The organism is Rhodococcus sp. NPDC056960 (genome assembly GCF_042674125.1).
In the GTDB taxonomy this organism is placed as follows: Bacteria; Actinomycetota; Actinomycetes; order Mycobacteriales; family Mycobacteriaceae; genus Rhodococcus_F.
Genome location: NZ_JBHURF010000001.1, coordinates 285,086 through 515,771, shown reverse-complemented (window position 1 = coordinate 515,771; position 230,686 = coordinate 285,086). Strand labels below are relative to the sequence as shown.

General features: G+C 69.4%; 195 protein-coding genes, 6 tRNA genes and 1 pseudogene (1 of these 202 only partly in view). 72 read left to right on the top strand and 130 right to left on the bottom strand.

The annotated features are described in order from the left end of the window. The 10 genes from ACFTWF_RS02455 to ACFTWF_RS02410 all read left to right on the top strand — a co-directional run. Nucleotides 1–409: the 3' portion of a M56 family metallopeptidase gene (locus ACFTWF_RS02455; protein ID WP_378459674.1), read on the top strand. 545 nt of this gene lie to the left of the window's left edge; 409 of the gene's 954 nt are visible here — the last part of the coding sequence; its start codon lies off the left edge, out of view; its stop codon occupies nt 407–409. 226 nt (nt 410–635) lie between these two features. Further along, nucleotides 636–2,519 (top strand): DEAD/DEAH box helicase, encoded by a 1,884-nt coding sequence (locus ACFTWF_RS02450; protein ID WP_378459673.1) that lies wholly within the window; start codon nt 636–638, stop codon nt 2,517–2,519. 131 nt (nt 2,520–2,650) lie between these two features. Then, the gene (gene gndA, locus ACFTWF_RS02445; protein WP_378459672.1) at nt 2,651–4,102 is read left to right on the top strand and encodes an NADP-dependent phosphogluconate dehydrogenase; all 1,452 of its coding nucleotides are present in this window, start codon (nt 2,651–2,653) and stop codon (nt 4,100–4,102) included. A gap of 97 nt (nt 4,103–4,199) precedes the next feature. Continuing rightward, entirely contained in the window at nt 4,200–5,597 is a 1,398-nt protein-coding gene (locus ACFTWF_RS02440; protein ID WP_378459671.1) for a DEAD/DEAH box helicase, read from the top strand. A 5-nt stretch (nt 5,598–5,602) separates the two neighbouring features. Beyond that, nucleotides 5,603–6,481: a DMT family transporter gene (locus ACFTWF_RS02435; RefSeq protein WP_378459670.1), complete on the top strand. Its 879-nt coding sequence runs from the start codon at nt 5,603–5,605 to the stop codon at nt 6,479–6,481. Nucleotides 6,482–6,484: 3 nt separating this feature from the next. Beyond that, nucleotides 6,485–7,921, top strand: coding sequence for a GuaB1 family IMP dehydrogenase-related protein (locus ACFTWF_RS02430; protein WP_378459669.1), 1,437 nt, complete (start codon nt 6,485–6,487; stop codon nt 7,919–7,921). A gap of 310 nt (nt 7,922–8,231) precedes the next feature. Further along, nucleotides 8,232–9,599, top strand: coding sequence for a hemolysin family protein (locus tag ACFTWF_RS02425; RefSeq protein WP_378459668.1), 1,368 nt, complete (start codon nt 8,232–8,234; stop codon nt 9,597–9,599). Next, complete coding sequence (locus ACFTWF_RS02420; RefSeq protein ID WP_378459667.1) at nt 9,592–10,680, top strand: hemolysin family protein; 1,089 nt, start codon at nt 9,592–9,594, stop codon at nt 10,678–10,680. The genes ACFTWF_RS02425 and ACFTWF_RS02420 overlap by 8 nt, the downstream gene beginning before the upstream one ends. Before the next feature lie 4 nt (nt 10,681–10,684). Further along, complete coding sequence (locus tag ACFTWF_RS02415) at nt 10,685–11,545, top strand: 3-methyladenine DNA glycosylase (RefSeq protein ID WP_378459666.1); 861 nt, start codon at nt 10,685–10,687, stop codon at nt 11,543–11,545. Then, entirely contained in the window at nt 11,542–12,849 is a 1,308-nt protein-coding gene (locus tag ACFTWF_RS02410) for a CoA transferase (RefSeq protein WP_378459665.1), read from the top strand. The genes ACFTWF_RS02415 and ACFTWF_RS02410 overlap by 4 nt, the downstream gene beginning before the upstream one ends. On the opposite strand, the gene ACFTWF_RS02405 is transcribed toward ACFTWF_RS02410, so the two are convergent. Next, on the bottom strand, nt 12,833–13,462 hold the full coding sequence (locus ACFTWF_RS02405) for a maleylpyruvate isomerase family mycothiol-dependent enzyme (RefSeq protein WP_378459664.1): 630 nt from the start codon (nt 13,460–13,462) through the stop codon (nt 12,833–12,835). The two genes, ACFTWF_RS02410 and ACFTWF_RS02405, sit on opposite strands and share 17 nt — an antisense overlap. Before the next feature lie 90 nt (nt 13,463–13,552). Between ACFTWF_RS02405 and ACFTWF_RS02400 the strand changes: the two genes are divergently transcribed. Next, a complete protein-coding gene (locus ACFTWF_RS02400; RefSeq protein ID WP_378459663.1) occupies nt 13,553–14,020 on the top strand; it encodes an OsmC family protein in 468 nt (155 codons plus the stop codon). Then, nucleotides 14,017–15,048 (top strand): nucleoside hydrolase, encoded by a 1,032-nt coding sequence (locus tag ACFTWF_RS02395; RefSeq protein WP_378459662.1) that lies wholly within the window; start codon nt 14,017–14,019, stop codon nt 15,046–15,048. The genes ACFTWF_RS02400 and ACFTWF_RS02395 overlap by 4 nt, the downstream gene beginning before the upstream one ends. Here ACFTWF_RS02395 and meaB read toward each other — a convergent pair. The 3 genes from meaB to mutA are packed head-to-tail and all read right to left on the bottom strand — an operon-like array spanning nt 15,037 to nt 20,220. Next, a complete protein-coding gene (gene meaB / locus ACFTWF_RS02390; protein WP_378459661.1) occupies nt 15,037–16,041 on the bottom strand; it encodes a methylmalonyl Co-A mutase-associated GTPase MeaB in 1,005 nt (334 codons plus the stop codon). The two genes, ACFTWF_RS02395 and meaB, sit on opposite strands and share 12 nt — an antisense overlap. Before the next feature lies 1 nt (nt 16,042). Further along, nucleotides 16,043–18,307, bottom strand: a complete 2,265-nt coding sequence (scpA, locus tag ACFTWF_RS02385; RefSeq protein WP_378459660.1) for a methylmalonyl-CoA mutase — start codon at nt 18,305–18,307, stop codon at nt 16,043–16,045. Continuing rightward, entirely contained in the window at nt 18,304–20,220 is a 1,917-nt protein-coding gene (mutA, locus tag ACFTWF_RS02380; RefSeq protein WP_378459659.1) for a methylmalonyl-CoA mutase small subunit, read from the bottom strand. The genes scpA and mutA overlap by 4 nt, the downstream gene beginning before the upstream one ends. 117 nt (nt 20,221–20,337) lie before the next feature. On the opposite strand from mutA, the gene ACFTWF_RS02375 reads away from it, so the two are divergent. The 4 genes from ACFTWF_RS02375 to ACFTWF_RS02360 are packed head-to-tail and all read left to right on the top strand — an operon-like array spanning nt 20,338 to nt 23,089. Then, nucleotides 20,338–21,159: a PaaI family thioesterase gene (locus ACFTWF_RS02375; RefSeq protein ID WP_378459658.1), complete on the top strand. Its 822-nt coding sequence runs from the start codon at nt 20,338–20,340 to the stop codon at nt 21,157–21,159. 51 nt (nt 21,160–21,210) lie between these two features. Next, nucleotides 21,211–21,921 carry a TVP38/TMEM64 family protein gene (locus ACFTWF_RS02370; protein ID WP_378459657.1) on the top strand — a complete coding sequence of 237 codons (711 nt, stop codon included), beginning with the start codon at nt 21,211–21,213 and terminating at the stop codon, nt 21,919–21,921. A gap of 59 nt (nt 21,922–21,980) precedes the next feature. After that, on the top strand, nt 21,981–22,565 hold the full coding sequence (locus tag ACFTWF_RS02365; protein ID WP_378459656.1) for a hypothetical protein: 585 nt from the start codon (nt 21,981–21,983) through the stop codon (nt 22,563–22,565). Beyond that, nucleotides 22,562–23,089, top strand: coding sequence for a hypothetical protein (locus ACFTWF_RS02360; protein ID WP_378459655.1), 528 nt, complete (start codon nt 22,562–22,564; stop codon nt 23,087–23,089). The genes ACFTWF_RS02365 and ACFTWF_RS02360 overlap by 4 nt, the downstream gene beginning before the upstream one ends. A gap of 16 nt (nt 23,090–23,105) precedes the next feature. Here ACFTWF_RS02360 and ACFTWF_RS02355 read toward each other — a convergent pair whose 3' ends face one another. The 4 genes from ACFTWF_RS02355 to ACFTWF_RS02340 all read right to left on the bottom strand — a co-directional run bounded on the left by ACFTWF_RS02355 (nt 23,106) and on the right by ACFTWF_RS02340 (nt 36,318). Beyond that, entirely contained in the window at nt 23,106–33,701 is a 10,596-nt protein-coding gene (locus ACFTWF_RS02355; protein WP_378459654.1) for an SDR family NAD(P)-dependent oxidoreductase, read from the bottom strand. A gap of 137 nt (nt 33,702–33,838) precedes the next feature. After that, the gene (locus ACFTWF_RS02350; RefSeq protein WP_378459653.1) at nt 33,839–35,038 is read right to left on the bottom strand and encodes an SPFH domain-containing protein; all 1,200 of its coding nucleotides are present in this window, start codon (nt 35,036–35,038) and stop codon (nt 33,839–33,841) included. After that, nucleotides 35,039–35,470, bottom strand: coding sequence for an NfeD family protein (locus ACFTWF_RS02345; protein ID WP_378459652.1), 432 nt, complete (start codon nt 35,468–35,470; stop codon nt 35,039–35,041). Nucleotides 35,471–35,478: 8 nt separating this feature from the next. Beyond that, a complete protein-coding gene (locus ACFTWF_RS02340) occupies nt 35,479–36,318 on the bottom strand; it encodes a DUF3097 domain-containing protein (protein ID WP_378459651.1) in 840 nt (279 codons plus the stop codon). A 67-nt stretch (nt 36,319–36,385) separates the two neighbouring features. Here ACFTWF_RS02340 and ACFTWF_RS02335 point away from each other — a divergent pair, with 67 nt between their 5' ends. Continuing rightward, nucleotides 36,386–37,195 carry a hypothetical protein gene (locus ACFTWF_RS02335; protein ID WP_185729509.1) on the top strand — a complete coding sequence of 270 codons (810 nt, stop codon included), beginning with the start codon at nt 36,386–36,388 and terminating at the stop codon, nt 37,193–37,195. Here the strand turns inward: ACFTWF_RS02335 and ACFTWF_RS02330 are convergent. The 8 genes from ACFTWF_RS02330 to ACFTWF_RS02295 form a co-directional block, all read right to left on the bottom strand. Then, complete coding sequence (locus ACFTWF_RS02330) at nt 37,161–38,270, bottom strand: ferrochelatase (protein WP_378459650.1); 1,110 nt, start codon at nt 38,268–38,270, stop codon at nt 37,161–37,163. The genes ACFTWF_RS02335 and ACFTWF_RS02330 overlap by 35 nt on opposite strands. Nucleotides 38,271–38,344: 74 nt before the next feature. Further along, nucleotides 38,345–39,142: an NADH-dependent enoyl-ACP reductase InhA gene (gene inhA, locus ACFTWF_RS02325; protein ID WP_005241845.1), complete on the bottom strand. Its 798-nt coding sequence runs from the start codon at nt 39,140–39,142 to the stop codon at nt 38,345–38,347. A 46-nt stretch (nt 39,143–39,188) separates the two neighbouring features. Beyond that, nucleotides 39,189–39,938, bottom strand: coding sequence for a 3-oxoacyl-ACP reductase FabG1 (fabG1, locus tag ACFTWF_RS02320; protein ID WP_185729507.1), 750 nt, complete (start codon nt 39,936–39,938; stop codon nt 39,189–39,191). Nucleotides 39,939–40,001: 63 nt separating this feature from the next. Next, nucleotides 40,002–40,982 carry a VWA domain-containing protein gene (locus ACFTWF_RS02315; RefSeq protein WP_378459649.1) on the bottom strand — a complete coding sequence of 327 codons (981 nt, stop codon included), beginning with the start codon at nt 40,980–40,982 and terminating at the stop codon, nt 40,002–40,004. Next, a complete protein-coding gene (locus ACFTWF_RS02310; protein ID WP_378459648.1) occupies nt 40,979–41,953 on the bottom strand; it encodes a DUF58 domain-containing protein in 975 nt (324 codons plus the stop codon). Before ACFTWF_RS02310 ends, ACFTWF_RS02315 begins: the two co-directional genes overlap by 4 nt. Further along, a complete protein-coding gene (locus tag ACFTWF_RS02305) occupies nt 41,950–43,233 on the bottom strand; it encodes an AAA family ATPase (RefSeq protein ID WP_378459647.1) in 1,284 nt (427 codons plus the stop codon). Before ACFTWF_RS02305 ends, ACFTWF_RS02310 begins: the two co-directional genes overlap by 4 nt. 129 nt (nt 43,234–43,362) lie before the next feature. Further along, nucleotides 43,363–44,841 (bottom strand): NlpC/P60 family protein, encoded by a 1,479-nt coding sequence (locus ACFTWF_RS02300; protein WP_378459646.1) that lies wholly within the window; start codon nt 44,839–44,841, stop codon nt 43,363–43,365. A gap of 383 nt (nt 44,842–45,224) precedes the next feature. Further along, on the bottom strand, nt 45,225–45,830 hold the full coding sequence (locus ACFTWF_RS02295; protein WP_378459645.1) for a DUF6676 family protein: 606 nt from the start codon (nt 45,828–45,830) through the stop codon (nt 45,225–45,227). Between the two features lie 307 nt (nt 45,831–46,137). Here ACFTWF_RS02295 and acnA point away from each other — a divergent pair, with 307 nt between their 5' ends. Together acnA and ACFTWF_RS02285 are read left to right on the top strand one after the other, a co-directional pair. Next, entirely contained in the window at nt 46,138–48,939 is a 2,802-nt protein-coding gene (acnA, locus tag ACFTWF_RS02290; protein ID WP_378459644.1) for an aconitate hydratase AcnA, read from the top strand. 181 nt (nt 48,940–49,120) lie between these two features. Then, entirely contained in the window at nt 49,121–49,687 is a 567-nt protein-coding gene (locus ACFTWF_RS02285; protein WP_378459643.1) for a TetR/AcrR family transcriptional regulator, read from the top strand. 25 nt (nt 49,688–49,712) lie between these two features. Here ACFTWF_RS02285 and ACFTWF_RS02280 read toward each other — a convergent pair whose 3' ends face one another. Both ACFTWF_RS02280 and ACFTWF_RS02275 read right to left on the bottom strand, forming a co-directional pair. Continuing rightward, nucleotides 49,713–49,928, bottom strand: coding sequence for a helix-turn-helix domain-containing protein (locus tag ACFTWF_RS02280; protein ID WP_378459642.1), 216 nt, complete (start codon nt 49,926–49,928; stop codon nt 49,713–49,715). 100 nt (nt 49,929–50,028) lie between these two features. Beyond that, nucleotides 50,029–51,660, bottom strand: a complete 1,632-nt coding sequence (locus ACFTWF_RS02275; RefSeq protein WP_185729500.1) for an ABC-F family ATP-binding cassette domain-containing protein — start codon at nt 51,658–51,660, stop codon at nt 50,029–50,031. Nucleotides 51,661–52,165: 505 nt separating this feature from the next. Here ACFTWF_RS02275 and ACFTWF_RS02270 point away from each other — a divergent pair. Both ACFTWF_RS02270 and ACFTWF_RS02265 read left to right on the top strand, forming a co-directional pair. Then, entirely contained in the window at nt 52,166–53,314 is a 1,149-nt protein-coding gene (locus ACFTWF_RS02270; protein WP_378459641.1) for a lycopene cyclase family protein, read from the top strand. A gap of 31 nt (nt 53,315–53,345) precedes the next feature. Then, nucleotides 53,346–54,242 carry a Ku protein gene (locus tag ACFTWF_RS02265; protein ID WP_378459640.1) on the top strand — a complete coding sequence of 299 codons (897 nt, stop codon included), beginning with the start codon at nt 53,346–53,348 and terminating at the stop codon, nt 54,240–54,242. 60 nt (nt 54,243–54,302) lie between these two features. On the opposite strand, the gene ACFTWF_RS02260 is transcribed toward ACFTWF_RS02265, so the two are convergent. Both ACFTWF_RS02260 and ACFTWF_RS02255 read right to left on the bottom strand, forming a co-directional pair. After that, complete coding sequence (locus ACFTWF_RS02260; protein ID WP_378459639.1) at nt 54,303–55,673, bottom strand: MFS transporter; 1,371 nt, start codon at nt 55,671–55,673, stop codon at nt 54,303–54,305. 66 nt (nt 55,674–55,739) lie between these two features. Then, nucleotides 55,740–57,038 (bottom strand): Glu/Leu/Phe/Val dehydrogenase dimerization domain-containing protein, encoded by a 1,299-nt coding sequence (locus tag ACFTWF_RS02255; protein ID WP_378459638.1) that lies wholly within the window; start codon nt 57,036–57,038, stop codon nt 55,740–55,742. A 187-nt stretch (nt 57,039–57,225) separates the two neighbouring features. Here ACFTWF_RS02255 and ACFTWF_RS02250 point away from each other — a divergent pair, with 187 nt between their 5' ends. After that, complete coding sequence (locus tag ACFTWF_RS02250; protein ID WP_378459637.1) at nt 57,226–58,149, top strand: LysR substrate-binding domain-containing protein; 924 nt, start codon at nt 57,226–57,228, stop codon at nt 58,147–58,149. A 7-nt stretch (nt 58,150–58,156) separates the two neighbouring features. On the opposite strand, the gene ACFTWF_RS02245 is transcribed toward ACFTWF_RS02250, so the two are convergent. The 8 genes from ACFTWF_RS02245 to ACFTWF_RS02210 form a co-directional block, all read right to left on the bottom strand. Beyond that, a complete protein-coding gene (locus ACFTWF_RS02245; RefSeq protein WP_378459636.1) occupies nt 58,157–58,666 on the bottom strand; it encodes a hypothetical protein in 510 nt (169 codons plus the stop codon). A gap of 156 nt (nt 58,667–58,822) precedes the next feature. After that, nucleotides 58,823–59,239, bottom strand: coding sequence for a metal-sulfur cluster assembly factor (locus ACFTWF_RS02240; protein WP_185729493.1), 417 nt, complete (start codon nt 59,237–59,239; stop codon nt 58,823–58,825). Continuing rightward, entirely contained in the window at nt 59,236–59,751 is a 516-nt protein-coding gene (gene sufU, locus ACFTWF_RS02235) for a Fe-S cluster assembly sulfur transfer protein SufU (RefSeq protein WP_072942076.1), read from the bottom strand. Before sufU ends, ACFTWF_RS02240 begins: the two co-directional genes overlap by 4 nt. Then, complete coding sequence (locus ACFTWF_RS02230; RefSeq protein WP_378459635.1) at nt 59,748–61,007, bottom strand: cysteine desulfurase; 1,260 nt, start codon at nt 61,005–61,007, stop codon at nt 59,748–59,750. The genes sufU and ACFTWF_RS02230 overlap by 4 nt, the downstream gene beginning before the upstream one ends. Nucleotides 61,008–61,013: 6 nt before the next feature. Next, on the bottom strand, nt 61,014–61,823 hold the full coding sequence (sufC, locus tag ACFTWF_RS02225; protein WP_378459634.1) for a Fe-S cluster assembly ATPase SufC: 810 nt from the start codon (nt 61,821–61,823) through the stop codon (nt 61,014–61,016). A gap of 45 nt (nt 61,824–61,868) precedes the next feature. Next, nucleotides 61,869–63,098: a Fe-S cluster assembly protein SufD gene (gene sufD, locus ACFTWF_RS02220; RefSeq protein ID WP_378459633.1), complete on the bottom strand. Its 1,230-nt coding sequence runs from the start codon at nt 63,096–63,098 to the stop codon at nt 61,869–61,871. Continuing rightward, nucleotides 63,098–64,558, bottom strand: a complete 1,461-nt coding sequence (gene sufB / locus ACFTWF_RS02215; protein WP_378459632.1) for a Fe-S cluster assembly protein SufB — start codon at nt 64,556–64,558, stop codon at nt 63,098–63,100. Before sufB ends, sufD begins: the two co-directional genes overlap by 1 nt. Nucleotides 64,559–64,651: 93 nt before the next feature. Beyond that, nucleotides 64,652–65,401 (bottom strand): helix-turn-helix transcriptional regulator, encoded by a 750-nt coding sequence (locus ACFTWF_RS02210; RefSeq protein ID WP_378459631.1) that lies wholly within the window; start codon nt 65,399–65,401, stop codon nt 64,652–64,654. A 132-nt stretch (nt 65,402–65,533) separates the two neighbouring features. On the opposite strand from ACFTWF_RS02210, the gene mptB reads away from it, so the two are divergent. From mptB to ACFTWF_RS02185, 5 genes are all read left to right on the top strand, one after another. Then, a complete protein-coding gene (gene mptB, locus ACFTWF_RS02205; RefSeq protein ID WP_378459630.1) occupies nt 65,534–67,318 on the top strand; it encodes a polyprenol phosphomannose-dependent alpha 1,6 mannosyltransferase MptB in 1,785 nt (594 codons plus the stop codon). A 6-nt stretch (nt 67,319–67,324) separates the two neighbouring features. Beyond that, complete coding sequence (locus ACFTWF_RS02200) at nt 67,325–68,269, top strand: ABC transporter ATP-binding protein (RefSeq protein WP_378459629.1); 945 nt, start codon at nt 67,325–67,327, stop codon at nt 68,267–68,269. Continuing rightward, the gene (locus tag ACFTWF_RS02195) at nt 68,266–69,066 is read left to right on the top strand and encodes an ABC transporter permease (protein ID WP_185729485.1); all 801 of its coding nucleotides are present in this window, start codon (nt 68,266–68,268) and stop codon (nt 69,064–69,066) included. Before ACFTWF_RS02200 ends, ACFTWF_RS02195 begins: the two co-directional genes overlap by 4 nt. Continuing rightward, nucleotides 69,063–70,499, top strand: a complete 1,437-nt coding sequence (locus ACFTWF_RS02190) for a hypothetical protein (protein WP_378459628.1) — start codon at nt 69,063–69,065, stop codon at nt 70,497–70,499. The genes ACFTWF_RS02195 and ACFTWF_RS02190 overlap by 4 nt, the downstream gene beginning before the upstream one ends. Before the next feature lie 69 nt (nt 70,500–70,568). Next, complete coding sequence (locus ACFTWF_RS02185) at nt 70,569–71,531, top strand: heme A synthase (protein ID WP_378459627.1); 963 nt, start codon at nt 70,569–70,571, stop codon at nt 71,529–71,531. Here the strand turns inward: ACFTWF_RS02185 and ACFTWF_RS02180 are convergent. Further along, complete coding sequence (locus tag ACFTWF_RS02180; RefSeq protein ID WP_378459626.1) at nt 71,528–71,893, bottom strand: hypothetical protein; 366 nt, start codon at nt 71,891–71,893, stop codon at nt 71,528–71,530. The genes ACFTWF_RS02185 and ACFTWF_RS02180 overlap by 4 nt on opposite strands. 80 nt (nt 71,894–71,973) lie before the next feature. Between ACFTWF_RS02180 and ACFTWF_RS02175 the strand changes: the two genes are divergently transcribed. Further along, on the top strand, nt 71,974–72,939 hold the full coding sequence (locus ACFTWF_RS02175; protein ID WP_378459625.1) for a quinone oxidoreductase family protein: 966 nt from the start codon (nt 71,974–71,976) through the stop codon (nt 72,937–72,939). Between the two features lie 10 nt (nt 72,940–72,949). On the opposite strand, the gene ACFTWF_RS02170 is transcribed toward ACFTWF_RS02175, so the two are convergent. Further along, on the bottom strand, nt 72,950–73,933 hold the full coding sequence (locus tag ACFTWF_RS02170; protein ID WP_378459624.1) for a heme o synthase: 984 nt from the start codon (nt 73,931–73,933) through the stop codon (nt 72,950–72,952). 216 nt (nt 73,934–74,149) lie between these two features. Between ACFTWF_RS02170 and tkt the strand changes: the two genes are divergently transcribed. Genes tkt through pgl form a run of 5 tightly spaced genes read left to right on the top strand, consistent with a single transcriptional unit; the run spans nt 74,150 to nt 80,585 of the window. Further along, nucleotides 74,150–76,258, top strand: coding sequence for a transketolase (gene tkt, locus ACFTWF_RS02165; protein ID WP_378459623.1), 2,109 nt, complete (start codon nt 74,150–74,152; stop codon nt 76,256–76,258). A 6-nt stretch (nt 76,259–76,264) separates the two neighbouring features. Beyond that, nucleotides 76,265–77,389 (top strand): transaldolase, encoded by a 1,125-nt coding sequence (gene tal / locus ACFTWF_RS02160; RefSeq protein ID WP_378459622.1) that lies wholly within the window; start codon nt 76,265–76,267, stop codon nt 77,387–77,389. A 3-nt stretch (nt 77,390–77,392) separates the two neighbouring features. Next, nucleotides 77,393–78,937 (top strand): glucose-6-phosphate dehydrogenase, encoded by a 1,545-nt coding sequence (gene zwf, locus ACFTWF_RS02155; protein WP_378459621.1) that lies wholly within the window; start codon nt 77,393–77,395, stop codon nt 78,935–78,937. Continuing rightward, on the top strand, nt 78,938–79,849 hold the full coding sequence (gene opcA / locus ACFTWF_RS02150) for a glucose-6-phosphate dehydrogenase assembly protein OpcA (protein ID WP_185729476.1): 912 nt from the start codon (nt 78,938–78,940) through the stop codon (nt 79,847–79,849). Then, complete coding sequence (pgl, locus tag ACFTWF_RS02145) at nt 79,842–80,585, top strand: 6-phosphogluconolactonase (RefSeq protein WP_378459620.1); 744 nt, start codon at nt 79,842–79,844, stop codon at nt 80,583–80,585. The genes opcA and pgl overlap by 8 nt, the downstream gene beginning before the upstream one ends. A gap of 302 nt (nt 80,586–80,887) precedes the next feature. Here pgl and ppc read toward each other — a convergent pair whose 3' ends face one another. The 15 genes from ppc to rpe form a co-directional block, all read right to left on the bottom strand. Further along, a complete protein-coding gene (gene ppc, locus ACFTWF_RS02140) occupies nt 80,888–83,644 on the bottom strand; it encodes a phosphoenolpyruvate carboxylase (RefSeq protein ID WP_378459619.1) in 2,757 nt (918 codons plus the stop codon). 46 nt (nt 83,645–83,690) lie between these two features. Next, nucleotides 83,691–83,924 carry a preprotein translocase subunit SecG gene (secG, locus tag ACFTWF_RS02135; RefSeq protein WP_185729473.1) on the bottom strand — a complete coding sequence of 78 codons (234 nt, stop codon included), beginning with the start codon at nt 83,922–83,924 and terminating at the stop codon, nt 83,691–83,693. 125 nt (nt 83,925–84,049) lie between these two features. Beyond that, the gene (gene tpiA, locus ACFTWF_RS02130; protein WP_378459618.1) at nt 84,050–84,835 is read right to left on the bottom strand and encodes a triose-phosphate isomerase; all 786 of its coding nucleotides are present in this window, start codon (nt 84,833–84,835) and stop codon (nt 84,050–84,052) included. Between the two features lie 3 nt (nt 84,836–84,838). After that, nucleotides 84,839–86,050 carry a phosphoglycerate kinase gene (locus tag ACFTWF_RS02125; protein WP_378459617.1) on the bottom strand — a complete coding sequence of 404 codons (1,212 nt, stop codon included), beginning with the start codon at nt 86,048–86,050 and terminating at the stop codon, nt 84,839–84,841. A 17-nt stretch (nt 86,051–86,067) separates the two neighbouring features. Beyond that, nucleotides 86,068–87,087 (bottom strand): type I glyceraldehyde-3-phosphate dehydrogenase, encoded by a 1,020-nt coding sequence (gene gap, locus ACFTWF_RS02120; protein WP_378459616.1) that lies wholly within the window; start codon nt 87,085–87,087, stop codon nt 86,068–86,070. Nucleotides 87,088–87,315: 228 nt separating this feature from the next. Beyond that, on the bottom strand, nt 87,316–88,299 hold the full coding sequence (whiA, locus tag ACFTWF_RS02115) for a DNA-binding protein WhiA (protein WP_005262275.1): 984 nt from the start codon (nt 88,297–88,299) through the stop codon (nt 87,316–87,318). Beyond that, on the bottom strand, nt 88,290–89,315 hold the full coding sequence (gene yvcK, locus ACFTWF_RS02110) for a uridine diphosphate-N-acetylglucosamine-binding protein YvcK (protein ID WP_378459615.1): 1,026 nt from the start codon (nt 89,313–89,315) through the stop codon (nt 88,290–88,292). Before yvcK ends, whiA begins: the two co-directional genes overlap by 10 nt. Beyond that, nucleotides 89,312–90,178: an RNase adapter RapZ gene (gene rapZ, locus ACFTWF_RS02105; RefSeq protein ID WP_073371137.1), complete on the bottom strand. Its 867-nt coding sequence runs from the start codon at nt 90,176–90,178 to the stop codon at nt 89,312–89,314. Before rapZ ends, yvcK begins: the two co-directional genes overlap by 4 nt. Nucleotides 90,179–90,222: 44 nt before the next feature. Beyond that, nucleotides 90,223–92,361 carry an excinuclease ABC subunit UvrC gene (uvrC, locus tag ACFTWF_RS02100; RefSeq protein WP_378459614.1) on the bottom strand — a complete coding sequence of 713 codons (2,139 nt, stop codon included), beginning with the start codon at nt 92,359–92,361 and terminating at the stop codon, nt 90,223–90,225. Between the two features lie 67 nt (nt 92,362–92,428). After that, nucleotides 92,429–92,881, bottom strand: a complete 453-nt coding sequence (locus ACFTWF_RS02095) for a PH domain-containing protein (protein WP_378459613.1) — start codon at nt 92,879–92,881, stop codon at nt 92,429–92,431. A 13-nt stretch (nt 92,882–92,894) separates the two neighbouring features. Next, a complete protein-coding gene (gene ribH, locus ACFTWF_RS02090) occupies nt 92,895–93,386 on the bottom strand; it encodes a 6,7-dimethyl-8-ribityllumazine synthase (RefSeq protein ID WP_378459612.1) in 492 nt (163 codons plus the stop codon). Beyond that, complete coding sequence (locus ACFTWF_RS02085) at nt 93,383–94,636, bottom strand: bifunctional 3,4-dihydroxy-2-butanone-4-phosphate synthase/GTP cyclohydrolase II (protein ID WP_378459611.1); 1,254 nt, start codon at nt 94,634–94,636, stop codon at nt 93,383–93,385. The genes ribH and ACFTWF_RS02085 overlap by 4 nt, the downstream gene beginning before the upstream one ends. Nucleotides 94,637–94,716: 80 nt before the next feature. Beyond that, nucleotides 94,717–95,325, bottom strand: a complete 609-nt coding sequence (locus ACFTWF_RS02080; RefSeq protein WP_378459610.1) for a riboflavin synthase — start codon at nt 95,323–95,325, stop codon at nt 94,717–94,719. 11 nt (nt 95,326–95,336) lie between these two features. After that, nucleotides 95,337–96,389, bottom strand: a complete 1,053-nt coding sequence (gene ribD, locus ACFTWF_RS02075; RefSeq protein WP_378459609.1) for a bifunctional diaminohydroxyphosphoribosylaminopyrimidine deaminase/5-amino-6-(5-phosphoribosylamino)uracil reductase RibD — start codon at nt 96,387–96,389, stop codon at nt 95,337–95,339. Between the two features lie 25 nt (nt 96,390–96,414). Further along, complete coding sequence (rpe, locus tag ACFTWF_RS02070) at nt 96,415–97,098, bottom strand: ribulose-phosphate 3-epimerase (protein ID WP_378459608.1); 684 nt, start codon at nt 97,096–97,098, stop codon at nt 96,415–96,417. A 58-nt stretch (nt 97,099–97,156) separates the two neighbouring features. Here rpe and ACFTWF_RS02065 point away from each other — a divergent pair, with 58 nt between their 5' ends. Further along, on the top strand, nt 97,157–97,495 hold the full coding sequence (locus tag ACFTWF_RS02065; RefSeq protein WP_378459607.1) for an MmcQ/YjbR family DNA-binding protein: 339 nt from the start codon (nt 97,157–97,159) through the stop codon (nt 97,493–97,495). A 60-nt stretch (nt 97,496–97,555) separates the two neighbouring features. On the opposite strand, the gene ACFTWF_RS02060 is transcribed toward ACFTWF_RS02065, so the two are convergent. The 3 genes from ACFTWF_RS02060 to fmt form a co-directional block, all read right to left on the bottom strand. Beyond that, the gene (locus ACFTWF_RS02060; RefSeq protein WP_378459606.1) at nt 97,556–98,413 is read right to left on the bottom strand and encodes a mycofactocin-coupled SDR family oxidoreductase; all 858 of its coding nucleotides are present in this window, start codon (nt 98,411–98,413) and stop codon (nt 97,556–97,558) included. Between the two features lie 110 nt (nt 98,414–98,523). After that, nucleotides 98,524–99,951 carry an RsmB/NOP family class I SAM-dependent RNA methyltransferase gene (locus tag ACFTWF_RS02055; RefSeq protein WP_378459605.1) on the bottom strand — a complete coding sequence of 476 codons (1,428 nt, stop codon included), beginning with the start codon at nt 99,949–99,951 and terminating at the stop codon, nt 98,524–98,526. Further along, nucleotides 99,948–100,871: a methionyl-tRNA formyltransferase gene (gene fmt, locus ACFTWF_RS02050; RefSeq protein WP_378459604.1), complete on the bottom strand. Its 924-nt coding sequence runs from the start codon at nt 100,869–100,871 to the stop codon at nt 99,948–99,950. The genes ACFTWF_RS02055 and fmt overlap by 4 nt, the downstream gene beginning before the upstream one ends. Nucleotides 100,872–101,120: 249 nt before the next feature. On the opposite strand from fmt, the gene ACFTWF_RS02045 reads away from it, so the two are divergent. Continuing rightward, nucleotides 101,121–101,327, top strand: a complete 207-nt coding sequence (locus ACFTWF_RS02045; protein WP_073370512.1) for a hypothetical protein — start codon at nt 101,121–101,123, stop codon at nt 101,325–101,327. A 61-nt stretch (nt 101,328–101,388) separates the two neighbouring features. Here ACFTWF_RS02045 and ACFTWF_RS02040 read toward each other — a convergent pair whose 3' ends face one another. The 18 genes from ACFTWF_RS02040 to ACFTWF_RS01955 all read right to left on the bottom strand — a co-directional run bounded on the left by ACFTWF_RS02040 (nt 101,389) and on the right by ACFTWF_RS01955 (nt 120,570). Further along, a complete protein-coding gene (locus tag ACFTWF_RS02040) occupies nt 101,389–102,366 on the bottom strand; it encodes an esterase/lipase family protein (protein WP_378459603.1) in 978 nt (325 codons plus the stop codon). 98 nt (nt 102,367–102,464) lie between these two features. Next, nucleotides 102,465–103,121, bottom strand: a complete 657-nt coding sequence (locus ACFTWF_RS02035) for a PadR family transcriptional regulator (RefSeq protein WP_378459787.1) — start codon at nt 103,119–103,121, stop codon at nt 102,465–102,467. Between the two features lie 87 nt (nt 103,122–103,208). Beyond that, the gene (locus ACFTWF_RS02030; RefSeq protein ID WP_378459602.1) at nt 103,209–105,227 is read right to left on the bottom strand and encodes a primosomal protein N'; all 2,019 of its coding nucleotides are present in this window, start codon (nt 105,225–105,227) and stop codon (nt 103,209–103,211) included. Nucleotides 105,228–105,273: 46 nt separating this feature from the next. Next, the gene (metK, locus tag ACFTWF_RS02025; RefSeq protein ID WP_378459601.1) at nt 105,274–106,488 is read right to left on the bottom strand and encodes a methionine adenosyltransferase; all 1,215 of its coding nucleotides are present in this window, start codon (nt 106,486–106,488) and stop codon (nt 105,274–105,276) included. A 134-nt stretch (nt 106,489–106,622) separates the two neighbouring features. Beyond that, a complete protein-coding gene (gene coaBC / locus ACFTWF_RS02020; protein ID WP_378459786.1) occupies nt 106,623–107,891 on the bottom strand; it encodes a bifunctional phosphopantothenoylcysteine decarboxylase/phosphopantothenate--cysteine ligase CoaBC in 1,269 nt (422 codons plus the stop codon). A gap of 50 nt (nt 107,892–107,941) precedes the next feature. Continuing rightward, a complete protein-coding gene (rpoZ, locus tag ACFTWF_RS02015) occupies nt 107,942–108,247 on the bottom strand; it encodes a DNA-directed RNA polymerase subunit omega (RefSeq protein ID WP_005241734.1) in 306 nt (101 codons plus the stop codon). 41 nt (nt 108,248–108,288) lie between these two features. Beyond that, complete coding sequence (gmk, locus tag ACFTWF_RS02010) at nt 108,289–108,855, bottom strand: guanylate kinase (RefSeq protein WP_378459785.1); 567 nt, start codon at nt 108,853–108,855, stop codon at nt 108,289–108,291. A 65-nt stretch (nt 108,856–108,920) separates the two neighbouring features. Further along, on the bottom strand, nt 108,921–109,241 hold the full coding sequence (gene mihF / locus ACFTWF_RS02005) for an integration host factor, actinobacterial type (protein ID WP_005262298.1): 321 nt from the start codon (nt 109,239–109,241) through the stop codon (nt 108,921–108,923). 126 nt (nt 109,242–109,367) lie between these two features. Beyond that, a complete protein-coding gene (gene pyrF, locus ACFTWF_RS02000) occupies nt 109,368–110,213 on the bottom strand; it encodes an orotidine-5'-phosphate decarboxylase (protein WP_378459600.1) in 846 nt (281 codons plus the stop codon). Beyond that, nucleotides 110,210–113,536 (bottom strand): carbamoyl-phosphate synthase large subunit, encoded by a 3,327-nt coding sequence (gene carB, locus ACFTWF_RS01995; protein WP_378459599.1) that lies wholly within the window; start codon nt 113,534–113,536, stop codon nt 110,210–110,212. Before carB ends, pyrF begins: the two co-directional genes overlap by 4 nt. Beyond that, the gene (carA, locus tag ACFTWF_RS01990) at nt 113,536–114,696 is read right to left on the bottom strand and encodes a glutamine-hydrolyzing carbamoyl-phosphate synthase small subunit (RefSeq protein ID WP_378459598.1); all 1,161 of its coding nucleotides are present in this window, start codon (nt 114,694–114,696) and stop codon (nt 113,536–113,538) included. The genes carB and carA overlap by 1 nt, the downstream gene beginning before the upstream one ends. Continuing rightward, nucleotides 114,693–115,259: a transporter gene (locus ACFTWF_RS01985; protein ID WP_378459597.1), complete on the bottom strand. Its 567-nt coding sequence runs from the start codon at nt 115,257–115,259 to the stop codon at nt 114,693–114,695. The genes carA and ACFTWF_RS01985 overlap by 4 nt, the downstream gene beginning before the upstream one ends. Then, nucleotides 115,256–116,599: a dihydroorotase gene (locus ACFTWF_RS01980; RefSeq protein WP_378459596.1), complete on the bottom strand. Its 1,344-nt coding sequence runs from the start codon at nt 116,597–116,599 to the stop codon at nt 115,256–115,258. The genes ACFTWF_RS01985 and ACFTWF_RS01980 overlap by 4 nt, the downstream gene beginning before the upstream one ends. Before the next feature lie 14 nt (nt 116,600–116,613). Further along, the gene (locus ACFTWF_RS01975; RefSeq protein ID WP_378459595.1) at nt 116,614–117,558 is read right to left on the bottom strand and encodes an aspartate carbamoyltransferase catalytic subunit; all 945 of its coding nucleotides are present in this window, start codon (nt 117,556–117,558) and stop codon (nt 116,614–116,616) included. After that, nucleotides 117,559–118,188: a bifunctional pyr operon transcriptional regulator/uracil phosphoribosyltransferase PyrR gene (pyrR, locus tag ACFTWF_RS01970; protein WP_378459594.1), complete on the bottom strand. Its 630-nt coding sequence runs from the start codon at nt 118,186–118,188 to the stop codon at nt 117,559–117,561. 167 nt (nt 118,189–118,355) lie between these two features. Continuing rightward, the gene (gene nusB, locus ACFTWF_RS01965) at nt 118,356–118,868 is read right to left on the bottom strand and encodes a transcription antitermination factor NusB (protein WP_185729447.1); all 513 of its coding nucleotides are present in this window, start codon (nt 118,866–118,868) and stop codon (nt 118,356–118,358) included. Beyond that, nucleotides 118,869–119,432, bottom strand: coding sequence for an elongation factor P (gene efp, locus ACFTWF_RS01960; protein WP_005241702.1), 564 nt, complete (start codon nt 119,430–119,432; stop codon nt 118,869–118,871). A 34-nt stretch (nt 119,433–119,466) separates the two neighbouring features. Beyond that, entirely contained in the window at nt 119,467–120,570 is a 1,104-nt protein-coding gene (locus ACFTWF_RS01955) for an aminopeptidase P family protein (protein ID WP_378459593.1), read from the bottom strand. Between the two features lie 135 nt (nt 120,571–120,705). Between ACFTWF_RS01955 and ACFTWF_RS01950 the strand changes: the two genes are divergently transcribed. After that, on the top strand, nt 120,706–121,440 hold the full coding sequence (locus ACFTWF_RS01950; protein WP_378459592.1) for a B-4DMT family transporter: 735 nt from the start codon (nt 120,706–120,708) through the stop codon (nt 121,438–121,440). An 83-nt stretch (nt 121,441–121,523) separates the two neighbouring features. Here ACFTWF_RS01950 and aroB read toward each other — a convergent pair whose 3' ends face one another. From aroB to aspS, 14 genes are all read right to left on the bottom strand, one after another. Beyond that, the gene (aroB, locus tag ACFTWF_RS01945; protein WP_378459591.1) at nt 121,524–122,633 is read right to left on the bottom strand and encodes a 3-dehydroquinate synthase; all 1,110 of its coding nucleotides are present in this window, start codon (nt 122,631–122,633) and stop codon (nt 121,524–121,526) included. Nucleotides 122,634–122,698: 65 nt separating this feature from the next. Next, nucleotides 122,699–123,205 carry a shikimate kinase gene (locus tag ACFTWF_RS01940; RefSeq protein WP_185729443.1) on the bottom strand — a complete coding sequence of 169 codons (507 nt, stop codon included), beginning with the start codon at nt 123,203–123,205 and terminating at the stop codon, nt 122,699–122,701. 38 nt (nt 123,206–123,243) lie between these two features. Further along, nucleotides 123,244–124,431 carry a chorismate synthase gene (aroC, locus tag ACFTWF_RS01935; RefSeq protein WP_185729442.1) on the bottom strand — a complete coding sequence of 396 codons (1,188 nt, stop codon included), beginning with the start codon at nt 124,429–124,431 and terminating at the stop codon, nt 123,244–123,246. Nucleotides 124,432–124,505: 74 nt separating this feature from the next. Further along, nucleotides 124,506–125,108 carry a prepilin peptidase gene (locus ACFTWF_RS01930; RefSeq protein ID WP_378459784.1) on the bottom strand — a complete coding sequence of 201 codons (603 nt, stop codon included), beginning with the start codon at nt 125,106–125,108 and terminating at the stop codon, nt 124,506–124,508. Nucleotides 125,109–125,199: 91 nt separating this feature from the next. Further along, nucleotides 125,200–126,027 carry a shikimate dehydrogenase gene (locus ACFTWF_RS01925; RefSeq protein ID WP_378459783.1) on the bottom strand — a complete coding sequence of 276 codons (828 nt, stop codon included), beginning with the start codon at nt 126,025–126,027 and terminating at the stop codon, nt 125,200–125,202. Next, complete coding sequence (locus ACFTWF_RS01920) at nt 126,017–127,741, bottom strand: endolytic transglycosylase MltG (protein WP_378459590.1); 1,725 nt, start codon at nt 127,739–127,741, stop codon at nt 126,017–126,019. The genes ACFTWF_RS01925 and ACFTWF_RS01920 overlap by 11 nt, the downstream gene beginning before the upstream one ends. After that, nucleotides 127,738–128,274, bottom strand: coding sequence for a Holliday junction resolvase RuvX (gene ruvX, locus ACFTWF_RS01915; RefSeq protein ID WP_378459589.1), 537 nt, complete (start codon nt 128,272–128,274; stop codon nt 127,738–127,740). Before ruvX ends, ACFTWF_RS01920 begins: the two co-directional genes overlap by 4 nt. Nucleotides 128,275–128,276: 2 nt before the next feature. Then, nucleotides 128,277–130,949 (bottom strand): alanine--tRNA ligase, encoded by a 2,673-nt coding sequence (gene alaS / locus ACFTWF_RS01910; protein ID WP_378459588.1) that lies wholly within the window; start codon nt 130,947–130,949, stop codon nt 128,277–128,279. 78 nt (nt 130,950–131,027) lie between these two features. Then, on the bottom strand, nt 131,028–132,461 hold the full coding sequence (locus ACFTWF_RS01905; protein WP_378459587.1) for a replication-associated recombination protein A: 1,434 nt from the start codon (nt 132,459–132,461) through the stop codon (nt 131,028–131,030). Between the two features lie 55 nt (nt 132,462–132,516). After that, the gene (locus ACFTWF_RS01900; protein WP_378459586.1) at nt 132,517–133,692 is read right to left on the bottom strand and encodes a phosphotransferase family protein; all 1,176 of its coding nucleotides are present in this window, start codon (nt 133,690–133,692) and stop codon (nt 132,517–132,519) included. Between the two features lie 65 nt (nt 133,693–133,757). After that, nucleotides 133,758–134,708, bottom strand: coding sequence for a transglutaminase N-terminal domain-containing protein (locus tag ACFTWF_RS01895; RefSeq protein WP_378459585.1), 951 nt, complete (start codon nt 134,706–134,708; stop codon nt 133,758–133,760). Further along, nucleotides 134,705–137,287, bottom strand: a complete 2,583-nt coding sequence (locus ACFTWF_RS01890) for a circularly permuted type 2 ATP-grasp protein (protein ID WP_378459584.1) — start codon at nt 137,285–137,287, stop codon at nt 134,705–134,707. Before ACFTWF_RS01890 ends, ACFTWF_RS01895 begins: the two co-directional genes overlap by 4 nt. Beyond that, a complete protein-coding gene (locus ACFTWF_RS01885; protein WP_378459583.1) occupies nt 137,284–138,255 on the bottom strand; it encodes a DUF389 domain-containing protein in 972 nt (323 codons plus the stop codon). Before ACFTWF_RS01885 ends, ACFTWF_RS01890 begins: the two co-directional genes overlap by 4 nt. Nucleotides 138,256–138,325: 70 nt before the next feature. After that, entirely contained in the window at nt 138,326–140,131 is a 1,806-nt protein-coding gene (aspS, locus tag ACFTWF_RS01880) for an aspartate--tRNA ligase (RefSeq protein ID WP_378459582.1), read from the bottom strand. Between the two features lie 143 nt (nt 140,132–140,274). Between aspS and ACFTWF_RS01875 the strand changes: the two genes are divergently transcribed. The 3 genes from ACFTWF_RS01875 (at nt 140,275) to ACFTWF_RS01865 (ending at nt 142,621) form a co-directional block, all read left to right on the top strand. Then, a complete protein-coding gene (locus tag ACFTWF_RS01875; protein ID WP_378459581.1) occupies nt 140,275–141,201 on the top strand; it encodes a neutral zinc metallopeptidase in 927 nt (308 codons plus the stop codon). A gap of 65 nt (nt 141,202–141,266) precedes the next feature. Further along, nucleotides 141,267–141,893 (top strand): ArsR/SmtB family transcription factor, encoded by a 627-nt coding sequence (locus ACFTWF_RS01870; protein ID WP_378459580.1) that lies wholly within the window; start codon nt 141,267–141,269, stop codon nt 141,891–141,893. Between the two features lie 2 nt (nt 141,894–141,895). Further along, nucleotides 141,896–142,621 carry an SRPBCC domain-containing protein gene (locus ACFTWF_RS01865; RefSeq protein ID WP_378459579.1) on the top strand — a complete coding sequence of 242 codons (726 nt, stop codon included), beginning with the start codon at nt 141,896–141,898 and terminating at the stop codon, nt 142,619–142,621. A 16-nt stretch (nt 142,622–142,637) separates the two neighbouring features. Here the strand turns inward: ACFTWF_RS01865 and ACFTWF_RS01860 are convergent, their stop codons facing one another. Both ACFTWF_RS01860 and ACFTWF_RS01855 read right to left on the bottom strand, forming a co-directional pair. Then, a complete protein-coding gene (locus ACFTWF_RS01860; protein ID WP_378459578.1) occupies nt 142,638–143,093 on the bottom strand; it encodes a hypothetical protein in 456 nt (151 codons plus the stop codon). Nucleotides 143,094–143,205: 112 nt separating this feature from the next. Further along, on the bottom strand, nt 143,206–144,240 hold the full coding sequence (locus ACFTWF_RS01855) for an Rv2578c family radical SAM protein (protein WP_378459577.1): 1,035 nt from the start codon (nt 144,238–144,240) through the stop codon (nt 143,206–143,208). Between the two features lie 108 nt (nt 144,241–144,348). Between ACFTWF_RS01855 and ACFTWF_RS01850 the strand changes: the two genes are divergently transcribed. Continuing rightward, nucleotides 144,349–144,747 (top strand): RidA family protein, encoded by a 399-nt coding sequence (locus ACFTWF_RS01850; RefSeq protein ID WP_378459576.1) that lies wholly within the window; start codon nt 144,349–144,351, stop codon nt 144,745–144,747. Between the two features lie 69 nt (nt 144,748–144,816). On the opposite strand, the gene ACFTWF_RS01845 is transcribed toward ACFTWF_RS01850, so the two are convergent. Further along, the gene (locus ACFTWF_RS01845; RefSeq protein WP_378459575.1) at nt 144,817–146,139 is read right to left on the bottom strand and encodes a class I SAM-dependent methyltransferase; all 1,323 of its coding nucleotides are present in this window, start codon (nt 146,137–146,139) and stop codon (nt 144,817–144,819) included. A 252-nt stretch (nt 146,140–146,391) separates the two neighbouring features. On the opposite strand from ACFTWF_RS01845, the gene ACFTWF_RS01840 reads away from it, so the two are divergent. The 3 genes from ACFTWF_RS01840 to ACFTWF_RS01830 all read left to right on the top strand — a co-directional run bounded on the left by ACFTWF_RS01840 (nt 146,392) and on the right by ACFTWF_RS01830 (nt 152,978). Then, nucleotides 146,392–146,652, top strand: coding sequence for an acyl-CoA-binding protein (locus ACFTWF_RS01840; RefSeq protein ID WP_378459574.1), 261 nt, complete (start codon nt 146,392–146,394; stop codon nt 146,650–146,652). Nucleotides 146,653–146,945: 293 nt separating this feature from the next. Next, a complete protein-coding gene (locus ACFTWF_RS01835) occupies nt 146,946–149,012 on the top strand; it encodes a transglycosylase domain-containing protein (protein WP_378459573.1) in 2,067 nt (688 codons plus the stop codon). Between the two features lie 993 nt (nt 149,013–150,005). Then, nucleotides 150,006–152,978: a UPF0182 family protein gene (locus ACFTWF_RS01830; RefSeq protein ID WP_378459572.1), complete on the top strand. Its 2,973-nt coding sequence runs from the start codon at nt 150,006–150,008 to the stop codon at nt 152,976–152,978. A gap of 144 nt (nt 152,979–153,122) precedes the next feature. On the opposite strand, the gene ACFTWF_RS01825 is transcribed toward ACFTWF_RS01830, so the two are convergent. Together ACFTWF_RS01825 and ACFTWF_RS01820 are read right to left on the bottom strand one after the other, a co-directional pair. After that, nucleotides 153,123–154,556 carry an FAD-dependent oxidoreductase gene (locus ACFTWF_RS01825; RefSeq protein ID WP_378459571.1) on the bottom strand — a complete coding sequence of 478 codons (1,434 nt, stop codon included), beginning with the start codon at nt 154,554–154,556 and terminating at the stop codon, nt 153,123–153,125. A gap of 16 nt (nt 154,557–154,572) precedes the next feature. Next, the gene (locus tag ACFTWF_RS01820; RefSeq protein WP_378459570.1) at nt 154,573–155,529 is read right to left on the bottom strand and encodes a diiron oxygenase; all 957 of its coding nucleotides are present in this window, start codon (nt 155,527–155,529) and stop codon (nt 154,573–154,575) included. Nucleotides 155,530–155,878: 349 nt separating this feature from the next. Between ACFTWF_RS01820 and ACFTWF_RS01815 the strand changes: the two genes are divergently transcribed. Continuing rightward, nucleotides 155,879–156,508: an antibiotic biosynthesis monooxygenase gene (locus tag ACFTWF_RS01815; RefSeq protein WP_378459569.1), complete on the top strand. Its 630-nt coding sequence runs from the start codon at nt 155,879–155,881 to the stop codon at nt 156,506–156,508. Nucleotides 156,509–156,568: 60 nt separating this feature from the next. On the opposite strand, the gene ACFTWF_RS01810 is transcribed toward ACFTWF_RS01815, so the two are convergent. Then, a complete protein-coding gene (locus tag ACFTWF_RS01810) occupies nt 156,569–157,693 on the bottom strand; it encodes a serine hydrolase domain-containing protein (protein ID WP_378459568.1) in 1,125 nt (374 codons plus the stop codon). Nucleotides 157,694–157,846: 153 nt separating this feature from the next. Between ACFTWF_RS01810 and ACFTWF_RS01805 the strand changes: the two genes are divergently transcribed. Next, nucleotides 157,847–159,574: an ATP-binding cassette domain-containing protein gene (locus tag ACFTWF_RS01805; protein WP_378459567.1), complete on the top strand. Its 1,728-nt coding sequence runs from the start codon at nt 157,847–157,849 to the stop codon at nt 159,572–159,574. 16 nt (nt 159,575–159,590) lie between these two features. Here the strand turns inward: ACFTWF_RS01805 and ACFTWF_RS01800 are convergent, their stop codons facing one another. Further along, the gene (locus ACFTWF_RS01800) at nt 159,591–161,183 is read right to left on the bottom strand and encodes an HD domain-containing phosphohydrolase (RefSeq protein ID WP_378459566.1); all 1,593 of its coding nucleotides are present in this window, start codon (nt 161,181–161,183) and stop codon (nt 159,591–159,593) included. A gap of 110 nt (nt 161,184–161,293) precedes the next feature. On the opposite strand from ACFTWF_RS01800, the pseudogene ACFTWF_RS01795 reads away from it, so the two are divergent. The 3 genes and pseudogenes from ACFTWF_RS01795 (at nt 161,294) to ACFTWF_RS01785 (ending at nt 163,259) form a co-directional block, all read left to right on the top strand. Then, nucleotides 161,294–162,380: pseudogene (locus ACFTWF_RS01795) on the top strand (dihydrodipicolinate reductase). Nucleotides 162,381–162,438: 58 nt separating this feature from the next. Then, the gene (locus ACFTWF_RS01790) at nt 162,439–162,786 is read left to right on the top strand and encodes an ArsR/SmtB family transcription factor (protein WP_378459565.1); all 348 of its coding nucleotides are present in this window, start codon (nt 162,439–162,441) and stop codon (nt 162,784–162,786) included. Then, nucleotides 162,783–163,259, top strand: coding sequence for an SRPBCC family protein (locus ACFTWF_RS01785; protein ID WP_378459564.1), 477 nt, complete (start codon nt 162,783–162,785; stop codon nt 163,257–163,259). The genes ACFTWF_RS01790 and ACFTWF_RS01785 overlap by 4 nt, the downstream gene beginning before the upstream one ends. Nucleotides 163,260–163,265: 6 nt before the next feature. Here the strand turns inward: ACFTWF_RS01785 and ACFTWF_RS01780 are convergent, their stop codons facing one another. Genes ACFTWF_RS01780 through ACFTWF_RS01765 form a run of 4 tightly spaced genes read right to left on the bottom strand, consistent with a single transcriptional unit; the run spans nt 163,266 to nt 168,313 of the window. Continuing rightward, on the bottom strand, nt 163,266–165,251 hold the full coding sequence (locus tag ACFTWF_RS01780; RefSeq protein ID WP_378459563.1) for a 5-oxoprolinase/urea amidolyase family protein: 1,986 nt from the start codon (nt 165,249–165,251) through the stop codon (nt 163,266–163,268). Further along, nucleotides 165,248–165,904 carry an urea amidolyase associated protein UAAP2 gene (locus ACFTWF_RS01775; protein ID WP_378459562.1) on the bottom strand — a complete coding sequence of 219 codons (657 nt, stop codon included), beginning with the start codon at nt 165,902–165,904 and terminating at the stop codon, nt 165,248–165,250. Before ACFTWF_RS01775 ends, ACFTWF_RS01780 begins: the two co-directional genes overlap by 4 nt. Continuing rightward, nucleotides 165,901–166,746 carry an urea amidolyase associated protein UAAP1 gene (locus ACFTWF_RS01770; RefSeq protein ID WP_378459561.1) on the bottom strand — a complete coding sequence of 282 codons (846 nt, stop codon included), beginning with the start codon at nt 166,744–166,746 and terminating at the stop codon, nt 165,901–165,903. The genes ACFTWF_RS01775 and ACFTWF_RS01770 overlap by 4 nt, the downstream gene beginning before the upstream one ends. A 1-nt stretch (nt 166,747) precedes the next feature. Beyond that, on the bottom strand, nt 166,748–168,313 hold the full coding sequence (locus ACFTWF_RS01765) for an amino acid permease (protein WP_378459560.1): 1,566 nt from the start codon (nt 168,311–168,313) through the stop codon (nt 166,748–166,750). Between the two features lie 194 nt (nt 168,314–168,507). Between ACFTWF_RS01765 and ACFTWF_RS01760 the strand changes: the two genes are divergently transcribed. From ACFTWF_RS01760 to ACFTWF_RS01750, 3 genes are all read left to right on the top strand, one after another. Further along, nucleotides 168,508–169,215, top strand: coding sequence for a TetR/AcrR family transcriptional regulator (locus ACFTWF_RS01760; RefSeq protein ID WP_378459559.1), 708 nt, complete (start codon nt 168,508–168,510; stop codon nt 169,213–169,215). A 72-nt stretch (nt 169,216–169,287) separates the two neighbouring features. Then, a complete protein-coding gene (locus ACFTWF_RS01755) occupies nt 169,288–169,617 on the top strand; it encodes a type VII secretion target (protein ID WP_378459558.1) in 330 nt (109 codons plus the stop codon). Continuing rightward, the gene (locus tag ACFTWF_RS01750; RefSeq protein ID WP_378459557.1) at nt 169,614–170,999 is read left to right on the top strand and encodes a hypothetical protein; all 1,386 of its coding nucleotides are present in this window, start codon (nt 169,614–169,616) and stop codon (nt 170,997–170,999) included. Before ACFTWF_RS01755 ends, ACFTWF_RS01750 begins: the two co-directional genes overlap by 4 nt. Nucleotides 171,000–171,003: 4 nt before the next feature. On the opposite strand, the gene ACFTWF_RS01745 is transcribed toward ACFTWF_RS01750, so the two are convergent. The 3 genes from ACFTWF_RS01745 to ACFTWF_RS01735 are packed head-to-tail and all read right to left on the bottom strand — an operon-like array spanning nt 171,004 to nt 173,593. Further along, complete coding sequence (locus ACFTWF_RS01745; protein ID WP_378459556.1) at nt 171,004–171,636, bottom strand: hypothetical protein; 633 nt, start codon at nt 171,634–171,636, stop codon at nt 171,004–171,006. Then, entirely contained in the window at nt 171,626–172,897 is a 1,272-nt protein-coding gene (gene hisS / locus ACFTWF_RS01740; protein ID WP_378459555.1) for a histidine--tRNA ligase, read from the bottom strand. Before hisS ends, ACFTWF_RS01745 begins: the two co-directional genes overlap by 11 nt. Nucleotides 172,898–172,912: 15 nt before the next feature. Continuing rightward, entirely contained in the window at nt 172,913–173,593 is a 681-nt protein-coding gene (locus ACFTWF_RS01735; protein WP_378459554.1) for an MBL fold metallo-hydrolase, read from the bottom strand. A 177-nt stretch (nt 173,594–173,770) separates the two neighbouring features. Here ACFTWF_RS01735 and ACFTWF_RS01730 point away from each other — a divergent pair, with 177 nt between their 5' ends. Continuing rightward, the gene (locus ACFTWF_RS01730) at nt 173,771–174,649 is read left to right on the top strand and encodes a peptidylprolyl isomerase (RefSeq protein ID WP_378459553.1); all 879 of its coding nucleotides are present in this window, start codon (nt 173,771–173,773) and stop codon (nt 174,647–174,649) included. 22 nt (nt 174,650–174,671) lie between these two features. Then, nucleotides 174,672–175,469: a peptidylprolyl isomerase gene (locus ACFTWF_RS01725; protein ID WP_378459552.1), complete on the top strand. Its 798-nt coding sequence runs from the start codon at nt 174,672–174,674 to the stop codon at nt 175,467–175,469. 70 nt (nt 175,470–175,539) lie between these two features. Here the strand turns inward: ACFTWF_RS01725 and ACFTWF_RS01720 are convergent, their stop codons facing one another. The 10 genes from ACFTWF_RS01720 to ACFTWF_RS01675 all read right to left on the bottom strand — a co-directional run bounded on the left by ACFTWF_RS01720 (nt 175,540) and on the right by ACFTWF_RS01675 (nt 186,990). Beyond that, entirely contained in the window at nt 175,540–177,915 is a 2,376-nt protein-coding gene (locus ACFTWF_RS01720) for a bifunctional (p)ppGpp synthetase/guanosine-3',5'-bis(diphosphate) 3'-pyrophosphohydrolase (RefSeq protein ID WP_005241006.1), read from the bottom strand. Between the two features lie 103 nt (nt 177,916–178,018). Then, nucleotides 178,019–178,552, bottom strand: coding sequence for an adenine phosphoribosyltransferase (locus ACFTWF_RS01715; protein ID WP_378459551.1), 534 nt, complete (start codon nt 178,550–178,552; stop codon nt 178,019–178,021). After that, the gene (locus ACFTWF_RS01710; RefSeq protein ID WP_378459550.1) at nt 178,549–180,288 is read right to left on the bottom strand and encodes an ABC transporter substrate-binding protein; all 1,740 of its coding nucleotides are present in this window, start codon (nt 180,286–180,288) and stop codon (nt 178,549–178,551) included. Before ACFTWF_RS01710 ends, ACFTWF_RS01715 begins: the two co-directional genes overlap by 4 nt. 1 nt (nt 180,289) lies before the next feature. Beyond that, a complete protein-coding gene (gene secF, locus ACFTWF_RS01705) occupies nt 180,290–181,522 on the bottom strand; it encodes a protein translocase subunit SecF (protein WP_378459549.1) in 1,233 nt (410 codons plus the stop codon). Further along, complete coding sequence (gene secD / locus ACFTWF_RS01700; RefSeq protein ID WP_378459548.1) at nt 181,519–183,192, bottom strand: protein translocase subunit SecD; 1,674 nt, start codon at nt 183,190–183,192, stop codon at nt 181,519–181,521. The genes secF and secD overlap by 4 nt, the downstream gene beginning before the upstream one ends. Before the next feature lie 144 nt (nt 183,193–183,336). Then, a complete protein-coding gene (yajC, locus tag ACFTWF_RS01695; RefSeq protein ID WP_378459547.1) occupies nt 183,337–183,714 on the bottom strand; it encodes a preprotein translocase subunit YajC in 378 nt (125 codons plus the stop codon). Between the two features lie 136 nt (nt 183,715–183,850). After that, on the bottom strand, nt 183,851–184,936 hold the full coding sequence (gene ruvB, locus ACFTWF_RS01690) for a Holliday junction branch migration DNA helicase RuvB (protein ID WP_378459546.1): 1,086 nt from the start codon (nt 184,934–184,936) through the stop codon (nt 183,851–183,853). After that, entirely contained in the window at nt 184,933–185,535 is a 603-nt protein-coding gene (ruvA, locus tag ACFTWF_RS01685; RefSeq protein WP_378459545.1) for a Holliday junction branch migration protein RuvA, read from the bottom strand. The genes ruvB and ruvA overlap by 4 nt, the downstream gene beginning before the upstream one ends. After that, the gene (gene ruvC / locus ACFTWF_RS01680) at nt 185,532–186,101 is read right to left on the bottom strand and encodes a crossover junction endodeoxyribonuclease RuvC (protein WP_378459544.1); all 570 of its coding nucleotides are present in this window, start codon (nt 186,099–186,101) and stop codon (nt 185,532–185,534) included. The genes ruvA and ruvC overlap by 4 nt, the downstream gene beginning before the upstream one ends. A 136-nt stretch (nt 186,102–186,237) precedes the next feature. Continuing rightward, entirely contained in the window at nt 186,238–186,990 is a 753-nt protein-coding gene (locus ACFTWF_RS01675; RefSeq protein WP_185729397.1) for a YebC/PmpR family DNA-binding transcriptional regulator, read from the bottom strand. 144 nt (nt 186,991–187,134) lie between these two features. On the opposite strand from ACFTWF_RS01675, the gene ACFTWF_RS01670 reads away from it, so the two are divergent. Next, the gene (locus ACFTWF_RS01670; protein ID WP_378459543.1) at nt 187,135–187,491 is read left to right on the top strand and encodes a GntR family transcriptional regulator; all 357 of its coding nucleotides are present in this window, start codon (nt 187,135–187,137) and stop codon (nt 187,489–187,491) included. After that, nucleotides 187,488–188,411 (top strand): hypothetical protein, encoded by a 924-nt coding sequence (locus tag ACFTWF_RS01665; RefSeq protein WP_378459542.1) that lies wholly within the window; start codon nt 187,488–187,490, stop codon nt 188,409–188,411. The genes ACFTWF_RS01670 and ACFTWF_RS01665 overlap by 4 nt, the downstream gene beginning before the upstream one ends. Here the strand turns inward: ACFTWF_RS01665 and pdxT are convergent. After that, entirely contained in the window at nt 188,408–189,016 is a 609-nt protein-coding gene (pdxT, locus tag ACFTWF_RS01660; RefSeq protein ID WP_378459541.1) for a pyridoxal 5'-phosphate synthase glutaminase subunit PdxT, read from the bottom strand. The two genes, ACFTWF_RS01665 and pdxT, sit on opposite strands and share 4 nt — an antisense overlap. Next, nucleotides 189,013–189,867 carry an acyl-CoA thioesterase gene (locus ACFTWF_RS01655; protein WP_378459540.1) on the bottom strand — a complete coding sequence of 285 codons (855 nt, stop codon included), beginning with the start codon at nt 189,865–189,867 and terminating at the stop codon, nt 189,013–189,015. Before ACFTWF_RS01655 ends, pdxT begins: the two co-directional genes overlap by 4 nt. 56 nt (nt 189,868–189,923) lie before the next feature. Here ACFTWF_RS01655 and ACFTWF_RS01650 point away from each other — a divergent pair, with 56 nt between their 5' ends. After that, a complete protein-coding gene (locus tag ACFTWF_RS01650) occupies nt 189,924–190,547 on the top strand; it encodes a hypothetical protein (RefSeq protein WP_378459539.1) in 624 nt (207 codons plus the stop codon). A gap of 5 nt (nt 190,548–190,552) precedes the next feature. Here ACFTWF_RS01650 and ACFTWF_RS01645 read toward each other — a convergent pair whose 3' ends face one another. The 11 genes from ACFTWF_RS01645 to ACFTWF_RS01595 form a co-directional block, all read right to left on the bottom strand. Then, nucleotides 190,553–191,374 (bottom strand): acyl-CoA thioesterase, encoded by an 822-nt coding sequence (locus ACFTWF_RS01645; protein ID WP_378459538.1) that lies wholly within the window; start codon nt 191,372–191,374, stop codon nt 190,553–190,555. A gap of 155 nt (nt 191,375–191,529) precedes the next feature. After that, nucleotides 191,530–192,432, bottom strand: coding sequence for a pyridoxal 5'-phosphate synthase lyase subunit PdxS (gene pdxS / locus ACFTWF_RS01640; RefSeq protein WP_015890540.1), 903 nt, complete (start codon nt 192,430–192,432; stop codon nt 191,530–191,532). Between the two features lie 181 nt (nt 192,433–192,613). Continuing rightward, nucleotides 192,614–193,636, bottom strand: coding sequence for an NUDIX domain-containing protein (locus tag ACFTWF_RS01635; protein ID WP_378459537.1), 1,023 nt, complete (start codon nt 193,634–193,636; stop codon nt 192,614–192,616). After that, nucleotides 193,633–194,760: a glycosyltransferase family 4 protein gene (locus ACFTWF_RS01630; RefSeq protein WP_378459536.1), complete on the bottom strand. Its 1,128-nt coding sequence runs from the start codon at nt 194,758–194,760 to the stop codon at nt 193,633–193,635. Before ACFTWF_RS01630 ends, ACFTWF_RS01635 begins: the two co-directional genes overlap by 4 nt. Beyond that, complete coding sequence (locus ACFTWF_RS01625) at nt 194,757–195,662, bottom strand: phosphatidylinositol mannoside acyltransferase (protein ID WP_378459535.1); 906 nt, start codon at nt 195,660–195,662, stop codon at nt 194,757–194,759. Before ACFTWF_RS01625 ends, ACFTWF_RS01630 begins: the two co-directional genes overlap by 4 nt. Beyond that, entirely contained in the window at nt 195,659–196,324 is a 666-nt protein-coding gene (gene pgsA / locus ACFTWF_RS01620) for a phosphatidylinositol phosphate synthase (RefSeq protein ID WP_378459534.1), read from the bottom strand. The genes ACFTWF_RS01625 and pgsA overlap by 4 nt, the downstream gene beginning before the upstream one ends. Before the next feature lie 79 nt (nt 196,325–196,403). Next, nucleotides 196,404–196,979, bottom strand: coding sequence for an HIT family protein (locus tag ACFTWF_RS01615; protein ID WP_378459533.1), 576 nt, complete (start codon nt 196,977–196,979; stop codon nt 196,404–196,406). Further along, nucleotides 196,966–199,041: a threonine--tRNA ligase gene (gene thrS, locus ACFTWF_RS01610; protein ID WP_378459532.1), complete on the bottom strand. Its 2,076-nt coding sequence runs from the start codon at nt 199,039–199,041 to the stop codon at nt 196,966–196,968. The genes ACFTWF_RS01615 and thrS overlap by 14 nt, the downstream gene beginning before the upstream one ends. Before the next feature lie 95 nt (nt 199,042–199,136). Then, nucleotides 199,137–199,568, bottom strand: a complete 432-nt coding sequence (locus ACFTWF_RS01605) for a TIGR02611 family protein (protein ID WP_378459782.1) — start codon at nt 199,566–199,568, stop codon at nt 199,137–199,139. A gap of 106 nt (nt 199,569–199,674) precedes the next feature. After that, nucleotides 199,675–200,880: an RtcB family protein gene (locus ACFTWF_RS01600; protein ID WP_378459531.1), complete on the bottom strand. Its 1,206-nt coding sequence runs from the start codon at nt 200,878–200,880 to the stop codon at nt 199,675–199,677. A 155-nt stretch (nt 200,881–201,035) separates the two neighbouring features. After that, nucleotides 201,036–201,107, bottom strand: a tRNA-Val gene (locus ACFTWF_RS01595). Between the two features lie 241 nt (nt 201,108–201,348). Here ACFTWF_RS01595 and ACFTWF_RS01590 point away from each other — a divergent pair. The 5 genes from ACFTWF_RS01590 (at nt 201,349) to ACFTWF_RS01570 (ending at nt 201,826) form a co-directional block, all read left to right on the top strand. Continuing rightward, nucleotides 201,349–201,421, top strand: a tRNA-Gly gene (locus tag ACFTWF_RS01590). A gap of 24 nt (nt 201,422–201,445) precedes the next feature. Continuing rightward, nucleotides 201,446–201,516 (top strand) — tRNA-Cys (locus ACFTWF_RS01585). A 1-nt stretch (nt 201,517) separates the two neighbouring features. Beyond that, nucleotides 201,518–201,589, top strand: a tRNA-Val gene (locus tag ACFTWF_RS01580). Nucleotides 201,590–201,662: 73 nt separating this feature from the next. After that, nucleotides 201,663–201,735: transfer RNA gene (locus ACFTWF_RS01575), tRNA-Gly, on the top strand. A 16-nt stretch (nt 201,736–201,751) separates the two neighbouring features. Beyond that, nucleotides 201,752–201,826 (top strand) — tRNA-Val (locus ACFTWF_RS01570). A gap of 71 nt (nt 201,827–201,897) precedes the next feature. On the opposite strand, the gene ACFTWF_RS01565 is transcribed toward ACFTWF_RS01570, so the two are convergent. After that, nucleotides 201,898–202,392, bottom strand: a complete 495-nt coding sequence (locus ACFTWF_RS01565) for a 2-isopropylmalate synthase (RefSeq protein WP_378459530.1) — start codon at nt 202,390–202,392, stop codon at nt 201,898–201,900. A gap of 441 nt (nt 202,393–202,833) precedes the next feature. On the opposite strand from ACFTWF_RS01565, the gene ACFTWF_RS01560 reads away from it, so the two are divergent. Together ACFTWF_RS01560 and ACFTWF_RS01555 are read left to right on the top strand one after the other, a co-directional pair. After that, entirely contained in the window at nt 202,834–204,054 is a 1,221-nt protein-coding gene (locus tag ACFTWF_RS01560) for an MFS transporter (protein ID WP_378459529.1), read from the top strand. A 102-nt stretch (nt 204,055–204,156) separates the two neighbouring features. Continuing rightward, nucleotides 204,157–204,687, top strand: a complete 531-nt coding sequence (locus ACFTWF_RS01555; RefSeq protein WP_378459528.1) for a GNAT family N-acetyltransferase — start codon at nt 204,157–204,159, stop codon at nt 204,685–204,687. 9 nt (nt 204,688–204,696) lie between these two features. Here ACFTWF_RS01555 and zapE read toward each other — a convergent pair whose 3' ends face one another. Further along, nucleotides 204,697–205,713: a cell division protein ZapE gene (gene zapE / locus ACFTWF_RS01550; protein WP_378459527.1), complete on the bottom strand. Its 1,017-nt coding sequence runs from the start codon at nt 205,711–205,713 to the stop codon at nt 204,697–204,699. 34 nt (nt 205,714–205,747) lie between these two features. Here zapE and ACFTWF_RS01545 point away from each other — a divergent pair, with 34 nt between their 5' ends. The 4 genes from ACFTWF_RS01545 to msrB are packed head-to-tail and all read left to right on the top strand — an operon-like array spanning nt 205,748 to nt 209,979. Further along, complete coding sequence (locus ACFTWF_RS01545; RefSeq protein WP_378459526.1) at nt 205,748–206,536, top strand: pyrimidine reductase family protein; 789 nt, start codon at nt 205,748–205,750, stop codon at nt 206,534–206,536. Nucleotides 206,537–206,559: 23 nt separating this feature from the next. Continuing rightward, nucleotides 206,560–208,116: an alpha/beta hydrolase gene (locus tag ACFTWF_RS01540; RefSeq protein WP_378459525.1), complete on the top strand. Its 1,557-nt coding sequence runs from the start codon at nt 206,560–206,562 to the stop codon at nt 208,114–208,116. Nucleotides 208,117–208,148: 32 nt separating this feature from the next. Next, nucleotides 208,149–209,483: a glycosyltransferase family 87 protein gene (locus ACFTWF_RS01535; RefSeq protein ID WP_378459524.1), complete on the top strand. Its 1,335-nt coding sequence runs from the start codon at nt 208,149–208,151 to the stop codon at nt 209,481–209,483. A gap of 58 nt (nt 209,484–209,541) precedes the next feature. Then, nucleotides 209,542–209,979: a peptide-methionine (R)-S-oxide reductase MsrB gene (msrB, locus tag ACFTWF_RS01530; protein ID WP_378459523.1), complete on the top strand. Its 438-nt coding sequence runs from the start codon at nt 209,542–209,544 to the stop codon at nt 209,977–209,979. On the opposite strand, the gene ACFTWF_RS01525 is transcribed toward msrB, so the two are convergent. The 4 genes from ACFTWF_RS01525 to hemE are packed head-to-tail and all read right to left on the bottom strand — an operon-like array spanning nt 209,939 to nt 215,428. Then, a complete protein-coding gene (locus ACFTWF_RS01525) occupies nt 209,939–212,287 on the bottom strand; it encodes a molybdopterin-dependent oxidoreductase (RefSeq protein WP_378459522.1) in 2,349 nt (782 codons plus the stop codon). The two genes, msrB and ACFTWF_RS01525, sit on opposite strands and share 41 nt — an antisense overlap. A 15-nt stretch (nt 212,288–212,302) precedes the next feature. After that, nucleotides 212,303–212,998, bottom strand: a complete 696-nt coding sequence (gene hemQ / locus ACFTWF_RS01520) for a hydrogen peroxide-dependent heme synthase (RefSeq protein ID WP_378459521.1) — start codon at nt 212,996–212,998, stop codon at nt 212,303–212,305. A 4-nt stretch (nt 212,999–213,002) separates the two neighbouring features. Beyond that, nucleotides 213,003–214,364 carry a protoporphyrinogen oxidase gene (locus ACFTWF_RS01515; protein ID WP_378459520.1) on the bottom strand — a complete coding sequence of 454 codons (1,362 nt, stop codon included), beginning with the start codon at nt 214,362–214,364 and terminating at the stop codon, nt 213,003–213,005. Beyond that, nucleotides 214,361–215,428, bottom strand: coding sequence for a uroporphyrinogen decarboxylase (gene hemE / locus ACFTWF_RS01510; RefSeq protein WP_378459781.1), 1,068 nt, complete (start codon nt 215,426–215,428; stop codon nt 214,361–214,363). Before hemE ends, ACFTWF_RS01515 begins: the two co-directional genes overlap by 4 nt. 161 nt (nt 215,429–215,589) lie before the next feature. On the opposite strand from hemE, the gene ACFTWF_RS01505 reads away from it, so the two are divergent. Further along, nucleotides 215,590–216,183 (top strand): DUF3000 domain-containing protein, encoded by a 594-nt coding sequence (locus tag ACFTWF_RS01505; RefSeq protein WP_378459519.1) that lies wholly within the window; start codon nt 215,590–215,592, stop codon nt 216,181–216,183. A gap of 1 nt (nt 216,184) precedes the next feature. On the opposite strand, the gene ACFTWF_RS01500 is transcribed toward ACFTWF_RS01505, so the two are convergent. Continuing rightward, nucleotides 216,185–217,435, bottom strand: coding sequence for an alpha/beta hydrolase fold domain-containing protein (locus ACFTWF_RS01500; RefSeq protein WP_378459780.1), 1,251 nt, complete (start codon nt 217,433–217,435; stop codon nt 216,185–216,187). Between the two features lie 151 nt (nt 217,436–217,586). Here ACFTWF_RS01500 and ACFTWF_RS01495 point away from each other — a divergent pair, with 151 nt between their 5' ends. The 4 genes from ACFTWF_RS01495 to ACFTWF_RS01480 all read left to right on the top strand — a co-directional run bounded on the left by ACFTWF_RS01495 (nt 217,587) and on the right by ACFTWF_RS01480 (nt 223,783). Further along, on the top strand, nt 217,587–218,981 hold the full coding sequence (locus tag ACFTWF_RS01495) for a wax ester/triacylglycerol synthase family O-acyltransferase (RefSeq protein WP_378459518.1): 1,395 nt from the start codon (nt 217,587–217,589) through the stop codon (nt 218,979–218,981). A gap of 49 nt (nt 218,982–219,030) precedes the next feature. Continuing rightward, nucleotides 219,031–220,317, top strand: a complete 1,287-nt coding sequence (locus tag ACFTWF_RS01490) for an HRDC domain-containing protein (protein WP_378459517.1) — start codon at nt 219,031–219,033, stop codon at nt 220,315–220,317. Nucleotides 220,318–220,465: 148 nt separating this feature from the next. Next, nucleotides 220,466–221,674 carry a thiolase family protein gene (locus tag ACFTWF_RS01485; protein ID WP_378459516.1) on the top strand — a complete coding sequence of 403 codons (1,209 nt, stop codon included), beginning with the start codon at nt 220,466–220,468 and terminating at the stop codon, nt 221,672–221,674. Further along, entirely contained in the window at nt 221,675–223,783 is a 2,109-nt protein-coding gene (locus tag ACFTWF_RS01480; protein WP_378459515.1) for a 3-hydroxyacyl-CoA dehydrogenase NAD-binding domain-containing protein, read from the top strand. Between the two features lie 51 nt (nt 223,784–223,834). On the opposite strand, the gene ACFTWF_RS01475 is transcribed toward ACFTWF_RS01480, so the two are convergent. The 6 genes from ACFTWF_RS01475 to ACFTWF_RS01450 are packed head-to-tail and all read right to left on the bottom strand — an operon-like array spanning nt 223,835 to nt 230,617. Further along, entirely contained in the window at nt 223,835–226,534 is a 2,700-nt protein-coding gene (locus tag ACFTWF_RS01475; protein ID WP_378459514.1) for a fumarate reductase/succinate dehydrogenase flavoprotein subunit, read from the bottom strand. Next, nucleotides 226,534–227,313 carry an ABC transporter ATP-binding protein gene (locus ACFTWF_RS01470; RefSeq protein WP_378459513.1) on the bottom strand — a complete coding sequence of 260 codons (780 nt, stop codon included), beginning with the start codon at nt 227,311–227,313 and terminating at the stop codon, nt 226,534–226,536. The genes ACFTWF_RS01475 and ACFTWF_RS01470 overlap by 1 nt, the downstream gene beginning before the upstream one ends. After that, nucleotides 227,310–228,170, bottom strand: coding sequence for an ABC transporter permease (locus ACFTWF_RS01465; protein ID WP_378459512.1), 861 nt, complete (start codon nt 228,168–228,170; stop codon nt 227,310–227,312). Before ACFTWF_RS01465 ends, ACFTWF_RS01470 begins: the two co-directional genes overlap by 4 nt. Then, nucleotides 228,167–229,597, bottom strand: a complete 1,431-nt coding sequence (locus ACFTWF_RS01460; protein WP_378459511.1) for an ABC transporter substrate-binding protein — start codon at nt 229,595–229,597, stop codon at nt 228,167–228,169. The genes ACFTWF_RS01465 and ACFTWF_RS01460 overlap by 4 nt, the downstream gene beginning before the upstream one ends. A gap of 16 nt (nt 229,598–229,613) precedes the next feature. Beyond that, nucleotides 229,614–229,841, bottom strand: a complete 228-nt coding sequence (locus ACFTWF_RS01455; protein WP_185729366.1) for a ferredoxin family protein — start codon at nt 229,839–229,841, stop codon at nt 229,614–229,616. Then, a complete protein-coding gene (locus ACFTWF_RS01450) occupies nt 229,838–230,617 on the bottom strand; it encodes a GntR family transcriptional regulator (RefSeq protein WP_378459510.1) in 780 nt (259 codons plus the stop codon). Before ACFTWF_RS01450 ends, ACFTWF_RS01455 begins: the two co-directional genes overlap by 4 nt. Nucleotides 230,618–230,686 lie beyond the last annotated feature (69 nt).

Sequence of the window (230,686 nt, the reverse complement as noted above, 5' to 3'; positions counted from 1 at the left end):
GATCCTCACGCACGAGCGGTCCCACCTGCGGGCCCGCCACGACCTGGTGCTCGAGGCGTTCACCGCCGTCAATGCCGCGTTCCCCACCGTGGTGCGCAGCAAGTCCGCGCTGGGATCGGTGCAGTTGCTGGTGGAGATGCTGGCCGACGATTCCGCCGTCCGCGCCACCGGTCCGACCGCGCTGGCCCGGGCCCTCGTCGCCTGTTCCGGGTCGATCGCCCCGAAGGGGGCGATGGCCGCCGGCGGTCCCAGCACCCTGCTGCGGGTGCAGCGGCTGGCCTCCTCGGAGGCGGGAGCCCCGGTCGCTCTCGCCGCCTACGCGGCGTCCGTTGCCATCCTCGTGGTCCCCACCATCGCCGTCGCCGTCCCCTGGCTCACCGAACTGAGTCGGCTGTTCGGCGCCATATAGTCGCCCACCTCACAGCCCGCCGGGTTCGATAACCGGGTGCCCCGTCGCGTACACTGGTCGGCGGTCGCCACTGCGGCCCATCAACACTGAAACGGCACACAGCCCAATTCCCCGCACTCCCGCGAATGGATTGACCAGGTGACATGTGCCCTGGCTCGTCCCTTTGTGCGTGCTGCATGACAGCCCCCGCTCCGCGACGCGCCCTAATGCCCGGAGAGGTATTTGCGTGACCAACGCTGTCCAGACGACGTCTGCCCCACTCGAGCAGGCCGAGACCGAAACCCCCGATCAGACCGCCACCGGAGCCGACGCGGCCACCGTGACGTTCGCCGAGATCGGCCTGCCCGCACCCCTGGTGCAGGCCCTCGCCCGTAACTCCATCACCACCCCGTCGCCCATCCAGGCGCTCGCCGTCCCGGACGCGCTGGCCGGCACCAACGTCCTCGGCCGCGCACAGACCGGGTCCGGCAAGACCCTCGCGTTCGGTCTGCCGATGCTCACCCGCCTCGCCCGCCACGAGGACCGGCCGGCGCCCAAGCGGCCCCGCGCGCTGGTGCTGGTGCCCACCCGGGAACTCGCGTTCCAGGTGGTCGACTCCCTCAACTCGTATGCGGGCGCCATGGGTGTGACCGTGCGCCCCGCCGTCGGCGGCACCCCCTTCACCAAGCAGGTCGACCAGCTGCGCCGCGGCGTCGACATCCTCGTCGCCACCCCCGGCCGCCTCGGCGACCACCTGCGTCAGGGCACCTGCATCCTCGACTCCATCGAGATCACCGCGCTCGACGAGGCCGATCAGATGGCCGACATGGGCTTCCTGCCCGAGGTTCGCTCCATCCTCGGTGAGACCCCCGCCGACGGCCAGCGCCTGCTGTTCTCGGCCACCCTGGACCGTGAGGTGCAGTCGCTGGTCCGCCAGTTCCTGCCCGACCACGTGCAGCACTCCACCGAGGATGGTCGCGCCAGCGTCGACACGATGGAGCACTACGTGCTGCTCGTCGACCGCGGCCAGAAGGACAACGTCCTCGCCGAGATCGGCGCCCGCGAGGGCGGCCGCACGATCATGTTCGCCCGCACCAAGCTCGGCTGCGAGGGAATCACCGACCGCCTCCGCGCGGTGGGGATCGCCGCCGAGGCACTGCACGGCGGCAAGGCGCAGAACCAGCGCACCCGCGTCCTCGAACGGTTCAAGAACGGCCGCACCCCGGTGCTCGTCGCCACCGACGTCGCCGCCCGCGGCATCCACGTCGACGGCATCGACCTGGTCGTGCACGTCGACCCGCCGGCCGACCACAAGGATTACCTGCACCGGGCGGGCCGGACGGCGCGCGCAGGCGAGAAGGGCACCGTCGTCGCGATCGTGCTCCCCAACCAGAAGCGCACCTTCCGCCGGCTGACCGGGATGGCGGGCGTCGACGCCACCGCCGTGCCCGTCACCCCCGGTTCGGAGAAGCTGGCCAGCATCACCGGCGCCAAGGCGCCCAGCGGAGAACCGGTGCGCGACACCTACTTCCGCAGCGAGCGCGGCGGCGACCGCAAGTTCGGTGACCGCGGACCGCGCCGCGAGGGCGGATACGCCGGTCGCGACGGCGGCGGCTACCGCGGCAACCGGAACGACCGCGGCGAGCGCAGCTACGGCGATCGTCCGTCCGGTGGGCGCGGCTTCGAGGGTCGCGGCCCGCGCCGCGACCAGACGGACACCCGGTCCGGCGGATACCGGGGCGAGCGTCCCCAGCGCGACGGCGACAACCGCGGCGGCGGATACCGCGGTGACCGCGACAACCGCTCGTTCGGTGACCGGGCTCCGCGCCGCGACTTCGGAGACAGCGGTCCCCGCCGCGAGTACGGAGGCGGCACCGGCGCCCCGCGCCGCGACTTCGGTGACCGCGGCGACAGCCACCGCGGATCCGGCGAGCGCAGCTTCGACCGCGGTGCCCCGCGCCGCGATTTCGGCGACAACCGCGGCGGCGCAGGCGGGTTCCGCCGCGACGACCGCCGCGACGACCGACGCGACGAGCGCCGTCCTGCATCGACCGGTGGCGGGTTCCGCAGCCGCACGGAACGTCGTTCGTACGACGGCTTCGACGGACCGCAGCGGGAGCGCCGCAGCTGATCCGCCGCTGACCTGACACGAAGGCCGGCCCTCGCATGTGCGAGGGCCGGCCTTCGTGTGTTTGGCTTAGTCGTCGAGGTGTTCGTAGCCGCCGATTTCACTACCGCCGAGCGAGAGGGAATGCTGTATCCATGACTATCGACAACACTGAGGGTGCCCGCGCCCAGATCGGCGTCACGGGACTGGCCGTCATGGGCTCGAACATCGCCCGCAACTTCGCCCGGCACGGTCACACCGTCGCGCTGCACAACCGCAGCATCGCGAAGACCGACGCCCTCATCGAAGAGCACGGCAGCGAGGGCGATTTCGTCCGCACGGAGACGATCGAGGAGTTCGTGGCAGCGCTCCAGAAGCCGCGCCGCGTGCTGATCATGGTCAAGGCCGGTGACCCCACCGACGCCGTCATCGAGGAACTCGCCGCGGCGATGGAGACCGGTGACATCATCATCGACGGCGGCAACGCCCTGTACACGGACACGATCCGACGCGAGGCGTCCCTCCGGGATCGCGGCCTGCACTTCGTCGGCGCCGGCATCTCCGGTGGCGAGGAGGGCGCGCTGAACGGCCCGTCGATCATGCCGGGCGGACCGAAGGAGTCCTACGCGGCCCTCGGGCCTCTGCTCGAGTCGATCGCCGCCCAGGTCGACGGGACCCCCTGCTGCACGCACATCGGCCCCGACGGCTCCGGGCACTTCGTGAAGATGGTCCACAACGGCATCGAGTACGCCGACATGCAGCTCATCGGCGAGGCATACAACCTGTTCCGCGACGCCCTCGGCTACGACGCCGACCAGGTCGCCGACGTGTTCACCGAATGGAACGCCGGCGACCTCGAGAGCTACCTCGTGGAGATCACCGCCGAGGTCCTGAAGCAGAAGGACGCGAAGACCGGCAAGGCCCTCGTCGACGTGATCGTCGACGCCGCCGAGCAGAAGGGCACCGGCCGCTGGACCGTCAAGTCCGCGCTCGACCTCGGGGTCCCGGTCACCGGCATCGCCGAGGCGGTGTTCGCCCGCGCCCTGTCCGGCTCGCGCGCACAGCGCAAGGCGGCCGTCGGTCTCGCCTCCGGCGTCCTCGCGGACAAGCCGACCGACGCCGCACAGTTCACCGAGGACATCCGGCAGGCGCTGTACGCGTCGAAGGTCGTGGCGTACGCGCAGGGATTCGACCAGATCGCGGCCGGCAGCGCCGAATACGACTGGGACCTGCACCCCGCCGACCTCGCGACCATCTGGCGCGGCGGCTGCATCATCCGTGCGCGGTTCCTCAACCGCATCAAGGACGCCTACGACGAGAACCCGGCGCTGCCGAGCCTGATCCTGGCCCCGTACTTCAGGGACGCCATCGAGACGGCCATCGACAGCTGGCGCCGCGTCGTGTCCACCGCCACGCTGCTGGGTATCCCGGTGCCGGCGTTCGCATCGTCGCTGTCCTACTACGACGCCCTGCGCGCCGAGCGGCTGCCGGCGGCCCTGACCCAGGGGCAGCGGGACTTCTTCGGCGCCCACACCTACGAGCGGGTCGACGCGGAGGGCAAGTTCCACACCCTCTGGAGCGGTGACCGCAGCGAAGTGCAGGCCTGAGCCGCCCCTCGAAACGCGGTCCCGGCCGTGACGCACCAGCGTGTGCGTCACGGCCGCGGCGTCGGAAGACCCTCGTCGCAGGCGGTAGCCTTCCGATATGCCCGACCACGAACTTCCCCCGCCCGCACCGGTGGGTGAGACGTTCCTCGCGCTCGGTCTCCCCGCGGTGATGACCCACGCCCTCGGCCGCGGCGGCATCGCGGCGCCGTTCCCGATCCAGGCGGCCACCATCCCCGACGTCCTCGCGGGCCGGGACGTGCTGGGCCGGGCGCCGACCGGATCCGGCAAGACCCTCGCGTTCGGGCTGCCGATGCTCGTGCGGCTCCGGGGCGCCGCCAGCAGGCGCGGGTATCCGCGCGGCATCGTCCTGGTCCCCACCCGCGAACTGGCCCTGCAGATCGAACGCGCCCTGGACGAACCGGCGCTGTCGGTGGGACTGCGGGTGGCGAACGTCGTCGGCGGTGTGCCCGTCAAACGTCAGGTCGAGATTCTGTCCCGGGGTGTCGACCTGCTGATCGCGACGCCGGGGCGCCTCGCAGACCATCTGGCGCAGGGGTCGGTGTCGCTGGACGACGTGACGGTGCTGACCCTCGACGAGGCCGACCACATGGCCGACCTCGGGTTCATGCCGCAGGTCACCACGATCCTGGACCGGACCCCGGCGGACGGTCAGCGGCTGCTGTTCTCCGCGACCCTCGACGGGGACGTCGACGCCCTCGTCCGGCGGTACCTGCGCGACCCGGTGACACACGCGACGGCGCCGGACACGGCGTCGGTGCCGACGATGCGGCACCACCTCCTGTACGTCGACCGGGACGACAAGTATTCGGTTGTGGCACATATCGGTTCACGTTCCGGGCGGACGTTGATGTTCGTGCGCACCAAGCACGGCGTGGACCGGGTGGCGAAGGAACTGCACGCCGCAGGCGTCGCGGCCGGCGCCCTGCACGGCGGGAAGGCGCAGAACAACCGCACCCGCACCCTCGAATCCTTCGCCGACGGCACCACCCCGGTCCTGGTGGCCACCGACGTGGCGGCCCGCGGCATCCACGTCGACGGCATCACCCTCGTCGTGCACGTGGATCCGCCCACCGAGGCCAAGGACTACCTGCACCGTGCGGGGCGGACCGCGCGCGCCGGCGAGTCCGGCGTGGTGGTCACCCTCGTCACCGAGGAGGAGCGCGCCGAGGTCGAGAAGCTGACCCGCAAGGCCGGGATCGCCGTGGACGGCACCCCGGTGCGGCCCGGCGACCGGGTGCTGGCCGAGATCACCGGCGCCCGCCGCCCCACCGGGAAGGCGGTTCCCGCACCCGACACGCGGGCCCCCGCGCAGGACACCCCGAGGAAGGGCCGGCAGGCGCACGACACCGGTGGGCGGCCGGGCCGCCGCGGGCGGCCCGGAGACGACGGGGCGTCCCGGGCGGGTGCCCGCCGCGGCCGCCGACCCGGACCTGCGTCAACTCCGCACGGACACCGCAACCGCGGGGCACACTGAGAGGCATGTCCCTGCCTTTCGCGTCGATGGTGTGCGCGCTGATCGCGGCGCTGCTGTTCGCGTGCGCGTCGGTGGCGCAGCAGAGCGCGGCGTCCGCGGTTCCGGAGGACGCCGGACTGATGACCACCCTGCTGCGCAGTCCGCGCTGGTGGGCCGGATTCCTCGGTGACGGCGGCGGATACGTGATGCAGGCGGTCGCGTTGGCGCTCGGCTCGGTCCTCCTCGTGCAACCACTGCTGGTGTCGTCGCTGCTGTTCGCGCTGCCGCTGTCGGCGAAATTCGCGGGCTACCGCCTGTCCCGCACCACCTGGGTGCTGGCGGTGGCCCTGGCCGTCGCGCTCGCGATCTTCCTCGTCGTCGGCGACCCCACCGAGGGGAACATCGACGCGCCGTTCCGGGAATGGGTGGTGCCGCTCGGGGCGCTGCTCGCGGTGGTGGTGGTGGCCGCCTCCGCCGGGATGTCGAAGATCGACCCCGGGTGGCGGGCGCTGCTGCTCGGCGGGGCGGGCGGCATCCTCTACGGGGTGGCCGTGGCGTTCACGAAATACGTCGTCGAACTCGTCCCGCGCGGGCTGGGGGCGGTCCTGAGCAGCTGGCAGGCGTGGGCCCTCGTCGCCGCCGGACTGGTCGGTGTGTACCTGCAGCAGCGCGCCTTCCAGGTGGGACCGCTGTCGACGTCCCTGCCCGCGCTGACCATCGCCGAACCCCTCGCCGCCGTGTTCCTCGGGATGACCGTCCTCGACGAGCGCCTGCGCGTGGAGGGACCCGGCCTCGTCGTGGTCGGCTGCGCGGTGGCGGTGATGCTGATCTCGACCATCGGACTGTCCCGGTCGCAGGCGCAGCGGACATCCGACACCGCCGCAACTTCCCCGGTATCGTCCTGACGTGTGCAGTTCCTCGACGGGCATCGCCCTCCCTATGACCTGACGTACGACGACGTGTTCCTGGTGCCGAACCGCACCGAGGTCACGTCGCGGTTCGACGTCGACCTGTCCACCGCGGACGGGACCGGCACCACCATTCCGATCGTCGTCGCCAACATGACGGCGGTGTCGGGACGCCGCATGGCGGAGACCGTCGCCCGCCGCGGCGGCCTGGTGGTTCTCCCGCAGGACCTGCCGGCGCCCGCCGTCGCGGAGACCGTGTCGTTCGTCAAGAGCCGGCACCTGGTGGCCGACACACCGGTCACGCTCGGCCCGGACGCCGCCGTGTCCGACGCCCTGGCGCTGCTGCCGAAGCGGGCGCACGGGGCCGTGGTCGTCGTCGAGAACGACCGACCCGTCGGCGTCGTCACCGAGGCCTCCTGCGCGGACGTCGACCGGTTCGCCCGGCTGCGGTCGGTGGCGCTGACCGACTTCGTCACCGCCCCCGTGTCCGCGTCGCCGCGGGACGTGTTCGAACTCCTCGAGGGCACACACGACTCGCTCGCCGTCATCGTCGAACCGGACGGCACCCTCGCCGGTGTCCTGACCCGCACGGGCGCCATCCGCGCCGGCATCTACCGACCCGCCGTCGACGGCGACGGCCGGTTGCGGATCGCCGCGGCCGTCGGCGTCAACGGCGACGTCGCCGCGAAGGCCCGCGCCCTGGTGGACGCGGGCGCCGACCTGCTGGTCGTCGACACCGCGCACGGCCACCAGCAGAAGATGATCGACGTCCTCGGCGCGCTGAAGAAGGCCGACCTCGGCGTCCCGCTGGTCGCCGGCAACGTCGTGTCCGCGGCCGGTACCCGGGATCTGATCGACGCGGGCGCCGACATCGTGAAGGTCGGTGTCGGGCCGGGCGCGATGTGCACCACCCGCATGATGACGGGTGTGGGCAGGCCGCAGTTCTCCGCCGTCGAGGAATGCGCCACGCAGGCGCGGGCGATGGGCGCGCACGTGTGGGCCGACGGGGGCGTCCGGCATCCCCGCGACGTGGCGCTCGCCCTCGCCGCGGGCGCGTCGAACGTGATGATCGGATCGTGGTTCGCGGGCACCTACGAGTCCCCCGGCGACCTGCGGGTGGACCAGGCGGGCAACGCGTACAAGGAGAGCTTCGGGATGGCCTCCAAGCGGGCCGTCGCGGCCCGGACCGCCACGGACACCGCCTTCGACCGCGCCCGGAAAGGCCTGTTCGAGGAGGGCATTTCGAGTTCCCGGATGCGGCTGGACCCGGAACGTCCCGGCGTGGAGGACCTGATCGACCACATCTGCTCGGGGGTGCGCAGCACGTGCACGTACGCGGGCGCGCGGACGGTGGAGGAACTGCACGAGCGGGCCGTGCTGGGTGTGCAGTCCGCCGCCGGGTTCGCCGAGGGCCGCCCGCTGCCGGCCGGTTGGTGACGTCCGCATCCTGATGCGCCGGTGGGTGTCCTGTTCCACGGAACCGGACATCCACCGGTATCATTGGTCGCTCAACCCCACCAGTTTCTCGGCGCCGGACCCGTCCGGGCCGTCGAGGCCGAACGAGAGGACTCCGGTGCCCGCGGCACCCACACACGCAGCAAGCGCCCCACCCGCCGATGTCTCCGGGAGTGTCGTCCCCTCCTGCTCCGTGGAATCGGACTCCGATTCCGCCGGTTCGGAGGGCTCCTCTAGCGAGCCGGGTGACAAACCCGGCGACCCCCGTTCTTCCGCTCGGCGGCGATGACCGATGGATATCGCGCTCAGCATTCTCGCCCTGCTCGGCTTTCTCGCCCTGACCGCGGGTACCGCACTGTTCGTGGCGGCCGAGTTCTCCCTCACCGCCCTCGAACGCAGCACCGTCGACGCCCACGCCCGGGACGGCGACCGCCGGGCCCGGCAGGTACAGCACGCCCACCGCACGCTGTCGTTCCAGCTGTCCGGGGCGCAGCTCGGCATCACCATCACCACCCTGATCACCGGTTACCTGTCCGAACCGGTGCTCGCCCGCTTCATCACCCCGATCCTCGACGCGATCGGATTCAGCGAATCCGCGGCCGCGGCAACGTCGTTGGTGATCGCGCTGGTTCTCGCGACGTCGTTCTCGATGGTGTTCGGTGAGCTCGTCCCGAAGAACCTCGCCATCGCCCACCCGCTGCCCACCGCACGCGCGACCGCCGGCATGCAGGCCGGGTTCTCGCTGATCTTCAAGTGGGCCATCAAGGGGCTCAACGGAACCGCGAACTGGCTGGTGCGGCGCCTCGGCATCGAACCGGCCGAGGAGCTGCGCTCGGCGCGGTCCCCGCAAGAGCTGGGTTCGCTGGTGCGGACGTCCGCGCAGCGCGGCGCCATCGACAAGGGAACGGCCCTGCTCGTCAACCGCTCCCTCCGCTTCGGTGAACGCACCGCCGAGGAACTGATGACCCCGCGGGTGAAGATCGAGACCCTGGACACCACCGACACGGTGGCCGACCTGATCGACACCGCCGCCCGCACCGGGTTCTCCCGCTTCCCGGTCGTCGACGGCGACCTCGACGACGCCGTCGGTGTCGTCCACATCAAGCACGCGTTCGCTGTGCCCGCCGGCCGGCGGCGGACCACCCGGCTGAGCTCCCTCGCCCAGAAGGTTCCGGTGGTGCCGTCCAGCCTCGACGGTGACGCCCTGATGGAGAGGATCCGATCCGACGGCATGCAGGTCGCGCTCGTCGTCGACGAATACGGCGGCACCGCCGGCGTGGTGACGATGGAGGATCTGATCGAGGAGATCGTCGGCGACGTCCGCGACGAACACGACGAACCGGAGATCGACGTCCAACGGATCGGCGACGGCTGGTCCTGCTCCGGGCTGCTCCGCGTCGACGAGGTGTCCGACACCACCGGCTATACCGCCCCCGAGGGCGAGTACGAGACGCTGGGCGGGCTCGTGCTCACCGAGCTGGGCCGGATACCCGACGAGGGCGACACCGTCGAGCTCCCGGTGCCCGAGGGGCACCGCTCCGGCGGCCGGTGGGTCGCGACCGTGACCCACATGGACGGCAGGCGCATCGACCGGGTGCTGCTCACCCCGGAACCCGAGGAAAGCGGCGACACCGACGACGAGGGGGACGACGATGAGTGACCTCTTCGGTGTGCTGCTCACCTTCGTGCTGCTCGCGGGCAACGCCTTCTTCGTCGGCGCCGAGTTCGCGCTGATCTCGGCGCGCCGCGACCGGCTCGAGGCATTGGAGGCGCAGGGCAAGAAACGCGCCCGCACGGTGATCACGGCGGGCGAGAACCTGTCCCTGATGCTGGCGGCCGCGCAGCTCGGCATCACGATCTGCTCGATCCTGCTCGGTAAGGTCGCCGAGCCGGCGATCGCGCATCTGCTCGAGGTGCCGCTCCACGCGGTCGGGCTGCCTGCCGGGCTGCTGCATCCGGTGGCGTTCACGATCTCGCTGGCGCTGGTGGTGGTGCTGCACATCCTGCTCGGGGAAATGGTGCCGAAGAACATCGCACTCGCGGGCCCGGAGCGGTCGGCGATGCTGCTGGTGCCGCTGCACCTCGTGTTCATCAAGCTGGCCCGCCCGCTGATCTCGTTCTACAACCTGTGCGCCAACCTGACGCTCCGGTTGCTGCGGGTCGAGCCGAAGGACGAACTCGACGTCACCGTGTCGGCGGTGGAACTGTCCGAGATGATCGGCGAATCCCGCTCCGAGGGACTGATCGACGCGGAGGAACACCGGCGACTCACCCAGGCGCTGGAGACCACCGACCGCCTGGTGAGCCAGGTGATGATCCCCCTCGCCGAGGCCCGGACCATCCCGCTGACGGGCGGGGGAACCCGGCTCGGGGCCATCGAGGAAGCCGTCGTCGAGACCGGGTACTCCCGCTACCCGGTGCGCGCCGAGGACGGCTCCCTGGTCGGGTACCTGCACCTCAAGGACGTGCTCGACGACATCCTCGACGAGGAGGCAGGCCCCGACACGGTGATCCCCCGCTCGGACATCCGCCCCCTCCCGAGCATGTCGACGACCACCCCGCTCGCGGAGGCGCTGGCCATCCTGCGGCGCGCCAGCTCCCACCTGGGGGCGGCGGCCGACCCGTCCGGGCGGATCGTGGGCATCGTCGCCCTCGAGGACCTCGTCGAGGAATACGTGGGCACCGTCCGCGACGGCACCCACCGGGTCAACGGCATGAACCCGGGACAGCGGACGAGCTGATCGGATGGACGTTCTGGACGCGTCGGAGTGGGGCGCGCGCCGCGACCGGCACCGGGCGCGGGTCTCGGCCCTGATCGGACCGCACCTGGAGCGCCGGGAACGCGGCGAGACCCACCCGGTGATCGACTTCCTCTTCACCTACTACAGCTACCGGCCGAACCAGTTGCTGCGCTGGCACGCCGGATGGGGAACCGTCCTCGCGGACGGGGAGGAGTACGCCGACCTCCGGGGCTATCACCGCACCGACAGCGGTGTCACCGTCGACCCGGCGTTCCTGCGGCGCCGCGCGGACACGGTCGCCTTCACCGCACGGCTGATGGCGGCGACCGCGGAGCGTCCCGCCCATCTGTCCTGCTTCGGGCTGCACGAGTGGGCGATGGTGTACCGGGCCGGGGAGGTCCGGCACGGCAGCGTCCCGCTGCGGCTCGGGCCGGGCGGCACCGACTCCGTCGTGGAGGCGGCGCAACTGCGCTGCACCCACTACGACGCGTATCGGTTCTTCACTCCCGCCGCCGAACCGCGGAACAGTATCCCGCTGACCCGGGACGACCAGGTCGGGCGGGAGCAGCCCGGGTGCCTGCATGCATCCATGGATCTGTACAAGTACTGCTACAAGCTGGCACCGATGATCGACTCGGACCTGACCGTCGACTGCTTCGAACTGGCGCTCGCCGCACGGGAACTCGACATGCGGGCCAGCCCGTACGACCTCACCGACTACGGGTACACCCCGATCCCGATCGAGACCCCGCACGGCCGCGCCGAGTACGTCCGGCAGCAGTCGGCGCTCGCGAACCGCGCCGCACCGCTGCGTGCCGCACTGCGCGACCGGTGCCACCGGTTGCTCGCCACCGTGAGGCCATGACACTCCCGGTGCCCGACCACGACGCCGGGGCCTACCTGGCGGCCCGGTTGCCCGTGTTCGCGTTGGCGGCCGGTTCGGTCGCGGCCCTCACCGGCGCCGTCGACCGGCTCGACACCGTGCGCGGGCGCACACCCCGCACGTGGCGGCTCGACCCGGAGCGGATCGCCGCGTCCTTCGCCTCCGACCGGCTGCTGCGGGTCTCGGGTGCCCCGGTGCCGGGTTTCGCGGAACTGTCCGGGTTCTTCGCGGCGGCGGACGGCTGGGTGCGCACCCACGCCAACTACCCGCACCACCGCGGGCGGCTGCTGGCGGCGCTCGGGCTGCCGGACGACGCCGGCCGGGACGCGGTGGCCACCCGGATCGGCAGCCTGACCGCCGCCGACGTCGAGGACCGCGCCGCCGCCGCGCAGGCCGTCGCGGTGCGCGTGCGGAACGCGGACGAGTGGGCGGCGAGCCCGCAGGGCGCCGCCGCCGCGTCCGGGGACCTCGTGTCCACCGCCGTCCACGCCGCCGGAACTCGCCCCGAAGCCAGGCGCCGCTCCCGCACGATTCCTGGCTCGGGGCCGTTGGCGGGGGTGCGGGTCCTGGACCTGACCCGGGTGATCGCCGGCCCCGTCGCCACCCGCACGCTGGCCCTGCTCGGCGCCGAGGTGCTGCGGATCGATCCGCCGGCCCTCCCGGAGATCGTCGTGCAGCACCTCGACACCGGGCAGGGCGAACGCTCCGCGGTGCTCGACGTGCGGTCCGCGGACGGCAGGCCGGTGTGGGACAGCCTGCTCGCCGAGGCCGACGTGGTGGTCACCGGGTACCGTCCGGGCGCGCTGGACGGGCTGTTCGACCACGCCCCACCGCATCTGGTGCGCGGACGGGTGTGCGCGTGGGGTGGTTCCGGCCCCTGGGCGGGCCGCCGCGGGTTCGACAGCATCGTGCAGGCGGCGTCGGGGATCGCCCTGATCGAGGGCGGCGGCGACGTCCCCGGCGCACTGCCCGCGCAGGCGCTCGATCATGCGACCGGGTACCTGCTCGCCGCCGGAATCGTCGACGCCCTCGCCGCCGGACACACCGACGGGTGCGGCCGCTCCGTCGACGTGTCCCTCGCCCGGACCGGTGCGTGGCTGCTCCGGGCGGACGGCCGCACCGAGAATCCGCCGCCGGCCGCGGTGCCCGGGCCCCGCTGCCTCGTCACGCACGGCGACCTGGCGTCCGCCCGCCCCGCCCTCGCCGAATTCGACGACTACCCGTTCCCGGCGCGGCCCTGGGGTGCCGACACCCCGGCGTGGACCGGGCTCACACCGGCGCCGTGAACCGCGGGCTCGGATCCCCGGTCAGATGTCCCGGCGGCAACCGGCGCCCGCACAGCACGAGCAGCAGGTCCTGCGCGGACCCGTGCAGCGGTGCGCCGTCACCGTAGGTCCAGGTGCGATCGTCCGCCGTCAACTGCACCCCGCCGAGGTCGGTGCCGAAGTACTTCACCTGCTTCGGGCGGATCCCGCCGAGGACCCGGTCGAGGCGGTCGTCCGGGACCCGGCGGTCCAGGCCCAGTGCGACCGACACGTCGAGACCGTGGATCACGTCGTGGGACAGCGCCCCCTCGAAGCCGCCGCCCGGAGGCTCCCACGGGTGCGCCACGTTCTCCTCGAGGGTGCGCAGCAGTTGCTCCGCGGTCAGGGTCCGCGCGTCCTCACGGGCCTGCACGTCCGACATCCGGTTGAAGTTGCCGCGCGCCTTCACCATTCCCAGCACGAACCGCGGCGGCGACAGGCGGTACGGCATGGTGATGTGGGCGATCACCTCCCGGGTGCGCCACCCCGCGCACAGCGACGGCGCATCCCATTGCTCCGACGTCAGTCCCGCCAGCATCGACGCCACATCGCGTCGCTGCGCCGCGACCCAGTCCGGTGCCGTGTCCCCAGCCATGTCCGTCTCCTCCGCTCGCCGTGTCGTGCTCTACGTAAACAGACCGCGCCCGCCCGCGAAACTCACCGCGCGGCCGTGAAGAATGGTGCCGTGACGACACACCACTACACGCTGACGGTCACCTGGACCGGCAACCGCGGCGCGGGGACGACGGGCGCGGACACCTACGACCGGGACCACGTGATCGCGGCGGCCGGGAAACCGGACCTGCCGGGCAGCGCGGACCCGTCGTTCCGCGGCGACCCCACGCGCTGGAATCCGGAGGAACTGCTCGTCGCGTCGCTGTCGCAGTGCCACATGCTGTGGTATCTCGGCCTGGCCGCCGCGGCCGGGGTGGTCGTCGTCGACTACCGGGACGAGCCGACCGGAACCATGACCGAACACCCGGACGGGGCGGGCGAATTCACCGAGGTGGTGCTGCGGCCCACCGTGACCGTCGCGGAGGCGGCGATGGCCGAGCGCGCCACGGCCCTGCACGCGCGGGCGCACGCGAAATGCTTCGTCGCCCGGTCGGTCAACTTTCCCGTCCACCACCGCCCGTCGGTGGTGACCGCATGAGCCGGCGGAAGCTGATCGTCGACGTCGACACCGGCATCGACGACTCCCTCGCGTTGCTGTACCTGCTGGCCAGCCCGGACGCCGAGATCGCGGGCATCGCCAGCACCGCCGGCAACGTGCCGGTCGAACAGGTCGCGGCCAACAACCTGAACTGGCTCGCGCTCTGCGGCGCACCCGACATCGAGGTGACGCTCGGCGCCCGCGTGCCGCTGGCCTGCCCGCTCCGCACCACCGAGGACACCCACGGACCGCAGGGCATCGGTTACGCCGTCCTCCCGCCGTCCGGGCGGTCGCTGTCGGAGCGGGACGCGACCGCCCTGTGGGTGGACCTGGTCCGGGCCCACCCGGGCGAGCTGACCGGTCTGGTGACCGGTCCGCTGACGAACCTCGCCCTCGCCATCCGCGAGGAACCCGCACTGCCGCGGCTGCTGCGGCACCTGGTCGTGATGGGCGGGGCGTTCAACCACCCCGGCAACACCACGCCCACCACCGAATGGAACGTGTCGGTGGACCCGGAGGCCGCCAAGGAGGTGTTCGACGCGTTCTCCGGGCTGCCGGCGGGGCGGCGCCCCATTCTGTGCGGTCTGGACGTCACCGAGACGATCGAAATGACACCGGATCACGTGCGGCGGCTGGCGGAGGCGGCCGGCAGCAGCCCCGACGAGATCATCTCCCCCGACGACGGGCCGGAGGTCCGCTCGACGGCGAGCAACCCGGTGATCCGGCATCTGTCCGACGCCGTCCGCTTCTACATGGACTTCCACCGCACCCACGGGCAGGGTTTCCTGGCGCACATGCACGACCCGTTCGCGGCGGCGGTGGCGTTGAACCCGGCGATCACAAGGACCCGCCCGGCCACCGTCGACGTAGAATTGCACGGCCGCCTCACCCGCGGCACCACGGTCGCCGACTGGGTGGGGCACTGGAACCGGGAACCGAACGTCGACATCGCGGTGAGCACCGACCCGGCCGCGTTCTTCGACGATCTCGTCGACCGGGTCGGGCGCTTCGCGAAGTCAGTCGGCTGACGCGTCCGTGCCGTCGAACGCGTCGAGGATCTCGGCGGCGGCCAGCGCCGCCGTCAGGGACCCGTCGCGCACCTGCTGCTCGACGTCGCCGCGGATCGCCTTGACCCGGGTGTTGGACGCGAGCCGGCGCAGCAGCTGGTCGTGGACCATCGTCCACGTCCAGTCCACCTGCTGACGGCGCCGGTTCTCCTCGAACTGCCCGGCCGCGGTCAGCACGTCCCGGTGCCGGCAGACGGTGTCCCAGAAGTCTTCCAGCCCGACGCCCTCGAGACCGCTCATCGTGATCACCGGCGGCGTCCAGACGGCGTCGTGCGGGTAGATCAGCCGCAGCGCACCCGCGAGTTCCCGGGCGGCGCCCTTCGCCTCCCGTTCGTGCTTGCCGTCCGCCTTGTTCACGGCCACCAGGTCGGCCAGTTCGAGGACGCCCTTCTTGATGCCCTGCAACTGGTCGCCGGTGCGGGCCAGGGTGAGGAAGCAGAAGCAGTCCACCATGTTCGCGACCGTCACCTCGGACTGCCCGACACCCACCGTCTCGACGAGGATGACGTCGAAACCGGCGGCCTCGAGCAGCACGATCGTCTCGCGGGTCGCCTTCGCGACACCGCCGAGGGTCCCCGACGTCGGGGACGGCCGGATATAGGCGTTCTTCTCGACGGTCAGCCGCGCCATCCGCGTCTTGTCGCCGAGGATCGACCCGCCGGTGCGCGTCGACGACGGGTCGACGGCCAGGACCGCCACCCGATGCCCCTGCCCGATCAGATGCATCCCGAGCGCGTCGATGAACGTCGACTTCCCGACGCCCGGCACCCCGGTGATCCCGACCCGGTGCGCCTTCCCCGACTCCGGCAGCAGTTCGAGCAGCAACCGCTGCGCCGCCTCCCGGTGGTCGGTGCGGGTGGACTCGACGAGGGTGATGGCCTTCGCCAGGCCGGCGCGCTGATTGGCGCGCACGGCCCGGGCGAGGGCATCGATGTCGACTGGAGGCCGCCCCATGTTATTCCGGGGTGCCCGTCAGATCGTGGCCGAGCTGCGCGGCCAGCTTCTCGAGCAGTCCGCTGGCGGCGTCCGCGATGACCGTCCCGGGCGGGAAGATCGCGGCGGCACCGGCCTCGTACAGTTCGGCGAAGTCGCCGGGCGGGATGACGCCACCGACCACGATCATGATGTCGGGGCGTCCCACCGCCGCGAGGGCTTCCCGGAGCGCGGGCACCAACGTGAGGTGGCCCGCGGCCAACGACGACACACCGACCACGTGGACGTCGTTGTCGGCCGCCTGGTTGGCGACCTCTTCCGGGGTCTGGAACAGCGGTCCGACGTCCACGTCGAATCCGATGTCCGCGAAGGCCGTGGCGATCACCTTCTGGCCGCGGTCGTGGCCGTCCTGCCCCATCTTCGCGATGAGGACACGGGGGCGGCGGCCCTCCTCTTCCGCGAACTTCTCGACGAGTTCCGTTGCCTTGTTGATGTTGTCGACCTTTCCGGCCTCGTCCCGGTACACCCCGCTGATGGTCCGGATCTCGGCCTGGTGACGCCCGTACACCTTCTCCAGGGCCTCGGAGATCTCGCCGACGGTGGCCTTCGCGCGGGCCGCATCGATTGCGAGCGCCAGCAGGTTGTTCTCCATGCCGCCCTCGGTGGCGGCCGCGGCGCGGCTCAGTTCGGCGAGCGCCGCCTCGACGGCGCCCGCGTCCCGGTCGGCGCGCAGCCGGTCCAGTTTCTCGAGCTGTTCCTTGCGGACCCGCGAGTTCTCGACCTTGAGGACCTCGATCTCGTCGGCCTCGTCCGGCACGTACTTGTTGACGCCGATCAGCGGCTGCCGGCCGGAGTCGATGCGGGCCTGGGTGCGGGCCGCGGCCTCCTCGATGCGCAGCTTCGGGATGCCCTCGCTGATCGCCTGCGCCATGCCGCCGGCCTCTTCGACCTCGGCGATGTGCGCGCGGGCCCGGTTCGCCAGCTGGTGGGTGAGCCACTCCACGTAGTGCGACCCGCCCCAGGGGTCGATGGGACGGACGGTCCCCGACTCCTGCTGCAGCAGCAGCTGGGTGTTGCGGGCGATGCGGGCGGAGAAGTCCGTCGGCAGCGCGAGGGCCTCGTCGAGCGCGTTGGTGTGCAGCGACTGGGTGTGCCCCTGGGTCGCCGCCATCGCCTCCACGCAGGTGCGGGCCACGTTGTTGTACACGTCCTGCGCGGTCAGCGACCAGCCCGACGTCTGCGAGTGGGTGCGCAGCGACAGCGATTTCGCGGACTTCGGGTCGAACTTCGCGACCAGCTCGCTCCACAGCAGGCGACCGGCCCGCAGCTTCGCGACCTCCATGAAGAAGTTCATGCCGATCGCCCAGAAGAACGACAACCGGGGCGCGAACTTGTCGATCTCCATGCCCGCGTCGAGGCCGGCGCGGATGTACTCCACCCCGTCCGCGAGGGTGTACGCCAGCTCCAGGTCGGCGGTGGCCCCGGCCTCCTGGATGTGGTAGCCGGAGATGGAGATCGAGTTGAACTTCGGCATCTTCGCGCTGGTGTACGCGAAGATGTCGGAGATGATCCGCATCGACGGCTTCGGCGGGTAGATGTAGGTGTTGCGGACCATGAACTCCTTCAGAATGTCGTTCTGAATGGTTCCGGCCAGCTGCTCCGGGGCGACGCCCTGCTCCTCGGCGGCCACGACGTACAGCGCGAGGATCGGCAGCACCGCACCGTTCATCGTCATCGAGACGCTGACGCTGTCGAGGGGGATGTGGTCGAAGAGCTGCCGCATGTCCAGGATCGAGTCGATCGCCACCCCGGCCATGCCGACGTCACCCTGCACCCGGGGATGGTCGGAGTCGTAGCCGCGGTGCGTCGCGAGGTCGAACGCCACCGACAGGCCCTTCTGCCCGGCCGCGAGGTTGCGGCGGTAGAAGGCGTTGGATTCGGCGGCGGTGGAGAAGCCCGCGTACTGACGGATCGTCCACGGCTGGTTCACGTACATGGTGGGGTACGGGCCGCGGACGAACGGTGCGGCGCCGGGGAAACTCCCGACCGGGTAGCCCTCGGCCTCGGCGGCGTCGCGGTCGGCCTTGGTGTAGACCGGTTTGACGTCGATGCCCTCGGGGGTGGACCACACCACCTGTTCCGGGCTGTAGTGGTTCGCCGCCGCGGCGGACGCGATCAGCTCGTCCGTCTGCTCCGGTGTCGGGGCGGCCGGCCGCGGAAACTGCGGATCCTCCAGTGGCACTTCGGCGAAGCTGCCGATCGCGTGCTTGACCTCGCGAGTAGTCACTTCTTGCTCCCTGTGTCGCCCGAGGAGTCACTCGAGCTCTCGATGGTGTCGAGCAGTCCGGACAGGACCGAGACTGCGTCGATACGGGCGGTGACGAATCCGTCGGGCCGGGCGGGGCCGTCCGCGTCGGCGACGACCTTCTCCGGGCCGGCGAGCAGCACGGTGCCGATCCCGGCGGCGCGCAGTTCCTGCACCGCGGCGGTGGCTTCGGCGGTGTACCGCTTGTCGGTACCGCAGAGCACCGCGATACCGGCGCCGGAGTCCTGCGCGGCGGCGGCGATGCTGCCGTCACCGACGGCCAGAGGACCGGGGTTGCGGGCCTCGATGCCGCCCGACGCCAGCAGGTTCGTGGCGAACGTGGTGCGCACGTTGTGTTCGGCGACGGGGCCGAGCGGGGCCAGGACCACGGCGGGTCGTGCACCGTGCGCCGCCAGGTAGGCGTCGGAGCGGTCCCGCAGCGCCTCGAACGCCGCGGCGTACCGGGCGACGCTGCCGGTCTCGGCGGAGCCCGCGGGCAGCGGCGCCTCGCCGAGGTTCGGGAACTCGTTGACCCCGGTGACGGTGGTCTTGCGGTGCGCGATGTCCGAATCGCGCTGGGCGCGGGTGGACGCGATCCGGTCCCCGATCACACCGGCGTCGAGTGCGGCGCGGTAGCCGCCGGCCGTCTCGATCTGCTGGAAGAACTCCCACGCCTTCGCCGCGACCTGCTGGGTGAGGTCCTCGACGTACCAGGAGCCGGACGCCGGGTCGAGCACCCGGCCCAGGTGCGACTCCTCGAGCAGCAGCAGCTGGGTGTTGCGGGCGATGCGCGCGGCGAAGGTCTTCGACACACCCAGCGCCCCGGCGGGCAGTGCGGAGTCGAACGGCAGCACCGTGACGGCGTCCGCGCCGCCGACGCCGGCACCGAATGCGGCGAGGGTCGTGCGGAGCATGTTCACCCACGGATCGCGTTGCGCCATCATCGCGGCCGACGTGACGGCGTGCTGGGGGGCGCCGCCGAAGTCTGAGGCGCCGCACACCTGGGCGATGCGCGCCCACACCAGCCGCGCGGCCCGGAACTTGGCGATGGTCTGGAACTGGTCGTCGGTGGCCGAGAACCGGAAGCCGAGCTGCCCGAGGGCCTGCCCGATGGTCAGGCCGCTCTCGGTGAGGGCCCGCAGGTACTCGAGGCCCGCCGCGATCGACGCGCCGAGTTCCTCGGCGTCGGAGGCGCCGGCGTTGTGAAACGTGGTGCCGTCGACGGTGATCGCCCGCACGCTCTCCGACCGGCCGGCGGATTCGGTGGCGAGGGACACCGCGTCGCCGAGTTCCACGTCGGGGGCACCGGAGAACGCGCTGGTGAGCGGGGCGGTCCCGAGGTCGACGCGGACCGCGGTGCGGTCGGTGACGCCGTCGCCCGCGGCGGCACGCGCGTCGAGCAGGGCGAACAGGGCCCGCGCCGCGAGCGGTGCGTCCGTTCCGGCGTCGAGGGTGAGCGGCGCCAGGTCGAGGAGCACACCGTCGAGGGCCGTCTCGAGCGACCGGACCGGAAGATGGGGGCCGCCGACGGCGAGCCACAGTGCGCTGACGCCGTTCTCCAGCGAGTCGAGGACGGAGCGGTTGACGTCCGCCGCCTCCGCGCCCTCACCGAAGCGGGCGCTGACCAGCCAGCCGGCGTTCACGTCCCGGGTGGCGTCCGCGCCGCGCACGTAGGGGAAGGTCCCGGGCAGTGGCTGCTCCGGACGCTCGTCGCGCGGGCTGTACAGCGGAGCGACGGTGACACCGTCGTAGGTGACGGTCTCGAGGAGCTTCTGGGGTTCCGGACCGAGTTCCGCGGCGTCGATCCGACGCGACTTCGCGAGGACTCCGGCCACGGAATGCTGCCAGTCGGCATACGCCCGCGCAGCTTCCTCGGCTTCTGAAGCGAGTGACACGGTGTCGGCTTCCTCTCCCTGATGAGCGATCGATCAATACGTTGTGTGACTGTGATGCTAGCCGCAGTTCGGCGCCCCCTATCGTGAGGATCACCACACGATGAATAACCTCAGGTCATGAGCATTACGCACGAACCTGCGGTCACCGATCGCACTGCCACGCAGCAGTTGTTCGGGCTCGGTGCGCCGACCCGGGACGTCGACGACCGCGGCGAACCCCTCAATCGTATGAGCATGGACATCGGCGCGCTCGCCGCGAATACCGGCGAAACCGCGTACGGCGGCGTCCTCGCCGTACTGCTCGACGATCTCCTCGGATTCACGGTGTGGGAGCGGCGCGGCACCCGCGACGGCCTGGTCACCGCCGAATTGTCGATGGACGTCGTCACACCCCGGCGGTGGCGGGGTCCGACGCTGTGGGCGGAGAGCCGGCTGCTGGCGGTCACCGCAGACGGCGGCACCTCCACCGCCCGGGTCCACGACTCGGCGGGCACCCTGATCGCCACCGGCACCCTGTGGGGCAACTTCGTGGACCTGCCGGCGCCGGTCGCGAACACGGCGGCCCTCCCCGACTTCCCGGAACCGGGGGTCGCGCCGCTCGACTGGATCGGGGGGCGGATCGAGGACGGACCCGGCGGGCCGGTGGTGGTGCCGCCGAACCCGCTGATCGCGAACAAGCTCGGGTTCGTGCACGGCGGCGTCCAGGGATGCGCAATCGACCTCGCTGCGAACGCCGCCCTGCACCGGGTCGGTGCCGACATGGACACCGCGTCGATGCGGATCAACTACTTCCGGCCGGTCCCCCTCGACCGCGCCACGACGTTCACCGCGGACGTGGTCCGGGCCGGCCGGGCGGTGTCGGTGGCCCGGGTGGCCGGGACCTCGGGCGGGCGGATCTGCGTCGAGGCGACGGTGACGGGACGCCGCCGCCTGTCCTGAGCGGCGCTCGCGGCGCGCCCGGGGCCGGCCGGCCGGGTAGCCTGGTGCCCTGTGAAGAGACGCCTCGGGGACCGCAGGGTGATCGGCGTCGCAGTACTGGCGGTCGCGCTGGTCGTCGTCGCGGTGCTCGCACCCCATCCGTCCGTGCTGCAGGTCCGGGAATGGGCGCAGTCGGTCGGGCCTGCCTTTCCGCTCGTCTTCTTCGCCGTGCACGCGCTCGTGACCGTGTTCCCGTTCCCCCGCACGGTGTTCACGCTGAGTGCCGGTCTGCTGTTCGGCGCGTGGCTGGGCATCGCGATCGCGGTGCTGGCGTCCACGGTGAGCGCCGTCCTCGCCCTCTATCTGGTCCGCGCCGTCGGCCGGGACGTGGTGTGGCAGCGGATCTCCAACCCGACCATCCGCCGGGTGGACGAGCGGATCGCCCGTCGCGGGTGGCTCGCCGTGGGCTCGCTGCGGCTGATCGCGTTCGTGCCGTTCTCCGTGGTGAACTACTGCGCCGGGGTCTCCTCGATCCGGCTGGTCCCGTACGTGCTGGCCACGGTGGTGGGCATCCTGCCGGGGACCGTCGGCATCGTCGTCCTCGGCGACGCCCTCACCGGGGAGACGAAGCCGGGACTGCTGGTGCTGTCGGCGGTGTGCATCGTCCTCGGCATCGTCGGGCTGGTGGTGGATTCCCGGCGGCCGCTGGACGGGTCCGGCAACGCGGTGCCGGAACCGGCCGTCGACCGCCCCGCCGAGGACGAGTCAATCCCGCAGCCTTGAAACCGTAGAGTCAAGCTTTGAGTATTGACATCACGGTATCCAGTTTCTAGCCTTGACTCATGTTCGTCTTGACCGTCGACCAACGTGGCAGCCGCCGCGATGTCGACCGGGTCGCCCCCCTGCTCGCCGAACTCGGCGACCGCGCCGCCCTCGTCCGCCCGTTCCAGCGCACGGCCGGCGACGAGATCCAGGCCGTCGCCGACGATCCCGCCGCCGTCGTCGACCTCGCACTCGACCTCGTCGCCCGCGAACACTGGAGCATCGGCATCGGCGTCGGACCCGTCGAGGACCCGCTCCCCGCCGAGACGCGGGCCGGCCGCGGACCCGCCTTCGAATCCGCACGCACTGCCGTCGACCGCGCCAAGAGCGCCCCCGGCCGGGTGGCCGTGGAGGGACCCGACCCCGACAGCGCCGCCGACGCCGACACCGCGCTCGCCCTCGTCGCGGTCCTCGTCGCCCGCCGCACCGACGAGGGACGCGCAGCGGTCGAGCAGATGCGCCACGGCTCCACCCAGACCGACGCCGCGCGGGCGCTGGGCATCAGCAAGCAGGCGGTCTCCCAACGACTCTCCACCGCGGGCTGGCACGTCGAGACCGCGGGACGGCGGCTGGCCGAACGACTCCTACGCAAGGCGGATTCATGACAGCACTCGCGCTGATCGCCCTGGGCGTCGCCGCGGTCGCGCCGCTGACCCTCGCCGCACCCCGCAGTCCGCGCTGGGCAGCGCAGTGGGCGGCGCCGATCGTGATCGTGCTCGCCCTGGCCGTCGCGGCCGTCGCCGCCTCGGCCACCACCCCGGTCACCGGATTCGCCCTCGCCGCCACCCTCGTCCTGTGCGTCGCGGCCGCCACCACCGGCGGGGCACCCCTCGTGCTGGCCGCGTTCCGGATCGCGCGCCGCCAACCCGACGCCGGTGCCGACCCCCGGCCCGACGCGGGACCGCTGCGCGGCGGTCGGATCATCGGACTCCTCGAGCGTGCCGCCGTGGCGGCAGCGATCCTGGCGGGCTGGCCGGAGGGCATCGCCGTCGTCCTCGCCGTCAAGGGACTGGCCCGCTATCCCGAACTCCGCGAACCCCATGCGTCGGAACAGTTCATCATCGGCACGTTCACCAGCGTGCTGTGGGCGATCGCGGTGTGCGGAGTCGGGCGCGCGCTCCTCACGTGACCGGCGCGCGGCCGGTTCACAGACCGCGGTCGATCAGGTCCAGGATCTCCTCGCTCGTGGCGGCGTGAATCTTGTCGACCGCGTCGCCGCGGGCGGCACCGTCGCCGGCGCCGACCTCGGCCAGCAGGGTCTCCAGCCGCTGCGCGATCGCCGACCGGGCCGCGCTGTCGTCGCCGAGCTCGGCGACGATCGCGCGCAGCCGGTCGACGTCGGCGAACGCCACCGACACCGGATCCGGGACGAGTTCGGCCCGCAGGAACTCGGCGACCGCCCGCGGGCTCGGGTGATCGAACACCATGGTCGGCGGCAACCGCAGCCCGGTGGCGGCGCCGAGCTGGTTGCGGAGCGCCACCGCCGCCAGCGAATCGAATCCGAGCTCCTTGAACGCCTGGTCGGCGTCGACCGCGTCGGACGCGTCGTGGCCGAGTACCGCGGCGGCGCCGGCCCGCACCAGGTCGAGCATCAGGTGCCGCTGTTCGGGAATCGACCGGTCGGCAAGGCGCTGCGCCCAGCCCGACGACCCGGTCCCGGTCGATCCGGTCGCGGCCGGGTCCGCTCCCGCGGCGCGGGGGCGCGTTTCCCGGATCAGACCGCGCAGCGGCGCGGGAACGTACGGTCCGGCGAGACCGGTGTGGTCGAACCGCGCCGCGACCACGGTGGGGACGCCGGTGGTCAGCGCGCGGTCGAAGAGCGCCAGGCCGTCGTCGGCGGACATCGGCACCATTCCGCTGCGCCGCGTCCGGGCCAGGTCGACGGCCCCGAGGTTGTCGGTCATGGCGCTCGGCGGTGCCCACATGCCCCACGCGATCGACAGTGCGGGGAGGCCGCGGGCGTGGCGGTGGTGCGCGAGGGCGTCGAGGAACCTGTTCGCGGCCGCGTAGTTCGCCTGCCCGGGCGCCCCGAGGAGGCCGGCGAGCGACGAGAACAGGACGAAGGCCCGCAGGTCGTCGCTGTGCGCGGTCAGCCGGTGCAGGTGCCATGCCGCGTCGACCTTGGGACGCAGCACGGCGTCGAACCGTTCGGGGGTGAGTGAGACCAGGGTGGCGTCGTCGATCACGCCGGCCGCGTGGATCACCGCCGTCAACGGGTGCTCCGGCGGTATCCCGGCCAGCAGCGCGGCCACGGCCGACTCGTCGGCGGTGTCGCAGGGGGCGATGGTCACCTCGGCGCCCAGATCGCTCAGTGCGCGGCGCAGATCGTCCGCTCCCTCGGCGTCCGGTCCACGCCGGCTGGTCAGCAGCAGGTGCCGGGCGCCGTGTTCGGTGACCAGGCGGCGAGCCACCAGCGACCCCACCGTGCCCGTGCCGCCGGTGACCAGGACGGTGCCGTGCGGATCCAACGCCACCGCCACCGCGTCGTCACGGTCGCGCATCCGCCGCAATCGGGGCGCCAGCAGGTCCCCGTTCCGGACCGCCACCTGCGGTTCCCCGCTCGCCACCGCCGCCGCGACGACGGCCTCGGTGTCGGACGCGTCGTCGAGATCGATCAGCACGATCCGGCCCGGGTTCTCGTTCTGCGCGGAACCGACCAGACCCCACACGGCGGCGGCCGCGAGGTCGGCGTGATCGCCGGGGCCGTCGTCGGCGGTCATCGCGTTCCGGGTCACGACCACCAGCGTGCTGTCGGCGACGGTGTCGTCGTCCAGCCACTCCTGCAGCAGTCGCAGGATCCGAGCGCACAGTGCGTGCGTCGCGTCCGGTCCCTGCTCCCCCGCGGCGGCGCAGTCGACCAGCACCGTCCACGGGTGCCGGTCGTCCTCGTCCTCGGAGTCCCGGGCCGCGCGCAGCGCCGCCAGGTCGGGGTGGTGCGGAAAGGCGGCGCCGAGACCGGTGTCCTCGGCGCCGAGGACGACCATCGGTCCGGGGATCGGCCCGGGCGGGGCCGCCTCGACCCGGATCCAGGCGGTCCGGTGCAGGGGCGGCGCCGCCCGCCGGTCGTCGCCGTCCCCGGCCGGCGGACTCGACTCGACCCGCACCGCGTCGACGGTCAGCACCGGTGCCCCGGCGGGGTCGACGGCCACGACGCGATAGCGGCCGTCGTCGCCGGCGGTGAACCGGACCACGGCCGCGTCCGCACCCACCGTGTGCAGGCGGATTCCCGACCACGCGGCCGGCCAGCCGTCCCACCCGAGGATCGGCTCGAGCGCCGCCTGCAGCAGCGCCGGATGGATGCCGAATCCGGCCGTGTCGGTGCCGTCGTCGAGACCCACCTCGGCGTCGGCGTCGACCGGCCCCGTCGCCGGTGCCCCGGCGACGACGTCGTCGACAGTCGCCGACGCGTTCCGCACCCAGGTGTCCGCGCCGTCCGTCTCCCCCGCGCTCGACGAGACGGTGACGGTGCGGCCGCCGCCCGGACCGGTCGGCGACACGAGCACCCGGATCAGCGCGTGCCCGGACGACGGGAGGGTCAGCGGCCGGTGCAGGGTGAGTGCGTCGACGTGGTCGAGACCGACGTGATGGGCCGCGTGCAGGACGAGTTCGACCAGCACCGCCGGCGACACCTGCTGCGGGGTGCCGGGCGACGGCGGTTCGTCGTCCGGGGACGCGGGTCGCAGCAGCCACGGATCCCGGTGCAGCGACAGCTGTCCGGTGAACATCACCGCGTCGTCGTCGAGGGTCATCGCGGCGCCGAGCAGCGGATGATCGGCCGGGCTCAGCCCCAGTTCGGCCGGATCGCCGGTGTGCCGTGTCGCCGTCGTCGGCCAGTAGGAGCGCCGCTGGAACGCGTAGGTGGGCAACGCGATGCGGCGCCGGCCGGGCAGCACCCGGTCCCAGTCGATCGGGACGCCCTGCACGTAGGCGGCGGCGACGGCCTCGGCGAGGTCGTGCACCTCGTCGCCGCGTCCGGGCAACGTGGCGATGGTGTTCGGCACGACCTCGGCGGCCAGCGCGGCCAGGGCCGCGCCGGGACCGATTTCGACGCAGCGGGTGACACCGAGTTCGTCGAGCGCGCGCACCCCGTCGTAAAAGCGCACCGGTTGCCGGAGGTGCCGGGTCCAGTAGTCCGCGGACACGAGTTCCTCGGCGGTGGCGACGCTCCCTGTGACGTTGGAGACGACCGGTATCCGCGGCGGCTGCGCGGTGAGTCTCGACACGACGGTGCCGAACTGGTCGAGGATGGGTTCCATCAGGGCGGAATGGAACGCCCGCTTGACCCGCAGGGTGGTGGTCGTGAGGCCGGCGGCGGACAGTTCGGAGGCGACGGCGAGCACATCGCGTTCGCTGCCCGCGAGGACCACCGACTCGGCGCCGTTGACCGCGGCGAGGTCGACCCGCCCGTCGATCCGGGCCAGGACGTCCGCGGCGCCCGCCCGCACGGCGATCATCCGTCCCGGTTTCGTCGACTGCATCAGCCGACCGCGGTCCCCGACCAGGGCGGCGGCGTCGGGCAGGCTGAACACCCCGGCGACGTGGGCGGCGGTGATCTCCCCGATCGAATGACCGATCAGGTAGTCGGGGGCGATGCCCCAGTCCCGCAGCAACCGGCAGAGCGCGACCTCGACGGCGAACAGCGCCGGCTGGGTATACTCGGTGCTGTCGAGTTTGTCGCCACCACCCTCGGTGTCGTCCCAGATCACTTGCCGCACCGGGGTTTCCACATGCTCGTCGAGTGCGGCACACACCTCGTCGAGGGCGTGGGCGAACACCGGGTAGGCCTCGGCGAGACGGCGGCCCATCCCGATCCGCTGCGACCCCTGACCGGTGAACATGAAGGCGGTCTTGCCGCGGATGCTGGTTCCGGTGACGACGTTGCCGCCCGCTGCGCCCTCGGTGATGCGGGCCAGGCCGTCGCGGAGGTCGGCCAGGGTGTCACCGACCACCGCCGCGCGGTGCGGGAAACCGGAGCGGGTGGTGGCCAGCGAGTACGCGAGGTCCGCCGGGTCCGGGGGGTCCGCGGCGTTCTCGTCGAGGAACCCGGCGAGGCGGGCGGCCTGCGCACGCAGCGCGTCCGCGGTCTTGCCGGCGAGCACCCAGACCAGTGGGGTCGCCGACGGCGGTGTGGCCGCCGGGGCCGCGACGTCGGGTGGCTGCTCGAGGATCATGTGCGCGTTCGTGCCGCTGATCCCGAACGACGACACCCCGGCGCGCCGCGGCCGTCCGGTCTCCGGCCACGCCACCGGTTCCGCGAGGAGGGAGACCTCGCCCGCGGTCCAGTCGACGTGCCGGGTCGGGGCGTCGCCGTGCAGGCTCGGCGGCAGCACCCCGTGCCGCATCGCCATCACCATCTTGATCACCCCGGCCACCCCCGCCGCCGCCTGCGAGTGGCCGATGTTCGACTTCACCGAACCCAGCCACAGCGGCCGCCCGTCCCGTTCCTGACCGTAGGCGGCGAGCAGCGCCTGCGCCTCGATCGGGTCGCCCAGTGTCGTGCCGGTGCCGTGCGCCTCCACCACGTCGATGTCGACGGGCCCGAGGCCCGCGTTGGCCAGGGCCTGGCGGATCACCCGCTCCTGGGACGGCCCGTTCGGGGCGGTGATGCCGTTGGATGCACCGTCCTGGTTGATCGCCGACCCGCGGATGATCGCCAGCACCCGGTGGCCGTTGCGGCGGGCGTCGCCGAGCCGTTCCAGCACCACCATTCCCGCACCCTCACTGAGTCCGGTGCCGTCGGCGCGGTCGGAGAACGGTTTGCAGCGGCCGTCCGCGGCGAGCCCGCGCTGGCGACTGAACTCGATCAGCACACCGGGGGTGGCCATCACCGTCGCCCCGCCGGCCAGCGCGAGCGTGCACTCCCCGTCGCGCAGCGCCCGCGCCGCGAGATGCATCGCCACCAGCGACGACGAGCAGGCCGTGTCGACGGTGACGGCGGGACCGGTGAAGCCCAGCGAGTACGCGATCCGGCCGGACGCCACGCTGTTGCTGGTCCCGGTCATCAGATAGCCCTCGGCGTCCACGTTCCGCTGACCCATCAGGTGGAATCCGTAGTCGCCGCCCATCAACCCCACGTACACGCCGGTGTCGGTGAGATTCGGGCCGTCCGGCCGGATCCCCGCCTGCTCCAACGCTTCCCACGCACTCTCCAGCAGCAGCCGATGCTGCGGGTCCATCGCGACCGCCTCGCGCGGGCTGATGCCGAAGAATCCGGCGTCGAATTCGTCGGCGTCGTAGAGGAATCCACCCTCGCTCATGTACGTCGTGCCGCTCCGGTCCGGGTCGGGGTCGTACACTTCGTCGAGGTTCCAGCCCCGGTTGTCCGGGTACGCGCCCACCGCGTTGCGGCCGTCGCGGACCAGCCGCCACAGGTCGTCCGGGCAGTACACCCGGCCCGGGTACCGGCAGGCCATCCCGACGATCGCGATCGGCTCGTCGTCTCGCCGGGCACCGGCCGCCTCGGGGGTCTGCGGCGCTGCGCCGGTCCCGAGCAGCCGGGCCACCAGCTCCCGGGTGAGCGCGTCCGCGGTGGGATAGTCGAAGATCACCGTCGCCGCCAGCCTGACGCCGGTGGCGGTGGCCAGCTGATTGCGCAGCTGGACGGCGGTCAGCGAATCGAACCCGAGTTGCTTGAACGCGCGTTCGGGGTCGATCGCGTCCTTGCCGTCGTGGCCGAGGACCGCGGCCACGTGCGTGGTGACGATGTCCAGCACCCGGCTGTGCCGCTCACCGGGATCCAGCGCCCGCAGCTCGTCGGCCAGGCCGGTCGGCGCCTCGGCGGCCGCGGCGCGGCGACGCCGGATCCCGAGGACGCGGCGCAGGATCGGCGACAGCGACTCGCCGTCCGACCGCGACGCGGGCATCGACAGGCGAACCGGCACGACCAGCGGACGGTCCGCGGTCAGTGCGGCGTCGAACAGGGCCAGTCCCGCGTCGGGGCTGATGGTGTCGATGCCGGTGCGGCGCAAGCGGTCCAGGTCGGCGGCGTCGAGGTGGGACGTCATCCCGCTGGGCCGGTCCCACAATCCCCAGGCCATCGAGATCGCCGGCAGCCCCCGCACGCGACGGTGCTGAGCGAGCGCGTCGAGGAACACGTTCGCCGCCGCGTAGTTCGCCTGGCCGGCGCCGCCCAGCACCCCGGCCGCGGACGAGAACAGCACGAACGCCGACAGGTCACGGTCGCGGGTCAGTTCGTGCAGATTCCAGGCGCCGTCCACCTTGGGACGCAGCACCGCGTGCAGCTGGTCCTCGCCGAGGGTGGCGGCGGTGGCATCGTCGAGTACTCCGGCGGCGTGGATCACCCCGGACAGGTCGGGAATGCCGGCGAGCAGAGCCGCCACGGCGTCGGCGTCGGCCACGTCGCAGGCGGTCACGCCGACCTCGGCCCCCGCGTCGGTGAGCTCGGTGCGCAGGTCGGCGAGACTGTCCGGTGCGCCCGGATGCCGGCCGATCAACACCAGCCGGCGCACGCCGTACCGCGACACCAGGTGGCGGGCGATCATTCGGCCGATGGTCCCGGTGCCGCCGGTGATCAGGACGGTGCCCTCCGGGCCGAACGGCTCCGGACCGGCGTCGGGTGCGGTGTCGGCGGCCGGGACCCGGGCGAGCATCGGCGCGAGCAGGGCGCCCTCCCGGATCGCCAGCTGAGGTTCGTTGCACGCCAACGCCGCGGCCAGCAACGCCGGACTGCCGAGGTCACCGGCCGCCCCGTCCAGATCGACCAGGGTGATGCGATCCGGGTGCTCGTTCTGCACCGCACCGATGAATCCCCACACCGGTGCCGCGGACAGTTCGTCGACCGGTTCGTCGTCGCGGATCGTCATGGCGAGCCGCGTCGTCACCAGCAGCCGGGTGTCGGCGAGACGGTCGTCCCGGAGCCAGGAGCGGACCGCCTGCAACGTCGCTTCCGCGGCGGCGTGCGCCCGGCTCGGCACGTCCGGTTCGTCGCCCGGTTCCCCCGACCACCACAGGACGCGTCCGGTGGGGTCGCCGCCGGCGAGCGCCTCCGCCAGCGGCATCAGGTCCGCGGTCGCCGTGGTGGAGGAACCGATGGGCATCCACTCCACCCGGTAGAGGTCGTCGCCGACCGCGCGGGTACCCGCGAGCGGCCCGGTGTCGCCGAGCGACCGCAACGCCAGCGACTCCGCCGTGAGCACCGGATTACCCGCCCCGTCGTACGCGGCGACCCGGTACCGCTCGGGCCCGGTCGTCGTGATGTGCACGCGCAGCGCGGTGGCGCCGACGGCGTGCAGTTGCACGTTCGACCAGGCGAACGGCAGCCGGATGTCGCGGGCGCCGGTCTCGGCGGTGCCGAGCGCGAACGTGTGCAGCGCCGCGTCGAGGACCGCCGGATGGATCCCGTATCCCGTGACCGCCGCCGCCGGGTCCTCCCCGCCCAGGCGCACCTCGCCGTACAGTTCGTCGCCGCGGCGCCACGCGGCCCGCAGACCCCGGAACGCGGGACCGTACCCGTAGCCGGCCTCGTCCAGCAGCCCGTACAGGCCCCGGACCTCGATCGGGGTGGCGTCGGCGGGCGGCCACTGCGGTCCGGGAGAGTCCCCGGTGTCCGCGGCCGCGGTGAGCGTGCCCGTCGCGTGCCGGGTCCACGGTGCTTCGCTCGGGGCCTCGGCCGGCCGCGAGTGCACCGCCACCGTGGACCGGCCGGCGTCACCGTCGGCGAGCACGCTCACCTGGACGGCGACGTCGCCCTCGGCGGGGATCACCAGCGGTGTCTCGATGGCCAGTTCCTCGACCCGGCCGCACCCGACGCGGTTCCCGGCGTGCAACGCGAGCTCCACGAATGCCGTGCCGGGCAGGATCACCGTGCCACCGACCGCGTGATCCCTCAGCCACGGAAGACGTTGCGGCGACAGCACACCCGTGAACACCGCACCCCGGCCGTCGCCGAGTTCGACCGCCGCGGCGAGCATCGGGTGCCCGCCGGTCTCCATGCCCGCCGACGCGACATCACCCTGCGGGGCGGGACCGTCCAGCCAGTAGCGGCGGTGCTGAAACGCGTACGTGGGCAGATCCACCCACTGCTGCCGATCGTCGCGTCGCGCCCCCCGCACCCGGTCCCAGTCGATGCGCACGCCGTGCACCTGCGCCTCGGCGAGCGCCGCCGTGAACTGCCGCAATCCCGCCCGGTCACGCCGCAGGGTGCCGATGGCGCGGCCGGCGACTCCCGCCGCGTCGAGGGTCTCCTGCAACGGCACGGTCAGCACCGGATGGCTACACGATTCGACGAACAACCGGTACCCGTCCGCGGCGAGTGCGCGCGTCGCCTGCTCGAATCGGACAGGGCGGCGCAGATTCCGGTACCAGTAGTCCGCGTCGAGTGCGGTGCCGTCCACCGCACCCCCGGTCACCGCCGAGTAGAACGGAATCCGCGACCGCCGCGGGCTAATCGAGGACAGGGCGTCGAGGATCGGCTCCCGCAGAACCGACACGTCCGCGCAGTGGGAGGCGTACTCCACGGCGATCCGCCGGGCCTGGACGCCGTCTTCCTGCCATCGCGCCACCAGCGTGTCGAGAGCGTCGACGGGGCCGGACACCACCGTCGCGGACGGCCCGTTCATCACCGCCACCTCGACGGCGCCCGCCCACGGCTGAATCCGGTCGCGCACCGTGTCCGCCGGCAGCGCCACCGACGCCATCCCGCCGCCGCGCCGGGCCGACGCCGCGATCACCTTGCTGCGCGCCGCGACGACGAGCGCCGCGTCGGGCAGACTCAGCGCGCCGGCGACGTACGCGGCGGCGATCTCACCCTGCGAATGTCCGACCACCGCCGCCGGTTCGACGCCGTGCGCGCGCCACAGGTGCGCGAGACCGACCATCACGGCGAACAGCGCCGGTTGCACCACGTCGACCCGGTCCAGCGAGGCCGGATCGCGGTCGCGGAGCACGTCGAGCAGCGAGAACTGCGTGTACGGGGCCAGCGCGTCGGCGCACTCGAGCACACTGTCGGTGAACACCGGCGACGATGCGAGAAGTTCGGTGGCCATGCCCACCCACTGCGCCCCCTGGCCGGGGAAGACGAACACCGGACGGTCCCCGGCTTCCAGGGCCACGCCGGTGACGACGTCGGGGCCGGGCAAACCCCGGCTCAGTGCGTCGAGGCCGGCCAGCAACCCCGGTAGGTCCGCGCCGACGACGGCACCGCGGTGGTCGAAGGCCGCACGGGTCCGCAGCAGCGCCCCGGCCACGTCGGACGGCGACAGGTCGGGGTGGCCGGCGACGTGGTCGCGGAGCCTCTCGGCCTGGGTGCGCAGTGCGCGCTCGGTGTGACCCGACACGCACCAGGCCACGACTTCGCCTGCGGGAGAATCCGATTCACCCGACACCGGCGGCGCGTCGGGTCCCTGTTCCAGCACGACGTGGGCGTTGGTGCCGCTGATACCGAACGACGAGACCGCCGCCCGGCGCGGCCGGTCCCCCACCGGCCAGTCCCGGTTCTCGGTGAGCAGGGACACCGACCCGGCCGACCAGTCGACGTGCGGGGTCGGGCGGTCGACGTGCAGTGTCTTCGGCAGGACGCCGGACCGCATCGCCATGATCATCTTGATCACCCCGGCGACGCCGGCGGCGGCCTGGGTGTGCCCCAGATTCGATTTCACCGAGCCGAGCCACAGCGGCCGGTCGGCGGGACGGTCACGACCGTACCCGGCGAGCAGGGCGGACGCCTCGATCGGATCACCCAGGGTGGTGCCGGTTCCGTGCGCCTCGACCGCGTCGACGTCGGCCGGACCGAGTCCGGCGGAGGCCAGCGCCTGCCGGATCACCCGCTCCTGGGCCTGCTTGTTCGGCGCGGTCAGCCCGTTGCTGGCGCCGTCCTGGTTGACCGCACTGCCGCGGATGACGGCGAGAATCCGGCGACCGTTGCGTTCGGCGTCGGACAGCCGTTCCAACGCGACCATCCCGGCGCCCTCGCCCCACGCCGTACCGTCCGCGGCGGCGGAGAACGCCTTGCACCGCCCGTCCCGGGCCAGTCCGCGCTGGCGGCTGAACTCGACGAACACCGCGGGGGTCGCCATGACCGTCGCCCCGCCTGCCAGCGCCAGCGCGCACTCGCCGCTGCGCAGTGCCTGCATCGCGAGGTGAATGGACACCAGCGACGACGAGCACGCGGTATCGACCGTGATCGCGGGACCGCAGAGCCCGAAGCTGTACGCCACCCGGCCGGAGGCGACGCTCATGGCGTTGCCGGTGATGAAGTACCCCTCGAGGTCCTCGGGCGGCGTCCCGCCGGCCCGCGCCGCGTAGTCGATGCCGGACAGCCCGGTGAACACCCCGACCTGGCTGCCGTGCACCGACCGCGGGTCGATGCCGGCGTGTTCGAACGTCTCCCAGCTCGTCTCGAGCAGCAACCGCTGCTGCGGGTCCATCGCCAGCGCCTCGCGCGGCGAGATGCCGAAGACCTCCGGGTCGAATCCCGCCGGGTCGTCGAGGAAGCTGCCCTGGACGGTGTACGTCTTCCCCGCCTGCTCGGCCTTGGGGTCGTAGAGTTCCGCCAGGCCCCAGCCCCGGTCGTCGGGGAACCCGGCGACCGTGTCGGACCCCGATTCGACCAGCCGCCACAGATCCTGCGGCGACCGCACCCCGCCGGGGTACCGGCAGCCCATCCCGATGACGGCGATCGGTTCGCGGCTCACCCCCTCGACCTCGCGAAGTTTCTCCCGCGCCTGATAGAGCTCGGCGGTGACCCGCTTCAGATAATCGAGGAGCTTCGCCTGATCGGCCATCCGAGATCAGCTCCAATCCGAGAGCCCCCCGTGCCGTCGCGGGAACCTCGATTGTATCCGCCCTCACCACCCGGATGTAGCGGTCTGCTGTTGACGTCCTCTCGGCCGTCAACGACCGAGATTCCCTCTACCTCGCGTCACCCCCGGGGTGGAACCGGCGGCGGAAGTTGCCCCGGCGCCCCGCCCGGATACAGCGGGGCGTGCTCGTCGGCGGCACCGGGCTTCGTCAGCGGGCCCGGACCGTCGACGGGTTGACGGGCCTCGACCTCCGCCGCCCGCACCGCCTGCGCGATGGCCGGGTCGGACTTGGTCTCGAACCAGTCGGCGACCTCTTCCGAGTCGTCCTCGGGTTTCGGCAGGTCCTCCTCCGTCGTCGACGGTTCGTACCGGAAGACACCGTCCTGACCCTGCGCGCCGAGGGTCTTCGCGAAGCCCTTGAGGGCGTCCCCGAAGTCGCTGGGCACCAGCCACACCTTGTTGGCGTCGCCCTGCGCCATCTGCGGCAACGTCTGCAGATACTGGTAGGCGAGGAGTTCGGGGGTCGGCTTGCCGGATTTGATTGCGGCGAACACCTTTTCGATGGCCTTCGCCTGGCCTTGCGCCTGCAGGTACTTGGCGGCCCGGTCGCCCTGCGCCCGCAGGATCCGGGACTGCCGCTCGCCTTCCGCGGTGAGGATCGACGCCTGCTTGGCGCCCTCGGCGGCGAGGATGCGGCTCTGCTTGTCGCCCTCCGCCGTCTTGATGGCCGACTCCCGGTGGCCCTCGGCGGTGAGGATGGTGGCCCGCTTCTCGCGGTCCGCCTTCATCTGCTTCTCCATCGACTCCTGGATCGACGGCGGCGGATCGATGCTCTTGAGTTCGACGCGGGCGACGCGCAGACCCCACCGGCCGGTGGCCTCGTCCAGCACGCCGCGCAGCTGCCCGTTGATCGAGTCGCGCGACGTGAGCGTCTCCTCCAGCGTCATGCCGCCGACGACGTTGCGCAGCGTGGTGGTGGTCAACTGCTCGACGCCGACGATGTAGTTGCTGATCTCGTACACGGCGGCCTGCGGGTTGGTGACCTGGAAGTACACGACGGTGTCGATGTTCAGGGTCAGGTTGTCCTGGGTGATCACCGGCTGCGGCGGGAACGACACCACCCGTTCCCGCAGATCCACCTTCGCGCGGATGCGGTCCGCGAACGGGATGAGGAACGTCAGCTGGCCCGACACGGTCCGCGAGTACCGGCCGAGCCGTTCGATCACCGCGGCCTCGGCCTGCGGCACCAGGGCCACGGATTTGGCCACCACCAGGGCAACGAACAACACGAGCACGATCAATACGATGAGTGCTGCCATCTACGGTCCCCTCCATACGACGGCGGTCGCGCCGTCAATTTGCATTACCGTCACGGTCGTTCCCGGTGGATATACCTCGGTGCTGTCGAGCGGGCGGGCCGTCCAGACGTCGCCGCCGAGCTTGATCTGCCCCGCATGCTCCGCGACCTCCTCGAGCACCAGGGCCTGCTTGCCGGTGAGCGCCGCGATGCCCGTCGGGGTCGGCGGCGGTGTCGCGAACTTACGCAACAACACCGGACGCACCCCCAGCACGAGGGCCAGGGACAGCACGCCGAAGAACACCGCGTCGACCCACACCGGGAAGTCGGTGACCGCGGTGACCCCGGCGGTGGCCAGTGCGCCGCCGGCGAGCATGAGGAGGAAGAAGTCCCCCGTCAGTGCCTCCGCGGCGGCGAGCAGCACCCCCGCCACCAGCCAAATCAATGCAGCCACAACACCATCTAACCAGAATCTCCGGAACCGACGGTGACGAAGTCGACCAGCTGTTCGACCGCTCCGATCAGCGGCGCCTCGAGATCGCGGAACGTGTTCACCGCCGAATAGACCCGACGCCACCCGTCCCGGGGTGTCCCCCACCCCAATTCGCGGCACACCCCGGTCTTCCAGTCCTCGCCGCGCGGAATCCTCGGCCACGCCGCGATCCCCACCGCCGACGGGCGGACCGCCTCCCACACGTCGATGAACGGGTGCCCGGTGACGAGCACGTTCGGGCCGAGGCCCTGCGTCAGCTGCGTTTCCTTGGACCCGGTGACGAGATGGTCGACGAGCACACCGACGCGCCGTCCGGGCCCGGGGCGGAACTCCGCGAGCCGCTCCCCGAGGTTGTCGAGACCCTCGAGGTGTTCGACGACGACGCCCTCGACCCGCAGGTCGTGCCCCCACACCCGTTCGACGAGGGCGGCGTCGTGCACGCCCTCCACCCAGATCCGGCTCGCCAGCGCGGTCCGGGCGCGCAGCCCCTCCACCTTCGTCGACCCCGACGCCGACCGGGTGGCCGCCGGACCGGCGGGCTTGACCGCGGGACGCACCAGGGTGACCGGTTTCCCGTCGATCAGGAACGCCGCCTCCCGCATCGCGAACAACCGGGTGCGCCGCGCGCCGTCCTCGAGCCGCACGAAGTCACCGTCGTAGGTGCGCTCGAACCCCACCACCGCGCCGCAGAAACCGGTGCCCGCGTCCTCGACCACGAGATCCCGCTCGGCCGGGACGGTGGGTGTCACCGGCTTGCGCGCCCGGGGGTGGCCGGAAAAGATGTCGCCGTATCTGTCGCCTCCGCTCACGGGCGCTGACGCTATGCCAGCGGCGCCGTTACGCACACGCCGCCACGCCGACATATGCTCGTTTATCGTGACTTCACCCAGCGCCACTCTCACCGTGTGGGCCAGTTCCTGGCTCGCCGGGCACAGTGCACCCGACGACGTCATCGACGCCCTCCACGCGTGGGCGCCGATGCATCTCGCGTGCGCGGAGGATCAGGTGACGGCCGGGCGCACCGGGCTGCCGTGGCCCGACCCGCAGGATGCCGGGGTGACGGCGCTGCTCCAGACCATCCGCCGGTCCGTGTCGCAACCGGAGACCGAGATCCGGCTGGTCCTCCCCGGGCCGGGGGACGTGCAGGGGCTGCCCGCCGGAACCGAGTTCGCGTCCGCCGCGATCGGCGCAGGCGAGGGGGTCCTCGTGGGGCCGCCCGGCCGGCCCGGGACGGGACTCGTTCCGCACGTCGAGGGTCCCGACGTCTTGCGGTGGACGGTGTCGTCGATCGAGCGGCTCCCCCTCGACGCCCACCACACCGGGCTGGGTGAGGCCGAGTTCACGATGCGGCAGGCGGTGCGGGACGCGGCGGCGGCGCTCGAGGCCCTCCACATGCTCGACTCCGGGTTCGGCGCCGACCCGCGGGCACTGATCGCGGATGCGTTGGCGCAGTCCGCCCTTCACCGGTATCCGGCAACGATCGCACCGCGCGCGCTGCGGATCCTGGACTCGGCCGATCAGGTGGCCGCCATCCTCACCGTCGCCGAGCAGATGGCTCCCGCCCGCACCGTGTCCGCGTCGGGCGCGGCGACGCTGGAGGACCTGCTGCGGCCGTTGCGTTCGGCGGTGCGCTCGGCACGCACCGCCGCCGTCAACGCGAGTGCGCGGGACGGCCTGACGGCCTGACCACGGCCCGGCAGCAGTCGATCGCACACGACTGTCCGTCCGCGGTCGACCCGAGCAGCGGCTCGGAACCCAGCCGTTCGGCGGGCCGCCCGTCCACGTGTTCGCCGACGAGTGCGAGAACGAGTGCGGCGAACCGTCGGTCGGTGCCGGGGGTGCCGGCGCGCACGAAGTCGATGCCCAGCTCGGCCGCCTTGTCCCGCGCCTCGGTGTCGAGATCCCACACCACCTCGAGGTGGTCGGACACGAACCCGATCGGGCACGCGACGACGGCGCCCACCCCGCTGCCGGCGAGGGCACCGAGATGATCGCAGATGTCCGGTTCGAGCCACGGCACCTGGGGTGGCCCGGACCGGGACTGCCACACCAGATCGAAGTCGTCGAACCCGGCGGCGCGGGCGGCGAGGCGGGCCGCCTCGGCCACCTGCCGACTGTAGAGACGGCCGCCGTCGGCGGGCGGTCCCGCGTTGACGTCGGCGGCGACCGGCACCGAATGCGCGGTGAACACCAGGCGCGCGTCGTCCCTGCCCGCGGCCGGGAGCTGGGCCACGGCCGCGCGAATGGCGTCGGCGAACGCCCCGATCAGCAGCGGGTGGTCGTAGTACTGCCGCACCTTCAGCAGGTGGGGTGCACCGTCCCCGACGGCGGCCCGGGCCCGGGCGATGTCCTCGTGGTACTGCCGGCACCCCGAGTACCCGCCCCACGCCGAGGTGGGGAAGACGAGGGCCGATCGGACGCCGTCCCCGGCCATCCGCGCGACCGTGTCCTCGACCATCGGATGCCAGTTCCGGTTACCGAAGTAGACGGGCAGATCTATTCCGGCGCTTGCCAATTCGGATTCGACCCGGCCGATGATGTCGCGGTTGAGAGCGTTGATCGGCGACACGCCACCGAAGTGCAGGTAGTGCTCGGCGACCGCGTCCAGCCGTTCCGGCGGCACCCCCCTGCCGCGGGTGACGTTCTCCAGGAACGGGCGCACGTCCTCGGGCTTCTCCGGACCCCCGAACGACAACACGAGAAGGGCGTCGAACCGGGAATCGGAACCGTCCGTCGAATTCACAGCGATCATGATTCCCATCTTCCGTGGTGCCGTTCGGGGCGCACTCCCCGGGTAGTGCCCTAGCCGAACAGGTCCCTTGAACCGGCAGTGCCCTAGCCGGCCATCGCGTGGGCGCCGCCGTCGACGTAGATGATCGACGCGGTGGTGCCGGGTAGCCAGTCGGACAGCACGGTGCACACGGTCTTCGCGACCGGCTCCGGGTCGTCGACGTTCCAGCCGATGGGTGCGCGCTCGTCCCACGCGGTGTTGAGTTCGTTCATCTGCTTGGCGTCGTCGGTGGCGGTCCCGGCGATGGCCTTGGCGGCGAGGGTCTTGATCGGACCGGCGGCGACCAGGTTGGAGCGGATCCCGCGCTCACCGACCTCCTTGGCCACGTACCGGTTCACCGATTCGAGGGTGGCCTTCGCGACGCCCATCCAGTTGTAGAACGGCACCGCGCGCGCGGGGTCGAAGTCCATGCCGACGATCGACGCATTGTCGTTGAGCACCGGCAGCAGCGCCTTCGACAGGGACGCGTACGAGTACGCGGACACCTCGAAGGCCACACCGACGTCGGACCACGGCGCGTCGAAGAACGGGCTGCCCAGGCAGGACCGCGGCGCGAACGCAATGGAGTGCACGACGCCGTCGACACCCTCGGGCGCGATCTCCCGGATGCGGTCGGCGAGGCTCGCGAGGTGCTCGGGGTTCTGCACGTCCAGTTCGAGCGCCGGCGGCACCGGCTGCGGAAGGCGCTGCGCGATGCGGTCGATCAGCCGGAGCCGGTCGAAGCCGGTGATGATCACCTTGGCGCCCTGTTCCTGTGCGACCTTGGCGACGTGGAACGCGATGGACGCGTCCGTGATGATGCCGGTGACGAGAATGGTCTTACCTTCGAGCAATCCGCCCATGAGGTGTCCTCCTGTGAAGAAAAAGTCCGGGAAGTGAGTGGGAGTTCTAGTGGCCCATGCCGAGGCCGCCGTCGACGGGGATCACCGCGCCGGAGACGTAGGCCGAATCGTCGGAGGCCAGGAAGCTCACCACGGCGGCGACCTCCTCGGGCTTGCCCTGCCGTTGCAGCGGCACCGCACCGGTGATCATGTCCTTGTACTTGTCGTCGAGGACGGCGGTCATGTCGGTGTCGATGAATCCGGGTGCCACCACGTTGGCGGTGATCGACCGGGAACCGAGTTCGCGGGTCAGCGAGCGCGCGATGCCGACGACACCGGCCTTCGACGCCGCGTAGTTCACCTGACCGGGACCGCCGGCGAGCCCGACGACGGAGCCGAGGAACACGAATCGGCCGAACCGCGACCGCAGCATCGACCGGGTGGCCCGCTTCGCGACACGGAACGCGCCGGTGAGGTTGGCGTCGACCACGGAGGTGAACTGTTCCTCCGTCATGCGCATGATCAGCGTGTCGTCGGTGATGCCGGCGTTGGCGACGAGGACCTCGACGGGACCCTGATGCGCCTCCACCTCCTTGAACGCGCGGTCGATCGACTCGGTGTCGGTGACGTCGCACTGGACGCCGAACAGGCCGTCGGGCGCACCCGAACCGCGGTGCGTGACCGCGACCTTGTGCCCGTCCGCCGCGAGGCGCTGCGCGACAGCGAGGCCGATCCCGCGGTTACCGCCGGTGACGAGCACCGAGCGAGGAGTGGACACCGTCCTCACCGACGCATCGGTGGTTTCTGGGTTAGACATGGGGACAAACCTATCTGTTCAGGTGTGCAGGAGTGGTAGTGCGGGGCCGCGGTGGAACGCAGATCACGGCAGCCGTTGACGCAGGACCAGCGCGAGGATCAGCCCGGCGGTGGCGGACAGGACACCCAGTACGAGCCAGGGGCGGCTGGCGTCGCCGCGGGTGGTCTCGAAGCCGATCTGTTCCTCGAGGGTGTCGTAGACGTCGCGGAGTTCCTCCAGGCTCGAGGCCGTGAAGAAGCTGCCCCCGGAGAGGTTCGCGATCTCCCGCAGCGAGGGGTCGTCGACGGGCACGGGGATGCGTTCGTCCTCGATCTCGACCTTGCCGTAGCTCGTCCCGAAGGAGATGGTCGAGATCGGCACGTCCTTGTCCTTCGCCTGGCGGGCCGCGGTGAACCCGCCACGCGGATCGTCCGGGTTCTCAGGCACGGTCTGCTTCCCGTCCGACAGCAGCACGATGCGGGCGGGCGGCGCCTGATCACTACCGCCGAGCACCGCCGCCAGCGTGTCGATCGACTGCAGCGACGTGAAGATCGCCTCGCCGGTAGCGGTCCGCTCACTCAGCTGCAGGTTGTCGATCGCGACCTTGGTGGCCTCCCGGTTGGTGGTCGGCGAGACCAGCACCGACGCCGTGCCGGCGAACGCGACGAGACCGAGGTTGATGCCGGGGGTGAGCCCGTCGGCGAACGACTTCGCCGCGTCCTGCGCGGCGGCGAGCCGGGTCGGCTCCACGTCCGTCGCCTTCATCGACAGCGACACGTCGATGACGAGGATCACGGTGGCCCGGTTGCGCGGCACCCGCTTGTCCTCCGTCGGACCCGCCAGCGCCACGCTGAAGAACACCAGCGCCAGCACCATCAGCAACGCCGGGATGTGCCGGGCACGCCCCGGCCGTGACGGCGCGACCGTCTCGAGCAGGGCGAAGTTGGTGAACCGGAGCGTGTGCTTGTGCCGCTGACGCTGCACCCACACGTATCCCGCGACCAAGGCCACGACGACCAGGAGGAAGAGCAACCACCACGGTGAGGTGAACTGCGAAAGACTCACCGGCGGGACCTCTGGTTCACCGCGGTCCCGTAACTGTGCTTGCGGGCGGACACGAACCGGACCACGTCCGAGATCCAGTCACGGTCGGTCCGCAGGCTGAGCAGCGGTGCGCCGCAACGCCGCAGCGACTGCTCCACCTGCAGCCGGTGCTCGTCCGCGGCTCGCGCGAAGTCGGCGCGCAACTGCGGTGTGGTCGTGAATTCGCGGGTCCGTCCGGACTCCGGATCGTGCAGCACAACATCCCCTATATCGGGTAGTTCCAGATCTCGCGGGTCGAGCACCTCGACGCCGAGCACGTCGTGCCGTCCGGAGATCGCCCGCAGCGACCGCTCCCAGTCGATCGGGCCGAGGAAGTCACTGATGACGACGGCCAGCCCGCGGCGACGCTGGGGTCGCCGCAGCGACTCCACCGCCTCCTGCAGGTCACCCCGCACCCCGTCCGGGGCGTGCGGGGTGGTCGCGATCCGACGCAGCATCGCCTGGGCGTGGATCCGGCCGCCGCCGGCGGGGATCCGGGTGGTCTGGGCGCCGGTCGACACGATCGCGCCGATCCGGTTCCCGCCGCCGCTGGTCAGATGCGTGACGGCGGCGGCCGCGGCCACCACCAGATCCCGCTTCTCGCAGCCGGCGGTGCCGAAGTCGAGACTCGACGACAGATCCACCACGAGCCACGTCTCGAGTTCCCGGTCGGCCACCGACTGCCGGACGTGCGGGTGCGTGGTCCGGGCCGTCACCGACCAGTCCATCTGACGCACGTCGTCGCCCGGCTGGTACTCGCGTGCATCCCCCGGCTCCGAGCCCGGACCCGGGATCAGGCCCAGATGGTCGCCGTGCAGCACGCCGTCGAGCCGACGGCGAACGGTCAGTTCCAGGGTCCGCAGCGCCGCGGACAGTTTCGGATCACGGAGCTCGCCGGAACGAAACGACGGCGGCGGGCCGGCACTCGGTGCGCCGGCGGTACGCGCACTCACCGTGGCTGGCTCATCGCCGTCGGTCCGGGCACCGACGCGGACGGCGCGGGCGGTCCGTTGTGCCCGGCGGGAGCCGCCGGCACCGTCGTCGGCTGGGCCGCGATCTGCGGCAGACCCACCGTCTGCAGCACACGGGAGATGACGTCGTCCGGGGTCACCTCGTCGGCCAGCGCGTCGTACGACAGCACGAGGCGGTGACGCAGCACGTCAGGAATGACCTCGAGGACATCCTGCGGCACGACGTAGTCACGCCCGCGCAGCAACGCCAGCGCCCGCGCCGAGGAGATGATGCCCAGGGTCGCGCGGGGCGACGCGCCGTACGCGATCCAGCCGTCGACGTCGGGCAGCCCGAACTCGGCGGGTGTGCGGGTGGCCGCGATGACCCGGACCACGTAGTCGACGAGGGCGTGGTGCACGAAGACACCGCTCGCGACCTTCTGCAGTCGGACGAGTTCCTCGGGATCGAGCACCTGGTGGGGTTCCGGCGCGGCGACACCCATCCGGTAGACGATCTCCCGCTCCTCCTCCACCGTCGGGTAGTCGACGAGGATCTTGAACAGGAAGCGGTCGCGCTGCGCCTCGGGCAGCGGGTACACGCCCTCGTTCTCGATCGGGTTCTGCGTCGCCATCACCAGGAACGGGTCGGGCATGTGGTACCGCTTGCCGCCGATGGAGACGTGCCGTTCGGCCATCACCTCGAGGAGGGCCGACTGCACCTTCGCCGGCGCCCGGTTGATCTCGTCGGCGAGCACGAAGTTCGCGACGACGGGACCGAGCTCGGTGTCGAACTCCTCCCGGCCCTGCCGGTAGATGCGGGTACCGATCAGGTCGGTCGGCACCAGGTCGGGGGTGAATTGGACACGGGAGAACGACCCGCCGACCACTTTCGCGAACGTCTCGACGGCCAGCGTCTTCGCGACGCCCGGCACGCCCTCGAGCAGCACGTGCCCCTTCGCGAGCAAACCGACCAGGATCCGCTCCACGAGCCGGTCCTGACCGACGATTACCCGCTTGACTTCGTAGATCGCGCGTTCCAGCGTCTGGACGTCGGCGGCGAGACTCGGCGCGACCGACTGCGGCGCCGCGCCGGCACCGGGCCCGACCGCCTGCGTCGTCGCGCTGTGCGGGCCTGCAGTCTGTGAGGGTGCCTTCGGCGCGGTGGCGTTCTGGGGACCCGATCCGTTGGCCGCACCCCCGTTCTTCACACCTTCGGGAGCGGCCTGCGCGGGCGACTCCTTCCGGGCTGCACCCTCCGATACCGCATCATCACGTGAGGTCACCAAGAATCCACCGCTTTCACCTAGATCGTTCCGCCCGTTCACGTACTTGCTCAACTATTCCAGGTGCGAGCAACCCCCGCCGCAACCAAGCACGATCCGCACTGCGGACTACTTCATCGACATCATGGATCACGACACCATACGCACAGCGTAGGGGGTCATGCCGTCCCACCGCACCGGGGAGATCTTCACGACGTCCCCCGACTCGGGGGCCTCGAGCATCTGGTCGTCGCCGAGGTACAGCGCGACGTGCTGGCTGGCGTTCGGGCCCCAGAAGATCATGTCGCCGCGCTGCATCTCCTCCGAGGGAACCTGCTCGCCGGCGGTGTACTGGTAACCGGTGTAGTGCGGCAGGGAGATACCGATCCCGGCGAACGCGTAGATCATCAGGCCGGAGCAGTCGAAGCCGATCTTGTTGAAGTCGCCGTAACTGTCGGCCACACCGCCGTCGCGGATGCCCTTCGTGGGCCCGTTCTCGTCGCCGCCACCCCACGCGTACTCGACGCCGATCTGAGACAGGCCCCGGTCGATGACGGTTTCGATCGCCTCGCTGCCGGTGAGGTCCTCGCCACTGGTCGACGGTTTCGACTTGGGCGTGGACTTCGGTGTCGTCGACTCACCGTCCGAGTCGGAGTCCTCGTCGATGGTGGTGTGCGCGCGCTGCCCCGCGGCGAGTTCGGCGGCACGCTGCCGCGCCGCCTCGTTGGCGGCGACCCGGGCCGCCGCCTGCGTCGCCGCCTCCCGGGCGGCGGCGGCGATGGCGGCCTTTTGCGCCTCCTCGGCGCGGCGCTGCTCGTCCCACGTCGCGTACGCCTCACGCTGCCCCTGTAGCCCCTCGACGTTCCCGCGGGCGGCGTCGAGCTGCGCCTGGGCAGCCGCGCGGTTGCTCTCGATCTGCGCCTTCTTCACGGCCTGGTCCTGCAATGCCGAGCGCGCGATCGCGATCGCCTGCTCGGCCAGCGACTTCTTCGACTCGGCCTGGTCGGCGGCGGCGTCCGCCTGCTGCTTGGCCTCCCGCGCCGCGGAATCCTTGTTCGCCTGCGCGGTCCGGGCCCGCTGCAGGCCCTCGAGCACCGCGTTCTGGCTCGTCGCGAGGAGTTTCAGAACCTGCGCGCGGTCCAGGACGTCGCCCGGTCCCCGCGCACCCAGATACGTCGAGATCGCGGAGACGTTGGTGCCCTGCGTGTAACTCGACCGGGCGTACTTGTCGAAGTCCTTCTGCGCGAGTTCGATCTGCGCACCGGCGTCGCGCAACGCCTGCTGCGAGACCCCGACGACGCCGGCGGCGAGGTCGGCGGCGCTGCGGGCGTTCTGCAGATCGACGAGGGCCCGGTTCACGTCTTCCCGCTTGATGGCGACCTCGTTGTCGAGTTGCGCGAGCTGCTGGTCCGCGGAGGCCACCTGGTTGATCAGCTCGCTGACCTGACCGAGACCCGCGCTGACCTGCGTCTGGGCCTGGGCGATGTCGGAGTCGGACGGATTCGGTGGCGGCGGTGGCACGGCCGCGGCCAAACCGGGTGTGCTGCCGACCAGGGCGCCGACGATGGCCAGTCCGATAAGGAGGCGCGCCGTGCGAGCGCGCCTGCGGGAGAAGCTACGGTGCCCCACTCCAGCTCGTGCTTGTCGCTTCACAACTCTCTCCCTCGGTTCTGCACCGATCGCGCAACCGCGCCGTGCCCGTCGTGGGGAGAAAATTCGGCAGCCACACCTTCCCGTGCGCTTCGGCGGCACCGTCGAATACGGCACCGCCGTCACTCTGGACGTCAATCACCAGCCTGCGACACTTCTTCCCCAAGAGCGCCAAATGCACCGTACGACACTTCCGGACTCTATGGAAACTTTAGTCACAAATAACACAGGAGTAATTTGACCAGCGGAAATGCCGAACCGAGAATTGTCGGCGCCATTTTCGCGCATCGACGCAGGCAGCGGCCACTCCCACCGGAAAAGGTGAAAATGGCCGCCGAGTTATTGCGGATATTCGGAGGGCGTCAGGGCTTCTGTCGCTCGTACGTCGTCCGCGACGACGCGGCATCGTTCCGTTTCTCCGGACCACCGTCGCGGGATCCCGCGCCCCGGCGCGACTTCGCGAAGAAAGTCGCGGCCGACGCGATGACGACGATCGCGACGATGACCGCCGTGAACAGCGCCCAGGGCGGACCCGGCTCGACGACCTCGTCGACGAAGTGATTCGCGGACAGCACGGCGTCGCCGGTGTAGGTGCGGTCCTGACCCGACTCGAGGAGTACCCGGCTGATCGAATCGCTGTAGGTCCCGACCCAGCTGGGGCTGAGCACCAGCACGGTGCCACCCTCTTCGGCCCCGACCTCGGTCGCGAGGTCGCGCAGCTGCGAGTCGCGCCCGGGATCCTCGTCCAGCACCACGATGCTCAACTTGACACCGTGCTCGGCCGCGCGGTCCACCACGGCGACGAGGTCACCGACCTCGCCGGACGGCGCGGACACGCCGTCGTCGGACACATCCGTGATCACCTCCGAGACGTCGATGTCCTCCGGGATGTCCGTCTGCACGGGAAGCGCCGCGGAAACGGGGAGCGTGGCACTGGCGGGAACTAGGGTGGCGATAGGGGCAGGCATCTCTCATCCGGGTTTGCTGTAGGAACGTAAGCCTCGCGTGAACACTACGTGAGGAGTCCCCGAAGTTCCGTGCCGTCCGCACACCTTCTCTGGCGCGGTCGCGCAGAATCGGCGCCGTATTCGCCTTCGATTCCACCCCGAATTCTCACAGGACAAGCGTACTGTTAGGCTATCGGAGGTACCGCGGCATGAGCCGATTCCGTCATCGCCAGCACGACAGCGCACACACGGATCAGCTGTGCCGCAGTACCTGCAGCCGTCGACACAGCCCCGTCGGTGGCGACCCTCATAGACGAGTGGAGCTGACGTGAGCACCAGTAATGATTCATTCGGAGCAAAGGGAACCCTCGAGGTCGGTGAGAAGTCCTACGAGATCTTCCGCCTCTCGGCCGTCCCCGGCACCGAGAAATTGCCGTACTCCCTGAAGGTTCTCGCCGAGAACCTTCTCCGCACCGAGGACGGTGCCAACATCACCGCGGATCACATCCGCGCAATTGCAGACTGGGATCCCTCGGCTCAGCCGAGCATCGAAATCCAGTTCACGCCGGCTCGCGTGATCATGCAGGACTTCACCGGCGTCCCCTGCGTCGTGGACCTCGCCACCATGCGTGAGGCTGTCACCACCCTCGGCGGCGACCCCAACAAGGTCAACCCGCTCTCCCCCGCCGACATGGTCATCGACCACTCGGTCATTCTCGACATCTTCGGCCAGGCCGATGCACTCGAACGCAACGTCGACCTCGAATACGAGCGCAACGGCGAGCGTTACCAGTTCCTCCGCTGGGGCCAGGGCGCATTCGACGACTTCAAGGTCGTCCCCCCGGGCATGGGCATCGTTCACCAGGTCAACATCGAATACCTGGCTCCGACCGTCATGGCACGTAACGGCCAGGCATACCCCGACACCTGCGTCGGCACCGACTCGCACACCACGATGGTCAACGGCCTCGGCGTGCTGGGCTGGGGCGTCGGCGGCATCGAAGCCGAGGCAGCCATGCTCGGCCAGCCGGTCTCCATGCTCATCCCCCGCGTCGTCGGCTTCAAGCTGACCGGTGAGATCAAGCCGGGCGTCACCGCGACCGACGTCGTGCTCACCGCCACCGAGATGCTCCGCAAGCACGGCGTCGTCGGCAAGTTCGTCGAGTTCTACGGCAAGGGTGTGGCCGAGGTTCCGCTCGCGAACCGCGCAACTCTGGGCAACATGAGCCCCGAATTCGGTTCCACCGCGGCGATCTTCCCGATCGACAGCGAGACGATCGACTACCTGCGCCTGACCGGCCGCAGCGACGAGCAGCTCGCTCTTGTCGAGGCCTACGCCAAGGAACAGGGCCTGTGGCACGATCCCGACAAGGAGCCCGTCTTCTCCGAGTACATCGAGCTCGATCTGGGAACCGTTGTTCCCTCGATCGCCGGCCCGAAGCGCCCGCAGGACCGAATCCTGCTGTCGGAGTCGAAGACCGCGTTCCGCAAGGACATCCACAACTACGTGGAAGAGAACTACCCGACCGAGCACACTCAGCTCGACGAGGCCGTCGAAGAGTCGTTCCCGGCGTCCGACCCCGCAGTTCTGTCGTTCGCCGACGACGGAGCAGTCGACGTCCTCTCCGCTGCCAACGGCGCAGAAGGCCGCCCGAGCAAGCCGGTTGTCGTCAAGTCCGACGCAGGCGAGTTCGTCCTCGATCACGGCGCCGTCGTCGTTGCCGGCATCACCTCCTGCACCAACACGTCCAACCCGTCGGTCATGCTCGGCGCAGCGTTGCTTGCACGCAATGCCGTCGAGAAGGGCCTGGCCACCAAGCCGTGGGTCAAGACCAACATGGCACCCGGTTCGCAGGTCGTCACCGACTACTACGAGAAGGCAGGCCTCTGGCCATACCTCGAGAAGCTCGGCTACTACCTCGGCGGCTACGGATGCACCACGTGCATCGGCAACACCGGCCCGCTGCCCGAGGCGGTCTCCAAGGCCATCAACGACAACGACCTGTCGGTCACCGCGGTGCTCTCGGGCAACCGCAACTTCGAGGGACGCATCTCCCCCGACGTCAAGATGAACTACCTGGCCTCCCCGCCGCTCGTCATCGCCTACGGCCTCGCGGGAACCATGGACTTCGACTTCGAAACCGACTCGCTCGGCGAAGACACCGACGGCAACCCCGTGTACCTGAAGGACATCTGGCCGTCCACGCAGGAGATCGAAGAGACCATCAAGACGGCGATCAGCCAGGACATGTTCCGCAAGTCCTACGCAACGATCTTCGCGGGCGACAGCCGCTGGCAGAACCTCTCGACCCCTGAGGGTGACACCTTCGAGTGGGACGACAACTCGACCTACGTCCGCAAGGCTCCGTACTTCGACGGCATGCCGAAGGATCCGGCTCCGGTCAAGGACATCAAGGGCGCTCGCGTCCTCGCCCTGCTCGGCGACTCGGTCACAACCGACCACATCAGCCCGGCAGGTCCGATCAAGGTCGGCACCCCCGCCGCGCAGTACCTCGATTCCCATGGCGTCGAGCGCAAGGACTACAACTCGCTCGGCTCGCGTCGTGGCAACCACGAGGTGATGATCCGCGGCACGTTCGCGAACATCCGTCTGCGCAACCAGCTCCTCGACGACGTCTCCGGTGGCTACACCCGCGACTTCACGCAGGACGGCGGCCCGCAGGCCTTCATCTACGACGCGTCGCAGAACTACCAGGCAGCCGGCATCCCGCTGGTCGTCCTGGGCGGCAAGGAGTACGGCTCCGGATCGTCGCGTGACTGGGCTGCCAAGGGCACCAGCCTCCTCGGCGTCAAGGCCGTCATCACCGAGTCGTTCGAGCGCATCCACCGCTCGAACCTCATCGGCATGGGCGTCGTTCCGCTGCAGTTCCCGGCCGGCGAATCGGCTGCGTCGCTGAAGCTCGACGGCACCGAGACCTTCGACATCGAAGGCGTCGAGAAGCTCAACGAGGGCGTCACCCCGAAGACCATGAAGGTCACGGCGACGCGCGAGAACGGCGAGAAGGTCGTGTTCGACGCAGTCGTACGCATCGATACCCCCGGTGAAGCGGATTACTACCGCAACGGCGGCATCCTGCAGTACGTGCTCCGCAACATGATCAAGGGCTAGGCGCCTAGGCGCTCCGCGCCTGTGAGCACTTTCGGTCCCTGACGGGGCACAAAGCGCTCACGACCACTTCGCCCGGAAGCGGCGGTCGGATTTTCGGTGGTCGTGAGCGCTTTGTGCACGAGGTGAGCAACCTCGCGCACGACCGGAAGCGCTCACAGGCACACGACGAAGGAGGGTGCCTGTGCCCAAGGTCAGTGAAGACCATCTCGCGGCACGGCGCAGTCAGATCCTGGCCGGCGCCCGCCGCTGCTTTGCCGCATACGGTTACGACGGTGCCACCGTCCGCCGGCTCGAAGAAGTGACCGGACTGTCGCGCGGTGCGATCTTCCACCACTTCAAGGACAAGGACGGCTTGTTCCTCGCCCTCGCCCACGAGGACGCGACGAGGATGGCCGACGTCGTCGCCCACGAGGGTCTTGTTCAGGTGATGCGGGACATGCTGGCCCAGCCCGAGCAGTTCGATTGGCTGGGCACCCGGCTCGAGATCGCCCGGCGGCTCCGGACCGATCCCGATTTCCGCAGAAGCTGGTCACAACGGTCGGCGGAACTCACCGAGGCGACCATGGCACGCCTCGCGCGCCAGAAGTCGGCGGGACGCCTCCGCGACGACGTACCGACCGACGTTCTCATCGGATACCTGGATCTCGTGCTCGACGGTCTGGTCGCGCGCATCGCCTCGGGGCACGCCGGCGAGAACCTCTCGGCTGTGCTCGATCTCGTCGAGGAATCCGTCCGCCGCCGCGACTGACGCCGCACTCCCCCGTGGGCGGTCGTCAGGACTTTCGACGGTGAGCTCCGCCTCGTCCGCGGAGCTCTACCTCGGACTCCGCGAGGATGTTGCGGACGAATCCGTACGATCTCCCCATTTCCCTGGCGAGGGAACGAATGCTCGCCCCTGCCAGGTATCGCTCCCTCAGCTCCGCCTGCAGATCGGCGCGCGACGGTCCCGTGATCCGAGCACTCTTGGCGAAGACCCCGATGTCTGCCATGAACTCCTCCAGTCGGCGAGCGACGGTGGTTTCCACGGTAGAGCGCAGCGACGGCGATATCTACGTAGACCGCAGCGACGGCGATATCTACGCGGCGGGCTCAGGCGAGCTGGATGAGTTCCAGGTAGTCCTGCGACCAGTGATCCTCCGTGCCGTCGGGCAGGAGGATGACCCGCTCCGGATCGAGCGCCTCGGCCGCACCCGGGTCGTGTGTCACCAGCACGACGGCGCCGGTGTAGCTGCGGAGGGCATCGAGCACCTGTTCGCGGGACACGGGGTCCAGGTTGTTCGTCGGCTCGTCGAGCAGCAGGACGTTGGCAGCGGACGACACGAGGCCCGCGAGCGCGAGGCGGGTCTTCTCACCGCCGGACAGGGTGCCTGCGGGCTGTTCGAGCTGTGGACCGGTGAACATGAACGCACCGAGCAGCGAACGCAGCTCCTGCTCCCCGGTGTCTGGTGCCGCATGACGAATGTTCTCCCACACCGACGCGTTGTCGTCGAGGGTGTCGTGCTCCTGCGCGAAGTACCCGATCTTCAGGCCGTGCCCGGGGACCAGTCCGCCGGCGTCCGGCGTCTCCACTCCACCGAGGATGCGGAGCAGCGTCGTCTTGCCGGCACCGTTGAGGCCGAGTACGACCACGCGTGACCCCCGGTCGATCGCCAGGTCCACTCCGGTGAAGATCTCGAGCGAGCCGTAGACCTTCGTCAGGTTCTCCGCCATCAGCGGGGTTTTGCCGCACGCGGCCGGCTCGGGGAACCGGATGCGGGCCACCTTGTCGGACACCCGTTCCGCGTCGAGGTCCGACATCAGCTTGTCGGCTCGCTTCGCCATGTTCTGGGCCGCCACCGCCTTGGTGGCCTTCGCGCCGAGTTTGGCAGCCTGAGCTCGCAGCGCCCCGGCCTTCTTCTCCGCATTGGCGCGCTCGCGGCGACGACGCTGTTCGTCCGTCGCCCGGGCGTCCAGGTACTTCTTCCAGGTCATGTTGTACACGTCGGCCTCGCCCCGTACGGCGTCGAGGAACCACACCCGGTTCACCACGTCGTTCAGCAGGTCGACGTCGTGGCTGATCACGATCAACCCACCCTCGTGGTTCTGCAGGAAACCCCGCAACCAGGTGATCGAGTCGGCGTCGAGGTGGTTGGTGGGCTCGTCGAGCAGGAGAGTCGTATCGGAGCGCCCCCCACTGCCGTCCGAGGCGGCGAACAGGATGCGCGCCAGCTCCACACGGCGACGCTGACCACCCGACAGCGTGTGCAACTGCTGGCCGAGAATGCGGTCGGCCAGACCGAGGCTGTTGCAGATGCGTGCCGCTTCGCTCTCCGCCTCGTACCCACCGAGCGCGGAAAAACGGTCCTCGAGATTCCCGTACTTTCGCACGGCCTTGTCGCGTTCGGCGTCGTCGACGACCTCCGACATCAGGATCTGCTGCTTCTCCATATCCCGCAGCAGCGAATCGAGGCCGCGTGCGGAGAGCACCCGGTCCTTCGCCAGGACGTCGAGGTCACCCTCCTTGGGGTCCTGCGGAAGGTAACCGAGATCGCCGGTGCGCATGACCTCGCCCGCGTACGGCTCACCCTCCCCCGCAAGGATGCGGAGCGTCGTCGTCTTGCCGGCACCGTTGCGGCCGACCAGACCGATGCGGTCGCCGGGCTGCACCCGCAAAGCCGGCCCGGGAGCAGACAGCAACGTCCGCACTCCAGCTCGAACTTCCAGGTCGGTAGCGGTGATCAACAAGACTCCTAGGAAAATAACGCTCGCACTGAATGAGGAAAATCGCGCGCAGAACGCACGAACCAGCGATTTTACCCGACCGCCGCCCTCCCGGAACACGCCTGTGCCGGTGATCCCGCTAACCTTCGCCGCCACAGCAGGCCCCGCGAAGCCCCCGCCGCCGTTGCCTGATGGAAGGTGAGCTGAACGCCCGGGCTGCGCCCGACGCAACGTCGCCCGACGCAAGGTCGTCGGTGGCCGCGGATTCCCCATCCCGATCGACCGTGTCTCGATCACCCCTCGCGCTCCCCCACTGCGGGCCGTTGCCCGTGTGCCGACACCCCCCTGGCCTGGGATCGGCGAGCCGCGGTCACGACGGTCCGCAACGTGCGATGACGGCGTCCCCACTATCCCGGCGCGCCCGACTGAACCGACATATTCGGGAATTCTCAGCATTCCGTCCGTGCCTGATTCTGAAACGGGATTTCTCCGGCCGAGCACTCGGCCGTCGTGACAGGCTGGCGGCGTGACAGCTTCCCCCCGCCCCGCGATCTGGGATGTCGCGATCGTCGGCCTCGGCCCCGCCGGCCGGGCCCTCGCGCACCGCGCGACTGCGGCCGGCATGGCGGTCGTATCGGTGGATCCGCTTCCCCACCGGGCCTGGTCTGCGACATACGCCGCGTGGAAAGACGAACTCCCCGACTGGCTCCCGCCCGCCGCCGTCGCCACGGCGACCCACCGTCCGACAGCCTGGACGACTCGCCGTCACACCCTCGAACGCACCTACTGTGTTTTAGATACATCGAAACTGCAATCAATACTCACCCGCGATGCCGGAACTGTTCTCGCAGGTCGAGCCGTCGACCTCTCCCCCACGTCCGTCCGGCTCGGCGACGGCTCGACTGTGAAGGCGCACGCCGTCGTCGATGCGCGGGGTACCGGCGACAGCCCCGACCTCGCCCAGCAGACGGCATACGGGGTCGTGGTCGACCCGGACACCGCGGCACACGCGCTGGGCGGCGACGCTGCCGTGTTCATGGACTGGCGCCGCGACAACGGCACATCCCCCTCTGACACGCCGTCATTCCTGTACGGGGTCCCGCTCACGCAGGATCGGTTCCTGCTCGAAGAGACGTGTCTCGTCGGTCGTCCACCGCTGCCGATGTCGGAACTCGCGGTCCGGCTCCACGACCGGCTCCGGCAACGGGGAGTCGCCGTCCCGTCCCACTCGGACGTCGAGAGAGTCAGATTCGCCGTCGAGCCGCCGCCCGAGGCCGGTCGTGCACACAACTCCGACCTGGTGCGGTTCGGCGCCCGTGCCGGGCTCATGCACCCCGGTACCGGCTACAGCGTCGCTGCGTCGCTCCTCTGCGCAGACCTGCTGGTCCGGGATCTTCTCGACGGTTCGAACGGCCGGCTGTGGTCGTGGCGGGCTCGCAGCGTGGCGTCCCTGCGATCGCTCGGTCTCCGTGTCCTCCTGAATCTGGATGCGGAACACCTTCCCGAATTTTTCGAGTATTTCTTCGATCTGCCACCGCAACTCCAAGCCGCGTATCTGTCCGACCGATCGAATCCGCGCGCAACTCTGGCTGCCATGCGCACGATGTTTCTCGCGTCGTCGGGCGATATCCGCGGCGTCATTCTCCGTTCGACCCTGCGACGGGAAGTTCGATGAACTGTCGCGCGAACACGAAAAGGAGACCATCATGGAACGCATGCGTTCGATATGGAAGGGCTCGATAGCGTTCGGACTCGTGAACGTGCCGGTCAAGGTGTATTCCGCCACCGAGGATCACGACATCAAGTTCCACCAGATCCACGCCAAGGACGGCGGGCGGATCAAATACAACCGCGTGTGCACCGAATGCGGCAACGTCGTTCAATACGCCGATATCGACAAAGCATACGAATCCGACGACGGCGTCCGGGTGGTGTTGACGGACGAGGACTTCGGGAAGCTGCCCGCCGCCGAGAAACACGAGATACCCGTTCTGCAGTTCGTGCCGACCGAACAGATCGACCCAATTCTGTTCGAGAAGAGTTACTTCCTCGAGCCGGATTCCAATTCGCCCAAGGCGTATGTCCTGCTCGCGACGGCCCTCGAGAACAGCGATCGCACGGCGCTCGTCCATTTCACGCTCCGTCAGCGCACCCGGCTCGCGGCCATGCGTTCGCGGGACGGCGTGCTGGTGATTCAGACACTGCTGTGGCCCGACGAGGTCCGCGCCGCCGAATTTCCCTCCCTCGACGACGTCGACAAGCCGAAGGCGAAGGAACTGGCAATGGCCGAGACGCTCGTCGACAGCATGGCCGACGACTTCGATCCCACCGAGTTCACCGACGACTACCAGGTGCAGTTGCGTGAACTGCTCGACGAGATGATCGAGTCGGGTGGCAAGAAGGTCATCCCCGTCGCCGAGGTCGAGAAGTCCGGCGAGGACGCCGAGGTGGTCGATCTCGTTGCCGCACTTCAGCGCAGCGTCGACGCCGCCGGAAAGAAGGCCCCACCCGCCAAGAAGAAGCCTGCGAAGAAGGCCCCTGCCAAGACCGCGGCGAAGAAGGCCACAGCGAAATCCTCCACCTCGGAACGCAAGCGCGCCTGACCGAGGTTGACCAACGCCGGCCCGGACAGATCCCGCCTCGCGTGCACTCCGCCTATCTGCTCAGCGGCGAGCCGGAGATACTGGCACGCCCCAGGCACTGCCCTGCTCGCGATCGAGCACCGTGACCGCCTTGTTCTTCAGCCCGAAAATGTAGACCAGCAAGCTGACCCCGATCACGACCGTCACATAGAAGATGAACCAGCCGACGTGACCGGCCGACTTGGACGCCTGGAACAGCACCGGCGCCGTCCCGCCGAAGACGGAGTTCGCGAGCGCATAGCCCAGTCCCACACCCAGCGCGCGAATCTCGGCGGGGAACAGCTCCGCCTTCACGATCGCGTTGATCGAGGTGTACCCGGTGAGGATGACGTAGCCGACCGCGACCAGTGCGAACGCCGATAGCGGCGAGGTGGTCCGCGGAAGGAAGGTGAGCAGGACGTAGGTGTAGAGGACGCCACCCACACCGAAGAAGACCAGCAGCGGCTTTCGCCCGACCCGGTCGCTGACGAGGCCGCCCACCGGCTGCAACAGCAACAACAAGATCAGTGACAGCAGGTTGATCCACGTTGCCGTCAGCGCCCGGTCGTCCCCGAAGGTGGACTTCACAATCGCCGGCGCGTTGACGCTGTACGTGTAGAACGCCACCGTGCCACCTGCGGTGATGAGGAACACCAGCAGCAGCGGCCGCCAGTGTTCGGTGAACAACGACGTCAACGACCCCGCGCTCCGGTCCTCACCCGCACGGATGGCCGTCAGATGCGACTCGCTGAGCGACTCGTCCATCGAACGGCGAATCCACAGCACGACCAGTGCGGCGATGCCGCCGATGAAGAAGCCGATCCGCCATCCCCAGTCGTGCAGCACCTCGACATCGAGAACGCTGAGCGCAATCAGGAGCGTGAATTGCGCGAGTACGTGACCGCCCACGAGGGTCACGTACTGGAACGACGACAAGAAGCCACGCCGATTCGCGGTCGCCGCTTCGGACATGTACGTCGCCGAGGTCCCGTACTCCCCACCGGTGGCGAATCCCTGCACGAGTCGAGCGAGAACCAAAATCACCGCCGCCCAGTACCCGATGACCTCACGTGTCGGCATGACCGCCACCACGAAGGAGCACGACGACATGATGGTGATGCTCAGCATCAGGGCGGTCTTGCGGCCACGACGGTCGGCGAACCGGCCGAAGAACCACGACCCGATCGGACGCATGACGAACGTGACCGCGAAGATCGCATAGATGTACAGCGTGGAGTTGGAGTCGTTCTCGTCGAAGAATTGCGCCTCGAAATACGTGGCGAAGACCGTGTAGATGTACACGTCGTACCACTCGACGAGGTTTCCTGCCGAGCCCTTCATAGTGTTGAGCACCGCCCGCCGCGTGCTCGTCGGAGCGTGGGTCGGACCGGACGGCGTCGCGTCATCGCTCATCCATCGACGATAACGGATCGACCTCCCGCACCTGGGCGAGTCAGCGCACCGGGGGGATCGGCGAGATCATGACCCGGACAACCGATCCCGTGGACCAGCCGACGAACAATCGCCAGAAGATGGCACGCTGCGGTTGGTCGCGACGAGGTCCCATGCAGTCTGCCGTGGCGCCACGCCGTCGAGGAGCCATCGCCCGATCAGGACCCCGACCTTGGCCAGCATGTCGGTACGCAACCGCAGGAACGAGTCCTCCGGGTCGGTGCCGACCTGACCGAGTAGTACCCACCAGGCCCAGGCGACTGCTCCGGCATTGGCAACGAAGTCTGGGATCACCGGAATACCCCGGCCGGTGAGCGCCGTCTCGGCCCCCGGGGTCGTCGCCGCATTCGCAGCTTCGATCACCACTTTCGCGCCGACCTGGTCGACGTTATCCGTCGTGATCGCATAGGAGATCGCGGCCGGGACGAGGATGTCTGCCTTCGTTGCGATCACAGCCGCGCTCGGCAACTGCTGAACATGCGAGGGGACGCGAGACCGGTCGATCTCGCCGTAGCCGTCCCGCAGTTCGAGCAGCGCGGGAACGTCGAGGCCATCGGGGCAGTACAGCGTGCCGAGGGCGTCGGCGACAGCAGTCACGCGCATACCGGCCTCGTACAGATACCAGGCCGCGCCGCCCCCCATGGTGCCGATGCCCTGGATGGCCACCGTCGTATCGGCCGGAGCCCAGCCACACGCCTTCACCGTGCCGATGCAGGCCTGCGCGACTCCGTAGCCGCCGATCACATCGCCCAGCAGAAAACCGCTGGGCACCGGGGCGTTCAACGCGGCACGTACCCGGCGCAGAGTGCTCTGCGGATTTTTCGAACGGCTGATCGCCGCATGGTAGGACTGCTGGAGGCCGAGCCGTGCGAAGACGTCGTCGAGCAGATGCTGGGGCACCCCCAGATCCTCCGCGGTCACCCAGTGCGCGGCCAGCCACGGGCGCATCGCCTGACAGAACCGCTCCAGAACACCGACGGCGCGGGGATCCTTCGGATCGAAGTCGATGCCACCCTTCGCGCCGCCGACAGGCAGGTCGAAAACCGCGGTCTTGGCAGCCATTCCTCTGGCCAGATCCTCGACCTCCGTCATCGTGCAGCCTGCCCGCATTCGGGTGCCCCCGGTTGCCAGGTCGGACACCAACGTGTGCACGACGAGGTAACCATGAGCTCCGGTGACCGGATCAGTCCACGTCACATGCAACAGGGGCTCACCGCTGCGCACGGTCGCCACATCGACCCGACGCTGCATCGCCACGTTCTCACGGTGGTCGTGCTCCCGGTGCTCGGGGGTGCGCCCGAATCCGCGTTCCGTCGTCGTAGTCACCTCGAGATACCCCAATCGTCCTCAGAAAATCATCGTCTCCAGAACCAATCAGCTGATGACGCTCAGAGTGCGCGCGCTGGTGACCAGGCGTCCAGTTAAGAATCTTGAATGATTGCGTTCACGCTTTCTACACAACGCAACGCGTGGTCCGGTTGGACGGTTCGGAGGGGATGCATAGGCTGGCGGCATGGAGCTGTCGCTGCGCCGGTTGCGGATGCTTCGGGAGTTACACCGCCGAGGCACCGTGACGGCGGCCGCGCTGTCCTTGCACTACACCACGTCCGCGGTATCCCAACAGCTCACCCAGCTCGAACGCGATGTCGGCGCAAAGCTGTTCGAGCGGCGCGGCCGGCGGGTACAGCTCACCGAGATCGGCCTTCTCCTGGCCGAGCATGCCGAGGAGATCATGCGATCGGTGGACCGCGCGACGTCCGCCCTCGAACAAACGCAGGACGGGGTCACGGCCCGATTGACGGTCGGCGTGTGGGCGTCCGTCGCGGCGAGCCTGCTGCCGAGTGCGCTGACGTTGCTGGCCGCCGAACATCCCGGCATCGAAGTGCGAACGAAGGAGTTCGCGCCGGAGGACACCGCCGTCGCCGTGCGGGACGGCTCGCTGGACTTCTCGTTCGTGATCGACTATTCCGACTACCCGATGCAGTGGGACCCGGAGTTGACCAGAGTGGTGATCGCGGTGGAGCGACTACACGCAGCACTGCCTCCGGGAACGGTTTCCGCCAGAACCATGACGCTGGCGGACCTCGCCGAGCACCCCTGGATCCTTGCGGGACCCAATTCGCATTTCGGCCGCGCGGTGCGCCTGGCCTGTCAGCGTTGCGGATTCGAACCCAGGATCAACCATGAGGTCGGCGAGCAGGCGACGGCACTCGCGATGGTTTCCGCGGGCCTGGGAGTTACCCTCGTCTCCGACCTCGGACTGACGCTGCGCCCGCCAGGAATGGATGTCGTTCCGCTGACCGAACCGCTGATGCGGACGATCTCCATCGCCCATCGGGGGACGGAAGCGCACCGACCGCCGCTGCGACTGGTGATCGACGCCGTGCGTGCCGCGGCGGCCGCACAGGGGCTCGCCGCGAGGTCGCCGTACCCGTAGCTACGGCTCAGCCAGGAGCTGTGGTCGTCGTGGTAGTGGGCGTCGGTGTGGGTCTCGTCGTCCGTGTCGGCAGCTCTGGTGGCGGCGGCAGCGGCCGGATTGTGGTCGGCACCGACGAGGGACGCACGGCGAGTACCTCGAACGTCGTCTGCACCACCATCGACGGGATCGGCAGGCAACGCAGCCCCACCACCTGGAAACCGCGACTGCCGCGATTCGGCACCGTCCCGCGGAATTCGGCGACGCTGCCGACCTGACGGGTTTCGCCCAGGACACGATCGCCGAACTCCACCGCCCACGGTCCACCACAGGTCGGGAGGTTCGTCGCGTAGTACCAGATGCGGTCGCCCGGCTGCCCGCTCGACGGAGTGAGGGTGAGGACCGGACCCGCAGGATCGAGCATCTGCGTCGCTTCCCGTTCGGGTTCGCTCGACGCACCGCCGCCGGTGTGGACTGCGAGAAGGACAACAACGGACCCGACGAATATCGTCGTCGTCAACCAGAATGTCTGCCGCAACGGTCTCACCTCGCACCGTCAATTATGCGGCACTGATACCCGTGCACCACAGAGTGAGCGGCCGACGCATGCGATCAGGGGCCGACATCGGAACCAAGGGAAAGGCCCGGCGAGATGATTCTCGCCGGGCCCCTGCTCGTCAGCCGTGGTGGATCGTCAGACCGTGAAACCGAGGGCGCGCAACTGCTCGCGGCCGTCCTCGGTGATCTTGTCCGGACCCCACGGCGGGAGCCACACCCAGTTGATCTTCAGTTCGCTGCACAGCCCGCTGCGCACGAGCGCGCCGCGGGACTGGTCCTCGATGACATCGGTCAGCGGGCACGCCGCGGACGTGAGGGTCATGTCGAGGGTGACGACGTCCTCTTCCTCGGTGATGCCGTACACGAGGCCGAGGTCGACGACGTTGATGCCCAGTTCCGGGTCGACGACGTCGCGCATCGCCTCTTCGAGTACCTCGAGGCGTTCCGGGTCGGGCACCGCGCCCGACGCGGCAGGGGCGGTCTCGCCCTGGTCGGCCGTCGCCTGCTCCGGTACGGCGGTGGCGTCCGCCTCCGGCGTCTGCGTCTCGCTCATGATGCCTGTCCTCCGATTCGAGCTGGTTCGCCGTCTGCTGTCGGAACGGCCGAATCCTGTTCGTCCACGACGCGGTCGTCCACTATCTGAACAACGGCGTCCTTGAATGCCATCCATCCCAGCAGCGCGCATTTCACGCGGGCCGGGTACTTCGAGACGCCGACGAAGGCGATGCCGTCGCCGAGGACGTCCTCGTCGCCTTCGACGGTGCCGCGGCTGCTCACCATCTCGTTGAACGCGGCAACGGTCTGCAGCGCCTGCTCGACGGGCATGCCCACCACCTGGTCGGTGAGCACCGAGGTGGACGCCTGGCTGATGGAACAACCCTGGCCGTCGTACGACACATCCACCACCGTGCCGTCGTCGGCGAGCTGCACCCGCAGCGTCACTTCGTCACCGCACGTGGGGTTGACGTGATGAACCTCGGCGCCGAACGGTTCGCGCAGTCCGCGGCCGTGGGGATGCTTGTAGTGATCCAGGATCACTTCCTGGTACATCTGTTCCATTCTCATGCAGGCACCTCCCCGAAGAACTCCTGTGCACGCCGAATCGCGGCCGCGAGAGCGTCGACCTCGTCGAGCGTGTTGTACAGCGCGAACGACGCCCTCGCCGTCGCTGCGACTCCGAATCGGCGGTGCAGCGGCCACGCGCAGTGATGACCCACGCGAATGGCGACACCCTCGTCGTCGAGGATCTGACCGAGATCGTGGGCGTGAATTCCGTCGACGACGAACGACACGGCCCCGCCGCGGTTCTCGGCGGTCGCCGGACCGATGATGCGCACGCCGTCGATGGCCCCGAGCGCGGCCAGTGCGGCCTCGACCAGGGTATGTTCGTGCGCCGCAACGGCATCCATCCCGATCTCGTCGAGATACCGCACGGCAGCGCCGAGACCGACCACCTGCGACGTCATGGGGACGCCGGCCTCGAACCGCTGCGGGGGCGGTGCGTACGTGGTGCGCTCCATCGTGACGGTCTCGATCATCGATCCGCCGGTGATGAACGGCGGCATGGCGTTCAGCAGCTCCCGGCGGCCGTACAGGACGCCCACGCCGGAGGGGCCGAGCATCTTGTGGCCCGAAAACGCGGCGTAGTCCACGCCGAGGCCGTGGAAGTCGACGGCCATGTGCGGGACGGACTGGCACGCGTCGAGCACGACGAGCGCCCCGACGGCACGGGCGCGCCGCACCAGTTCCTCGACGGGTGCCACCGCTCCTGTCACGTTGGACTGGTGCGTGAACGCGACGACCTTCACGGCGTCGGTCAGCTCGAGCGAATCCAGGTCGATGCGCCCGTCGTCGGTGACGCCGTACCAGCGCAACGTCGCACCGGTGCTGCGCGCAAGCTCCTGCCACGGAACGAGATTGGCGTGATGCTCGAGCTCGGTGATGACGATCTCGTCGCCGGGTCCGAGGTGCCGATCGAAGCGTTCGTCACCGAGAACGTGGGTGACGAGGTTCAGCGATTCCGTCGCGTTCTTCGTGAACACGAGTTCGTCGCTGTCGACGCCGACGAACGCGGCGATTGCCGCACGCGCGTTCTCGTACGCGTCCGTGGCCTCTTCGGCGAGCTGGTGAGCGCCTCGGTGCACGGCCGCATTACAGGTGGTGAGAAACTCCCTCTCGGCGTCGAGCACCTGATTCGGGCGCTGCGAAGTCGCACCCGAGTCGAGGTACACCAGCGGTTTTCCGTCGCGGACCGTACGCGCCAGGATCGGGAAGTCCTCCCGGATCCGGGTGACGTCGAATACGCGCACCGAGGTGGTCATCTGCGTTTATGCTCCTTGCGTTGCTGCAGCCTGGGTGAAGCGCTCGTAGCCGTTCGCCTCGAGTTCGTCGGCCAGTTCCGGCCCGCCCGACTCGACGACGCGACCGCCGACGAACACGTGGACGTACTCCGGCTTGATGTACCGGAGGATGCGCGTGTAGTGCGTGATCAGCAGGATTCCGCCGTGCTCGCGGTCCTTGTAGCGGTTCACGCCCTCGGAGACGACGCGCAGGGCGTCGACGTCGAGTCCGGAGTCGGTCTCGTCGAGGATCGCGATCTTCGGCTTGAGGAGGCCGAGCTGCAGGATCTCGTGGCGCTTCTTCTCACCGCCGGAGAAGCCCTCGTTGACGCTGCGTTCGCCGAACGAGGGGTCGATGTCGAGCTCGGTCAGCGCTTCCTTGACTTCCTTCACCCAGTGACGGAGCTTGGGGGCCTCGCCACGGACGGCGGTGGCCGCGGTGCGCAGGAAGTTGGACATGGAGACGCCGGGAACCTCGACGGGGTACTGCATCGCGAGGAACAGTCCCGCGCGGGCGCGCTCGTCGACGGTCATCGCGAGAACGTCCTCACCATTGAGGGTGATGGAGCCCGAGGTGATCTGGTACTTGGGGTGTCCGGCGATGGCGTAGGACAGCGTCGACTTGCCGGAACCGTTGGGTCCCATGATCGCGTGCGTCTCGCCGGAACGGACCGTCAGGTTCACACCCTTGAGGATGTTGATCGGCTCGGCGTTCTCGTCGGTGTTCGCGACGTCGACGTGCAGGTCCTTGATTTCCAGGACCGAGGTTTCGGGGGTGGAAGCGTCAGGGGTAGACATTGTGATCCTTCGAAGAAATGGGAAGTAGTGGTCCGGCGGCGCGCGTCAGACGCCGACTGCGGCGAGTTCGGCCTCGACGGCAGCCTCGAGGCGCTCGCGGATCTCGGCGACGGCGATCTTGTTGATGATCTCGTGGAAGAACCCGCGCACGACGAGTCGCCGCGCCGCGTCCTCGGGGATTCCGCGGGCGCGCAGGTAGAACAGCTGCTCGTCGTCGAATCGTCCCGTGGCGCTGGCGTGGCCGGCACCCACGATCTCACCGGTCTCGATCTCGAGGTTCGGAACCGAATCCGCGCGTGCGCCGTCCGTGAGGACGAGGTTGCGGTTCAGCTCGAACGTGTCGGTGCCCTCGGCGGCCGCGCGGATCAGCACGTCGCCGATCCAGACGGTGTGGGCGTCGGGTTTGCCGGACTCCGGATCACCCTGCAGGGCGCCCTTGTAGACCACGTTGGACTTGCAGTGCGGCTGCGAGTGATCCACCAGCAGACGCTGCTCGAAATGCTGACCCGCGTCGGCGAAGTAGAGGCCGAGCAGTTCCGCGTCGCCGCCGGGGCCGTCGTACTTGACGGTCGCCGACAGACGGACGAGGTCGCCGCCGAGGCTGACCGCGTTGTGCCGCAGGACCGCGTCGCGGCCCAGCCGCGCGTGGTGGGACGCGACGTGCACGGTGTCGTCGGCCCAGTCCTGGACGGCGACCACGGTGAGGTGAGCGCTGTCGCCGAGGACGAACTCGACGTTCTCCGCGAACGTGCCGCTGCCGCGCTGGTCGAGAACGACGGTTGCCTTCGCGAACTCCCCGAGGCGGATCTGCAGGTGCCCGAAGGCCACCTTGCCCTCGCCCGGTCCCGTGACGGTGATGTTGATCGTCTCGGCGACCTCGACCTCACGGCCGACGGTGACGACGGTGGCCGTCTCGAATCCCGAGTAGGCCTGGGCGGCGACGCGGTCGGCGGGAACGCCGGCCTTGCCGAGCCGGTCGTCGTCCCGTCCGACGGTCTCGACCTGGACGGTGTCCGGGCCCGCGACGTCCACGGTGACCGTGCCGTTCGCGACGGCGGTTCCGTCGTGCAGGCCGCGGAGACGGCGCAGCGGCGTGAACCGCCACACCTCGTCCCGGCCCCCGGGGATCTCGAAGGCCTTGACGTCGAACGACGTGAAGACCTCACCCTTGTTGGCGATCGGCGAACCGGTGGCGGTCCGCGCCATCCGCGGATTCTCGCCCGCGACGGCTCCCGTCACTCCGAGATTCTGGACACCAGTTTCTGGCGTGGTCACTAACCCACCGCCCCTTCCATCTGCAGTTCGATCAGGCGGTTCAATTCGAGGGCGTACTCCATCGGGAGTTCCTTGGCGATCGGCTCGACGAAGCCGCGCACGACCGTGGCCATGGCCTCGTCCTCGGTGAGCCCGCGGCTCATCAGGTAGAACAGCTGGTCGTCGCTCACCTTCGAGACTGTGGCCTCGTGACCCATGGTCACGTCGTCCTCGCGGATGTCGACGTACGGGTAGGTGTCGGAGCGGCTGATCTGATCGACCAGCAGGGCGTCACACTTGACGGTCGACTTGGAACCGTGGGCTCCCTTGTTGACCTGCACCAGTCCGCGGTAGGACGCGCGGCCGCCACCACGGGCCACCGACTTGCTGATGATCGTCGACGACGTGTGCGGCGCGAGGTGCAGCATCTTGGCGCCGGTGTCCTGGTGCTGGCCCTCGCCGGCGAACGCCACGGAGAGCACCTCGCCGCGGGCGTGCTCGCCCATCATCCAGACGGCCGGGTACTTCATGGTGACCTTGGAACCGATGTTGCCGTCGATCCACTCCATGGATCCGCCCGCCTCGACCTTGGTGCGCTTGGTGACCAGGTTGTAGACGTTGTTCGACCAGTTCTGGATGGTCGTGTAGCGGCAGTGGCCGCCCTTCTTCACGATGATCTCGACCACCGCGGAGTGCAGGGAGTCCGACTTGTAGATCGGCGCCGTGCAGCCCTCGACGTAGTGCACCGAGGCGCCCTCGTCGACGATGATCAGGGTCCGCTCGAACTGGCCCATGTTCTCCGTGTTGATCCGGAAGTAGGCCTGCAGCGGGATGTCGACGTGCACGCCCGGCGGGACGTAGATGAACGAACCACCCGACCACACCGCGGTGTTCAGTGCGGAGAACTTGTTGTCGCCGGCGGGGATGACGGTGCCGAAGTACTCCTGGAACAGCTCGGGGTGCTGCTTCAGCCCGGTGTCGGTGTCGAGGAAGATGACGCCCTGCGACTCGAGGTCCTCACGGATCGAGTGGTAGACCACCTCGGACTCGTACTGCGCGGCGACACCCGCGACGAGGCGCTGCTTCTCGGCCTCGGGGATGCCCAGCTTGTCGTACGTGTTCTTGATGTCCTCGGGCAGGTCTTCCCAGCTCTCGGCCTGCTTCTCGCTCGAGCGCACGAAGTACTTGATGTTGTCGAAGTCGATGCCTTCGAGGTTGGAACCCCAGTTCGGCATCGGCTTCTTGTCGAACGTCTTCAGCGCGCGCAGCCGGATGTCGAGCATCCAGTCCGGTTCGCTCTTCTTCGCCGAGATGTCGCGCACGACGTCTTCGGACAGACCGCGCTGTGCACTGGCACCGGCCTCGTCGGAATCGGACCAGCCGTACCCGTAATGCCCGAGTGACGCGATGGTCTCTTCCTGCGTGAGCGGCTCGGCGTTTGCCGACGCAGTGGATGTCACCTGGTCTGATGTGACGGTCATGCGAGCTCCTTCCGGAGTCTTGTTACGAGACCGGCGAGGGCTGGTCGCCGGTGGAAAACAGGTTGCTGACTAGGAGAACTATGGAAAGTGGTGCTACTGGGGACCGGACGGTGGAACGAGTGGAACGTGGGTCGTACAGGCGCAGTCACCGTTCGCGATGGTCGCGAGCCGTTGGACGTGAGTGCCGAGCAACTGGGCGAACGCTGCCTGCTCGGCTTCGCACAGTTCCGGGAACTCCTCGGCCACGTGCGAGACCGGGCAGTGATGCTGGCAGATCTGGACGCCGTTGCCGACCGGACGCGTCGACGCGGCGAAACCGGCGGTGGTGAACGCATCGGCGATGGCGTCCGCCGTGGTTTCGAGACCCTCGGCGCTCTGATCGGCGGCGGGCGTCACGTCTCCGACGATCGCCTGGACCCGCCGGCGGGCGAATTCGGTGATCGCGGAATCTCCCCCGACCTCCCGGAGTTGACGCATCGCGGCGCCCGCGAGGTCGTCGTAGGCGTGACCGAGCCGGCCGCGGCCCTTGGCGGTGATCTGGAAGTGCTTCGCGGGTCGCCCCCGTCCGCGGTGACGCACGGCGACGGAGGACGCCTCGCGCGCCTCACCGGACTCGAGCAGTGCGTCGAGGTGCCGCCGGACACCGGCGGCGCTCAGACCGAGCCGGGTGCCGATTTCCGATGCCGTGATGGGCCCCTCTTCGAGGAGGAGCTTCACGACGGCGGCGCGTGTGTGCCCTTCGTGTCCGACGGCAACGGGTGACGCGGTTGCGACGGGCGCCGCGGAGGAAGGCGCGTGAGCTGCGCTTTCCTTGCCTGCACGTGGTGTCGTATCCGTTTTCACAACACCAGTGTGACGGAATTCCGATCGAAGGTCTACTAAGGGTGCCCTGCCTTACACCTGTGATTATGTCCCGGCCGCGCCCGGGAATAACGGCGGAACCGGCCGTGGCCGCCGCACCGCTACGCTGCCTGTGTGCCGCAGACCCCCGAGAACCCGGAGCCGACCCGCGCGGAGCCGACCTTCACGGCTCGCGCCGCTCTCCGACATCCGGCCGAACTCGTTCGCCGGGCTCTGGGCATCGACGGACGGTCGCCGCGCCCCTCGGTGGCGGCGGCGCTGCACGGCGAGGAGGCGGAGACCGCCGGACTGAACCCGCAGGAGACGGCCCAACTGCGCGGGATCCGCCGATTCGGTGCGACCGGTGCCGTCCTCATGGCGGTGGGTGCGCTCGGTGCCGGCGCGCAGCCCGTGCTCCAGAACCCCGTGCAGGGGCTCCGCGTCATCGGCCTTCCCGCCCGGATCCCGAGCGTCGCCCTGACCCTGACCATGACCGGCACCGTGATGATCGTCCTCGCGTGGCTCCTCCTCGGGCGGTTCGCGATCGGAAGCCTGCACTCGGGGGCGGTGCGCCGCCTCAACCGGTCCCAGCTCGACCGCACGCTGCTGCTGTGGATCATCCCGCTGTCCGTCGCCCCGCCGATGTTCAGCAAGGACGTCTACTCGTACCTCGCCCAGAGTGAGATCGCGGCACGCGGTCTCGACCCCTACGCCATCGGCCCCGCGGGCGCCCTCGGAGTCGACCACGTCCTGACCCGGACCGTGCCGACCATCTGGCGGGACACCCCCGCACCGTACGGCCCGCTGTTCCTCTGGATGGGACGCGGAATCAGCTGGCTGACCGGCGAGAACATCGTCGCCGGGATCTTCCTGCACCGGTTGCTCGCCCTCGCCGGTGTGGCCATGATCGTGTGGGCGCTCCCCCGGCTGGCACGGCGCTGCGGCGTCGCCGAGGTCAGCGCGCTCTGGCTGGGCGCGGCCAACCCCCTGCTGCTCTTCCACCTGGTCGCCGGCATCCACAACGAGGCCCTCATGCTCGGCCTCATGCTCGCCGGCATGGAACTGGCCCTGCGGGCGATCGAACGCTCCGACCCGATCCGCGGACAATCCCTCCTCCTCCTGCTGTCGGGGGCGGCGCTCATCACGCTCTCGTCGACGATCAAGATCCCGTCACTACTCGCGCTGGGTTTCGTCGGGATGGCGCTGGCGCGGCGCTGGGGTGGGACAGCGAAAGCGGTCCTCACCGCCGCCGCACTGCTCGGCGGAGTGGCCCTGGCCGTCACCCTCGTCATCAGCACGTCCAGCGGGCTCGGCATCGGCTGGGTCCACACCCTGGGCACCGCGAACGCCGTCCGCAGCTGGATGTCGATCCCCACGCTCCTCGGCCTGGGCACCGGCCTCGCCGGTGTCCTGCTCGGTCTCGGCGACCACACGACGGCGGTGCTGAGCCTGACCCGGCCTATCGCGGCAGTCGCTGCGGCGTTCATCACACTGCGGATGCTCGTTGCGACTCTGGTCGGACGCATCCACGCGGTCGGCGCGCTCGGACTCTCCCTCGGCGCGGTCGTCCTGCTCTTTCCCGTCGTGCAGCCCTGGTATCTGCTGTGGGCCGTCCTCCCGCTCGCGGCGTGGGCGACCGCACCCGCCTTCCGCGTCCCCGCCATCGTCTTCTCGTCGATCGTGAGCGTCATCCTGATGCCGAACGGCGGCGAGTACCAGCCGTTCGTCATCGTGCAGGCCGCCATCGCCACCATCTTCACCGCCGGAACGCTCATCGTGATCACCCGGAACCGGCTCCCGTGGCGGGTCGGTTCGGGACACCCGGCGACCACACCGGAGCCCCGGGATGCGGCGCCGGGCGACGCCGGTACCGAAAGCCGGGGCACCGGCCGGGTCACACCCGGCCAGGGCTTACGCTGATTCCCCGTGACCTCGCGAACGCCCGGATCGGCGCAACCTGCTGTACGCCTGGAAGGTGTGGTGAAAACCTTCGACGGTGTTCGGGCCGTCGACGGACTCGATCTCACCGTCGAGCCGGCACAGGTCGTGGCGTTGCTCGGGCCCAACGGTGCAGGCAAGACCACCACCGTCGAAATGTGTGAGGGATTCGTCCGCCCGGACAGCGGCACCGTCCGCGTCCTCGGACTCGACCCCGTCGAGCATGCCGGGGCCGTCCGCGCCCGGATCGGCGTGATGCTGCAGGGCGGCGGCGCCTACCCCGGTTCGCGCGCCGGCGAGATGCTCGACCTCGTCGCCGCGTACTCCGCCGACCCCCTCGACCCCGACTGGTTGCTGCGCAGCCTCGGCCTCGAAGAGTCCCGTCGCACCCCGTACCGCCGGCTGTCCGGCGGCCAGCAGCAGCGCCTGTCCCTGGCGTGCGCGCTCGTCGGCCGCCCGGAACTGGTGTTCCTCGACGAACCCACCGCCGGGCTCGACGCCCAGGCCCGGTTGCTGGTGTGGGAACTGATCGACGCGCTGCGCCGCGACGGTGTCAGCGTCCTGCTGACGACGCACCTGATGGACGAGGCCGAGGAACTCGCGGACCGGCTCGTCATCATCGACCACGGCTCGATCGTCGCGTCGGGCACCCCCGCCGAGGTCACCAGCCGGGGCGCGGAAGGCCAGCTGCGGCTCACCGCGCCCGCCGGCCTCGACACCGAACCCCTCGCGAGAACACTTCCCGACGGCTTCCGGGTGGCCGAGTCCGGGCCCGGCACCTACCTCGTCGAGGGCCCGATCGACCCGAAGGTGGTGGCTTCGGTCGCGTCGTGGTGCGCCGATCTGGATGCCCTGATCAGCGACATCCGGGTCGACCAGCGCAGCCTCGAGGACGTCTTCCTCGAACTCACCGGCCGGGAACTGAGGGGATGACGATGAGCACCAGTGACCGTCTGACGGAGAATCGTTTCGCCCCGGGCACGTTCGCACCCGATCCCCGCCCGAGCGGTGCGTCGGTGATGTTGCGGGCGCAGACCGCGCTCGAACTGAAACTGCTCCTGCGCAACGGGGAACAGCTGCTGCTGACCATGTTCATCCCGATCACCCTGCTGGTCGGTCTGTGTCTGCTCCCGATCGGTGACCTCGGCACGTCGCGGGTGGACAAGGTGGTCCCCGCCGTGATGATGGTGGCGGTGATGTCCACGGCGTTCACCGGCCAGGCGATCGCCGTCGGTTTCGACCGCAGGTACGGCGCACTCAAGCGACTCGGTGCGACTCCCCTGCCGACGTGGGGAATCATCGCCGGGAAGAGCGCCGCCGTCGTCATCGTCGTCGCATTGCAATCGGTTCTCCTGGGTTCGATCGGACTGGCGCTCGGCTGGCGGCCGAGTGCGTGGGGACTCGTTCTCGGCGCCGTGATCATCGCGCTGGGCACCGTCACGTTCGCGGCGATGGGACTGCTGCTCGGTGGCACCCTCCGCGCCGAGATCGTCCTCGCCCTCGCCAACATCCTGTGGTTCGTCATGGTCGGTGTGGGCAGTGTGGTGTTCGCCACCGGTGACCTGCCGTGGCTCCTGCACACCGGTGCGCGGCTGATCCCGTCCGGAGCGCTCGCGCATGCGCTCGACGCGGCACTGTCGGGGTCGGTGGACCTGCTCAGCGTCGTCGTCCTCGTCGTGTGGGGTGCGGTGGCCGGGGTCCTGGCGGCGAAGATGTTCCGATTCACGTGATCCGCCGCGCCAGCGCCCGCGCCGCCGGGACCGTTCTCATCGTCCTGCTGGCCCTGCTCGGTGGCGGGACGCTGCCCGCGAACGCCGCCCCACAGTGGGGATCGCCGGCGTCCCCGAATCCCTACCTCGGACCGGCGGGCACGTCCACGATGCACGGCGACGCCGGGTCCACCGACGTGACCCCGTTGCCCGGCCCCGGCACCGGTCCGTCGACCCTGTCCGCGTATCCGCTGGTATCGGCGTGCCCCACGCTGCTACAGGGATCCGACCGGCTCGTCGTCGCACTGTGCACGTCCGTCGCGGGTCAGGTCCCCACCGTGCACCTGATCGATCCCACGGCGCCGGCGGCCCCGTTCGGGCACTCGCTCACCACGTTCGCACTCGCGAAGGGCAGCCTCCTGGGTGGCGTGTACGCGTTCCTCGACAACGACAACCGGCTGGTCGTGGTGGACGGTAACCGTCAGCTGCTGCGCCTCGGACACTCGCAGGACCCCGACGGGCGCTGGCGGATCACCGTCGACTCGCACGTCGACCTCTCCGGCAGCGTGCCGGCCGGCGACAACGTGACGGGTCTGACACCCGACTGGCAGGGCAACGTCTGGTTCGGCACCGGCGGCGGCGTCGTCGGAGCCGTGGACCGGGCAGGAGTCGCGCACGCACTGCCCCTCGCGGCCGGCGAGGAGATCCAGAACAGCATCTCCACCTCCCCGTCCGGCACCGCCGTCGCCACGACCCACGCCCTGTATCAGTTCACGCTCCGCGACGACGAGATCCACGTCGACTGGCGGCGCGACTACGACCGCGGCCCCGACCGCAAGCCGGGGCAACTCAGCCACGGCACCGGGTCCACACCCACGTACTTCGGGCCGTCGACGGGCAGCGACTTCGTCGCGATCGTCGACAACGCCGACCCGCAGGTGAATCTGCGGGTGTTCCGCGCCGACTCGGGTGCCGAGATCTGCACCCTCCCCGTGCTCGGCAACCCGGGCGGCAGCGAGAACTCGCCGATCGGTATCGGCAACTCGGTGTATGTGGCCGGGACGTACGGCTACCCGTACCCCGCCGTTCCGGACGGCGCGGGCCCGGCGGTTCCGGCGAACGCCCCGTTCACCGGCGGCATGACCCGCGTCGACATCGACCCGATCGGCTGCCACCAGGTGTGGAGCAACGACGTCCGCAGCGCGGCGGTACCGCACCTCTCGACCGGCGACGGTCTTCTCTACACCGTGATCCGTTCGGGGTTCGACGTCACGACACCCCTGGACGGCTTCTCGTTCGCGGTGATCGATCCGGCGGACGGCTCCGTCGAACACACCAGCCCACTCCCCGGCACCGCGGTCAACGACACCCTCCAGATGTCCGGGCTCGTCACCGACACCGGGGACTTCTGGCAGGGCACGGTGACTGGCATCCTGCGCATTCGCGGCGAGTAGCACGGGATCGCGCGCGGCGCCACCGGCCCAACGACACGCTGTAGTTGACGGCCCTCTACCATCGACGTCGTGCTGTATCGCGGGTTTCTGAGCCTGGTAGACCGTCTCCCCCTTCCGTCGCTGACCGTGCAGCGTGTCATCGCGTTCGCGGTGATCCTCACGCAGGGCGGCATCGCCGTCACCGGAGCCGTCGTCCGGGTGACGGCATCCGGCCTCGGCTGCCCCACCTGGCCGCAATGCTTCCCCGGCAGCTTCGTCCCGGTGGGGCACGGGGAAGTCGCCGTCGTCCACCAGGCGGTCGAATTCGGCAACCGCATGCTCACGTTCGTCGTCGTCGTGGCCGCGGCCCTCATCGTTCTCGCGGTCACCCGCGCGCGCCGGCGGAAGGAAGTTCTCGTCTATGCCTGGATGATGCCCCTCGGGACCGTCGTGCAGGCCGTCATCGGCGGCGTCACCGTGCTCACCGGACTGCTGTGGTGGACGGTCGCGGTGCATCTGCTCGCGTCCATGGCGATGGTGTGGTTGGCGACGGTCATGTACGCGAAGATCTGCGAACCCGACGACGCCCCCGCAGTCGACGTGATCCCCGCCCCGCTTCGCTGGCTCACCGCGCTGTCGGCGGTCGCGCTGGCCGGGGTACTGGCGGCCGGAACGCTGGTGACGGGCGCCGGGCCGCACGCGGGAGACAAGAGTCTCGACCGCGTTGTTCCCCGGCTCGAGGTCGAAATCGTCACGCTCGTGCACCTGCACGCGCAACTGTTGGTCGGCTATCTGGCCCTGTTGGTCGGCCTGTGCTTCGGCCTGTACGCCGTCGGCGCCGCCCGCGCCGTGAAGGTGCGCATCCAGGTCCTGCTGGTTCTGGTGGTGGCGCAGGCGCTGATCGGGCTGGTCCAGTTCTTCACGGACGTGCCCGCGGTCCTCGTGGCCTTCCATGTGGCGGGCGCGGGGTTGTGCACCGCGGCCACCGCGGCGGTGTGGGCTGCGGGACGCACTCGCGAGTACGTGACGCAGCCCGACACCGCGAGCGTCTAGCGCTCGTTGCGGGCCTTCGGGAAACGCGTCTGCCGCGCAACCCAGCCGGCCATCTTCTGGAAGTGACCCTGCCGGGGCGTGACGATGCTGGTGAGCGCGCGGTCCCACTCCGAGACGGTGACGTCGTCGAACGACGCGACGACGGCGTTCGCGGTGGCCAGATCGTCGACAACCTGGTCGCCGAGGATGCCGTCGGCCCCGACGAGCGTGATCCGGACGCCCGCGAGTCCGATCGGCTGGAGGACGGCACTGGCCGAACCGCCGTGGTCGGCCACGAACTTCTTGATCGCGTCGACGGTGTGCGACGGCAGCGAGGGCGCCGGGCTGGAGGGCGCCTGTTCCGCGTGGGTGTCGGTACTCATGGCCCCGAGAATACTGGGCGGTAGACACGTCGTGTCCGCCAGGCTCGGTAGCGCGACCCTCGCCGTGTAGAACTGAAACCATGCGCGCCATACAGGTTTCCCGTCTCGGTGGTCCCGACGTCCTCGAACCGGTGGAGATTCCCGAACCCGAGATCGGGGCGACGGACCTTCTCGTTCGCACCGACGCGATCGGCATCAACTTCATCGACACGTATTTCCGGACCGGGCTGTATCCCCGGCCACTGCCCTACGTTCCCGGAGACGAGGGGTCCGGGGTGGTGGAGGCCGTCGGCAGCGAGGTCACCGGGGTCGCCGCCGGCGACCGGGTGGCCTGGTGCTCGGCGCCGGGCAGCTACGCCGAGAAGGTGGCCGTTCCGGCATCGGCCGCGATCGCCGTCCCCGATTCGGTGCCCGCTCCGCAGGCCGCGTCCGCGCTGCTGCAGGGCATGACCGCCCACTACCTGGCCCGCTCGACGTACCCGATCCAGCCCGGCGACACCGTGCTGGTGCACGCCGGTGCGGGTGGAGTGGGGCTACTGCTCACGCAGATGGCGACCGCGCTCGGCGCGCAGGTGATCAGCACCGTGTCCTCCGACGCCAAGGAACAGCTGTCGCGCGACGCGGGCGCTGGGGAGGTGCTGCGGTACGACGACGACATCGCCGCCCGGGTCCGGGAACTGACGGACGGGGAGGGCGTCGCCGCCGCCTATGACGGCGTCGGTGCGTCGACGTTCGAGGCCAGTCTCGCGTCGGTGCGGATCCGCGGAACGGTGGCGCTGTTCGGTGCGGCGAGCGGCCCGGTTCCGCCGTTCGATCCGCAGCGGCTGAACCCGGCGGGCTCACTGTTCCTCACCCGACCCACCCTCGCTCACCACATCCGCAACCGCGAGGAACTGACGTGGCGTGCCGGAGACGTCTTCTCCGCGCTGGCGGACGGTTCACTGACGGTCCGGGTGGGAGCGGAGTACCCCTTGGGCCGTGCGGCGGACGCGCACCGCGACCTGGAGGCACGCGCGACGACCGGGTCGATCGTTCTGGTGCCCTGAGGCAGGAACGTCAGCTCAGGAGGCTGCCGACGGTCTGCAGGCCGAGGACGGAGTCGACGGCGAGACCGACGAACACGATGGCCAGGTAGTTGTTGGACTGCAGGAACAGGCGGAGTGGCTTCACAGCTGCTCCGCCGCGCACGCTGCGGTACAGCTGATGGGCCATGAGCAGGAACCAGGCGCCGGCGACGAGCGTCACCGCGGCGTACACCACTCCGGCGGCCGGAACGAGCGCGAGTGACGTGATCACCATCGCCCAGCTGTACAGCAGGATCTGCTTGGTGACGTGCTCCTCGGTGGCGATCACCGGCAGCATCGGAACACCCGCCGCCTTGTAGTCCTCCTTGTAGCGCATCGCGAGAGCCCACGTGTGCGGCGGCGTCCAGAAGAAGATGACCAGGAACAGCACGATGGGCTGCCAGCTCAGCGAACCGGTCACCGCGGACCAGCCGACCATCACGGGCATGCAGCCCGCGGCACCGCCCCAGACGACGTTCTGCCAGGTCCGGCGTTTGAGCACCATCGTGTAGATCAGAACGTAGAACGCGATGGTGAGGACGACCAGGAACCCGGCGAGCAGGTTGGCCCGCCACCACAGCCAGAGGAACGACGCGATGCCGAGCGTCATGCCGAACACGAACGCGTGGGAGGTGGGCACCGCGTCGCGGGCCAGCGGGCGGCGCGCCGTGCGTTTCATGACCTTGTCGATGTCGGCGTCGACGACACAGTTGAGGGAGTTCGCGCTCGCCGCGCCCATCCAGCCACCGAACAGCGTGCTGAGGATCAGCAGGATGTCGACGTTGCCGCGGTCCGCCAGCAGCATCGCGGGGATCGTCGCGACCAGGAGCAGCTCGATCACCCGCGGCTTGGTCAACGCGATGTAGGCCAGGACCTTGCCCGTGACGCGACCCAGCACCGTTTTGGTGTCGGTCGCGCGGGGGGCGGGGCTGGGGCTGCCGAAGCCGTGTCCGCTCGGCTGATGCCCTGTCCGCACGTTCTCTCCTCGCACCACGCGTAATTCCTGATCCGAATGCCGGTGCCTGCTTCGGAAGTCCTTCGTGACGACCGGCCGTCTACTACAAACGATGGTAGACCGCCGTAATGCGCGAACCGAATCGACCCGGATACGACCGCACACTAGGCTGGAGTCGCACAAGAGGCCCACGCATCCTCAGGCTCCACGTTCACCCATGTCAGGAGACTTCTGCCCGTGTCGATCACAGACGACATCCACGTCCTCACGCAACCGGTTCATCCCGCCGACTGGACCGAACTGGACACCAAGGCCGTCGACACCATCCGCGTGCTCGCCGCCGACGCGGTGCAGAAGGTGGGCAACGGCCACCCCGGCACGGCCATGAGCCTCGCCCCCCTTGCCTACACGCTCTTCCAGCGGGTCATGCGCCACGACCCCACCGACGCAGACTGGATCGGCCGCGACCGCTTCGTGCTGTCGTGCGGGCACTCCAGCCTCACCCTGTACATCCAGCTCTACCTCGCCGGCTACGGCCTCGAACTCGAGGACCTCGAGTCGCTGCGCACGTGGGGTTCGAAGACCCCCGGCCACCCCGAGCACGGCCACACCCGCGGCGTCGAGATCACGACCGGTCCCCTCGGACAGGGACTGGCCTCCGCCGTCGGCATGGCCATGGCCGCCCGCCGTGAGCGCGGCCTCTTCGACCCCGAGCCCGCGCTCGGCGACAGCCCGTTCGATCACCACATCTACGTCATCGCGTCCGACGGCGACATCGAGGAAGGCGTCACCTCCGAGGCCTCCTCGATCGCCGGCGTCCAGCAGCTCGGCAACCTGACGCTGATCTACGACGACAACAAGATCTCCATCGAGGACGACACCGCCATCGCGCTGTCCGAGGACACCGCCGCCCGCTACGAGGCGTACGGCTGGCACGTGCAGGTCGTCGAGGGTGGCGAGAACGTCGTCGCCATCGAGGAGGCCCTGAACAAGGCCCGCGAGGTCACCGACAAGCCGTCGATGATCCTGCTCCGCACGATCATCGGCTACCCGGCCCCGAACAAGATGAACACGGGCGCAGCGCACGGCGCCGCCCTGGGTGCCGACGAGGTCGCCGCGGTGAAGACGGCGCTCGGCTTCGATCCGGACAAGACGTTCGAGGTCGCCGACGACGTCATCGCACACACCCGCAAGGTCGTCGAGCGCGGTGCGCAGGCGCACAAGGAGTGGCAGGCCCAGTACGACGAGTGGACGCAGCGCGCCCCCGAGGGCAAGAAGCTCCTCGACCGCCTGATCGGACGCGACCTGCCCGCCGGCTGGGCCGATGTCCTGCCGACCTGGGAGCCCGACGCGAAGGGCCTCGCCACCAGGAAGGCGTCCGCCGCCGTCCTGAACGCCGTCGGACCGGTTCTCCCCGAGCTGTGGGGCGGCTCCGCCGACCTCGCCGAGAGCAACAACACCACCATCAAGGGCGCCGACTCGTTCGGTCCCGCGTCCATTTCCACCAGCATGTGGAACGCGGAGCCCTACGGACGCACCCTGCACTTCGGTGTCCGCGAACACGCGATGGGCTCCATCCTCAACGGCATCGCCCTGCACGGACCGACCCGCCCCTACGGCGGCACCTTCCTCGTCTTCAGCGACTACATGCGACCCGCCGTCCGGTTGGCCGCGATCATGAAGACGGCGGTCACCTACGTCTGGACGCACGACTCCATCGGCCTCGGTGAGGACGGTCCCACCCACCAGCCGATCGAACACCTCGCCGCGCTGCGCGCCATCCCCGGCCTGTACGTCGTGCGGCCCGGTGACGCCAACGAGACCGCGCACGCCTGGCGTGCCGTCCTCGAGAAGGGCTCCGACGAGGCCACCCGGGCCCCCGCCGGTCTCGCGCTGACCCGTCAGGACCTGCCGGTTCTCGAGGGCACCAGCTACGAGGGTGTGTCCCGCGGCGGTTACGTCCTCGCCGACGCGTCCACCGGGGCGCCGGAGGTGGTGCTCATCGGCACCGGATCCGAGCTGCAGCTCGCCGTCGCCGCCCGCGAGGCCCTCGAGGCGGACGGCATCCCCACGCGCGTCGTGTCCATGCCCTGCGTCGAGTGGTTCGACGCCCAGGACCAGGCGTACCGCGACGGCGTGCTTCCCCCGACGGTCAAGGCCCGGGTCGCCGTCGAGGCCGGCGTCTCCATGCCCTGGTACCGCTTCGTCGGCGACGCCGGCGAGATCATCTCCATCGAGCACTTCGGCGCGTCTGCCGACTACAAGACCCTGTTCCGCGAGTTCGGCTTCACCGCCGAGGCCGTCACCGCAGCCGCACAGCGCTCACTCGCACGCGTGAAGGGATAGAACGCCATGACTCAGAACCCCAACCTGCAGAAGCTCTCCGAGGCCGGCGTCTCGGTCTGGCTCGACGACCTCTCCCGGGACCGCATCGAGTCCGGCAACCTCGCCGACCTCGTGGCCACCAAGTCCGTCGTGGGTGTCACCACCAACCCGTCGATCTTCCAGGCGGCGCTCAGCAAGGGCCACGTCTACGACGCGCAGGTCCGTGAGCTCGCCGAGCGCGGCGCCGACGTCGAGGCCACCATCCGCACGGTGACCACCGACGACGTCCGGGCCGCCTGCGACGTGCTCGCACCGCAGTTCGAGGCGAGCCACGGCGTCGACGGCCGCGTCTCCATCGAGGTCGATCCGCGCCTCGCGCACGACGCCGACAAGACCGTCGCGCAGGCCGTCGAGCTGTGGAAGATCGTCGACCGGCCCAACCTGTTCATCAAGATCCCGGCCACCGAGGCCGGCATCCCGGCCATCGCGAAGGTGCTCGGTGAGGGCATCAGCGTCAACGTCACGCTGATCTTCTCCGTGCAGCGCTACGAACTGGTCATGGGTGCGTACCTGGGCGGCCTCGAGGCCGCCCAGGCCGCCGGTCACGACCTGTCCCGCATCCATTCGGTCGCGTCGTTCTTCGTCTCCCGCGTCGACACCGAAATCGACAAGCGGCTCGACAAGATCGGCACGCCGGACGCTCTCGCGCTGCGCGGCAAGGCGGGCCTCGCCAACGCCCGCCTCGCGTACGCCGCGTACCAGCAGATCTTCGAGGTGCAGCCGCGGTTCCAGGGTCTGCTGTCCGATGGAGCGCGCCCGCAGCGCGCACTGTGGGCGTCGACCGGAGTCAAGAACCCCGACTACCCCGACACCCTGTACGTCACCGAACTGGTCGCACCCAACACGGTGAACACGATGCCGGAGAAGACCCTCGACGCCGTCGCCGATCACGGCGACATCCACGGCGACGCGGTGTCCGGCACCGCCGTCGCGTCGCAGGAGGTGTTCGACCAGCTGACCGCCGTCGGCATCGACCTCCCCGACGTGTTCGCCGTCCTCGAGACCGAGGGCGTCGACAAGTTCGAGGTGTCCTGGAACGAGCTCCTGGAGGCCACCGCGGAGCAGCTCCGCGCAGCAGGGCAGAAGAGCTGATACGTGAGCGAGCCCGCAGCGTCGGACGATTGGGTCAATCCACTCCGCGACAGTAGGGACAAGCGCCTACCGCGCATCGCCGGGCCGTGTGCCCTGGTGATCTTCGGTGTCACCGGCGACCTGGCCCGGCGCAAGTTGATGCCCGCCATCTACGATCTCGCCAATCGTGGTCTTCTGCCGCCCGGGTTCGCTCTCGTCGGGTTCGCCCGCAGGGACTGGTCCGACGAGGACTTCGGCAAGATCGTCCACGATGCGGTGCGCGACCATTCCCGGACGCCGTTCCGGGAGGACGTCTGGGAACGGCTGTCGGAGGGACTGCGTTTCGTCCAGGGCAGCTTCGACGACCCCGCGGCGTTCCAGGAACTCGCCTCGACCCTCGGGACGCTCGAACGCGAACGCGGGACCGGCGGCAATCACGGGTTCTACCTCGCGATTCCGCCGGACGCGTTCCCGGTGGTCCTGAAGCAGCTGTCCGAGGCGGGCCTCGCGCAGTCGAACGATCACCAGTGGCGCCGGGTGGTCATCGAGAAGCCCTTCGGCCACGACCTCGCGAGTGCGCGTGAGCTCAACGCGGTCGTGAACGAGGTCTTCCCCGAGGACACCGTCTTCCGGATCGACCACTACCTCGGCAAGGAAACCGTCCAGAACATCCTGGCGTTGCGCTTCGCCAATCAGTTGTTCGACCCGATCTGGAACGCCCACTACGTGGATCACGTCCAGATCACCATGGCCGAGGACATCGGTCTCGGTGGCCGGGCCGGCTACTACGACGGCATCGGTGCGGCGCGCGACGTCATCCAGAACCACCTGCTGCAACTCCTCGCGTTCACCGCGATGGAGGAGCCGATCAGCTTCGAACCGTCCGAATTGCAGGCGGAGAAGATCAAGGTGCTCTCCGCCACCAAGCTCGCGCAGCCGCTCGACGAGACCACCGCACGCGGCCAGTACGCGGGCGGCTGGCAGGGCGGGACCCGCGTGGTCGGCCTGCTGGAGGAGGAGGGCTTCTCGAAGGACTCCACCACCGAGACGTTCGCGGCCATCACCCTCGAGGTCGACACCCGCCGCTGGGCGGGTGTGCCGTTCTACCTCCGCACCGGGAAACGACTCGGCCGCCGGGTCACCGAGATCGCCGTGATCTTCAAGCGCGCACCGCACCTGCCGTTCGATCAGACGATGACCGAGGAACTGGGCCAGAACGCCCTCGTCATCCGGGTACAGCCGGACGAGGGTGTGACCATGCGATTCGGGTCCAAGGTCCCGGGATCGAGCATGGAAGTCCGCGACGTCAACATGGACTTCAGCTACGGTCAGGCGTTCACGGAGTCGTCCCCCGAGGCGTACGAACGCCTCATCCTCGACATGCTTCTGGGTGAGCCCTCCCTGTTTCCCGTCAACGCCGAGGTCGAATTGTCGTGGGAGATCCTCGATCCGGCGCTCGACGCCTGGGCAGCGGACGGCAAGCCGGAACCGTACGAGGCCGGCACGTGGGGTCCGCCGTCCGCAGACGAAATGATGCAGCGCACCGGTCGCGAATGGAGAAGGCCGTAGATGATCATCGACATCCCCTCGACCACCACCGGCCAGGTCAACAAGAAGCTGGTCGAACTCCGGAAGACCGGCGGGGCGGTGACGCTCGGACGGGTACTCACCCTGGTGGTGTGCACCCGGGACAGCGAGAATTCCGAGGACATCATCGATGCCGCCAACGAGGCGAGCCGGGAGCATCCCTGCCGGGTCATCGTCGTCGCCCGCGGCTCCCGCGATGCGGAACCCCGGCTGGACGCCCAGATCCGGGTCGGCGGTGACGCCGGTGCGTCGGAGGTCGTGGTGCTCCGCCTCTTCGGCGAACTCGCCGACCACGAGAGCAGCGTCGTGGTGCCGTTCCTCCTCCCCGACACTCCCGTCGTCGTGTGGTGGCCGGAGACCGCACCCGCGGTCCCGGCGAAGGATCCCGTCGGCAAGCTCGCGATCCGGCGCATCACCGACGCCACGGACCGTGAGGATCCCGCCGCCGAGATCAAGAGCCGCCTCGCGTCCTACACGTCCGGTGACACGGATCTGGCGTGGAGCCGCATCACCTACTGGCGGGGGCTCATCACGTCCGCGGTCGATCAGCCGCCGCACTCGCGCATCGAATCGGCGGTCGTGTCCGGGCTCGTGGACGAACCCGCCGTCGACATGATCGCCGGATGGCTCGCCGGGCGCCTCGATGCGCCCGTCACCCGGCGGGCCGGCAAGTTGTTCGTGACATTGAACTTCGCCGACGGGGGCTCGCTGACCATCAGCCGCCCGCAGACCGGCACCACCGCGACACTGTCCCGGACCGGTAAACCGGAGGCGCTGGTGGCCCTGGGCAGGCGGGAGACCCGGGACTGCCTGGCCGAAGAACTACGCAGACTCGACCCCGACGAGGCCTACGAGGCCGCACTCGCCGGGCTGACGAAGGTGACGTATGAGTGACATCCACGTAGAAGTTCACCCCGACACCGACACGCTGGTGACGAAGGCCGCGGAACGGTTCGTCGACACCGTGGTCGCCGCGCAGAAGGAACGCGGTTCGGCGTCGGTGGTCCTCACCGGCGGCGGAACCGGCATCGGGCTGCTCGAGAAGGTCCGGGTGAACCCGGGCGACATCGACTGGCGCGCGATCGACATCTTCTGGGGGGACGAACGCTTCCTCCCGGCCGGCGATCCGGAACGCAACGACGTGCAAGCGCGGGCCGCACTGCTCGACCACGTCGACGTCGACCCCGCACGGGTGCACACCATGCCCGTCGCGGACGGGATCTACGAGAACGATCCGGAGGCGGCTGCCGTCGCGTACGCGCAGGTGCTCGGGGCGCACGCCGGCGACAAGCAGGTCCCGGTGTTCGACGTGCACCTGCTCGGTATGGGCGGCGAGGGACACGTCAACTCGCTGTTCCCCGACACCGACGCGGTCCGCGAGGAGCATCTGTTCGTCGTCGCGGTGACGGACTCCCCGAAGCCGCCGCCGGTGCGCGTCACGCTGACCTTGCCCGCGGTCCGGCACGCCGACGAGGTGTGGCTCGTCGTGTCCGGCGAGGCGAAGGCCGAGGCCGTGGCCGCGGCGGTCGCGGGCGCTCCCCCGGTCGAGATCCCGGCCTCCGGGGCCCGTGGTCTCTCGGCCACCCGGTGGCTGCTGGACACCTCGGCCGCGTCCCTCCTGCCGAACTGACGCACTCAACCGACGGGGTCCTCGTCGTCCGCCGGTAACCCGGCGGACGATCGGGGGTCCTGCTCGACCGGTGTCCGGGTGACCCGGCACTCGGTGACGAGCCGACCGGCCCGTCGGCGGCTCGACATGCTCGTCCCCCGTGTTCCCACTCCCCCACGCCAGTGAACAGGGTTGCCCGCGCAGCGCCTCATCGATCGCCCCCACTTCGTCTCGGAAACTTGTGCTCTTTCCCGTTTTGACGCAGCGAGGGACGGTTCGGTTCCCGCGCCCCGCAAGAAATCTCGCGGGGCGCGGGAACGCCGCTACCCGCTGTTGCGCAGCGCGGTGGCGAGCCCGTTCATCGTGAGCTGGATGCCGCGGCGCGTCTGGTCGCCGTCGTCGCCCGCCCGGTACCGGCGCAGCAGCTCCACCTGCAGGTGGTTGAGCGGCTCGAGGTAGGGGAACCGGTTGTGCACCGACCGCTCCAGACCGGGATTGTCGGCGAACAGCGTGTCGTTCCCGGTGACGGCCTTGTACATCCGGATCGTCCGCTCGTGCTCCTCGGTGATCTTGCCGAACACCCTCTGCCGCAGCTCCTCGTCGGGCACCAGCTCCGCGTAGCGCGCCGCGAGACCCATGTCGGACTTCGACATCACCATCGCCAGGTTCGACAACACGGTCCGGAAGAACGGCCACTTCTCGTACAGGCGCGACAGCGTGGCCACCTTGTCCGGGTCGCCTTGCGTCCACTCCTCGAATGCCGCACCCGTGCCGTACCACCCGGGCAGCATGACCCGGGACTGGCTCCAGGACAGCACCCACGGGATGGCCCGGAGATCGGAGATGGCGGTGGTCTGCTTACGGGAGGCGGGTCGGCTGCCGATGTTGAGGGCCCCGATCTCCGCGACCGGCGTCGACATTTCGAAGTACTGCACGAATCCCGGTGTCTCGTGCACCAATTCCCCGTAGGCGCGGCGGGCCAGCGCCGCAAGTTCGTCGAGGATGCGGTACGCCGGTTCGGCGTCGTCGCCGAGTCCCTCGACGTCGAGCAGGGTGGCCTCGAGTGTCGCGGCGAGCAGTGTTTCGAGATTGCGTTGCGCGAGACGCGGTTCCGCGTACTTGGCGGCGATCACCTCGCCCTGTTCGGTGATCCGCAGCGACCCGGCGACCGCGCCGGGCGGCTGCGCCAGGATGGCCTCGTAGCTGGGGCCACCGCCGCGACCGACGGTGCCGCCGCGACCGTGGAACAGCCGCAACCGGATTCCCGTCTTGCGTGCGGCGTCCACCAGATCCAGCTCCGCGCGGTAGAGCGCCCAGTTGGCCGCGAGGTATCCGCCGTCCTTGTTCGAATCGGAGTACCCGAGCATCACTTCCTGGGAGTCGCCCCGCGCCGCCACGAGCGCCCGGTAGATCGGGACCTCGAGCGTGGCTTCGAGGGTCGCGGCGCCCTGCTGCAGGTCCTCGATCGTCTCGAACAGCGGCACGATACCCACCGGGCAGGACGGCCCGCCTCCCGCGCCGGGGTCGAGCAGTCCGACCTCCTTGAGCAGGACGGCGGCCTCGAGCATGTCGCTGACGGAGGTGCACATGCTGATGATGTAGTTCGGCACGGCGCCCGCGCCGAGGGTCTGCACGGCGGTCGCGCCCGCGTGCAGAATGGCGAGTTCCTTCGTCGCCAGCTCACTGAACTCGGCGTTCGCGGTGGTCAGCGGGCGCCGGGTGGTCAACTCCGCCGAGAGCAGTTCCACCCGCTCGTCCTCGGACAGCGACGGGTAGTCGTCGTGCACCCCCGCCCATGCCAGCAACTCGGCGGCGACGGTCTCGTGCACGTCCGAGTTCTGCCGCATGTCGAGCCCGGAGAGGTGGAATCCGAACACCTCCACCGAGTCCCGCAGACTCGCGAGCCCGTCGTCGGCGATCGTGCCGTCGCCGCCGCGGCGAAGGGAATCGTCGACGACGTCGAGTTCGTCGAGCATCTGACGCGGGGTGTCGTACGGGGCGAGCCTTAGGTCGAGGCCGTGGTCCGGTGCGCCGCCCAGGATGCGCTGCGCGGTGGCCGTGAGACGTCCCCGGATGCCCCGCACCGCGCGCCGGTACGGTTCGTCGGCGCGGGACGGTGAATCGTCCTGGGACGCCGCGGCCAGAAGGTCCAGGGCGGGGGTGACGGCGACGAGGCGTGCCGACATGGACAGTTCGCGTTCGAGGGTCTCGAGTCCCTCGAGGTGATGTTCGAGGGCGGTGGCCGCGGCCCGGGTGGTGGCCGTCCGGACCACCTCGTCGGTGACGTAGGGGTTGCCGTCGCGGTCTCCGCCGATCCACGACCCGGGACGCAGGATCGGTTCCCGGCCCAGATCCGCGGCCGGCCATCGCGACCGCAGCGCGTTGCGCAGTTCGGCGTTGATCTTCGGGACGACCTCGAACAGTGCCGCGTCGTAGTACCGCAGGCCCACTTCGATCTCGTCCTGGATCCGCAACCGCGACAACCGGATCAGCGCGGTCTGCCAGAGGGTGAGGATCTGGCGCCGCAACCGGACGTCGACGTCGGCGGTCTCGGACTCGGTCAGCGCGGTGCGCTCGCGGTAGCGCATCAGTTCGGTGATCCGCGTCTGGGTCTCGAACACCGTGCGGCGGCGGGTCTCGGTGGGGTGGGCCGTGATGACGGGCGACACGAGCGCCCCGCGCAGCGCGTCCGCGACGACGGCGCTGTCCAGCTGCGCGGCGTCGAGTTTGGCGTACGTGGCGGTCAGGGTGCTGTCGGGCGCGGGTTCACCGGCGGCGACGTGGACGGCGCGCCGGCGTTCGCGGTGAATGTCCTCGGCGAGGTTGGCGAGGAGCGCGAAGTGGCTGAAGGCCCGGATGACGGGAATGGTGTCGCCGGTGGTGACCTCGGTGAACATGTCCGCCAGCTCGGCGCGGTCGATCTCGGACCGCCGGACCCGGAACGATTCGACCCGCGCCTTCTCGACGAGGTCGAAGACGTCGTCACCGGCCTGTTCCCGCACTATCTGACCGAGGATGCCGCCCAGGAGCCGAATGTCTTCGCGGAGTGGTTCAGTGGCCTCACGTGGGGTTTCGATCATTCATCCAGTATCGACCGGCGACGGCCGGTCTGCATGATGAAGCAGATCAGCCGAACTTGATCTCCAGGCCGATGCCGATGATCGCGATCAACCACACCAGACCGGTGAACACGGTGAGCCGGTCGAGGTTCTTCTCGACGACGGTGGAACCGGACAGGCTCGACTGGACGCCGCCGCCGAACAGGCTGGACAGACCGCCGCCCTTACCGCGGTGCAGCAGCACCAGCAGAATCAGCAGCAAGCTGGTGACCACCAGCAAGATATCCAGGAACAGTTCCATGTCGGTCTACGTCCACCCATCCAGTAGGAACAACTACGGCCTCGTACACCCTACAGGCGCTCCGCGCCCGTGCGCCTTTCCGGTAGTGGGAGCAACCGGAAAGGCGCACGGGCGCCGAAGGCGCCTTACGGCAGAGGTCCGCCTGCGGCGATCGCCGACAGCGTCGCGAACTCGTCGGCCTTCAGCGAGGCGCCGCCCACGAGGGCACCGTCCACGTCCGTCTGACCGACGATCTCGCCGACGTTCTTCGCGTTGACGCTGCCGCCGTAGAGCACGCGGACACCGGACGCGACCGCCGGGGAGGCGAGCTCACCGAGCGTGGCCCGGATCGCCGCGCAGACTTCCTGCGCGTCCGCGGCACTGGCCACCCGGCCGGTCCCGATGGCCCAGACCGGCTCGTACGCGATGACGACCTTCTCGATGTCCTCCGCGGACAGCCCGGCGAGCGAGCCCCGCAGCTGCTCGACGTTGTACGACACGTGCTCGCCGGCCTCACGGACGTCGAGGCCCTCACCGATGCAGACGATCGGGGTGAGCCCGTTCTTCAGCGCGGCCTTCGTCTTGGCCAGGACGGTGTCGTTGTCCTCGCCGTGCAGGGTCCGGCGCTCCGAGTGTCCGACGACGACGAACGTGCAGCCCAGCTTGGCCAGCATGGAGCCGCTGATCTCGCCGGTGAACGCGCCCGAATCCTGGGCCGACACGTCCTGCGCACCGTAGGTGAGCAGGAGCTTGTCGCCCTCGACGAGGGTCTGCACGCTGCGGATGTCGGTGAACGGCGGGATCACCGTCACGTCGACCTTGTCGAAGTACTTCGCCGGGAGCGAGAAGGCGATCTTCTGCACCAGCGCGATGGCCTCGAGGTGGTTCAGATTCATCTTCCAGTTGCCGGCGATCAGCGGCTTCCGTGCCATGCGTCAGCCCTCCAGAACTGCGATGCCGGGGAGTTCCTTGCCCTCGAGGTATTCGAGGGAGGCGCCGCCTCCGGTGGAGATGTGGGAGAACCCGTCCTCGGGCAGACCGAGCTGGCGGACCGCCGCGGCGGAGTCACCGCCACCGACGACGCTGTACGCGCCCTTCGAGGTGGCCTCGATGATCGCCTCGGCGACACCCTTGGTGCCCGCGGCGAACTTCTCGAACTCGAACACGCCCATCGGGCCGTTCCAGAACACCGTTCTCGCGCTGGTCAGGATCGCCGCGAACCGGCGAACCGACTGCGGTCCGATGTCGAGACCCATCCAGCCGTCCGGGATCTCGAGCACCGACACGAGCTTGGACTCGGCGTCGGCCGAGAACGAATCGGCGATGACCACGTCCTGCGGGATGTGGATGACGTCGGCGTACTGCTCGAGCAGCGCCTTGCACGTGTCGATCATCGACTCCTCGCACAGCGAGTTGCCGACCGAGACGCCCTGCGCCGCGAGGAACGTGTAGTACATGCCGCCACCGATGACGAGGGTGTCGACCTTCGGTGCCAGCGCCTCGATCACCGCGAGCTTGTCGGACACCTTGGAGCCGCCCAGCACGACCGCGTACGGCCGCTCGGACTCCTCGGTGAGCTTGCCGAGCACCGTCATCTCGGCCTCGACGAGCGTGCCCGCGTAGTGCGGAAGCAGCTTCGCCACCTCGTACACCGACGCCTGCGCGCGGTGCACGACACCGAATCCGTCGGACACGAATGCACCGTCGTCGCCGACGAGTTCGACGAGGGCCTTCGCGAGCTTCGTCCGCTCGGCCTCGTCCTTGCTGGTCTCCCGCGGGTCGAAGCGGATGTTCTCCAGCAGGAGAACGTCGCCGTCGGTGAGCCCCTCCGAACGTGCCAGCGCGTCCTGCCCGACGACGTCGCCGGCCAGCTGGACGTTGCGTCCCAGAACCTCGGCGAGCTTCACCGCCACCGGCGCGAGGGAATACTGCGGGTCGGGCTCGCCCTTGGGGCGACCCAGATGAGCGGTGACGATGACCTTGGCGCCCGCCTCCGCCAACGCCTTCAGCGTCGGGGCGGAAGCGATGATGCGCCCGGGATCGGTGATCCGGTCACCGTCGAGCGGAACGTTGAGGTCGGAGCGCACCAGCACGGCGCGCCCCTCCACCCCAGCGTTCAGCAGATCGTCGAGAGTCTGAACTGCCACTGTTACCGGACCTTCGCTCAGAGAGACTTGGCTACGAGACCGATGAGGTCGGCCAGACGGTTGGAGTAACCCCACTCGTTGTCGTACCAGGACACGATCTTGGCCTGATCGTCGATGACCTTGGTGAGGCCGGAGTCGAAGATCGAGCTGTGCGGGTCGGTGACGATGTCGGACGACACGATCGGAGCGTCGGTGTACTTAAGGATGCCCTTGAGCGGTCCCTCGGCGGCAGCCTTCATCGCGGCGTTGATGTCTTCGACGCTGGCGGACTTCTTCAGGTTCGCGGTGAGGTCGGTGACCGAGCCCGTGGGGATCGGGACGCGCAGCGCGTAGCCGTCCAGCTTGCCGAGCAGCTGCGGGAGGACCAGGCCGATGGCCTTGGCGGCGCCGGTGCCGGTGGGGACCACGTTCAGCGCGGCGGCGCGGGCGCGACGCAGGTCGCTGTGGGGGCCGTCCTGCAGGTTCTGGTCCTGCGTGTAGGCGTGGACCGTGGTCATCAGGCCCTTGACGATGCCGAACTCGTCGTCGAGCACCTTGGCGATGGGGCCGAGGCAGTTGGTGGTGCACGAGGCGTTGGAGATGATGTTCTGGCTGCCGTCGTACTTGTCGTCGTTGACGCCCATCACGATGGTGATGTCCTCGCCCTTGGCGGGCGCGGAGATGATGACCTTCTTGGCGCCGGCCTCGAGGTGACCCTTCGCCTTGGCCGCGTCGGTGAAGATGCCGGTGGACTCGACGACGACGTCGACGCCCAGGTCACCCCACGGAAGTGCCGCGGGGCCTTCCTTGATCGCGAGAGCCTTGATCTTCTGGCTTCCGACGACGATGGTGTCCTCGCCCTCGAGCGACACGTCGTGCGGGAGACGACCCAGGATGGAGTCGTACTTCAGGAGATGCGCCAGCGTAGCGTTGTCCGTGAGGTCGTTGACCGCCACAATCTCGATGTCGGTGGTTCCGAGCGCCTTCTGCGCGTCCACCGCCCTGAAGAAGTTACGTCCGATACGGCCGAAACCGTTTACGCCTACCCGGACAGTCACAATCTGCTCCTTTGCGCATGATTCTGGTTGTACAGCTCTGCTCTCGCGCCGGTTCGACACCACCGACGGGTGGTCGGCGCGAGGTTTCATCGGTCGATGCGACTCTTACCCTAGTGCGCGGGGCACGTGCGCGCGCAGTCACGTCCGAGCGCCCCGTCCCGGCCGCTGCGACGTCGAACGAACGGGACGCTCGTCCGATCCGACACGACGAGCGTCCCGTTCGCCCGGTCAGGCGTCGTCGAGAAGGTCTGCGGTGACCGCCGACTCGGTGTCGGGGATCCCGGTCTCCTTCGCCTTCCGGTCGGCCATCGACAGCAGCCGCCGGATGCGGCCGGCGACGGCGTCCTTCGTCATCGGCGGGTCGGCGAGCTGGCCGAGTTCCTCGAGCGACGCCTGCCGGTGCTCCACACGGAGATGCCCGGCCGCCGCCAGGTGGTCGGGAACCTCGTCACCCAGGATGTCGAGCGCCCGCTCGACTCGTGCGGCGGCCGCGACGGCCGCGCGGGCGGAGCGGCGCAGGTTGGCGTCGTCGAAGTTGGCGAGCCGGTTCGCGGTGGCCCGGACCTCCCGGCGCATCCGGCGTTCCTCCCACACGAGGCGGGTGTCCTGCGCGCCCATCCGGGTGAGGAGCGCGCCGATGGCCTCGCCGTCGCGGATCACCACCCGGTCGGTGCCCCGGACCTCGCGGGCTTTCGCGGAGATGCCGAGCCTGCGCGCGGCCCCGACCAGTGCGAGCGCCGCCTCCGGGCCCGGGCAGCTGACCTCGAGCGCCGATGACCGTCCCGGCTCGGTGAGCGAACCGTGGGCAAGGAAGGCGCCCCGCCATGCCGCTTCCGCGTCGGCGACGCTGCCGCCGACCACCTGGGCGGGGAGCCCGCGCACGGGTCGTCCCCGCAGGTCGAGCAGACCGGTCTGGCGGGCGAGGGCCTCGCCTTCCTTCGCGACCCGGACGATGTACCGGGACGACTTGCGCAGTCCGCCCGCGCTCAGGACGTGGACGTCGGCGCTGTAGGTGAACAGATCGAAGATCTCGCGCCGCAACCGCCGGGCCGTGGACCCCAGATCCACCTCCGCCTCGACCACTACGCGGCCACCGACGATATGCAATCCCCCGGCGAACCGCAGCAGCGACGAGACCTCGGCCTTCCGGCAACTCACGTGAGTGACGACGAGACGACTGAGTTCGTCTTTGACCTCTGCTGTCATTGCCACGAAGCGCTCTCCCTTTCCTCTGGTGTCGCGGCCACTTCGCTCCCCCGAAGCCCCGGATCGGGGTCGCTCCAGAGCTGTTCGAGAACGGACGCAAGCTTGCCTGCATGATGCGTGTGGGTGCCGTGCTCCGACACGTCGGCGTAGACGACGCGTGCCTGGAACTGTCCGGCGGCGCGGGCGAGGTGTTCACGCTCGCGGCCAGGCGGCACCGAACCCGAATCGACCACGACGAAGTCGACGGCCAGTTCGGGTGCGTGTTGGGACAGTACGTGCAGATGGCGTTCGGTGGAGAATCCCGCGGTCTCGCCCGGTTCCGGAGCCAGGTTGAGCACCAGCACCTTCCGCGCGTCGGTGGCGATCAGCGTGTCGAGGAGTTCCGGAACGAGGACGTGCGGGATGACGCTCGAGAACCACGATCCGGGTCCGAGGACGACCATGTCGGCGGCCTCGATCGCCCGGACCGCGTCCGGGCACGCAGGCGGATTGGCGGGCAGCAGCCGCACCCGGCGCACCTTGCCCGGGGTGGTCGCGACCGCGACCTGCCCGCGGATGCAGCGGCTCACGCGCGGATCCGCCTCGAGGCCCTGCACGTCTGCCTCGATGTCGAGGGCGATCGGCGACATCGGCAGCACCCGTCCGTCGATCCGCAGCAGCCGCGCAAGTTCGTCCAGGGCGGCGACCGGATCGCCGAGCACCTCGGTGAGGCCGGCCAGGATGAGGTTGCCCACCGAATGTCCGGCGAGGGCGCCGATGCCGCCGAAGCGGTGCTGGATGGTGTCGGTCCAGTCCTGCACCTCGGGGTCGTCGGCGGCGAGCGCGGCGAGCGCCATCCGCAGATCACCCGGCGGGATGACGCCGAGTTCTGCGCGCAGTCGTCCCGAGGATCCGCCGTCGTCCGCGACGGTGACGACGGCCGTGACGTCGCGGCTGAGCCGGCGTGCGGCGCTGAGGGTCGCGAACAGCCCGTGGCCTCCGCCGAGCGCGACGATCGCAGGAGGCACGTGCACCGCCCTCATTCGCGCCCCAGATCACGATGGACGACGCGCACGTTCAGCCCGGAATCCTTTCCGAGGCGGCGTGCCAACGCCTCCGACATCGCGACACTCCGATGCTTTCCGCCGGTGCAACCCACCGCGATGGTCATGTAGCGCTTCCCCTCCCGACGATATCCCGCGATCGTCAGATCCAGCAGGTGGTGATAGGTGGTGAGGTAGTCCTCGGCACCGTCCTGCGACAACACGTAGTCCCGCACGTCCGCGCTCTGCCCGGTGTGCGGACGCAATTCGGGGATCCAGTGCGGATTGGGCAGGAAGCGGACGTCGCAGACGAGATCGGCGTCCATCGGAAGACCGTACTTGAAACCGAACGACTGGACTGTTACCTGCATCGTGCGGTTCTCGGCGTCGCCGAACGCGTCCTCGATCTTCTGCCGCAACTGGTGTGCGGCGAGGGAGGACGTGTCGATCACCAGGTCGGCGGCGGCCTTCACCTTCGCGAGCTGATCACGCTCGGCAGCGATGCCCTCGGACAGGGTCCCCTCGGCCCCGCCCCCGGACAGCGGATGACTGCGGCGGACCTGTTCGAACCGCCGGACCAGGACCTCGTCGGAGGCGTCGAGATACAGCACCCGCGTGTGCACGGGTTTGCTCTCCAGTTCCGTGAGGACCCAGCCGAGGTCGCCGGTGAACAACCGACTCCGCACGTCGATGACGACGGCGAGCCGCTCGAGCCGGGAGTCGGATTCGAGGCTCAGATCGACCATCCGGGAGATCAGTTCCGGGGGCAGGTTGTCCGCGACGTACCACCCGAGGTCCTCGAGGACCTTCGCGGCCGTCTGCAGACCCGCCCCGGAGAGTCCGGTGACGAGAAGGAAGTCCATCGGCCGAACCGTGGGTGGACGGTCGCTCTGCGCGTGCTGCTCGGTCACTCGACACCTGTCCGTTGTGAAGCGCTCTGTGCTGCCGGGTCGTGCTCGGCCGGTCCGTTCCGATCGGGTTCATCATCCCCCACCGCCGCGACCCCCGCAGACGGTTCCTCCGCGCCGAGAGCGGTGAGTACCGCCTTGGCCGTGGCCGTTCCGATGCCCGGCACCGCGGTGATCTCCTCGACGGAAGCCTGTTTGAGTTTGGCGACGGACCCGAAATGCGTCACCAGGGCCTTGCGCCGGGTGTCTCCGAGTCCGCGCACCGAATCGAGTGCGGACGCCGTCATCCGGCGGGAGCGTTTGCTGCGGTGGAACGTGATCGCGAAGCGGTGGGCCTCGTCGCGCACCCGCTGCAGCAGGTACAGCGACTCGCTGGTGCGCGGGAGGATCACCGGGTCCTCCTCCCCCGGCACCCATACCTCCTCGAGCCGTTTGGCCAGTCCGATCACGGCGACATCGGTGATGCCCAGTTCGTCGAGGACCGCCGAGGCCGCCGCGACCTGCGGGGCGCCGCCGTCGACGACGAACAGGTTCGGCGGATACGCGAACCGTCGCGGCCGGCCGGTCTGCGGATCGATCGCCGCCTCCGGGGCGAGGTCGCCGCCGTCGCCGCCCGGCACCGGGTCGGCGTCCGCCCCGGCGGCCTCCACGCGCAGCACCCCGACGTCGCGGTTGTGCCGGAGGAACCGCCGCCGGGTGACCTCGGCGATGCTGGCGACGTCGTCGGACCGGCCGTCACCGGCCGCCTCCTTGATCGCGTAGTGCCGGTAGTCGGACTTGCGTGGCAGACCGTCCTCGAAGACGACGAGCGAGGCCACGACATCGGTGCCCTGCACGTGGCTGATGTCGACGCACTCGATCCGCAGCGGCGCCGAATCGAGGTCGAGGGCCTCCTGAATGCCCTGCAGGGCCGCCGACCGCGACGTGAAGTCACCGGCACGGCGCAGCTTGTGTTGTTGCAGCGCCTCCATCGCGTTGCGCTGCACGGTCTCGGCGAGGGCCTTCTTGTCGCCGCGCTGCGGCACCCGCAGGCGGACCGCGGATCCGCGGAGGCCGCTGAGCCACTCCTGCACCTGCTCGGGGTCCGGTGGCAGCACGGGCACCAGCACCTCTCGCGGCACGCCGCTGGTGCCGGCCTCCGAGTCCGTCGCACCCGACAGCGCCGCCTGCTCACCGTAGAACTGGGTGAGGAACTGCTCGACGAGCAGCGGAAGGTCCGATCCGGCCTCGGAATCGACGGTGGCCCAGTCGATGACGTCGCCGGCCTTCTCGACCACCCAGCCGCGCTGTCCGCGCACGCGGCCACCGCGGACGTGGAACACCTGGACCGCGGCCTCCAGTTCGTCGGTCGCGAACGCGACGAGGTCGGCGTCGGTGCCGTCGCCGAGGACGACGGCCTGCTTCTCCAGCGCCCGCCGCAGGGCTCCCACGTCGTCGCGCAGGCGCGCCGCCAGTTCGAAGTCCAGTTCCTCGGACGCCTTCTGCATGCGGGCCTCGAGTTCCCGGACGAGCCTGTCGGTGCGTCCGGACAGGAAGTCGCAGAAGTCCTCGACGATCTGGCGGTGCTCCGCCGCGGACACCCGTCCAACGCACGGCGCGGAACACTTGTCGATGTAACCGAGCAGGCAGGGACGGCCGATCTGGTTGTGCCGCTTGAACACCCCGGCCGAGCAGGTGCGGGCCGGGAACACCCGCAGCAGCAGGTCGAGGGTCTCGCGGATGGCCCACGCGTGCGAGTAGGGGCCGAAGTAGCGGACCCCCTTGCGCCGGGGCCCGCGGTAGACGAACAGCCGGGGATATTCCTCGTTGAGGGTGACGGCGAGAACCGGGTACGTCTTGTCGTCGCGGTAGCGGACGTTGAAGCGCGGATCGAATTCCTTGATCCAGTTGTACTCGAGCTGCAGCGCCTCGACCTCCGTGCTGACCACGGTCCACTCGACGCTGCCGGCCGTGGTCACCATCTGGCGGGTACGGGGGTGCAGCGTCGAGACGTCGGCGAAATAGGAATTCAGCCGTGAACGAAGGCTCTTCGCCTTCCCGACATAGATGACCCGGCCGTGCGGATCGCGGAACTTGTACACCCCCGGGTCGACCGGAATGGTTCCGGTCGCGGGGCGATATGTCGAAGGATCGGGCACCCCTCCACGTTAGTCGGCGCCACCGACCAACCCCGCATCCGTCACACCGGGCGGGGCCGTCCCCCGGTCAGGACCGCGCGTACTCCGACGCGAGTGCGCGGAACCGGTCGACCGCCTCGACGGCGTACTCGCGATCGTTCGACTGGATGGCCATCGCCGCCAGGTACTCGTCGTCGGGCAGCTCGATCCGCGCCCACGCGGCACCGTCCGGGAAGGACAGCCCCTCGTACAGGTCCCAGTCGACGATGCGCTCCCCGAGCACGTTGCGCACGGCGATGCCGCGAGGCCCGACGCGCAGTCGCGGCCGGGTCAGCAGCAGCACGGCCGCCGCGAGGAGGCACCCGATGCCGGCGAACGCCAGCTGGTCGGCGAGACGGAAGTACACGCCCGTCGAGTCACCGCGCAGCAGGATGGCGAACGTCACGTGCACGACGACGAGGAAAATGGCCACGCCGATCGCGTAGCGACGCGACTTGCGGGGTTTCGCGACGAGTGTCCACTCGGATTCGGGGGTGGTCATGGGTGGATCCAGATCATGCGAAGGACTCCTCGGCGCGGCGCAGTCGCGCCAGTGTGACAGCGGTGTCGAGCGCGGCCGCGCACGCCTGACCGCCCTTGTCCTCGGCGGAGCCGGGCAGGCCGCTGCGGTCGATCGCCTGCTGCTCGGTGTCGGTGGTGAGCACGCCGTTCCCGACCGGGGTGCTCTCGTCGAGCGACACCCGGGTCAGACCGGCCGTGACGGCGTCGCAGACGTATTCGAAGTGCGGCGTCCCGCCGCGGATCACGACACCGAGCGCGACGACGGCGTCGTGGGTGCGGGCCAGCGCCTGCGCCACCACCGGAAGCTCGATGGCACCGGCGACCCGGACCAGCGTGACGTTCTTCACGTCCGCCTCGTCCGCGACCCGCTGTGCGCCGGCGATCAGCGCCTCCGAGATCTCCGGGTGCCAACTGCCCGCGACGATGGCGAGCCGGAGGTCGCCGGCCTCACCGAGCTGCAGTTCGGGCAGTCCCTCACCGCTCACAGCATCTCTCCCGCTTCGAAGTCGTCGAGCCCGATCAGGTCGTGGCCCATGCGGTCCCGCTTCGTGCGCAGGTACGTCAGGTTCTCGGCGTTCGCGCGCAACGGCATCGACACCCGCTCGGTGATCTGCAGCCCGTAGCCGTCGAGACCGACCCGCTTGGCCGGGTTGTTGGTGAGCAGACGCATCGAGGAGATGCCCAGATCCACCAGGATCTGCGCGCCGATACCGTAGTCGCGGGCGTCGGCGGGCAGGCCGAGCTCGAGGTTGGCGTCGACGGTATCCGAACCCGCGTCCTGCAACTGGTAGGCCTGCAGCTTGTGCATCAGCCCGATGCCGCGGCCCTCGTGCCCGCGCATGTAGAGGACCACCCCGCGGCCCTCTTGCGCGACCATGTCCAGGGCCGCGTCGAGCTGCGGACCGCAGTCGCAGCGCAGCGAACCGAAGACGTCGCCGGTGAGGCATTCGGAGTGCACCCGCACCAGCACGTCGCTGCCGTCGCCGTCCGGTCCCGGCAGGTCGCCGCGCACCAGCGCCACGTGTTCCACGTCGTCGTAGATGCTCCGGTACCCGACCGCGGTGAACTCGCCGTGCCGGGTGGGGATGCGCGCGGATGCGACCCGCTCCACGTGCTTCTCGTGCTTGCGGCGCCACGCGATGAGGTCGGCGATCGAGATCAGCGCGAGATTGTGGTCGTCGGCGAAGACCCGCAGCTCGTCGGTCTGGGCCATGTGGCCCTCGTCCTTCTGGCTGACGATCTCGCAGATCACGCCGGCCGGCCGCAGATCGGCCATCCGGGCCAGGTCCACGGCGGCCTCGGTGTGGCCGGGGCGGCGCAGCACGCCGCCCTCCTTCGCCCGCAACGGCACCACGTGACCGGGGCGGGTGAAGTCCTGGGCGCCGGTGGACGGATCGGCCAGCAACCGCATGGTCGCGGCCCGGTCGGACGCGGAGATCCCGGTTCCGATGCCCTCACGAGCGTCGACGGTGACGGTGTACGCGGTGCCGTGCTTGTCCTGATTGGTGGCGTACATCGGGGGCAGGCCCAGGCGGTCGCAGTCGGTCCCGTCGAGCGGCACACAGAGATAGCCGGACGTGTATCGAACCATGAAGGCCACCAACTCCGGGGTGGCTTTCTCCGCGGCGAAGATGAGGTCGCCCTCGTTCTCGCGGTCTTCGTCGTCGACGACGACGACGGCCTTGCCTGCGGCGATATCCGCAACGGCGCGCTCGATACTGTCGAACCTGGTCACGTGCTCGGTCTCCAAAGTCTTGACTGACGCATCTTCGAATACAACGGATGCATCCGTGGGATGCTCCTCAACAGTACGACTCAGCGGCCGGCCGCTTGCAGCCGCTCCACATACTTCGCGATCACGTCGACCTCCAGATTGACCGGTGTGCCGACGGTCGCCGCCCCGAGCGTGGTCAGTTGCAGGGTGGTCGGGATGAGCGAGATCTCGAAGAATTCCTCGCCACGGTCCCCGCCGAGCGCCGACACGGTCAGCGACACACCGTCGACGGTGATGGATCCCTTCTCGACGACGTACCGGGAGATGGCGTCGGGCAGCGCGATGCGCACGACCTCCCAGTTCTCGGACGGGCTGCGGCTGATGATGTGCCCGGTGCCGTCGACGTGGCCCTGGACGAGGTGGCCGCCGAGGCGGCTGTTCAGGGCGGCGGCGCGCTCCAGGTTGACGCGGCTGCCCACGTCGACCTTCTGCAGGCTCGACCGGTTCAGCGTCTCCTGCATCACGTCGGCGGTGAAGGAGCCGTCGGCCAGCACCTCCACGACGGTCAGGCAGACACCGTTCACCGCGATCGAATCACCGTGCGACGCATCGGAAGTCACCACCGGACCGCGCACGGTGAACCGTGCGGCGTCGGCCAGTTCCTCCTTGGCGACGACCTCACCCAATTCTTCGACGATCCCGGTGAACACTGTGGCTTCTCCTACGTTCGGTGACTGTCAGGGTTTTCGGACACTGCTGGAACCAGACTCAACAACAGATCGGGGCCGATTGTTTCGACCGACTCGTGACGGAACCGCAGCGCGCCCTCGATCGAGTGCACTCCGGCGTCCGAGACCGCGGCGGCGCCCGCACCGAGCACCAGCGGGGCGAGGTACGCCTGAATGCGGTCGACCCGGCCCGCGGCGAGGAACGCGCCCGCCAGCCGGGGCCCGCCCTCGAGCAGCACGTCCGTGTACTCCGCGAGTGCGGCGAGGACCTCGTCCACGTCGTGGGTACGCAGCAGCACGGTGGGCGCCGAGTCGTCGAGCACCCGGGCGTCCGGCGGGATGTCGCCGAGCCCGACGACGACGCGGACCGGTTGATGCGCGGCGAGCGAACCGTCGGACATCCGGGCGGTGAGCCGGGGGTCGTCGGCCAGCACCGTCCCCGTGCCGACGACGATCGCGTCGAGTTTCGCCCGCTCGGCGTGGACGCGCTCGCGGGCCTCGGGACCGGTGATCCACTGGCTGGTGCCGTCCGCGGCCGCGCTGCGGCCGTCGAGCGTGGCCGCGTACTTCCAGGTCACGTGCGGGCGCCCGGTGCGCTGCCGGTGCAGCCACGCCCGCAGCGGGCCGCGTTCGACGTCCTGCGCGCGCAGACCCGACGTCACCTCGACGCCCGCCGAGACGAGGGTTTCCGCGCCGCCGGCGGCCTCCGGGTTGGGATCGCCCACCGCGTAGTGCACCGCGGCCACGCCCGCGTCGAGAAGCGCCTGCGAGCACGGCCCGGTCCGGCCGTGGTGGTTGCACGGTTCCAGCGTGACGACGGCGGTGCCGCCGCGGGCGGCGTCCCCCGCCTCCCGCAGCGCGACGATCTCGGCGTGGGGACCGCCGGGCGGCTGCGTCATCCCGACGCCGGCGATGCGTCCGGCGGCGTCGAGGACCACGGCGCCGACCGCCGGGTTCGGGCTGGTGAACCCGCGCGCCGATTCCGCGGCGCCGATGGCGATCTGCATCGCGGCGTCGAGGTCCGCGGCCGAATTCTCGTGTCGCACGTGGGAGTTCACGGTGGGGCCGGTGCTACCGCGACAGGGTCAGGTGCGGCGACGCCTTCGCGGCGCTGGCGCGCAGGGCGCGCACGGCCTCCGCGGGGTCGCCGGTGCCGTAGACGGCGGAACCGGCGACGAAGCAGTCGACTCCCGCCTCGGCGGCGGCCTCGACGGTGTCGGCATTGATGCCGCCGTCGATCTCCACCACCAGCGTCAGCTCACCGGAGTCGACGAGCCGGCGCACGGCCTTCGCCTTGGACAGGACCTCCGGGATGAACGACTGCCCACCGAATCCGGGCTCGACGCTCATCACCAGGAGGGTGTCGAAGTCCTTCAGGATCTCCAGGTACGGCTCGATCGGGGTGCCGGGCTTGACACTGAGACCGGCCTTGGCCCCGGCGGCGCGGATGTCCCGGGCCACGGCCCGGGGGTCGTCGGTGGCCTCCGCGTGGAACGTGACGTTGTGGGCGCCCGCCTCCGCGTACGGCGGCGCCCAGCGGCCGGGATCGTCGATCATGAGATGGCAGTCGAGCGGGATGTCCGTAGCCGCGAGCAGGCTCTTCACCACGGGAAGGCCGAGCGTCAGGTTGGGCACGAAATGTGCGTCCATCACGTCGACGTGCAGCCAGTCGGCGCCGGCGACGGCGTCCGCCTCCTCGGCGAGACGCGCGAAATCGGCAGACAGAATGGACGGTGCGATCATCGGGGTTGCCACGCGCCGCAGTTTAGTCGTATGCGGGTGCCGGCCCGCTCGCGCGGTCCATACTGGGCGCATGCCGACCTGGACGGATGTCGTGGCGATCGGAGCATCCCTGCCGGAGGTGCAGGAGAGCACGTCGTATCGCACTCCGGCGCTGAAGGTGGCGGGCAAGCTGCTGGCCCGGTTGCGGGCCGAGTCGGACGGGGGCCTGGTGGTAATGTGCGACCTCGACGAGAAAGTTGCCCTGCTGGCCCAGGGCGCACCGTTCTACACCACACCGCACTACGACGGTCACGGTTCGATTCTCGTCGACCTCGAGAACGTCGACGTCACGCAGCTGACCGAACTGCTGCAGGATGCGTGGCGGATCAAGGCACCGGCGAAGCTGCGCAAGCGGTTCGACCAGACCTGACGAGGAGGCGAGGGCCCGGGCGGCGCCCGCACACCGGCCCGGACCCTCCTCGGATCGGCGTCAGACGCCGAGCTTGAGGCCCGCTCCCGCATCGACCCGGAGTTGCTGACCGGTGACGAACCGGGACTCGTCGGACGACAGGAACACCACGGCGTGCGAGATATCCTCCGGCTCGACCCACGGGACGGGCATCGCCTGCATGAACGGGAACGTGACCTTCGCGTCCTCCGCGGTCGGGTTCTCCAGGTCGGGGCGAAACGTACGGAACATCGGCGGGCTCTGCAGCATGTCGGTGTTGCAGTTGGTGGGGTGGATGGCGTTGACGCGGATGGATTTCGGGCCGAGGGTGAGCGCGAGCGACGTGGTGTACGTCCACAGCATCTTCTTGGCCAGCCCGTACCCGTCGCCGCCGGGCCCCTGCAGCGCCTGCTGACCGTTCAGCCCGGTCTGCGGGACCAGGCCGGCCACCGACCCGGTCGCGATGATCGAGGCGCCGGCGTCCAGGTGCGGGAGGGCCGAGTGGATCGTGTTGACCACGCCGACGAAGTCGACGTCGAACGCGTCGACGAATCCCTCGACCGGCACGTCGTTGCCCAGGGGCGCGATCCCCGCGTTGGCGACCACGACGTCCAGGCGTCCCAGCGTCGCGACCGCGGTGTCGAGTGCGCGCGTCAGTCCGGCGCGGTCGCGGACGTCCACCTTAACGGTGACGACCCGGCGTCCCGCCTTCTCGACGAGCCGTCCGGTCTCCTCGAGGTCGGCCTCGGTCGCCAGCGGGTACTCGTTGGACGCGATGTCCTCGCACAGGTCGAAGGCGATGATGTCGGCGCCTTCGTCGGCGAGATGCACTGCGTGACTACGACCCTGACCCCGCGCCGCTCCCGTGACGAGAACGACCTTCCCCGCTACCCGATTCATCTGAAGTCTCCACTCGCTTCGTGACGTACGTCTCTTCACGTGGAGAATTAGAACACGTTTTACCGAAAAGTGAAACAGGTTCTACCGAGGCTCGGCGGGTCCCGCCGGCGCTACGGCTTGCGCAGCGCGGCCATGAACATCGCGTCGGTGCCGTGCCGGTGCGGCCAGAGCTGGACGCCCGGCCCCTCTCCCAGGTCCGGGACACCGGGGACGAGCTCACGGGTGTCGAGCGCGGTGAGGCCGTGGCGGCGCACCGCGTCCGCGACCACCGCCACCGTCTCCGAGAGGTGGGGTGAACACGTCGAGTACAGGATCACACCGCCGGGGCGCACCAGCTGGGCGGCCGACGCGAGGAGTTCCCGCTGCAGTTTCGCCAGGCCCGCCACGTCCGACGGCTGCCGGCGCCACCGCGCCTCCGGGCGTCGGCGCAGCGCACCGAGCCCGGTGCACGGGGCGTCGACGAGGATGCGGTCGTACCCGCCCGCCAGCCCGGTGTCGCGCCCGTCGACGACGTGCACGTCCACCGGAAGTTCCTTCGTCGTCTTGCGGATCAGGTCGGCGCGGTGCGCCACCGGCTCCACGGCGTCGAGGCGTCCGCCCTCGATGCCGGCAAGGGCGCCGAGCAGCGCGGCCTTGCCGCCCGGCCCCGCGCACAGGTCGAGCCAGCGGCCCGCGTCCGGTCCGTCCAGCGGAGCCAGCGACAGTGCGCGGGCGACGAGCTGACTGCCCTCGTCCTGCACCCCGGCGAGTCCTTCCCGAACGGCGTCGAGCAGACCGGGATCGCCGCCGTCCAGATAGACCGCGTACGGCGAGTACCGCCCGACCTCGCCGCCGGTGGCCAGCGCGAGTTCCTCCGAGGAGATCTCTCCGGGGCGGGCGACGAGATGGACCGCCGGACGGGCGTCGTCGGCGACGAGCACGTCCTCGAGCTCACCGGCATCGGCGCCGAGCGCGTCGGCGAACACCTGGGCGATCCACGTGGGATGGGCGTGCTCGAACGCCAGCCGCCCCACCGGATCGGCCGGGGCCAGCCGCTCCACCCATTCCGCCTCGGACCGCTCGGACACCCGCCGCAGCACGGCGTTGACGAAGCCGGCCTTACCGGGACCGGCCTCCGCGCGCACGAGATCGACGGACGTCGCGACGGCGGCGTGCGGGGCGACGCGGGTGCGCAGCAGCTGGTAGGCGCCCAGCTGGAGGACGTCGAGGAGTGGTCCGTCGATCTCCCCGATCGGCCTGCCCGCGCAGTCGGCGATCACGGCGTCGAGGAGTCCCCGCGCACGGGCGGCGCCGTACGCCAGTTCGGTGGCGAGTGCGGCATCGCGGCCGTCCAGGCGGCGCTCACGCAGCAGTCCGGGCAGCACGAGGTTGGCGTAGGCGTCCCGTTCCCGCACGGCGCGCAGCACGTCCCGCGCGGCGAGCCGCGGCTGGTCGAGCCCCGACTGGGACGCGTCGGGGCGGCGAGCCTGGCGGGGCCGGTTGTTCCGTCCCCCCGAGCCGGACTGGCCGCGACGGGCGGGCCTTCTGGATTCGCTCACTGTGCCCGTACCTCCGCGTCGAGTCGTGCGCCGCGCGCCCAGTCGAGGGCGGCCATCTGTTTCTTGCCCTGCGGCTGGATGCGGTCGAGCCGCACCGCCGTCGTGGACGTGCCGATCAGGAATCCGGACTTGGTCACCGAGATCTCGCCCGGCTCCAGCCGTTCCTCCGTCGGGGTGACGGGCCCGACCTTGACGCGCAGATCCCCGATGGTGGTCCAGGCGCCGGGCGCGGGGGTCACCGACCGGACGTGCCGGTCGACCACCGCGGCCGTTCTGTCCCACCGGATCCGGGCCGCCTCGACCGTCACCTTGGATGCGTGCGAGACCCCCTCGGCCGATTGCGGGACCGCGGCGATCGCGCCGTCCTCGATCCCGTCGAGAACCGACTCCAGGAGCACGGCACCGCTGTCGGCCAGCCGTCCGAGGAGGTCGCCGGCGGTGTCGGTGTCGCGGATGCGCTCGGTGACCACGCCGTAGACCGGCCCGGTGTCCATCCCCGCCTCGAGCCGGAACGCGCTCGCGCCGGTCATGTCGTCGCCCGCACCGATCGCGGCCTGAACGGGCGCGGCGCCGCGCCAGGCGGGCAGCAGCGAGAAGTGCAGGTTCACCCAGCCGTGCACCGGGATGTCGAGAACCTTCTGCGGCAGCAGCGCACCGTAGGCGACGACGGGCGCGCAATCGGGCGCCAGGTCGGAGAGCCGGGCCAGGAAGTCCGGTTCCGAGGGCCGCTGCGGGGTGAGCACCTCGATGCCGTGCGAGTCGGCGAGGGCACCGATCGGCGAGCGGACCACCTTGCGTCCGCGACCCGCGACCGCGTCGGGACGGGTGATCACGGCCACGACGTCGTGCCGCGGGGAGCGGATCAGGCGCTCGAGGGAGGGAACGGCAGGTTCGGGGGTTCCGGCGAAGACTATGCGCACGTCGGCGACCCACACGACGGACGGTGGACCGCTGCGCGGGCCGAAACGATACTCACGAAGAATGCTCCCCTTCGATGGACGATGTGCCGACCAGTCTAGGGAGTCGGACTGCGGCGATAACACTCGGCGAACAGTCGGTGTGACGATTCGGCAGAACCGCACACAGGGGCGCCGGACGGGTATTGACTGTTCTGAGGCCGGCGCGAACGGTCGGGCCGGTGTCCCGTTTTCGAACCTCTGGAGGTAACGATGGCAGGAATTGAGAGCAAGTTCGACAAGGCCTACGAGACGAAGCCCATCGAGGAACTGGCCAGTGCCCCCGTCGCCGCCCTGCAGGGCGTGAGCGATTCCGATGCCGAACATCTGGCAGCCGCGTTCAACATCAAGACGGTGAAGGACCTCGGCACCAACAAGTACTTCCTGTGGGCGCAGGCCGTCGCGAAGCTGGCCGAGTAGCAGCCACACACGAGGGGCGGGGAGTCGTGCAGTGCACACTCCCCGCCCCCGCTGTGCGGCCCTACCGGTTGCTGTCGGCGATCACCTGCGGGATGCCCGCACCGACCGGGACGAACTCGCACCGGGCGTAGGGGATCGCGGCAGGATCGAGCGCCGACCGGACCAGATCGAGCGCGAACGGATCGTACGGAGCCCGGAAATGTCCGGTGCCGTCCTGCGGGCAGCGATCCTGGATGAGGATGTTCTCCGCCCCGGCGCCGTGCAGCGCCATGTTCGTGTACGGCTGGATCATTTCGTCGTACCGCGAACCGATCGTCGTGTACGACACTCCGGGCACGGTGTCACCGCCCGCGTTGAGGGCGTTCATGAACGGCGAACCCTGCATCTGCTGACTGACGGCAACCGACGTGACCGTGCGGGCGAACTCCGGTCCACCGGGAATGGCCTGCACGATCGGGACGAGGCCGTACATCACTCCGCCGTAACTGGGCGATGCCAGCCCGACCCAGTGGTCGACGAACGGCGCGCCGCCGAGTTTGTTGACGTAGTACCTCGTGACGTTCGCGCCCTGCGAGTATCCGACGACGTCGACCTGGTCGGCGCCGGTCGCGTCGCGGACCCGGTCGACGAACCCGCCGAACTCCTCGGCGCTCGCGACGATGTCCCCGGTGCCGAACGAATCGGCACCCGGCGCCCCGCCGTAGTTGAGCGCGAAGACGCAGTAGCCGTCCGCGGCGAGCATCGGTGACAGGGCCGCCCAGTCCGCGTAGGCGCTGGCGTCCGTGCCGTGCGCGAGCACCACCGGGTCGGGATGGTCGGGCGAGGGCGTGCACGAGAAGTCGTTGGATCCCGCGGGTGCGCTGTCCGGGTGGTCGTGCGCGTACGCGGCGGCGGCACTACGACCGCTCTGGGGAAGCCCGGCCGCGGCGGGCACGACGGGTTCGGGCGGTGAGGCGTCGTCCGCGCGGGCGGTGGACACTGCGCCGGACATCAGCAGGACGACCCCCGCGACGACCGCACCGGCACCCCGAAACCTCATGACTTCTCCCGACTTCGCTGCGATGTTCCTGTGAACCCTCCCAGAAGGTGCACGCGCTGTCGCGTCGAGACGGCGGGTCGGCGGCGGGGTGGGGCGCCCTACGAGTCGGTCTCGTCCTTATCGGCATCGCTCGTATCATCTTCCGCGAGAAGGCGATACAGCGCGCGCCGCGCTTCGGTGAGAATCTCGCCGGCCCGCCGCACCTGGTCGTCGTCGCCGACCGCGGCGACCTGCCCCGCGGCACCCATCAGCAGCCCGATCAGCCCGCGCAGGTCCTCGGCGGGCCTGCCGACGCTCTCCCGCACGTCGTCCCACGGCGTTCCGAGTTCGGTCTTGTTCGCTTCGACGAAGGCCGTGCCCTCGTCCGTCAGGCGCGCGGTCTTGCGGCCCGCCACCTTTTCGATGAGCACCAGTCCCTCGTCCTCGAGCTGCGACAGCGCGGGATAGATCGATCCGGGACTGGGCTTCCACACCCCGTCGCTGCGTTCGACGATCTGCTGGATCAGCTCGTAGCCGTGCATCGGCTGCTCGGTGAGCAGCAGCAGGATCGCGGAGCGGACATCGCCGCGCCGTCCCCGCCCACCCCGTCCGCGTCCGCGGCCGAAGTGCATTCCGGGGCCGAAGCCGGGACCACCCTCGGGGCCGAAGCCGCCTCGGCGGTGTCCGTGACGGTGCGGGCCCTCGGGCCGTGCCATCCGTTCGCGTCCGAATCGTTCCCGTCGGGGACCTCTGTGTTCGAAATGGAAGTCTTCCATCATCAGCCTCCTTTTGTATCGCTGATGCATCAACGATATATCGTCAATTGGGATCGGGCAAGACCCAATTTCTGTGACGGTGGTCTACTACCCGATGCGAATCGGGTCGATCTGAACCCTCGCGGGCTGCGAGTCCTTACGGGCACTCCGCACCGACTGAGCCTCTCCCAGCGCCTTGGCCAGCGGCTTTCCCTCGCCGCGGGGCACCCGGATCAGCATGCGCTCCACCTCCGCCGGCTCCGGTGCGTCGCCGGAGAACGGCAGCCGCTCCCCCGCGGGCAACTCGACCGGCCCGAGCAATTCCGCATTCGCCGGTAATTCGGCGAGGTCCAGGAGGTCGGCGATCGCCTTCGCGCTGCCGTCGATCGCCGCGAGGTGAATGGCGGGCGGAAACCCGACCTCAGCCCGTTCCTCGTACTGTGCGCGCGCATGCCCGACCGGATCCCAGCGCACCAGCGCCTGCACCGTCGGAATGCCCGAATCCGCGACCACGACCACCTGGCCTCCGTCGGCGAACGGGCGCACCAGCGACGACGCCGTCATCCACCGCCGCAACGTCTCCTCCGCCGCGCGCAGGTCGGGGCGGCCGAGCAGCGCCCAGCCGTCGAGCAGCAATGCGGCGCCGTAGCCGCCCGGCATCACCGGTTCGGCCCCGACCGTCGACACGACCAGGGTGGGCCCAGGCTTCACTTCGTCGACGACATCCGTCCCGCCCGACATCCGGACCGCGACGCCGGGGAACGCGCGACCGAGTTCCTCGGCGGTGCGTCCGGCACCGACCACGACGGCCCGCAGCGCCCGCGCGCCGCACGCGTGGCAGCGGTGTGCGGCGTCGGCGACGCCACACCACCGGCACGCCGGTGTTCCCGCGCCGTCCGGGCCGGCCGCCGACGGCAGCGCGAGAGGTCCATTGCAGCGACGGCATCGCGCCGGCGCCCGGCACTTGCCGCACGCGAGGCTGGGGACGTACCCGCGCCGGGGAACCTGGACCAGCACGCCCCGGCCGGCGCCCAGCGCCTCCCGCGCCGCCGCGAAGGCGATGGCGGGCAACCGGGCGGCACGCGCGCCCGGGTCACGGGCCAGGGCGTGATCGCTGTCCGCGAGTGCGGTGATCTTCGGGGCGGCCGCCCGCACCGCATCCCGGGAGGCCACGAGGTCGTGGGCCCAGCCCGAGTCGACGAGGGCCTGGGCCTCGGCGGTGCGGGCGTGTCCGGCCAGCATCACCGCGCACCCACTGGCATACGCGCGGAGCAGCGCCACCTCGCGGGCGTGCGGGTAGGGAGCTCGGGGCTCGGAATGGTTGTCGTCGCCGTCGTCCCAGACCACGATCAGCCCGGTCCGAGGAGTCGGCGCGAACACCGAACTCCGGGTGCCCACCACCACCCTGGCCGTCCCCCGCAACGCGGCCAGCCACCGCCGGTAGCGCAGGGCGGGACCGAGTCCGGCGGCGAGACCGACGACGGCGTCCTTGCCCAGCACGGTCTCCACCGCCACGACGACGCGGTCGAGATCACGCTGATCGGGGACGACGACGACGGTGCTCGCCCCGGTCGCCGCGACGAGTCCCGACAGTTCCGCGAGACGCGCGGGCCAGTCTTCGCCGGGAAGCGCCTGCCAGACGGCGCGCGGGGCACGCCCCGCGGACAGTGCGGTGAGGAACGCCTCGCCGTGCACGTACCGGTCCCACGCACCGGTCGCGATCGCCGCGCCCGATACCTCGGGGAGTTCGGACGCGGCCTCGGACTCCGCCCGCGCGTGCCGCGGCGGGATCGCCAGCCGCAGCACGTCGGCGCGGGTTCCGGCATACCGGCCCGCTACGAGGTCGACGACCCGGGTCATCTCCTCGGTGAGCACCCGCTCGGGCGAGATCACCCGTTCGAGCCAGCCGAAGCGGCCCTGGTGGTCGCTCGTCGCGTTGCGGGAGACGACGAACCCGTCGACGAGGCGCCCCGCGAATCGGATGCGGACCCGGACCCCGGGTTGCGCCTGCTCGTCGAGTTCCTTCGGGACGAGGTAGTCGAATTCGCGGTCGAGGTGGGCGAGCGGAAGGAGCGGCAGGACCCGGGCGACCGGGCCTCTTTCTGCCGCAACCTTTTCCGCGCTCATGCGGCGCCGCCTGCCGGGGCGGCGCCCGCCGCGCCGTGACGACCGATCAGAGGCCTGCGGCTGCCCGCAGCTTCTCCGCCCGGTCGATGCTCTCCCAGGGGAGTTCGATGTCGGTGCGACCGAAGTGTCCGTAGGCCGCGGTCTGCGCGTAGATCGGGCGCAGCAGGTCGAGGTCGCGGATGATGGCGCCGGGCCGCAGGTCGAACGTTTCGGTGATGGCCTGCTGGATGCGGGCCGGATCCGTCTTCTCGGTACCGAACGTCTCGACGAACAGGCCGACGGGCGCCGCCTTGCCGATCGCGTACGCCACCTGGACCTCGATCCGGTCCGCGAGGCCGGCCGCGACCGCGTTCTTGGCCACCCAGCGCATGGCGTAGGCCGCCGACCGGTCGACCTTCGACGGGTCCTTGCCGGAGAACGCGCCGCCGCCGTGGCGGGCCATGCCGCCGTACGTGTCGACGATGATCTTGCGACCGGTCAGTCCGGCGTCACCCATCGGGCCGCCGAGGACGAACTTGCCGGTCGGGTTGACGAGCAGGCGGATGTCCGAGACGTCGAGTTCGGGCATGTCGATCTCGGCGAGCACCGAACCGAGCACCTTTTCCCGCAGGTCCGGGGTGAGCAGGTTGTCGAGGTCGATGTCGGCGGCGTGCTGCGTCGAGATGACCACGGTGTCGAGGCGGACCGCCTTGTCGCCGTCGTATTCGATGGTGACCTGGGTCTTGCCGTCCGGGCGCAGGTACGGCAGGACCCCCGACTTGCGGACCTCGGTGAGTCGACGCGACAGCCGGTGCGCCAGCGCGATCGGCAGGGGCATCAGTTCCGGGGTGTCGGTGGTGGCGAATCCGAACATCAGCCCCTGGTCGCCCGCGCCCTGACGGTCGATCTCGTCGTCGCTCAGTTCGCCGGTGCGGACCTCGTGCGAGTGGTCGACGCCCTGGGCGATCTCCGGGGACTGCGCCCCGATCGCCACGTTGACGCCGCAGGAGTTGCCGTCGAAGCCCTTGGCCGAGGAGTCGTACCCGATCTCGAGGACGGTGTCGCGCACGATCTTGGGGATGTCGGCGTAGGCGGTGGTCGTCACCTCACCGGCGACGTGAACCTGTCCGGTGGTCACCAGCGTTTCGACCGCGACACGGGCGCGCGGGTCGTCGGTGAGGAGCGCGTCGAGGATGGAGTCGCTGATCGCATCACAAATCTTGTCCGGGTGCCCCTCGGTCACAGACTCACTGGTGAATAGCCGACTACCGGACTGGCTCACAGAATTCCCTCTCGACAGTTGTCCCTGAACAGCACTTGAAAACAGCTTAGCTGCGTAATACAACGAACGACGCTAGCGCCACCCCGGCGGGAGTGACCACCCTTAGAATCACCGAAACCCTCTCGAACGTTTCGTCAGAGTGTCCGGAACAGCTGGTCGACGGCGTCGAGCACCCGGCTCGCCATCAACGCCTTCGATCCGTGCTCGAGCGCGGACTCGGAACCGTCGGCTCCGAGCAGCCAGCCGTCGTTGTGGTCGACCTCGAACGCCTTGCCCTCCCCGACCGCGTTGACGACGAGGAGGTCGCAGCCCTTACGCGCGAGCTTGGCCCGCGCATAGGTGAGGACGTCGCCGTCGGCGTCTCCGGTCTCGGCCGCGAACCCGACGATCACCGTCGACGACGGGATCTGCCCGTCTCGCCGCGACTGGACCAGGCCGGCGAGGATGTCCTCGTTCTTGGTCAGTGCGATCGAGTCGGGCTCACCCGCACCCTTCTTGATCTTGCTGGCCACCGTCGTCGACGGCCGGAAGTCGGCCACTGCCGCCGCCATGATCACGGCGTCGAATCCGGGCGCGTGCTTGGCGACCGCGACCCGCATGTCTTCCGCGGTGCGGACGTGCACCATGTCGACCGCGGCCGGATCGGCGAGATCGGCGGTGTACCCGGAGACGAGTGTGACCTCGGCGCCGCGCTGCACGGCGAGCCGGGCGATCGCGTATCCCTGCTTGCCCGAACTGCGGTTACCGAGGAACCGCACCGGGTCGAGCGGCTCCCGGGTGCCGCCCGCGGACACGAGGACCCGCCGGCCCTCCAGGTCGCGGGGCAGCGCGTCGGGGCGCTCCAGCAGCAGTGATGCCAGTCCGACGATCTCGTCGGGTTCGGGCAGTCGGCCCGCGCCGGTGTCCTTGCCGGTGAGGCGCCCGGAGGCGGGTTCGATCACGGTCACCCCGCGTGCCCGCAGCGTGGCGACGTTGGCGACGGTGGCGGGGTGCTCCCACATCTCCGTGTGCATCGCCGGCGCGAACATCACGGGACATCGCGCGGTGAGCAGCGTCGCGGTGAGCAGGTCGTCCGCGCGTCCCGCCATGGCCCGCGCCATGAGGTCGGCGGTAGCGGGCGCGATGACCACGAGATCCGCTTCCTGCCCGAGCCGGACGTGCGGGACCTGCGGAACGTCGGTGAACACACCCGTGTGCACGGGATTACCCGACAGCGCCTCGAACGTCGCCTTGCCGACGAACTCGAGCGCGGACTCGGTCGGGATGACCCGCACGTGGTGTCCGGCCTCGGTGAAGGCGCGGATGACGGCACAGCTCTTGTACGCGGCGATGCCGCCGCCGACTCCGACGACGATCCGCTTGCGCGCCGCCCCCGAGAGCGTCGATTCCGGTGAATCCGTCATGTGCCCGGACCCCGGGCCCACTGCCTGCTCCGGCACCGCAGATCCTCCGCTCACTCGCCTTCGGTGTGCTCGAGAAGGTCGGAGTGGATCTCGCGCAGCGCGATCGACAGCGGCTTCTCCTGCAGTCCCGGCTCCACGAGGGGGCCGACGTACTCGAGGATGCCGTCACCGAGCTGGTTGTAGTAATCGTTGATCTGACGCGCACGCTTGGCCGCGTAGATCACCAGCGCATACTTCGACGATGTACGTGCGAGGAGCTCGTCGATCGGAGGATTGGTGATGCCGAGCGGGGTGTCGTAAGCCGGCAGAGCGCCGTGGCTGGGTGTTGCGGACGCTACTGCGGGGGTGCTGCTCACTCGGTATCTCCTGAAATAGTTCTGGCTAGTGGATGTGAGAACTAGTGGGTCGACTCGGACTGTTCCGGTCGTCCAACCAACAAGGATACCAACTCGTCGCACGTTCGGCTGACATCCTCGTTCACGACGACCACGTCGAACTCGTCCTGCGCCTCCAGTTCGACCCGCGCGGTGGCGAGACGGCGCTCGACGACCTCGGCGGATTCGGTGCCCCGGCCGGTCAATCTCTCGACCAGCACATCCCAGCTCGGGGGCGCCATGAAGACGAGAAGCGCCTCCGGCATCGCGGCGCGCACCGCCCGCGCACCGGCGAGATCGACCTCGACCAGCACCGGCCTGCCCTGTTCGATCGCCGCGCGGACCGGGGCGGCCGGGGTTCCCGACAGCTGGAGTCCGCCGTGGATCTCGGCCCATTCGAGCAGTTCACCGGAGTCGATCATCCGCTGGAACTCGTCGCGAGAGGTGAACCGGTAGTCCTTGCCGTCCACCTCGCCCGGGCGTGGGTCGCGCGTCGTCGCGGACACGCTGAAGACGAGCTCCGGCATCCGTTCACGCAGGAGTCGCACCACGCTGGACTTACCGACGGCCGAGGGGCCGGCCAGTACCACCAGCCGGCCCCTCCGCACTACGGTCTTGCGCTCTGACACTTGTGCGTCAGCTACCACTGTCGTGCTCAGGCCTCGAAGTCGAACCTGGCGAGCAGGGCCTTCCGCTGCCGATCGCCGAGGCCACGGAGGCGACGGGTCGGAGCGATCTCCAGCTCGGTCATGATCTCCTGCGCCTTGACCTTGCCCACCTTGGGCAGCGCCTCGAGCAGTGCCGACACCTTCATCTTGCCCAGGATCTCGTCGTCCTCGGCGTCCTTGAGAACCTGCTTGAGGTCGGTGCCACCACGCTTCAGGCGCTCCTTGAGCTCAGCCCTGGCCTTGCGGGCAGCAGCTGCCTTCTCCAAAGCAGCAGCGCGCTGCTCATCAGTCAACTGGGGAAGGGCCACGGTTCCTCCGTCTCGTCGTTGGCAAATAGTCCAAACCACTGGATAACCAGCAGCGATAGCGACCGTACTCACGCCCGGCCCCGATTGCGAACCCACCCCCAGAGGTCAGAGCCGGATTCGGGTGGGCTATGAGAGTGCGGACTCGATCTCGTCACGCACCTTCACGGCCGCCTCACGCAGGGCCGTCACCGACGGTCCCGCCTGGAGAACACCACGAGAACTGTTCGGTAACAACAGGTTTCGCGAATCGGGAAAAATGTCGGCGAGATCACCGGGAGTGGCGCCCTGGGCGCCGAGACCGGGCGCGAGAATCGGTCCGGAAAATTTCGACAAATCCAGGCCGTGTCCGCGTGTCGCACCCACCACCAGCCCCACCAGACCGGGGTGCGCCTCGTTGCGCCGGGCCGCCGCATCCACCACGGATTGGGCCACCGACACTCCCCCGGAGGTCCGGGACGCCTGCAGGTCGCCGCCCTCCGGGTTGGACGTGCGGGCGAGCACGAAGAGCCCCCGGCCCCGCTCCGCCGCCAGCGACAGGGCCGGGTCGAGAGCGCCGAACCCGAGATACGGCGACACCGTCACGGCGTCGGACGACAGGGGCGCGTCCTCGCCCAGCCAGGACTGCGCGTAGGCCGCCATCGTCGACCCGATGTCCCCGCGCTTGGCATCGGCGACGACGAGCGTCCCTGCCTCTCTGAGGACCGAGATGGTGCGTTCGAGCACCGCGTACCCGGCGGAGCCGAACGCCTCGAAGAACGCCACCTGGGGCTTCACGACGGCGACCTCACCGACGAAGGCCTCCACGCAGATCTCCGCGAAGGTCTCGAGCCCCTCCGCCGAGACCGGCAGCCCCCACGCCTCGAGCAATCCGGGGTGCGGGTCGATCCCGACGCACAACCGCCCCCGGTGCTCGACCGCCGAGGTCAGCCGGTGCACCCAGGAGTGATGGTGATGGTGATGGTGTCCGCTCACGACCGCAGCCTCGCGTGCAGCGCCTGGAGCGACTGGACACCGATGTCGCCGCGGATCGCGGCCTCGATGCCCTGGACGGCGGCGGAGGCACCCTGCACGGTCGTGACGCACGGGATGTTCGTGGCGACGGCGGCACTGCGGATCTCGTAGCCGTCGACGCGGGGGCCGGAATTGCCGTACGGCGTGTTGATCACCATGTCGACCTCGCCGTCGCGGATCGTCTCGACGATGGTGCGCTCGCCCTCCTCCAGCTTCTCGCCGGAGTGCTTGTGCACCTCCTCGCAGGTGATGCCGTTGCGACGCAGCACGGCCGCGGTGCCCTCGGTGGCCAGGATCCGGAAACCCAGGTCGGCGAGCCGCTTGACCGGGAAGATCAGCGACCGCTTGTCCTTGTTGGCGACCGAGACGAACACCGAACCCGACGTGGGCAGCGAGCCGTACGCCGCCGTCTGGCTCTTCGCGAACGCGGTGCCGAAGTCGGCGTCGATGCCCATGACCTCGCCGGTCGACTTCATCTCCGGGCTCAGCAGGGTGTCGACTCCGGTGCCGTCGGCGCGGCGGAACCGGTTGAACGGCAGCACGGCCTCCTTGACGGCGACGGGGGCTTCCGCCGGTGTCGATCCGCCGTCGCCCGTGGCCGGGAGCACCCCGCTCGCGCGCAGGTCGGCGATGGACTCGCCGAGCATGACGCGGGCGCACGCCTTCGCGAGCTGCACCGCCGTCGCCTTCGACACGAACGGGACGGTGCGGCTGGCGCGGGGGTTGGCCTCGAGGACGTACAGGATGTCGTCCTTGAGCGCGTACTGGACGTTGAGCAGGCCCTTCACCCCGATTCCCTTGGCCAGGGCCTCGGTGGAGCGTCGGACGTTCTCGAGGTCGGCGCGGCCGAGGGTGATCGGCGGGAGCGCACACGCCGAGTCGCCCGAGTGGATACCGGCCTCCTCGATGTGCTCCATCACGCCGCCGAGGTACACCTCGGTGCCGTCGCAGAGGGCGTCGACGTCGATCTCGATGGCGTCCTCCAGGAACCGGTCGACCAGGACCGGCCGGTCGTCGGAGATCTCGGTGGCGCGGGAGATGTAGCTTTCGAGGGACGCCTCGTCGTACACGATCTCCATGCCGCGGCCACCGAGAACGTACGACGGCCGCACCAGCACCGGGTACCCGATGCCGGCGGCGATGTCGCGGGCCCCGGCGAACGTCGTGGCGGTGCCGAACTTGGGAGCGGGCAGCCCGGCCTCGACCAGCACCTTGCCGAATTCGCCGCGATCCTCCGCGAGGTCGATCGCCTCCGGGCTGGTGCCCACGATCGGCACCCCGGCGGCTTTCAGCCGTTTCGCCAGACCCAGCGGGGTCTGACCGCCGAGCTGCACGATGACCCCGGCGACGGTGCCGGAGATCGATTCCGCGCGGTACACCTCGAGCACGTCCTCGAACGTGAGCGGCTCGAAGTACAGGCGGTCGGCGGTGTCGTAGTCGGTGGAGACCGTCTCCGGGTTGCAGTTGACCATCACGGTCTCGTAACCGGCCTCCGACAGCGTCAGCGCGGCGTGGACGCAGGAGTAGTCGAACTCGATGCCCTGACCGATGCGGTTCGGTCCGGAACCGAGGATCAGGACCTTCGGGCGCTCCGTCTGCGGGGCCACCTCGGTCTCGGCCTCGGGGTCGAGCTCGTACGTCGAGTAGTGGTACGGGGTCTTCGCCTCGAACTCGGCGGCGCACGTGTCGACGGTCTTGTACACGGGGTGGACGTTCCACTGCTCACGCAGCGCCCGGACCGCGTCCTCGCCCCCGATCTCGGGGCGCAGGGCCGCGATCTGCCGATCCGACAGTCCGTGGTGCTTGGCGCGCCGCAGCACCCGCTCGGTCATCTCGGGCGCCTCGCGCAGCTCGTCGCCGAGTTCGTGGATCTGCAGGATCTGGTCGAGGAACCACGGGTCGATCTTGGTGGCGTCGAACAGCTGCTCGACGGTCGCGCCGAGGGCGAATGCCTTCTCGATGCCGTACACCCGACCGTCGCGGGGGACGCTCAGGTCCGCCAGCAGGCCGTCGAGGTCGTCGGCGTCCACCTCGGGGCCCGTCCAGTACCCGGCCCGCTTGGTCTCGAGCGAGCGCAGCACCTTGCCGAACGCCTCGGTGAAGTTGCGGCCGATCGACATGGCCTCACCGACCGACTTCATCGTGGTGGTGAGGGTGTCGTCGGCGCCGGGAAACTTCTCGAACGCGAAGCGCGGGGCCTTGACCACGACGTAGTCGAGGGTCGGCTCGAAGCACGCCGGGGTTTCCTTGGTGATGTCGTTGACGATCTCGTCGAGGGTGTAGCCGATGGCGAGCTTCGCCGCGATCTTCGCGATCGGGAACCCGGTGGCCTTCGACGCGAGCGCACTGGACCGCGACACGCGCGGGTTCATCTCGATGACGACGAGGCGGCCGTCGGCGGGGTCCATCGCGAACTGGATGTTGCAGCCGCCGGTGTCGACGCCGACCTCGCGGAGGATGTCGATCGAGAGGTCGCGCATCGCCTGGTATTCACGGTCCGTGAGCGTCATGGCGGGGGCGACGGTCACCGAGTCGCCGGTGTGCACGCCGACCGGGTCGACGTTCTCGATCGAGCACACGATCACCACGTTGTCGCGGCCGTCGCGCATCAGCTCGAGCTCGTATTCCTTCCACCCGAGGATCGACTCCTCGATCAGGACGTTGGCGGTGGGCGACGCGGCCAGACCGCCGCCGGCGATCCTCGTGAGGTCCTCGTCGTCGTAGGCCATGCCGGAGCCGAGCCCACCCATCGTGAACGACGGGCGCACCACGACGGGGAAGCCGAGCTCGGCGACCGTGTCGCGGACCTCGTCCATCGTGTAGCAGACCCGGGATCGCGCGGATTCGCCGCCGACCTTCGCGACGATGTCCTTGAACTTCTGCCGGTCCTCGCCGCGTTGGATGGCGTCGAAGTCGGCGCCGATCAATTCGACGTCGTACTTCTCGAGGATGCCCTGTTCGTGCAGCGCCACCGCGGTGTTGAGGGCCGTCTGACCGCCGAGGGTCGCGAGGACGGCGTCGATGGGGTGACCCTTCTCGGCCTCGAGGGCGATGACCTTCTCGACGAATTCGGCCGTGATCGGCTCCACGTACGTGGCATCCGCGAACTCGGGGTCGGTCATGATCGTGGCCGGGTTGGAGTTGACGAGGCTGACCCGCAGGCCCTCCTCGCGCAGTACCCGGCAGGCCTGGGTTCCGGAGTAGTCGAACTCGCAGGCCTGTCCGATGACGATCGGCCCGGAGCCGATCACCAGGATGTGGGAGAGATCTGAACGGCGTGGCATTACTTCTTGACTCCCTCGAGCAGGCTGGTGAAGCGGTCGAACAGGTAGGCGGCGTCGTGCGGGCCGGCCGCGGCCTCGGGGTGGTACTGCACCGAGAAGGCGGACCCGTCGAGCAGGCGGACCCCCTCGACGGCACCGTCGTTGGCGCACGTGTGGCTGACCACGGCCTTGCCGAACGGGGTGTCGAACTCCTGCCCGGCCTCCCCCTCGAGCGCGAAGCCGTGGTTCTGCGCGGTGATCGCGATGCGGCCGGTCTCGTGTTCGATGACCGGGATGTTGATGCCCCGGTGCCCGAACTTCATCTTGTAGGTGCCCAGTCCCAGTGCGCGCCCGAGGATCTGGTTGCCGAAGCAGATGCCGAACAGGGGCAGCCCCTGGCCGATGACCTCCTTCGTGAGGTGCACGGCACCGTCAGCGGTCGCCGGGTCGCCGGGACCGTTGGAGAGGAAGACGCCGTCGGCCTTCAGGTCGAGGATCTGCTCGAGCGTCGCGTCGGACGGGAGCACGTGCACCCGGATGCCGCGCTCCGCGAACATGCGCGGGGTGTTGGTCTTGATGCCGAGGTCGATCGCGGCGACAGTGAAGCGCGCGTCTCCCCCGGTCGGCTCGACGACGTACCCGCTGGTGGTGCTGACCTCGCCGGCGAGATCCGCGCCGAGCATCGACGGCTGGCCCTTCACGCGGTCGAGCAGCACTTCGGTGTCGGCCAGTGCATCGCCGGAGAACACCCCGGCGCGCATGGAGCCGCGGGTGCGCAGGTGGCGCACCAGCGCCCGGGTGTCGATGCCGGCGATCCCGACGACACCCTGCTTGACGAGTTCGTCCTGCAGGGAGCCGGTGGCGCGCCAGCTGGAGGTGCGGCGCGCGGGGTCGCGGACGACGTATCCGGCCACCCAGATCTTGGCCTCGGCGCTGCTGCCGGTGGGCCCGACGGACTCGTCGTCCTCGTCGTTCCAGCCCGTGTTGCCGATCTGCGGCGCGGTGGCGACCACGATCTGGCGGTGATAGCTGGGGTCGGTGAGCGTCTCCTGGTACCCGGTCATACCGGTGCTGAAGACGGCCTCACCGAGCGTCTGCCCGACGGCACCGAACGTGGTGCCCCGGAATACCCGCCCGTCCTCGAGGACCAGTACTGCCGAGTCGGTGTCGTAGCCGCTCATGCGTTCTCTCCGTTCTGCTCGACCTCACCAGAGCTCGCCGCATTCGCTGAATCTTCACTGTCTTCGTTGCCGGCCGGCTCCCCCGCGCCCACCCAGGCGGGGTAGACCGACTTGTCGTCGCTGCGGAAACCGGTGTCGATCTCGGTGCCGGTCGGCAGTTCCCACCGGATCACCAGGACACCGTCCTTGCTCATGACCTTGCCCGCGAGCCCGCGTTCGGTGCGCACGGCGCGGATCGCGTCCTGCGGAATCCAGATCGCCGACGCCCCGTCGCGTTCGAGCAGGATTCCGGACGTGTAGCGGGAGATCTCGCCCGTCGCCCGGAACCCGAGGTCGCCGACCGCGATCCGGTCCTGCCAGCTCGGGGCGAGGGTGCTGCCCACGTACAGTCCGGTGACCGGGGCGATCGTCCGATCACCGAGCTGCGCGGGGACGGCGGGGAGTTGCCCGATCCGGTCGGCCTGACGGCGGGCGCGACCGCGCCAGCCGATGTACATGAGGAAGATGGCCAGCGCCCAGAACGCGACGAGGCCGACGATCCACAGAATTCTCTCCACCGTCATCCCCTCCCGTTCCGCGCCGGGACGCGGGCCTGGCCGTCGCTCGCGGTGATCCGCCCGCGCAGGATCGTCGTGGTCACCCGCGCCGGCAGGGTCATCGACTCGTAGGGCGTGTTGTGGGCGACGCTGGCGAGGTCGGGGCCGTGGACCGTCCATTCGGCGTCCGGATCGATCAGCACGAGGTTGGCGGGCTCGCCGACCTCGAGCGGCCTGCCCTGGTCGTCGAGTCCGACGATCTCCGCGGGACGCTCACTCATCACCCGGGCCACGCCCCGCCAGTCGAGCAGTCCGGTGCGGACCATCGTCTGCGCGACGATCGACAGCGCGGTCTCGAGGCCGAGCATGCCCGGGCGGGCGGCGGCGAATTCGCAGCACTTGTCCTGCTCGGCGTGCGGTGCGTGATCGGTCGCGACGCAGTCGATGATCCCCTCGGCCAGCCCGGCGCGCAGCGCGGCGACGTCGCTCGCCTCGCGCAGCGGCGGATTCACCTTGTTGACGGCGTCGTACGTCTCGAGGCGGGAGTCGTCGAGCAGCAGGTGATGCGGAGTGACCTCGGCGGTGATCGAAATACCTTGTCCGCGAGCCCACTTCATCAGCTCGACGGTGCCTGCGGTGGAGGCGTGGCAGATGTGCACCCGCGCCCCGGCGTCACGGGCGAGCAGTGCGTCGCGGGCGACGATCGACTCCTCGGCGGCGCGCGGCCAGCCCGCCAGGCCGAGCCGGGCGGCGGTGGGGCCCTCGTGCGCGACGGCGCCGACGGTCAGCCGCGGTTCCTCCGCGTGCTGCGCGATGAGCACCCCGAGCGAACTCGAGTACTCGAGCGCCCGGCGCATGATCAGCGGGTCGTACACGCAGTGGCCGTCGTCCGAGAACATCCGGACCCGGCCGATTCCCGCTGCCATCGTGGCCATCTCGGCGAGTTGCCTGCCCTCGAGCCCGACGGTGACGGCGCCGACGGGGTGCACGTCGACGAGCCCGACCTCCTGGCCGCGGCGCCACACGTGATCGGTGACGACCACCGAGTCGGCGACCGGGCTGGTGTTGGCCATCGCGAACACCGCGGTGTACCCGCCGAGCGCGGCGGCGGCCGAACCGGAATCGATGGTCTCGGTGTCCTCGCGGCCGGGTTCACGCAGGTGGGTGTGCAGGTCGACGAAACCGGGGAGCAGGATCTGCTCCGCCGCGTCGATCACCTCGGTGTCCGGCCCGCCGTCCTTCCCGGCGTCCGCGCCGATCGCGACGATGACGCCGCCGCCGAGCAGCACGTCGGTGGGCTCGCCCTCGCCGTACAGCAGCACGTTCTTGATGAGCACTGTCTCTCCTGTCACTGCACTGTCACTCATCCCGCAACTGTCACTCATCCCGCAACTTCCTCCGCTCCGACCAGCAGCCGGAACAGCACGGCCATCCGCATGTGCACTCCGTTGGTGACCTGTTGCAGCACAGCGGTTCTCGTGGAATCAGCCACCGCCGAGGCGATTTCCATGCCGCGCAGCATCGGGCCGGGGTGCAGCACCACCGCGTGCTCGGGAAGCAGCGCGAGCCGCTTCTCCGACAGGCCGTACGTGATCGAGTACTCCCGCTGGGACGGGAAGAATCCGCCGTTCATCCGTTCCGCCTGCACGCGCAGCATCAGGACGGCGTCGAGTCCGGGAAGTTCCGCGTCCAGCGAATGCGCCACCGAGACCGGCCAGGACGACACCCCCACCGGGAGCAGCGTGGGCGGCGCGACGAGAACGACCTCGGCGCCGAGCATCGACAGCAGCAGGGCATTCGACCGCGCCACCCGGCTGTGCAGGATGTCGCCGACGATGGCGATGCGCTTGCCCTCGATGTCGCCGAGACGCTGGCGCAGCGTGAGCGCGTCGAGCAGCGCCTGGGTGGGATGCTCGTGTGTTCCGTCGCCGGCGTTGATGACGGCGGGCCCGCCGTCGTCCTGACGTCCGGTCCAATTCGCGATCTGGTGGGCGGCACCCGACGCGGGGTGGCGCACGATCAGCGCGTCGGCGCCGGCGGCGCGCAGCGTCATCGCCGTGTCCCGCAGCGATTCGCCCTTGGACACCGACGAACTCGAGGCGCTGACGTTGATCACGTCGGCGCTCATCCACTTCCCGGCGACCTCGAACGACACGCGGGTCCGGGTCGAGTTCTCGAAGAACACGGTCATGACCGTCCGGCCGCGCAGTGTCGGGAGCTTCCGCACCTCGCGCCCGAGCAGGGCCTGTTCGAAGCGTTCGGCCTCGTCGAGAAGTTCGACAGCCGAGTCCCGGGTCAGGTCCGCGATCGACAGCAGGTGCTTCACTTAGCTCTTCCCCCCGGAGATCATGACCGCGTCCCGGCCGTCGTGTTCGCTCAGCAGCACCTTCACGTCCTCGCTGCGGGCGGTGGGCACGTTCTTGCCCACGTAGTCGGCCCGCAGCGGCAGTTCGCGGTGGCCGCGGTCGACGAGGACGGCCAGCTGCACGGCGCGCGGGCGGCCGAGATCGCGCAGGGCGTCGAGGGCCGAGCGCACAGTGCGGCCGGAGAACAGCACGTCGTCGACGAGCACGACCAGTGTGTTGTCGACACCGCCCTCGGGCACCGACGTGCGTTCGAGCGGGCGGTGCGGTTTGGTGCGCAGATCGTCGCGGTACAGGGTGATGTCGAGGGAGCCGACGGGCGGACGCACCCCGGAGAATTCTTCGATCTTCCCGGCGAGGCGCGCTGCGAGCGTCGTGCCCCGGGTGGGGATTCCGATGAGAACGACCCGCGGCGCCTCGCCGTCGGCGGCGTCGATCGCGGTCTTCTCGATGATCTGGTGCGCGATACGCGCAATGGTCCGTCCCACATCGGCTGCGGACAGCAGCTCTCGTGCGGGTTCGACGGACGGGGACGACTCTGGTGTTGATTCCGCCGGTTCCCCGGCAGGGCGAGACCCTTCGGGCACGCGCATACAACGACCTCCTTCTCCGCCTCACTGGACGGATCGTTAAAGGATGCCTGACGCGGACAGCTTATCAGCGCGTCGAATGCGCCAGGCCCGGACCCCTGACCTGCGGACCCGCCGGATCGCCCTCGGGAGGGCCGACCGGCGTGGCGGGTCCGCGGCGGGACACGAACTTACGGGCGGGCGTCGTTCGACTCGTCGGTGGCGGCGGTCTCGGCGCGCCGCGACGTCGCGGCCGCGGCCGACCGCACCTGCGGGGCCACCAGCACGACCTGACCGAGGATGCCGTTGACGAATCCCGGCGACTCGTCGGTGGAGAGCTGCTTGGCCAGCTCCACCGCCTCGTCCACCGCCACGACCGGGGGCACGTCGGTGGCGTGGAACAGCTCCCACACGGCGATGCGCAGGATGGCGCGGTCGACGGCGGGAAGCCGCTCGAGGGTCCAGTCCTGCAGGTGGGAGGAAATCACCTCGTCGAGGCGGTCCAGGTTCTCCGCGACCCCGGTCACCACGGTGACCGTGTACGGCGCGACCGGTGCCACGGAATCGTCCTTGCCGGCCAACTCCGCGCGCTCGGTCGCGAGGTCGACCGGATCGAGATCCCGCGCCTCGGCCTCGAAGAGGAAATCCACGGCGCGCTTGCGGGCCTTGTGCCGTGCGCCGAGTTTCTTATGCGTACCGGACACTCAGGAATTCACACGCCCGAGGTAGTTGCCGTCACGGGAGTCGACCTTCAGCTTGTCACCGGTGTTGATGAACAGCGGAACGTTGATCTCGGCGCCGGTCTCGAGGGTCGCGGGCTTGGTGCCGCCGGTGGAGCGGTCACCCTGCAGACCGGGATCGGTGTGCTGGACCACCAGTTCGACGGTGACGGGCAGTTCCACGAACAGCGGAACGTCCTCGTGCGTCGCGACCTGCACGGCCATGTTCTCGAGCATGAAACGGGCGCCGTCGCCGACGGTGGCCTCGCTGATCGAGATCTGGTCGTAGGTGTCACCGTCCATGAAGATGTAGTCGGTACCGTCGTGGTACAGGTACGTCATGTCGCGACGGTCGACCGTGGCCGTGTCCACCTTGACGCCGGCGTTGAACGTCTTGTCGACGACCTTGCCCGAGAGCACGTTCTTCAACTTGGTGCGCACGAACGCGGGACCCTTGCCGGGCTTCACGTGCTGGAACTCGGTAATCGTCCACAGCTGGCCTTCGATCTGCAGGACCAGGCCGTTCTTGAAATCACTGGTGGAAGCCACTTGCTTCGCGTCTCCTCGATAAGGTCGAAACCGTCTATACGACAGTCAGGTCTTTGGTGGTGAGTGTGAGCAGCTCCGGTCCCTGCTCACGAACCACGAGCGTGTCCTCGATCCGCACGCCTCCGCGCCCGGAGAAGTACACGCCCGGCTCGACGGTCACCGCCGCACCGTCCAGAAGTGTACCGGTGCCGAGCTTGCCGATTCCCGGAGCTTCGTGGATCTCCAGGCCGACGCCGTGTCCGAGGCCGTGCAGGAACAGTTCCCCGTAGCCCGCGTCCTCGATCACCCGGCGTGCGGCGCCGTCGACCGCGGACACCTCGGCACCGGGGTGCAGGGCGTCCCGGCCGGCCTGCTGCGACCGCGCGACCAGCTCGTATACGTCGCGTTGCCAGTCGGCGGCCCGCCCCAAGACGTACGTTCTGGTCATGTCCGAGTGGTATCCGCCCACCTCGGCGCCGAAGTCCAGTTTCACGAAGTCGCCGCTGCGCAGCACCGCCTCCGTCGGGCGGTGATGCGGAATCGCCGAGTGGGCGCCCGCCGCGACGATGGTCTCGAACGAGATGCCGTCGGCGCCGTGCTCGAGCATCAGCGCCTCCAGTTCGCGGCCCACCTCCTTCTCGGTGCGGCCGGGCCGGAGGCCGCCGCGCTCGATCAGATCGGCGAGCGCCGAGTCGGCCGCCGCGCACGCCGTGCGGAGCAACTCGACCTCGTGATCGTCCTTCACCATCCGCAGTTCCTCGACGAGCCCCGGAACGGGATCGAGGCGGGCGTCCGGCGCGAGCAGAGACCAGGCCGCGAACTCGTCCACGGTCACGACGTGACTCTCGAACGCCAACGACGACGGGAACCCGCGCCCGAGCCTGTCGATCAGGTGCGCGGCGCTGGCGCGGTCGATCTCCGCCCGCAGATCGGGAACCTGTTCCGCCACCTGCGTGAGGTAACGGCCGTCGGTGCAGATGACGGTGCGCTCCTCGGCGCCCTCGGCGTCGGCGGCGTGCACGAGCAGCGCGGCATTGGATCCGGTGAACCCGGTGAGGTACCGGATGTTCACCAGATTCGTCACCAGCAGTGCGTCGAGATCCCGGGCGGCGAGGGCCGCGCGCAGCGCCGCGCGCCGCGAACCATGATCAGCAGGCATGTCGTCAAACGTACCGGCAAACCGGCACCCTGCGGGCACGGATCGACGGCCCGCGCCGACGGCGAGAACAGGTTGCAGAGCGCGACCGTGTGGGTTAGGCCACACGCCGCAAATCCCGCTGGTTACGCTGTGCCCATGAATGCGTGGGTGGTACGCGGCCTCGGCATGGCCCTGATACATGTTTTCGTTCGTGTGATCCTCGGTGTGTCGATCACACAGTGGCCCCTTCAGGGTTCCGCTCTGAGATGGCTCGCACTCCTGGTCGTCGTGCTCGTGGCGCTGATCTGGGCGGGAATCGACGGCATCCGGGACCGTCGCCGGAACCCGGATCCGGAGGACGGCGCCGACCTGACGATGTTGTGGCTGAAGGCGGCGCTGCTCGGGGGGATCGTCGCGGGTGTCGGGAGCTGGCTGGCCAACCTCGTCCCGAACCTCAATGTCACGCAGAACTCGTTCTTCTTCGAGATCACGTCCGGGGCCGCCTTCACGGTGTTGCTCATCTTCGTTCCGGCCATGCTCGCCGTGTTCCTCGGCCGGTTCTTCGTCGGCCGCGAGTCCCCGAAGACCGGGAAGGACCGCAGTGAACGGCAGCAGACGGCGCACGGGGCGGGAGCGGCCGCCGGAGCCGCAGCGGGGGGAACCGCGGCCGCCGCCGTCGCCGACGACGAGGGCTACGGCGAGAACTATCCCGGGCAGGCCTACGAGCAGACCGGGTATGCCGGATCCGACGCCGACACGACCGTGTTCGAACCGGTGCACAATTACCGCGAGGACACGTCCGATCTCGATCACACGGAGGGCGGGGACACCGGCTGGCGGGACCCCGTCGACCTCGGCAAGCGCCCGTCGGACGATCAGCGCCGCGACTGACAGACACGGTTCTCCCTCGACGGACAACGCGGCGGTGTGAGCGCATTCGCTCACACCGCCGCGTTCGTCCGTCCGGCCCTATGTCACAGCAGGATGGCCCCGCCGCCCGGCTTCTCCTCGCGGGCAACGGCCGAGTACGCGGCCACCAGCAGAGACGGGTCGGGTCCCTCGAGTCGTCCGGGCTTCGCGAGTCCGTCGAGCACGACGAACCGCAGCACACCGGCCCGGTTCTTCTTGTCGGTCTGCATGCCCTCGACGAGCTGACCGAAGGCGTCCGCATCGTACGTGGTGGGCAGCCCGACCAGTTCGAGGATGGTGCGGTGGCGATCCGCGGTCGCGTCGTCGAGCCGTCCCGCCAGCCGCCCCAGTTCCGCCGCGAACACCAGCCCGACGGACACGGCGGCGCCGTGACGCCAGCGGTACCGCTCGCGGCGTTCGATGGCATGTCCGAGGGTGTGCCCGTAGTTGAGGATCTCGCGGAGGTCGGATTCACGCAGATCCGCGGCCACCACCTTGGCCTTGACCTCCACGGATCGCCGGATCAGTTCGGGCAGAACCGTTCCCGTCGGATCGAGGGCGGCCTCGGGGTCGGCCTCGATCAGGTCGAGGATGACGGGGTCGGCGATGAAGCCGGTCTTCACGACCTCCGCCATGCCGGCGACGATCTCGTTGCGGGGCACCGTCTCCAGCGTCGCCAGATCGATCAGCACGGCCGACGGCTCGTGGAACGACCCGACCAGGTTCTTGCCGGCCTCGGTGTTGATACCCGTCTTGCCGCCGACCGCGGCGTCCACCATCGCGAGCAGCGTCGTGGGCACGTGGATCACCCGCACGCCGCGCATCCACGTCGCCGCGACGAACCCGGCGAGGTCGGTGGCCGCGCCGCCGCCCAGACTGACGACGGCGTCGCTGCGGGTCAGTCCGATCCGGCCCAGCACCTCCCAGCAGAAACCGGCCACGGCCAGGTCCTTGCCGTCCTCCGCGTCCGGGATCTCGATGCGGTGCGCATCGATGCCCTTCTCGGCGAGCGCGGCGCGGACCGCCTCCGCCGTCTCCGCGAGCGGCGGCTGGTGGAAGATCGCCACCGTCCGCGTGCCGGCGAGTTCGTCCACCAACTCGCCGAGCAATCCGCGCCCGATGATGACCGGGTAGGGGTTGGCCGTCTGCACCTGTACGCGTACCGGTTCGGTCACTGTCTGCTGCTCCGCTCCGTCTTGTCCGAGATTCTCGGCTGTCTCTGTTCCGCCGGGACCGCCGCTCATTCGGCGAGTTTCGCCAGCAACTGCTGCACCACCCGGGCGGGGCTCCGCCCGTCCGTGCGGATCCGGATGGAGGCCACCTGCCGGTACAGCGGTCGGCGCTTGCGCATCAACTCGGTGTACTTCTGGCGGGGGTCGCCACCGGCGAGGAGCGGGCGGGCGGTGTTGGTCCCCGTGCGCTTGAGCCCCTCGGCAACGCTGATCTCGAGGTAGATCACCGTCTGGCCCTTCAACAATTCGCGGGTGCGCTCGGACAGGATGGACCCGCCGCCGAGCGAGACGATCCCCTCGTGGCTCTCGATGGCCTTCCGGACGATCTCTTCTTCCAGCGCCCGGAAAGCGGGTTCGCCCTCCTGGACGAAGATCTCGGCGATCGTGCGACCCGCCTCTTCCTCGACCGCCACGTCGGTGTCGAACAGCGGAAGGTCCAATGCCTGCGCGAGGCGCCGTCCGATCGTGGACTTACCTGCTCCCGGCGGACCGACGAGCACGGCTTTCGGTGCCATCACCCGTCACCGCCCCGTTGCGCGGGCGGATTGGATGGTCATCGCGCGAGCCGGGCGGCGACGCCGGACGCGTAGCGCTCGTAGTTGGCGGCCGTTTCCGCGACCGAGTCGCCCCCGAACTTCTCCAGTGCCGCCTGGGCGACGACCAATGCGACCATCGCCTCGGCGACCACACCGGCGGCGGGCACCGCGCACACGTCGGACCGCTGGTGAATGGCCACGGCCTCCTCGCCGGTCGACATGTCGACGGTGGCCAGCGCCCGCGGGACCGTCGAGATCGGCTTCATCGCCGCACGCACGCGGAGCGCCTCACCATTGGTCATGCCGCCCTCGAGGCCACCCGCACGATTGGTCGAACGCAGAATTCCGTCCGGTCCGGGCCGCATCTCGTCGTGTGCCTGGCTGCCACGCCGGCGCGCGGTCTCGAAGCCGTCGCCGACCTCGACACCCTTGATCGCCTGGATACCCATGAGGGCGGACGCGAGACGCGCGTCGAGTCGGTCGGCGCCGCTGATGAACGACCCGAGACCGACGGGGAGACCGTGGATGACCACCTCGACGACGCCACCGAGGGTGTCGCCGTCCCGCTTGGCGGCCTCGATCTCCGCGATCATCGAGTCCTCGGCGGCCTTGTCGAAGGCACGGACCGGGCTGGCGTCGATCGCGGACAGGTCGGATGCGGTGGGTTCGGGTCCGACGTACGGATCGGATGCGCCGATGGAGATGACGTGCGACAGGACCTCCACACCGAACACCTGGCGGAGGAAACCGCGGGCGAACGTCGCGGCCGCGACGCGGGCCGCGGTTTCGCGTGCACTCGCGCGTTCGAGCACCGGGCGGGCGTCGTCGAAGCCGTACTTGAGCATGCCCGAGTAGTCGGCGTGCCCGGGCCGGGGACGGGTGAGCGGCGCATTCCGCGCCTGATCGGCGAGCAGGTCGGCGTCCACCGGGTCGGCGGACATGATGGTTTCCCACTTGGGCCACTCGGTGTTGCCCACCTCGACGGCGATCGGACCGCCGAGCGTGCGCCCGTGTCGCACACCACCGATGATGGTGACCTTGTCGGCCTCGAACTTCATCCGCGCGCCGCGTCCGTAGCCGAGGCGACGTCGCGCGAGTTGGGTCGAGATGTCCTCGGACGTCACTTCGACGCCCGCGACCATCCCCTCGAGCATCGCGACGAGGGCGGGACCATGGGATTCTCCGGCAGTTATCCAGCGCAGCACGTCCAATATCCTTCCATGTCGCCGCGTTCGGCAGTGACGGTGGTCCTCCCAACCGTGTGAGCCCGGTGCCTCGTTCACGTGATGTGCGCGGAGAACAGCGCGACGAGTGTCGCGGCGCACATCGACGGTCCGTGTGGGAGCGGCCGCGGCGCTCGCCGGGCGACGAGGACGACGCAGCCCGCCGTCGCGGTCAGTGCCGGCGCAAGCGCGGCCGCGCACACCCACGCGTCTCCCCCGGCCAGACCGGTCGCCGCACCGACGCCCAGCGCAAGTTTCACGTCACCGGCCCCGAGAGCCCCCGGTGCACCGAGGTACATGGCGAGATACGCCGACGCCAGCAGGAGCCCGCCGAGCACGGCGGCGCCGGCGGATCCGGTCACGGCACCGAAGCCGGCGATCACCAGGAAACCCGGCAGCGTGAGCCGGTTCGGCAACGTTCGCACGCACAGGTCGGTGACCGCGAGAGCGATGCACCACCACCAGAACGCGGTCGCGCACGGCAGCACCCACGGCGCGGCATCGACTCCCCCGGTCCGGACCGTGACCGCGACACCGACGGCGCACACGGCCTCGCACCAGCCCGGCCGGACCCGGCCCCCGTATCGACCGGCGGTCAGACGCGCACACCGTCCCGCACCCGCACCGGCCACCACACTCGTCGCGATCAGCCACCACATGACGATCAGGGTGCGCGCCCCGGCCACCCCGGCGGTCGTGGCGACCTGGCGGAACGACCGGCCTGTGGATAGTTCCCAGCCCTGTGGACAACTAGCCCAGAGCGGCCGCCATGGCCTCCCGCGGCGCCGGGCGCCCGGTAAACTGCTCGACCTGCCCGAACGCCTGGTGCAGCAGCATCGACAGGCCACCGACGACCGTTCCACCGGCCGCCTCGACCGCCGCCGCCAGCGGGGTCGGCCACGGGTCGTAGATCGCATCGAGAACGAACGGCGCCCGCCCGAGGACGTCCGCATACGCGGCGACGGCAGCGGACGGAACGGTGCTGACGAGCGCGGCCGCCTCGGCGCAGCGGGCACCGAGTTCCGGACTGTCGAATCCGAGTAACCGGACGTCGAGGCCCACCGACTCCGCGCAGGCCAGCGCCCCCGCGGCCCGGCCCGCGTCGCGGGCCACCACGGTCACCGACTTCACTCCCATGTCGGCGAGGGCCACGAGCGCCGGACGGGCCGTTCCCCCGGCCCCGACGACGACCGCCTCCGCGTCCGCGATCGTTCCGACGCCGCCCGCGGTGAGTGCACCGCTGACGCCGTCCACATCGGTGCAATCGGCACGCCAGCCGCCGTCGATCCGGACGAGCGTGTTCGCCGAGCCGATCGCGACGGCCCGCTCGGTGCGCTCGGACGCGAACGCGAGTGCCGCGATCTTGCCGGGCATCGTGACGGACAACCCGACCCACTCCGGGCCGAGCCCGGACACCAGGCCGGGAAGCCGCTCCCCGTCGCATTCGATCCGCTCGTACGTCCAGTCGGTCAGGCCCAGCGCGCGATACGCTGCGAGGTGCAGTTGCGGCGAACGCGAATGCGCGATCGGGCTGCCCAGCACCGCAGCCTTGCGTGCGGTCACCATCTCATCGTCCACTGTCGAGAATCCCATTGTTCAGAGCCTGGTCGATGTTGGCCAGGTGTTCTTCGTAGCTCTTCGTGAACAGCGTCGTCCCCTTGGAATCGACTGTCACGAAGTAGATCCAATCGCCCGGCGCCGGTTGCTCGACCGCCTGGAGGGCACCGATACTCGGCGACGAGATCGGCGTGGCAGGCAGACCGGGGCTGGCGTATGTGTTCCACGGCGTCACCTGTGCGCGGTCGGCGTCGGTGGTGGCCAGTTCGGTGGTGTCCAGCGCGTAGTTGACCGTGGAATCGAATTGCAGCGCCTGGTTGACCGCGAGGCGGTTGAGGATGACCCGGGCCACCTTCGAGAAGTCGGCCGGCATCGCCTCGCGTTCCACCAGGGACGCCGCGATCAGCATCTTGTACGGCGTCAGACCGACCTGGTTGCCCGCGGTGAGGATTCCGGTCTTCTCGTAACTCGCGGAACTCTCCGTGACCAGCCGCTGCAAGATGGCGGCGGGACCCGCGGTCGGATCGAAATCCCAACTGCCCGCAGCGATCAGCCCCTCGAGCTGGCGGTCGCGGTCCGGAACCCCGGCGACCGAGTCCTTCGCCCAGTCGGGCACACCCAGCGCGGACAGGTCGCCCGCGCCTGCGGCGTTGAGGTCGTCGTAGCCGATGCAGTGTTCCTGGCCGGCGTCACCCAGGCAGCTGGCCTCGGAGATCAGCGTGTAGATCCCCTTCTTCTTGGCGCCGGTCTGCACGTCGGTCGTGTCGTGGAGTTGCCGGCCCTCGGAGATGATCATGTGCCCGACCCGTGAGGCGGGGTCGACCAGTTCCTGCACGGCGTCCTTCGCCGAAATCTGGGTGGACAGGCTGTAGAAGCCGGGCTGCACCGAGTTCATCGCGTTGCTCTGGACCGCGGCGTTGAAGAAGGCCGATCCGCTGGCGACGACGTCCCGGTCCGCCAGGGCCGACGCGATCTGCTCCGCCGTGTCGCCCGGATGGACCTGCACGACCACTTCGGGACCGCCGGGACCGGCGTAGTCCGCGGGTGCCTCGTTGCCGAAGAACATCTTTCCTCCGACGAACACCATGCCCACCAGCACGATCAGGACCGATGCGGCGGCGAGGACGCCGAACACCTTGCCGCGGCGTGCGCGTCCACGAGCCTGACTGCGGCGCCGCGCCTGCGCACGGGCGTGGCTGCGGGTCGGCGGGATCTCCTCGGGGATCGCGGCGTCGGGGATCGAGGCTTCGGGGATGGCCGCGATGATTTGCGTCTCGGCGTCCGCGAAAGCCCGGTCGTGTTCGGGTTCGCGTTCGAGAGTCTGCTCGTACCCGTCGCCGGAATACGTCTCGGCTCCGTGCGGCTCGCCTACTTCGGCGTGAGCGTCGTCGGCGGATTCACGGTAACCACGCATGTCCCCGTAGGAACGGGGACCGTATCCGTCCTCGTACACGGGTTCGGGGTGGACGGGCCGCTCGTACGCTGGTTGCTCGTGCACCGGCTGTTCGTACACCGGCTCTGTGTGGTCGACGTCCGGCTCCGCGACCTCGTGGTCGTCGTGATCCCGGTCGTCGTAGAGCACCGCGTGTCTGCCGGTGGTGACGACATCATCGTCGTCAGGGGGCGGGGTGTAGTCGACCTGGTCGTCGTCTTCGAGGTAGCGGTGCCGCCGCGGCTGACGGGGAACGTAGTGGAACTCGGTTCGTTCGCCGGCCGGGCGCCGATGATTGCTCACTGGCCTGCCTCCGGTACCTGCACGTCCGCCCCCGAATCCCCTGCGTCCACCGACCTGCTCCGCTCGTCCAACCATCCCTGCAAGATCGCCACCGCCGCAGCCTGGTCGATCACCGGACGCTGGCCTCTCGCACTGACACCGCTCTCGCGAAGCGCCCGCGCGGCAGTGACGGTCGTCAGACGTTCGTCTGCCATCCGCACAGGTACCGGGTCGACCGTCCTTCGCAATCGCTTCGCGAACACCGTAGCGATCGAGGCGGCCTTTCCCCGTTCACCCCGCAAGGTCTGCGGCAGACCGACGATAACCTCCACCGCTTCGTATTCCTCGACAATGTCGGCAATGCGCCGGATATCCGGCGCGTCGGGCCCACGCTCCTTGGACCGCGGCACCGTCTCCACGGGAGTGGCGAGGATCCCGTCGGGGTCGCTCGACGCGACCCCGATCCGGACACTGCCCACATCGATGCCGATGCGCCGACCGCGCCCAGGGTCGTCGACTCCAGGTCGATCCGGACCCTGTTCCGCGCGATCCACCGCTACTGGCTCCCCACCTTGTCCGCGACTTGTCCGCGGACAGCGTCGAGGGCGGCCGCGATTCCGGTGGTGTCCGAGCCGGAACCCTGTGCCATGTCGGCCTTTCCGCCGCCGCGGCCGCCGATCTTCGGCCCGAATTCCTTGACGAGATCACCGGCCGACAGTCCGAGTTCCTGGGCCGCCTTGCTCACCGCTACGACGAACGGAACCTTGCCGTCGACGTCACCGAGCAGCACGACCACTGCGGGCTGCGTGCCGAAGCGGCCACGGATGTCGGTGACGAGCCCGCGCAGGTCGTTGCCCCCGACCCCGGCCGGGGCGGAGTCCGCGACCAGCAGCACCGGCCCGACCCGCTGCGCCTTCTCGACGTACGTGCCCGCGGACGCGAGAACCGCCTGCGCGCGGGTCTGCTCGAGTTCCTTCTCCGCCACCCGAAGTCGTTCCACCAGCGCCTCGACGCGGGCAGGCACCTCTTCCGAGGGCACCTTCAGCGACGACGACAGACCGGCGAGGAGGGCGCGCTCCTTGGCGAGGTAGCGGTAGGAGTCGAGCCCGACGTAGGCCTCGACGCGGCGCACACCGGAACCGACCGACTGTTCGCCGAGCAGCGTCACGTTGCCGATCTGCGCGGAGGTTCCGACGTGAGTTCCGCCACACAGCTCCATCGAGAACGGCCCGCCGATCTCGACGACCCGCACCTCGTCGCCGTAGTTTTCGCCGAACAACGCCATGGCGCCCATCGACTTCGCCTTGTCGAGGTCGGTGACGAACGTGTTCACCGAGTAATCGGCGGCCACGGCCTCGTTCGCGACGACCTCGATGTCCTGCTTCTGCGCTTCCGTCAGCGCGCCCTGCCAGGAGAAGTCGAAACGCAGGTATCCCGGCTTGTTCAGCGAGCCGGCCTGAACTGCGTTGGGGCCCAGCACCTGTCGCAGCGCCGCGTGCACCATGTGGGTGCCGGAGTGGCCCTGGGTGGCACCCTTGCGCCACTCGGCGTCGACCTGCGCGAGCACGACGTCGCCCTCGGTGATCTGGCCTTCCTGCACGGTGACCTTGTGCACCCACAGCTTCTTGGCGATCTTCTGCACGTCGTTGACCTTGACCCGCAGACCCGGACCGGTGAGGGTGCCGAGGTCGGCGATCTGGCCGCCCGCCTCCGCGTACAGGGGGCTGCGGTCGAGGATCACCTCGACGTCCTGGCCCGCCGCCGCGACAGGCACCCGCTGCCCCTGCGAGATCAGCGCGAGAACGTGCGCCTCGGAGACCAGTTCGTGGAATCCGGTGAACTCGGTGGGCCCGCGGTCGAGCAGTTCCTTGTAGACGGTGAGGTCGGCGTGGGCGTGCTTGCGCGCCTGCGCATCGTCCTTCGCGCGCTGCCGCTGCTCCGCCATCAGCGCGCGGAAACCCTCCTCGTCGACCGTCAGTCCCGCCTCGGCCGCCATCTCCAGGGTGAGGTCGATCGGGAAGCCGTACGTGTCGTGGAGCGCGAACGCCTGCTCGCCGCCGATCGTCGACTTGCCCGAGGCCTTCACAGACTCGGCGGCACCTTCGAAGAGCTTGGACCCGGACGTCAGGGTCTTGAGGAACGCGGTCTCCTCGCCGACGGCGACCGTTTCGATCCGGCTGAAGTCGGTGTCGAGGACCGGGTACGACGGAGCCATCGTGTCGCGGACGACGGTAATGAACTCACGCATGCTGGGCTTGTCGGCGCCGAGGAGCTTCGCGGACCGGACGATGCGCCGCAGCAGGCGGCGCAGGACGTAGCCGCGCCCGTCGTTGCCGGGGTTCACTCCGTCGGCGATGAGCATCGCGGCGGTCCGCGCGTGATCGGCGATCACCCGGAAGCGCACGTCGTCGTCGTGACTGGCGCCGTACTTCCGGCCCGACAGTTCCTCGGCCTTCGCGATGACCGGCCGCACGAGATCGGTCTCGTACACGTTGTCGACGCCCTGCAGCAGGAACGCCACCCGCTCGACGCCCATGCCGGTGTCGATGTTCTGCTTGGGCAGCGGACCGAGGATCTCGAAGTTGTCCTTGCTGATTCCGAGCCCGCGCTCGTTCTGCATAAACACGAGATTCCAGATCTCGATGTACCGATCCTCGTCGGCCTCGGGCCCCCCCTCCCGGCCGTAGGCGGGACCGCGGTCGTAGTAGATCTCCGAGCACGGGCCGCACGGGCCGGGGATGCCCATGGACCAGTAGTTGTCGGCCATGCCGCGACGCTGGATCCGCGTCTCGGGGACCCCGACCTCGTCCCGCCAGATGTCGCGGGCCTCGTCGTCGTCGAGGTAGACGGTGACCCAGATCCGTTCCGGGTCGAACCCGTATCCGCCGTCGTCGACGCTCGACGTGAGCAGTGCCCACGCATGCTTGATCGCGTCGCGCTTGAAGTAGTCGCCGAAGGAGAAGTTTCCGGCCATCTGGAAGAACGTGTTGTGCCGTGTGGTGATGCCCACATTCTCGATGTCGAGGGTTCGGACACACTTCTGGACGCTGGCCGCCCTCGGGTACGGCGGGGTCTGCTGGCCGAGGAAGTACGGCACGAACTGGACCATTCCGGCGTTGACGAACAGCAGGTTCGGATCGTCGAGAATCAGCGAGGCGCTGGGTACCTCGGTGTGGCCTGCCTTGACGAAATGGTCGAGGAAGCGCCGGCGAATCTCGTGGGTCTGCACGTCAGTGATCCTTATTGTCTGTCTCGAGGGCAACTACGGTCGCCGGGCGGCTGGGCACACCCGGCACTTCGGCAACATTCAGCTTAACCGGCCACCCTGACGGTTCGTGCCGCGGACGATGGCGCGCAGTTTGCCCACCCGCCCCGCGATGTCGCGCTCACCGCCGTGCGTGGTGGGCTGGTAGTAGTCGACACCGACCAGCTCGTCCGGCGGATACTGCTGCGCCAGCACGCCGTCCGGGTGATCGTGGGGATAGCGGTAGCCGACGGCGTTGCCGAGCTTCGCCGCTCCCGCGTAGTGGCCGTCGCGCAGATGGGGTGGGACGAGCCCGGCGTTTCCGGCCGCGACGTCCGCCATCGCGGCACCCAGCGCGGCGGTGACAGCCCCCGACTTCGGTGCGGTCGCGAGGTGGATGGTGGCCTGGGCGAGGGCGAGGCGGGCCTCCGGCATGCCGATCAGCTGGACCGCCTGCGCGGCGGCGGTCGCGGTCTGCAACGCGGTGGGGTCGGCCATCCCGACGTCCTCGCTGGCGTGGACGACCAGTCGCCGTGCGATGAATCGCGGGTCCTCACCTGCGGTCAGCATCCGCGCCAGGTAGTGCAGGGCCGCGTCGACGTCGGAGCCGCGGATGGACTTGATGAAGGCGCTGATCACGTCGTAGTGCTGATCGCCGTCGCGGTCGTAGCGGACGGCGGCCTTGTCGACGCTCGCCTCCACCGTCGCCAGGTCCAGCAGCACGGGACGCTCGGCGTCGCCGGCCTGGTCGAGCGCCGCCCCGGCCGCCGCCTCGAGTGCGGTGAGCGCGCGCCGGGCGTCACCGGCCGCGAGCCGCACCAGGTGGTCCATGGCGTCGCCCGCGATCTCGATCTCCCCGGCGAGACCGCGCTCGTCGGTGCGGGCGCGGTCGAGGACGTTCTCGACGTCGTCCGCCGTCAGGGACTGCAATTGCAGGACGAGGGAGCGCGACAGCAACGGGGACACCACGGAGAACGACGGGTTCTCGGTGGTGGCGGCCACGAGCAGCACGATCCGGTTCTCCACGGCGGCCAGCAGCGCATCCTGCTGAGTCTTCGAGAAGCGATGCACCTCGTCGATGAACAGCACCGTCTGCTCGCCGGCGAGGAGGCGGCGGCGGGCCAGTTCGATGACGCCGCGCACCTCCTTGACCCCCGCGGACAGGGCGGACAGGGCCTCGAAGCGGCGGCCGGTGGCACCGGAGATCAGCGACGCCAGCGTCGTCTTCCCGGTGCCGGGCGGGCCGTACAGCAGCACGGACGCCGCCCCGGACCCCTCGACGAGGCGCCGCAGCGGCGCCCCGGGACCGAGGAGGTGCTGCTGCCCGACCACCTCGCCGAGGGTGCGGGGGCGCATCCGCACGGCCAGCGGCGCGTGCGGACTCACCGACGCCGGGGACGGGAGGGAATGCGGTGCCGCCGCCTCGTCCGGCCGCGCCGACTCGAACAGTCCTGCCGACTCGTCCTCGCCGACATCGGCTCCGAAAAGATCGCTCACAAGTTCGACGCTACCCGGGACCGCACCGTCCGACCCACTCCGGCCGGGCCGCGGGTCAGCCGACGGACAGTCCCCGGATCGTGTCGGCGATGGTGCGGGCGTGGTGGGCGACCACCGTGTTTCCGGCGTGGTCCGCCGACCGGGCCAGCTTGTCCCAGCGCTGGATCAGCGCCTCGGAGCGCGGCACGGACAGGTGATGCTCGCGGACCGCGGCGATGCGGGTGTGGTTCTCGGGCAGGAACAGGTACGTGCTGAGCCACACCCAGATCAGCTGCGCCTCCACCATGCGCGCCGCGAGGACGTTGTCGTCGGCGAGGGCGGGCCACATGCCCACCACCTCGGCCCGCCACGCCTCGATCATCGCCTGCGTCCGGTCTTCGGAGAGGTCGATGCTGCACAGGCAGCCCGGGAACGAGACCAGCGCATACGCGATGTCGAGCATGGCGTCACGGAAACCGCCCCACTCGTAGTCGAGGAACCGCACACCCTCGTCGTTGACGATGATGTTGTCCGGGCACAGGTCGGACGGGCTGAACGCCCGGAACCGGCCGCTCTCGAACAGTTTGGCGGCGCGCGCGACCTGATCGGTCAGCTCCGGGGAGACGTCGACGCCGAGGATCTCGGCCAGCAGGCGCGGCACGGCAGGCACCGCCCGCTCCACCTGCTCGGCGACGGTATCGTCGCAGTGCGCGACCTCGGCGCGGCGCAGCAACGCGGTGAAGTCTTCTTCGCGGCCCACGGTGGCCGCGTGCATGCGACCGAGCGCCTGGGCCATGGCCATGAGGGTGTTGGTGACGGTGTCGGCGTCGGAGTGCTCGAGCAGGGCACTGATGGGAGTCGCGTCACCGAGGTCGCTGAGCACGAGGAGCCGGGCGTCGAGGTCGGACGCGAGCAGTTCGGCGCCGGGACGGCTGTCCGTCGCCAGCGCGGTCGCGAACTGATACGACACGGCTTCGCGAAGGAAGGCGCTGCCACTGTCTCCGGCCAGGTCGTCGGGATCGACGGCCCGCGCCCCGGACACCCCGGACTCCTCACGGACCTGCTTGATCACCAACGTCCGCGGAAGGGAGAAGGGATTCTCCGCAACCCGCACGCGGAGCACGATGGAGCGGCCACTGCCGCCGAGATCCACGGGATCCACCAGTGTCACGGGTGCGCCGGTGCGGCGGGTCAGCAGCTTCTCGGCTGCGGCAACTACCTCTGAAACGGGGTCTGCCAGTATTGCAGTCATCGCGGACCAACTTACCTGCTAGTGACACGGATCATCGAGTCCTCCTAGGGAAGCCCCGATGAATTTCAGCATTTCGGCTGATCCGGTGCGAGCACTTCCATCGGCGCCACGTCAACCGACACCGCAATGGTGCTGTTTCGTGCCTCTGTGTATATGACACCCCGCAGCGGCGGCACGTCCGCGTAGTCGCGACCCCACGCCACCACCGTGTATCGCTCGTCGACCAGCTGGTCGTTGGTGGGGTCGAAGGCCAGCCACCGGTCCCCCGGCATCCACACGGCCGCCCACGCGTGGGTGGCGTCGACGCCGATCATCCGTTCCTTGCCGGGCGGCGGTTGCGTCGCCAGATAACCGGACACGTACCGGGCGGCGAGCCCCCGGGACCGCAGGCAGGCGATGGCGAGCCGGGCGAAGTCCTGGCACACGCCCGACCGCTTCTCCAGGACCTCCGCGACCCGCGTCGACACGGACGTCGATCCCGACTTGTAGCGGAAGTCGCGGTGGATGCGGGTGGTGAGATCGATCACAGCGTCCACGAGGGGCCGTTCGGGCGGGAAACTCGGGGCCGCGTACTCGCGGACGGCGTCGCCGATCTCGGGGGGTTCGAGATCCAGCACGAATTCCTGCGCCATCGCCCCCTCGGTGCCCACGGGCCGTGACAGCTCCCACGGCGAATTCGCCGGCGCGGTGGTGAGCCTGCCCGTGTCCGGCCCGAACACCTCGACCTCGGATTCGGCCGCCACGACCAGCTCCTCGTGCGGCGTGCTCACCTGGAAGTACAGATTTCGGTTGCCGTACGCGTCGGAGCCGGTGGAGCGGTCCGCGGGTGTCGGTGAGATCTCGACGACCGAACTGACGCACCGTTGTTCGTCGGTGTCGCGCGGCAGCAGGTATCCGCGACCGTACGACGCGGACACCGGCCCCGAATACGTGTAGGTGGTGCGGTGGGTGATCGTGAAGCGGCGCAGCACCGGACGCTCCGCCGCGTCGTCCGCCGGGGGCGGCACGTCCGTCATGCGGGCACACCTCCCTGCGCGGCGCTCCGCGCGGTTCCGCTACCCCACAGCGGCTGGGTGCCCCCGGGCAGCGACAGCTGTCCCTTCAGCATCACGTCGGACAGCTCGCGCAGCAGTGCGCGCACGGTGGTCGTCAGCTCCCCCAGCTCCTTCCGGGATCCGGTGGCGTCGACCGATTCGAGTCGGGCGGGGTCGACGCGCCGCACGGTGTTGATCATGTCCTCGACGAGCCGCTCGGCGCGGGACGCACCCGAGGCATCCGGCAGTGCGGCGAGATTCGCGCGCAGCGCCTCGAGCTGGAATGCCAGCGACCGAGGGTTCTTCACGTCGAACAGCAGCAATTCGGCGACGGCGGCCGGGCGGATGCTCCGGTTGCGGCGACGGTAGACCACCGCGCTCTCGGTGGCGACGAGCAGCGAGTCGATCACCGCGCGTTCGGTCGCGGCGTCCGTCGCCCGGCGCAGCGTCGACTCCACCAGCGCGACGAGGGTCGACGCCCGCTCGATCCGTTTGCCGATGTCCATGACGTGCCAGCCGGTGTCGCGGACCAGGGATTCCGCCGCGACACCCGACAGGGCGAGCATCCCCCCGAGCACCGCGGACTGCGCCTCGAACAACACGGACCCGTCGTCGACCGGGTCCGCGGCGACCTGCCCGAGCACGCGCTCGACCGAACCGAGCACGGCCCAGATGTCATTGGACAGTTGCCCGCGCACCGCACGGGCGGCCTGCTCGACGCCGCGGACCGCGTGCGCGAGCGACCCGTCCCGATTCCTGTCGGCCGTCAGCGATCGGAACTCGGACCGCACCCGCACCTGATCGGCGACCGGATCGGAGTCGGCGCCCCGGTCGAACCCGTCCGCGGGGTAGTGGTCGGCGTCCGCGACCCGCAAAACCGTGTCGAGCAGGATCGGCAGGCTGCCGCCCCCGGCCAGCCACGGCCGCAACCGGTAGTCGCGGTACTTCTCGCCCACGGCGATCATCAGTCGTGCGGTTCCCTCGGCGCGCTCGGCGAACCGGCCCATCCAGAACAGTTCGGTGAGCGCGCGGGGCGACGTCATCAGATCGGACGTCGTCGCCGCGTAGACGGGCAGGGCGTCGCCGTCCCGCTCCCGGTCCGCGCCGTCCCCCGCCTCGGTGGATCCGGTCCGCTGGGCCAGCCGGACCCACACGTCCTTCGCACCGGCATGGCGGCGGTCCCCGCGCTCGGCGCCAGGGACCAGAGACGTGCCGAGACCACCGGCCATCGGGGTGTATCCCACCCGCTGCGCGACGCTGAACAACCGCATCCCGACCGGCGCGAGGACGACGCCGCCCGACCCGTCGGCGGCGGGCGCGTACGACGGGTCCGGGACGATCTGCCCCACCCACCGGTCGGGTTCGGCGCGCACCCGGTCCAGCACGGCCTCCCGGTCGTCGTCGCCGAGTTCCGCGGGCAGGACCGGCGATCCGCCGCGCACCTCCCGCAGCACCATCGACGACGCGTTCGCCAGGATGTGGGACAGCTCGGACCGGTCGCCACCCCAGAACGTCGGCGCCGACGGGAGGTGGAGGTCCTCGCCCAGCAGCCGGCGGCACAGGTCCGGAAGCAGCCGGGTGAGCACGGGATTCTCGAGGATCCCGCTGCCCAGTGTGTTGACGACGGTCACCGCGCCCCGACGCAGCACCTCCACGAGCCCGACCACGCCGGACCGGGAGTCGGGACGCAGGTCGAGGGGGTCGGTGAGGTCCGCATCGACGCGCCGCACGATCACGTCGACGCGTTCCAGGTTGCCGAGGGACCGCATCCACACGTGGCCGTCGCGGACCACCAGATCGGCGCTCTCCACGAGCGGGAAGCCGAGGACCGTCGCGAGATACGCCTGGTCGAACGCCGCCTCGGAGCGGGTGCGGGGGCTGAGCACGACGACCAGGGGGTCCTCGGTGCCGGCGGGGGCGGCATCGATCGCCGCGAGCCGCATCGACTGAGCGAACGAGGACAGCGGGCGCGGACCCACCGTCTCGTAGATTCCGGGCATCGCCCGGGCGATGACCCGGCGATCCGCCATCGCGTACCCGGCACCGGCCGGGGACTGCGTGTGGTCGCGCAGTGCGTGGAACGTTCCGTCGGCCCCGCGGCCGACGTCGAGTCCGTGCAGGAACAGTTGATGCCGTCCCGGCACCGTGATGCCGTGCGCCGCCCGGACGTAGCCGGGGTGCCCGAACACCGTGCGAGCGGGGACGGCGCCGCTGCGGACGAGCGTCATGGGACCGTACAGATCCCCGAGCACCGCGTCGAGGAGTCGTGAGCGCTGGACGAAGCCCGCTTCCAGGTGCTCCCACTCGTCGGCCGCCACCACCAGCGGGACGGCGTCGACCTCCCAGCGCGGCGGAGCGGTCGGGACGTCCGAGCCGTCGAGCGGGTTGTAGGTGATGCCGTGGTTGTCGACGAGAAGCCGGATGCGGGACTGCAGGCGGCGGACGGCGTCCGGTCCGCTGCCGGCGAAGTCCTCGGCCAACTCGGCCCACGGTTCCCGGACCGCGCCGTCGCGGCCGAAGAGTTCGTCGTATCCCCCGCCGTCGTGCGGTGTGAGGCTCATCGGATCCTCCGCGGCGACAGGGGGCGCTCTTTCCGCGCCTGTTCGAGGAGGCGCCGCGGATCGCTGCCCTTGCGCAGCCGGAGCGCCAGCACGAGGACTCCGGCGACCACGATGCCGACCATGTTCACACCGAGCTGCAGCGCCGCCAGCGCCGCGACACGCCATTCGCCGACGGTGACCGCGACGACGGCGAAGCCGGCCGCGGGAACGGTGGTGACGGAGATGAACACACCGACGAGGGCCGCCGACTTCGCGGACACGAGCGCGAGCATTCCGGCGCCGCCGGCAAGGAGTGCGACCACCAGGGACAGCGGGCCCACCCGGTAGATGAAATCGACCTGGTCGAGGGCCTCGATGCTCTCGAAATTCATCCAGCCGATCCGCTCCATCAGCAGGGTCGCGATCAGCGTCGCCGCCATCGCGAACGGGAAACCGCAGAGCAGTGCGATCAGCGACCGTCGGGCCAGACTGAGCTTGCGCCGCATCAGGGCGACGGCCAGCGCGGCGAGGGGACCGAATTCGGGACCCACCACCATGGCCCCGACGACGGTGATCGGCGAGTCGGTCACCACGCCCACCGAGGCGAGCAGGCAGGCGATGGTGAGGAACGCCAGGAACGTGCCGTTGAGCGTCGACTCCTCGCGGGTCCGGCTGACCAGTTCCTCCCAGACGACGCTGTCCGCGGGGTCTCCCGGGGCCGCCTTCTCCGCGTCCCGGGCGGCTTTCGACAGCACCGTCTCGACGGGTTCCACCGTGATCGCGCCGGTGCGCGCGATGCCGAGCGCCTCCAGCGCGTCGATCACGTCGTTCGCCGACTCGCGGGCGACGTCAGCCTGGATCGCGTCGCCGGCCGGGTCGATCGCGGCGTCGCGGAGCACCACCACGTGGGTGGCGCCGGGTTCCGCGGCGAGCACACCGAGGACGTCCTCGGTGCGCTCGGCCGGACAGATCACTCGCAGGTGCAACATCGTGTCCCCCGGCTGTTCCGCGTCGTCCGCTCGTTCGGGTACCTCCGGCCTGGAGCGCCGGAGGTCCCGCCTACTTGGCGGCGGGTGCGTCCGCCTTGGCCGCCGCCTCGCCCTTCGGCTCCGGCTTGGCGTCGACACCGGATTCCTTGCGCTGCTGCGCGGTGATCGGAGCCGGCGCGCTGGTCAGCGGATCGACGCCGCCACCCGACTTCGGGAACGCAATGACCTCACGGATCGAGTCGACACCGGCCAGCAGCGCGGTGATGCGGTCCCAGCCGAACGCGATTCCACCGTGCGGCGGGGCACCGAACGCGAAGGCGTCGAGCAGGAACCCGAACTTCTCCTCGGCCTCGTCGTGGGAGATCCCCATCACCTTGAACACCCGTTCCTGAATGTCCTTGCGGTGGATACGAATACTGCCGCCGCCGATCTCGTTGCCGTTGCAGACGATGTCGTAGGCGTACGCGAGAGCGGAACCCGGGTCGGTATCGAACGTGTCGATCGACTCCGGCTTGGGCGAGGTGAACGCGTGGTGCACCGCCGTCCAGGCGCTGTACCCGAGCGCGACGTCGCCGCTCGCGGTGGCGTCCGCGGTCGGCTCGAACAGCGGCGCGTCGACGACCCACACGAACGCCCACGCGTCCGGGTCGATGAGGTTCTGCTTGCGGGCGATCTCGCCGCGCGCGGCGCCGAGCAGCGCCCGCGACGACTTGGTGGCACCGGCCGCGAAGAAGATGCAGTCGCCCGGCTTCGCGTCGACGTGCGCGGCGAGTCCCTCACGTTCGGCGTCGGTGAGGTTCTTGGCCACCGGCCCGCCGAGGGTGCCGTCCTCGCCGACCAGCACGTACGCCAGGCCCTTGGCTCCGCGCTGCTTCGCCCATTCCTGCCACGCGTCGAGCTGCTTGCGCGGCTGGCTCGCACCGCCGGGCATGACGACCGCGCCGACGTACTCCTGCTGGAAGACGCGGAACGTGGTGTCCGTGAAGAACTCGGCGCACTCGACGAGTTCGACCCCGAAGCGCAGGTCCGGCTTGTCGGAACCGTACCGGCGCATCGCCTCGGCGTACGTCATCCGCGCAATCGGCGTCTTGATCTCGTGCCCGACCAGCTTCCACAGCGACGCCAGCACCTCCTCGGCGAGGAGGATCACGTCGTCCTGGTTGACGAAGCTCATCTCGATGTCGAGCTGGGTGAACTCGGGCTGACGGTCCGCGCGGAAGTCCTCGTCGCGGTAGCAGCGCGCGATCTGGTAGTAGCGTTCGATGCCACCGACCATGAGCAGCTGCTTGAACAGCTGCGGGCTCTGCGGCAGCGCGTAGAAGCTGCCCGGCTGCAGCCGCGCGGGTACCAGGAAGTCGCGGGCGCCTTCCGGCGTCGACCGCGTCAACGTGGGCGTCTCCACCTCGACGAACTCGTGGTGCGCGAGGACGGCGCGGGCCGCGGCGTTGACCTTGGACCGCAACCGGATGGCGTGACCGGGGCCCTCCCGGCGCAGGTCCAGGTAGCGGTACTTCAGGCGTGCTTCCTCACCGGCCTGGTCGTCCAGCTGGAACGGCAGCGGCGCGCTCTCGTTGAGGACCTCGAGTTCGGTGACGTTGACCTCGATGGCACCGGTCGGGATCTCGAAGTTCTGGTTGCCCTCGGGACGCACCTCGACGACACCGGTGACCTTGACGCAGTACTCGGCGCGCAGGCGGTGTGCCTGCTCGGCGGCCGCGCCTTCACGGAACACCACCTGGGCCACGCCCGACGCGTCACGTAGGTCGATGAAGATCACCCCGCCGTGATCACGACGCCTGGCAACCCAACCGGTGAGGGTTACGGTCTGCTGGGCCTGCTCGGCTCGCAATGAACCGGCGAGATGTGTGCGCAGCACGGGATTCCTTTCGAAACATGGGGCAAGCTACTTCGTTGGCTGAGATCCTACGGAGACACCGTGCGTGAGCGGAAACGCATACCCGCTTCACGTGCGAGGCTCGATCGGCCCGCACCGGCAAAGTGAAGAGAAAGCGACGACACATGACCTTCAACGAGGGCGCCCGCATGGACTCCGGCAGGGTGTCGGTCGGAGGCGGAGGCGGCGGGGGTGGTCTCGGCGGAAAATTCGCGATGGGGGGCGGCGCGGGCGGTCTGATCGTGCTCGTTCTCGCACTGCTTCTCGGCGGTGATCCGGGTTCGCTGCTCGGCGGCCTCAGCGGCGCGACGGATTCTTCGGCGCAGAGTTCGGCCGGCCTCGAGGGATGTGAAACCGGCGCCGACGCCAACCGCGACGTGAACTGCCGCGTCGTGTTCACCGCGGGCAGCCTCGACTCCGTGTGGGGTCAGGAGCTCGCGCAGCAGACCGGCACCGCGTACGTTCCGCCGGAGGTCGTGCTGTTCTCCGGGTCGGTGAACACCGGCTGCGGCAACGCCACCAGCGACGTCGGCCCGTTCTACTGCCCGGCGGACTCCACGGCGTACTTCGACACGAGCTTCTTCCAGCTTCTCGTCGACCGTTTCGGGTCCAGCGGCGGACCGCTCGCGCAGGAATACGTCGTGGCGCACGAGTTCGGTCACCACATCCAGAACCAGCTCGGCGACATCGGGCGGGCGCAGGCCGATCCACGGGGCGCCGACTCCGCGGCGGTCCGGACCGAATTGCAGGCCGACTGCTACGCGGGTGTGTGGGCCCACTACGCCGACACTCTCCCCGGCCCCGACGGCGGACCGCCGTTCCTCGACACCCTCACCGACGACGACATCAAAGACGCACTTTCCGCCGCCTCGTCGGTCGGTGACGACCGCATCCAGGCGTCCGCGGGCACACGCGTGAACCCGGAGGGGTGGACGCACGGCTCCTCGGAGCAACGCCAGAAGTGGTTCGCCACCGGCTACCGGACCGGCCAGCTGCAGGCCTGCGACACCTACTCGGCACGCGACCTGAACAACCCGCCCGCGTTGCGCTGAGCACCCGTTCCACCGACAAACATTTTTGTCTTGACAGATTTATTTGTCGGTGGGACAGTGGACGCATGTTGGACGTAGCAGTGATCGATCAGGCGGCCGCCGCCGAGATCTCCCTGGATCCGGTTCGGGCCCGACTGCTCGCGGCGCTCGCCGAGCCCGGTTCGGCGAGTTCCATCGCCGCGACGGTCGGATTGACACGGCAGAAGGCCAACTACCACCTGCGGGCGCTCGAGGAGCACGGTCTCGTCGAACTCGTCGAGGAACGCAGGAAGGGGAACGTCACCGAGCGGGTGTTCCAGGCGACCGCCGCGTCGTACGTCATCTCCCCTGCCGCGTTCGCCGCCCTCGCGCCCGATCCCGACCGCTCACCCGACCAACTGTCCGCCCGGTGGTTGGTGGCACTGGCCGCGCGATTGGTGCGTGAGGTCGGCGAGTTGATCGCCGGCGCCACTGCGGCGCGTCAGCCGCTGGCCACGTACGCGATCGACAGCGAGATCCGGTTCGCGTCGGCGGCCGACCGGTCCACGTTCGCCGACGAACTCGGCGAGTCCGTGAAGACCCTGGTGGCCCGCTACCACGACGAGAACGCGCCGAGCGGGCGCAGGCACCGTCTCGTCGTCGCGTTGCATCCCAGCTTGAAAACACCGTCCGCGCAAGCGAAGTCATCCGACAACCGTCACGAGGAGAAGTAGTCATGTCGAAGAATTTCGAGATTCGCCGTGAAGTCGTCCTGAACGCCACCCCGGAGGACGTGTTCGCCGCCGTCACCACCGGCACCGGCGGGTGGATGTTCCCCACCGGGTTCGATCCCGGGGTCGGCGACGAGGGACCGGACGACCCCGCCGTCGTCGCGTGGGAGCCGCCGCAGAAGTTCGCGGTGCGCCAGGACGGACCGGACGGCTGGTTCAACGCGCTCGAATACCTCATCGAAGCCCGCGACGGCGGCACCGCAGGCACCGCAGCCCTGCGGTACGTGCACAGCGGCATCTTCACCGACGACTGGGACGCCCAGTACGACGGCGCCGACAAGCACACCACGTTCTACCTCCACAGCCTCGGCCAGTACGTCCAGCACTTCCCGGGACGCGCGGCCACCTACATCGCGGCCGGCGGCCCCGAGGGCTCCGCCGATCCCGGCGCAATGGCCACGCTCCGCACCGCTCTCGGCCTGTCCGACACCTCGGGCACCGGCGACACCGTGTCGGTCGACGTTCCAGGATTCGGCACGGTCGACGGCGTCGTCGACTACCTGACGCCGAACTTCATCGGCATCCGGACCGCTGATGCCCTGTTCCGGTTCTACGGGCGCAACGCGTTCGGCGGAACGGTCGACGCGGCGCACCACCTCTTCGCCACGGGCGCCGACCAGGAGAAGTCACAGGACGCGTGGAAGTCGTGGCTGGACAACGTCTTCGCGTGAACCGTCGCATCTGAGCTCAGGACGCCGTGAACTCGCCCCCACCCGGGATGTTCGGGGTGCTCGTGGTGATCTCGACGCTGACCCGGCCCGCACCCGGATCGAAATACACGGCTGTCGGCGCACCCGGACCGTCCCATCCGCTGAGCGCCCACTGCTTCGTTCCGGAGGCGCCGGTGTCGAGGTTGCGCCAACGCAGCGTTCCGTCGACTATGCAGACACGGGAGGTGCCCACGAAATGCGTTGTCAACATGACGTAGTTCGGCCCGTACGGCTCCGGGTAGTCCGACGACGCCCGGGCGTCGATCCGGCCTCCACAGATGCTGACATCGCCGGGGTACAGGCCGTGCCCCAGTGCGTAGGTGGGAGTCAGGGCCGCCGTATCCGCTCCGGCCGCGGCCGGAGCGCCGAGGAGTGCGGCAGCGGCGAGCGACCCCACTACCGCCGAACGGGCTGTCAGATGTCCCACAGGCATGGCGCTCCCCGGTCGTGTGCGGCGGACGAATCTCTGCCCCTCTTGTCTCCGGGAACGTGCGGAGCGTTACTCGTCCGCACGACTGGTGTCGACGTCGCGCGATGCCGCCGCGTCAGAACAGCGTGAGCGCCGGTCCGGGACGACCGGCGGCGACGAGTTCACGGCGTTCGGACTCGACGCTACCGGCTTCGCGGTGCTTCGCCCCGCCGCCGAGGCCATACCGGTCGACGAGGGGGTCGACTCGCCCTTTCAGCCACGACTTGTATTCCGGCGGAACGTAAGCCGCCCGCCCGTACAACTGCCGGTACTGCCGGATCAGGGCGGGATGCTCGGTGGACAGCCAGTTCATGAACCAGCCCTTGGTGCTGCCGCGCAGGTGCATCGGGAAGACGGTCACACCCGAGGCGCCGGCCTCGGCGATGGACTCGAGCAGGCCGTCGAGATGCCGCACCGAATCGGTGAGAAAGGGTATGACGGGAGCCACCATCACATTGCAGGGCAGGCCGGCGTCGGTGATCGCCCGGATCAGCTCGAGGCGCGCCTTCGGACTCGGTGTTCCCGGCTCGATCGACTTCTGGAGGTCGGGGTCGTGGATCGCCAGCGACACCCCGATGCTCACCGGCACCTGCTGGGCGGCCAGGGTCAGCAACGGGAGGTCGCGTCGCAGCAGCGTTCCCTTGGTCAAGATCGAGAACGGCGTGGCGGATTCGGCGAGCGCACGGATGATCCCGGGCATGAGGCGGTACCGGCCCTCCGCCCGCTGATATGGGTCGGTGTTGGTGCCGAGCGCCACATGCTCACGCTTCCACGACCTCCGCCCCAGCTCCTTGCGCAGCACCGCCGCGACATTCGTCTTCACGACGATCTGACTGTCGAAATCCTGGCCGGCGTCGAGGTCGAGGTATTCGTGGGTGGGGCGCGCGAAACAGTAGCGGCACGAATGCGAGCAACCGCGAAAAGCATTGACGGTGAACCGGAACGGCAGCTGCGACTCCTCGGGCATCTTGTTCAGTGCGCTCTTGCAGAGCACCTCGTGGAAGGTGATGCCGTCGAACTCGGGGGTCTGCACACTGCGCACGAGGCCGGCACGTTCCAGCCCCGGCAAAGCGCCGTCGTCGGCGTCGACCGCTTGCCCATCCCACCTCATGAGTACATGCGAACATTTGTTCTAACCGCTGTCAAGACTTCGCCCCATCCGGGCGCGGCGGAGTCGAGCACGACCGCGCCGGTGAGCGCCGGATCGGGGCTTGCGAGAATGTCGCTCATGTCGAACAGAAACAACGTCTCGTCCGGTTCCGAGTGGGAAGCCAAGATCGGCTACTCCCGCGCCGTGCGCATCGGTCAACTCGTGTCCGTCTCGGGTACCACGGCGTCGGGCCCCGACGGCCCCGTCGGTGGCGACGATCTCGGAGAGCAGACCCGGGAAGCACTGCGCCGAATCGAAGCGGCACTCGCGGAGGCCGGCGCGAGCACCGCCGATGTGATCCGGACCCGGATGTACCTCACCGACATGAGCCGCTGGGAAGAGGCCGGCATCGCGCACGGCGAGGTGTTCGGCGACATCCGCCCCGCCACGACGATTCTCGAGGTCAGCGCGTTGATCGCCCCCGGCCTGCTCATCGAGATCGAGGCCGACGCCGTCCTCGGCGACTGACCGACCCGGGAGGCGGGCACCCGAACCCTTGTCCGCCTCCTCACAGTCCGGCCTTCGTCCCCGCGGTTTTCAGAGTTCGGAGCCCGGCGCCGAGGGTATCGGCGTCGATCGCCGAAGGAGTTCGGCACGGGTGCCGGGCATGCCGCTGCGACCCCGTTCGGCGCATTTGACCGCCAGAACCTGGTTGATTCCGAGTCGATTCGCCGAAAAGCCCAACGCCGCGCCCGCCATGTACAGCCGCCATACCCGCGCCCGTCCGGCGCTGCTGCAGGCGACCGCCTCGTCCCAGTTCGCCTCCAGATTCGCCACCCAGGCCCGCAGGGTCAGTGCGTAGTGTTCGCGCAGCGATTCGACGTCGCGCACCTCGAAACCGGCCCCCTCGAGCGCCTCGATCATCGTTGCGATCGGTTCGAGTTCTCCGTCGGGGAACACGTAGCGGTCGATGAAGGACGTCTTGGAGAACGTGGCAGCGGGATGGCCCGGCCGCCGCGAGATCGCGTGGTTGAGCAACCGCCCCTGCGGGCGTAGCAGCGCGAACAGGTCCGCGGCGTACGTCTCCAGCATCGCGGCGCCGACGTGCTCGGCCATCCCGATGCTCGAGATCGCGTCGTACGGGCCGTCCGTGACGTCGCGGTAGTCCTGGACCCGGATCTGCACCAGATCGCCCACACCCGCCTCGACCATTCGTTTGCCGGCGTAGTCCGCCTGCTCGTGGGACAGAGTGACACCGACGACCTGCACGCCGTAGTGACGTGCGGCGTGCAGCGCGAATGTCCCCCACCCGCAGCCGACGTCGAGCACCCGCATCCCGGCGGTCAGGCCCAGCTTGCGGGCCACCAGATCGCATTTGGCGTATTGGGCCGCGCTCAGATCGTCGCTCTGCTGCGCCCAGTACGCGCACGAGTAGGTCATCGACTCGCCGAGCACGAGTCGGTAGAAGTCGTTGCCGACGTCGTAATGGTGGCTGATCGCGGCGGCGTCACGGCCCTTGTCGTGCCTGCGGCCGCGCGCCGGCTTCATCTCCTCCGCCGGCGGCTTCGGGGGCGGGCCGATGATCCCCAGGCGCAGCGCCGCTGTCGCCAGCGCCTTCTTCGTGTCTCCGTCGATCCGTACGCCGGGTCCTCTACTCGGATCCGACACCTGCTCCAGCACGTCCAGCCCCGCGAGCAGGTCGCCCTCGATGTCGATGTCGCCGGACACGTAGGCGCGAGCGAAACCGAGATCGTTGGGCGCCCACAGCAACCGCCGCAGACCACGCCGATTGACGAGGTGCACCTGCCACGGCGCGTCCGGAGGCCCACTGCGACTGCCGTCCCAACACTTGATCCCGACCGGGACCTGCCCACCCAGCACCGCGCGAACCAACGGCGCCACCGTCTCTGCGACCGTCATACCCACCTCCATCAGAGTTCGGGTCCGGCCGCCACGGCGACTGCTCCGTGGTCACATCGCACGCCGTGACCCCCGCACCTCGTCGACCATATCCATGGAACCCCGATCGCCGCAGTCCCTCTCGCCAATTCCCGCTCGCTGCAACCGTGTCACCCGAACACGCTCGACCGCTCGCTCCGCACCGATCCGATCGCGCGCCACAGACGGCGCTACGATTACGCGGAATCGTCCGTCCGAGAGCCAGGGGTGCCCATGTCGGATCTGGATCAGGCGTTTGCGGACGCGCAGGAGAACGTCAACAGGCTCACCTCGCGGCCGGCCAACGAGGAACTACTGCGGCTGTACGCGCTGTTCAAACAGGGGTCGAAGGGTGATGTCGAAGGTAAGCGACCCGGCCGGTTCGACATGGTCAAGCGCGCCAAATACGACGCCTGGGCGGAATTGGCGGGGACGAGCAGCGCCGATGCCAAGCAGGGCTACGTCGACCTGGTAGCCCGGCTCACGCAGAAGTGAGTTCGCCCGCGGGACGGAACGACCGAAACGGTCCAGCCAATGCGTGTCGGTCGAGTATGTTTCGGTCGGACGTCCGGCGTGGCCGCGGATCCGTCCCCCCGACGGGCGGCCGATCACGCACCGGTTCATCGCCGTGATTCTGCATGCCCGGCACCGGTGAGGGACCGTCGTCCCTCCCATTTTCCTCGAGCGTCGGAGGCGTGTCATTCGCATGCCGACGGCGCCGCCGGGACCGATAATCGTTCCAGCACCGGTTGATTCGTTGCCGGTGCACCGTCGAATGAGGTGCCGTCATGTACTCCAAGAAGACTGTTCTCAAACTCGCCGGCGCCACCGTGGCCGCGGGGGTACTGCTGTCCGGGGTGATGTTTCCCATCGCCGCCGGGCTCGGGTACGCGTCCAACCGTGCCGCCGACAGCGTCGGCAATTCCTCGGCCGAACTGGCCGACGGGGTGGTGCCGGCCGTGACGACCATGACCGACATCACCGGGAACCCGATCGCGTGGCTGTACGACCAGCGCCGATTCGAGGTCCCCAGCGACCAGATCTCCAACGACATGAAGTTGGCGATTCTCTCCATCGAGGACAGACGGTTCGGCGAACACCAGGGGGTGGACTGGCAGGGCACGATGCGGGCGTTCTTCACGAACACCACCACCGGTCAGATTCAACAGGGCGCCTCGACCATCAATCAGCAGTACGTGAAGAACTATCTGCTGCACGTGGTCGCCAAGACCGACGCCGAACGCCGTGCCGCGATCGAGACCACGCCGGTCCGCAAGATCCGGGAGATCCGGATGGCAATGACCCTCGATCAGGAACTCTCCAAAGAGGAGATTCTCACCCGGTACCTGAACCTGGTGCCGTTCGGCAACGGTTCCTTCGGGGTGCAAGACGCCGCCCGCACGTACTTCGGTATCGACGCCAAGGACCTGAACCTGGAGCAGTCGGCGATGCTCGCGGGCATGGTGCAGTCCAGCTCCGCACTCAACCCGTACACCAACCCGGAGGGGGTGTTCGAGCGCCGCAATGTCGTCCTGGACACCCTGGTCGTGAATGTGCCGGACCGGGCCGCCGAGATCCGCGCCCTGAAGGAAACGCCGCTCGGGGTGCTCCCGAAACCGAACAACCTGCCCCGTGGATGCATCGCTGCCGGCGACCGCGGGTTCTTCTGCGACTACGCGTTGCAGTACCTCCAGAACGCCGGGCTGTCCCGTGAGCAGCTCGAAAGGGGCGGCTACCTGATCCGCACCACCCTCGATCCGGCTGTACAAGGATCGGTGAAATCGGCGGTGTCCGCGTACGCCGACCCGAGACTTCCGGACATCGCGAGCGTGATGAACGTCGTGCAGCCCGGGCAGGACCGACATCGGGTCCTGGCCATGGCGGGCAGTCGCAACTACGGCCTGGACGCCGCCGCCGCCGAGACGGTGCAGGAGCTGCCCTATTCACTGTCCGGGCACGGCGCCGGATCGGTGTTCAAGATCTTCACCACCGCGGCGGCCATGGAGAAGGGGCTGCGTCTCAACGCGATCCTCGACGTACCGGGCCGGTTCGATGCCTACGGGATGGGCGACGGCGGCGCCCCCGGGTGCCCCGGAGGCGCCTACTGCGTGCAGAACGCCGCTCCGTATCCGCGGGCACTGTCGGTCACCGACGCCCTCGCCCAGTCACCGAACACCGCGTTCGTGAAGCTACTCCAGGCCACCGGCGTCGATGCGACGGTGGACATGGCGGTGCGCCTCGGCATGCGGTCCTACAACGAACCGGGCACGTCCGGGTTCGGCGACCAGAGCCTGGCCGACATGCAGAAGGACCAGAATCTGGGGTCGTTCACCCTCGGCCCGGTGTGGATCAATCCGCTCGAGCTGTCGAATGTCGCCGCGACGCTGGCCTCGCACGGCAAGTGGTGCCCACCGACCCCGATCGACTCTATCGTCGACCGGCAGGGCCGGCCGGTCCCCCTCACCGAGCAGGCCTGCGAGCAAGTCATCGATCCCGGCCTGGCCGACACCCTGTCCAATGCACTCAGCAAGGACGACCTGCCCGGTGGCACGGCGTCGGCCGCGGCCGCCGCCGCCGGATGGAAACTGCCGATGTCCGGCAAGACCGGGACCACCGAATCGCACATGTCGTCGGCATTCGTCGGGTACACCAACAACCTGGCCGGCAGCGTCTACGTGTTCGGGGACTCGCCTACCCCCGGCCAGATCTGCACCAGCCCGCTGCGCGCGTGCGGGGAGGGCAACCTGTTCGGCGGCACCGAGCCGGCCCGCACGTGGTTCAAGGCGATGATGCCGATCGCGAACAACTTCGGCCCCACCGCCCTGCCTCCGATCGACCCGCGCTACGCCCGCTGACGGGACGACTTGCAGCGGGCGGGTCGAGGCGATCGGCCTCATCGAGGCACCAGTGGCCGATGCCCGGATCCTTTGGCTCGCGCAGGGCGGGTGTGTCCGAGGTGAGGCGGCCGGGACGAGACTGAGAAGATGCTGATCCTCTCGGGCACAGGTGCTCGAGGATGTGCATCGCGCGCAGGTCGTGCTCACGGTGCTCGCCTCGGGCCCCAGTTCGCCCGTTGGTATCAAGCGCTCTCGACGCATGGATATCCGCCCACCGGCGGGAGTCTTCGATTCCGTCGATGCCGCCGCGGCCTCTGCCGGCGCCCGGGTCGGGCTCCTGGTGACTGCCGCCGAGGACGAAACGGCAGCAGAGTGCGCCCTGGCGGTCGTCGCCGCGGCCGGGTCGGGGCCGATCGGTGATCCGATGCAGCGGATCGCCGGCGCCGCGCGGCTGTTGCATCGCCGGCGGCAGCTGGTCGCCGACTGGAGCACACACAGCTCGGCTCAGATGCCCGCAGACATCATCGACGCGGCGTATCACGCGTTCGACCGAAACCTCGACGTGCCGGCGCTCCTCGACCTGATGCGCCACATCGAGTCCGACGCCGCAATCTCGCCGGGCGCCAGGTTCGAAACCTTCGTCCACCTCGACCGGATGCTCGCCTTCGATCTGAGCCGCGGGGCGCGCGGCGTGCCATCACCGCCTGCTACCGGTAGCAGTATGAATCGGAGGAGGCGTCCCCGCCCTGGAGGCGAACCTGGTGCACCCGCAGACCCCGAAGTCCTCGTCATGGGGGAAGAAGCCTCGTCGATGGTCATTCCGCCGCGAGGATCGGTGTGGATCTCGGCAATCCAGGCACTCCACGGCGCCCGATCCGGTGCGGAGTGCGTACCGGCCAGGAGGAGCCCGGCGCCGCCTAGAATGGGGCGATACGGACGCCTTCGCTGCATCGGGCGTGGCGGTCCGAAGCGCGACTGTGCTGCTCGTGAGGCGCCCCGTGGGAGGTGGCCATGCAACCGTCCGACCGGATGCGGGCGCTGCCGCGGCGGGCACGGATCACGATCATCGTGACGGTGGCTCTCGTCGCGTTGCTGGTGATCGGGCCGCGTCTGGTCGTGGGATATACCGATTGGCTGTGGTTCGGTGAGGTCGGCTACCGCCGCGTATGGGGAACCGTCCTGGTCACCCGGCTGATCCTGTTCACGGCGGTCACGCTGCTGGTGGGTGCGGTGATCTTCGCGGCCATGGTGTGGGCGTACCGGTCCCGCCCACTGTTCGCGGCCACGGCCTCGGCTACGGCGAAGGATCCGCTCGAGCGGTACCGGACGGTGGTGCTGCGCCGCCCGCAATCGTTCACGGTGGGGATCGCGCTGCTGCTGGCGCTGCCGTTCGGACTGCACGCGCAGGCGAGCTGGGAGACGGTGCAGCTGTTCCTGCACGGCGGCGCCTTCGGCACCGTGGACGCTGAGTTCGGGTACGACATCGGCTTCTACGTCTTCGACTTGCCGTTCTATCGGCTGATCCTGACATGGCTGTTCATCGCGGTGTTCCTGGCGATGCTGATCGGCCTGGGAACCCACTACCTGTTCGGCGGCATCCGACTGGCACCGAACAAGGACCACCTCATCGAGGTGTCCCGGCCTGCGCGCATCCAGCTCGCGGTGCTCGCCGGCACGTTCATCGCGCTGAAGGCGGCCTCCTACTGGCTCGACCGGTACTCCTTGCTGTGGAGCGGCCGGAAGGAGCCCACCTTCACCGGGGCCGGATACACCGACATCAACGCCGTGCTGCCGGCCCGGCTGATCATGGTCGCGATCGCGGTGCTGTGCGCGGTCGCGTTCTTCGCCGCGATCGCGGTGCGGGACCTGCGGATCCCGGCGATGGCCACGGCACTGCTGGTGCTCTCGGCGATCCTGGTCGGCGGAATCTATCCGGCGCTGATCGAGCAGTTCTCGGTCCGCCCGAACGCCGCCGACCGGGAGAGCCCCTACATCGACCGCAACATCGCCGCGACCCGGCAGGCCTACGGTATCGGTTCGGACCGGGTCGAGTACCTCGACTACCCCGGGGTGGGCACCCGACCGCCCCGGGACATTCCCGCCGACGTCACCACCATCGCCAACGCCCGCCTGCTGGACCCGACCGTGCTCGCGCGCACCTTCACCCAGCAGCAGCAGCTGAAGAACTTCTACGGCTTCCCCGAGCACCTCAACATCGACCGCTACACAATCGACGGTCAACTCGCCGACTACATCGTCGCCGCGCGCGAGCTGTCACCGAACAGCCTCAGCGGCAACCAGACCCAGTGGATCAACCGGCACACCGTGTACACCCACGGCAACGGGTTCGTCGCCGCCCCCGCCAGCCGGGTCAACGCCGCCGCCCGCGACGTCGCCGGGCAGGCCACCAGCAGCGACAGCGGGTACCCGGTCTACGCGGTCAGTGACATCGCCTCCCAGGCCGCCGGCCACCAGCTGATCCCGGTCGAGCAACCGCGCATCTACTACGGTGAGGTGATCGCACACGCGGACCCGGACTACGCCATCGTCGGCGGCCCGGAGGGTGCGCCGCCGCGCGAGTACGACACCGACACCGCCCAGTACACCTACACCGGCACCGGTGGGGTGCCGGTGGGCAACTGGGCCAACCGGTTGGCGTTCGCCGCCCGGTACGGCGAGCGCAACATCCTGTTCTCCGGCGCCGTCGGGCCGGGGTCGAAGATCATCTTCAACCGGGACCCGGCCACCCGGGTCGAACACGTCGCCCCATGGCTGACCACCGACAACAACCCGTATCCGGCGGTGGTCGGCGGCCGGATCGTGTGGATCGTCGACGGCTACACCACCGCCGCGCACTACCCGTACTCGCAGGTCGGCTCGCTCGCCGAGCCGGTCGTCGGCGGCACCGGCCGCACCCTGCCTCTCGAGCAGGTGTCCTATGTGCGGAACTCGGTGAAGGCCACCGTCGACGCCTACGACGGCACCGTCACCCTCTACCAGGTCGACGAGAACGACCCGGTCCTGCGGGCGTGGATGCGCGTGTTCCCCGGCACCGTGCAGTCGGCGGAGGCGATCCCGACCGAGCTGCGTGCGCACTTCCGCTACCCTGAGGACCTGTTCCGTCTGCAGCGGGACCTGCTGGCGAAGTACCACGTCGATGATCCGCGGGAGTTCTTCACCACCAACGCGTTCTGGTCGGTGCCCAGCGATCCGACCGCCGATACCGGCGGGGAGCAGCCGCCGTACTACGTCCTGGTCGGCGACGCCGGCTCGGCGGCCCCGTCCTTCCGGCTCACCAGCGCCATGGTCGGCTTCAACCGGGAATTCCTCTCCGCCTACCTCTCCGTGCACTCCGACCCCGAAAACTACGGCAGGATCGACATTCTGCGGTTGCCGACGGACACCCAGACCCAGGGCCCGCGGCAGACCCAGAACTCGATGATCTCCGACACCCGCGTCGCATCCGAGCGCACCCTGCTCGAGCGGTCCAACAAGATCTACTACGCCAACCTGCTCACCCTGCCGATCGCCGACGGCGGAATCCTCTACGTCGAACCCCTCTTCACCGAACGCCTCACCAGCACCGCCGAGGCCTCGACGTTCCCGCAACTGGCCCGGGTCCTCGTCAGCTACCGCGAACCCGGCACCGGCGGGGTCCGCGTCGGCTACGCCCCCACCCTCGCCGAGGCCCTCGACCAGGTCTTCGGCGCCGGCACCGGCGCCGTCGCCACCACCCCCGGCGGCGATGCCACCACACCACCACCTATCGGTGGGCAACCGCCGGCGCCCCCACCGGGCGCCCCGCCCGCCCCACCGCCGGCGGCGTCGGACCAGCTGACCGCCGCGGTCCTCGAACTCAACGCCGCCCTGGCCAACCTGCGCGAGGCGCAACACACCGGCGACTTCACCACCTACGGCGCAGCCCTGGACCGACTGCAACAGGCCATCGACACCTATCTGGCCGCCGGCGGAACCCCGCACTGACCCTCCCCCCGGGCGCGGCGCGGGACAATGACGTAGTGCCGTAAGAATGATCACGGATTCGGCGACGAACCGCGTGCGTCGGACGTGGGTGATCGTTCCCCGGGTCCTCATGTAGCACGGCCTCGCGTGATGGTGTCCCGAACGTCAGAGCCGAGCGGCGACGGTACGGGCGAGCTGAGCGACGGTTTCGCTTGCACAGGCACGGTTGTCGCCGACGCCGCCCGTCGCCCCGCGTTTGGCCCAGCCGACGACGTAGAGGTTGTGGAGGGGTTCGCCGTGCGAGGTCACCTGGCCGCGGTGATTCGGGATGGCTCCCCGTTCATCGAGGGGGACCCCATCGATGCGTTTGGTGGTGAATCCGGTGGCGCAGACCGCGGAGTCGGCGCGGAAGGTGCGTCCGGCCTTCGTCGTGACGGTGACGCCGCCGGCCGCGTTCCGGCGCAGGTCGGTGACCTCTTGCTCGAAAGACAACAGAACGCGCAGGCGGGCGTCGGTGGCTACGCGCGCGGCGCCCTGATCAGCGGAGTTCAGCTCAGCGAAGTTCAGGTCGGCGACAGGTAACCGTGCGAGGTCGCGTAGGAGCGGATTGTCGGCGTGGGGGCTCGGCGCACTGCCGGCTCCGTCGATAAGAATCTCGGTGTCGGCAAGTTCGAGCAGTTCGTAGAACGCCGACGGGGTGAATGACGCCCGGTCCGGGGCCGAGCGCGACAGCACGACCACTTGGGCGATCCGCGTGCCGGCGGGACCTCGGGTGCGTGTGTTCGCCGCCCACCTGACGACGTCGAAGCCAACGTTGCCCGCACCGACCACGACGCAGGTCGGCCCGAGGGGGGCCGGTGGACGGAAGCCGGACTCCTCGCAGTTCTCGGTGACCAGGATGTCGATCGCCTGATAGATGCCGTCGTCGCTGCCGACGGGCGCGTCGAGGTCGGCGGCGGACCCTGGTCTACGCGGCTGTGAGGCGCCGCAGGCGAGGATCACGGCGTCGAACCTCGTCCGGAGTTCGTCGACCGACACGTCCACGCCGATCTCGGTGTTGGCGACGATGGTGACGCGGTCGTCATGGAAAGGAACATCGAACAGCCGAATCATCTCGCGGATGCCGACATGTTCGCGTGAGACTCCCCGGTGCAGCAGGCCGCCGACCGTGCCGTATTGCTCGTAGACGGTCACGCGGATCGACGTCGACCGGCGGAGGAGTTCGCGCACGGTGTACATCGCCGCGGGCCCCGAGCCGACGACAGCGACAGTGAGCCCGTCGCCCGGGCGGCCCAGCGGCTGATCGAATGTGGTGCGGTGCGGTCGCCTGTTCGCGGGTGCCGGTGCCTGCGCGTAAAACTCTCTGTTTCGAGCGGCGTACGGACTCTCGGTGACGGTCAGCGCCTGTTCGGGTTTGATGGCCGACGCCGGGCAGGCCTCGACGCAGGCGGTGCAATCGATGCACGAGCGGGGGTCGATGAACAACGTCTCGGCCGACTCGAAACCCGGTTCGCCGGGGACCGGATGAATACAGTTCTGCGGGCACACTCGTACGCAGGAGGCATCCTTGCAGCAATGCCCCAGGATGACGTGGGTCACGATGACTCCTGCGTGATCAAAGCAGGTTCGATTTCCGGTAGATCCATCGCGCGCCGAAATTCAGCAACCCTTCTTTGCTCAGGAATTCGATAAACGGCTCCGCGGCCTTCCGGAACATCATCCGGTGATGCTCGTTCGCGTCGATGTTCGACCTCACGACGTCCCAGTCGAGGCCTAGCTCCTCGTACACTCGTCGATTGATCAGCGTCCGGGCGATGAGGTGTGTCCCGCTCGCGAGGATCATCGTGCTGATGAATCGCCGCAACCGGGAGATTCCCACCAGCCGGTCGCGGATCTGCCGCCGCGCATACGCCATGTGCCTGGACTCTTCGACCACGTGGATGTAGGAGCTGCGGCGGATGGGCGCGGCGACATCATCGCTGGCCATCCAGTCGCGTTGCATCACGTCGAAGATCTCTTCACCGGCGAGGACGATTCCGTATGCCACCTCGCCCCATGCGAAGTGCCTGAACAGCCAACCGAAGAACTTCAGCATGCGATCGTGCGGATGACAATGTGATCCGATGGACTCGATGACATCGACGAACATCAACGAGTGCAGGTTCTCGTCCGCACATTCATTCAAAAGGAATTTGACGTCCGGCCGCGACGGGTCTGCACTGTGGCTCGCCCGCAGCAGCGCCACCTGCAAGCCCACCTCCAGCCAGATACCGACCCCGAGGAACTGTGCGACTTCAGCCCTGGTGAGTCGGACACGCTCGGCCTCGGACATCTCCGCCCACAACGGCGTGCCGAACAGCGGTGACCACTCCGGTGTCATTCCATGGCGGTGATCGTCAGCCGGATCGACGTCGCAAACGAGCGGATTCCTCGAATCGAAAGACAATCGCTGGGCGGATGCCAAAAGAGTCTCGAACAGCGCGTCACTCTCGGCAGCCGTCATTCTCCCTACTCCCCAATCCTTCCCCGTAGGGCGAATGAAACAAATACGACGTGGTTGTGAAAGTCCCATCCAAGGTACATCCAAGGTGCGTGACGCCCCCGGGCGGGCTATCCGGCCGCGACCGCGTCAGACGCCGGCAGTCGACGCCATCGCCGCACCAGCGGATCGGTGGCGGTCGGGTAGGGCGGCGTGTTGCCGGTGAGGTACTGCTACCTCACGGCGGGCCGGTCGTCCCAGCATCGCTGCGCACCTGTCAGCGCCTCGATCGCGACCTCGTGTCGGTGGTCGGAAACGCGCAGCGGCGGATCCGATCCGTCGGCGACGGCCACCGCCCATTGCCTCCGGCGGGCAGGTGGAGCAGTGTGAAACACGGGGAAATGACCGGCGACGCCGCGTCGGCGCCGCCCTGAGGAGAAGGGTGCCGATCGTGTTCGCACGCTCAACAACAATTCATGCGCATCCGTCGTACATCGACGCCGGGATCAAGCACGTGCGCGACACCGTGATGCCCGCGCTCGCGGACACCGAGGGCTGCCTCGGCATGTCCCTGCTGGTCGATCGCGACTCGGGCCGGTGCATCGCGACCAGTTCGTGGCGGGACGAGGACTCGCTGCGCGCCAGCGAGGGACCGGTGCTGAAGCTGCGGGACACCGCGGCGGAGGTCTTCCACGGCACCACGGAGGTCGCGCGGTGGGACATCGCGGTCATGCATCGCGACCACCATGCGGATCGCGGGGCCTGTTGCCGGGTCACGTGGATCAAGACCGAGCAGGCCCACATGGACCGCGCCGTCGACGTGTGGAAGATGGCCGCATTGCCCAAGATGGAGGAACTCGACGGCTTCTGCAGTGCCAGTTTGATGCTCGACCACGCAGCGGGTCGCGGGGTGTCGTCGCTGACGTTCGACAGCTCCGAGGCGATGGAACGCAACCGAGAACGCATCGACGGCATCCGGGACGAAGGCGTTCGAGAGGCGAACGCCGAGGTGCTCGACACGTGCGAATTCGAGTTGGCCATCGCGCATCTGCACGTCCCCGAGATGGCGTGAACCCCGAAGGCCGGTGGAACGGGCGTCGCCGTCGAGCGGACGTGATCGTTCGTCCGACCGCTACGACGGCGGAGCCGGCCACGGATGGTCGGGGCTGATGATCTTCACGATGTCGGCGAAGAGGTTCCACACGCCCAGCGGATCGACGTTCGAATTGACCAGCATCACCACCGTCTTGTCCTCGGGAGGAAGGTAATAGGCGTAGGTCTGATAGCCCGCGGTATTTCCGTTGTGGCCGATCCAGCCGTTCTGGTACTCGACTCCGAGTCCGTACAGCGAACCGGTCCCTTCCGACGGTGCGAGCTGAAACTGCTCCCGTTCGCGCTGAGTGGCCGGGGAGAGCAACGTGCCCGTGGCCAGGTCGCGCGCCCACGAACCCAGGTCGTCGACGGTGGAAATCATGTTTCCGGCGCCGAAGCCCCACGACGGGTTCCAGTCGGTCGCATTCACCGTGTCGCCGTCGGGCGTTTTCGTGTATCCCTGGGCGTGAGGTGACGGTATCGCCGCATCGGTCGGCACCGAGGTGTCGCCGAGATTCTCGGGTCGCGCGATGTACTCGTCGATGTAGGCGTCCAGCGGCCGGCCGGAGACCTTCTCGACCACGAGGCCCAGGAGCAGGGTATTGGTGTTGCAATAGTCGAACGCGGCGCCCGGCGCGAAGAGCGGTGGACGGCTGAAACTGATCCCGAGCAGCTCCTGGGGCGTCCACTGGCGCTGTGGTTGGCTCGGCAGCGCCGGGATCACCACGTCCGTGTAGTCGGGAAGCCCACTCCGCATGGCCGCCAACTGGCGGATGGTGATCGTGTCCCCGTTGGGGACATCGGGCACATACCGGTTGATCGGATCGTCGAGGCCGATCTTTCCCTGATCGACCAGTTGCAGTACGGCGGTGGTGGTGAAGGTCTTGGTGATGCTGCCGATGCGCGTGAACACGTCGGGCTCCATCGGGTCACCGGTGGCCGTGTCGCGTACCCCGAACGCCTGGACGTAGGGCGCGGCGTCGTCCTGCCACACCCCGACGACCGCTCCGGGAATCTCGGCGCGCTCCATCGCCTTCGGAATCGTGTCGGTGAGCTGTGCATCGGGCACGGCGGGTGGGGCGTCCGACTGACCGCATCCCGCCAGTACCGTCCACGAGATCGCCAGGACTGCCATCCTTCGCCGCCCCGAGAACGTCTGCGCCATCCTCTCCCCTGTCCCATGCCTGTCGTCGCGTGCCTGCAATGTCGACCTGCCCGAAGCTTGCCTCATCCGCTGCGCCGTGCACCGGTTTTCGGGCGTCCGATTTGAGGCAAACGCCCCATGCGGCGACCAATACTGCGGACCGATGATCAGGGCATGACGAATCGAGTTCAACAATCATCCAGATCGGCGGTCACGGCCGAGTCGACAGTCGCACCACCGTCCGCGGGGCGGGTCGACGCTGTCGACGTGAGCCTGAAGGTCGGGGGGCGGCAGATCCTCCAGGAGCTGTCGCTGTCCGTCGAACCAGGCGAGTTGGTCGCCATTGCGGGCGGTAGTGGAGCAGGAAAGAGCACATTGCTCGAGATCCTCGCCGGACTGCAACCGCCGTCCGGAGGGGAGGTCCGGCACGACGGCGTCGTGCGCGGTGCCCGTGTCGGCGCCGATTCCCGCATCGGCTATGTGCCCCAGGACGACATCCTCCACCTCGAGATGCCCCTGCGCCGGACGCTGCGCTACGCGGCGCGACTACGGCTGCCCGCGGGCACATCGACGGCCGAAGCGGACCGGATCGTCGAGGACACCATGCGTGACCTCGACCTGGCCGACCGCGCCGAGGTGCCGGTCCGGGCGCTGTCCGGCGGCCAGCGCAAACGGGCCGCGATCGCCGTAGAGCTACTGACCCGCCCGCACCTGTTCTTCCTCGACGAGCCCACCTCCGGGCTCGACCCGTCGACCGCGGCCGACGTGATGCGCCTGCTGCGCCGACTCAGCCGGCGCGGGGTCACGGTCGTCCTCACGACGCACGAGCCGGCCGGCATCGACCGATGCGACCGGGTGGTGTTCCTCGCTCGCGACGGCCACCTCGCCTTCACCGGCAGCCCGGCCGAAGCTCGGAGCTACTTCGGCGTCGAGGATCTCGCCGAGGTGTACGACAGGCTGGCCCGGGAGCACACCCCGCAGATCTGGGCGCAGCGATTCACGGCCGTCAGCGGAACATCGGCCGCCCGGTCCGATGTGGCGCCACCGCCCGTCCGGGCACCGCGCGCCGACGTCACTCACGCGGGCCCCGTGCGGCAATGGTGGCTGCTGACCCGACGCAATGTCGATGTCCTGCTTCGCAACCGGCTGACGCTGGCGGTCCTGCTCGGCTCGCCGGTGCTGGTCACGGCGATGATGGCGACACTGTTCCAACGCGGCGCGTTCGATCCGCGGGGCGCAGCCGACCTCGGTCCGGCCCAGATCGTGTTCTGGATCGCCTTCGCCGGATTCTTCTTCGGCCTGACGTACGGCCTGCTCCAGATCGTCGGCGAGATGGCCGTCTTCCGGCAGGAGCGCCTGGCCGGGCTCGGCGTGGGCGCCTACGTGGCATCCAAGGTGACGGCACTGCTGCCGGTGCTGGCCGGCGTGAGCGCGCTGCTCCTCGGTGTGCTGCGGGCGCTCGGCCGGATCCCCGCCGTCGGATGGGAGGTGTCCGCCGTCCTGTTCCTGACCATCGTGATCGAGGCGACCTCGGCGCTGGCCCTCGGATTGCTGGCGTCGGCCGCGGTCTCCAACGCCGCGCAGGCCGCCCTCGCCTTGCCGATGCTCTGCTTCCCTCAGGTTCTGTTCGGCGGTGCCATCGTACCCGTCGACGAGATGGCCCTCCCGGGACGGCTGATGAGCCTCGGACTGTCGAACCGCCACGCATTCGAAGCCCTGGGCCGCGACCTGGATCTCGACCGGTACGGCGCCACACTGCCGGCCATGTCCGCCTACGGCGACACCTTCCACGGGGGCACCGGCGCCAGTCTCCTTGCGCTCGCCGCGTTTGCGGTGGTCCTCACGCTGGCCACGGTCTGGGTACTGGACCGGCGGTCCCGACCCGGCGCATCCCGGCGATGACGACGACGTGCAGATGTCACTTCCGCGCCACCGCGTCGACCGGGAATCCCACCAGACCCCGGTCGATTGCGGCGAGGCTGGCCTGCGTGCGGTTGTTCACACCGAGCTTGGCGTAGACGCGTTCGACGTGGTTGCGTGCCGTCTTCTCGGCGATGATCAGTTCGGCGGCGATGTCTCGATTCGACCGGCCCTGCGCGACGAGTCGCAGGATCTCGACCTCGCGGTCGGTCAGGCCTGCCGGCCAGGGCGTCCGCCGCGACGGTCGCCGGCCGGCCGCCGCAAGCACGGCCGTCACCGATTCGGCGTCGAGGCGTCCGGCGCGCGCCTCCTGCCGCACCCGATCGGCGGCACCGCGCGCATCGAGGGCGGGCCGGTGCGGACGCGGCTCGAGCAGTCGCTGATACGCCTCCGCCGCGGCAAGCAACCGGTCCTGCGCGGTCAATTCCGCGCCGCCGATCCCCCGGGGAAAGCCGGAGCCGTCGAGCCGTTCCCGGTGCTTCATCGCGACGGACACCACCGACTCCAAGCCGGTGACTCGGCTCAGTATCCGGCCGGTGAGGTCGGGGTACATCCGAACCCGTTCCCATTCGGCCGTCGTGAGCGGCCCCTTCTTCTCCCAGATCTGGTTGGACACTCCCATTTTGCCGAGGCTGTGCACCAGGCCCGCGCGGTAGAGCTGCGTGACATCCGACGCCGGTGTGCCCAGGTGCCGGGCCGCGCCGGCCACCAGATTCGCGACGCCGCGCGAATGTCCCAGGGTGAACGGCGATTTGAGATCGACGAAATCGGCCATGGCCCCGAGCAACTCGTCGCTCTCCTCGGCCCCGAGTGTTCGGTCCCGGTCCGGTGCCAGGGCCAGCGCGGCGACCCAGACGTCCGTCTCGAACACGCCGTCCACGATCGCGGCCGCGTCACGGTCGAACACGTCCGCCACGGCCGGGCTGAACTGACTGCCGCGCCGGGAACGGAGGACGTCCTTGGCGTGTTCGAGCCCACCCGTCCGCAGGTGCACCTCCACGACGTCCGCCACGTGCGCGATATGGATCTCGACCGGGATGACCTCTCCGCGAGAACCGTTGGGCAATCCGCGGCCGTCCCAGCGTTCGAAGGCGTAGGCGAGCGCCTGTCCGACCTGCCCGTCCAAGCCCATCCGATCGGAGAGAACTCCGGCGGAACTGCAATGCGAATGGATCAGGGTGGCGACCTGGCTGCGAGCCGCGACGAGAAAGACGGCGGCACGGATGCCGCGCTCCCAGCCCGGCAATCCGCGTCCCACGTGACTGGTCATCAGCCGCAGGAACGGCAGGCCGGTCATGTCCACCGTGTACGTGTCGGCGCGGAAGGCGATGTCGTCACCGAAGAGCGCAGCGAGTTCGTGGGAGTCGGCGTGACAACCGATCCACCCGATCAGGTTGGCGTAGTAGACGGTCGCCCGCTGCCGGGTGTCGAGTCCCATCCGCTCGGCGATCCGCGTCGCGATCAGCGACGACCGGAGCATGTGTTCCATCGGCTGACCCAGACCGAGGTCGATCGCCAGCGAGACCGCGGCCAGCAGTTCGGCTCTGCTCAGACCTTTGTCCGAGCCGGGCAGCCTCCCGTGCGGGTGCATCGTCCCATTCTCCACCCGCGCCCGGCCCTGTCGACGCCTCGTCTCGGCGGGACGCGGTGTTCCCCGATTCGCACCCTGGCCACCGCGCACACTGGGTAGGGTCCGATTCCATGGCTGACCAGGGGAAGATCCGGACCGTGGTGTGGGGCACCGGGAATGTGGGGCGGGCGGCGATCCGGGCGATCGACGCGCACCCCGGTCTCGAACTGTCGGCGGTGATCGTGGCGAACCCGGAGAAGGCCGGACGCGATGCCGGCGACCTCGCGCGTCTGGGCCGCTCGCTGGGGGTGGCAGCGACAGAGGACGCCGATACCGTGCTAGCGGACTCCCCCCGGCGCGGTCGTCTACGCCGCCTCCGGCGAGATTCGGCCCGACGACGCGGCAGCCGACATCACCCGCGCGCTCGCCGTGGGGGCCGTCGTCGTGACTCCGTCCCTCTACGCGTTGTACGACCAGCGCAACGCGCCGGCCGAGTTGCGCGATCCGATCGAGTCGGCGGCCGTGTCCGGCGGCGGCGCCCTGTTCGTGTCGGGCGTCGACCCGGGATGGGGCAACGACATCCTGCCGATCCTGATGACCGGCCTGGCCGGCACGATCGATCAGATCCGGTGCCAGGAGATCTTCGACTACACGACGTACGACCAGCAGGATTCGGTGCGGTACCTCGTCGGCATGGGCCAGCCGATGGACTACGAACCGCCGATGGTCGCGGCGACGGTGCCCACGATGGTGTGGGGCGGCCAGATCCGGCTCCTCGCCCGCGCCCTCGGCGTGGAACTCGACGAGATCCGGGAGACCCTGCTCCGCCGGCCGCTCGAGGAGACGATCACCACCGAACTCATGGGCGACTTCGAGGCGGGCACCCAGGGGGCGCTGCGTTTCGAAGTCCAGGGCATCGTGGGCGGCGAACCCCGCATCGTCATCGAGCACGTCACGCGGATCCACCCGTCCTGCGCCCCGGACTGGCCCGTGCCGCCGGACGGCGGGGACGGCGCCCACAAGGTGATCATCGAGGGCCGTCCACGAATCGAGGTCAACGTGGAGGCCACCGACGAGGGCGGCAATCGAGCGGCCGGCGGCAATGCCACCGCGGTCGGGCGCCTGGTCAACGCGATCCCGTGGTTGCGGACGGCCGCGCCGGGTCTCTACGACGCCCTGGACGTCCCGCTCGTTCCCGGCCACGGCAAGCTCGGCTGACACCACCCAGAACAGTTAGCCCTTGCGCTAACCATCACTGCGGTGAATACTTTGCCTTGTGGCTCAGTATCCGGAGCAGTTGAACGGGATCTTCCAAGCGCTCGCCGACCCCACCCGACGCGCCGTGCTGGGCCGCCTGAGCCGCGGCCCGGCCACGGTCAGCGAACTGGCGACACCGTTCGACATGGCCCTGCCCTCCTTCATGAAGCACATCCACTTCCTGGAGGACAGCGGGTGGATCCGGACGCGCAAGGAAGGCCGGGTACGGACGTGCGCGATCGAGAAGGCGCCGTTCACGGCGGTCGAATCGTGGCTCGCGGAGCAACAGGAACTCTGGGAGGGCCGCACCGACCGGCTCGAACAATTCGTCACCGAACACACTCACCCGAAGGACACACCGCGATGACCGACACTGCGAGACCCGATCTCGACCTCACGATTTCGCGCATCATCCGCGCGCCCCGGGCGGTCGTGTGGCGCGCCTGGACCGACCCCGCCAGCTTCGAACAGTGGTGGGTCCCCGCACCCTCCCGGTGCCGCGTCGTCGACATGGAACTACGCCCCGGCGGCGCGCTCACCACCCAGATCAGCGAAGACGGCGGCGAATTCGTGCCCCACCTCAGTGGGTGCTTCCTCGCCGTCGACGAACTCGAACGCATCGTGTTCACCAACTCCCTCGTCGGCGGCTGGCGGCCCGCCGAGCAGCCGTTCATGACCGCGATCATCACGTTGAACGACCATCCGACGGGCACGGAGTACGTCGCCCACGTGATGCACAAGAACAGCGCCGACCGCGACACCCACGAAGAAATGGGCTTCTACGACGGGTGGGGCACCGTCACGGAGCAACTCGCCGACCTCGCCGAGCGCCGGGTGTGATTCGAGTCACCCCACCGTCGCGAACTCCCCTGCCGCGGACCATCGTTGCCGCTCGGCGGCGAACGCGACGGCCTGCTCGGCCCGGAACCCGCCGATCGATTCGGCGTTGGCCGCGAGGAACTGCCGGTGCTCGGCGAGCGAGAACGTGCCCTCCGTGATCTCGATGCCGCCGCCACGGCCCGCTGCGATGTCGGATCGCAGGTCCATCAGCTCGTCCGGTTCGACGGGATACCAGGAGATCCGGTCGAAGAAGCGCAGCAACCAGGGGGTGCCGTCCTCGAACGGTCCGGACTTCTCGGGATGCCGATGGTTCCACACCTGGGTGGTGCGGCCGACGAACTGGTAGCCGCCGGGCCCCTCCATTCCGTAGATGCACAGGTAGGCCCCGCCGATGCCTACTGCGTTCTCCGGCGTCCACGTGCGGGCCGGGTTGTATTTCGTGGTGACCAGCCGATGCCGCGGGTCGAGCGGTGTCGCGACGGGCGCCCCGAGGTAGACGTCGCCGAGCCCGAGCACCATGTACTCGGCGCCGAAGACGGTGTCGAACACGTCGCCGACGCTGCCGAGTCCGTTCATGCGGCGGATGAACTCGATGTTCCACGGACACCACGGTGCGTCGGAACGGACACCGTGCATGTACCGCTGGATCGCCTCCCGCGTCGAGGGGTCGTCCCACGACAGCGGCATCCGCACGGACCTGCTCGGCACCACGAGTTCGTTCGCCGCGGGCAGCGCGTCCTCCGCCTCGGCGAGCAGCCCCATCAGCTTCGGGATCGGCAGCACGTCGGGGTCGACCCGGACCTGCAGCGACCGGATGCCCGGCGTCAGATCGAGGAGCCCGGCCGGCTTCTCGACCTCGAGCCGCTGGTGCAGCGCGTGTGCGCGGGCCCGCAGCGCCAGGTCGAGGCTCATGTCGCCGTATTCGACGAGGACGTTGTCGTCGCCGGACCGGCGGTACGTCACGGCGGTCTCGCCGTCGCGCCGGGCGATCACGCCGTCGTCCCGATCGCCGGTGGTGGAGAAGACCGTCGAATGCCCGGCTCGCCGGGCAGGCCCCAGCGCACGGGTGGACGCCGCGCGGTCGGCCCTGATCGGCACGAAGCGCACCGTGTCGCCGGGGGCCAGTTGTCCGAGTTTCCAGCGTTCCGCGGAGACGACGGTGACCGGGCAGACGAACCCGCCGAGGCTCGGACCGTCCGGGCCCAGGAGGATCGGGGTGTCCCCCGTGAAGTCCAGGGCGCCGACCGAATACGCGTTGTCGTGGATGTTGGACGGGTGCAGTCCCGCCTCGCCGCCGTCCGTGCGCGCCCAGTCGGGCTGGGGTCCGATCAGCCGTACCCCGGTACGGTCCGAGTTGAAATGGACTTCGTAGTCGGTCCGGTACAGCGTGTCGATGTCGGCGCGGGTGAAGAATTCGGGTGCGCCGTGCGGGCCCTCGGTGACCGCGATCTCCCAGCGACTGCACAGGGCGGGGACGTGTTCGGCGGGAACGGCGGCCGCGCGGGCGCCGTTGCGCTCGCCGACCGCGAGCACGTCGCCCTGACGCAGTGTGCGGCCCTGATGCCCGCCGAACTTGCCGAGCGTGAACGTCGAGGCGCTGCCGAGGAAGTCGTCGACGTCGAGCCCGCCCTGGATCAGTACGTAGATGCGCAGGCCGGGTCCGGCCACCGCGCCGACGCCCAGGACTCCGCCCGCCGGCACCCGCACCGGACGCCACTGCGCGTGCAGCACACCGTCGACGGTGACCGGGGCGGGCGCACCGGTCACGCAGACCACCGTCTCCTCGTCGAACTGCAACGCGGGACCGGACATGGCGCATTCGAATCCGGCGGCGCCCTGGTCGTTTCCGAGCGCGGTGTTCCCGAGCCGGAACGACAGGTCGTCCATCGGGCCTGACGGCGGCACCCCGACGTGCCAGTACCCGGTCCGGCCCGGGAAGTCCTGCACCGTGGTGAGCATGCCGGGCCGCTCTACGGTGATCTTGGCGCTCATGCGAGTGCTCCCGTCGGGCGGGTCACGATCATCCGCACCGGGGTCGGATCGAAACCGTTGCAGGGGTTGTTGATCTGCGGGCAATTGGAGACCAGTGCCAGAACGTCCCGTTCCGCGCGGAGCGCGAGCCGGCGGCCGGGCGCGGACAGGCCGTCGACGATGCCGAGCGTGCCGTCGGCGTCGACGGGAACGTTCATGAAGAAGTTGATGTTGGACACCAGATCCCGTTTGCCGATCCCCCACCGCGACCCTTCCGCGAGGAAGTTCTCGACGCAGGCGTGCTGATGCTTGGTGTGGTGGCCGTACCGCAGTGTGTTCGACTCCTGGGAGCAGGCGCCGCCCACCGTGTCGTGTGAGCCGACCTCGTCGGCGACGAGTGTCATCAGCGCGTCATGATCGTCGGTGCGGAGCACACTTCCCTTGGTGAGGAACAGATTTCGCTGCGCCGACACGGTCGCGGCGGCCGAATAGCGTTGCCGGTGGTCGTCGGCCGCGTAGATCAGGGTGTCGACGGCCTGGTTGCCGCACAGGTCGACGATGGTCAGGACGTCGCCGGCCGCGACGACGGTGGACCAGGGTCCGCGGGCGCCGACCTCCTCGTCCAGGATCACCGTTCCCGGTACCAGCGGTGCGGTGTCGATGGTGGTGGTCATGCCTGCTCCCGTCCCTGGCGCTGCGCAGCAGCCCAGACGTCTTCGGTGTTGAGGAAGGCGCGCCGGTACTCCGGGTCGGCGGTGACGGGCGCGGCCACGTCGGCGCCGGTCCAGGCGAGCACTTCGAGCGCGGTGGTGTCGTACGTCGGCGACGGATCGAGCGGATGCGCCGTGTTGGCGATCAGGGCGATCACCGGGAGGTGGATCACGAGTTCTACGGCGGTGTCCGCGCCTGCGGATCCGATGCTGCTCAGCGATCCGTCCGCACCCACCCGCACCCCGTGGAAGAACGACAGCGACGGCGGGAGATCGCGGCGCTCGAGCCCGTGCTTCGCCGCCGCGACGGTGAAGAGTTCACGACCGGCGGGAGACGCCGAATGCAGGCTGCCGTCACCGTATTTCGCGGTGTTCGTGGCGAGCGAGGTGGTGCCGCAGAGGGCGTCGTGCCGCCCGGACCCGTCCGACACGACGGTCGCGAGGACGCGCCCCTGGTCGGAGAGCAGCGGATGCCCGGCCCCGATGTACGCCTGCCACGGCACCTTCACGGTGTCGGCGACGATGAGCCGCTCCCACGGCGCGTCCGCCCGGTGAAGCAGCAGGTGGGCGCATGCCCGGCCGTCGAGGTCCCGCAGTCGCAGTCGGGTGCCGCGGCCCAGCACCTTCGTGGTGTACCGGCCGCCGGGAACGGCCTCCGCCCACGTGAGCAGCGCCGGGTCGACACCGGGCGGCGGGGTGGGCCAGGACGACGCCGGAACCACCGGCATCGAGTCGGTGACCACTCCCGACTGGGCACGCGCGTGTTCCTTCGCGGCGCTGGTGGTCGAGGTGTCCACTGAAGTCATGTCAGGCTCCGATCGTGACGGGGTTGGGGGTCGTGCGGCCGCGCGGGAAACACGCGATCCCGAGCGCGACCACGGCGGCGACGGTGACGGGGGCGGCCCACCGCAGGAGGGGGTAGTCGCCGCCGGGATCGAAGATCTCGGCGCGCGGCCAGGACAGGTTGACCACCATCAGCGCGCCGTAGCCGACCGCCAGGATGTTCACGGGCAGTCCGAACCGTCCGAGCGAGAACAGCGTCCGGCCGTCCGCGTCGACCTGCGGTCCGCCGTGGGGCCAGCCCTTCAGCCTGCGGAGCAGGAGCGGCACCGTGACCATCAGGTACGCGAGGTAGATCAGGATGATGCACACGCTCGAGAGGGTCGCGAAGATCGCGGAGTTCCCGACGTTGACGGCGAGGATGCCGATGCAGACCACCCCGATCAGGACGGACGGCGCGATGGGGGTTCCGGTGCGGGTGTTCACCGTCGACAGGATCCGCGAGGCCGGCAATCGGCCGTCGCGGGCCATCGAGAACACCAGCCGGGACGCCGCCGTCTGGATCGCCAGTGTGCAGACGAACACGGCGATCGCGACGTCGACGAGAAGGAGCGTGCCCCACGGGGAGCTGAGGATCGACGAGAGCACGTACGGCAGACCTTCGGAGGCGAGGCGCCCGTCGGTGAGGCTCGGCGCGGCCATCAGCGCGCCGATGATCATCAGCCCGCCGCCGAGCGCCGACACGGACAACGCAAGGCGGATCGTGCGCGGTGCGACCCGACGCGGGTTCCGCGTCTCCTCGGCGAGTTCGCCCGCCGAACCGAACCCGACCATCACGTACGCCGCCATCAGCCCCGACACGATCCAGGCCCATCCGTACCCGGGTGACGCGCCCGCGGTTCCGGTGTCGAACACGACGTCCGGTCCGCGCCGGGCGTGGGTGAGGAACATGCCGATCACCGCGATGACCCCGACGATCTCGCAGGTGACACCGATATTGTTGATCCGGGACATCCAGTTGACACCGATGCAGTTGATGAACGTGGTCAGCACGAGCAGGACGGAGCCGAGGAGCACCGCGTTGGCGGCACCGCTCGCGGACGTCAACGTGCTGTCCTCCCCGATGATCTGGAATCCGCTCCACACGTTGGGGAGAACGACCTGCAGGGCGATGGCCGCTGCGGAGGCCGTCACCATCTGCGCGAGGATCATGAACCATCCGGCGAACCAGCCGACCACCTCACCGCCCATCCGGCGGGACCACTGGTAGATCGCCCCCGAGATGGGGTACCGAGCGGCCAGTTCGGCGAAATTGAGCGCCACCATGAACTGGCCGGCGAACACCACCGGCCACGTCCAGAAGAAGGCCGGCCCGGCGAATCCGAATCCGAGCCCGAAGAGCTGGAAGATGGTGGTGAGGATGGAGACGAAGGAGAAGCCGGCGGCGAACGACGCGAACTTGCCCAGGGAACGGTGGAGTTGCTGCTCGTAGCCGAATTCGCCGAGGTCACCCGTGTCGTCGACGCCGGACGGGCGGGAAGGTGCGGGAGCCGGCGCGGTCGGCACCTGCGCAGTCCTTGTGGGTGTACTCAAGGGCGTACTCCTTCGGCGAGAGCAATATCTGTCGCTCGATAGTTTTCTCGCGGAGGGGCCTCGATGGGTGACGCCCGCGTATCCAGATCGCGGTCGGCCGTAACAGCATCGTTGCCTGCGTTTCGGTCGCGTGACGAAACCCTCACGGACGGTGGTCGAGGTCGGGTCCGGGCGCGACCTGACATCATGGAGCGGTGACCACAGGGCCGGGACGACCCCGACTGACCAGTCAGCGCAGACCGGGACAGACCACTCCCGAGGAGATCCTCGACGCCGCCGGAGAGTTGTTCACCACCAAGGGTTTCGCCGCCACCTCGACCCGGCGGATCGCCGAGATGGTCGGCATCCGGCAGGCATCGCTCTACCACCACTTCCCCACCAAGGAGGAGATCCTGGTGGCACTCCTCGAGGAGACCGTCTCACCCGCACTGGCCGCCGCGCAACGGATCTCCGACGCCCCCGGGCCCGCCACCGTGCGCCTGCACGCCCTGGCCACCTTCGACGTCACCCAACTCACCGCGACGAAGTGGAATCTCGGTGCGCTGTATCTCCTTCCGGAATTGCTGAGCGATCGATTCGAGCCGTTCCGCACCCAGCGCACGCTGCTGCGCGGGCACTATCGGCACCTCGCGGACCTCGCACTGGCCGAGATCGCCGCCGACGCCGGCACCACCTCCCCCGCCCTCGCCGACCTGCCGTTCCGAATCGTCGAGAGCGCCATCGCAACCCGCGCCGACATCGAACGCGGCCTGCTCCCCGGCCCCGAGAACGAGGGTGCCGCCGGACTCCTCGCCGACACGTGCCTGCGCGCCCTCGGCTGGACGAATTCGATGGACGAGATACGCGCCGAATCGCGGGCGCTCCTCGCCCGGACCGTGACCGGAACATCGCCCCTGAACTAGGACACGTCTCGGCCGTCCGTGTCGTTCCTGTGAGATAAAGTCTGGCGAACGCTTAATCACTGGGGGGTTATCTTGAGCGATGTCTTTGCCGTCCCGGACGGCATCCGGAATTACGGCACCACCGCAGCGCAGGCGGCCGAACAGGTCGGCAGCGCCGCCGCGCTCGATCTCGGGACGAATCTCGCGGCGCTGGCGCCCGTGTTCGGTCCGATCGGCGCCGACTTTCTCGCGTCGTTCGCTGCCGCACAGGCGAATCACGCCGCGTCGGTCGCCGAACTCGCACACCACTACGCGCAGACCGCGATCGCCGCGCACGCCACCGCGGAGTCCTACGATTCCGTCGACGGCGCCACCGGCGATGCGCTCGGTGCCGTCGGCGACGAACTGGGAGGCCTCGCATGACGCCGACCGAATCCGCCGGATCTGCCGCCGAACACGGAACGATTCTCGATCTGATCCAGGCAACGCCCGTCGGCGACGCGCTCCACACACCGCTGCCGAGCACGCCGCTCGAGGCGCTGCAGAACTCTCCGCTCGGACCGTTCCTGGACATGCCGCTCGGTGAACTGCCACCGCTGCCGCCTCTACCCGCTCTGCCCCCTCTGCCCCCGAACCCGGTCGAGGCGCTGTTGCAGGGTCAGGCACTGCCCGGACTGCCGGGGGTGGACGAGTTGTTTCGGCCGCTCACCGATCTCGCCGGCTGTTTCGGCACCGGCACGTTCGGAGCGTTCGATCCGACGGCCCTCCTCGACCTGTCCTCGGGGATGCTCGATCAGGCGATGTCGATCAGCTTGTCGGGACTGAAGGTCCTCGACCAGATCTGGCAGAGCCAGGCCGCGCAGGCGGCGCAGACCCAGGGACTGCAGGCGCAGACGAGCGGCACCGAACTGAGCGAACGCGGCACGGAGATCTCGACTACCACGCAGACCGCCGCCGCCTCGGTGGCGCGGGGTAACGCGAACCTGATGACGATCTCGGAGTCGTTCGCGGCCACCGCGGTCGCCGCCGCGCCGATGGTGCTGACCTCGCCCGGGCAGGCGATGCTCCTCGCGTCCGCCGCCGAGCATCTCAAAGCCGCCATCGGGGTGGTGACCCAGACGCGCACCGAATTGAACGAACAGACCCTCACGATGAACGGTCTCGCCGCGCCGGTGCCGGTGCCGCCGCCCCCGGCGCCCGGAGCCGTCGCGGGAGCCGCCCCGCCGTCACCGTTCGCCATCGCGTCCACCGTGATCGAAGAAGTGGGAAAGCCGATGATCTCCACCGTCACCGACAGCGTCGGCGACCTGGTGTCGGCGAACACGCAGGCGGCGAGCGCCGTCCCGGGCGACCTGCCGACCGACGCCGTCGCCACGAAATCAGCGGTCGCTCCCGCGCACGGACCCACGGGCGGGTCCTCCGGAGCCGTGGGACTCGCAGGTGGCGCCGCGATCGGCATGTACGGCGGCGGCGCCGGCGGAAGTGCTTCCGCAAGTGGCGGTTCCGTGCCGCGCGGAACTGCCGGGGCGGTTGTTCCCCCGGCGGCAGTCGGCTCCGTGTCGCCGGCCTCCACCGTGACCCCGGCCCCGCCCACGTCACCCGGCGGCGCCATGGGCGGTATGGGCGGCGCCGGTATGGCGGGTGCCGGGCGCGGGGGCGACGACCAGCTGAGCGGCCGGTCCACACCGAGCTACCTCGTCAACGCCGGCGAGAACAACGCGTTTGCCGGCGATCTCCCGATGGTCGCGCCCGCCGTGATCGGCGGCGACGAACTCGACGACATCTCGTTCGGCGATCGGACCTGATCGCTCAGTCGACGAGCGCGGCCACCTCGCGATCGGTGAGGGTGGTGGTGGGAACGCGGCCTTCCGAACGCACCAGTTCCACGGCACGGAACAGCGGGCGTTCGGGCAGCGCCGCGCCCCGCGCCTCGGCGCGCAACTGCTCGATGAGCACCGACGCGATCGCGGCAGCCGGTACCAGTTCGCTCGTGGTCAGCGCGTCGGCCAGTCGGCGAAGCCCGAGCACCTCGAGTTCGCGACCGCCGTCGGTCGTGTAGAGGGCGAGCGGCACCGCAAGCGCACCGTCCGCATCCGTGATCCGGACACTCACCTCGCTCACCCGCGCCGAACGAACCACCAGTTCGGTCGCGACCGCCCGAGTGACGTCGACATGCCGGCTGCGCAGTCCCCCGGTCGAGCGGATCCGCCCGTTCTGCAACGTGACTCGACGGCGCAACGTGAGGAGCGCGGACGCGGCGGTCGGGACCGCGATCACGGCCCCGACCGTCACACCCACCCACACGGGCCCGAAGAATCCGACGATGACACCGACCACCACACCGATCAGCACGGCGATCGCCGCGACCCGCTTGAGCCGCGGTGCGATCAACTCGATCGGAACGAGGTCGAGTGACACCGGCGGGGTGTCTTCACGCGCCAAGGATGGCTCCGACGCGCGCGACGACGTCCGCCGACGACACCGATTCCTGATCGCCGGTGGCGAGATTCTTGATTCCCACCGTGCCCTCGGCGATGTCGCGGTCGCCGAGCACGAGTGCCAGCGCGGCGCCGGAGCGGTCGGCGGCCTTCATCGCGCCCTTCACCCCACGGTTGCCGTATGCGAGATCGACACGAATCCCCTGCGCGCGCAACTGCTGAGCGATCACCACCAACTTCGCCTTCGCCTCGTCGCCCAGCGGGACGCCGAAGACCTCACAGCGGGCGGTCGAGCCTGTCGTCTTGCCCTCGGCGGCGAGCGCGAGGACCGTGCGGTCGACGCCGAGCCCGAACCCGATGCCGGACAGCGGCTGACCGCCGAGCTGCGCCATCAGGCCGTCGTAGCGTCCGCCGCCGCCGATGCCCGACTGCGCGCCGAGTCCGTCGTGGACGAATTCGAACGTCGTCTTCGTGTAGTAGTCGAGGCCGCGGACCATGCGCGGGTTGACGACGTAGGGCACACCCAGCGCGTCGAGGTGGGCGAGCACCTCGTCGAAGTGCGCCTTCGCGGTGTCCGAGAGGTGATCGAGCATCAGCGGTGCGTCCGCCGTCATCTCGCGCACCTCCTTGCGCTTGTCGTCGAGAACACGCAGCGGGTTGATCTCCGCGCGCCGGCGCGTGTCCTCGTCGAGGGGAAGGGCGAACAGGAAGTCCTGCAACCGTTCCCGGTACTGCGGCCGGCAGGTGTCGTCGCCGAGGGAGGTGATCTCCAACCGGAAGCCCTCGAGACCGAGACCGCGGAACCCGGCGTCGGCGACGGCGATGACCTCGGCGTCCAGCGCCGGATCGTCGACTCCGATGGCCTCCACCCCGACCTGCTGCAACTGCCGGTAGCGGCCGGCCTGCGGACGCTCGTAGCGGAAGAAGGGGCCCGCGTAACTGAGCTTCACCGGCAACTGGCCACGGTCGAGGCCGTGCTCGATCACGGCACGCATCACACCTGCGGTTCCCTCTGGACGCAGGGTCACCGAGCGGTCACCGCGGTCGGCGAACGTGTACATCTCCTTGCTGACGACGTCGGTGGACTCGCCCACACCGCGGGCGAAAAGCGCGGTGTCCTCGAAGATGGGCAGCTCGATGTGGCCGTACCCGGCCAGTCGCGCCGCGCGCGTGAGTCCGTCGCGGACCGCGACGAACTCGGCGGACTGCGGGGGGACGTAATCGGGGACGCCCTTGGGGGCGGAGAAGGTGCTGGCTTTGCTCACTGTCGTTACTTTTCCTTATTTCGATCCCGAGAGTCCAACGAGAAACGGGTTCGACCCGCGCTCGGCGCCGACGGTGCTCGACCCGCCGTGTCCGGGGAGAACCGCCGTGTCGTCGGCGAGGATCAGCAGCTTGTCGGCGATGGACTGCAGCAACTGTTCGTGATTGCCGCCGGGCAGGTCGCTGCGGCCGATCGACCCCTGGAACAGGGTGTCGCCGGTGAGGGCGATCTCGACGGGACCGTTTCCGGTGTCGACCCGGGTCCGGAAGACCACGGACCCCTGTGTGTGGCCGGGGGTGTGATCGACGGAAAACGACATCCCGGCCTGCTCGATCACGTCGCCGTCGGCGAGGGCGATCACGTCGCCGGGCTCGACGAACGTCATGCCCTCGATGAACGGTTTCATCGTGGGACCGATGCCGCGACCGGGGTCGGACAGCATGTACCGGTCCTCGGGGTGGATATACGCGGGGATCCCGAACTTCTCGCACACGTCGTACGCGTTCCAGACGTGGTCGAGGTGACCGTGGGTCAGGAGAACCGCGGTGGGAGTGAGATTCGACTGGTCGAGGAACTCGAACAACGGTTCGGCGGCGTCCTGTCCTGGGTCGACGACGACGCATTCCTGGGCATCGTCCTGCGCGAGGATGTAGCAGTTGGTCTGAAACATCCCGGCCGGGAATCCTGTGACGAGCACGCGTGACGCTCCTGTTCGAGTGATCATTGCAGTCGCTACAGCCTAAGCCGCCGCCCGGCCAGGATGTTCTCAGGTTCGGATGGCAGACTCTGGAGGTCGTGTGCCGGGGGTAGTACGCACCGTCCGACTGCTAGATCGACCGACTTCCAGACAGACCGAAACGGGAGGACCACCGCAGTGCCGAGCAACGAGCAGCGCCGGGAAGCAGCCAAACGAAAGCTCGAGCGTCAGCTCGAACGTCGAGCCGACAGGGCGCGCAAGCGCAAGCAGCTGACCATCGCGGGTTCGGTGCTCGGGGTGGTGCTCGTGGTGGCCGCGGGCACGATCGTCTTCGCCCTCACCAGTGGCGACGACAACGCGACGGACGCGTCGGCGGCCGAATCCGTGTCAGCGTCGCCGCAGTCGCCCGGTGTGATGCCGGCCGGTCGGTCCGAACCACTGCCGGACAAGGTGTCCTGCACGTACACCCCCGACAGTCAGCCGCCCGCGAAGCAGGTGAACCCGCCGCGGACCGACGAGATCGACACCACCCTGAAGGAAGTCAGCGTCAGCATGCAGACGACCCAGGGCAATATCGGCCTGACCCTGGACAACGCCGACTCCCCGTGCACGGTCAACAACTTCCTCAGCCTCGCGAGCCAGAACTACTTCGACAACACCCCGTGCCACCGGCTCGTCACGTCCGAGGGACTGAAAGTCCTGCAGTGCGGTGACCCCACGGGTGCGGGCACCGGCGGCCCGGGCTACGGGTTCGCCAACGAATTCCCCACCGACCAGTACGACCCCTCGGATCAGGCACTGCAGGTCCCGGTGACGTACCCGCGCGGCACCATCGCGATGGCGAACACCGGGCAGCCCGGCACCAACGGCAGCCAGTTCTTCCTCGTCTACGCCGATTCGCAGCTTCCGCCGCAGTACACGGCGTTCGGCACGATCGACGAGACCGGGCTCGCGACCATCGAGAAGGTCGCCGCGGCCGGGGACGACGGATCGATGCAGGCCGGCGGCGGCAAGCCCAACCTGCCCATCGACATCACGTCCGTCCGGATGGACTGACGTCTCGTGTGAGGATGGACCGATGAAACGTACCTCGATCCTCGTCGCAGGCGTGAGCCTCGCGGTCCTCCTCGCCGGCTGTTCGGATTCGTCCGACTCCGGGGGCTCGTCGGCGAGCACGACCACCTCCAAGGCGGCATCCACGAGCGGGGCGGCGAAGTCGCTCGACCTGTCCAAGTTCGGTACGTTGCCCCCGGTCCCGGCGCCCGCCGCCGCCACCGTGGACTGCACGTATCCGGCCGGGCAGCCCGCCGCCAAGGACGTCACCCCGCCGCCCACGTCCGGCGTGTCCACCGAGGGCACCGTCCCGGTCGCCCTGACGACGAGCGCCGGACCGATCGGCCTCGTCCTCGATCGCGCCGAGGCCCCGTGCACGGTCAACAGCTTCACGAGCCTGGCCCAGCAGGGCTATTTCGACGACACACCCTGCCACCGGCTGACGACGGAGCTGGGACTGCAGGTGCTTCAATGCGGTGACCCCAGCGGGAAGGGCACCGGCGGACCGGGCTACGGCTTCACCACGGAATACCCGGAGACCGCGTTCGCACCGAACGATCCGGCGCTCGCGAATCCGGTGGTCTATCCGCGCGGCACCGTCGCGATGGCCAACAGCGGAACCCCGGACAGCAACGGCAGCCAGTTCTTCCTCGTCTACGCCGATTCGGTGCTCCCGCCCAACTACACCGTGTTCGGTTCGATCTCCGAGGAGGGCCTCGCAACCGTCGAGAAGATCGCCGCGGACGGCGACGACGGATCCATGGCGGCGGGCGGCGGCAAGCCCAACACCCCGGTCCAGATCGAGACCGCGAAGGTCGGCTGACCCCGCTCCCCCGGACACCCGAACGGGACGGTCGCGCGATCAGTGCGCACGACCGTCCCGTTCGTCGTTGTCAGGCGGCGGACGTCACCCGGTACACGTCGTACACGCCCTCGACGTTGCGCACCACGTTCAGCACGTGCCCGAGATGCTTAGGGTCGCCCATCTCGAACGTGAACTTGCTGATCGCCACCCGGTCGCCGGACGTCGTGACCGACGCCGACAGGATGTTGACCTTCTCGTCCGCGAGCGCCTTCGTCACGTCCGACAGCAGCCGGTGCCGGTCGAGCGCCTCGATCTGGATCGCCACGAGGAACACCGACGACGGTGAGGGCGCCCATTTGACTTCGATGATGCGCTCGGACTGCTCCTGCAGCGAGCCGGCGTTGGTGCAGTCGGTGCGGTGGACGCTGACCGCGCCGCCCCGGGTCACGAACCCCATGATCTCGTCGCCGGGAACCGGGGTGCAGCACTTGGCCAGCTTGGCGACCGTGCCCTCCGCGCCGGGAACGAGCACACCCGCATCCCCGGTGCTCCGCGGACGCATCGGCATGGTGGACGGGGTCGACCGCTCGGCCAGCTCCTCCTCGACGTCGCCGACCCCACCGAGGTGGGCGACCAGCCGCTGGACGACGTGCTGCGCCGACACGTGACTCTCGCCGACCGCGGTGTAGAGCATCGACACGTCGGTGTAGTGCAGTTCGTGCGCGATGGACGCCATCGATTCGGCGTTCATCAGGCGCTGCAGCGGCAGACCGACCCGGCGGACTTCCTTCGCGATCGCGTCCTTGCCCGCCTCGAGCGCCTCTTCGCGGCGTTCCTTGGCGAACCACTGCCGGATCTTCGTCTTCGCGCGCGGCGAGACGACGAACGTCTGCCAGTCGCGGCTCGGGCCGGCGTTGACGGCCTTGGAGGTGAAGACCTCCACCACCTCGCCGTTCTCCAGCTTTCGCTCGAGCGCCACCAGACGGCCGTTGACCCGGGCGCCGATACAGCGGTGCCCGACCTCCGTGTGCACGGCGTACGCGAAGTCCACGGGGGTCGACCCGGCGGGCAGCGTGACGACGTCGCCCTTGGGGGTGAAGACGAAGATCTCCTTGACGGCGAGGTCGTAGCGGAGCGACTCGAGGAACTCCCCCGGGTCGGCGGCCTCACGTTGCCAGTCGAGCAGCTGACGCATCCACGCCATGTCGTCGACCTCGGCGACGTCACCGGAGTGCCTGCCCTTGGTCTCCTTGTACCGCCAGTGCGCGGCGATGCCGAACTCCGCGGTGCGGTGCATGTCGTGGGTGCGGATCTGCACCTCGAGCGGTTTGCCTTCGGGGCCGACCACCGTCGTGTGCAGCGACTGGTAGACGCCGTACCGCGGTTGCGCGATGTAGTCCTTGAACCGGCCCGCCATCGGCTGCCACAGCGAGTGGACGACACCGACCGCCGCGTAGCAGTCGCGCACCTCGTCGCACAGGATCCGCACACCGACCAGGTCGTGGATGTCGTCGAAATCGCGGCCCTTGACGATCATCTTCTGATAGATCGACCAGTAGTGCTTGGGCCTGCCCTCGACGACCGCATTGATGCGCGACGCCGTCAGCGTCGCGTTGATCTCCGCGCGGACCTTCGCGAGGTAGGTGTCCCGCGACGGCGCCCGGTCGGCGACGAGTCGCACGATCTCGTCGTACTTCTTGGGATGCAGGATCGCGAAGGACAGGTCCTCGAGTTCCCATTTCACGGTCGCCATGCCCAGCCGGTGGGCCAGGGGCGCGATCACCTCGAGGGTTTCGCGGGCCTTGCGGGCCTGCTTCTCCGGTGGCAGGAACCGCATGGTCCGCATGTTGTGGAGCCGGTCCGCGACCTTGATCACGAGCACGCGGGGATCACGGGCCATCGCGATGATCATCTTGCGGATGGTCTCGCCCTCGGCGGCGTTGCCGAGCACCACCTTGTCGAGTTTGGTGACGCCGTCCACCAGGTGGGCGACCTCTTCGCCGAATTCGTCGGTCAACTGCTCGAGGGAGTACCCGGTGTCTTCGACGGTGTCGTGGAGCAGCGCCGCGACCAGGGTCGTGGTGTCCATCCCCAGTTCGGCGAGGATGCTGGCGACGGCGAGCGGATGCGTGATGTACGGGTCGCCGGACTTGCGGCGCTGGCTGGCGTGCCGTTCCTCCGCCACGTCGTAGGCGCGCTGCAGGAGCGCCAGGTCGGCCTTGGGGTAGAGCTCGCGATGCAGACTGACGAGGGGTTCGAGAACCGGCCGGATGGTCGTGTTCCGCTGCCCCGTGATGCGCCTGGCGAGTCGCGCTCGTACCCGGCGCGATGCGGACGCCGGAACGGCGAATCCCTGTGCCCCACGGTTGTTACCGGAAGCCGGGTTCGCTGCAGGTGACTCGGCATCGGATTGCGCAGACGAGGTTGATCCCGTGTTCTGCGACCGATCAAGATTCGAAGTCATGCCGTCACCTCCTACCACTGAAATGGCTCGGGCCCTGCGGCCCTGGTTGGTCTCGGGCATGCGCCCCGGTGGCCGTGTCGACCGCCAGGCACAACTTTAGTACTCAGACCGTGACGAGGGACGTGAGCGGGTACTTTCGGAGCCGCTCACGGCCGCCGAGCGCCGCGATCTCCAGGACCACCGCGACGCCGATCACCCGGGCACCGGCAGATTCCACCAGCCGCGCCGTGGCCTCCAGTGTTCCCCCGGTGGCGAGGACGTCGTCGACGACGAGCACCGAGCGACCGTCGAGGCCGATCGATTCGGCCGGGATCTCCAGCGTCGCCGTACCGTATTCGAGGGTGTACGACTCGGCCAGGACGGGCGGCGGCAGCTTGCCCGACTTCCGGACGGCGACCACACCCGATCCCAGTTCCCGGGCCACCCCGCCGCCGAGGAGGAACCCCCGCGCGTCCACGGCGGCGATCACCTCCGCTCCGGGGGCGGCGTCGGCGAGCGCGTCGACGACCACCCGGAAACCCGCGGCGTCGGAGAACACCGGCGTCAGGTCGGCGAATCGCACGCCCGGCTGAGGGAAGTTGTCGGCCCACCGGGTGAGCCGGGTGACGGCGTCGCGAGCCGCAGCATGATCGGTCACCTGCGCAGAACCCACCTGTCCATGTTCCAGCCGGCGCCCGAACGCGTCGGATTGACTGTTCCGGCCTGCAGACCGTTCGCGAACGCGACGGTGCGCGGCTGGTCGAACAACGGCACCGTCGGCATGTCGGACCACAGGATGTTCTCCGCCTCCGTCGACAGCGACAGCTGGGTGGCGGTCGAGTCGTCGACGGCGAGTTGGTCGACGATCTGATCGACGCGGCCGTTGGTGTAACCGCCGAAGTTCGAACCGCTTCCGCTGTGCAGGGCGTACATCGCGGTGGTGGCCGCCGCCGTGCCCGCCGCACCGGGCGCGGACGCCGTTCCGGCGAGGACCACGTCCACCTGACCCTCGCGCAACAGGGACGGGGTGAACTCCGGCGACGCGACGTCCTGCACGGTGATGCCGGCCGGGGCGCAGGCCGCCGCCACTGCGGACACGATCTCGGCGCGGCGCGGGTTCGGGCCCTGATAACCGATCCGGACGGTCGCGGTCGTGTTGTCGGTGTCGGACAGCGCGGCGGTCGCCGCCGAGGTGTCCGCGGTCTGATACCGCCCGCCCACGGCACCATCCACCGACTGGTGGACGAGGCTGTCGGGGGCGGTGACGCGCGTGTCCACCGGTCCCCCGGTCGCGGCACCGCCGGTCTCCTGGGCCTCGGCGGCGATCCCGAACTTCGACGCCAGCTCCTCACGGGGCAGGCACAGCGCGAACGCCCGTCGGCCGGCGGCGGTCTCGAACAGACCGGACGTGGACAGGACGAACTGTTCGACGCTGCGCGAGGACACCTCCGACACGTCGAACCCGGAGAGGTCCAGATCCGGCGCCGATCCGGTGGCGACGTCCACGACCTCCACGGAACCGTCACCGATCCGGGCGCTCACGTCGGAATTCTTGGGATACACCACGATCCGGGCCGTGGCGGGGCGGTTCCCCCACCAGCGGTCGTTGGCCACGAGCACCAGGCCGTCGTCCGGGGAGAACGATTCGACCTTGTAGGGGCCGGACGCGGGGAACTTGGCGAGGTCGAGATCGCCGCCCGTCATCGTCCAGCCGTCGTTCCAGAAGTCCGCGACGCGCGACAGCGCCCCGGTGTCCGAATTCTGCACGGCGGCAACGATGTCGGGAACGCCGGCGGCACTCGCGACCACGTGGGCCGGCATCATCGACGTCGCGCCGAACAGCGACTTCCAGTCGGTGACGTTCCGTCCCGCCTTGAACGTGACGACGGCATCCTTCGCGCCGGTCTGGCAGTCGACCCGGTCGATGTCCGCATAGCCGGCGGTGCTCGCGGCCGCGAACATCGGGAAGCGGCCGCTGTTCGCCGCCCACGCCAGCACCAGATCGTCGCAGGACATCGGGACACCGTCGGAGTAGACGGAGTTGGGGTTCAGCTTGTATTGGATAGTCAGGGCGTCCCCGGGCATCGCGTTGGCCGTGCCGATGTCCGTGTCGGCCACCGGTCCGCCTTCCGGTCCCGTGTAGTTGAATCCGGGCAGCACCCGGGCGAACGCCTGCCGCGCCCCCGACACCGCACCGGCGACGGTGTTGGCGTTGTAGGTGGTGACGGTGTTGTCGATCGCGTACCCGATCGACGGAATCTGCTCCCCCTCGTCCGAACATCCGACGAGCGAGCCGGCGAGGAGCACGGTCGCGAGGAGGCCGGTGCCCGACACGGCCGCCGTGCGGCCGTGTCGGCGGAACGCACCGCGCCGGGTGCTGTGCGATGCGGGCATGTCAGTGCCTCTTCTTGTTGCGCTTCCCGGTGGGACGTGAACCCGGGGTGGGTGCGGTCGCCGCCGTCCGCCGGCGGGGGGTGACCGCGTCCGGTGCCGCGGCTCCGGCGGTGGCCGTGGCTGCCGCCTTCTGCCCTCCACCTTCTGCCAGGGTCGCGCGGCGAGCGAGGACCTTGCGCGTGTGCGCGGCCACCGGACCCCACCGCTCCTTCAGCGTCACCAGAAGCGGCGTCGCGAAGAAGATCGACGAGTAGGCGCCGACGATGATGCCGACGAGCTGGACCAACGCCAGGTCTTTCAGCGTTCCGACGCCGAGCATCCACACCGCGACCACCATCAACGCCAGCACCGGCAGGACACTGATCAACGTCGTGTTGATGGACCGCATGAGGGTCTGGTTGACCGCGAGGTTCGCCTGCTCGGCGTATGTGCGACGGGTCAGGTGCAGGATCCCCCGCGTGTTCTCCTCGACCTTGTCGAACACCACCACCGAGTCGTACAGCGAGAAACCGAGAATGGTGAGCAGGCCGATGACCGTCGCCGGGGTCACCTCGAACCCGACCAGCGAATACACGCCCGCCGTCACGGTGATGTCGAAGAACAGTGCGACGATCGCGGCGATCGCCATGTCGCGCTCGAATCGGACGGCGATGTACACGCTGACGATGACCAGGAACACAAGCAGCGCGATCAGCGCCTTCTGCGTGATCTGCCCGCCCCACGTCTCGCTGACGTCGGCCACGCTGATCACGTTCTTGCTGACGGCGCCGTCGCTGTCCTTCGGCTGGAACTGGTCGTACAACGCATCCTGCAGCTTGATCACCTGCGCGGCGTCGAGCGCCTCGGAGCGGATCTGCACCGTCGCACTCGAACCCGAGCCCACCGTCTGCACCGAGACGGGATCCATGCCCAGCGCCTGCGAGTACACCTCCTCCACCTGCGACGTCTCGATACCGTCGCCGGCGGGGAACTGGATCCGCGACCCACCCTCGAAGTCGATACCGAGGGTGAACCCGCGCACGAGGATGCTCAGCAGCGAGATCAGCACGATCGTGCCGGTCAGGATGTAGTAGAACTTGCGGCGGCCGACGACCTCGAAGGCACCGGTACCGGTGTAGAGCCGGGACAGCCAGCTGTGCTGAGGCATCGACGACTGATTGACACCCGAATCGGACAGCGAAGCGTCGGAGTCCGTCTGCGCCGCAGACTGGGACGACGTGGTCGACTCGCTCATACTCGTGACTCCTTCGCCGACGCTGCGGCAGCCTTGCGTTCCCTGGCGATCTGCTGCACGGCACCGAGCCCGTTGACCCCCGGCTTGGACCAGAACGGCGACTTCGAAGCCAGATGGACCAGCGGCCACGTCACCAGGAACACGACGACGACATCGAGGATGGTGGTCAGGCCGAGTGTGAACGCGAAACCGCGCACCTGGCCGACCGCGAGAACGTACAGGACCGCGGCGGCGATGAAGCTGACCGCGTTACCGGACAGGATGGTCCGGCGCGCACGCGCCCAGCCGCGGGGAACCGCGGACCTGAAGCTGCGTCCTTCCCGCATCTCGTCCTTGATTCGCTCGAAGAACACCACGAAGGAGTCGGCCGTCATACCGATACCGATGATCAGACCGGCGATGCCCGCGAGGTCGAGCGTGAAGTTGATGTACCGGCCGAGCAGCACCATGATCGCGTAGACCATCACACCGGAGAGCACGAGCGACAGCGCCGTGAGCACCCCGAGCATGCGGTAGTAGATCAGGCAGTAGATCAGCACGAGGACCAGGCCCACCAGACCGGCGATGAGACCGGCCTGCAGCGAGGCGAGCCCCAGCGTCGCCGACACGGTCTCCGCCTCCGACGCCGCGAACGAGAGCGGCAGCGAACCGTACTTCAGGGTGTTCGCGAGTTCCTTCGCACTGTCCGCGGTGAACGAACCGGTGATCGACGTCGAACTGCCTGCCGGTGTCGCACCCTGCACGACCGGTGCGCTCACCACCTTGGAGTCGAGCGTGAACGCGGCCTGCTTGCCGATGTTCTGCGACGTGAACGTGGCCCAGGTGTCGCTGCCCTCGGACTTGAACGTGAGGCTCACCTCGTGCCGCGACTGCTGCGAGTTGTAACCCGACGTCGCGTCGGCGATCTCCTGGCCGTCGATGATGGCGGGTTCGAGCAGGTACACGGCCTGACCGTCGGTCGAGCACGCGACGAGCGGCAGGGCCGGGTCGTCGTTGCCGCGCAGCGGGTCGGGTACTCCGCAGTCGAGTGTGGCCATCGCCTGCTGCTGCACGGCGGGATCGGTGCTCTGACGCGTGGCCCGGGCGGCCGCGATCTCGTCCGCTGCCTCGCCGGTCTGCGTGCCGGACGCGGCGGCGGGTGCCGCCGGTTCCGTCGTCGGGGACGGCTCGGGCGACGTGGAGGGATCCTGCGCCGGGAACGGCCGGTTCTGCGGCGCGGGCGTCTCGGTGCCCGCCGGAGTGCCCGCCGGGGTCTCACCGGTGGCCGGTGCGGTTCCGCCGGTGGCGGCCGCGGCCTGTGACGTCTGGACCGGGCGGACGTACAACCGCGCCGTCTGGCCCAGCGACCGCGCCTGCGCGCTGTCGTCGCCCGGGACCGTGATGACCAGGTTGTCGCCGTCGATGACCACCTCGGAGCCGGACACACCGAGTCCGTTCACGCGGGTCTCGATGATCTCCTGCGCCTGCCGCAGGCTGTCCGGCGTCGGCTTGCTGCCGTCCGGAGTGCGTGCGGTGAGGGTGACCCGGGTCCCACCTTGCAGGTCGATGCCCAGCTTGGGTGTCGCGGACTTGTCGCCGGTGAAGAACACCAGGGCATACAGAACCGCCACGAGCACCGCGAAAACGGTGAGGTAGCGGACGGGATGCACCGATCCTGTGGAAGGTGCCACGATCTCTATGTCTCCTCAGTACGTGCAGTTCGAGTGGGAACGTTCACGGCGCACCGGAACGGCACACGCAGGGCTGCGCCCCGGTTGCCGCGCCCGGCGGGCCCGCGACGCGGCCGCCGCACGGGTACGCCGCGGACGCGTCGATCAATCCTTGTCGAGCCTCGGCGTGGTGCCGGCGCCGCTCTCACGATCCTCGCGCACGATGTCGGCGGCGGGGGCCTCGGCGTCGATCGACTCGTGGTCGGTGGCGCCGTCACCCTGCAGCGGGGCGTCGACGATCTGCTCGCGCACGACGAGACGCGACCACGTGGTGACCACGCCGGGGGCGATCTCGAGCTCGATCGTCTCGTCGCCGAGCGCGACGACGGTTCCGTGCAGACCGGCAGTGGTGAGGATGCGGTCGCCTACCGAGAGTGAGTCCTGCAGGGCAGTCGCCTTGGCCGCCTCCTTCTTCTGCCGGCGGATCCCCAGGAACATCGGGACGAGCAGCGCCAGGATCAGGAGCGGGAAGAGAAAATCCATCTGTAAGTCAACCTCGAGGTATGTCGCACGGTCCGAAGCACAGGTCCCGGTTGGACCGATGCAATACACCAGTGTGCCATCACCGGCCCGGAGACCGGTTCGGTCGGCACGAGGCGGGCGTTTCTTCCGCGGCCGATCAGGGGGCGTCCGGATCGAACAGGGAAGCCTGCGGTTCGTTGACACGGACGTCGATTCCGCCGGTCACGGCGTCCGGCGGAGGGGTCAGGCCCAGTTGCATCCACGCGGCCGCGGTGGCGACGCGGCCACGGGGTGTCCGGGCGATCATTCCGGCGCGAACGAGGAAGGGCTCACACACCTCTTCGACGGTGGCGGGCTCCTCACCCACCGCAACGGCCAGCGTGGACACCCCGACCGGACCACCGCCGAAGCTGCGCACCAGGGCGCTGAGGACGGATCGGTCGAGTCGGTCGAGACCCAGTTGATCGACGTCGTACACGGCGAGGGCCGCGTGCGCGATCTCGCGGGTGACGACACCGTCCGCGCGGACCTCGGCGTAGTCGCGGACCCGGCGGAGCAGGCGGTTCGCGATGCGGGGCGTTCCCCGGGACCGGCTCGCGATCTCGGCGCCCGCCTCCTCACCGAGTTGCACGCCGAGGATCCCGGCCGAGCGCATGAGGATCTGCTGTAGCTCGGCTGGTTCGTAGAAGTCCATGTGGGCGGTGAACCCGAAGCGGTCACGCAGCGGCCCGGTGAGCGCACCCGAACGGGTGGTGGCCCCGACCAGGGTGAACGGCGCGACGTCGAGGGGAATGGATGTGGCGCCGGGGCCCTTGCCGACCACGACGTCCACCCGGAAGTCCTCCATCGCGAGGTACAGCATTTCTTCCGCCGGGCGGGCGATGCGGTGGATCTCGTCGATGAACAGCACGTCGCCCTCGACGAGATTGCTCAGCATCGCGGCGAGGTCGCCGGCGCGCTCGAGCGCCGGACCCGACGTCAGCCTCAGCGACGAGCCCAGTTCGGCGGCGATGATCATCGCCATGCTGGTCTTGCCCAGCCCGGGCGGTCCGGACAGGAGGATGTGGTCCGGGGTGCCGCCGCGCATCTTGGCGCCGGTGAGAACGAGTTGCAACTGCTCGCGGACCCGCGGTTGGCCGATGAAATCGTGGAGGTTCTTCGGCCGCAGGCTGGCCTCGATGTCGCCGTCGCCGGCGACGAGGTCGGCCGAGACCGGGGACTCCTCGTCGGGTTCGGGATTCATCTGGTCTTCCCGAGCAGGGAGAGAGCGGACCGCAGCGCGGACGAGGTCGTCGACTCCGGTGCCTCGGCGAGGACGGAGTCGGTCGCCTGTTCGGCCTGCTTGGCCGGGAACCCGAGCCCGACGAGGGCTTCCACGATCTGGTCGCGGACCGATCCGCCGCCCGCCGCACCGAGCGGGACCGCGCCGGACGAGGATGCGACCGCGTCGACCTTGTCGCGCAGTTCGACGACCATCCGCTCGGCTCCACGTTTGCCGATTCCGGGTACCCGGGTGAGTGCGGTGACGTTGCCCTCGGCCAGCGCCGCCCGCAGTGCTTCGGGTTCGAGGACGGCCAGGGTCGCCATCGCGAGGCGCGGACCGACACCGGACACCGTCTGGAGGAGCCCGAACAGTTCCTTGGACTCCGAGTCGGGGAAGCCGTACAGGGTCATCGAGTCCTCACGGACGATCATCGCCGTGACCAGCCGTGCCTCGGCCCCCCGCTGCAGTCCGCCGAGCGTGGCCGGCGTCGCGTTGACGCGGTAGCCCACGCCCGCGGATTCGATTACCGCATGGTCGAGGGCGATCTCGAGCACCTCGCCGCGGACGGACGCGATCATCGTGTACCTGCCTTCTTCACTTCGGCCAGTCGGGCCTGGTAGCGACGTTTCTGTTCGGCGGCCGCGGCTTCGGCGCGGGCCATGCGTTCGATCATCGGCGCCCGCCAGCAGTGGCAGATCGCCAATGCCAGCGCGTCCGCCGCGTCGGCCGGTTTGGGTGCGGCCGACAGTTTCAGGATCCGGGTGACCATCGCGGTCACCTGAGCCTTGTCGGCCGAACCGCTCCCGGTGACGGCGGCCTTGACCTCGCTGGGGGTATGGAAGCATACGGGGATCCCGCGGCGCGCGGCGGCGAGGGCGACGACACCGCCGGCCTGCGCGGTTCCCATCGCGGTGCGCACATTGTGCTGGGAGAACACCCGCTCGATCGCCACGACCTCCGGCCGGTGGAGGTCGATCCACGATTCGGCCGCTTCGGAGATCCGCAGCAACCGCGACGACAACTCCAGATCGGCCGGGGTGCGCACCACGTCGACCGCCACCGGTGTGACGGTGCGACCGCCGCGACCGTCGACCACTCCGAATCCGCACCGGGTCAGACCGGGATCCACACCCAGCACACGCACGCAAAGCCACCTCTCCCACGCCGAACAGCTGTTCGATAGCTTAGCCGTGGGGTCGGACGAGTCAGCGCACCAACACGCAGGACGGTGCGGGGCGGGCGAGCGTCCGCTCCCCCGCCCCGCGCCGTGCGTCGTGCGATCAGTCGTCGAGTTCGGCGAGCACCTCGTCGGAGAGATCGACGTTGGTGTAGACGTTCTGCACGTCGTCGGACTCCTCGAGCGCGTCGACGAGCTTGAACACCTTGCGGGCCCCGTCGGCGTCGACGGGGACCTCCACGGAGGCGCGGAAGTCGGCCTCGGCGGAGTCGTAGTCGATGCCCGCCTCCTGCAGTGCGCTGCGGACGGCGACGAGGTCGGTGGGCTCGCTCACGATCTCGAACGTGTCGCCGAGGTCGGTGACCTCTTCGGCGCCGGCATCGAGGACCGCCATCAGCACGTCGTCCTCGGTCTGGTCGCCCTTCTCCAGCGTCACGACGCCCTTGCGCGCGAACAGATAGGACACCGAACCCGGATCGGCCATGTTGCCGCCGTTGCGGGTCATCGCGGTGCGAACCTCGCCGGCCGCACGGTTGCGGTTGTCGGTGAGGCACTCGATCAGGACGGCGACACCGTTGGGCCCGTAGCCCTCGTACATGATGGTCTGCCAGTCGGCGCCGCCCGCCTCTTCACCGGCGCCGCGCTTGCGCGCGCGCTCGATGTTGTCGTTGGGGACCGACGTCTTCTTGGCCTTCTGGATGGCGTCGTACAGGGTGGGATTTCCCGCAGGATCGCCACCGCCGGTACGGGCCGCCACCTCGATGTTCTTGATCAGCTTCGCGAAGGCTTTGCCACGCTTGGCGTCGATCACAGCCTTCTTGTGCTTGGTGGTGGCCCATTTGGAGTGGCCGCTCATGCGATTCAAGCCCCTTTCCTGCTGCCTTTGGCACGCCGAATGCGCGGTTTCAGCTTTGACGATGTTACCCGCAGCCCGGTCGCCGCTGCGCCTTCCCGGGGTAACAACTCGCATAAGTCGCCATTGTTTGCATAGAATGCAAACATGTTGATGCGGGTCGACCACAGTTCCACCACCCCGCTGGGTGAGCAGATCGCCGCGAACGTGCGCGGCGCGTTCCTGCGCGGCGAGATCGGGCCCGGCGACCGGCTTCCCTCCGCGCGGGCCCTGGCCGAGTCGGTCGACGTCAACCTGCACACCGTGCTGCGCGCCTACGCCGCCCTGCGCGACGAGGGACTGATCGACCTCCGCCGGGGACGTGGCGCTGTCGTCCGCGCGGACACGGACCCCGTTCACACCGGATTGACCGAAGCTGCACGCGCTTTCGTGGCCGAGGCACGGCGCCTCGGACTCGACACCGACCAGATGCTCGACGTGATCAAGGAGACCACGACACGATGACGACCTCCCGCACCCGCCTCGCGGCCGCCGCCGGGGCAACCGCCCTGCCCCTCCTCGCGCTCGTGATCGCGCGACTCGCCTGGAACGGCGAACTCCCGCCGGTGGTGGCCAGCCACTGGTCCGGCACCCGGCCCGACCGGTTCAGCGACACGGCCACCTATTTCTGGATCGCGCTCACCGTCTGCGCCGCCGCGACCGTGATCGCGGGTGTCGTGGCGATCCGAGGCCGCACCGACGCCGCACTCTGGCTCCCGGCCACCGTCCTCGTCGGGTGGACGGTGGCCACGACCTGGATCGTCGGCGTCGCTGCCACGATCGACGCCGGCTCCCCGGAAGCGGCGACGCTGGGATGGTGGATCGGGATTCCACTACTGGGAATCCCGTGGGCGGTTGCCACGTACGCCGTGCTGCCCCGCAGGTCGCAGTCCACGCCGCACGACCCGGCGCCGACACTGCCCGTTCCCCTCGGCCCCGGCGAACGCGCGGCCTGGACGGGTTACGTCCACGGGCGCTGGGCGGGCGTACTCGCGCTCGCGATGGCGCTGGCGACCGTCGCGTCCGCACTGATGGGAGCACTGTGGCTCGCAGTCCTGTTCCTCGTCCTCGCGGTGCTCGGCGGCGCCTTCACGTCGGTCACCGTGCAGGTCGACCGGGCAGGACTGTCCCTGTCGTCGTGGAACATCCGCTGGCGCAGGATCCCCCTCGACTCCGTCGACGAGGCCCGGGTCACCGAGATCGTGCCCCTGGAGTGGGGCGGCTGGGGTTACCGCTTCACCCCGCGCGGAACCGCGGTCGTGATCCGCGCCGGTGAGGGCATCGTGGTGACCCGCAGGGACGGCCGCCCGTTCGCGGTCACCGTCGACGACGCCGCACAGGGCGCGGCGCTCCTCAACTCACTCGTCGTACCCCGCCCCGGCTAGACCCCGCGGACGATGTCGACGAACAACTCGTGCACCCGCCGGTCCCCCGTGACCTCCGGGTGGAACGACGTCGCCACCACGGAACCCTGCCGGACCGCCACGATGCGTCCGGCGGCCGCACCACCCGACTCGGGCACGCGGGCGAGGACCTGGACGTCGTCGCCGACGCGCTCCACCCACGGAGCCCGGATGAAGACGGCCCGCATCGGGTCGCCGACGATGCCCTCGAAATCGAGGTCGGCTTCGAAGGAGTCGACCTGACGGCCGAAAGCGTTGCGGCGCACCGTCATGTCGATCGCGCCGAGATGCTGCGCGTCGGGTCGGGTGTCGAGGATCTCGCTCGCGAGGAGGATCATCCCGGCGCAGGACCCGTAGGCGGGCAACCCGTCGTGCAGGCGGGCCTTCAGCGGTTCGAGCAACTCGAAGATCTGCAGCAGTTTGCTCATCGTGGTCGACTCGCCGCCGGGGATGACGAGGCCGTCGATCTTCTCGAGCTCCTCCGGGCGGCGGATGCCGACGGCATCGGCACCCGAATCATTCAGCGCGGCAAGGTGTTCACGGACGTCGCCCTGGAGGGCGAGTACTCCGACGAGGGGGCGGGTCATGTCATGTTTCCTGTCTCGATGTCGCGCTGGTCCTGATCGCGCTGGATTCGGGTCAACCCCTCCTGCACGACGGCGGCCACCATGGTGCCGTTCCGGTCGAACATGCGGCCCTGGGTGAGCGCGCGGCCGAATCCGGCGGAGGGTGAGGTCTGGTCGTAGAGCAACCACTCGTCGGCGCGGAACGGGCGCAGGAACCACATCGCGTGATCGAGCGACGCCGTCTGTGTCACCACTCCCGGGTGCGGGACCTTCGACGCGCCGAGCAGGGTCATGTCGCTCAGGTAGGCGAGGGTGCAGATGTGGAAGACCTGATCGTCGGGCAACGTGTTGCGGTAGCGCATCCACACTCGTTGCTGCGCGGCGATTCCGGGCGTCTTGCGGGTCGAGTCGGCCGGAACGATACGGACGTCCCATTCCTTCCATTCCCGGTACAGGTCCATGGCGGCGAGTTCCTCGACGGTCTGCGCGTCGACGAGTTCGTCGGGCGCCGGAACCGACGGCATCGTGTCGTGATGCTCGATCCCCTCGTCCTCGCTGTGAAACGACGCCGACATCGTGAAGATCGCCTTGCCGTCCTGGATTCCGGTGACCCGCCGGGTGCAGAAGGACCGGCCGTCCCGGACCCGGTCGACCAGGTACACGGTGGGTTTCAGCGGATTGCCCGGACGGAGGAAGTACCCGTGGAGCGAGTGGACCTTGTACCGCTCGTCGACGGTCCGGACGGCGGAGACCAGCGACTGACCCGCGACCTGCCCGCCGAAGGTCCGCTTCAGAACAGACGGATGCACCGCGCCGCGGAAGATGTCCTTCTCCAGCGCCTCGAGTTCGAGAATGTCCTCGATGCTCGCCATCAGCCCTCCTTCTGTGCCTGGTCAAGGTTATCGGCCCGATTCGGGCTCGAGGCACCATGGGTGCCATGACGATGTTCACACCGACGAGCCCGGACGGTCTCGTCGCACTCGTCGCCGAACGCTGCCTCGCGGTGAACGGCACCGCCGTCGTGGCGATCGACGCCCCCGACGGAGCGCACCCGATCCCCTTCGCGGACTCGATCTGCGCGTCCCTGCGGGAGCAGGGACGGCCCTGCGACGTCGTGTCCCTCCACGACTACGTCCGGCCTGCCTCGCTGCGCCTCGAACACGGCCGCGACGACGAACTCAGCTACCGCACCCTCTGGTTCGACTACGAGGCGCTGAACCGGGAGGTGGTGGGTTCGGTGCGCACCGACCGCCGGTGGTTGCCGAAATTGTGGGACGAGCGCGAGGATCGCTCGGCCCGGTGCTCCCGCGTTCCCGCCGCCGACCGGCAGGTGGTTCTCGTGACCGGTCCGATGCTGCTCGGCCGGGACCTCGATTTCGACGTCACGGTGCAACTCCATCTGGGTGAGGGGGCGCTGATCCGCCGGACCCCGGCCGATCAGCGGTGGACGGTGCCCGCCCTGCTGCGGCACGCTGCCGGTATCTCGGACGCCCCCGATCTGCTGGTGCGCTACGACCACCCGCCGAAACCCGCGGTCCGGTCGGGTCGCTGATCCTGTCATGTCGTGCGCAGGAACCGGGTCAGCCCTTCCTGCACCACGGCGGCGACCAGATTTCCCTTCCGGTCGAAGATCCGGCCCTGCGCCAGCGCGCGCCCGAAACCGGCGGACGGCGACGTCTGGTCGTACAGCAGCCACTCGTCGGCACGGAACGGTCGCAGGAACCACAGCGCGTGATCGAGTGAGGCACTGTTGATCTCGACACCGGGGTGCGGTGTCATGGCGGACCCGATGAGCGTCATGTCGCTCATGTAAGCGAGGGCACATATATGGAAGACGGGATCGTCGGGCAGCGCCTTGCGGGACCGGAACCACGCCTGCTGCTGGGCGGCCGCGCCGCGCCTGCGGTCGACCTCACCGTGCCCGACCATCCGGATGTCCCAGTCGGACCACTCCTGGGCGAGCCAGGCGACCTCCGGGTCGTCGGAGTCCCTGGCGAACGGCAGCATGTCGGGCGGCGGGACCACGGGCATCGCGTCCTGGTGCTCGATGCCCACGTCCTCGACCTGGAAGGACGCCGACATCGTGAAGATCGCCTGACCGTCCTGGACGGCGCTGACCCGCCGGGTGACGAACGAGCGCCCGTCCCGGATGCGGTCCACCAGGTACACGATCGGCTTCGTGGGGTTTCCGGGACGAAGGAAGTAGCCGTGCAGCGAATGGACCATGAACCGCGGTTCGACCGTGCGCACCGCCGCCACCAGCGCCTGACCGGCCACCTGCCCACCGAACGTGCGGGGAAGCATGGTCTCGGTCGCTATGCCCCGGAAGATGTTCTCCTCCAGGCGTTCCACTTCCAGGATCTCTTCGATCGTCGCCATCCACGGCCCCTTCCGATGCTCGTCCGCTGACACTCTCACACGGATCCGCCGCGCCGACACACCGGCACCGCACGAGGCCCGAATCGGACCTGGTGCGGTGCCGGGAAAGCGGTGCCGGATGGGCCGCGCGAGCGATCAGCGATCGATCGCGGGGATCACCAGCCGCGTTCGGCGAGCCGGTGCGGGACGGGGATGTCGTCGACGTTGATACCGACCATGGCCTCGCCGAGCCCACGGGACACCTTGGCGAGCACGTCCGGGTCGTCGAAGAACGTGGTGGCCTTGACGATCGCCGCGGCCCGCTCCGCCGGGTTGCCGGACTTGAAGATCCCGGACCCGACGAACACACCCTCCGCGCCGAGCTGCATCATCATCGCCGCATCGGCCGGAGTGGCGATGCCACCGGCGGTGAACATGGTGACCGGCAGCTTGCCGGCCTTCGCGACCTCGACGACCAGGTCGTACGGGGCCTGCAGCTCCTTCGCCGCCACGTACAGCTCGTCCTCGCTCAGCGACGTCAGCCGGCGGATCTCCCCGCCGATGGTCCGCATGTGGGTGGTGGCGTTGGACACGTCCCCGGTGCCGGCCTCACCCTTGGACCGGATCATCGCCGCACCCTCGGTGATGCGGCGCAGGGCCTCGCCGAGGTTGGTGGCACCACAGACGAAGGGGACGGTGAACTTCCACTTGTCGATGTGGTTGGCGTAGTCGGCGGGGGTGAGGACCTCGGACTCGTCGATGTAGTCGACGCCCAGGGACTGCAGGATCTGCGCCTCCACGAAGTGCCCGATGCGGGCCTTCGCCATCACCGGGATGGAGACGGCGGAGATGATGCCGTCGATCATGTCCGGGTCGCTCATCCGGGACACGCCACCCTGGGCGCGGATGTCCGCGGGAACCCGCTCGAGCGCCATGACCGCGACCGCACCGGCGTCCTCGGCGATCTTCGCCTGGTCCGGGGTGACGACGTCCATGATGACCCCGCCCTTCAACATCTCGGCCATGCCACGCTTGACGCGTGCCGTACCGGTGGTGGGGGTGGTGTCGGGGGTGCTCACAACGAACTCCTGAGGTGTGGCGTGGATTGACTTCGATAGCGGCATGCGTGAACGAGAACGTTCACGCTGCGGTATCCGATTCTAGGACCAATGCCAGTCCACTTCCGTATCCAGTCCGCGTTTGCTGGCTTGCTCCGGACGGTAGGCGACGACGAGGGCGGTGCCCCCGACGGCACGCGGCTCAGGTGATCGCGCGCACCTCGGGGTCGTCGGCGGCCGCGGCCACCGCTTCGGCCTCGTCGAGGAGGTCCGCGAGGTCGTGCGGATACACGGCTTCACCGGCCGCCGCCAGTTCGCGGACGGTGTCCGCGGTGCACCACCGGTGCCCGGTGATGGTGCGGTTCTCGAGTTCGGTGAAACCGCCGTGATGCGGCTCGAATCCGTCGGTGCGCAGCGCGAAGAACAGTTCCTCGGAGCGGATGAGGCTGCCGTTCCAGGAGAAGATCGCGACCCGCCGCCACATGGGCCCCCGCAGCGAGTCGGCCGAGGCGGTGTGCCCGGTCTCCTCGGCGATCTCCCGGACCGCGGCGGCCCGCAGGTTCTCCCCCTTCTCGACGGCGCCGCCGATCGTGAACCAGTAGTAGACGTCGGGGACGGTGGGGTCGTGCCCGCGGAGCAGCAGGACCCGGCCCTGACCGTCCAGCAGGACGACCCGGGCCGACGTGCGGACGGAGTCGAGGGCGAGCCCCTCGGTGACCGCGGCGGCGGACGACCGTTCGGTGATCTCGAAATACGTCGGAAGCGGCGCGGTGCCCCCCAGGTGCAGCCAGCGGACCGGCCGCCGGGTCCGCAGCGCGAGGGTGTCGCGGACGGCGTCGTTGTGGAACCGGCGGGCGATGAGCACGCGCGCCTCGGCATCGGCCAGTTCCGCCACCAACTGGGGTCGCAACGTGTCCGGGTCGAGGGACGACAACGCACTCGACAGCGCGTTCTCGGCGATCTCACGTTCCGCCCGGTCCGACCGTTCGGCCCGGGCGGCCAGCGTCGCCAGCGACCGGCCCTCCGGGGGGTCCATCGCCGCGGCCGCCGCCCGCACGACCACCGCGCGGCGCGCGAGGGCCGCGTCGAGGGCCTGCCAGGACAGGTCGGAGCGCACGTGCAGGCGGTCGAGGCGGTTGGCCGTTCCGTACGCCCACAGACCGATCGCCAGGACCACGGCGGCGACCAGGGCGAGAACCAGGATCGTCAGGGCGGAGAACGTCACGAGCCGACCTCCCGGACACCGTCGCGGCCGACGGTGACCGTCTCGTAGACACGCAGGATCTGTTCGGCCACCACCGGCCAGTCGTAGTCGGCGACGACGGTCCGGCCGACGTCGGTGAGCCCGGCGCTGCGCTCGGGATCACCGAGCACCGAGTCGATCCCCGCGGCGAGCGCCGCCGCATCCCCCACCGGCACCAGCACCCCCGCCTGCCCGTCCCGCAGGACCCGGCGGAACGCGTCCAGTTCGCTGGCCACGACGGCCGCGCCCGCGGCCATCGCTTCCACGAGCACGATGCCGAAGCTCTCTCCGCCGAGGTTGGGGGCGCAGTACACGTCGGCGCTGCGCAGCGCCGACGCCTTCTCGGCGTCGTCGACCTGCCCCAGCAGCCGCAGATGCCCGAACACCGGGCCCGCCTCGCGGCGCAGCTTGTCCTCGTCACCGCGGCCGACCACCAGCACCTCGAGGTCGGGATATTTCTCCACCAGCGCCGGCAGCGCGCGCAGCAGCACGGCCATGCCCTTGCGGGGTTCGTCGTAGCGTCCGAGGAAGAGGATCGTCTTGCCGGGGCGCGGGTACCCGGGCAACGGCTCGGCGTCGGCGAACGCGGGCACGTCGACCCCGTTGGGGATCTCGACCGCGTCGGAACCGAGAGACTCCACCTGCCACCGGCGCGCGAGTTCCGACACCGCGATGCGTCCGCTGATCTTCTCCAGGTAGGGCTGGAGCACTCCCTGAAACGTGCTCAGCACCAACGACTTCGTGGTCGACGTGTGGAAGGTGGCCACGATCGGACCCTCGGCGACCCGCATGGCGAGCATCGACAGGCTCGGCGCGTTGGGCTCGTGGATGTGCAGGACGTCGAAGTCGTTGTCCGAGATCCAGCGCCGCACGCGGGCGCTGGCGGCGGGGCCGAAACTCAACCGGGCCACCGACCCGTTGTACGGGATGGCGAGGGCGCGGCCCGCCGAGACGACGAAGCCGGGCAGGTCGACGTCGTCGGAGGCCGGAGCCAGCACGCTCACCTTGTGCCCGCGCTCGATCAGGACCTCCGCGAGGTCGACGACGTGGGCCTGCACTCCGCCCGGCACGTCGAAGGAGTACGGGCAGACCATTCCGATCTTCACGAGTTCTCCATGCGTGCGAGCCTCGCCTGCGACAGGTCGGACAGCCACAGCGGCTGAAGCATGTGCCAGTCCTCGGGGTGCGCCGAGATGTTCGCCTCGAATCGTGCCGCGAGAGCCTGCGTCGCCGCGTCGACCCCGGCGGTCGTGTCGATCGGGGGGTCGATGCGGAAGCCCCAGCCGCCGTCCGTGAACCAGCAGTGCACCGGAAGGAGGCGGGCGCCGGTGTCGATCGCCAGCTTGGCCGGACCGGCCGGCATGCGGGTCGGTTCCCCGAAGAACGTCACCGGGACGCCCTTCTTCGCCAGGTCGCGTTCACCGAGGAGGCACACGATTCCGTTGTCCCGCAGCCGCGCCGACAGTTCCACGAACGGTGGATGCTCTCCCCCGCTGAGCGGGAAGATCTCGAACCCCAGCCCCTCGCGGTACGCGACGAAACGCTGGTACAGCGATTCCGGCTTCAGCCGCTCGGCGACCGTGGACAGCGCACCCCAGTGCTGGGCGCACCACACCCCGGCCATGTCCCAGTTGCCGCTGTGCGGCAGCGCCAGAATCGCACCACGGCCGGCTTCCTTCGCGGCGTCGAGGTGGATCTGCCCTTCGATCAGCTCGTCGAGCGCGGCGCCGGTCTGCACGAGGTCCATCGACGGCAGGCGGAAGGCCTCCCGCCAGTACCGCGCGTAGGACCGCATCGACGCGCGCATCACCGCGTCCGGCACCTCTGCCGGGTTTACGCCGAGCACGCGGGCGAGGTTGCGCCGCAACTGTTCCGGTCCGCCGTTCCGCACGGCGAAGTCGGCTCCCCTGTCGAACAGGGCGACCGCCACCTTCTCGGGCAGCGCTCGAACCAGCCGCCAGCCCGCCGCGTACCCCAGGTCGCTGATCCGTTCCGACAGGCCGCTCACTGCGCGGTCGCCTGTCCGTCGTCCGACGTCGTGTTCGCAGGCGGCAGGGGCAGCACGTCCCGCGCGCCCGGCGACCTACGGACCGCCAGCACCCGCTGGAACACCGTGATCACGCTGCCCACCGACAGCAGCCACATCGCGACGTGCACGGCCCACGGCACGCCGAGACCGGTCACACCGGCGCCGACCAGCACGATGATCAGCCGGTCGGGTCGTTCGATCAGTCCACCGTCGGCGGACAGTCCACTCGCCTCGGCGCGCGCCTTGGCGTACGAGATCACCTGGGAGGTGACGAGGCACAGCAGCGTCGCGATCAGCAACGGCTTGCTGTTCTCGTGGTAGACCGCCCACCAGGCGAGGCCGGCGAAGATCGCACCGTCGGCCACGCGGTCGCAGGTGGCGTCCAGTACCGCGCCGTATCGCGTTCCGCCGCCGCGGGCGCGGGCCATCGCACCGTCCAGCATGTCGAACATGACGAACAGCCAGATGAACATCGCTCCCCAGAACAGATGTCCGCTGGGAAACAGTGTGACCGCGCCGGCCACGGTTGCCACGGTGCCGATGACGGTGACGGAATCGGGGGTGAGCCCCGTCTTGACCAGGGCCTTCCCCAACGGCGCCGTCACCTTGGACACGGATGCCCGCCCGAAGAAGCTCAGCACCTCTCCACCCCGTTCTTCACTTCCCGCCAGGTACCCCGCACGCGTGAGTCAGCGACTCGCGCGTCATTCATCTATCGCGTCATTCATTCCAGGCCTTCGCCAGCAGCCCCCGGGTCTCCCGCAGCAATTGCGGCATGACCTTGACCCCGGCGAGAACCGTGATGAAGTTCGCGTCCCCGCCCCAGCGCGGAACGATGTGCTGATGCAGGTGTTCGGCGAGGGACCCGCCGGCCGCCGCACCGAGATTGAGGCCGACGTTGAAACCGTCCGGACGCGACACCCGCTTGATCACCCGCAGCGCCTGCTGCGTGAACGACATCAGCTCGGCGCTCTCCGCCTCCGTCAGGTCTTCGAGCGCCGCGACCTTGCGGTAGGGAACGACCATCAGATGTCCGGGGTTGTACGGGTACAGGTTCAGCACCGCGTACACGTGTTCACCGCGGGCCACGATCAGCCCGTCCTCGTCGTCCATCTTCGGGATGTCGATGAACGGCTCGTTCGGGGTGTCCCGCGACTTCGGCGTCTCGGCGATGTACGACATGCGGTGCGGCGACCAGATCCGCTGCAGGTGATCGGGTTCCCCGGGGCCGCGGTCCACGAGGCGTCCGGGACCGGCGAGCATCTCGTCGGCTGTCATGTCGTCACCTCCGGTCATGTGCGTCACCCTTCTCACCGGGTTGCAGCAGCTCCGCCGTCGGCGACGCGTTCTCGCGGCGGCCGATCCATTCGGTGACGATGCGAAGGGCGTCGTCGACGGCCACGCCGTTGACCTGGGTGCCGTCCCGGAATCGGAAGCTGACGGCGCCCGCTTCGACGTCCCGCGCGCCTGCCAGCAGCATGAACGGCACCTTCTGGGCCGTGTTGTTGAAGATCTTCTTCTGCATGCGGTCGTCACTCGCGTCGACCTCCGCACGGACACCGGCCGCCTTCAGCCGCTTCACCACGTCGAAGAGGTGGTCGGCGAACGCCTCGGCCACCGGGATGCCCACCACCTGGACCGGGGCGAGCCACGCCGGGAACGCACCCGCGTAGTGCTCCGTCAGCACGCCGAAGAACCGTTCGATGGAACCGAACAGCGCGCGGTGGATCATGACCGGACGCTGCTTCGTGCCGTCGTTGGCGGTGTACTCGAGGTCGAAGCGCTCGGGCAGATTGAAATCGAGCTGGATGGTCGACATCTGCCAGGTCCGGCCCAGCGCGTCCTGCACCTGCACCGAGATCTTCGGCCCGTAGAACGCGGCGCCGCCCGGATCCGGCACCAGGTTCAGGCCCGACGCCTCGGCGACCTCGGCCAGGGTGTTGGTCGCTTCCTCCCACACCGCGTCGTCGCCGACGAACTTGTCCGGGTTCTTGGTGGACAGCTCCAGGTAGAAGTCGTCGAGACCGTAGTCCGCGAGCAGGCCCAGCACGAAGTTCAGCGTGGTGGTCAGCTCGTCGCGCATCTGCTCCTTGGTGCAGTAGATGTGCGCGTCGTCCTGCGTCATGCCGCGCACCCGGGTCAGCCCGTGGACGACGCCCGACTTCTCGTACCGGTACACCGACCCGAACTCGAAGAGCCGCAACGGAAGCTCGCGGTACGACCGACCGCGGGAGCGGAAGATCAGGTTGTGCATCGGGCAGTTCATCGGCTTGAGGTAGTAGTCCTGGCCCGGCTTGCGCACGGTGCCGTCCTCGTTCAGTTCCTCGTCGATGTGCATCGCCGGGAACATGCCGTCGCGGTACCAGTCCAGGTGGCCCGACACCTCGTAGAGGTGCCCCTTGGTGATGTGGGGGGTGTTGACGAAGTCGTACCCCTCCTCCACGTGGCGCTTGCGGGAGTAGTCCTCCATCTCGGTGCGGATGATCCCGCCCTTGGGATGGAACACCGGCAGACCCGAGCCGAGCTCGTCGGGGAAGCTGAACAGGTCGAGCTCGGACCCCAGCTTGCGGTGGTCGCGGCGCTCGGCCTCGGCGAGCAGTTCCAGGTGCTGCTCCTGCGCCTCCGCCGACTCCCACGCGGTGCCGTAGATGCGCTGGAGATCGGCGTTGTCCTGGTTACCGCGCCAGTACGCGGCCGAGCTGCGGGTGAGCTTGAACGCCGGGATGTGCTTGGTGGTGGGGATGTGCGGGCCGCGGCAGAGGTCGCCCCACACCTTCTCGCCGGTCCGCGGATCCAGGTTGTCGTAGATGGTGAGCTCGTTGCCGCCCACCTCCATGATCTCCGGATCGTCGATCCCCGACTTGTCGTCGATCAGTTCGAGCTTGAAGGGCTCCTTCGCCAGCTCGGCGCGCGCCTCCTCGAGCGACTCGACGACGCGGCGGGAGAACCGCTGCGACCCCTTGATGATCTTCTTCATCCGCTTCTCGAGGGTCGCGAGGTCCTCCGGAGTGAACGGGCGTTCGACGGCGAAGTCGTAGTAGAAGCCGTCCTTGATCGGCGGGCCGATGCCCAGCTTGGCTTCGGGGAATTCCTGCTGGACGGCCTGCGCGAGCACGTGCGCCGCCGAGTGCCGGATGACGCTGCGGCCGTCGTCGGTGTCCGCCGCGACCGGCTCGACGTCGACGTCGGCGTCGGGCACCCAGGACAGGTCCTTGAGCTGGCCGTCGGCGTCACGGACCACGACGACGACGTCCGGACCCTTGCTCGGGTAGCCGGCCTCCCGAACCGCGGTACCGGCCGTAGTCCCCGCGGGCACCCGGACGAGGGCGGCTGGGGCGGCGGGTGCGGGGGTGCTCACGGCGATGTTCTCCTAGGTGAGGTGTGCGGTGCGGACAGGGTGAATGTGCCAGCCCATGTTATCGGCCCAGCAGACACACCCAACCACGCGTCCGGCTAGAGCGGGCTCTCCAACCACGAGTAGTCGAGGCCGATCCACGTTCCGACGAGACCGAACGTCCCGAGCAGCCACAGCGTGGCGAGGACGACGACGGCCGTCAACAGTGCGCCCGCGCCCTTGACGACCAGCGACTGTCGCGAGAACCACTCCATGAACGCGTCGTACCGCTTGCGCGCGTAGTGCAGCAGCCGGTGCGCCCACGCGAACTCGGACGCGAGAATCCCGAGTCCCGCGAACACGATCAGCCAGCCCGGACCCGGGTAGGGAATCGCGACGATCCCGGCGGCGAGGACGAGGGCGCCGATCACCCCTACCGCGATCCGGTACGCCACGTTCAGGCTCGGCCGCGCGGCGATGTGCTCTCGCCACCTGCGCCAGCGACTCTCCACTTGCTGGAACGGAGACAGATCCGAATCGTCGACGTCCACGTTCTCGGAAGCGGGTCCCGGCCGAGCTTCTCTGCTGGTCACCAGTCCACCCTACCGACCACGACCTGCGGCGGCGCGTCGTCGCACCGCCGCGGCCGCCGGCGGGTCAGCCCTTCACACACACGACCTGGCGCAGGTGGGCCACGACCTCGACGAGATCGGCCTGCGCCTCGATCACTTGCTCGATGTCCTTGTAGGCGCCGGGAATTTCGTCGATCACGCCCGCATCCTTGCGTGATTCGACTCCGGACGTCTGACGCACGAGGTCGTCGACGGTGAAACGCTTCTTCGCCTTCGTGCGGCTCATCGTCCGTCCGGCCCCGTGCGACGCCGAATTGAACGACAACTCGGAGCCCAGTCCCCGCACCACATAGGATCCGGTGCCCATGGATCCGGGGATGAGTCCGAGATCACCCCGGCCCGCCCGGATCGCGCCCTTGCGGGTGACGAGCATCCGCTCCCCGTCGACGATCTCCTCCGACACGTAGTTGTGGTGGCAGGAGATCGGTTCGTCGAACCGCACGGTCCGGCCGGGAAGCGACTGCCGGAAGGCCCGCATCACCAGCGTGAGCATGACGGCGCGGTTGCGGGCCGCGTACTCCTGCGCCCACGTGAGGTCGTGGCGGTAGGCGTCCATCTCCTTGCTGCCTGCGAGGAACACGGCGAGATCGCGGTCGACGAGCCGCTGGTTGTGCGGCAGCGAGCGCGCGACCGCGATGTGCCGCTCCGCCAGTTCCTTGCCGATGTTCCGGGACCCGGAGTGGAGCATCAACCAGACCTCGTCGGTATCCGACAGGCACACCTCGATGAAGTGGTTGCCGCCGCCGAGCGTGCCGATCTGCTTCATCGCCTTCGATTCCCGCGACTGGACGCCGGAATGGAGGTCGCCGAACTCCTGCCAGAAGCGGTGCCACCCCTTCTTCACGCCCCCGGCGTCCGTGACGTCCAGTGCGCCGACGTTCACCGACCGCTCGTGCATGGCGAAGCCCACCGGCACCGCACGCTCGATGTGAGACCTCATCGACCGCAGGCTGTCGGGCAGATCCCCCGCGGTGGCATCCGTGCGGACCGCCGTCATTCCGCACCCGATGTCGACGCCGACCGCCGCTGGGGCGACCGCCTCGCGCATCGCGATGACGGAACCGACCGTTGCACCCTTACCCACGTGCACGTCGGGCATGACGCGCACACCGTGCACCCAGGGAAGGTCGGCCATGTTCCGCAGCTGCTGCAACGCAGCCTGCTCGATGGTCTGCTCCTCTGCCCACATCAACGTCGGCGCGGCAGTGCCCTCCAGCCTCACGGGGAACATTCGACTCGGTCCTTCGATAGCGGATCACCCGGGGAATTTCGGCCGGCTGAGAACATTGTCCGCCGCGCCGCGGAGTCGCTACAACCGAATTTCCCGGGTGCACGCACGTAAAAGAAGAGGGCGTCTCCGATTTCGGAGACGCCCTCTTCTCTCTGTGGTCCCGGCTGGGATCGAACCAGCGACCTTCCCGGTGTGAACGGGACGCTCTTCCACTGAGCCACGGGACCGAAGCACGCCAGACACTCGCGCTCGAACGAGTTGGAACATTAACAGACCGAGCCGCCGAACGAAAATCACGTCGTTGGGATTCGTACCGGCCCCCACCCGGCCCCTGACCCAGACCCGGCGTCGTTCATGCGTAGTTCACCGTCTGATCCCTTGACCTGCAGATTTGTAACTATCGAGGATGGTCCGCTAATGTTCTCAACCGCACCACGGAGAACATTCTCCGCGAGTTACACGGTGCATGCGGACGTGGCGCAGCTGGTAGCGCACAACCTTGCCAAGGTTGGGGTCGCGGGTTCGAATCCCGTCGTCCGCTCGAGAGGTTGGACTCAACCTTCACGGTGGAGTGGCCGAGTGGTGAGGCAACGGCCTGCAAAGCCGTGCACACGGGTTCGATTCCCGTCTCCACCTCGCGCGATTAGCTCAGCGGGAGAGCGCTTCCCTGACACGGAAGAGGTCACTGGTTCAATCCCAGTATCGCGCACCGAGATAGATGATAGATGCTCGACTGTTTGACTTGCTCGACAGTGACGGCCCCTCGCGGGGCCTTCACGAATGCGGACGTGGCGCAGCTGGTAGCGCACAACCTTGCCAAGGTTGGGGTCGCGGGTTCGAATCCCGTCGTCCGCTCTCTTTTTTCCATCCCGCGCGATTAGCTCAGCGGGAGAGCGCTTCCCTGACACGGAAGAGGTCACTGGTTCAATCCCAGTATCGCGCACCATTTCGCAACAACCGCACAGAGCGCAGCAGTTCGGCCCCGGTCATCGACCGGGGCCGAACTGCTCTTCGGCGTCAGGCGGGGCGCAGCCGGTTGGCGCCCGAGATCATCGCCCGCAGTGTCGATTCCGTGTGGGACTCGCCGATACCCATCGCCCACAGCCGGATGCCGGCGCTTTCGCAGAGCAGGAACGTCGCCGTGCGGTGTCCGATCTCGTGCTGATGGAAGGACAGGATCTCCATCGGACAACCCGCGTCGTACAGCATCGAAGTCATGGCGGCCACCGGGCCGGGCGCGCTCGCGCCGGTCTTGCAGATCGATTCGCCGATACCGAGCGTCGCTTCGAAGTCCCACATTCCGGGGCCGGTCTTCCGTTCCGACCAGCTGCCCAGCCGGAACGGCCCGCTGGACGGCGCGTAGGTGTTCTCGAACGCGGACCAGGTCAATCCCGCGGCTTCGGTCCGGAGCTCCCGAGGCAGCGACTTGTGGTGGCGTGCGGCGAACGGATCGGCAGCCGGCGTCGTTGACGACGACGGGAAGGATGATGCGAAAGAACTGGAGGTGCTCATTGTCGTGGTCTTCCTGCAAGAAGGGAGGACCAACGCGTAGCTCGACGACCCGCAGCGAGGGGTCGGTCCGTATCAGACCCCGCTACGGCGGAGAACTACGAGAATGCGCTGCATGATCACACTGTAAGCGACAACCGTCCGCCGGGACAACTCCCTTGCGCACAGTGCGTCACCCGGCCGTCACGTCCGGCCGGGTGACGGAATTGTTACCGTCACCCCTGGAACGTGAGGAAATCCTCATGTATCGTCGAACTAGCCATCCACCCCCCCGATGGCAATGAGCCCCAGCCATGACCCCCCATCCAAGGCTGGGGCTCAGTCTTGCGTCGGGGGCCTCCCCGCGTTGTCGGATATTTCGCCCGTCCATCCGGAGAACCCTGCGCGTCGCGCCAAAGTATTGGACACTCGTCCAACGATGTCGCCCACCGAAGGCTCCCCGCCATGACGGATTCACCACGCACGGATGTGTCCGCACCTCACCGTTCGGCGCGGGCCGCCGCGGCGGCCGCCTTCGGGTTGCAGGGTTTCCTCCTCGCGGCCATCCTCACGCAGCTACCCCGGTACCAGGACCGATTCGGTTTCGACGACACCGTCATCGTGGTCGCCGTGGTGACGGTCTCGCTCGTCGCCGGCGCGGGAAGCGTCGTCGCCGAGCACCTGGCCCGGCGATTCTCCAGCAAGTCCGCGCTGCGACTCGGCCTCGCGACCATCGCGGTCGCCGGCGGCGCACTCGGTTTCAGCCCGGACACCGGGACGTTCCTCGCCTGCCTGTTCGTGTACGGCGCCGGACTCGGCATGGTCGACGCCGCCGCCAACATGCAGGCCGTGTCGATCCAGCACGCCTACGGCCGCTTCATTCTGTCCTCGTTCCACGCGGTGTGGAGTGTCGGCGCGATCGCGGGTGCGCTGTTCGTGGCCGCCACCTCGGCGCTCGACGTGGGTGTCGCCGCCGCGCAGCTGACGGCAGCACTCGTGGTGGCCGCCGGTCTCGCGCTGTGCGGCCCGAGGCTGCTCGTCCGGTCCGACTCGATCCGGACCGCCCCCTCGACGACCGGGGCACTGCCCGTGACCGTTCCGATCCGCGCACTGCTCGCACTCGGGTCCGCGATGGCGTTGTTCTACGCCATCGACTTCAGTGTCGGGAACTGGTCTGCGCTGTATGTCAGGAACGTCCTGTTCGCGGATGCCGGCACCGCCGCCCTGGCATTGGCGGCCTACCAGTGCGCCGCTTCGGCGGCGCGGCTGAGCGGCGACCGGTGGGTGGCGAGATACGGCGAGATCAGCGTCGTCCGTGCGGGTTCCGCGATCGGCGTCACCGGAATGACCGTCGTCGTACTCGCCCAGTCCCCCGCCGTCGCGATCGCCGGGTTCCTCGTCGTCGGTCTCGGAGTGCCGGTCGTCGCACCCCTGTGTTTCAGTGCCGCCGGACGGCTCGCACCCGCCGGGCAGGTGGACGACGTCGTCGCGCGGATCAACCTGTTCAACTACGCAGGCACCCTCGTGGGCGGGGCGATCGTCGGTGGCGTCGCCGCCGCGACCAGCCTGCGGATCGGGTTCGTCGTCCCGCTCCTGTTCGCGGTGGCGCTCCTCCTGCTCGCCCCCGCGTTCGCCCCGCACAGGAACCGCGACCGGCAATCCGAGCGGGCCCCGGAACGCGACTGACGGCGGATGATCTACTTAGGCGGACGCCCGCGGCGATTCCACCGCCGCGGGGAAGTACCGAAACGACACGGTCAGGGAAGCGAAGGACACGGTGGATCAGCTGTGACTGTCGAAATAGACCCGGCGGGCATCTGGGATTCCGAGGCGATCGCCGACGTCGCCGCGGCGACGTTCCCCCTCGCGTGCCCACCCGAGGCGACGCAGGACGACATCGCCGCCTTCATCGACGACGTGTTGTCGGCCGAACGGTTCTCGGAGTATCTGACCGACCCCGCTCGCACCGTCCTGAAGGTCACCCACGGCGGAGCGATCGTCGGCTACGCGATGCTCGTCGACGGCGAACCCGCCGACGCGGACGTGAGCCGTGCCGTGACACTGCGACCGACCACGGAGATCAGCAAGCTGTACGTGCTGCCCGGCAATCACGGGACCGGCGTGGCGTCCGCGCTGATGGACGCGATCGTCGAACGCGCCGAGGCCGCCGGGTGCGCCGGACTGTGGCTGGGAGTCAACCAGGAGAACGTTCGGGCCCAGCGCTTCTACGCGAAGCACGGATTCACGAAGGTCGGGACGAAGACGTTCCCGGTCGGCACCCAACTGCACCACGACTACGTGATGCAGCGGGCGCTGTAGCGAGCCGGGTCAGCTCGCGGCGACCTCGAACCGCGACAGCGCGAGCAGCCGGGACGTGGCACGCAGGTACTTCTTCCGGTAGCCGCCGGCCAGCATCTCGGGGGTGAAGATCGCGTCGAGCTTGGCCCCTGCCACGGTGACCGGGATGCTGGCGTCGTACAGGCGGTCGGCGAGCACCACCAGGCGCAACGCCACCGACTGATCCTCGGCGGGGTGGACGCCGTCCAGGAACACGGCAGGGATGCCCTCGACCAGCTTGTTGTAGCGGGACGGGTGCAGCGTGCTCAGGTGCTTGCACAGTGCGTCGAAGTCGTCGAGCGTGGCACCCGGGATGCTCTCGGCGCGCTCGGCGAGTTCCTCCGAGGAGATCGGGTCCGGGGCCGGTGGCAGGTCGCGGTGCCGGTAGTCCGGTCCGTCGACGCGAATCGTCTCGAAGATCGAACCGAGCTTCTTGATCTCGCGCAGGAAGTCCTGCGCGGCGAAGCGGCCCTCACCGAGCTGACCGGGCAGCGTGTTCGACGTCGCGACGATGGAGACACCGCGTGCCGACAACTCCGACAGCAGGCGGGACACCAGCATGGTGTCGCCCGGGTCGTCGAGTTCGAATTCGTCGATGCAGAGGACACTGTGGTCGGACAGCTGCTCGACGGCCTTGTTGAAGCCGAGCGCGCCGACGACGTGCGTCAACTCCACGAACGTGCCGAACGCCTTCGGCGACGGGACGCTGTGGAAGATCGAGGCGAGGAGGTGGGTCTTACCGACACCGAAACCGCCGTCGAGGTAGAGGCCGGCCCCGGTGGCGGGCGTCTTCTTCCCGAACAGGCCGCGTCGCCCGCCGCTGCGGATCTTCACGACCTTCTTCGCGAACTCCTCGGCCTTCTGGACCGCGACGGCCTGGCTGGGTTCTGCGGGGTCGGGGATGTACGACGCGAAGCTCACCTCGTCGAACATGGCCGGGGGCACCATCTGAGCTACCAACTGATCAGCCGGTACCACGGGGCTACGATCGACAAGACGTGCATGCATACAAGCAGGGTATCCACGTGTTGTGATCACCAACATGCACCGTGTACATATTGCGACATTTTTCACACCGGGCACCCCACCCGTGCGCGAGGAGTCCAGTGAATCGACCGCGAACTCACTGCGGGAGCTCTACGCCTACCCGGAGGACACGCCGCGGCCCTGGATCCGCGTCAATTTCGTGAGCAGCATCGACGGCGCCGTCTCCGTCGACGGCGTCAGCGGTGCACTCGGCACGCCCGCCGACAAACTGGTCTTCGACACCCTGCGGGAGCTGGCGGACGTCGTGCTCGTCGGGGCGGGCACCGTGCGGGCGGAGAACTACGGCGGTGTGCGCGTCGGCGCGGAGGGCAGACGGCGCCGCGTGGAGTCGGGGATGCCGGAGGTGCCCCCGATCGCCGTCGTGTCGGCCCGCGCGCACCTCGACCCGCAGTCGCGACTGTTCACCGACACCGAGGTGCCACCGATCGTCGTCACGAGCAGCGACGCCGACCCGGCGCGGACCCGCGCGCTCGCCGATGCGGGTGCGCGGATCGTCACGGCCGGCACGGGGCAGGTCACCGGCACCAGCCTGATCTCCGCGCTCGACGACCTCGGACTGCGCAGGGTGCTGTGCGAAGGGGGGCCGAGCCTGTTCGGTCAGCTCACCGTCGACGACGCGGTCGACGAGGTCTGCCTCACCACGGCGCCGGTGCTGGTGGGCGGGACCGCGGGCCGCGTCGCCACGTCACCCCACGCCCGGACCACCGCCATGACACCCGCGCACATCCTCACCGACACCGACGGCACCGTCCTGACCAGATGGGTGCGCCTGCCCCGCCCGTAGCGGAACCTGGCAGGCTGGGCGCCATGCGCAGATCGGTGTTGCTCGCAATGGTTCTCGTGGTGTGCAGCGCGTGCGGGGCCGGACCGTCCAACCGGCCGCACGTGGCCGTCGAGCGCGAGGGCGTGGGCAGCGAACCCACGGCAACCGAGACCGAGAACCCCGACGCCTCCCCGCCCGTGCTGCAGACCCCGAAGAACGATCTGGCGTGGACCGACTGCACCCAGAGCACGCTCGCCTCGCTGGGCCCCGGAACGGCAGCCCCGGCCGGACTCGTCTTCGAATGCGGCTCGTACGAGGCGGCCGTCGACGAGAACGGCACCCTGCCCGGCTCCTTCACGATGGGCGCCATGCGGGCACGGCTCGCGGACACCCCCGAGAACGCGGCCCCGCTGGTGCTGACGTCGGGCTCCGACCGGTCGTCGACCGCGACGCTCGCGGCACTGAGCACCGGCGGGCTGACGTCACTGCTGTCGACGCGCCCGGTGGTCGCGGTGGACCGCCGCGGCATCGCCTCCTCCCAGGAGATCGAATGCCTCACCCCGGACCTCCGCGCCGGCCTCGCCGATCTGGGACAGTTCGCGCCGGGGACGGGTGACCAGGTCGACAAGGTGACCGCGCTGGGCCGCGACGCGACCATCGCGTGCACCGATTATCTTCAGCCGCAGGAACTCGCGTTCGACAGCACCCACGCCGCGGACGACATCGAGGAGTTGCGCCGCACGTGGGACGTAGATTCCCTCGGGATCCTCGCCACCGGCAACGGCAGTGCCGTCGCGCTCAGCTACGCGGCCGCGTATCCGGGCCGGGTCGGCAGGCTCGTCCTCGACTCCCCCGCGGTCACCACGGTGGACGCCGCGACCGCCACCGAGCAGCAGGTCGCGGGACAGGAGGCGGCGTTCGACGCGTTCGCCCGCCAGTGCACCGCCCTGAACTGCTCGCTCGGCGCCGATCCCCGCGCCGCGATGTCGGACGCCGTCGCCCGCGCCGCGGACGGCCGGATCCCGCAGGTCTCCGCGAGCGCCCTCCTCACCGCGGTGTCCGGGTCGCTCGCCGCCGCCGGCGGCGACCAGCAGGGCCGCGTCCGCGCACTGTCGGATGCGGTCAGCGCCGCGGTCGCCGGAAACACCGCGCCGATCCTCGGCCTGATCGGGCAGGCCGAGGCCGCCTACGAGAGCGACGGACAGTTCATCACCCGCTGCACGGACGGCCAGCAGTGGCCGGCACCCGACCGCGTCCGTGACCTGCAGAAGGTGTGGGGCGAGCGCTACCCGCTGTTCGGCCCCACCGCCGCCGTCGGACTGCTCCCGTGCACGTCCTGGCCCGCGACCGCGCCGCCCACCCTGCCCGGGGAGCTGACCCTGCCGGTTTTGGTGCTGAACGGCACCGCCGACCCGGTCGTCGGGAACGCCGGGGTGGGAACCGTGACGGGCGCCGTGTCGAGCGCGGGCGCCACCACGGCGACGGTGACGTGGCACGGCAGCGGCCACCCCGCCACCCATTCGGACTGCGCGCAGAAGTCGATCGTCACCTACGTCACGGACGGTGCGCTGCCACCGGACGGCAGCGCCTGCCCCGCCTGACCGGCGTGGTCCGCCCGACACACAGGGGGTGCGTGACCGCACGTCAGGGCTTCTCGGTGTACCGTGCCGTGGTGTTCCTTCGACAACTCGAACCGCGCACCGGGCGGACCGCCAACGAGGTCGTCCACTTCGCGCTGTGGCCGATCGCCGTCATGACCGTGCTGCATCGAGTGGTCGTCAAGGCGGTCAACGGTTACATCACCGACGACTTCCGCCCGGTCTACAACGCCGCGCTGGCGTTCCTCAACGGGCGGCCCGTGTACACCGCCAATTTCAACTGGGTGGACCCGCACTACCTGTATCCGCCGTCCGGCACCCTGCTGATGGCCCCGATCGCCGTGATCGACCCCGAGCGGTCCCGGTGGTTGTTCATCATCGCCAACGCGATCGCGATCATGATCGCGCTGTACCTGCTGCTGCGGCTGTTCGGCCTGGGATTGAATTCCATCGCCGCCCCGATCCTGCTGCTCGCCACGTTCTCGTCCGAGACCGTCACGAACACCCTCGTCTTCACCAACATCAACGGTCTCGTCCTGCTCGGTGAGATCGCGTTCCTCGTGTTGCTGATGAAGCGGAAGGACATGTGGTCCGGGGTCGCGATCGGGCTGACGTTCGCAGTCAAACCGATCCTCGCCCCCCTCCTGCTGCTGCCCCTGGTGCGCGGCCAGTGGAAGGTGTTCGTCACCGCGATCGGCATCCCCCTGATCCTCACCGCGGTCGCCTGGCCGCTGTCCGCGGACCCGATGGACTTCGTGCGCCACACCGTGCCGTACCTGATGGAGTCGCGTGACTACTTCAACAGCGCGATCGTCGGCAACGGCAAGTACTACGGCCTCCCGACGGCCCTGATCTGGGGTCTGCGCGGCGCGTTCGCCGCCATCGTGGCCGGCTCCCTGTGGATGCTGTACCGGTACTACCGCCACGACGAGCTGTTCTTCGTCGTCACCACGTCCGGGGTGCTGCTGACCGCGTCCTGGCTGCTCGGCTCCCTGGGCCAGATGTACTACTCGATGATGCTGTTCCCGCTGCTGATGTCCGTGGTGCTGAAGAACTCGGTGATGCGGAACTGGCCGGCCTGGCTGGCCGTGTACGGGTTCATGAGCTACGACAGCTGGCTGTCGAGCCGGTTCATCGAGGCCGGCCGGACCGCCGAATACATGAAGACCACCCTGGGGTGGAGCCTGATCCTGCTCGTGATCTTCGGCGTGCTGACCGTCCGGTACGTCACCGCGCGCCGGGAGGGGCGACTCGACCGGGGCATCGACCCGGCGTTCCTGCTCGAACCGGAGGACGCGCGGCCCGACGCTCCGCGGGACACCGCGCCCGACGAGCAGCCGCAGGTCGAGTCGGCCACCGCGAAGACGTAGGCCGCCTCTCGGGCCGCGCGTCGCGGCCGGAGCCGGCGAAACGTATTAGCGTGGAGCCATGAGTTCGCAGCAGCAGGATCCCACGCAGTCCGCACCGAAGGTTGATCTCTCCGACAGCGAGTGGCGCGAGAAACTGACTCCCGAGGAGTACGCGGTGCTGCGCCAGGCCGGCACCGAGCGGCCCTTCGTCGGCGAGTACACCGACACGAAGACAGAAGGCGTCTACCACTGCCGGGCATGCGGCGCCGAGTTGTTCCGCAGCGCGGAGAAGTTCGAATCGCACTGCGGGTGGCCGTCGTTCTTCGATCCGGCCGACTCCGACGCCGTCATCCTCCGCGAGGACAGCTCACTCGGCATGCGCCGCGTCGAGGTGATCTGCCGGACGTGCCACAGCCACCTCGGCCACGTCTTCGAGGGCGAGGGCTACCCCACCCCCACCGATCAGCGGTACTGCATCAATTCGATCTCGCTGGTCCTGGAACCGACCGGCGACTGATCGTGGGCGGATCGAACGCGCAGATGGGCGGCAGTTCGCCCTCGTAGCGTTCGATGTCGACGAGCACGTGCTGACCCGTGCAGCCGTGGGCCAGCGACGAGGTGCCCACGTCCGGGGTCAGCACGTTCGGGTTTCCGTGCACGCACAGCGAGTCGGGGTCGGTGGCATCGAGCGGGTCGTACCAGGCGCCCGTCGACAGCTGGACGACACCGCGACGGACCCCGTCGTCCACCACCACGCCGGCGAGGCACGCGCCGCGGTCGTTGAACACGCGGACCACGTCCCCGGCGGCGAGAGCGCGCTCGGCCGCGTCGTCCGGGTGGATGCGCAGCGGTTCGCGGCCCCGGATCTTCGACTTCTGACTGGTACCGCCGTGGTCGAGTTGGCTGTGCAGGCGAGTGCGCGGCTGGTTGGCGATCAGGTGCAGCGGAAACTGCTGTGCCCGCCTGCCGCCGAGCCATTCCTCGGGCTCGTACCAGCGGGGGTGACCGGCGCAGTCGTCGTAGCCGAATCCGTCGATGTCCTCGGAGAAGATCTCGATCCGCCCGCTCGGGGTGGCGAGGGGGAACTTCACCGGGTCTGCGCGGAAGTCGCCGAACAGGATCAGGTCGTCCTCGGTGCGCATCCGCACCTGTCCCTGCGTCCAGAATTCGTCGAACTCGGGGGCCGGACCACCGTCGGCGCGGACGAAGTCGCGCCACTGCCCGTACAGATGTTCGAGCCACTGGTCGGACGAGCGGCCCTCGGTGAACTTCTCACCGGCGCCCAGTTTCGCCGCCACCGCGGCGAACGTGTCGTAGTCGTCCCGCGCGTCGGCGTACGGCCGCACCGCGGCGTGCATGGCGACGAGCAGTGGGTCGTTGCGGGTGCAGCTGAGGTCGTCCCGCTCGAGTGAGGTGGTGGACGGGACGACGATGTCGGCGTGCCGGGCCATCGGCGTCCAGTAGGGGTCGTGGACCACGATCGTGTCCGGCCGGGCCAGCGCCCGGCGCAGCCGGGGAATGTCCTGATGGTGGTGGAACGGGTTTCCGCCGGCCCAGTACAGCATCTTGATGTCCGGGTACGTCAGCCGCTGACCGTCGTAGTCGAACGGCGCGCCCGGGTTCAACAGCATGTCCGAGACGGCGGCCACGGGAATGAAGTCGCGGACGGGGTTCAGCCCCTGCGGAAGCGTGGGCAACGGGTACGGGACGGGTGCGAGCCCGGGCTCGTTCATCGAGCCGTAGCCGTGACCGAAACCCCCACCGGGAAGACCGATCTGGCCCAGCATCGCGGCGAGGGTGACCCCCATCCAGGGGGCCTGTTCGCCGTGCCGGACCCGCTGCAGCGACCAGGTGACGGTCACCATCGTCCGGCCCGACGCCATCCGCCGCGCGAGGGCGGCGAGTTCCGCGGCGGGGATGCCGGAGATCTCCTCGGCCCACCCGGGCGATTTCGGTACCCCGTCGGAACGCCCGAGCAGGTAGTCCTCGAACCGGTCGTAGCCGACGCAATGACTGTCCAGGAACGCCGTGTCGTGCAGGCCTTCCGTCGCGAGGACGTAGGCGAGCGCGAGCATGACCGCGACGTCGGTGCCGGGCACCGGGGCGTGCCGTTCGGCGGCGCCGTGCATGTCGTCGCGGAGCGGACTGAACGACACGACCGAGCCGCCGCGACGGCGGAGCGCGTCGAGCGCGTCGCGGGTGGGATGGTCGCTGGTACCACCGTGGTTGATGCCGGTGTTCTTCAGCGGTACACCACCGAAGCAGACCATGAGGTCGGTGTGCTCGGCGATGATCGTCCAGGACGTGGAGCGGGCGAACATCTTCCAATGCGTGCCCACGACCCGGGGCATGATCACGCCCGTCGCACCCAGCGAGTAGCTGTGCACGGAACGGGTGTAACCGCCGAGGGTGTTCAGGAACCGGTGAACCTGGCTCTGGGCGTGGTGGAACCGTCCCGCGCTGGCCCAGCCGTAGGAACCCCCGTAGATCGCGGCGTTGCCGTACATGTCGACGACCCGGCGCAACTCGTCGGCGAGCCGCTGGATCAGTTCTTCCCAGTCGACCGCCACGAACTCGTCGGAACCCCGGGAATCGCTCGGACCCGGACCGTGGTCGAGCCACCCGCGGCGCACCACCGGTCCGGTGATCCGCGCCTTGGTGCGAACCGATCCGGCGATATTGCCGAGCACCGGTGACGGGTCGGCGTCACCGCTGTACGGGTGCGCGGCGACGACGTCACCGTCGGCCACCTCGGCCTCGAACATTCCCCAGTGCGACATGTGCTGGTAGCGGGGCGCGGTGCGGGCCCCGTCGGCGTCACTCATCGATGATGCGTCAGATCACGGAAGCGCCGCGACCAGCTTCTCCACATCCACCCGCGGGCCGGTGAAGAACGGCACCTCCTCGCGGACGTGCAGCCGGGCCTCGGTGGCGCGCAGGTCACGCATGAGGTCGACGATGCGGTACAACTCCGGTGCCTCGAACGCCAGGATCCACTCGTAGTCACCGAGCGCGAATGCCGGCACGGTGTTGGCGCGCACGTCCTTGTAGGTGCGGGCCGCCATGCCGTGGTCGGCGAGCATCTTGCGGCGCTCGTCGTCGGGCAGCAGGTACCACTCGTAGGAGCGGACGAACGGGTACACGCAGATGTAGTTGCCCGGGTCCTCGCCGGCCAGGAAGGCCGGGATGTGGCTCTTGTTGAATTCGGCGGGGCGGTGGCACGCGACGTTGCTCCACACGGGCTTGCTCGCGCGGCCCAGGGCCGTGGTGCGACGGAAGTCCGCATACGTGGCCTGGAGGGCTTCGATACTCGCCGAGTGTGTCCAGATCATGAAGTCGGCGTCGGCGCGGAGTCCGGCGACGTCGTACAGCCCGCGAACGACGACACCCTTCTCGGCTTGGCCTTCGAAGAAGATCCGCGCCTCCTTGATGACGGCTTCCCGGTCGTCCCCGATAACCCCGGGTTCCACTTGGAACACCGAGAACATGAGGTAGCGGATTTCAGAGTTCAATGCGTCGAAGTCGAGGCGTGCCATGGGTCTATCGTGCCACTCGCTCCGCGAGGCGTGTAGCCGCCGTCGTCGCAGCGGCCACGCACGCGGGAACACCCACCCCGTGCAGTAGGGCACCGGACACCTCCACACCGTCCAGACCTGCGACTTCCTGCTCGATCACCGACACCCGGTCGAGGTGGCCGGGACCGTACTGCGGCAGTCCACCGTGCCAGCGCTGGACGTGGGCGGCAACCGGCTCCTCCGACACCCCGGTGACGGTCGCGAGGTCGCGCCGGGCCGCGGCGATCAGGTCGTCGTCCGGTGCGTCGACGACGGCGGCGTCGCCGAACCGGCCGAACGACGCCCGGACGAGGGTCACCTCACGCTGGGCGAGGTGCGGCCACTTACGGCTCGACAGGGTGAACGCCTTGGCGCCGAGCGACGCGTCGGTGGCCACGAGGATCCCGGAGTTCTGTGGAACGTCGGCGCCGGTCGGCAGTGCCAGCGCGACGACCGCCGACGAGGCCAACGGGATGTCCGCGGCCGCGGCCGCCGCGCGGGGTGCGACACGTCCGAGCAGCGCGGCGAGTTGCGGGGCGGGCACGGCGAGCACGATTCCGTCCACCCGGCCGAGCGGATCCGCACACCAGCCGTCGCCGTCCCGTGCGAGTGTCCGGACACGTTCGTGCACGATCTGTGCGGACGCGGCTTCCGCCAGTGCACGCAGCAGAACGCCGTAGCCGTCGCGCAGGGCGCCGAACACCGGACCGGGGGCGGGTGTGGGAAGGGCGTCGGCCACGGCCGCGGACAGGCTGGTGGCACCGCGGTCGAGGGCCGCGGCGAGCGCAGGCACCGCGGCGCGGACGCCGATGGTGTCGGCGAGACCCGAATACACCCCGCCGAGAAGCGGATCCACCGACCTCCGGACCACTTGCGGGCCGAACCGCTGACCGACGAGCGCTCCCACCGTGGTGTCGGCGCCCGGTGTCCAGTCGAGTGGGACCGCCCGCTCCCCCGCCACCCGGGCGAGCGTCGGAGCGTCGACGAGACCGCGCAGGCTGTCCGCGTCGGCGGGTATCCCCATCAGTGTGTTCGACGGCAGCGGGTGCAGTGCGTCCTCGGACCAGATGAGGGGTCGCAGACCCGCCGGGTGCACCAACTGGTCGGCGAGGCCGAGTTCGTCGAGCAGCGCCGGCAGTTCCGGCCGCCGCGCGATGAACGCCTCCGCGCCCACGTCGACCGGTTCACCCGCCAGGTCCACGGTGCGCAGCTTGCCGCCGAGCCGCTCCGCACCGTCGGCGACGGTGATCCGCGCACCGGCGCCGAGCCGCTGCCGCAGGCGGTACGCGGCAACCAGCCCGGAGATACCGCCGCCGACGACGAGCACGTTCGGCGACGACGCGGTCACAGCGAATGCACCAGCTCGACCAGGGCGGTCAGCGCGCCCGGGTCGGTGTCGGGGAGAACGCCGTGCCCGAGGTTGAAGATGTGCCCGGTGGCGCCGGCGGCGAGCGCGGCGTCGGCCTCCGCGGTGATGCGGCGGACCTGCTTCTCCACGGCCGCGGGACCGGCGAACAACACGGCGGGGTCGAGGTTGCCCTGGAGCGCCTTGCCGGGCCCGACGCGGCGCGCGGCCACGTCCAGCGGGATCCGCCAGTCGACGCCGACCACGTCGGCGCCCGCCTCGCCCATGGCGCCGAGCAGTTCACCGGTGCCGACGCCGAAGTGGATGCGTGGCACCTTCGCGCTCTCCACCTCCGCGAACACCCGCTCGGAGTGGGGCAGGACGAATTCCCGGTACTCGGCGAGGGACAGCGCGCCCGCCCACGAGTCGAACAGCTGGACCGCGTCGACGCCCGCGCGCAACTGGGTCTGCAGGAACGTGATGGTGGTGTCGGCGAGGGTGCCGAGCAGCGCATGCCACGTCTTGGGGTCGGAGTGCATGAGTGCCTTCGTGCGCTCGTGGTTGCGGCTGGGCCCGCCCTCGACCAGGTAGGAGGCGAGGGTGAACGGAGCTCCGGCGAACCCGATCAGCGGCGTCGACCCGAGTTCGGCGGTGAGCAGTTGCACGGCCTGTGCGACGGCGCCGACCTCCTCGGGCACCAGCCGTGGCAGCGCGGCGACGTCGGCGATCGACCGGACCGGGTTCGCGACGACGGGACCGGTGCCTGCCACGATGTCGAGGTCGATGCCCGCGGCCTTCAGCGGCACGACGATGTCGGAGAACAGGATCGCCGCGTCGACGCCGTGCCTGCGCACCGGCTGCATGGTGATCTCGCAGACGAGTGCCGGGTCGAAGCACGATTCGAGCATGCCGATGCCCGACCGGATCTCGCGGTACTCGGGCAGCGAGCGGCCCGCCTGCCGCATGAACCACACCGGGCGATGGCGCGGAGCGCGGCCCGCGGCGGCTGCCAGAAGGGGTGCATCGGTGAGCACCCGCCTCGAGGCGTACGTCGCCCGCTCACTCATGCCTGCATTGGTGCTTTCCAACCCGCTCATCGGTCCTCGCGCTCTCTGCCTGCTCGAATTTCGGCAGCTCTCATGCTGCCATGCCGGGACTCCGCCGCCGATCGGCCCTGCTCGGCGCGCCTCCGACGAGATGCGTGGGCGCGGGTCTAACGTCCCGAGCTGTGACGACTTCGGGATCGCCCGCCGAACCGGCCGAGTTCCGCGCCGCCGTCGAAGCGATGAATTCTGCGCAGGTGCGCGCGGACATCGAACTGGGACCTATCCGGCCTCCGCAGCGGCTCGCACCGTTCAGCTACGCCGTCGGCGCAGAGGTCGTGCACGAGGACACCGGGGTGGTTGCCGAACAGAGCGAAGGTGACGCGTTCGGCAGACTGATTCTCCTGTTCGACCCGGAGGGCGACGACGCCTGGAACGGCACGATGCGGCTGGTCGCCTACATTCAGGCCGACCTCGATGCCGCCGTCGCGTCCGACCCACTCCTTCCCGAGGTGGCGTGGAGCTGGCTCGTCGACGCTCTCGAGTCGCGGCACGAACCCCTCAACGCGCTCGGCGGCACGGTGACCGCGACAACGTCGGTGCGCTACGGCGACATCGCCGGACCGCCCCACGCGCATCAGCTGGAACTGCGTGCGTCGTGGACGGCGACGTCGGTCGAGTTGGCCGCACACGTCGAGGCGTTCTGCGAGGTGCTCGCGTACGCGGCCGGTCTGCCGCCCGCCGGGGTATCGCAGTTGCGCACACTGGGCGGCAAGTAATTCAGGCCGATTCCGTGCCAGCCGCCGGGACGCCGGTGGTGGCGCTGCGCGACCATTCCAGGAACCGGCCGACGGCCTGCGTCACCGAGATGCTGCGGATCGAGGGGAACACGTCGAACGCGTGCTGCGCCCCCTCCAGCTCCGCGTAGGCCACAGGGTTCTCGGACACGTCGCGGAGCCGGTCGACGAAGATCCGCGCCTCGGCGACGGGAATGAGTGAATCGCTGGTGCCGTGGATCACGAAGAACGGCGGGGCGTCGGTCCGCAGATGCGCGAGCGGAGACGCCGCCCGGTAGTCGTCGGGGAACGTCGCCTGTTTGCCGAGGACCATCGGCATGAGACCGGAGTGCACACGCTGCAGGACCGCCTTGATGCCGGTGTCGCCGGCGATGTCGTAGACGCCGTAGTACGGAACGCACGCCTGCACCGACGTGTCGACGTCCTCGAACCCCGGCTGGAAACGCCGGTCGTTCGCGGTGAGACCGACCATGGCGGCGAGGTGACCGCCCGCCGAGCCACCGGTGACGGCGACGAAGTCGGGGTTGCCGCCGTACTCCTCGACGTTCTCACGGAGCCAGGCCAGGGCCTGCTTGATCGCGATCAGATGTTCGGGCCACTTCGCCTTCGGCGACAGCGGATAGTTGACGGCCGCGCACACCCAGCCGCGTGAGGCCATCTCGAGCATGAGCGGCAGACCCTGTTGATCCTTGTTCCCGATCACCCATCCCCCACCGTGGATCTGCAGCAGGACCGGGCTCTTCGTCGGCAGATCCTTTCGGTGGTAGATGTCGAGCCGGGTCCGGCGCCCGCCCGGCCCGTACGCGAGGTTGCGGACCCGGGTGACCATTTCGTTCCGCATCCGGAACGGGTTGAGGAGTTGCCGCCAGACCGGTCTGCCCGGGCGTTCGATGGCCCTGTCGCGGTCGGTGTAGTTCTCGCCGAGCGCCTCGACGAGTGCGGATTCGGCCTCCTCGCCCGCGCCCCGGCCGGTGGCGACGACCATGGCGAGCCCGGCAGTCGAGGCCGCGGCCAGGGCGAGCCCGACCCGGTCGCTTCGCGTCCGCGCTCCGTGACGGGCGGTGTGCTGAACGACGTCGGCGGCGGTCACGGCGAGAAGGTGCGGTGCGAGTTCGGTCGTGAGCCACCCCGAGAAGAACGCGACCACCGACGTGGGCGCACCGGGCAGGGGACGCAGGGCGTTGGCGGCGAGTGCGGCGCCGACCGCCTGCCGGAGAGCGAAGCCTCGGGTCATGTCCCCACCGTAGAACATGTTCTACTCGTCACCCGGGCCGCCCCTGCCGCGCGCGGGATCGAGAACCGGACCGTCGGCGGGGCCATCGCGTCGACCTCGCCCTTCGACGGCGAGATGGACCACGTACTAGAACGTGTTCTAATATCTGATCATGCAGCGACTCAGTGGTCTCGACGCGTCCTTCCTCTATCTCGAAACGTCGACGCAACTCCTCCACGTCTGCGGGGTCATCCATCTCGACGTCTCGACGGTTCCGGGCGGATACACGTTCGCCGGACTCAAGGCCGAGCTCGACGCGCGCACCGAGTCGATTCCGGCGTTCCGGCGCAAGCTGCAGGACTCCCGGTTCAACCTCGACCATCCGGTGTGGGTGGAGGACACCGACTTCGACATCGACCGGCACTGCCATCGCGTCGCCCTTCCCGCACCCGGCGGTCGCGACGAGCTGGCCGAGCTGTGCGGCGATATCGCCGGCCTCCCCCTCGACCGTGCCCGGCCGCTGTGGGAGATGTGGGTGATCGAGGGTCTCGCCGACGGTGCGGTGGCCGTGATGTCGAAGATGCACCACGCCGGGGTCGACGGCATCACCGGCGCAAACATGATGGCCCAGCTGTGCGGTCTCGAAGCGGACGCACCCCGCCCTGAAAGCGACCAATCCGCCGAGGGCGCGGGGCAGGCGAGCACCCTGGACATCGCCGTGGGCGGGCTGCTCGCGGTCGCGTCCCGGCCCGCGAAGCTGCTGAGAATCGTCCCGCAGAGCCTGACCCTGCTGCCCCGGTGGATCGGCCGGGCCCGCCGCGGCGAGGCGATGCCCGCGCCGTTCACCGCTCCGCGCACCTCCTTGAACGGCACGTTGACCAGTCACCGCAATCTCGCGTTCACCCAGCTCGACCTCGAGAAGGTCAAGACCGTGAAGAACGCGTTCGACGTCAAGGTCAACGACGTGGTCCTCGCGCTGTGCTCGGGGGCGCTGCGGAAGTACCTGCAGAACCGCCGGGAGCTGCCCGACAAGTCGCTGGTCGCCATCGTCCCCGTCTCCGTCCACGGGAAGTCGGACCGGCCCGGCACCAACCAGGTGTCCGGGATGTTCACCCAGCTCGGCACCCAGATCGAGGACCCCGCCGAACGGCTGCTGGCCATCGGGGAGCACAACGCGACGTCCAAGGAACACAACGAGACGCTCGGCGCGAACCTGCTGCAGGACTGGTCGGAGTTCGCCGGCCAGGCCGTGTTCGGCACCGCCATGCGCCTCTACTCGACCCTCGGCCTGGCGGACCGGCATCCGGTGGTCCACAACCTGGTGATCTCCAACGTGCCGGGACCCACCGTTCCGCTGTATTTCCTCGGCGCGCTGATCACGGCGATGTATCCACTGGGCCCGATCTTCCACGGTGCGGGGCTCAACGTGACGGTGATGTCGCTGAACGGTCAGCTCGACGTGGGCCTGATGAGTTGCCCGGAGCTCGCACCTCACCTGTGGGACCTCGTCGACGCGTTTCCCGAGGCGCTGGACGAGCTCGTCGAGGCCGCGGCGGCGCGGTCGTGAACCCGCCGGTGCGCTGCGGGAATCCCGAAGCGACGTAGAGTCAGCTGTCATGTCCGAAGTCACCGACGACGCCTCGTCACCCGTTCCCGTCGAAGAGCCCGCACGGCAGGTAGTGCCCCTGCTCGCGCCCCGGGACGGCGTGCCCGACGTGGTGACCACCGCGGAGGGTGTCGCGAAGGCAGGCGCCGCACTCGGCGAGGGCACCGGACCGCTGGCCGTGGATGCCGAGCGCGCGTCCGGCTTCCGCTACTCGGCGCGGGCGTATCTCGTGCAGTTGCGACGGGAGGGTGCGGGGACGGTGCTCCTCGACCCCATCCCCACCGCCGCCGATCTCGCCCCGCTGGCGGAGGTGATCAATCCGCTGGAGTGGATTCTGCATTCCGCCGACCAGGATCTGCCGGGGCTCGCCGAACTCGGCCTGGCGCCGGCGACCCTGTTCGACACCGAACTGGCGGGCCGGCTCGCCGGGTTCGAACGGGTCGGGCTCGCCGCGATCGTCGAGCGCACGCTGGGCTTCGAACTCCGGAAGGGTCACGGCGCCGCGGACTGGTCGAAGCGGCCGCTGCCCGACTCCTGGCTGAACTATGCGGCCCTCGATGTCGAGGTCCTCGTCGAATTGCGGAACGTGATGGCGGCGGAACTCGACGAGCAGGGCAAGAGCGAGTGGGCCGCACAGGAATTCGATCACATCCGGCTCGCCGGGCCGCCGAGGCCCAAGCCGGACCGCTGGCGCCGGACGTCGCACATCACGTCGCTCAAGACGCAGCGGCAACTCGCCGCGGCCCGCTCGCTGTGGCAGGCGCGGGAGGATCTCGCCCGCCGACGCGACGTCTCCCCGAGCCGGGTGCTTCCGGATTCGGCGATCATCGACGCGTCGACGAAGGATCCGCGGAGCATCGACGCTCTCCGGGCGCTGCCGGTGTTCGGCGGTCCCCGTCAGCGACGGCATTCCCGCATCTGGCTCGAGGCGCTCGAGGACGCCCGGGCACTGCCGGATTCCGACCTGCCGCCCAAGACCCCGCCGATCACCGGGCCGCCGCCGGCGAGCCGGTGGGCGCGGCACGACCCCGCGGCGGCCGAGCGGCTGACGGCGGCGCGCGCCGCGATGGCCGCCCTCGGCGAGAAGGTGTCGGTTCCGGTCGAGAACCTGGTGACGCCCGAACTCGTGCGGAGAGTGTGCTGGGACTGGGCGGCGCCCGGGGACGGCGACGTCGAGGCGGCGATCGACCGGGTGCTCGACGCGGGCGGGGCCCGCCCGTGGCAACGGCTGCTGACCGTCCCGGTGCTGGCCACGGCACTGACGTCGGCGGACCGGACGAGCGCCGCCGAAGACTGATTTCCCGCGCCGATCGCGGGACGAACACGCGAATTCCCGATGAGGTACCCATTAAGTTACCCACGAGTAACGGTCGGGGTACGCTGGTCTGGAGGCCGGACGCCTGGCCGTGATCCGGAACCAAACTGCTCCATCAGGAGGAATTCGCGTGGCTCCATCCACCACATCTCAACGCAACGTCGTATTCGTCGACGGCATCCGCACTCCGTTCGGCAAGGCCGGGCCCAAGGGCATGTACGCCGAGACCCGGGCGGACGACCTCGTCGTCAAGACCATCCGTGAGCTGCTGCGACGCAACCCGCAGCTCGACCCCGCCCGCATCGACGAGGTCGCCATCGCCGCGACGACGCAGACCGGCGACCAGGGCCTCACCATCGGCCGCACGGCCGCGATCCTGGCCGGGCTCCCCGAGACGGTCCCCGGCTTCGCCATCGACCGCATGTGTGCGGGCGCCATGACATCCGTCACCACCACAGCCTCGGGCATCGGCTTCGGCCAGTACGACGTGGTGATCGCCGGCGGAGTCGAGCACATGGGCCACCACCCGATGGGCGAGGGCGCCGACCCGAACCCGCGTTTCCTCGCCGACCGCCTCGTCGACCCCAGCGCGCTCGTGATGGGGAACACGGCCGAGAACCTCCACGACCGGTTCCCGACCATCACCAAGGACCGCACCGACTCCTACGCCGTCGCGAGCCAGAACAAGTACGAGGCCGCCCGCAAGGCCGGCTTTATCGCCGACACCCTCGTGCCCGTCGCCACCCGGTCCGCGGCCGGGTGGGGCCTGGCCACCGAAGACGAGCCGCCGCGTCCGGGCACCACGCTCGAAGACCTCGCCAAGCTGAAGACGCCGTTCCGTCCCGCGGGCCGCATCACCGCAGGCAACGCGGCCGGGCTGAACGACGGCGCCACCGCCGCACTCCTCGCCGGCGAGGACACCGCCACCGAACTGGGGCTGCCGATCGGCATGCGGATGGTCGGATTCGCGTTCCAGGGCGTCGACCCCGCCGTCATGGGCATCGGACCGGTCCCCGCCACCGAGAAGCTGCTGGCCCGCACCGGCCTGAAGATCGAGGACATCGGTCTGTTCGAGATCAACGAGGCCTTCGCCGTCCAGGTACTCGCGTTCCTCGAGCACTACGGCATCGCCGACGACGATCCGCGCGTCAACCAGTGGGGCGGCGCCATCGCGTGCGGCCACCCCCTCGCATCCTCCGGCGTCCGCCTGATGACCCAGCTGTCCCGCCAGTTCGCCCAGCGCCCCGACGTCCGCTACGGCCTGACCACGATGTGCATCGGTCTGGGCATGGGCGGCACCGTGATCTGGGAGAACCCGAACTTCGATGGAGCCAAGTAGATGACCGACATTGCAACGGCATTCGCCGACGAGGTCGTGACCCACGCGTACACCAAGATCGTCGCCGTACCGGGCATCGAGGGCCCGGTCGCACTGATCACCCTCGACAACGGCTTCGACCACACCAAGCCGTCGTCGTTCGGTCCGGGCGGCCTGGCGGCCCTCGACACCGCACTCGACGAGGCGTTCGCCGCCCACCCGGTCGCGATCGCGATCACCGGCAAACCCTTCATCTTCGCCGCCGGGGCGGACCTCAAGGGTGTTCCCAGCATCACGAACCGTGACCAGGCCCTCGAACTCGGCCGGCTCGGGCACAAGGTGTTCCGCCGGCTGCGCGAGTCGTCGGTCCCGACGTTCGCGTTCGTCAATGGCGTCGCACTCGGCGGCGGGCTCGAGGTCGCACTGCACAGCCACTACCGCACCGCCTCCGAGAGCGCGGGCGCGCTGGGTCTGCCCGAGACGTTCCTCGGCCTGGTTCCGGGCTGGGGCGGAACGCAGTTGCTGCCCAACCTCATCGGTCCCTCGAACGCCGTCACCGTCGTCCTCGAGAACGCGCTGAACCAGAACAGGACACTCACCCCGAAGAAGGCCCTCGAACTCGGCGTCGTCGACGCGGTGTTCGGTTCCGCCGATTTCCTGGAGCAGTCGTTCGCGTGGGCCGCGCAGGTCCTGGCCGGCGAGGTCACCCCGACCCGACCCGAGATCGACCGGGGCACGGGCTGGGACGACGCGATCGCCCGCGCGAAGGCGATCGTCGAGGGCAAGACCAAGAACAACGCACCCGGACCGGTCAAGGCCGTCGAACTCCTCGAGCTGGCCCGGACCACCGACCTCACCGATCCCGCTTCGCTCGACAAGGGCTTCGCCGCCGAGGACGAGGCGCTCGCCGACCTGTTGCTCGCAGACGAGCTCCGCGCGGGGCTGTATGCGTTCGACCTGGTGAACAAGCGCGCGAAGCGGCCCGCAGGCGCACCCGACAAGTCCCTCGCCCGTAAGGTCACCGGCGTCGGCATCGTCGGTGCCGGTCTGATGGCGAGTCAACTCGCGATGCTGTTCGTCCGCCAGCTGAAGGTGCCGGTGATCCTCACCGACATCGATCAGGAGCGCATCGACAAGGGTGTCGGCTACGTCCACGGCGAAATCGACAAGCTGCAGGGCAAGGGCCGCCTGTCCCCCGACGCGGCGAACCGTCTCAAGGGTCTCGTGTCCGGTTCCCTCGACAAGGCCGCGTTCGCGAACACCGACTTCGTGATCGAGGCCGTGTTCGAGAACATGGACGTCAAGAAGAAGGTGTTCGCCGAGCTGGAGCAGTGCATCTCAGCCGAGACGATCCTCGCGACCAACACGTCGTCGCTGTCGATCACCGAGATGGCGGCGGACCTGAACCACCCGGAACGGGTGGTGGGCTTCCACTTCTTCAACCCGGTCGCCGTGCTGCCCCTGCTCGAGGTCATCAAGGGCGACAAGACCGACGACGCCACGCTCGCCACGGCGTTCGCCACCGCCAAGGCGCTCAAGAAGTCGGCCGTCGGTTCCGCCGACCTGCCCGGGTTCGTCTTCAACCGGCTCCTGATCCGCACCCTCGGTGAGGTCATGAACGCGGTCGACGAGGGCACCCCGTTCGAGGTGGCCGACAACGCCATCGCCGAACTCGGCATGCCGATGACACCGTTCACCCTGCTGGCCCTCGTCGGACCGGCGGTCGCGCTGCACACCGGCGAGACCCTCGCCGAGGCGTACCCCGAGCGCTTCCACAACTCCCCCGGGCTCGAGGCGCTGGTCGAGGCCAGGAAGCCCGCGGTGTGGAGTTACGGCGCTGACGGCGCGCAAGTCGTCGACCCCGAGGTCGCCGAACTGTGGAAACAGGGCGACAAGGCGTCCACGTCCGAGGAGGTTCTGGAGCGCACGCGTCGCGCGTTCGCCGAGGAGATCCAGATCATGCTCGACGAGGGCGTCGTGGCCGCGGCCGAGGACATCGACCTGTGCCTGATCCTGGGCGGCGGGTTCGGCTTCTGGAACGGCGGCATCACGCCGTACCTGGACCGCACCGGCACGTCCGAGGCCGTCAACGGCAAGCGGTTCCTGGCACCGGGCGTCGCGAGCGTCTGATCCCCAGGTGAGTGGCAAAGTGTGCCCCGGCACACTTTGCCACTCACGTGCTCAGGGGACGGGGACGTGGTCCGCCGCGGCGAGTGCCTGGCGGGCGTAGGCCCGCACGTCGGCGTCCGTGTCCTCGAGTGCGGTGGTGAGCGCACCGACGGCCGCGCGGTCGCCGGGCCACCGGCCGAGTGCGAGGACGGCAGCCTTGCGCACGTCGAGGTGCGCATCCGTCAGGGCGTCCGTCAGCGCGGGTACCGCGTCTTCGGGCTCCGCCCCGGCGAGGGCCCGCGCGGCGCCCTGACGGATCTGCCACGCCGACTCCCGCAGGCCCGACACCGCGAGGGCCACGTCGTCTCCGTGGCAGCCCAGACCCGCGAACGCGGTGAGCGCGGCGGCCCGGACCAGCGGATCGCGATCGCCGGCCAGGAACCGAACGGTGTCGACGCCGCCGAGCCCGACGGTCGCCAGTCCGTGGGCGACGGTGATCCGCACTTCCCGGTTCTCGTCCTGCGCCCCCGCCGCCACCGACTCCCACCGGTCCAGCGACACCAGCGCGCGAACCGCTTCGATCCGGACGTGATGGTCGCCGTCGGACAGCGCGGCCAGGAACTGTTCCGCCGAACCCGCGTGCAGGGCGCGCAGGACGTCGACGACGGCGGCCCGGACCACGGCGTCACCCGACCCCAGGTGCTCGGCCAGCCCGTCGGCGGACGGCAGCACCTCGACGAGTTCGCGCAGGCCGTCCGCGGCGGCGCGGCGGACCGCGACGTCCCGGTCGCCGAGCGCCGCGATCACCGCGCCCCCGAATCCGTCGGGGGTTCCCTCCGTCAGCACCGACAGCGCCGTGACGCGGACCTGCGGGTCGGCGTCGCCCAGATACGGTGCGAGTTCGGCGACGCTCGGGGCGTCAAGTCCGAGGACCGCGACGATGGCCGGTGACGACGCCTCCTGCCGGACCGGTGCCGCGATGCGGGAGCGTTCCTCCACCGGCGCCCGACCCCCGACCAGCGGAGGCTGCGCGACGGGCAGGACCGTCCGGTCTTGTGGCGGAAGGGAATCGAGTCCGGGGACCGGCACGAAGTACGGTTCGACCGGCCGCTTGAGGAATTCCATGTCGCCGTTCTCGCCGCGGCGCAGATTCAGGTGGTATCCCCATTCGTCGTCCTGCTGCTCCGGCAGATCCGCGCGTTCGTGGTAGAGCCCCCAGCGACTTTCGGTCCGGGTCAGGGAGCTACGGGACGCCATTTCGGCGCAGTCCCGGATGAATGTGACCTCCGCGCAGCGCATCAGCTCGTGCGGGGTGACGGCGCCCATCCCGGCGATCTCCCCCGCCATCCGTTCGAACGTCTCGACGGCGATCGACAGCTTGGCCGCCGTTTTCGGCGGTGCGACATAGTCGTTGACGAAGCGGCGCAGCTTGTACTCGACCTGCGGCTGGGGCGGGCCGTCCGGGTTGCGCAGGGGCCGGTAGATCAGCTCGTGCGCGGCGGCGAGTTGCTCCGCGGGCAACGCGGCCGGCGCCTCGACACCCGGCAGGGTGCCGGTGGCGTGTGCCCCGGCGAGGTCGCCGTAGACGAACGCGCCGATCATGTAATTGTGCGGGACGCAGGCGAGATCGCCTGCGGCGTACAGCCCCGGGACGGTGGTCGCGCCGTGCTCGTCCACCCACACGCCGGACGCGGAATGTCCGCTGCACAGACCGATCTCGGAGATGTGCATCTCGATGTCGTGGCTGCGGTAGTCGTGGCCGCGGTTCGCGTGGAACGTGCCGCGGGTGGGTCGTTCGGTGGTGTGCAGGATCGATTCGAGGGTGCCTAGGGTTTCTTCCGGGAGGTGGCTGACCTTGAGGTAGATGGGCCCGCGCGCGGACTCGATCTCGCTCTTGACCTCGCTCATCATCTGCCCCGACCAGTAGTCGGAGTCGACGAACCGCTCCCCCTCGGCGTTCACCTGGTAGCCGCCGAACGGGTTCGCGACGTACGCGCAGGCCGGGCCGTTGTAATCCTTGATCAGCGGATTGATCTGGAAGCATTCGATGCCGCTCAGCTCGGCGCCGGCGTGGTAGGCCATCGAGTACCCGTCACCGGCGTTCGTCGGGTTCTCGTACGTTCCGTAGAGGTATCCCGACGCCGGAAGCCCGAGCCTCCCGCACGGACCGGTCGCGAGGATCACCGCCTTCGCCCCGACCGCGACGAATTCGCCGGTGCGGGTGTTCAGCGCGGCGGCGCCGACGGCCCGGCCGTTCTCCGTGAGCACGCGGACGGGCATCAGCCGGTTCTCGATGCGGATCTTCTCCCGCATCTTGCGTTGCCGCAGCACCCGGTACAGCGCCTTCTTCACGTCCTTGCCCTCGGGCATCGGCAGCACGTACGAGCCGGATCGGTGCACCCGGCGCACCGCGTATTCACCGTACTCGTCCTTCTCGAACTTCACGCCGTACTTCTCGAGGCGCTGCACCATCGCGAAACCGCGGGTCGCCGTCTGGTACACGGTGCGCTGGTTGACGATTCCGTCGTTGGCCCGCGTGATCTCGGCGACGTAGTCCTCGGGTTCGGCCTTGCCGGGGATGACGGCGTTGTTGACCCCGTCCATTCCCATGGCGAGCGCCCCGGAATGACGCACGTGCGCCTTCTCGAGCAGGAGCACGTTCGCGCCGTTCTCGGCCGCGGTCAGTGCCGCCATCGTGCCGGCGGTACCGCCTCCGATGACGAGGACGTCGCAATCGAGACGGACGGTGTCGGCGAGGTCGGGAATGTCCATCACTTCTCCGGTGTGTGGTTCAGCGCGGCGAGAACGTCGGCACGCGCGGCACGGGTGTCGGGGTGGTCGAGGCGGTCACGGTCCCGCGGGCGCGGAATGTCGACGAGTGTGCGCAGCGGCTCGCCGGCCCGGCCGAGCACGGCGACGCGGTCACCGAGCAGCACCGCCTCGTCCACGTCGTGGGTCACGAACACGACCGTCGTCGGGTGCGTGCTCCAGGTGTCGACGAGCAGTCGCTGCATGACGCCGCGGGTCTGGGTGTCGAGTGCGCCGAACGGCTCGTCCATCATCACCGCCCGGGGCGCCCCGGCGAGGCCGCGCGCCAACTGCACCCGCTGCCGCATGCCCCCGGACAGGTTCTTGGGCAGGAAGTCCCCGAACCCGGTGAGACCGACCTCCGCGATCCAGCGATCGGCGACGTCCCGCCGCCCCTTGCGGGGTTCGCCGCGCAGCGCGAGAGCCAATTCGATGTTGGAGCGCACCGTGCGCCACGGAAGCAGCGCGTTGTCCTGGAACACGACAGCCCGGTCCCGCGACGTCGTGGTCACGGCAGCGCCGTCGGCGACGACGCTGCCGGAATCGGGCGGCAGCAGTCCGGCCAGGGCGCGCAGCACGGTGGACTTTCCGCAGCCGGAAGGTCCGGTGAGCACGAGGATCTCACCCGGGACCACGGTCAGCGACAGCGAACGGATGACCGGGTTCCCGGTGTAGGACAGGGTGACGTCGTCGAGGACCAGCGACATTCCGGCGGTCACGGACGGTGCCGCGGTGGTGGTCATGCGCGCTCCCCTCGCGGCAGCCAGCGGGTGACGCGCCTGCCGAGCAGTTCGACTGCACCGGACGTGACGAACCCGAGGATGCCGATGGTGATCATCCCGACGAAGACGCCGGGGTAGTCGACGATCGTGTACGCCTGCCAGGTGCGGTACCCGACTCCGAGCCTGCCGGAGATCATCTCGGCGGAGATCACACAGATCCAGGCCACACCGATCCCGACCGACAGTCCGCCGAACACGCCGGGCAGGATGCCGGGAAGCACCACCCGGGACAGCACGTCCCAGCGCCCGCCGCCCAGCGTGCGCACCGAGTCCTCCCACAGCGTCGGCAGGGCCCGCACCGCGTGCCGGGTGCTCACCATGATCGGGAAGAAGGCGGCCACGAACGTGATGAACACGATGCCCGCCTCGTCGCTGGGAAACAGCAGGATCGCGACGGGCACCACCGCGATGGCCGGGATCGGCCGGGCGAGTTCGGTCAGCGGCCCGAGGACGTCGGCGAAGAGTTCCGATCGGCCGAGGGCGATTCCGGTGGCCACGCCGATCACGGTCGCGAGCCCGAATCCGGTGAGGATCCGGATCAGCGACTGCCCGAGATCGAGATAGAACAGCTCGGTCTGCAGCTGGGTGCCGAACGCGGACACGATGTCGGTGACGGTCGGCAGGGTGTCGAACCGCAGCCACATCCGCACGTCGTGCGCGGTCAGCAACTGCCAGGCGGTGATCGCGACCACGACCGACGCGATCCGGATGAGCCGCGATCGCCACGGCGACGTCCGCCGGCCGGTCGTGGCCCGATCATGTTCTTCCACAGCAGCTTCGGTGTCGGTGAGAACGGCCGACCGTTCGAGAGTGGTCATTGCCGGACCTCCTCGACGGCGCGGTCGTACGTGATCACGGCGCCCGTGGGGTGCGTACGCAGATAGCGGTCGGCCGCGGCGCCGGTGGTGAACGGCAGGAAGGTGTCGCCGTCGCGGACCCACACCGATTTGTCCGCGAACCATCGGGTGCCCAGTTCGGCGTCGGGGACGTAGGCGGAGCGCACCGTGCGGCCCCCGGCCCGGGCCTGCTTCACCGCCCGCAGCAGGCACGTCGGGTTCGCGGCCGGCTGGGTGGCGGCAGCGCCGTCGATCCACACCTCCCCGGCCAGGGCCGGATCGTCCGCCGGTGCGGCGCACACCGGGTCGGTGCCGGTGACGGCGGCCGGGTTGGCTGTCGACGCCAGCGCGGTGTCGTAGTTCTGCCCGTCGGCCTCGAACGCGGACCGGAGCGGCGCGTCGTTCACGAAACCCCCGACGTCGAGGTCGGCGAAGTCGCCGATCGACTTCAGGTAGGGCACATCGTTCTTCAGCGCATCGATCAGCCCGGGTTTGAGTGTCGTGTCGAACGACGTGCCACCCGGCCCGTTGTATAGGTACACGACCTCCTGGGGCAGCCCGCTCGCGTCGGCCACGATCCGGGACGCCTCGAGCGGCTGTGTGCGGATGAACTGTGTGGCGTCGAGTTGCGCCCGCAGGAACGCGTCGAGAACCTCGGGGTGTTCGTCGGCGTAGACGTCCCGGACCACCACTCCGTGCAGGGTCGGCGTGTTCAGTTCGGCGCCGTCGTACAGCAGTTTGGCCTTGTCCTGGAAGACGAGAAGTCCGGGCCAGGCGACGAACTGTGACAACGCCGCCACCTGACCGGATTCGAGCGCCGACGATCCGACCTGCGGCTGCTGGTTGAGTACCTCGACGCCGGTGCCGGGGTCGATTCCGGCGCGGTCGAGCGCCTGGACGAGGGTGCCGTGGCCCGCGGAGCCGACGCTCGCGGACACCTTCCGGCCCGCCAGGTCGGCGAGCGTGGTCGCCGGTGAATTCGGCGGCACGACCACCATGTTCAGGGCGCCCTTGGGGTTGTAGCCGGTCACCGAGACGATCTGCGTCTTCGCCCGCGGGTTGGCCTGGGTGCGGGAGCCGTTGATCAGCATGGGGTAGTCGCCCATCGATCCGATGTCGATCTTCTCGGCGACCATCTGCGCGGTGATCGGCGCGCCGGTGTCGTAGTCCTGCCATTCGACGGAGTACTTCGTCCCGGTCTGCTCGGTCACCGCCTGCAGTCGCTGCTCGAGGTACCCCTGCGCGCGGAGCAGGGTTCCGGCGGTGACGGTGTTGATCGTCTTGGACTGGTATCCGATCACCACCGTCACCGCGTCACCGTCGCCGGTGGCCGGTTCGAGGGAGCAACTCGTCGCCACGAGTGTCAGTGCCGCGGCGGCGATCGCGGCGGCGGGAAAACGTCGCTTCATCTCTGTGGTCTTTCGGTCAGCGGAGGAGGTAGGGCATGTTCACGGTGACGGCGCCGGTCGGGCAGCGCGCCGCGCAGGGGCCGCAGTACCAGCATTCGTCGACGTGCATGAACGCCTTGCCGTTGTCGGGATTGATCGCCAGCGAATCGAGGGGGCAGATCTCGACGCAGAGAGTGCAGCCCTCGATGCACAGCGACTCGTCGATGGTGACGGGCACATCGGCTCGTTGGTTGACCAAGGTCATGAGGTGAGCTCCCAGCTGGTGATGTCGGGTCGGCGGACGAGGTTGCTGCGCATGGTGATTCGGTCACCGCGCATGCGGATGTATTCGAGGTCGACGGGACGTCCGTCGACGAGCCGGGTGAGGCGTTCGAGCAGCAGCAGCGCCGCACCTTCGGGGGTCTGGAGGTTCGCGGCGGAATGCGCGTCGGCGTTGACGGATTCGATCGAGAGGTCGGCGGAGCCGAGGGGCTGGCCGCAGACCACCTCGATCAGCGCGAACACGTCGTTGGATTCGAGGTCGTGCCCGAGGATCTCGGCTCCGATGTCGGGAACGAGATACGTCAGGTCGAGGCTGAGCGGCAGGTCGCCGAGGTAGCGGACCCGCTCGATGTAGACGGCGGGTTCGCCCGCCCCCAGCTGCAGCCGGCGGGCGACCGCGGGCGGCGGGGCGATCTCCACGGCCGCGCGCACGTCGTTGCGAACCTCGCCGTGCCCCTTGAGCGTCTCCTTCAGTCCGAGCAGGGCGTCGAGGCCGTGGTCGTACTTGCGCTGCGCCACGTGGGTTCCCACGCGTGGCGCGCGGTCGATGAGCCCTTCCTGCTTGAGCAGTGCCAGACCGTCGCGGACCGCGTTGCGCGACACGCCGAACTCGGCGGCCAGTTCCGATTCCGACGGCAATCCCCGCTCGGCGAAGGCGTCCGCGTGGATCTGCTGGCGGAGCAGGTCGGCGAATCTGCGCGCATGATCCGCGCGTGAACTGCGCGACGCCGCCTGGAGGGGAGTCGGATTCGCCACCACGGTCTCCTTCGTAGAATGTGCGTGTGAGCTGGACGAAGACTCACGCTAACGGCACTCCGCCGGGCCGGG

Bases quoted from the DNA above. Each gene is read 5' to 3' on its own strand.
- hemQ (WP_378459521.1), bottom strand. From the start codon at position 212,998: ATGGCACGCCTCGACTTCGACGCATTGAACTCTGAAATCCGCTACCTC.
- ACFTWF_RS01665 (WP_378459542.1), top strand. From the start codon at position 187,488: ATGACGACCTCCCGCACCCGCCTCGCGGCCGCCGCCGGGGCAACCGCC.
- ACFTWF_RS02375 (WP_378459658.1), top strand. From the start codon at position 20,338: ATGAGCATTACGCACGAACCTGCGGTCACCGATCGCACTGCCACGCAG.
- ACFTWF_RS01955 (WP_378459593.1), bottom strand. From the start codon at position 120,570: ATGCCTGCTGATCATGGTTCGCGGCGCGCGGCGCTGCGCGCGGCCCTC.
- ACFTWF_RS02350 (WP_378459653.1), bottom strand. From the start codon at position 35,038: ATGGCAGCACTCATCGTATTGATCGTGCTCGTGTTGTTCGTTGCCCTG.
- ACFTWF_RS01900 (WP_378459586.1), bottom strand. From the start codon at position 133,692: ATGACTGCAATACTGGCAGACCCCGTTTCAGAGGTAGTTGCCGCAGCC.
- ACFTWF_RS02095 (WP_378459613.1), bottom strand. From the start codon at position 92,881: ATGACCACCCCCGAATCCGAGTGGACACTCGTCGCGAAACCCCGCAAG.
- ACFTWF_RS01675 (WP_185729397.1), bottom strand. From the start codon at position 186,990: ATGAGCGGCCACTCCAAATGGGCCACCACCAAGCACAAGAAGGCTGTG.
- ACFTWF_RS01465 (WP_378459512.1), bottom strand. From the start codon at position 228,170: ATGACCACTCTCGAACGGTCGGCCGTTCTCACCGACACCGAAGCTGCT.
- ACFTWF_RS01950 (WP_378459592.1), top strand. From the start codon at position 120,706: ATGAATGCGTGGGTGGTACGCGGCCTCGGCATGGCCCTGATACATGTT.
- sufC (WP_378459634.1), bottom strand. From the start codon at position 61,823: ATGTCTACCCCTGACGCTTCCACCCCCGAAACCTCGGTCCTGGAAATC.
- ACFTWF_RS02435 (WP_378459670.1), top strand. From the start codon at position 5,603: ATGTCCCTGCCTTTCGCGTCGATGGTGTGCGCGCTGATCGCGGCGCTG.
- ACFTWF_RS01565 (WP_378459530.1), bottom strand. From the start codon at position 202,392: ATGAGCACCTCCAGTTCTTTCGCATCATCCTTCCCGTCGTCGTCAACG.
- ACFTWF_RS01495 (WP_378459518.1), top strand. From the start codon at position 217,587: ATGCAGCGACTCAGTGGTCTCGACGCGTCCTTCCTCTATCTCGAAACG.
- ACFTWF_RS01855 (WP_378459577.1), bottom strand. From the start codon at position 144,240: ATGAGGTGGGATGGGCAAGCGGTCGACGCCGACGACGGCGCTTTGCCG.
- secF (WP_378459549.1), bottom strand. From the start codon at position 181,522: ATGAGCGAGTCGACCACGTCGTCCCAGTCTGCGGCGCAGACGGACTCC.
- ACFTWF_RS01870 (WP_378459580.1), top strand. From the start codon at position 141,267: ATGTTGGACGTAGCAGTGATCGATCAGGCGGCCGCCGCCGAGATCTCC.
- ACFTWF_RS02045 (WP_073370512.1), top strand. From the start codon at position 101,121: ATGGCAGGAATTGAGAGCAAGTTCGACAAGGCCTACGAGACGAAGCCC.
- coaBC (WP_378459786.1), bottom strand. From the start codon at position 107,891: ATGACGGATTCACCGGAATCGACGCTCTCGGGGGCGGCGCGCAAGCGG.
- ACFTWF_RS02175 (WP_378459625.1), top strand. From the start codon at position 71,974: ATGCGCGCCATACAGGTTTCCCGTCTCGGTGGTCCCGACGTCCTCGAA.
- ACFTWF_RS01540 (WP_378459525.1), top strand. From the start codon at position 206,560: ATGCGCAGATCGGTGTTGCTCGCAATGGTTCTCGTGGTGTGCAGCGCG.
- carB (WP_378459599.1), bottom strand. From the start codon at position 113,536: ATGCCACGCCGTTCAGATCTCTCCCACATCCTGGTGATCGGCTCCGGG.
- ACFTWF_RS01865 (WP_378459579.1), top strand. From the start codon at position 141,896: ATGTCGAAGAATTTCGAGATTCGCCGTGAAGTCGTCCTGAACGCCACC.
- ACFTWF_RS02065 (WP_378459607.1), top strand. From the start codon at position 97,157: ATGCCGACCTGGACGGATGTCGTGGCGATCGGAGCATCCCTGCCGGAG.
- ACFTWF_RS01830 (WP_378459572.1), top strand. From the start codon at position 150,006: ATGCAACCGTCCGACCGGATGCGGGCGCTGCCGCGGCGGGCACGGATC.
- ACFTWF_RS01835 (WP_378459573.1), top strand. From the start codon at position 146,946: ATGTACTCCAAGAAGACTGTTCTCAAACTCGCCGGCGCCACCGTGGCC.
- inhA (WP_005241845.1), bottom strand. From the start codon at position 39,142: ATGGGCGGATTGCTCGAAGGTAAGACCATTCTCGTCACCGGCATCATC.
- pgl (WP_378459620.1), top strand. From the start codon at position 79,842: ATGAGTGACATCCACGTAGAAGTTCACCCCGACACCGACACGCTGGTG.
- secG (WP_185729473.1), bottom strand. From the start codon at position 83,924: ATGGAACTGTTCCTGGATATCTTGCTGGTGGTCACCAGCTTGCTGCTG.
- ACFTWF_RS01930 (WP_378459784.1), bottom strand. From the start codon at position 125,108: ATGTGGTGGCTGATCGCGACGAGTGTGGTGGCCGGTGCGGGTGCGGGA.
- ACFTWF_RS02355 (WP_378459654.1), bottom strand. From the start codon at position 33,701: ATGGCCGATCAGGCGAAGCTCCTCGATTATCTGAAGCGGGTCACCGCC.
- ACFTWF_RS02440 (WP_378459671.1), top strand. From the start codon at position 4,200: ATGCCCGACCACGAACTTCCCCCGCCCGCACCGGTGGGTGAGACGTTC.
- ACFTWF_RS02180 (WP_378459626.1), bottom strand. From the start codon at position 71,893: ATGAGTACCGACACCCACGCGGAACAGGCGCCCTCCAGCCCGGCGCCC.
- ACFTWF_RS01600 (WP_378459531.1), bottom strand. From the start codon at position 200,880: ATGTTCCCCGTGAGGCTGGAGGGCACTGCCGCGCCGACGTTGATGTGG.
- ACFTWF_RS01645 (WP_378459538.1), bottom strand. From the start codon at position 191,374: ATGGCGACGATCGAAGAGATCCTGGAAGTGGAACGCCTGGAGGAGAAC.
- ACFTWF_RS02250 (WP_378459637.1), top strand. From the start codon at position 57,226: ATGGAGCTGTCGCTGCGCCGGTTGCGGATGCTTCGGGAGTTACACCGC.
- ACFTWF_RS01850 (WP_378459576.1), top strand. From the start codon at position 144,349: ATGTCGCTCATGTCGAACAGAAACAACGTCTCGTCCGGTTCCGAGTGG.
- ACFTWF_RS01460 (WP_378459511.1), bottom strand. From the start codon at position 229,597: ATGAAGCGACGTTTTCCCGCCGCCGCGATCGCCGCCGCGGCACTGACA.
- ACFTWF_RS02035 (WP_378459787.1), bottom strand. From the start codon at position 103,121: ATGGAAGACTTCCATTTCGAACACAGAGGTCCCCGACGGGAACGATTC.
- ACFTWF_RS01615 (WP_378459533.1), bottom strand. From the start codon at position 196,979: ATGACCGGAGGTGACGACATGACAGCCGACGAGATGCTCGCCGGTCCC.
- ACFTWF_RS01525 (WP_378459522.1), bottom strand. From the start codon at position 212,287: ATGAGTGACGCCGACGGGGCCCGCACCGCGCCCCGCTACCAGCACATG.
- ACFTWF_RS01840 (WP_378459574.1), top strand. From the start codon at position 146,392: ATGTCGGATCTGGATCAGGCGTTTGCGGACGCGCAGGAGAACGTCAAC.
- ACFTWF_RS01750 (WP_378459557.1), top strand. From the start codon at position 169,614: ATGACGCCGACCGAATCCGCCGGATCTGCCGCCGAACACGGAACGATT.
- ACFTWF_RS01985 (WP_378459597.1), bottom strand. From the start codon at position 115,259: ATGACGGTGGAGAGAATTCTGTGGATCGTCGGCCTCGTCGCGTTCTGG.
- ACFTWF_RS02410 (WP_378459665.1), top strand. From the start codon at position 11,542: ATGACACTCCCGGTGCCCGACCACGACGCCGGGGCCTACCTGGCGGCC.
- ACFTWF_RS02415 (WP_378459666.1), top strand. From the start codon at position 10,685: ATGGACGTTCTGGACGCGTCGGAGTGGGGCGCGCGCCGCGACCGGCAC.
- ACFTWF_RS01845 (WP_378459575.1), bottom strand. From the start codon at position 146,139: ATGACGGTCGCAGAGACGGTGGCGCCGTTGGTTCGCGCGGTGCTGGGT.
- yajC (WP_378459547.1), bottom strand. From the start codon at position 183,714: ATGGATTTTCTCTTCCCGCTCCTGATCCTGGCGCTGCTCGTCCCGATG.
- ACFTWF_RS01940 (WP_185729443.1), bottom strand. From the start codon at position 123,205: ATGGCACCGAAAGCCGTGCTCGTCGGTCCGCCGGGAGCAGGTAAGTCC.
- ACFTWF_RS01805 (WP_378459567.1), top strand. From the start codon at position 157,847: ATGACGAATCGAGTTCAACAATCATCCAGATCGGCGGTCACGGCCGAG.
- ACFTWF_RS02040 (WP_378459603.1), bottom strand. From the start codon at position 102,366: ATGAGGTTTCGGGGTGCCGGTGCGGTCGTCGCGGGGGTCGTCCTGCTG.
- ACFTWF_RS01720 (WP_005241006.1), bottom strand. From the start codon at position 177,915: ATGACTTCGAATCTTGATCGGTCGCAGAACACGGGATCAACCTCGTCT.
- ACFTWF_RS02360 (WP_378459655.1), top strand. From the start codon at position 22,562: ATGACAGCACTCGCGCTGATCGCCCTGGGCGTCGCCGCGGTCGCGCCG.
- ruvB (WP_378459546.1), bottom strand. From the start codon at position 184,936: ATGAATCCCGAACCCGACGAGGAGTCCCCGGTCTCGGCCGACCTCGTC.
- fabG1 (WP_185729507.1), bottom strand. From the start codon at position 39,938: ATGTCTAACCCAGAAACCACCGATGCGTCGGTGAGGACGGTGTCCACT.
- opcA (WP_185729476.1), top strand. From the start codon at position 78,938: ATGATCATCGACATCCCCTCGACCACCACCGGCCAGGTCAACAAGAAG.
- ACFTWF_RS01470 (WP_378459513.1), bottom strand. From the start codon at position 227,313: ATGACCACCACCGCGGCACCGTCCGTGACCGCCGGAATGTCGCTGGTC.
- ACFTWF_RS01725 (WP_378459552.1), top strand. From the start codon at position 174,672: ATGAAACGTACCTCGATCCTCGTCGCAGGCGTGAGCCTCGCGGTCCTC.
- ACFTWF_RS01560 (WP_378459529.1), top strand. From the start codon at position 202,834: ATGACGGATTCACCACGCACGGATGTGTCCGCACCTCACCGTTCGGCG.
- sufB (WP_378459632.1), bottom strand. From the start codon at position 64,558: ATGACCGTCACATCAGACCAGGTGACATCCACTGCGTCGGCAAACGCC.
- ACFTWF_RS01480 (WP_378459515.1), top strand. From the start codon at position 221,675: ATGACCGACATTGCAACGGCATTCGCCGACGAGGTCGTGACCCACGCG.
- ACFTWF_RS01890 (WP_378459584.1), bottom strand. From the start codon at position 137,287: ATGAGCCTCACACCGCACGACGGCGGGGGATACGACGAACTCTTCGGC.
- ruvA (WP_378459545.1), bottom strand. From the start codon at position 185,535: ATGATCGCGTCCGTCCGCGGCGAGGTGCTCGAGATCGCCCTCGACCAT.
- ACFTWF_RS02330 (WP_378459650.1), bottom strand. From the start codon at position 38,270: ATGGGAATCATGATCGCTGTGAATTCGACGGACGGTTCCGATTCCCGG.
- yvcK (WP_378459615.1), bottom strand. From the start codon at position 89,315: ATGAGGGCGGTGCACGTGCCTCCTGCGATCGTCGCGCTCGGCGGAGGC.
- msrB (WP_378459523.1), top strand. From the start codon at position 209,542: ATGAGTTCGCAGCAGCAGGATCCCACGCAGTCCGCACCGAAGGTTGAT.
- rapZ (WP_073371137.1), bottom strand. From the start codon at position 90,178: ATGGACTTCCTTCTCGTCACCGGACTCTCCGGGGCGGGTCTGCAGACG.
- ACFTWF_RS01860 (WP_378459578.1), bottom strand. From the start codon at position 143,093: ATGCCTGTGGGACATCTGACAGCCCGTTCGGCGGTAGTGGGGTCGCTC.
- ACFTWF_RS01810 (WP_378459568.1), bottom strand. From the start codon at position 157,693: ATGGCGCAGACGTTCTCGGGGCGGCGAAGGATGGCAGTCCTGGCGATC.
- ACFTWF_RS02265 (WP_378459640.1), top strand. From the start codon at position 53,346: ATGGAACGCATGCGTTCGATATGGAAGGGCTCGATAGCGTTCGGACTC.
- ACFTWF_RS01545 (WP_378459526.1), top strand. From the start codon at position 205,748: ATGCACCGTGTACATATTGCGACATTTTTCACACCGGGCACCCCACCC.
- ACFTWF_RS01455 (WP_185729366.1), bottom strand. From the start codon at position 229,841: ATGACCTTGGTCAACCAACGAGCCGATGTGCCCGTCACCATCGACGAG.
- ACFTWF_RS01875 (WP_378459581.1), top strand. From the start codon at position 140,275: ATGACCTTCAACGAGGGCGCCCGCATGGACTCCGGCAGGGTGTCGGTC.
- ACFTWF_RS02060 (WP_378459606.1), bottom strand. From the start codon at position 98,413: ATGAATCGGGTAGCGGGGAAGGTCGTTCTCGTCACGGGAGCGGCGCGG.
- ACFTWF_RS01475 (WP_378459514.1), bottom strand. From the start codon at position 226,534: ATGGACATTCCCGACCTCGCCGACACCGTCCGTCTCGATTGCGACGTC.
- ACFTWF_RS01490 (WP_378459517.1), top strand. From the start codon at position 219,031: ATGTCCGAAGTCACCGACGACGCCTCGTCACCCGTTCCCGTCGAAGAG.
- ACFTWF_RS01800 (WP_378459566.1), bottom strand. From the start codon at position 161,183: ATGCACCCGCACGGGAGGCTGCCCGGCTCGGACAAAGGTCTGAGCAGA.
- ACFTWF_RS01780 (WP_378459563.1), bottom strand. From the start codon at position 165,251: ATGAGCGCCAAGATCACCGTAGAGCGGCCCGGCATGCTCACCACGGTG.
- ACFTWF_RS01770 (WP_378459561.1), bottom strand. From the start codon at position 166,746: ATGACTTCAGTGGACACCTCGACCACCAGCGCCGCGAAGGAACACGCG.
- ACFTWF_RS01500 (WP_378459780.1), bottom strand. From the start codon at position 217,435: ATGACCCGAGGCTTCGCTCTCCGGCAGGCGGTCGGCGCCGCACTCGCC.
- ACFTWF_RS02280 (WP_378459642.1), bottom strand. From the start codon at position 49,928: ATGGCAGACATCGGGGTCTTCGCCAAGAGTGCTCGGATCACGGGACCG.
- ACFTWF_RS02230 (WP_378459635.1), bottom strand. From the start codon at position 61,007: ATGACCACCTCGGTGCGCGTATTCGACGTCACCCGGATCCGGGAGGAC.
- ACFTWF_RS02405 (WP_378459664.1), bottom strand. From the start codon at position 13,462: ATGGCTGGGGACACGGCACCGGACTGGGTCGCGGCGCAGCGACGCGAT.
- ACFTWF_RS01655 (WP_378459540.1), bottom strand. From the start codon at position 189,867: ATGGCGAGCATCGAGGACATTCTCGAACTCGAGGCGCTGGAGAAGGAC.
- ACFTWF_RS01650 (WP_378459539.1), top strand. From the start codon at position 189,924: ATGGGTGCCATGACGATGTTCACACCGACGAGCCCGGACGGTCTCGTC.
- ACFTWF_RS01820 (WP_378459570.1), bottom strand. From the start codon at position 155,529: ATGGGACTTTCACAACCACGTCGTATTTGTTTCATTCGCCCTACGGGG.
- ppc (WP_378459619.1), bottom strand. From the start codon at position 83,644: ATGATCGAAACCCCACGTGAGGCCACTGAACCACTCCGCGAAGACATT.
- ACFTWF_RS02195 (WP_185729485.1), top strand. From the start codon at position 68,266: ATGACGATGAGCACCAGTGACCGTCTGACGGAGAATCGTTTCGCCCCG.
- ACFTWF_RS01710 (WP_378459550.1), bottom strand. From the start codon at position 180,288: ATGCCCGCATCGCACAGCACCCGGCGCGGTGCGTTCCGCCGACACGGC.
- ACFTWF_RS02030 (WP_378459602.1), bottom strand. From the start codon at position 105,227: ATGAGCGCGGAAAAGGTTGCGGCAGAAAGAGGCCCGGTCGCCCGGGTC.
- ACFTWF_RS01895 (WP_378459585.1), bottom strand. From the start codon at position 134,708: ATGACGGACGTGCCGCCCCCGGCGGACGACGCGGCGGAGCGTCCGGTG.
- zapE (WP_378459527.1), bottom strand. From the start codon at position 205,713: ATGCATGCACGTCTTGTCGATCGTAGCCCCGTGGTACCGGCTGATCAG.
- carA (WP_378459598.1), bottom strand. From the start codon at position 114,696: ATGAGCGGCTACGACACCGACTCGGCAGTACTGGTCCTCGAGGACGGG.
- ACFTWF_RS02295 (WP_378459645.1), bottom strand. From the start codon at position 45,830: ATGCCTGCCCCTATCGCCACCCTAGTTCCCGCCAGTGCCACGCTCCCC.
- ACFTWF_RS01670 (WP_378459543.1), top strand. From the start codon at position 187,135: ATGTTGATGCGGGTCGACCACAGTTCCACCACCCCGCTGGGTGAGCAG.
- ACFTWF_RS01885 (WP_378459583.1), bottom strand. From the start codon at position 138,255: ATGTTGCACCTGCGAGTGATCTGTCCGGCCGAGCGCACCGAGGACGTC.
- tal (WP_378459622.1), top strand. From the start codon at position 76,265: ATGACTCAGAACCCCAACCTGCAGAAGCTCTCCGAGGCCGGCGTCTCG.
- pdxT (WP_378459541.1), bottom strand. From the start codon at position 189,016: ATGACCCGCCCCCTCGTCGGAGTACTCGCCCTCCAGGGCGACGTCCGT.
- sufU (WP_072942076.1), bottom strand. From the start codon at position 59,751: ATGAGAATGGAACAGATGTACCAGGAAGTGATCCTGGATCACTACAAG.
- ACFTWF_RS01785 (WP_378459564.1), top strand. From the start codon at position 162,783: ATGACCGACACTGCGAGACCCGATCTCGACCTCACGATTTCGCGCATC.
- hemE (WP_378459781.1), bottom strand. From the start codon at position 215,428: ATGAGTGAGCGGGCGACGTACGCCTCGAGGCGGGTGCTCACCGATGCA.
- ACFTWF_RS02395 (WP_378459662.1), top strand. From the start codon at position 14,017: ATGAGCCGGCGGAAGCTGATCGTCGACGTCGACACCGGCATCGACGAC.
- ACFTWF_RS02420 (WP_378459667.1), top strand. From the start codon at position 9,592: ATGAGTGACCTCTTCGGTGTGCTGCTCACCTTCGTGCTGCTCGCGGGC.
- meaB (WP_378459661.1), bottom strand. From the start codon at position 16,041: ATGGGGCGGCCTCCAGTCGACATCGATGCCCTCGCCCGGGCCGTGCGC.
- ACFTWF_RS02425 (WP_378459668.1), top strand. From the start codon at position 8,232: ATGGATATCGCGCTCAGCATTCTCGCCCTGCTCGGCTTTCTCGCCCTG.
- ACFTWF_RS02365 (WP_378459656.1), top strand. From the start codon at position 21,981: ATGTTCGTCTTGACCGTCGACCAACGTGGCAGCCGCCGCGATGTCGAC.
- ACFTWF_RS01775 (WP_378459562.1), bottom strand. From the start codon at position 165,904: ATGACCACCACCATCGACACCGCACCGCTGGTACCGGGAACGGTGATC.
- ACFTWF_RS02260 (WP_378459639.1), bottom strand. From the start codon at position 55,673: ATGAGCGATGACGCGACGCCGTCCGGTCCGACCCACGCTCCGACGAGC.
- ACFTWF_RS01980 (WP_378459596.1), bottom strand. From the start codon at position 116,599: ATGAGTGACAGTGCAGTGACAGGAGAGACAGTGCTCATCAAGAACGTG.
- gndA (WP_378459672.1), top strand. From the start codon at position 2,651: ATGACTATCGACAACACTGAGGGTGCCCGCGCCCAGATCGGCGTCACG.
- ACFTWF_RS02240 (WP_185729493.1), bottom strand. From the start codon at position 59,239: ATGAGCGAGACGCAGACGCCGGAGGCGGACGCCACCGCCGTACCGGAG.
- tpiA (WP_378459618.1), bottom strand. From the start codon at position 84,835: ATGGCACGGAAGCCGCTGATCGCCGGCAACTGGAAGATGAATCTGAAC.
- pyrR (WP_378459594.1), bottom strand. From the start codon at position 118,188: ATGCGCGTGCCCGAAGGGTCTCGCCCTGCCGGGGAACCGGCGGAATCA.